This window comes from Kribbella sp. NPDC051587, assembly GCF_044453945.1.
Lineage (GTDB): Bacteria > Actinomycetota > Actinomycetes > Propionibacteriales > Kribbellaceae > Kribbella.
This window is the reverse complement of the sequence record NZ_JBITDE010000002.1, coordinates 114,572-338,156: the sequence shown is the minus strand read 5'-3', so window position 1 is coordinate 338,156 and position 223,585 is coordinate 114,572. Positions and strand designations below refer to the sequence as shown.

General features: G+C 67.6%; 226 protein-coding genes, 11 tRNA genes and 2 pseudogenes (2 of these 239 cut by a window edge). 104 read left to right on the top strand and 135 right to left on the bottom strand.

Features of this window, described 5'->3' with window-relative positions; all coding sequences use genetic code 11:
- Positions 1-955, top strand: partial view of a Gfo/Idh/MocA family oxidoreductase gene (locus ACIA49_RS07880; RefSeq protein ID WP_396376350.1) — the 3' portion only. The gene continues 350 nt to the left of window position 1, outside the view; the window shows 955 of its 1,305 coding nt (coding positions 351-1,305); the start codon falls outside the window, past its left edge; its stop codon occupies positions 953-955.
- A 255-nt stretch (positions 956-1,210) separates the two neighbouring features.
- Here ACIA49_RS07880 and ACIA49_RS07875 read toward each other — a convergent pair whose 3' ends face one another.
- The 11 genes from ACIA49_RS07875 to ACIA49_RS07825 form a co-directional block, all read right to left on the bottom strand.
- Complete coding sequence (locus tag ACIA49_RS07875; protein WP_396376349.1) at positions 1,211-1,462, bottom strand: GlsB/YeaQ/YmgE family stress response membrane protein; 252 nt, start codon at positions 1,460-1,462, stop codon at positions 1,211-1,213.
- Positions 1,463-1,531: 69 nt separating this feature from the next.
- The gene (locus ACIA49_RS07870; RefSeq protein ID WP_396376348.1) at positions 1,532-1,675 is read right to left on the bottom strand and encodes a hypothetical protein; all 144 of its coding nucleotides are present in this window, start codon (positions 1,673-1,675) and stop codon (positions 1,532-1,534) included.
- A gap of 71 nt (positions 1,676-1,746) precedes the next feature.
- On the bottom strand, positions 1,747-1,920 hold the full coding sequence (locus ACIA49_RS07865) for a CsbD family protein (protein ID WP_396376347.1): 174 nt from the start codon (positions 1,918-1,920) through the stop codon (positions 1,747-1,749).
- Positions 1,921-1,957: 37 nt separating this feature from the next.
- Positions 1,958-2,533 (bottom strand): hypothetical protein, encoded by a 576-nt coding sequence (locus ACIA49_RS07860; protein ID WP_396376346.1) that lies wholly within the window; start codon positions 2,531-2,533, stop codon positions 1,958-1,960.
- Between the two features lies 1 nt (position 2,534).
- Entirely contained in the window at positions 2,535-3,071 is a 537-nt protein-coding gene (locus tag ACIA49_RS07855) for a DUF6286 domain-containing protein (protein WP_396376345.1), read from the bottom strand.
- Positions 3,052-3,480, bottom strand: a complete 429-nt coding sequence (locus ACIA49_RS07850) for an Asp23/Gls24 family envelope stress response protein (RefSeq protein ID WP_396376344.1) — start codon at positions 3,478-3,480, stop codon at positions 3,052-3,054. Before ACIA49_RS07850 ends, ACIA49_RS07855 begins: the two co-directional genes overlap by 20 nt.
- Positions 3,473-3,655, bottom strand: coding sequence for a hypothetical protein (locus tag ACIA49_RS07845; RefSeq protein WP_396376343.1), 183 nt, complete (start codon positions 3,653-3,655; stop codon positions 3,473-3,475). Before ACIA49_RS07845 ends, ACIA49_RS07850 begins: the two co-directional genes overlap by 8 nt.
- Positions 3,656-3,722: 67 nt before the next feature.
- Positions 3,723-4,043: a hypothetical protein gene (locus ACIA49_RS07840; protein WP_396376342.1), complete on the bottom strand. Its 321-nt coding sequence runs from the start codon at positions 4,041-4,043 to the stop codon at positions 3,723-3,725.
- Complete coding sequence (locus ACIA49_RS07835; protein WP_396376341.1) at positions 4,040-4,522, bottom strand: Asp23/Gls24 family envelope stress response protein; 483 nt, start codon at positions 4,520-4,522, stop codon at positions 4,040-4,042. Before ACIA49_RS07835 ends, ACIA49_RS07840 begins: the two co-directional genes overlap by 4 nt.
- Positions 4,523-4,599: 77 nt before the next feature.
- Complete coding sequence (locus ACIA49_RS07830; RefSeq protein ID WP_396376340.1) at positions 4,600-4,821, bottom strand: hypothetical protein; 222 nt, start codon at positions 4,819-4,821, stop codon at positions 4,600-4,602.
- Positions 4,822-4,859: 38 nt separating this feature from the next.
- Positions 4,860-5,069, bottom strand: a complete 210-nt coding sequence (locus ACIA49_RS07825; RefSeq protein ID WP_396376339.1) for a CsbD family protein — start codon at positions 5,067-5,069, stop codon at positions 4,860-4,862.
- A 196-nt stretch (positions 5,070-5,265) separates the two neighbouring features.
- Here ACIA49_RS07825 and ACIA49_RS07820 point away from each other — a divergent pair, with 196 nt between their 5' ends.
- From ACIA49_RS07820 to ACIA49_RS07810, 3 genes are read left to right on the top strand one after another with little or no spacing between them, the layout of a single operon-like run.
- Positions 5,266-5,877, top strand: coding sequence for an RNA polymerase sigma factor (locus tag ACIA49_RS07820; protein ID WP_396376338.1), 612 nt, complete (start codon positions 5,266-5,268; stop codon positions 5,875-5,877).
- Positions 5,868-6,446, top strand: a complete 579-nt coding sequence (locus ACIA49_RS07815) for an Asp23/Gls24 family envelope stress response protein (RefSeq protein ID WP_396376337.1) — start codon at positions 5,868-5,870, stop codon at positions 6,444-6,446. Before ACIA49_RS07820 ends, ACIA49_RS07815 begins: the two co-directional genes overlap by 10 nt.
- A 7-nt stretch (positions 6,447-6,453) precedes the next feature.
- On the top strand, positions 6,454-6,855 hold the full coding sequence (locus tag ACIA49_RS07810; RefSeq protein WP_396376336.1) for a hypothetical protein: 402 nt from the start codon (positions 6,454-6,456) through the stop codon (positions 6,853-6,855).
- A gap of 52 nt (positions 6,856-6,907) precedes the next feature.
- Here the strand turns inward: ACIA49_RS07810 and ACIA49_RS07805 are convergent, their stop codons facing one another.
- A complete protein-coding gene (locus tag ACIA49_RS07805; RefSeq protein WP_396376335.1) occupies positions 6,908-7,918 on the bottom strand; it encodes a CorA family divalent cation transporter in 1,011 nt (336 codons plus the stop codon).
- Positions 7,919-8,066: 148 nt separating this feature from the next.
- Here ACIA49_RS07805 and ACIA49_RS07800 point away from each other — a divergent pair, with 148 nt between their 5' ends.
- Positions 8,067-9,023, top strand: a complete 957-nt coding sequence (locus ACIA49_RS07800) for a 2-hydroxyacid dehydrogenase (protein ID WP_396376334.1) — start codon at positions 8,067-8,069, stop codon at positions 9,021-9,023.
- Here the strand turns inward: ACIA49_RS07800 and ACIA49_RS07795 are convergent.
- The 4 genes from ACIA49_RS07795 to ACIA49_RS07780 all read right to left on the bottom strand — a co-directional run bounded on the left by ACIA49_RS07795 (position 8,978) and on the right by ACIA49_RS07780 (position 12,109).
- Positions 8,978-9,982 (bottom strand): slipin family protein, encoded by a 1,005-nt coding sequence (locus ACIA49_RS07795; protein ID WP_396376333.1) that lies wholly within the window; start codon positions 9,980-9,982, stop codon positions 8,978-8,980. The genes ACIA49_RS07800 and ACIA49_RS07795 overlap by 46 nt on opposite strands.
- Positions 9,983-10,127: 145 nt before the next feature.
- On the bottom strand, positions 10,128-10,616 hold the full coding sequence (locus tag ACIA49_RS07790) for a DUF6294 family protein (protein ID WP_396376332.1): 489 nt from the start codon (positions 10,614-10,616) through the stop codon (positions 10,128-10,130).
- 209 nt (positions 10,617-10,825) lie between these two features.
- Positions 10,826-11,335: a DinB family protein gene (locus ACIA49_RS07785; RefSeq protein WP_396376331.1), complete on the bottom strand. Its 510-nt coding sequence runs from the start codon at positions 11,333-11,335 to the stop codon at positions 10,826-10,828.
- Between the two features lie 48 nt (positions 11,336-11,383).
- The gene (locus ACIA49_RS07780; RefSeq protein WP_396376330.1) at positions 11,384-12,109 is read right to left on the bottom strand and encodes an SDR family oxidoreductase; all 726 of its coding nucleotides are present in this window, start codon (positions 12,107-12,109) and stop codon (positions 11,384-11,386) included.
- An 85-nt stretch (positions 12,110-12,194) separates the two neighbouring features.
- Here ACIA49_RS07780 and ACIA49_RS07775 point away from each other — a divergent pair, with 85 nt between their 5' ends.
- Entirely contained in the window at positions 12,195-13,043 is an 849-nt protein-coding gene (locus ACIA49_RS07775; RefSeq protein WP_396376329.1) for a LysR family transcriptional regulator, read from the top strand.
- Here the strand turns inward: ACIA49_RS07775 and ACIA49_RS07770 are convergent.
- Together ACIA49_RS07770 and ACIA49_RS07765 are read right to left on the bottom strand one after the other, a co-directional pair.
- Positions 13,014-13,940, bottom strand: coding sequence for an alpha/beta fold hydrolase (locus ACIA49_RS07770; protein WP_396376328.1), 927 nt, complete (start codon positions 13,938-13,940; stop codon positions 13,014-13,016). The genes ACIA49_RS07775 and ACIA49_RS07770 overlap by 30 nt on opposite strands.
- A gap of 78 nt (positions 13,941-14,018) precedes the next feature.
- Positions 14,019-14,426, bottom strand: coding sequence for a VOC family protein (locus ACIA49_RS07765; RefSeq protein WP_396376327.1), 408 nt, complete (start codon positions 14,424-14,426; stop codon positions 14,019-14,021).
- 148 nt (positions 14,427-14,574) lie between these two features.
- Here ACIA49_RS07765 and ACIA49_RS07760 point away from each other — a divergent pair, with 148 nt between their 5' ends.
- The 4 genes from ACIA49_RS07760 to ACIA49_RS07745 all read left to right on the top strand — a co-directional run bounded on the left by ACIA49_RS07760 (position 14,575) and on the right by ACIA49_RS07745 (position 19,670).
- Positions 14,575-14,949 carry a VOC family protein gene (locus ACIA49_RS07760; protein ID WP_396376326.1) on the top strand — a complete coding sequence of 125 codons (375 nt, stop codon included), beginning with the start codon at positions 14,575-14,577 and terminating at the stop codon, positions 14,947-14,949.
- Between the two features lie 130 nt (positions 14,950-15,079).
- Complete coding sequence (locus tag ACIA49_RS07755; RefSeq protein ID WP_396376325.1) at positions 15,080-16,870, top strand: heparinase II/III family protein; 1,791 nt, start codon at positions 15,080-15,082, stop codon at positions 16,868-16,870.
- 71 nt (positions 16,871-16,941) lie between these two features.
- Positions 16,942-17,856, top strand: a complete 915-nt coding sequence (locus ACIA49_RS07750; RefSeq protein ID WP_396376324.1) for a hypothetical protein — start codon at positions 16,942-16,944, stop codon at positions 17,854-17,856.
- 134 nt (positions 17,857-17,990) lie between these two features.
- A complete protein-coding gene (locus tag ACIA49_RS07745) occupies positions 17,991-19,670 on the top strand; it encodes a heparinase II/III family protein (RefSeq protein ID WP_396376323.1) in 1,680 nt (559 codons plus the stop codon).
- Positions 19,671-19,694: 24 nt separating this feature from the next.
- On the opposite strand, the gene ACIA49_RS07740 is transcribed toward ACIA49_RS07745, so the two are convergent.
- On the bottom strand, positions 19,695-20,261 hold the full coding sequence (locus ACIA49_RS07740) for a DUF664 domain-containing protein (protein ID WP_396376322.1): 567 nt from the start codon (positions 20,259-20,261) through the stop codon (positions 19,695-19,697).
- Between the two features lie 59 nt (positions 20,262-20,320).
- Here ACIA49_RS07740 and ACIA49_RS07735 point away from each other — a divergent pair, with 59 nt between their 5' ends.
- Complete coding sequence (locus ACIA49_RS07735; protein ID WP_396376321.1) at positions 20,321-20,815, top strand: NUDIX hydrolase; 495 nt, start codon at positions 20,321-20,323, stop codon at positions 20,813-20,815.
- 43 nt (positions 20,816-20,858) lie between these two features.
- Complete coding sequence (locus ACIA49_RS07730) at positions 20,859-21,116, top strand: hypothetical protein (RefSeq protein WP_391540947.1); 258 nt, start codon at positions 20,859-20,861, stop codon at positions 21,114-21,116.
- Here the strand turns inward: ACIA49_RS07730 and ACIA49_RS07725 are convergent.
- Positions 21,113-21,751, bottom strand: coding sequence for a hypothetical protein (locus tag ACIA49_RS07725; protein WP_396376320.1), 639 nt, complete (start codon positions 21,749-21,751; stop codon positions 21,113-21,115). The two genes, ACIA49_RS07730 and ACIA49_RS07725, sit on opposite strands and share 4 nt — an antisense overlap.
- Before the next feature lie 134 nt (positions 21,752-21,885).
- Here ACIA49_RS07725 and ACIA49_RS07720 point away from each other — a divergent pair, with 134 nt between their 5' ends.
- Both ACIA49_RS07720 and ACIA49_RS07715 read left to right on the top strand, forming a co-directional pair.
- On the top strand, positions 21,886-22,449 hold the full coding sequence (locus ACIA49_RS07720) for an HAAS signaling domain-containing protein (RefSeq protein WP_396376319.1): 564 nt from the start codon (positions 21,886-21,888) through the stop codon (positions 22,447-22,449).
- A gap of 39 nt (positions 22,450-22,488) precedes the next feature.
- Complete coding sequence (locus tag ACIA49_RS07715) at positions 22,489-22,782, top strand: hypothetical protein (protein ID WP_396376318.1); 294 nt, start codon at positions 22,489-22,491, stop codon at positions 22,780-22,782.
- 103 nt (positions 22,783-22,885) lie between these two features.
- Here ACIA49_RS07715 and ACIA49_RS07710 read toward each other — a convergent pair.
- A tRNA-Thr gene (locus tag ACIA49_RS07710) sits at positions 22,886-22,961 on the bottom strand.
- A 572-nt stretch (positions 22,962-23,533) separates the two neighbouring features.
- Here ACIA49_RS07710 and ACIA49_RS07705 point away from each other — a divergent pair.
- The 9 genes from ACIA49_RS07705 (at position 23,534) to ACIA49_RS07665 (ending at position 26,221) form a co-directional block, all read left to right on the top strand.
- Positions 23,534-23,603, top strand: a tRNA-Trp gene (locus ACIA49_RS07705).
- A gap of 57 nt (positions 23,604-23,660) precedes the next feature.
- A tRNA-Pro gene (locus ACIA49_RS07700) sits at positions 23,661-23,737 on the top strand.
- Positions 23,738-23,830: 93 nt separating this feature from the next.
- Positions 23,831-23,904: transfer RNA gene (locus ACIA49_RS07695), tRNA-Arg, on the top strand.
- 2 nt (positions 23,905-23,906) lie between these two features.
- Positions 23,907-23,980, top strand: a tRNA-His gene (locus ACIA49_RS07690).
- A 35-nt stretch (positions 23,981-24,015) separates the two neighbouring features.
- Positions 24,016-24,089: transfer RNA gene (locus ACIA49_RS07685), tRNA-Leu, on the top strand.
- Between the two features lie 65 nt (positions 24,090-24,154).
- Entirely contained in the window at positions 24,155-24,601 is a 447-nt protein-coding gene (locus ACIA49_RS07680) for an HNH endonuclease (RefSeq protein ID WP_391540940.1), read from the top strand.
- 33 nt (positions 24,602-24,634) lie between these two features.
- Positions 24,635-24,707: transfer RNA gene (locus ACIA49_RS07675), tRNA-Gln, on the top strand.
- Between the two features lie 105 nt (positions 24,708-24,812).
- Complete coding sequence (locus tag ACIA49_RS07670; protein WP_396376317.1) at positions 24,813-26,009, top strand: RtcB family protein; 1,197 nt, start codon at positions 24,813-24,815, stop codon at positions 26,007-26,009.
- A gap of 123 nt (positions 26,010-26,132) precedes the next feature.
- Positions 26,133-26,221 (top strand) — tRNA-Ser (locus ACIA49_RS07665).
- Positions 26,222-26,398: 177 nt separating this feature from the next.
- Here ACIA49_RS07665 and ACIA49_RS07660 read toward each other — a convergent pair.
- Together ACIA49_RS07660 and ACIA49_RS07655 are read right to left on the bottom strand one after the other, a co-directional pair.
- The gene (locus ACIA49_RS07660; RefSeq protein ID WP_396376316.1) at positions 26,399-26,650 is read right to left on the bottom strand and encodes a hypothetical protein; all 252 of its coding nucleotides are present in this window, start codon (positions 26,648-26,650) and stop codon (positions 26,399-26,401) included.
- A gap of 319 nt (positions 26,651-26,969) precedes the next feature.
- A complete protein-coding gene (locus ACIA49_RS07655) occupies positions 26,970-27,101 on the bottom strand; it encodes a hypothetical protein (protein WP_396376315.1) in 132 nt (43 codons plus the stop codon).
- A 159-nt stretch (positions 27,102-27,260) separates the two neighbouring features.
- Here ACIA49_RS07655 and ACIA49_RS07650 point away from each other — a divergent pair.
- From ACIA49_RS07650 to ACIA49_RS07640, 3 genes are all read left to right on the top strand, one after another.
- Positions 27,261-27,333: transfer RNA gene (locus ACIA49_RS07650), tRNA-Glu, on the top strand.
- Positions 27,334-27,338: 5 nt separating this feature from the next.
- Positions 27,339-27,412, top strand: a tRNA-Glu gene (locus ACIA49_RS07645).
- A gap of 14 nt (positions 27,413-27,426) precedes the next feature.
- Positions 27,427-27,510, top strand: a tRNA-Tyr gene (locus ACIA49_RS07640).
- Between the two features lie 332 nt (positions 27,511-27,842).
- On the opposite strand, the gene ACIA49_RS07635 is transcribed toward ACIA49_RS07640, so the two are convergent.
- Genes ACIA49_RS07635 through ACIA49_RS07600 form a run of 8 tightly spaced genes read right to left on the bottom strand, consistent with a single transcriptional unit; the run spans position 27,843 to position 39,566 of the window.
- Positions 27,843-29,123, bottom strand: coding sequence for an alpha-L-fucosidase (locus ACIA49_RS07635; RefSeq protein WP_396376314.1), 1,281 nt, complete (start codon positions 29,121-29,123; stop codon positions 27,843-27,845).
- Positions 29,124-30,497 (bottom strand): FAD-binding oxidoreductase, encoded by a 1,374-nt coding sequence (locus ACIA49_RS07630; RefSeq protein WP_396376313.1) that lies wholly within the window; start codon positions 30,495-30,497, stop codon positions 29,124-29,126.
- The gene (locus ACIA49_RS07625) at positions 30,494-31,366 is read right to left on the bottom strand and encodes a U32 family peptidase (RefSeq protein WP_396376312.1); all 873 of its coding nucleotides are present in this window, start codon (positions 31,364-31,366) and stop codon (positions 30,494-30,496) included. Before ACIA49_RS07625 ends, ACIA49_RS07630 begins: the two co-directional genes overlap by 4 nt.
- On the bottom strand, positions 31,360-32,658 hold the full coding sequence (locus tag ACIA49_RS07620) for a DUF2088 domain-containing protein (RefSeq protein WP_396376311.1): 1,299 nt from the start codon (positions 32,656-32,658) through the stop codon (positions 31,360-31,362). Before ACIA49_RS07620 ends, ACIA49_RS07625 begins: the two co-directional genes overlap by 7 nt.
- Positions 32,658-34,508, bottom strand: a complete 1,851-nt coding sequence (locus ACIA49_RS07615; RefSeq protein WP_396376310.1) for an IlvD/Edd family dehydratase — start codon at positions 34,506-34,508, stop codon at positions 32,658-32,660. The genes ACIA49_RS07620 and ACIA49_RS07615 overlap by 1 nt, the downstream gene beginning before the upstream one ends.
- On the bottom strand, positions 34,505-35,956 hold the full coding sequence (locus ACIA49_RS07610; protein ID WP_396376309.1) for an aldehyde dehydrogenase (NADP(+)): 1,452 nt from the start codon (positions 35,954-35,956) through the stop codon (positions 34,505-34,507). The genes ACIA49_RS07615 and ACIA49_RS07610 overlap by 4 nt, the downstream gene beginning before the upstream one ends.
- The gene (locus ACIA49_RS07605) at positions 35,953-36,843 is read right to left on the bottom strand and encodes a fumarylacetoacetate hydrolase family protein (RefSeq protein ID WP_396376308.1); all 891 of its coding nucleotides are present in this window, start codon (positions 36,841-36,843) and stop codon (positions 35,953-35,955) included. Before ACIA49_RS07605 ends, ACIA49_RS07610 begins: the two co-directional genes overlap by 4 nt.
- Positions 36,844-36,854: 11 nt before the next feature.
- A complete protein-coding gene (locus ACIA49_RS07600) occupies positions 36,855-39,566 on the bottom strand; it encodes a UxaA family hydrolase (protein ID WP_396376307.1) in 2,712 nt (903 codons plus the stop codon).
- A 120-nt stretch (positions 39,567-39,686) separates the two neighbouring features.
- Here ACIA49_RS07600 and ACIA49_RS07595 point away from each other — a divergent pair, with 120 nt between their 5' ends.
- Both ACIA49_RS07595 and ACIA49_RS07590 read left to right on the top strand, forming a co-directional pair.
- Positions 39,687-40,367, top strand: a complete 681-nt coding sequence (locus tag ACIA49_RS07595; RefSeq protein WP_396376306.1) for a GntR family transcriptional regulator — start codon at positions 39,687-39,689, stop codon at positions 40,365-40,367.
- Positions 40,364-40,762 carry a hypothetical protein gene (locus ACIA49_RS07590; RefSeq protein WP_396376305.1) on the top strand — a complete coding sequence of 133 codons (399 nt, stop codon included), beginning with the start codon at positions 40,364-40,366 and terminating at the stop codon, positions 40,760-40,762. The genes ACIA49_RS07595 and ACIA49_RS07590 overlap by 4 nt, the downstream gene beginning before the upstream one ends.
- Here the strand turns inward: ACIA49_RS07590 and ACIA49_RS07585 are convergent.
- The 15 genes from ACIA49_RS07585 to ACIA49_RS07515 all read right to left on the bottom strand — a co-directional run bounded on the left by ACIA49_RS07585 (position 40,759) and on the right by ACIA49_RS07515 (position 55,658).
- The gene (locus tag ACIA49_RS07585; RefSeq protein ID WP_396376304.1) at positions 40,759-41,091 is read right to left on the bottom strand and encodes a VOC family protein; all 333 of its coding nucleotides are present in this window, start codon (positions 41,089-41,091) and stop codon (positions 40,759-40,761) included. The genes ACIA49_RS07590 and ACIA49_RS07585 overlap by 4 nt on opposite strands.
- A gap of 107 nt (positions 41,092-41,198) precedes the next feature.
- Entirely contained in the window at positions 41,199-42,392 is a 1,194-nt protein-coding gene (locus ACIA49_RS07580; RefSeq protein ID WP_396376303.1) for a Gfo/Idh/MocA family protein, read from the bottom strand.
- Positions 42,393-42,436: 44 nt separating this feature from the next.
- Entirely contained in the window at positions 42,437-43,111 is a 675-nt protein-coding gene (locus ACIA49_RS07575) for a glycerophosphodiester phosphodiesterase (RefSeq protein ID WP_396376302.1), read from the bottom strand.
- The gene (locus ACIA49_RS07570) at positions 43,108-44,415 is read right to left on the bottom strand and encodes an extracellular solute-binding protein (RefSeq protein WP_396376301.1); all 1,308 of its coding nucleotides are present in this window, start codon (positions 44,413-44,415) and stop codon (positions 43,108-43,110) included. Before ACIA49_RS07570 ends, ACIA49_RS07575 begins: the two co-directional genes overlap by 4 nt.
- A 2-nt stretch (positions 44,416-44,417) precedes the next feature.
- On the bottom strand, positions 44,418-45,233 hold the full coding sequence (locus ACIA49_RS07565; RefSeq protein WP_396376300.1) for a carbohydrate ABC transporter permease: 816 nt from the start codon (positions 45,231-45,233) through the stop codon (positions 44,418-44,420).
- Complete coding sequence (locus tag ACIA49_RS07560; RefSeq protein ID WP_396376299.1) at positions 45,230-46,105, bottom strand: carbohydrate ABC transporter permease; 876 nt, start codon at positions 46,103-46,105, stop codon at positions 45,230-45,232. Before ACIA49_RS07560 ends, ACIA49_RS07565 begins: the two co-directional genes overlap by 4 nt.
- A gap of 71 nt (positions 46,106-46,176) precedes the next feature.
- The gene (locus ACIA49_RS07555) at positions 46,177-46,860 is read right to left on the bottom strand and encodes an MgtC/SapB family protein (RefSeq protein ID WP_396376298.1); all 684 of its coding nucleotides are present in this window, start codon (positions 46,858-46,860) and stop codon (positions 46,177-46,179) included.
- Entirely contained in the window at positions 46,857-47,879 is a 1,023-nt protein-coding gene (locus ACIA49_RS07550; RefSeq protein WP_396376297.1) for a 2-hydroxyacid dehydrogenase, read from the bottom strand. The genes ACIA49_RS07555 and ACIA49_RS07550 overlap by 4 nt, the downstream gene beginning before the upstream one ends.
- Complete coding sequence (locus ACIA49_RS07545; protein WP_396376296.1) at positions 47,879-49,327, bottom strand: FGGY family carbohydrate kinase; 1,449 nt, start codon at positions 49,325-49,327, stop codon at positions 47,879-47,881. The genes ACIA49_RS07550 and ACIA49_RS07545 overlap by 1 nt, the downstream gene beginning before the upstream one ends.
- A gap of 12 nt (positions 49,328-49,339) precedes the next feature.
- The gene (locus ACIA49_RS07540) at positions 49,340-50,131 is read right to left on the bottom strand and encodes a DeoR/GlpR family DNA-binding transcription regulator (RefSeq protein ID WP_396376295.1); all 792 of its coding nucleotides are present in this window, start codon (positions 50,129-50,131) and stop codon (positions 49,340-49,342) included.
- Complete coding sequence (locus ACIA49_RS07535; protein WP_396376294.1) at positions 50,128-50,733, bottom strand: histidine phosphatase family protein; 606 nt, start codon at positions 50,731-50,733, stop codon at positions 50,128-50,130. Before ACIA49_RS07535 ends, ACIA49_RS07540 begins: the two co-directional genes overlap by 4 nt.
- The gene (locus ACIA49_RS07530) at positions 50,730-52,064 is read right to left on the bottom strand and encodes an FGGY-family carbohydrate kinase (protein ID WP_396376293.1); all 1,335 of its coding nucleotides are present in this window, start codon (positions 52,062-52,064) and stop codon (positions 50,730-50,732) included. Before ACIA49_RS07530 ends, ACIA49_RS07535 begins: the two co-directional genes overlap by 4 nt.
- A 165-nt stretch (positions 52,065-52,229) precedes the next feature.
- Entirely contained in the window at positions 52,230-52,463 is a 234-nt protein-coding gene (locus ACIA49_RS07525) for a hypothetical protein (protein WP_391540920.1), read from the bottom strand.
- Positions 52,464-52,744: 281 nt separating this feature from the next.
- Positions 52,745-55,375 carry a hypothetical protein gene (locus ACIA49_RS07520; RefSeq protein ID WP_396376292.1) on the bottom strand — a complete coding sequence of 877 codons (2,631 nt, stop codon included), beginning with the start codon at positions 55,373-55,375 and terminating at the stop codon, positions 52,745-52,747.
- A 58-nt stretch (positions 55,376-55,433) separates the two neighbouring features.
- Positions 55,434-55,658 carry a hypothetical protein gene (locus tag ACIA49_RS07515; RefSeq protein WP_396376291.1) on the bottom strand — a complete coding sequence of 75 codons (225 nt, stop codon included), beginning with the start codon at positions 55,656-55,658 and terminating at the stop codon, positions 55,434-55,436.
- Between the two features lie 140 nt (positions 55,659-55,798).
- On the opposite strand from ACIA49_RS07515, the gene ACIA49_RS07510 reads away from it, so the two are divergent.
- The 3 genes from ACIA49_RS07510 to ACIA49_RS07500 all read left to right on the top strand — a co-directional run bounded on the left by ACIA49_RS07510 (position 55,799) and on the right by ACIA49_RS07500 (position 58,857).
- Entirely contained in the window at positions 55,799-57,226 is a 1,428-nt protein-coding gene (locus tag ACIA49_RS07510; RefSeq protein ID WP_396376290.1) for a glycoside hydrolase family 43 protein, read from the top strand.
- Between the two features lie 65 nt (positions 57,227-57,291).
- Positions 57,292-58,017, top strand: a complete 726-nt coding sequence (locus ACIA49_RS07505) for a hypothetical protein (protein ID WP_396376289.1) — start codon at positions 57,292-57,294, stop codon at positions 58,015-58,017.
- Positions 58,018-58,134: 117 nt separating this feature from the next.
- Positions 58,135-58,857: a hypothetical protein gene (locus tag ACIA49_RS07500; protein WP_396376288.1), complete on the top strand. Its 723-nt coding sequence runs from the start codon at positions 58,135-58,137 to the stop codon at positions 58,855-58,857.
- Here the strand turns inward: ACIA49_RS07500 and ACIA49_RS07495 are convergent.
- Both ACIA49_RS07495 and ACIA49_RS07490 read right to left on the bottom strand, forming a co-directional pair.
- Positions 58,854-59,711, bottom strand: a complete 858-nt coding sequence (locus ACIA49_RS07495; RefSeq protein ID WP_396376287.1) for an alpha/beta fold hydrolase — start codon at positions 59,709-59,711, stop codon at positions 58,854-58,856. The two genes, ACIA49_RS07500 and ACIA49_RS07495, sit on opposite strands and share 4 nt — an antisense overlap.
- 208 nt (positions 59,712-59,919) lie before the next feature.
- Entirely contained in the window at positions 59,920-61,596 is a 1,677-nt protein-coding gene (locus ACIA49_RS07490; RefSeq protein ID WP_396376286.1) for a protein kinase, read from the bottom strand.
- A gap of 58 nt (positions 61,597-61,654) precedes the next feature.
- On the opposite strand from ACIA49_RS07490, the gene ACIA49_RS07485 reads away from it, so the two are divergent.
- From ACIA49_RS07485 to ACIA49_RS07455, 7 genes and pseudogenes are all read left to right on the top strand, one after another.
- Positions 61,655-62,215 (top strand): RNA polymerase sigma factor, encoded by a 561-nt coding sequence (locus ACIA49_RS07485; protein WP_396376285.1) that lies wholly within the window; start codon positions 61,655-61,657, stop codon positions 62,213-62,215.
- 63 nt (positions 62,216-62,278) lie between these two features.
- On the top strand, positions 62,279-63,508 hold the full coding sequence (locus ACIA49_RS07480; protein WP_396376284.1) for an MFS transporter: 1,230 nt from the start codon (positions 62,279-62,281) through the stop codon (positions 63,506-63,508).
- Between the two features lie 47 nt (positions 63,509-63,555).
- Complete coding sequence (gene dhaK / locus ACIA49_RS07475) at positions 63,556-64,560, top strand: dihydroxyacetone kinase subunit DhaK (RefSeq protein WP_396376283.1); 1,005 nt, start codon at positions 63,556-63,558, stop codon at positions 64,558-64,560.
- Positions 64,557-65,168: a dihydroxyacetone kinase subunit DhaL gene (gene dhaL / locus ACIA49_RS07470; protein ID WP_396376282.1), complete on the top strand. Its 612-nt coding sequence runs from the start codon at positions 64,557-64,559 to the stop codon at positions 65,166-65,168. The genes dhaK and dhaL overlap by 4 nt, the downstream gene beginning before the upstream one ends.
- Positions 65,165-65,575, top strand: a pseudogene (dhaM, locus tag ACIA49_RS07465) (dihydroxyacetone kinase phosphoryl donor subunit DhaM); the annotation flags it as partial. The gene dhaL and the pseudogene dhaM, both read left to right, overlap by 4 nt.
- A 51-nt stretch (positions 65,576-65,626) precedes the next feature.
- Positions 65,627-66,253, top strand: a pseudogene (locus tag ACIA49_RS07460) (HPr family phosphocarrier protein); the annotation flags it as partial.
- Positions 66,254-66,283: 30 nt separating this feature from the next.
- Positions 66,284-67,522 carry a putative PEP-binding protein gene (locus tag ACIA49_RS07455; RefSeq protein ID WP_396377169.1) on the top strand — a complete coding sequence of 413 codons (1,239 nt, stop codon included), beginning with the start codon at positions 66,284-66,286 and terminating at the stop codon, positions 67,520-67,522.
- Here the strand turns inward: ACIA49_RS07455 and ACIA49_RS07450 are convergent.
- The 5 genes from ACIA49_RS07450 to ACIA49_RS07430 all read right to left on the bottom strand — a co-directional run bounded on the left by ACIA49_RS07450 (position 67,501) and on the right by ACIA49_RS07430 (position 72,964).
- Complete coding sequence (locus tag ACIA49_RS07450) at positions 67,501-68,151, bottom strand: hypothetical protein (RefSeq protein ID WP_396376281.1); 651 nt, start codon at positions 68,149-68,151, stop codon at positions 67,501-67,503. The two genes, ACIA49_RS07455 and ACIA49_RS07450, sit on opposite strands and share 22 nt — an antisense overlap.
- The gene (locus ACIA49_RS07445) at positions 68,152-68,691 is read right to left on the bottom strand and encodes a GNAT family N-acetyltransferase (RefSeq protein ID WP_396376280.1); all 540 of its coding nucleotides are present in this window, start codon (positions 68,689-68,691) and stop codon (positions 68,152-68,154) included.
- Between the two features lie 9 nt (positions 68,692-68,700).
- Entirely contained in the window at positions 68,701-69,744 is a 1,044-nt protein-coding gene (locus ACIA49_RS07440; RefSeq protein WP_396376279.1) for a DUF1707 domain-containing protein, read from the bottom strand.
- Positions 69,745-69,834: 90 nt separating this feature from the next.
- The gene (locus tag ACIA49_RS07435; protein ID WP_396376278.1) at positions 69,835-70,524 is read right to left on the bottom strand and encodes a MarR family transcriptional regulator; all 690 of its coding nucleotides are present in this window, start codon (positions 70,522-70,524) and stop codon (positions 69,835-69,837) included.
- A 10-nt stretch (positions 70,525-70,534) separates the two neighbouring features.
- Positions 70,535-72,964, bottom strand: a complete 2,430-nt coding sequence (locus ACIA49_RS07430) for a beta-L-arabinofuranosidase domain-containing protein (RefSeq protein WP_396376277.1) — start codon at positions 72,962-72,964, stop codon at positions 70,535-70,537.
- 90 nt (positions 72,965-73,054) lie between these two features.
- Between ACIA49_RS07430 and ACIA49_RS07425 the strand changes: the two genes are divergently transcribed.
- Together ACIA49_RS07425 and ACIA49_RS07420 are read left to right on the top strand one after the other, a co-directional pair.
- Entirely contained in the window at positions 73,055-74,032 is a 978-nt protein-coding gene (locus ACIA49_RS07425; protein ID WP_396376276.1) for a LacI family DNA-binding transcriptional regulator, read from the top strand.
- A gap of 43 nt (positions 74,033-74,075) precedes the next feature.
- Positions 74,076-74,756, top strand: coding sequence for an SDR family oxidoreductase (locus tag ACIA49_RS07420; RefSeq protein ID WP_396376275.1), 681 nt, complete (start codon positions 74,076-74,078; stop codon positions 74,754-74,756).
- Between the two features lie 47 nt (positions 74,757-74,803).
- On the opposite strand, the gene ACIA49_RS07415 is transcribed toward ACIA49_RS07420, so the two are convergent.
- The 5 genes from ACIA49_RS07415 to purS form a co-directional block, all read right to left on the bottom strand.
- Entirely contained in the window at positions 74,804-75,289 is a 486-nt protein-coding gene (locus tag ACIA49_RS07415; protein ID WP_396376274.1) for a DUF1707 domain-containing protein, read from the bottom strand.
- Between the two features lie 68 nt (positions 75,290-75,357).
- Complete coding sequence (purL, locus tag ACIA49_RS07410; RefSeq protein ID WP_396376273.1) at positions 75,358-77,619, bottom strand: phosphoribosylformylglycinamidine synthase subunit PurL; 2,262 nt, start codon at positions 77,617-77,619, stop codon at positions 75,358-75,360.
- A complete protein-coding gene (locus ACIA49_RS07405; protein ID WP_396376272.1) occupies positions 77,609-79,684 on the bottom strand; it encodes a hypothetical protein in 2,076 nt (691 codons plus the stop codon). Before ACIA49_RS07405 ends, purL begins: the two co-directional genes overlap by 11 nt.
- Positions 79,684-80,352 carry a phosphoribosylformylglycinamidine synthase subunit PurQ gene (gene purQ, locus ACIA49_RS07400; protein WP_396376271.1) on the bottom strand — a complete coding sequence of 223 codons (669 nt, stop codon included), beginning with the start codon at positions 80,350-80,352 and terminating at the stop codon, positions 79,684-79,686. Before purQ ends, ACIA49_RS07405 begins: the two co-directional genes overlap by 1 nt.
- Positions 80,349-80,600, bottom strand: coding sequence for a phosphoribosylformylglycinamidine synthase subunit PurS (purS, locus tag ACIA49_RS07395; RefSeq protein WP_396376270.1), 252 nt, complete (start codon positions 80,598-80,600; stop codon positions 80,349-80,351). The genes purQ and purS overlap by 4 nt, the downstream gene beginning before the upstream one ends.
- 116 nt (positions 80,601-80,716) lie before the next feature.
- Here purS and ACIA49_RS07390 point away from each other — a divergent pair, with 116 nt between their 5' ends.
- From ACIA49_RS07390 to ACIA49_RS07370, 5 genes are read left to right on the top strand one after another with little or no spacing between them, the layout of a single operon-like run.
- Positions 80,717-81,232: a PadR family transcriptional regulator gene (locus tag ACIA49_RS07390; protein ID WP_396376269.1), complete on the top strand. Its 516-nt coding sequence runs from the start codon at positions 80,717-80,719 to the stop codon at positions 81,230-81,232.
- The gene (locus ACIA49_RS07385; RefSeq protein WP_396376268.1) at positions 81,229-81,900 is read left to right on the top strand and encodes an ABC transporter ATP-binding protein; all 672 of its coding nucleotides are present in this window, start codon (positions 81,229-81,231) and stop codon (positions 81,898-81,900) included. Before ACIA49_RS07390 ends, ACIA49_RS07385 begins: the two co-directional genes overlap by 4 nt.
- On the top strand, positions 81,900-83,225 hold the full coding sequence (locus ACIA49_RS07380; RefSeq protein ID WP_396376267.1) for a hypothetical protein: 1,326 nt from the start codon (positions 81,900-81,902) through the stop codon (positions 83,223-83,225). Before ACIA49_RS07385 ends, ACIA49_RS07380 begins: the two co-directional genes overlap by 1 nt.
- The gene (locus ACIA49_RS07375; RefSeq protein ID WP_396376266.1) at positions 83,225-83,845 is read left to right on the top strand and encodes a CDP-alcohol phosphatidyltransferase family protein; all 621 of its coding nucleotides are present in this window, start codon (positions 83,225-83,227) and stop codon (positions 83,843-83,845) included. The genes ACIA49_RS07380 and ACIA49_RS07375 overlap by 1 nt, the downstream gene beginning before the upstream one ends.
- Before the next feature lie 43 nt (positions 83,846-83,888).
- Entirely contained in the window at positions 83,889-84,377 is a 489-nt protein-coding gene (locus ACIA49_RS07370; protein ID WP_396376265.1) for a hypothetical protein, read from the top strand.
- A 9-nt stretch (positions 84,378-84,386) separates the two neighbouring features.
- Here ACIA49_RS07370 and ACIA49_RS07365 read toward each other — a convergent pair whose 3' ends face one another.
- Both ACIA49_RS07365 and ACIA49_RS07360 read right to left on the bottom strand, forming a co-directional pair.
- Positions 84,387-85,262 carry a phosphoribosylaminoimidazolesuccinocarboxamide synthase gene (locus tag ACIA49_RS07365; RefSeq protein ID WP_396376264.1) on the bottom strand — a complete coding sequence of 292 codons (876 nt, stop codon included), beginning with the start codon at positions 85,260-85,262 and terminating at the stop codon, positions 84,387-84,389.
- Positions 85,263-85,271: 9 nt separating this feature from the next.
- A complete protein-coding gene (locus tag ACIA49_RS07360; protein WP_396376263.1) occupies positions 85,272-86,348 on the bottom strand; it encodes an FAD-dependent monooxygenase in 1,077 nt (358 codons plus the stop codon).
- A gap of 66 nt (positions 86,349-86,414) precedes the next feature.
- On the opposite strand from ACIA49_RS07360, the gene ACIA49_RS07355 reads away from it, so the two are divergent.
- Positions 86,415-87,008 carry a TetR/AcrR family transcriptional regulator gene (locus tag ACIA49_RS07355; RefSeq protein WP_396376262.1) on the top strand — a complete coding sequence of 198 codons (594 nt, stop codon included), beginning with the start codon at positions 86,415-86,417 and terminating at the stop codon, positions 87,006-87,008.
- Here ACIA49_RS07355 and ACIA49_RS07350 read toward each other — a convergent pair.
- The 7 genes from ACIA49_RS07350 to purB all read right to left on the bottom strand — a co-directional run bounded on the left by ACIA49_RS07350 (position 86,986) and on the right by purB (position 93,351).
- Positions 86,986-87,408, bottom strand: a complete 423-nt coding sequence (locus ACIA49_RS07350; protein ID WP_396376261.1) for a hypothetical protein — start codon at positions 87,406-87,408, stop codon at positions 86,986-86,988. The genes ACIA49_RS07355 and ACIA49_RS07350 overlap by 23 nt on opposite strands.
- 94 nt (positions 87,409-87,502) lie before the next feature.
- Entirely contained in the window at positions 87,503-87,811 is a 309-nt protein-coding gene (locus ACIA49_RS07345; RefSeq protein WP_396376260.1) for a hypothetical protein, read from the bottom strand.
- Positions 87,812-87,822: 11 nt separating this feature from the next.
- A complete protein-coding gene (locus ACIA49_RS07340) occupies positions 87,823-89,820 on the bottom strand; it encodes an ArnT family glycosyltransferase (protein WP_396376259.1) in 1,998 nt (665 codons plus the stop codon).
- Positions 89,808-91,022 (bottom strand): glycosyltransferase, encoded by a 1,215-nt coding sequence (locus tag ACIA49_RS07335; RefSeq protein WP_396376258.1) that lies wholly within the window; start codon positions 91,020-91,022, stop codon positions 89,808-89,810. Before ACIA49_RS07335 ends, ACIA49_RS07340 begins: the two co-directional genes overlap by 13 nt.
- 77 nt (positions 91,023-91,099) lie before the next feature.
- Entirely contained in the window at positions 91,100-91,528 is a 429-nt protein-coding gene (locus ACIA49_RS07330; protein ID WP_396376257.1) for a hypothetical protein, read from the bottom strand.
- Positions 91,525-91,881, bottom strand: coding sequence for a hypothetical protein (locus tag ACIA49_RS07325; protein WP_396376256.1), 357 nt, complete (start codon positions 91,879-91,881; stop codon positions 91,525-91,527). The genes ACIA49_RS07330 and ACIA49_RS07325 overlap by 4 nt, the downstream gene beginning before the upstream one ends.
- 3 nt (positions 91,882-91,884) lie before the next feature.
- Positions 91,885-93,351 (bottom strand): adenylosuccinate lyase, encoded by a 1,467-nt coding sequence (purB, locus tag ACIA49_RS07320; protein ID WP_396377168.1) that lies wholly within the window; start codon positions 93,349-93,351, stop codon positions 91,885-91,887.
- Positions 93,352-93,382: 31 nt separating this feature from the next.
- On the opposite strand from purB, the gene ACIA49_RS07315 reads away from it, so the two are divergent.
- Complete coding sequence (locus ACIA49_RS07315) at positions 93,383-93,922, top strand: hypothetical protein (protein WP_396376255.1); 540 nt, start codon at positions 93,383-93,385, stop codon at positions 93,920-93,922.
- Position 93,923: 1 nt separating this feature from the next.
- On the opposite strand, the gene purD is transcribed toward ACIA49_RS07315, so the two are convergent.
- Positions 93,924-95,201 (bottom strand): phosphoribosylamine--glycine ligase, encoded by a 1,278-nt coding sequence (gene purD, locus ACIA49_RS07310; protein WP_396376254.1) that lies wholly within the window; start codon positions 95,199-95,201, stop codon positions 93,924-93,926.
- Between the two features lie 76 nt (positions 95,202-95,277).
- Between purD and ACIA49_RS07305 the strand changes: the two genes are divergently transcribed.
- The 3 genes from ACIA49_RS07305 to ACIA49_RS07295 are packed head-to-tail and all read left to right on the top strand — an operon-like array spanning position 95,278 to position 98,449.
- The gene (locus ACIA49_RS07305; protein ID WP_396376253.1) at positions 95,278-96,186 is read left to right on the top strand and encodes a carbohydrate ABC transporter permease; all 909 of its coding nucleotides are present in this window, start codon (positions 95,278-95,280) and stop codon (positions 96,184-96,186) included.
- Complete coding sequence (locus tag ACIA49_RS07300; RefSeq protein WP_396376252.1) at positions 96,183-97,025, top strand: carbohydrate ABC transporter permease; 843 nt, start codon at positions 96,183-96,185, stop codon at positions 97,023-97,025. The genes ACIA49_RS07305 and ACIA49_RS07300 overlap by 4 nt, the downstream gene beginning before the upstream one ends.
- A gap of 23 nt (positions 97,026-97,048) precedes the next feature.
- Positions 97,049-98,449 carry an ABC transporter substrate-binding protein gene (locus tag ACIA49_RS07295; RefSeq protein WP_396376251.1) on the top strand — a complete coding sequence of 467 codons (1,401 nt, stop codon included), beginning with the start codon at positions 97,049-97,051 and terminating at the stop codon, positions 98,447-98,449.
- Between the two features lie 690 nt (positions 98,450-99,139).
- Here ACIA49_RS07295 and ACIA49_RS07290 read toward each other — a convergent pair.
- The 3 genes from ACIA49_RS07290 to ACIA49_RS07280 are packed head-to-tail and all read right to left on the bottom strand — an operon-like array spanning position 99,140 to position 100,850.
- Positions 99,140-99,889, bottom strand: coding sequence for a hypothetical protein (locus tag ACIA49_RS07290; RefSeq protein WP_396376250.1), 750 nt, complete (start codon positions 99,887-99,889; stop codon positions 99,140-99,142).
- An 11-nt stretch (positions 99,890-99,900) separates the two neighbouring features.
- The gene (locus ACIA49_RS07285; RefSeq protein ID WP_396376249.1) at positions 99,901-100,365 is read right to left on the bottom strand and encodes a hypothetical protein; all 465 of its coding nucleotides are present in this window, start codon (positions 100,363-100,365) and stop codon (positions 99,901-99,903) included.
- A complete protein-coding gene (locus ACIA49_RS07280; RefSeq protein WP_396376248.1) occupies positions 100,362-100,850 on the bottom strand; it encodes a MarR family winged helix-turn-helix transcriptional regulator in 489 nt (162 codons plus the stop codon). The genes ACIA49_RS07285 and ACIA49_RS07280 overlap by 4 nt, the downstream gene beginning before the upstream one ends.
- Positions 100,851-100,931: 81 nt before the next feature.
- Between ACIA49_RS07280 and ACIA49_RS07275 the strand changes: the two genes are divergently transcribed.
- From ACIA49_RS07275 to ACIA49_RS07265, 3 genes are read left to right on the top strand one after another with little or no spacing between them, the layout of a single operon-like run.
- Positions 100,932-101,795, top strand: a complete 864-nt coding sequence (locus tag ACIA49_RS07275) for an alpha/beta fold hydrolase (protein WP_396376247.1) — start codon at positions 100,932-100,934, stop codon at positions 101,793-101,795.
- A 1-nt stretch (position 101,796) separates the two neighbouring features.
- Complete coding sequence (locus ACIA49_RS07270) at positions 101,797-102,321, top strand: GNAT family N-acetyltransferase (protein WP_396376246.1); 525 nt, start codon at positions 101,797-101,799, stop codon at positions 102,319-102,321.
- 25 nt (positions 102,322-102,346) lie between these two features.
- Complete coding sequence (locus tag ACIA49_RS07265; RefSeq protein WP_396376245.1) at positions 102,347-103,615, top strand: alpha/beta fold hydrolase; 1,269 nt, start codon at positions 102,347-102,349, stop codon at positions 103,613-103,615.
- On the opposite strand, the gene ACIA49_RS07260 is transcribed toward ACIA49_RS07265, so the two are convergent.
- Positions 103,612-104,298 (bottom strand): cyclase family protein, encoded by a 687-nt coding sequence (locus tag ACIA49_RS07260; protein WP_396376244.1) that lies wholly within the window; start codon positions 104,296-104,298, stop codon positions 103,612-103,614. The two genes, ACIA49_RS07265 and ACIA49_RS07260, sit on opposite strands and share 4 nt — an antisense overlap.
- Positions 104,299-104,358: 60 nt before the next feature.
- Here ACIA49_RS07260 and ACIA49_RS07255 point away from each other — a divergent pair, with 60 nt between their 5' ends.
- Together ACIA49_RS07255 and ACIA49_RS07250 are read left to right on the top strand one after the other, a co-directional pair.
- The gene (locus ACIA49_RS07255; RefSeq protein WP_396376243.1) at positions 104,359-104,730 is read left to right on the top strand and encodes an FKBP-type peptidyl-prolyl cis-trans isomerase; all 372 of its coding nucleotides are present in this window, start codon (positions 104,359-104,361) and stop codon (positions 104,728-104,730) included.
- Positions 104,731-104,837: 107 nt separating this feature from the next.
- Positions 104,838-105,449, top strand: coding sequence for a hypothetical protein (locus ACIA49_RS07250; protein WP_396376242.1), 612 nt, complete (start codon positions 104,838-104,840; stop codon positions 105,447-105,449).
- A gap of 175 nt (positions 105,450-105,624) precedes the next feature.
- Here the strand turns inward: ACIA49_RS07250 and ACIA49_RS07245 are convergent, their stop codons facing one another.
- From ACIA49_RS07245 to ACIA49_RS07235, 3 genes are read right to left on the bottom strand one after another with little or no spacing between them, the layout of a single operon-like run.
- Positions 105,625-106,590, bottom strand: a complete 966-nt coding sequence (locus ACIA49_RS07245; RefSeq protein WP_396376241.1) for an ATP-binding cassette domain-containing protein — start codon at positions 106,588-106,590, stop codon at positions 105,625-105,627.
- A 1-nt stretch (position 106,591) separates the two neighbouring features.
- Positions 106,592-107,635: a FecCD family ABC transporter permease gene (locus ACIA49_RS07240; RefSeq protein WP_396376240.1), complete on the bottom strand. Its 1,044-nt coding sequence runs from the start codon at positions 107,633-107,635 to the stop codon at positions 106,592-106,594.
- Positions 107,632-108,729 (bottom strand): FecCD family ABC transporter permease, encoded by a 1,098-nt coding sequence (locus ACIA49_RS07235; protein WP_396376239.1) that lies wholly within the window; start codon positions 108,727-108,729, stop codon positions 107,632-107,634. The genes ACIA49_RS07240 and ACIA49_RS07235 overlap by 4 nt, the downstream gene beginning before the upstream one ends.
- Before the next feature lie 110 nt (positions 108,730-108,839).
- On the opposite strand from ACIA49_RS07235, the gene ACIA49_RS07230 reads away from it, so the two are divergent.
- Positions 108,840-109,664 carry a siderophore-interacting protein gene (locus tag ACIA49_RS07230; RefSeq protein ID WP_396376238.1) on the top strand — a complete coding sequence of 275 codons (825 nt, stop codon included), beginning with the start codon at positions 108,840-108,842 and terminating at the stop codon, positions 109,662-109,664.
- A 79-nt stretch (positions 109,665-109,743) separates the two neighbouring features.
- On the opposite strand, the gene ACIA49_RS07225 is transcribed toward ACIA49_RS07230, so the two are convergent.
- Positions 109,744-110,958 carry an alginate lyase family protein gene (locus tag ACIA49_RS07225; protein WP_396376237.1) on the bottom strand — a complete coding sequence of 405 codons (1,215 nt, stop codon included), beginning with the start codon at positions 110,956-110,958 and terminating at the stop codon, positions 109,744-109,746.
- A 343-nt stretch (positions 110,959-111,301) separates the two neighbouring features.
- On the opposite strand from ACIA49_RS07225, the gene ACIA49_RS07220 reads away from it, so the two are divergent.
- Positions 111,302-112,420 carry a glycoside hydrolase family 88 protein gene (locus ACIA49_RS07220; protein ID WP_396376236.1) on the top strand — a complete coding sequence of 373 codons (1,119 nt, stop codon included), beginning with the start codon at positions 111,302-111,304 and terminating at the stop codon, positions 112,418-112,420.
- A 29-nt stretch (positions 112,421-112,449) separates the two neighbouring features.
- Here ACIA49_RS07220 and ACIA49_RS07215 read toward each other — a convergent pair whose 3' ends face one another.
- Positions 112,450-112,848, bottom strand: a complete 399-nt coding sequence (locus ACIA49_RS07215) for a PPOX class F420-dependent oxidoreductase (protein WP_396376235.1) — start codon at positions 112,846-112,848, stop codon at positions 112,450-112,452.
- Positions 112,849-112,869: 21 nt separating this feature from the next.
- Entirely contained in the window at positions 112,870-113,457 is a 588-nt protein-coding gene (locus ACIA49_RS07210) for a TetR/AcrR family transcriptional regulator (protein WP_396376234.1), read from the bottom strand.
- Positions 113,458-113,549: 92 nt separating this feature from the next.
- Here ACIA49_RS07210 and ACIA49_RS07205 point away from each other — a divergent pair, with 92 nt between their 5' ends.
- Both ACIA49_RS07205 and ACIA49_RS07200 read left to right on the top strand, forming a co-directional pair.
- Entirely contained in the window at positions 113,550-114,254 is a 705-nt protein-coding gene (locus tag ACIA49_RS07205) for an SDR family oxidoreductase (protein WP_396376233.1), read from the top strand.
- Between the two features lie 322 nt (positions 114,255-114,576).
- Positions 114,577-116,622, top strand: coding sequence for a sialate O-acetylesterase (locus tag ACIA49_RS07200; protein ID WP_396376232.1), 2,046 nt, complete (start codon positions 114,577-114,579; stop codon positions 116,620-116,622).
- 25 nt (positions 116,623-116,647) lie between these two features.
- Here ACIA49_RS07200 and ACIA49_RS07195 read toward each other — a convergent pair whose 3' ends face one another.
- A complete protein-coding gene (locus ACIA49_RS07195; protein ID WP_396376231.1) occupies positions 116,648-116,968 on the bottom strand; it encodes a DUF1330 domain-containing protein in 321 nt (106 codons plus the stop codon).
- Positions 116,969-117,058: 90 nt separating this feature from the next.
- On the opposite strand from ACIA49_RS07195, the gene ACIA49_RS07190 reads away from it, so the two are divergent.
- Positions 117,059-119,254 (top strand): serine/threonine-protein kinase, encoded by a 2,196-nt coding sequence (locus ACIA49_RS07190; RefSeq protein ID WP_396376230.1) that lies wholly within the window; start codon positions 117,059-117,061, stop codon positions 119,252-119,254.
- 3 nt (positions 119,255-119,257) lie between these two features.
- Here ACIA49_RS07190 and ACIA49_RS07185 read toward each other — a convergent pair whose 3' ends face one another.
- The 4 genes from ACIA49_RS07185 to ACIA49_RS07170 form a co-directional block, all read right to left on the bottom strand.
- Positions 119,258-120,079 carry a hypothetical protein gene (locus ACIA49_RS07185; RefSeq protein ID WP_396376229.1) on the bottom strand — a complete coding sequence of 274 codons (822 nt, stop codon included), beginning with the start codon at positions 120,077-120,079 and terminating at the stop codon, positions 119,258-119,260.
- 2 nt (positions 120,080-120,081) lie between these two features.
- Positions 120,082-120,375 carry a PadR family transcriptional regulator gene (locus ACIA49_RS07180; protein WP_396376228.1) on the bottom strand — a complete coding sequence of 98 codons (294 nt, stop codon included), beginning with the start codon at positions 120,373-120,375 and terminating at the stop codon, positions 120,082-120,084.
- Positions 120,376-120,634: 259 nt separating this feature from the next.
- Entirely contained in the window at positions 120,635-121,915 is a 1,281-nt protein-coding gene (locus ACIA49_RS07175; RefSeq protein ID WP_396376227.1) for an adenylosuccinate synthase, read from the bottom strand.
- 233 nt (positions 121,916-122,148) lie between these two features.
- Entirely contained in the window at positions 122,149-122,649 is a 501-nt protein-coding gene (locus ACIA49_RS07170; RefSeq protein WP_396376226.1) for a VOC family protein, read from the bottom strand.
- Between the two features lie 56 nt (positions 122,650-122,705).
- Here ACIA49_RS07170 and ACIA49_RS07165 point away from each other — a divergent pair, with 56 nt between their 5' ends.
- The 6 genes from ACIA49_RS07165 (at position 122,706) to ACIA49_RS07140 (ending at position 129,077) form a co-directional block, all read left to right on the top strand.
- The gene (locus tag ACIA49_RS07165; protein WP_396376225.1) at positions 122,706-123,527 is read left to right on the top strand and encodes a DUF6597 domain-containing transcriptional factor; all 822 of its coding nucleotides are present in this window, start codon (positions 122,706-122,708) and stop codon (positions 123,525-123,527) included.
- A gap of 120 nt (positions 123,528-123,647) precedes the next feature.
- Positions 123,648-124,934 carry an ABC transporter substrate-binding protein gene (locus tag ACIA49_RS07160; protein ID WP_396376224.1) on the top strand — a complete coding sequence of 429 codons (1,287 nt, stop codon included), beginning with the start codon at positions 123,648-123,650 and terminating at the stop codon, positions 124,932-124,934.
- Positions 124,931-125,830 (top strand): carbohydrate ABC transporter permease, encoded by a 900-nt coding sequence (locus ACIA49_RS07155; RefSeq protein ID WP_396376223.1) that lies wholly within the window; start codon positions 124,931-124,933, stop codon positions 125,828-125,830. The genes ACIA49_RS07160 and ACIA49_RS07155 overlap by 4 nt, the downstream gene beginning before the upstream one ends.
- Positions 125,827-126,654 carry a carbohydrate ABC transporter permease gene (locus ACIA49_RS07150; RefSeq protein ID WP_391548520.1) on the top strand — a complete coding sequence of 276 codons (828 nt, stop codon included), beginning with the start codon at positions 125,827-125,829 and terminating at the stop codon, positions 126,652-126,654. The genes ACIA49_RS07155 and ACIA49_RS07150 overlap by 4 nt, the downstream gene beginning before the upstream one ends.
- A 3-nt stretch (positions 126,655-126,657) precedes the next feature.
- Entirely contained in the window at positions 126,658-128,247 is a 1,590-nt protein-coding gene (locus tag ACIA49_RS07145; protein WP_396376222.1) for an alkaline phosphatase D family protein, read from the top strand.
- Positions 128,247-129,077, top strand: a complete 831-nt coding sequence (locus tag ACIA49_RS07140) for a discoidin domain-containing protein (protein ID WP_396377167.1) — start codon at positions 128,247-128,249, stop codon at positions 129,075-129,077. The genes ACIA49_RS07145 and ACIA49_RS07140 overlap by 1 nt, the downstream gene beginning before the upstream one ends.
- On the opposite strand, the gene ACIA49_RS07135 is transcribed toward ACIA49_RS07140, so the two are convergent.
- The 3 genes from ACIA49_RS07135 to ACIA49_RS07125 all read right to left on the bottom strand — a co-directional run bounded on the left by ACIA49_RS07135 (position 129,057) and on the right by ACIA49_RS07125 (position 131,618).
- On the bottom strand, positions 129,057-130,268 hold the full coding sequence (locus tag ACIA49_RS07135) for an MFS transporter (RefSeq protein ID WP_396376221.1): 1,212 nt from the start codon (positions 130,266-130,268) through the stop codon (positions 129,057-129,059). The two genes, ACIA49_RS07140 and ACIA49_RS07135, sit on opposite strands and share 21 nt — an antisense overlap.
- Before the next feature lie 143 nt (positions 130,269-130,411).
- Positions 130,412-131,167 carry a 2-phosphosulfolactate phosphatase gene (locus ACIA49_RS07130; protein WP_396376220.1) on the bottom strand — a complete coding sequence of 252 codons (756 nt, stop codon included), beginning with the start codon at positions 131,165-131,167 and terminating at the stop codon, positions 130,412-130,414.
- Between the two features lie 43 nt (positions 131,168-131,210).
- Positions 131,211-131,618: a DUF3151 domain-containing protein gene (locus ACIA49_RS07125; RefSeq protein ID WP_396376219.1), complete on the bottom strand. Its 408-nt coding sequence runs from the start codon at positions 131,616-131,618 to the stop codon at positions 131,211-131,213.
- 146 nt (positions 131,619-131,764) lie between these two features.
- Between ACIA49_RS07125 and ACIA49_RS07120 the strand changes: the two genes are divergently transcribed.
- Positions 131,765-132,214 (top strand): HNH endonuclease, encoded by a 450-nt coding sequence (locus ACIA49_RS07120; RefSeq protein ID WP_391548514.1) that lies wholly within the window; start codon positions 131,765-131,767, stop codon positions 132,212-132,214.
- A 227-nt stretch (positions 132,215-132,441) separates the two neighbouring features.
- Positions 132,442-133,989 (top strand): recombinase family protein, encoded by a 1,548-nt coding sequence (locus ACIA49_RS07115; RefSeq protein ID WP_396376218.1) that lies wholly within the window; start codon positions 132,442-132,444, stop codon positions 133,987-133,989.
- Between the two features lie 552 nt (positions 133,990-134,541).
- Here the strand turns inward: ACIA49_RS07115 and ACIA49_RS07110 are convergent.
- The 3 genes from ACIA49_RS07110 to ACIA49_RS07100 all read right to left on the bottom strand — a co-directional run bounded on the left by ACIA49_RS07110 (position 134,542) and on the right by ACIA49_RS07100 (position 137,016).
- Positions 134,542-136,260 carry an FtsK/SpoIIIE domain-containing protein gene (locus tag ACIA49_RS07110; protein ID WP_396376217.1) on the bottom strand — a complete coding sequence of 573 codons (1,719 nt, stop codon included), beginning with the start codon at positions 136,258-136,260 and terminating at the stop codon, positions 134,542-134,544.
- A 122-nt stretch (positions 136,261-136,382) separates the two neighbouring features.
- Entirely contained in the window at positions 136,383-136,733 is a 351-nt protein-coding gene (locus ACIA49_RS07105; protein WP_396376216.1) for a hypothetical protein, read from the bottom strand.
- A 94-nt stretch (positions 136,734-136,827) separates the two neighbouring features.
- Positions 136,828-137,016: a hypothetical protein gene (locus ACIA49_RS07100; RefSeq protein ID WP_396376215.1), complete on the bottom strand. Its 189-nt coding sequence runs from the start codon at positions 137,014-137,016 to the stop codon at positions 136,828-136,830.
- Positions 137,017-137,459: 443 nt separating this feature from the next.
- Here ACIA49_RS07100 and ACIA49_RS07095 point away from each other — a divergent pair, with 443 nt between their 5' ends.
- Positions 137,460-138,278, top strand: a complete 819-nt coding sequence (locus tag ACIA49_RS07095) for a GntR family transcriptional regulator (protein ID WP_396376214.1) — start codon at positions 137,460-137,462, stop codon at positions 138,276-138,278.
- Between the two features lie 73 nt (positions 138,279-138,351).
- Here ACIA49_RS07095 and ACIA49_RS07090 read toward each other — a convergent pair whose 3' ends face one another.
- The 6 genes from ACIA49_RS07090 to ACIA49_RS07065 form a co-directional block, all read right to left on the bottom strand.
- The gene (locus tag ACIA49_RS07090; protein WP_396376213.1) at positions 138,352-138,798 is read right to left on the bottom strand and encodes an Imm1 family immunity protein; all 447 of its coding nucleotides are present in this window, start codon (positions 138,796-138,798) and stop codon (positions 138,352-138,354) included.
- A complete protein-coding gene (locus tag ACIA49_RS07085; RefSeq protein WP_396376212.1) occupies positions 138,795-139,238 on the bottom strand; it encodes an Imm1 family immunity protein in 444 nt (147 codons plus the stop codon). The genes ACIA49_RS07090 and ACIA49_RS07085 overlap by 4 nt, the downstream gene beginning before the upstream one ends.
- Positions 139,235-139,954: a DddA-like double-stranded DNA deaminase toxin gene (locus ACIA49_RS07080; protein ID WP_396376211.1), complete on the bottom strand. Its 720-nt coding sequence runs from the start codon at positions 139,952-139,954 to the stop codon at positions 139,235-139,237. Before ACIA49_RS07080 ends, ACIA49_RS07085 begins: the two co-directional genes overlap by 4 nt.
- Before the next feature lie 15 nt (positions 139,955-139,969).
- Complete coding sequence (locus tag ACIA49_RS07075) at positions 139,970-140,323, bottom strand: hypothetical protein (RefSeq protein WP_396376210.1); 354 nt, start codon at positions 140,321-140,323, stop codon at positions 139,970-139,972.
- 543 nt (positions 140,324-140,866) lie between these two features.
- Positions 140,867-141,151: a hypothetical protein gene (locus tag ACIA49_RS07070; RefSeq protein WP_396376209.1), complete on the bottom strand. Its 285-nt coding sequence runs from the start codon at positions 141,149-141,151 to the stop codon at positions 140,867-140,869.
- A 107-nt stretch (positions 141,152-141,258) separates the two neighbouring features.
- On the bottom strand, positions 141,259-141,456 hold the full coding sequence (locus ACIA49_RS07065; RefSeq protein ID WP_396376208.1) for a hypothetical protein: 198 nt from the start codon (positions 141,454-141,456) through the stop codon (positions 141,259-141,261).
- A gap of 252 nt (positions 141,457-141,708) precedes the next feature.
- Here ACIA49_RS07065 and ACIA49_RS07060 point away from each other — a divergent pair, with 252 nt between their 5' ends.
- A complete protein-coding gene (locus ACIA49_RS07060) occupies positions 141,709-142,530 on the top strand; it encodes a hypothetical protein (protein WP_396376207.1) in 822 nt (273 codons plus the stop codon).
- Here the strand turns inward: ACIA49_RS07060 and ACIA49_RS07055 are convergent.
- Positions 142,511-143,245 (bottom strand): HAD family hydrolase, encoded by a 735-nt coding sequence (locus ACIA49_RS07055; protein ID WP_396376206.1) that lies wholly within the window; start codon positions 143,243-143,245, stop codon positions 142,511-142,513. The genes ACIA49_RS07060 and ACIA49_RS07055 overlap by 20 nt on opposite strands.
- Positions 143,246-143,431: 186 nt before the next feature.
- Here ACIA49_RS07055 and ACIA49_RS07050 point away from each other — a divergent pair, with 186 nt between their 5' ends.
- Positions 143,432-144,361: a type IV toxin-antitoxin system AbiEi family antitoxin domain-containing protein gene (locus ACIA49_RS07050; RefSeq protein WP_396376205.1), complete on the top strand. Its 930-nt coding sequence runs from the start codon at positions 143,432-143,434 to the stop codon at positions 144,359-144,361.
- Positions 144,362-144,447: 86 nt separating this feature from the next.
- Here the strand turns inward: ACIA49_RS07050 and fbaA are convergent, their stop codons facing one another.
- A complete protein-coding gene (fbaA, locus tag ACIA49_RS07045; protein ID WP_396376204.1) occupies positions 144,448-145,473 on the bottom strand; it encodes a class II fructose-bisphosphate aldolase in 1,026 nt (341 codons plus the stop codon).
- Between the two features lie 162 nt (positions 145,474-145,635).
- A complete protein-coding gene (locus ACIA49_RS07040) occupies positions 145,636-146,355 on the bottom strand; it encodes a GntR family transcriptional regulator (RefSeq protein ID WP_391548511.1) in 720 nt (239 codons plus the stop codon).
- A gap of 139 nt (positions 146,356-146,494) precedes the next feature.
- On the opposite strand from ACIA49_RS07040, the gene ACIA49_RS07035 reads away from it, so the two are divergent.
- The 4 genes from ACIA49_RS07035 (at position 146,495) to ACIA49_RS07020 (ending at position 150,398) form a co-directional block, all read left to right on the top strand.
- Positions 146,495-147,514, top strand: a complete 1,020-nt coding sequence (locus ACIA49_RS07035; protein ID WP_396376203.1) for an SIS domain-containing protein — start codon at positions 146,495-146,497, stop codon at positions 147,512-147,514.
- Positions 147,515-147,587: 73 nt separating this feature from the next.
- A complete protein-coding gene (locus ACIA49_RS07030) occupies positions 147,588-149,165 on the top strand; it encodes an alpha/beta hydrolase (protein ID WP_396376202.1) in 1,578 nt (525 codons plus the stop codon).
- A 35-nt stretch (positions 149,166-149,200) separates the two neighbouring features.
- Positions 149,201-149,908: a MerR family transcriptional regulator gene (locus tag ACIA49_RS07025; protein WP_396376201.1), complete on the top strand. Its 708-nt coding sequence runs from the start codon at positions 149,201-149,203 to the stop codon at positions 149,906-149,908.
- Between the two features lie 82 nt (positions 149,909-149,990).
- Complete coding sequence (locus tag ACIA49_RS07020) at positions 149,991-150,398, top strand: VOC family protein (RefSeq protein WP_396376200.1); 408 nt, start codon at positions 149,991-149,993, stop codon at positions 150,396-150,398.
- Positions 150,399-150,437: 39 nt separating this feature from the next.
- On the opposite strand, the gene ACIA49_RS07015 is transcribed toward ACIA49_RS07020, so the two are convergent.
- Positions 150,438-150,812, bottom strand: a complete 375-nt coding sequence (locus ACIA49_RS07015; RefSeq protein WP_396376199.1) for a winged helix-turn-helix transcriptional regulator — start codon at positions 150,810-150,812, stop codon at positions 150,438-150,440.
- Positions 150,813-150,913: 101 nt separating this feature from the next.
- Between ACIA49_RS07015 and ACIA49_RS07010 the strand changes: the two genes are divergently transcribed.
- The gene (locus tag ACIA49_RS07010; protein WP_396376198.1) at positions 150,914-151,468 is read left to right on the top strand and encodes a hypothetical protein; all 555 of its coding nucleotides are present in this window, start codon (positions 150,914-150,916) and stop codon (positions 151,466-151,468) included.
- Here ACIA49_RS07010 and ACIA49_RS07005 read toward each other — a convergent pair.
- Positions 151,465-152,244: an IclR family transcriptional regulator C-terminal domain-containing protein gene (locus ACIA49_RS07005; protein ID WP_396376197.1), complete on the bottom strand. Its 780-nt coding sequence runs from the start codon at positions 152,242-152,244 to the stop codon at positions 151,465-151,467. The two genes, ACIA49_RS07010 and ACIA49_RS07005, sit on opposite strands and share 4 nt — an antisense overlap.
- Before the next feature lie 64 nt (positions 152,245-152,308).
- Between ACIA49_RS07005 and ACIA49_RS07000 the strand changes: the two genes are divergently transcribed.
- From ACIA49_RS07000 to ACIA49_RS06975, 6 genes are read left to right on the top strand one after another with little or no spacing between them, the layout of a single operon-like run.
- Complete coding sequence (locus ACIA49_RS07000) at positions 152,309-153,127, top strand: CoA transferase subunit A (RefSeq protein ID WP_396376196.1); 819 nt, start codon at positions 152,309-152,311, stop codon at positions 153,125-153,127.
- Complete coding sequence (locus tag ACIA49_RS06995) at positions 153,120-153,875, top strand: CoA-transferase subunit beta (protein ID WP_396376195.1); 756 nt, start codon at positions 153,120-153,122, stop codon at positions 153,873-153,875. The genes ACIA49_RS07000 and ACIA49_RS06995 overlap by 8 nt, the downstream gene beginning before the upstream one ends.
- Positions 153,876-153,884: 9 nt before the next feature.
- Positions 153,885-154,907 (top strand): maleylacetate reductase, encoded by a 1,023-nt coding sequence (locus ACIA49_RS06990; protein ID WP_396376194.1) that lies wholly within the window; start codon positions 153,885-153,887, stop codon positions 154,905-154,907.
- Between the two features lie 12 nt (positions 154,908-154,919).
- On the top strand, positions 154,920-156,125 hold the full coding sequence (locus ACIA49_RS06985; protein WP_396376193.1) for a thiolase family protein: 1,206 nt from the start codon (positions 154,920-154,922) through the stop codon (positions 156,123-156,125).
- Between the two features lie 11 nt (positions 156,126-156,136).
- Positions 156,137-156,967, top strand: a complete 831-nt coding sequence (locus tag ACIA49_RS06980; protein ID WP_396376192.1) for an intradiol ring-cleavage dioxygenase — start codon at positions 156,137-156,139, stop codon at positions 156,965-156,967.
- A complete protein-coding gene (locus ACIA49_RS06975) occupies positions 156,964-158,694 on the top strand; it encodes an FAD-dependent oxidoreductase (RefSeq protein WP_396376191.1) in 1,731 nt (576 codons plus the stop codon). The genes ACIA49_RS06980 and ACIA49_RS06975 overlap by 4 nt, the downstream gene beginning before the upstream one ends.
- On the opposite strand, the gene ACIA49_RS06970 is transcribed toward ACIA49_RS06975, so the two are convergent.
- The 3 genes from ACIA49_RS06970 to ACIA49_RS06960 form a co-directional block, all read right to left on the bottom strand.
- On the bottom strand, positions 158,683-158,889 hold the full coding sequence (locus ACIA49_RS06970; protein ID WP_396376190.1) for a hypothetical protein: 207 nt from the start codon (positions 158,887-158,889) through the stop codon (positions 158,683-158,685). The genes ACIA49_RS06975 and ACIA49_RS06970 overlap by 12 nt on opposite strands.
- Positions 158,890-159,027: 138 nt before the next feature.
- Positions 159,028-160,170: an alpha-amylase family protein gene (locus ACIA49_RS06965; protein ID WP_396376189.1), complete on the bottom strand. Its 1,143-nt coding sequence runs from the start codon at positions 160,168-160,170 to the stop codon at positions 159,028-159,030.
- Positions 160,167-160,823: a TrmH family RNA methyltransferase gene (locus ACIA49_RS06960; RefSeq protein WP_396377166.1), complete on the bottom strand. Its 657-nt coding sequence runs from the start codon at positions 160,821-160,823 to the stop codon at positions 160,167-160,169. The genes ACIA49_RS06965 and ACIA49_RS06960 overlap by 4 nt, the downstream gene beginning before the upstream one ends.
- Positions 160,824-160,856: 33 nt before the next feature.
- Here ACIA49_RS06960 and ACIA49_RS06955 point away from each other — a divergent pair, with 33 nt between their 5' ends.
- Positions 160,857-161,549 carry a DedA family protein gene (locus ACIA49_RS06955; protein WP_396376188.1) on the top strand — a complete coding sequence of 231 codons (693 nt, stop codon included), beginning with the start codon at positions 160,857-160,859 and terminating at the stop codon, positions 161,547-161,549.
- A gap of 3 nt (positions 161,550-161,552) precedes the next feature.
- Here ACIA49_RS06955 and ACIA49_RS06950 read toward each other — a convergent pair whose 3' ends face one another.
- The 6 genes from ACIA49_RS06950 to ACIA49_RS06925 all read right to left on the bottom strand — a co-directional run bounded on the left by ACIA49_RS06950 (position 161,553) and on the right by ACIA49_RS06925 (position 168,607).
- Positions 161,553-161,957 carry a hypothetical protein gene (locus ACIA49_RS06950; protein WP_396376187.1) on the bottom strand — a complete coding sequence of 135 codons (405 nt, stop codon included), beginning with the start codon at positions 161,955-161,957 and terminating at the stop codon, positions 161,553-161,555.
- 100 nt (positions 161,958-162,057) lie between these two features.
- Positions 162,058-165,042, bottom strand: a complete 2,985-nt coding sequence (locus tag ACIA49_RS06945) for an AfsR/SARP family transcriptional regulator (protein ID WP_396376186.1) — start codon at positions 165,040-165,042, stop codon at positions 162,058-162,060.
- A gap of 245 nt (positions 165,043-165,287) precedes the next feature.
- Positions 165,288-166,046, bottom strand: a complete 759-nt coding sequence (locus tag ACIA49_RS06940; RefSeq protein ID WP_396376185.1) for a LemA family protein — start codon at positions 166,044-166,046, stop codon at positions 165,288-165,290.
- 69 nt (positions 166,047-166,115) lie between these two features.
- The gene (locus tag ACIA49_RS06935; RefSeq protein WP_396376184.1) at positions 166,116-166,817 is read right to left on the bottom strand and encodes a hypothetical protein; all 702 of its coding nucleotides are present in this window, start codon (positions 166,815-166,817) and stop codon (positions 166,116-166,118) included.
- Complete coding sequence (gene pyrE / locus ACIA49_RS06930; protein ID WP_396376183.1) at positions 166,817-167,359, bottom strand: orotate phosphoribosyltransferase; 543 nt, start codon at positions 167,357-167,359, stop codon at positions 166,817-166,819. The genes ACIA49_RS06935 and pyrE overlap by 1 nt, the downstream gene beginning before the upstream one ends.
- A gap of 621 nt (positions 167,360-167,980) precedes the next feature.
- Positions 167,981-168,607, bottom strand: a complete 627-nt coding sequence (locus ACIA49_RS06925) for a class E sortase (protein WP_396376182.1) — start codon at positions 168,605-168,607, stop codon at positions 167,981-167,983.
- A gap of 108 nt (positions 168,608-168,715) precedes the next feature.
- Here ACIA49_RS06925 and tdh point away from each other — a divergent pair, with 108 nt between their 5' ends.
- The 5 genes from tdh (at position 168,716) to ACIA49_RS06900 (ending at position 173,409) form a co-directional block, all read left to right on the top strand.
- Positions 168,716-169,765, top strand: coding sequence for an L-threonine 3-dehydrogenase (tdh, locus tag ACIA49_RS06920; RefSeq protein WP_391548492.1), 1,050 nt, complete (start codon positions 168,716-168,718; stop codon positions 169,763-169,765).
- Entirely contained in the window at positions 169,765-170,946 is a 1,182-nt protein-coding gene (locus ACIA49_RS06915) for a glycine C-acetyltransferase (protein ID WP_396376181.1), read from the top strand. The genes tdh and ACIA49_RS06915 overlap by 1 nt, the downstream gene beginning before the upstream one ends.
- Positions 170,947-171,071: 125 nt before the next feature.
- Positions 171,072-171,269 carry a ribbon-helix-helix protein, CopG family gene (locus tag ACIA49_RS06910; protein WP_396376180.1) on the top strand — a complete coding sequence of 66 codons (198 nt, stop codon included), beginning with the start codon at positions 171,072-171,074 and terminating at the stop codon, positions 171,267-171,269.
- Between the two features lie 167 nt (positions 171,270-171,436).
- A complete protein-coding gene (locus ACIA49_RS06905; protein WP_396376179.1) occupies positions 171,437-172,522 on the top strand; it encodes a winged helix DNA-binding domain-containing protein in 1,086 nt (361 codons plus the stop codon).
- A 62-nt stretch (positions 172,523-172,584) separates the two neighbouring features.
- Positions 172,585-173,409 (top strand): aldo/keto reductase, encoded by an 825-nt coding sequence (locus ACIA49_RS06900; protein ID WP_396376178.1) that lies wholly within the window; start codon positions 172,585-172,587, stop codon positions 173,407-173,409.
- A gap of 17 nt (positions 173,410-173,426) precedes the next feature.
- Here ACIA49_RS06900 and ACIA49_RS06895 read toward each other — a convergent pair whose 3' ends face one another.
- Positions 173,427-174,323: a LysR substrate-binding domain-containing protein gene (locus tag ACIA49_RS06895; RefSeq protein WP_396376177.1), complete on the bottom strand. Its 897-nt coding sequence runs from the start codon at positions 174,321-174,323 to the stop codon at positions 173,427-173,429.
- 83 nt (positions 174,324-174,406) lie between these two features.
- Between ACIA49_RS06895 and ACIA49_RS06890 the strand changes: the two genes are divergently transcribed.
- Positions 174,407-174,625 (top strand): hypothetical protein, encoded by a 219-nt coding sequence (locus tag ACIA49_RS06890; protein ID WP_396376176.1) that lies wholly within the window; start codon positions 174,407-174,409, stop codon positions 174,623-174,625.
- Entirely contained in the window at positions 174,582-175,481 is a 900-nt protein-coding gene (locus tag ACIA49_RS06885) for a LysR family transcriptional regulator (RefSeq protein WP_396376175.1), read from the top strand. The genes ACIA49_RS06890 and ACIA49_RS06885 overlap by 44 nt, the downstream gene beginning before the upstream one ends.
- Before the next feature lie 146 nt (positions 175,482-175,627).
- Here ACIA49_RS06885 and ACIA49_RS06880 read toward each other — a convergent pair whose 3' ends face one another.
- Positions 175,628-176,422: a hypothetical protein gene (locus tag ACIA49_RS06880; RefSeq protein ID WP_396376174.1), complete on the bottom strand. Its 795-nt coding sequence runs from the start codon at positions 176,420-176,422 to the stop codon at positions 175,628-175,630.
- Positions 176,423-176,502: 80 nt separating this feature from the next.
- Positions 176,503-177,270, bottom strand: a complete 768-nt coding sequence (locus tag ACIA49_RS06875; RefSeq protein ID WP_396376173.1) for an SDR family NAD(P)-dependent oxidoreductase — start codon at positions 177,268-177,270, stop codon at positions 176,503-176,505.
- A gap of 52 nt (positions 177,271-177,322) precedes the next feature.
- Between ACIA49_RS06875 and ACIA49_RS06870 the strand changes: the two genes are divergently transcribed.
- From ACIA49_RS06870 to ACIA49_RS06860, 3 genes are all read left to right on the top strand, one after another.
- The gene (locus ACIA49_RS06870) at positions 177,323-177,976 is read left to right on the top strand and encodes a pyrimidine 5'-nucleotidase (RefSeq protein WP_396376172.1); all 654 of its coding nucleotides are present in this window, start codon (positions 177,323-177,325) and stop codon (positions 177,974-177,976) included.
- A gap of 89 nt (positions 177,977-178,065) precedes the next feature.
- Positions 178,066-178,758: a FadR/GntR family transcriptional regulator gene (locus ACIA49_RS06865; protein ID WP_396376171.1), complete on the top strand. Its 693-nt coding sequence runs from the start codon at positions 178,066-178,068 to the stop codon at positions 178,756-178,758.
- A 110-nt stretch (positions 178,759-178,868) separates the two neighbouring features.
- Positions 178,869-180,827, top strand: a complete 1,959-nt coding sequence (locus ACIA49_RS06860) for a glycosyl hydrolase family 28-related protein (protein WP_396376170.1) — start codon at positions 178,869-178,871, stop codon at positions 180,825-180,827.
- A 4-nt stretch (positions 180,828-180,831) separates the two neighbouring features.
- Here ACIA49_RS06860 and ACIA49_RS06855 read toward each other — a convergent pair whose 3' ends face one another.
- Both ACIA49_RS06855 and ACIA49_RS06850 read right to left on the bottom strand, forming a co-directional pair.
- On the bottom strand, positions 180,832-182,277 hold the full coding sequence (locus ACIA49_RS06855; protein WP_396376169.1) for a hypothetical protein: 1,446 nt from the start codon (positions 182,275-182,277) through the stop codon (positions 180,832-180,834).
- A gap of 10 nt (positions 182,278-182,287) precedes the next feature.
- Positions 182,288-183,829, bottom strand: coding sequence for an MFS transporter (locus ACIA49_RS06850; RefSeq protein WP_396376168.1), 1,542 nt, complete (start codon positions 183,827-183,829; stop codon positions 182,288-182,290).
- A 102-nt stretch (positions 183,830-183,931) separates the two neighbouring features.
- On the opposite strand from ACIA49_RS06850, the gene ACIA49_RS06845 reads away from it, so the two are divergent.
- The 3 genes from ACIA49_RS06845 to ACIA49_RS06835 all read left to right on the top strand — a co-directional run bounded on the left by ACIA49_RS06845 (position 183,932) and on the right by ACIA49_RS06835 (position 186,237).
- Entirely contained in the window at positions 183,932-184,363 is a 432-nt protein-coding gene (locus ACIA49_RS06845; protein ID WP_396376167.1) for a MarR family winged helix-turn-helix transcriptional regulator, read from the top strand.
- A gap of 10 nt (positions 184,364-184,373) precedes the next feature.
- On the top strand, positions 184,374-185,525 hold the full coding sequence (locus ACIA49_RS06840; protein WP_396376166.1) for a pyridoxal phosphate-dependent aminotransferase: 1,152 nt from the start codon (positions 184,374-184,376) through the stop codon (positions 185,523-185,525).
- 112 nt (positions 185,526-185,637) lie between these two features.
- Positions 185,638-186,237, top strand: a complete 600-nt coding sequence (locus ACIA49_RS06835; RefSeq protein WP_396376165.1) for a nuclear transport factor 2 family protein — start codon at positions 185,638-185,640, stop codon at positions 186,235-186,237.
- Here ACIA49_RS06835 and ACIA49_RS06830 read toward each other — a convergent pair.
- The 3 genes from ACIA49_RS06830 to clpB are packed head-to-tail and all read right to left on the bottom strand — an operon-like array spanning position 186,234 to position 189,568.
- Positions 186,234-186,584 (bottom strand): ArsC/Spx/MgsR family protein, encoded by a 351-nt coding sequence (locus ACIA49_RS06830; protein WP_396376164.1) that lies wholly within the window; start codon positions 186,582-186,584, stop codon positions 186,234-186,236. The two genes, ACIA49_RS06835 and ACIA49_RS06830, sit on opposite strands and share 4 nt — an antisense overlap.
- The gene (locus ACIA49_RS06825) at positions 186,584-186,979 is read right to left on the bottom strand and encodes a hypothetical protein (protein ID WP_396376163.1); all 396 of its coding nucleotides are present in this window, start codon (positions 186,977-186,979) and stop codon (positions 186,584-186,586) included. Before ACIA49_RS06825 ends, ACIA49_RS06830 begins: the two co-directional genes overlap by 1 nt.
- Positions 186,980-186,988: 9 nt before the next feature.
- Complete coding sequence (gene clpB / locus ACIA49_RS06820) at positions 186,989-189,568, bottom strand: ATP-dependent chaperone ClpB (RefSeq protein WP_396376162.1); 2,580 nt, start codon at positions 189,566-189,568, stop codon at positions 186,989-186,991.
- A 193-nt stretch (positions 189,569-189,761) separates the two neighbouring features.
- Between clpB and ACIA49_RS06815 the strand changes: the two genes are divergently transcribed.
- Both ACIA49_RS06815 and ACIA49_RS06810 read left to right on the top strand, forming a co-directional pair.
- The gene (locus ACIA49_RS06815; RefSeq protein ID WP_396376161.1) at positions 189,762-193,424 is read left to right on the top strand and encodes a S8 family serine peptidase; all 3,663 of its coding nucleotides are present in this window, start codon (positions 189,762-189,764) and stop codon (positions 193,422-193,424) included.
- A 101-nt stretch (positions 193,425-193,525) separates the two neighbouring features.
- Positions 193,526-197,152 carry a S8 family peptidase gene (locus ACIA49_RS06810; protein ID WP_396376160.1) on the top strand — a complete coding sequence of 1,209 codons (3,627 nt, stop codon included), beginning with the start codon at positions 193,526-193,528 and terminating at the stop codon, positions 197,150-197,152.
- A 36-nt stretch (positions 197,153-197,188) separates the two neighbouring features.
- On the opposite strand, the gene ACIA49_RS06805 is transcribed toward ACIA49_RS06810, so the two are convergent.
- The gene (locus ACIA49_RS06805; protein WP_396376159.1) at positions 197,189-197,575 is read right to left on the bottom strand and encodes a winged helix-turn-helix transcriptional regulator; all 387 of its coding nucleotides are present in this window, start codon (positions 197,573-197,575) and stop codon (positions 197,189-197,191) included.
- 94 nt (positions 197,576-197,669) lie between these two features.
- Here ACIA49_RS06805 and ACIA49_RS06800 point away from each other — a divergent pair, with 94 nt between their 5' ends.
- Positions 197,670-198,059, top strand: a complete 390-nt coding sequence (locus tag ACIA49_RS06800; RefSeq protein ID WP_396376158.1) for a RidA family protein — start codon at positions 197,670-197,672, stop codon at positions 198,057-198,059.
- 107 nt (positions 198,060-198,166) lie between these two features.
- Here the strand turns inward: ACIA49_RS06800 and ACIA49_RS06795 are convergent, their stop codons facing one another.
- From ACIA49_RS06795 to ACIA49_RS06785, 3 genes are all read right to left on the bottom strand, one after another.
- Positions 198,167-199,390: a hypothetical protein gene (locus ACIA49_RS06795; RefSeq protein WP_396376157.1), complete on the bottom strand. Its 1,224-nt coding sequence runs from the start codon at positions 199,388-199,390 to the stop codon at positions 198,167-198,169.
- A 74-nt stretch (positions 199,391-199,464) separates the two neighbouring features.
- Complete coding sequence (locus ACIA49_RS06790) at positions 199,465-200,151, bottom strand: response regulator (protein ID WP_396376156.1); 687 nt, start codon at positions 200,149-200,151, stop codon at positions 199,465-199,467.
- Positions 200,124-202,004 (bottom strand): sensor histidine kinase, encoded by a 1,881-nt coding sequence (locus tag ACIA49_RS06785; RefSeq protein ID WP_396376155.1) that lies wholly within the window; start codon positions 202,002-202,004, stop codon positions 200,124-200,126. Before ACIA49_RS06785 ends, ACIA49_RS06790 begins: the two co-directional genes overlap by 28 nt.
- Before the next feature lie 143 nt (positions 202,005-202,147).
- On the opposite strand from ACIA49_RS06785, the gene ACIA49_RS06780 reads away from it, so the two are divergent.
- From ACIA49_RS06780 to ACIA49_RS06770, 3 genes are all read left to right on the top strand, one after another.
- Positions 202,148-203,368, top strand: coding sequence for a glycosyltransferase 87 family protein (locus tag ACIA49_RS06780; protein WP_396376154.1), 1,221 nt, complete (start codon positions 202,148-202,150; stop codon positions 203,366-203,368).
- Positions 203,365-204,516, top strand: coding sequence for a glycosyltransferase 87 family protein (locus ACIA49_RS06775; protein WP_396376153.1), 1,152 nt, complete (start codon positions 203,365-203,367; stop codon positions 204,514-204,516). Before ACIA49_RS06780 ends, ACIA49_RS06775 begins: the two co-directional genes overlap by 4 nt.
- Positions 204,517-204,588: 72 nt before the next feature.
- Positions 204,589-205,872, top strand: coding sequence for a glycosyltransferase 87 family protein (locus ACIA49_RS06770; RefSeq protein ID WP_396376152.1), 1,284 nt, complete (start codon positions 204,589-204,591; stop codon positions 205,870-205,872).
- On the opposite strand, the gene ACIA49_RS06765 is transcribed toward ACIA49_RS06770, so the two are convergent.
- The 5 genes from ACIA49_RS06765 to dnaK all read right to left on the bottom strand — a co-directional run bounded on the left by ACIA49_RS06765 (position 205,862) and on the right by dnaK (position 210,972).
- Entirely contained in the window at positions 205,862-206,398 is a 537-nt protein-coding gene (locus ACIA49_RS06765; protein WP_396376151.1) for a GNAT family N-acetyltransferase, read from the bottom strand. The genes ACIA49_RS06770 and ACIA49_RS06765 overlap by 11 nt on opposite strands.
- 209 nt (positions 206,399-206,607) lie before the next feature.
- Positions 206,608-207,078 carry a heat shock protein transcriptional repressor HspR gene (locus ACIA49_RS06760; protein WP_396376150.1) on the bottom strand — a complete coding sequence of 157 codons (471 nt, stop codon included), beginning with the start codon at positions 207,076-207,078 and terminating at the stop codon, positions 206,608-206,610.
- 1 nt (position 207,079) lies between these two features.
- Entirely contained in the window at positions 207,080-208,261 is a 1,182-nt protein-coding gene (gene dnaJ / locus ACIA49_RS06755; protein ID WP_396376149.1) for a molecular chaperone DnaJ, read from the bottom strand.
- 186 nt (positions 208,262-208,447) lie between these two features.
- Positions 208,448-209,113: a nucleotide exchange factor GrpE gene (gene grpE / locus ACIA49_RS06750; protein ID WP_396376148.1), complete on the bottom strand. Its 666-nt coding sequence runs from the start codon at positions 209,111-209,113 to the stop codon at positions 208,448-208,450.
- A complete protein-coding gene (dnaK, locus tag ACIA49_RS06745) occupies positions 209,110-210,972 on the bottom strand; it encodes a molecular chaperone DnaK (protein WP_396376147.1) in 1,863 nt (620 codons plus the stop codon). Before dnaK ends, grpE begins: the two co-directional genes overlap by 4 nt.
- 215 nt (positions 210,973-211,187) lie before the next feature.
- On the opposite strand from dnaK, the gene ACIA49_RS06740 reads away from it, so the two are divergent.
- Positions 211,188-211,661, top strand: a complete 474-nt coding sequence (locus ACIA49_RS06740) for a GNAT family N-acetyltransferase (protein WP_396376146.1) — start codon at positions 211,188-211,190, stop codon at positions 211,659-211,661.
- Positions 211,662-211,824: 163 nt separating this feature from the next.
- Complete coding sequence (locus ACIA49_RS06735) at positions 211,825-212,697, top strand: DUF559 domain-containing protein (RefSeq protein ID WP_396376145.1); 873 nt, start codon at positions 211,825-211,827, stop codon at positions 212,695-212,697.
- A gap of 67 nt (positions 212,698-212,764) precedes the next feature.
- Here the strand turns inward: ACIA49_RS06735 and ACIA49_RS06730 are convergent, their stop codons facing one another.
- The 9 genes from ACIA49_RS06730 to hutU form a co-directional block, all read right to left on the bottom strand.
- Positions 212,765-214,951: a DUF4157 domain-containing protein gene (locus tag ACIA49_RS06730; protein WP_396376144.1), complete on the bottom strand. Its 2,187-nt coding sequence runs from the start codon at positions 214,949-214,951 to the stop codon at positions 212,765-212,767.
- A 127-nt stretch (positions 214,952-215,078) separates the two neighbouring features.
- Entirely contained in the window at positions 215,079-216,242 is a 1,164-nt protein-coding gene (gene hutI, locus ACIA49_RS06725; protein ID WP_396376143.1) for an imidazolonepropionase, read from the bottom strand.
- A 75-nt stretch (positions 216,243-216,317) separates the two neighbouring features.
- Positions 216,318-217,628 (bottom strand): formimidoylglutamate deiminase, encoded by a 1,311-nt coding sequence (locus ACIA49_RS06720; protein ID WP_396376142.1) that lies wholly within the window; start codon positions 217,626-217,628, stop codon positions 216,318-216,320.
- Complete coding sequence (locus tag ACIA49_RS06715) at positions 217,625-218,812, bottom strand: allantoate amidohydrolase (RefSeq protein WP_396376141.1); 1,188 nt, start codon at positions 218,810-218,812, stop codon at positions 217,625-217,627. Before ACIA49_RS06715 ends, ACIA49_RS06720 begins: the two co-directional genes overlap by 4 nt.
- Complete coding sequence (locus ACIA49_RS06710; protein WP_396376140.1) at positions 218,809-219,735, bottom strand: ABC transporter substrate-binding protein; 927 nt, start codon at positions 219,733-219,735, stop codon at positions 218,809-218,811. Before ACIA49_RS06710 ends, ACIA49_RS06715 begins: the two co-directional genes overlap by 4 nt.
- Positions 219,736-219,824: 89 nt before the next feature.
- Positions 219,825-220,475 carry an ABC transporter permease gene (locus ACIA49_RS06705; RefSeq protein WP_396376139.1) on the bottom strand — a complete coding sequence of 217 codons (651 nt, stop codon included), beginning with the start codon at positions 220,473-220,475 and terminating at the stop codon, positions 219,825-219,827.
- A 1-nt stretch (position 220,476) separates the two neighbouring features.
- On the bottom strand, positions 220,477-221,133 hold the full coding sequence (locus ACIA49_RS06700) for an ABC transporter permease (RefSeq protein WP_396376138.1): 657 nt from the start codon (positions 221,131-221,133) through the stop codon (positions 220,477-220,479).
- Positions 221,130-222,131, bottom strand: a complete 1,002-nt coding sequence (locus ACIA49_RS06695; RefSeq protein WP_396376137.1) for an ABC transporter ATP-binding protein — start codon at positions 222,129-222,131, stop codon at positions 221,130-221,132. Before ACIA49_RS06695 ends, ACIA49_RS06700 begins: the two co-directional genes overlap by 4 nt.
- A 138-nt stretch (positions 222,132-222,269) precedes the next feature.
- On the bottom strand, positions 222,270-223,585 hold the 3' portion of the coding sequence (hutU, locus tag ACIA49_RS06690) for a urocanate hydratase (protein WP_396376136.1). It continues 343 nt past the right edge of the window; 1,316 of the gene's 1,659 nt are visible here — the last part of the coding sequence; its start codon lies beyond the right edge, outside the window; the stop codon is at positions 222,270-222,272.

Below are 223,585 nucleotides of genomic sequence, written 5' to 3'. Positions count from 1 at the left end.
CGCTGCGATGGCCGAGTCCGGCAAGTCCGTCGTCGTGACCTTCAACTACCGATACTCGCCCCGCAACAGCGCCCTGCGCCAGCTGATCGCCGACGGCGCGATCGGCACCGTCACCAGCGTCGAGTTCCAGTGGGTGCTCGACACCAGGCACGGCGCGGACTACTTCCGCCGCTGGCACCGCCAGAAGCAGAACTCCGGCGGACTCCTTGTCCACAAGGCCTCCCACCATTTTGACCTCGTCAACTGGTGGATCGCCTCCGAGCCGGCCCGGGTCTTCGCCTCCGGCGCCCTGTCCTTCTACGGCGACCAGAACGCCGCAGCTCGCGGTCTCGGCTCCCGCCCACCCCGCGGCTCCGTCGACACTATGCCCGACGACCCCTGGCTGCTGGACCTGCGCGTAGACGACGCCAACCGCCGCCTGTACTACGAGAGCGAGCAGTACGACGGCTACCTCCGCGACCAGGACGTCTTCGCCCCAGGCATCACCATCGAGGACAACCTCGCCGTCATCGCCGAGTACACCAACAGCGCCCGCCTGAGCTACTCCCTCAACGCCCACTCACCCTGGGAGGGCTACAAGGTCTCCGTCAACGGCACCGAGGGACGCGCCGAGCTGGAGGTCGTCGAGCGCGCCGCCGTACTCGACGCCCACATCGACCCGAGCTACCCGGCCGGAAACCTCATCACCGGCGACATCCGCTCCGACGGCGAACGCCTAGTCCTCCAGAAGCACTGGGCCGCCGCCGTAGAGGTCGAGATCCCCCGAGCAGCCGGCGGCCACGGCGGCGGCGACCGCCTCCTCTACGCCGACCTCTTCCAAGGCCCCGGCAACGACCCACTCGGTCGCGCCGCCGACATCAACGACGGCATCAACGCCGTAGCCGTCGGCATCGCCGCCAACCAGTCCCTCACCACAGGCCACCCCGTCACCGTCGCCGACCTCAACCTCGGCTAGCTCCGCAGGTGGCGGCTGACATCACCTGCCAGCGAATGCGCACCACCCGCTTCACAAAGCGCCACACCCATCACGGCGTACAAAGCGATCGCGTGGGGCGATCCGTGCGGGCGTCCCAAGGCGTGAAGTCGTCCGGCGGTCCGGTGGACTGATGAAGTCATGCTCACTGCACCCGCTGGCATCGCGGCGTACGGCACGACGAAGCCCCAGCCCAGGTATGGCGGCTGGGGCGTTATTGCAGCTGAGATCCTCTGGTCAGCTCTTGCGGGAGGCGAGGGCTTCGGCGGTGCCGACCAGGAGGACGGCGGCGATGACGGCTACGACGAAGCCCAACACCTTGAGCTCGAAGATGCCGCCGGTCCCGAGCACGTTGGCGACGACGCCGCCGATCACGGATCCGGCCAGGCCCAGCAGGAGGGTCGCGATCCAGCCGAGGTTCTGCTTGCCGGGCTTGAAGAGGCGGGCGAGGGCTCCGATGACGAGGCCTGCGACGATGAATCCGATCATGTGCGGTTCTTCTCCGGTTCGGGTTGAGGATGCGGCGGTGTCCGGCCGCGGAAGGCCTGCGCGGCAGCGTCAGTGTTTGACGGCGGCGCGGTGGCGACGGGCAGCGGGCCGGTTCTTGCGAGTGGTCGTCTTGACCTTGCGACGGATGACCTTCCAGGTGATCCGCCCGAGTGCGCTGTAGGCGCGGCTGGCGATGCTTCTGTGGTGGCTCACTGATGCTCCGTCGGGTCGGGTGGTGATGCTGCCCCGGGTCGGTCAGGTGCCCGGGGCAGCACGTCCGGGGGTTACTTCTTGAAGGCGTCCTTGATGTTCTCGCCGGCGTTCTTCAGGTCGGCCTTGGTCTGGTCGGTCTTGCCTTCGTTCTCGAGGTCCTTGTTGTCGGTCAGGTCGCCGATGACCTCTTTGGCCTTACCGGCCAGCTCTTCGGCGGCGTTCTTGGCCTTGTCTGCGATACCCATTGCTGTCACCTCCTGTTGGTTGGATGGGGCGGGAGGTCTAGTGGACGCGCGGAGCGTTCGAGGACTTGTCGCTGCGGGCGACGCTGAGCTCGACGCGGTGGCGTAGGTCGTCGCGGTCGATGATGCGGTGCAGTTCGTGGCTGGTCTGCTCGGCTGCTTCCCGGACGGCGTCGAGGTCGGCGCCGGGTTCGAGGGTCGCGGTGAGTTCGGCGACCAGCTGGCCGCGGTCCAGGACGATCCGTCCCGATCCGTCCCGGACTCCGGGAGTCTGGGCCAGGGCTTGCCCGGCGGTGGTGGCCGCGGCTTTGGCGTCAGCGGTGAGGCGGCCGGTGGTGTCGCTGCCGGGCAGCCGGATCTGACCGGTGCCATGCCGCGGAAGATGCCGGGCGAGCCAGGTGAGGCCGAGGACGACCAGCAGCACCCCGCCGGCGCCGGTTGCCCAGGGCCACCACGGCATCGTGGCCAGATCGGTCAGTCCGTCGATCGCGACGCGGTTCGGTGCGTCGGGGATCAAGTCGTAGCGCCACCCCAGGGCTGCCGCTCCGGCAGCGATCGCCAGTACGGCGATCACGAGCGCGGCAGTGCGGTCGAAGGCGATGAGTCCGCGGCGCATGTCAGTGCTCCTCGACGGTGATCCGGGAACGGACCCGGGGGTTCGGTGTGACGGTGTTCAGGCGCCGCGCGACAGCGGTTGTCAGTTCGTCGCGGACCCGCTCGGCGTCGGCAAGAGTCGTCACGTCGATGCGCAGCTTGCGGCCTTTCGCCGTCGTGGACGCGTTGGTGACCGAGTCGATGCCGCGGGCGGTGTCGGTCGCCAGACGAGCGGCGTCACGGCCGCGGATCCAGACTCCGCTGCCGTCCTCGCCGACAGCCAGGTGGGTAGTGCGGCGCGGCTTGAGAGCCGCGATGAGAATCCAGAGACCGATCAGCACAGAGCCTGCTCCGGCGTAGATCATCCAGTCGGCCGGCTTGAGGACCTCGGCCTTACTGAACAGCCATTCCAGCCAGGAGCTCCCGGTGATGACACCGGTCGCCACGAGCGTGTCGCGGATGCCGACCGCTCCGACCGCCACGACTGCGATCGCGGCGATGACGCCGACGGTAGAGGCGGCCGGTGCGGCGACCGGCTTCTTAGCGGCGTTGCTGCTCATTGGCCCTCCTCGGGGTGTCGGTCGGGCGGTCGGGAGTGGAGAGTGTGACGGCGGAGATGTCGACGTTGACGAGGTCGACCCCCAGACCGGTCAGGTCGGCCACCGTGGTCGCGACGCGGTTGCGGATCTCGGCCGCGGTGTCGGCCAGTGGGTGGCCCCACGCGATTGCGACCTCGACGTCGAGTCGGAGCCGGCGTCCGGCCTGCTGGGCTTTGACTTTCGGCAGGCCACGTCCGAAGGTCGCGTCTTGCCGGATCACTGCAGGTGCCTGCAGTGCGGCTGTTTCTGCGATGCGCTCGATGGCACGCGGGCTGATCTCGAGGGATCCACGCTCATCCGGGTCAGTCGCTGTGGTCGCGATGGCTGTGTTCAGCGGCTGGGGGCGGGTGAGGGCAGCGGTGTCAGCCACGGCCGGGGCGCGAGATCAGGTCGTCGAGGCCTTTGCTGCCTTCGGACAGGTACCGGCCGACGACCAGGCCGACGGCGCCGAGGACGAGGGCGAGCAGAAAGCCGCCGAAACCGCCGACTGCCGCGGCGATGGCGATCAGCAGGCCGGCGAACAAGCCGATGGTCGAAGTGTTCACGAGAGTCTCCTTGGGGTGGCCCGGGCTCGGTGCCTGGTGCCGCTGTACTTGCTGGCGGTGGTGGATATCAGCTGGTGGTCGGGAGTGCGATGTCTTCGATGGTCACGTCGACCGGTTGCCCGGTCAGGGGCCGCACAGCTCCTCGTACGGCGTCGGCCACGGTGTGGACCGGGTGGCCGATCAGGGTCGTGAGGTGGATCTGGACGCGGTCGCCGGTGATCCGTACACCGGCGAGCTGGCTACCGGGCAGGTAGGTCGCGACATCGCCGAAGGCGCCGCCGTGCAGACCTGCCACGCCCGGAACCGCCTGCACGGCTGCCGCGATCAGTTCGGCCGTTCGGGGCTCACGGACCGGCGTACCGATCGGCGCTGTGGTCGGAGTGGTCACTGGACGCGGCGCTCAGCGGGCTCGGCGTCGGAGTCGGCCGAGTTGTCGTCCTCGCCTTCGAGGTGGACGTCGCTGACCGCGATGTTGACCTCGGTGACCTGCAGGCCGGTCATCCGCTCGATCGCGGAGATGACGTTGCCACGGATCGCGGTCGCGAGGTCGGCGATGCCGACGCCGTACTCGGCGATGATCTGCAGGTCGACCGCGGCCTGGGTCTCGCCGACCTCGACCGACACGCCCTGCGACAGGTTCGTCCTGGTCCCGATCCGGTCGCGGATCATGCCGACCGTGCGGGCCGCGGTGCCACCAAGGTCGTAGACGCCGCTGATCTCACGGGTCGCGATACCGGCGATCTTCGAGACCACGATGTCGGCGATGCTCGTCTTGCCGTTCAGGTTGCCATCGGCAACGACGGTCTTGCCGGCCGCGTCGGCCGGCTTCAGGGTGGTGCCGGTCGCGGGGGTGCTGGTCTGCGTCATGGGATCGTCCTTCGCTTGCTGGTAAGGGATTGTGGCGGTTCGTTGGTAGGACAACGAGTCCGGAAGGTTCGTCACGGTCATCGGGCGGATCGGGCAGTGTGTCCGTGGTCACGGGCCAGTGGACCGCGGGCCTTGCCGCCGATGGTCGTGCTGGTCTTGCGGAGGGCGCCGCTGATTCGGGTCGGGCCGTTGCGGGATTCGAGCTTGTCGCCGGCCTTGCCGAGCAGCCACGCGGCGATCGGCGCACCGACAGCCAGGACGAGCCAGAGCTGGAAGCGACGGGACAGAAAGGCCCACATGGCGGTGATCTCCTTCGGATGGCCGGGGTGTTACCTGATCAGTGCTTGCTGAGAGCGTTCTTGACCGCGTCGGCCGCGTTCGCCACGCCGGACTGCAGGTTCTGCGCGGCCTGACGCAGACCTGCCTCTGACTGGTCGGCCTTGCCCTGGGCCTGCAGGTCGGTGTTGCCGGTGACCTCGCCGACCTTTTCCTTGGCCTTGCCGACGGTCTCCTGGACCTGGTTCTTCAGCTTGTCGGTGATGCTCATGGTGATCTCCTCCGGTCGTTGCGATGCGTTGCCAGGAAGACCACCTCAACTCGCGAGACGGCACGCGGCGTTTGCTGTGACGACCCTCACCGGGCCGATCGCGGCCGCGACCGTGACATCTGCAAGGCTCGCGTCGTCTGTACTCCACTGCGTCCGGTCCACGGGCCCGGACGACGAGGCTCGGAGGAGGACATCGGTGACACCCGTGGACGCGGCACAGGCATCAGCACCGCTGGTGCCTTCGGCGCCGCTCGAAGGCATGGTCGAGCTCGACGAAGCGACCCTGGTCGCGCGGGCTCGCGACCGGGATCCAGCGGCGTTCGAGATGCTGGTGCGCCGCTATCAGCGCCGTATCTACGCGTTGTGTCTGCGGATGCTCAACGGAGCCGGCGGTGAAGCCGAAGACGTCGCACAGGAAGTCTTCGTCACTGCCTGGCGGCGGCTGCCGGAGATCCAGCACGATGCCGCGTTCGGCAGCTGGCTCTACCGCACGGCCACCAACAAATGCCTCACCATCCTGCAACGCCGCAAACCCGTCGACGAACTCGACGCCCACAACGACCCCGTCGAAACCAACGCCGGCAGCGACCCGGCCCGCGCCGTACACAACAGCGAAGCCATGAGAGCCCTCACCCTGGCTCTCGCACAGCTCCCCCCACCACAGCGGGCCTGCTGGCTGCTCCGCGAGGTCCACGGCCGCTCCTACAACGAGATCGCCGAACTCGTCGACGCGACACCCACAGCAGTCAGAGGACGAATAGCCAGAGCACGAGCCGAGCTAGCGGAGGTGATGAAACCATGGAAATGAAACCCACCCAGGAAACCGGGCACCTGCTGCCCTGCGGACGCAGTGTCGAAGACGTCTGGGACGACATGGAAGCCGGCCGGGTCACCGAACACGCCCTGGCCTGCCCGCACTGCACGACTGCCCGAGCGAGTCTGGACGAACTCACCGAGGCCACCCGAGCCCTCGTCGACGACCCCGCCGCACCACCGGCAGGCTTCCTCGACACGATCATGACAGCGGTCCGCGCAGACCTCATGCTCGGCGAGGCGATCCCGCTCCCCAGCCGTACCGGCCAGGTCAACATCTCCACCTACGCTCTGGCCGCCGTACTGCGTTATGCCGTCGACAGCGTGGACGGCATTCGCGCCCACCACTGCCGCATCGCCCGCGTGCCGGACAGCTCCGACGCGGTCGCGGTGTCGATGTCTGTCGCGCTGCGCTTCGGCTCCGGGCAGGTCGCGGCACTCGACGAGGCACGCGGACGAGTCGCCGCTGCACTGCCCGAACGCATCGGGCTCGAGCTCGCAACGCTCGACTTCGATGTCGTGGATGTCTGGGTCGACCCCAGTCGGCCGGAGGACCCCCGATGACGACCTCATGGACACCAGGCAGTCTCGTGCCGTCGCATCTGCTCACCGAGATCCGCGCCGCCGAAGCCGCAGCGACAGCCGCGCGCGCCGTGCCGGGCGTCGTACGGTTGCAGCCCGGCGTCTGGGGCCTGTACGCCAGCTTGCGGGGCAGGCCTGGACCCAGGCGACCGGCAAGGCGCTGCCCGACATTGCCGGGGTCGACGTCGACCATGTCGCCGGCCGTCAACAGCTTCGTGTCGATGTGCGGATCGTGGTCAGCCTCGATCACCAGGCCGCTGAGGTGGGCCAGGCGGTCGCCGATGCTGTGACGACAGCAGTTGCCGGACTCACGGAGACGTTGGCCGATATCCAGATCCACATCGTCGAGATCGACCTCGAGCCTCACCGTGCGGTCTTGCCGACCAGCTGATTCGTCGTGCGGCCTCAGGGTGTGAGTGCCGCGCGGATCCGGCGGCTGGTGGCTACCCGAGCGGGTCCGGCTGGCGGGCGGCGCGCTGGCGGCGGAACCAGATCAGCAGGGCCACGCAGGGCAGGAGCAGGCCGCCGATGCCGAGAGCGAGGAAGTCCCACTCGGCACCGATGTGGTCGACCAGCCAGGCGAAGTTCTGACCGAAGAAGCCGGTGACGAAGGTCAGCGGCAGGAAGACCGTCGCCAGGATCGTCAGCTGCTCGATGGTCGCGTTCTGCCGCACACTCACCTTGGTCTGCTCGACCGAGATGACTGCCATGTTCGCCTCGAGCACCGTCGCCAGCAGGTCGCGCTGGGCCGCCACCTCCTCGTTCACCAGCACCAGGTGGTCGTGCACATCGCGGAAGTACGGCAGGAGCTCGGTGTTGCGCGCACCGCGTTCGATCGTGGCCAGTACGGCGAGCAGTGGGTGCACGGCGCGATAGAAGTCGGTCACCTCGCGCCGCAGGAAGTAGATCCGCTCGGTCGGCGCGACCGAGCCGGCGAACACCGTGCGCTCGACCTCCTCGATGTCCCGCTCCAGCTCCGCGACGACCGGCCCGTAGCTGTCCACCACCTGGTCGAGGATCGCCCACAGCACCGAGTTCGTACCCGCCTCCAGCAACTCCGAACGCTGCTCCAGCCGGATCCGCGCGCCGTGCAGATCACTCGCGACGCCCTGCCGGACAGTGATCACGAACGCCGGCCCGACGAACACGCTGACCTCGCCGAACTCGACCTCCTCCCGCTCCTCGTCGTACCGGGCGGTGCGCAGGATGACGAGGCGGATGTTGCCCTCGTACGGCTCGACCTTCGGCCGCAGGTGGAACGTCTGGGCGTCCTCGACGGCCAGCTCGTGCAGGCCGAAACTATCGCTGACCTGGGCGAGCTCCTCGGGCGTCGGGTCGAACATGCCCAGCCAGACGAATCCGCCCTTGGTGCAGTGCGCGGCGGCGTCGCCGACCGACATCGCCCCGACGTGCTGGCGGCGCCCGTCCTGGTAGTACGCGCAGTCGATGATCATGGTTGCCTCCCTGTCCCGATCGTCGCTGACGGGCCCCGCCTCCAAACAGGGCTGAAGAGGTGAACTTCGGGAGCAGTTCCTGTCCAGTGCCTGGGAAATGCGCGGTGAGTACCTGGTCCGGGCGGGATCGGTCGCAGAGGATGTGGGCATGGGACAACCACTGGTGCTGATGCCGAAACCGATGCACGACGCCGTCGCCGCCGGCCTGAGCGGTCACTGTGAGCTGATCAGGCTCTGGGAGGAGAGCGATCCCGACGCCGTCCTGGCCGCCCGCCGCGACGAGATCGTTGCCGTCGCCACCGGTGGCACGGTGATCGACGGCGCGTTCCTGGACCAGTTACCGGCGGTGCGGCTCGTGGCCAGTTTCGGGGTTGGCTACGACCAGATCGACGCCGCGGCCGCGGCCGAGCGTGGTGTCGTGGTCACCAACACCCCAGGCGTGCTGGACGACGAGGTGGCCGACACCGCCCTCGGCCTGCTCCTGATGACGGTCCGCGAGCTACCACAGGCCGAGCGCTACCTGCGGGCCGGCAAGTGGCAGCAGGACGGCTCCTATCCGTTGACCAAGGCAACGATGCACGGCCGCCGCCTGGGCATCCTCGGGCTGGGCCGGATCGGGCAGGCGATCGCCGACCGGGTGACCCCGTTCGGCATCTCCGTTGCCTACCACAACCGCAGCGAGAAGGACGTCGACTATCCCTACTACCCGACCCTGCTCGAGCTGGCCGAGAACGTCGACACCCTGATGGTGGTGATCCCCGGCGGCGACTCCACCCGCCACCTGGTGAACGCCGAGATCCTGGCGGCACTGGGGCCGGACGGGATCCTGATCAACGTCGCCCGCGGCTCGGTCGTCGACGAACAGGCGCTCGTCGACGCCCTACGCTCCGGCACGATCTTCGCGGCCGGGCTGGACGTCTTCGAGCACGAGCCCAAGGTCCACCCCGACCTCCTCACCCTGCCGAACGCGGTGCTCCTGCCCCACGTCGGTTCGGCCACCGTCCCGACCCGCACCGCCATGGGCAACCTCGTCGTCGAGAACCTCCTCAACTGGTTCGCCTACGGCACCGCATTGACTCCGGTCCCGGAGTCCGAAGGCCTCTGATGCTCCCCGGCAGGCTCCACCTGACCCGAGGCGGTCGGGTGCAGGAGCTGCCGGAGCAGTTCAGGGACCGCGGCCAACTCCGCGACAGGCGGAGCCGCAGTCACCGCCGGCGCAGCTGCGCCGTTCTCGACGGCCGCTACCTCCTCAGCCGGTACGGCGGCGGGCACGGCGGCCTGGGTGGCGGCGGCCTGGGCGGGCTGCTCTGCCGGGGTCGAACGCTCCAGGAACCGGAGCAGCTCGACGGGGAACGGCAGGATCAGCGTCGAGTTCTTCTCGGCGGCGACCTCGACAACGGTCTGCAGCAGTCGCAGTTGCAGCGCTGCCGGGTGCTGAGTCATCACCTCGGCGGCCTGCCCGAGCTTCTCCGACGCCTGCAGTTCGCCGTCGGCGGTGATGACCCGGGCCCGGCGTTCGCGTTCGGCCTCGGCCTGCCGCGACATCGACCGCTTCATCGTCTCGGGCAGTGCCACGTCCTTGATCTCGACGCGCTCGATGTGCACGCCCCAGTCGAGTGCGGGGCTGTCGATCATCAACTCCATGCCCTGGTTGAGCCGTTCCCGGTTGGACAGCAGATCATCGAGGTCGCTCTTCCCGATGATCGATCGCAGCGAGGTCTGCGCCACCTGGGCGATGGCCGAGATGTAGTCCTGGACGTCGACGATCGCCCGGACCGGATCGACGACACTGAAGTAGACGACCGCGTCGACGCGGACCGTGACGTTGTCACGGGTGATGCCGTCCTGGGCCGGGACCGGCATCGTGATGATCTGCATGTTGACCTTCTGCATCCGGTCGGCGAACGGCATCAGCATCGCCAGACCAGGACCCCGGACCTGCGGGCGGACCCGTCCGAACCGGAGGACGACGCCACGCTCGAACTGCTTGACCACGCGGAGGCTCAAGGCCGATCCGATCAGGCCGACGACCACGGCCACGATGAGCACAGAGAGGATGATCATTTCGTCTCCCCGCACGGGTCGATGCCACCGGCGGGGTGTTTCCGGGCCGGACTCAGTGAACTCGAGCGATCCGCGCATTTTCAGCGTAGCTCGCACCGCGCGACAGGCCCCGGACCTGAGCGGTCCGGGGCCGAAGCGTTACTCGTCAGCAGTGGTTGTGAATCTCGATCGATCCGATCAGGCCGTACCACCCGGCGGGGAAGAAGCCTGTCGCCAGCCAGTGGTACTGGTCGGAGCTGCTCGGCATGTTCTTGGCGAACGTGGCCGGGTCCGGCGTCTGCTGGGTCGCGTTGGTCACCCAGCCGAGTTCGGCACCGCTCCGGTCGAGGACGCGGACCCGCATGAGCCAGACATCACCGTCGTCGCTACTCGTGACAACGCCGTCGAACGACATCGAACCGTCCGATCGCAGGGTCCAGCCCGCGCCACGGAACATGGTGCAGTCGCCGGCATGTGAGTCCGAGTCGGACTGCCAGAACATGCTGTCCACCGCCGGCCGGAACGTCCCCGCGGACGGCTGCACGACCGCAGCGACCGGGGCGGCCGGCGACGCCAGCGCCGGGCCGGTGACGGCTACCGATCCGGCCACCACCACGAGGGCAAATTTCGTTGCTGCAAGCAACTTCCTGTTCATCGAGACTCCAACTGTGATCGTAAGGATTGGCGTTCCGCCGATCGGTGCACGTTCCCCAGCACCGGCACAACCTCACCCTCACATCACGTCGAGCGCCGCCCCAGTGGCGAACGGGCGCACACCAGGGCACCGAAGCCCGTCGGCCGCGCTGCCCGAATCCACCCGAGCGGCTGCCCGCGAGCGCCGCGTCGGCTTGCTGGGGGACTGCGTCAGCTGGCTGGAAGGTCCCAGATGCGTTCGGTTTCCCAGGCGTACTCCCAGGCCTGGATGTCCGGCGGCTCGATGCCGAGACCGGTCAGGATCGCGCACACCTGCTCGCGGTGGTGGTTGGCGTGATTGATCGCCTGCGCGATGAAGATCCCGACCCGCGACCCCCGGGTGTTGTTGTCGACGCTCAGCACCCGCTCCGGATCGATCGGGCTGTCGAGGAACTCCTCCCACAGCACCCCGGCCTCGTCGTTCCACTGCTCCAGCAGGTCGAAGTCCGGGGTCGCCTCACTGTCGACGAAGTCGAGCGGCCGGTCGGCGATCCGGCGCAGGTAGCTCCCGTCGCACCGCACGATGTGATCGAGCGTCGCCACGATGCCGCCGTACGTCCCGACACCGGTCGCCTCGAGCTGCTCGGCCGTCAGGCCCTGATCCCGGCAGAACCTGATCAGGCTCTTCGTCGCCCAGTTGTTGTGCCGGATGGGGTCGCGCAGCACGTCGTTGTGTCCCATGTCCTCAAGCTAGCCCGGCGACCTACTGCGGCGAACCTGATTTTCCGCCTACCAGGGCACCGGCCCGGCGTCGTCGAAGAAGCCACCGCGCGGTCCGTCGTCCGGCAATGTCGCCAACCTGATCGGGGTCGCAGCTCCCTCCTCCGGGCTTCGCGACCCGTCGAAGCCGTTGAAGTCCGTCGCGACGTAGCCGGGGCAGGCGGCGTTCACGATGACCTTGGTGCCGTCGAACTGGCGTGCGTACACGGCCGTGATGCTGTTCAGCATCGACTTCGACGGGGCGTAGGCAGCGAGGATCGGACCGGCCTGCAGGGTCAGCGAGCCCATGGTGCTCGACATGTTGACGATGCGCGGCGAGTCCGCGCGACGAAGCAGCGGGAGCATCGCGTTCGTCACCCGGACCACCCCGAAGACGTTGGTGTCGAGCACCGTGCGGAGCACCTCCAGGTCGAGCGTCGTCGGGTCCTGAGCCCCGTCGTCGATCGGGCCGGCGATACCGGCGTTGTTGACGAGCACGTCGAGCCGCCCGGCGGTCTCCTCGACGGCCTGCACCGCCGCCGCGACGCTCTCGTCGGAGGTCACGTCGAGGCCGACACCGAACGCGTCGATACCCGCCGCCTGCAGCTTGTCGACGGCCTCCTTCCGCCGGACGTCGTCGCGGGCGCCGACCGCGACCCGGAAGCCGAGCGCTCCGAGTCCCTGGGCGATGGCGAAGCCGATTCCCTTGTTCGCGCCGGTGACCAGCGCAGTCTTGGTGTCATTCACACCATCCATCGTTGGCGCGACCCACGCTCACCGTCCAAGACCGATCGGCTTCGCTGTGATACCTCACCGGTATCACAGCGCGTAGGCTGCAGGGGTGGACGATCTCGAGACCCGCGAACTCCGGTACTTCGTCGCGGTCGCCGAAGAGCTGCATTTCGGCCGCGCGGCCGAGCGCCTCGGGATCGCCCAGCCACCGTTGTCGCGAGCCATCCGCCAACTGGAGCATCGGCTCGGCGTCGAACTGCTCACCCGGAACCGCCGTGGTGTCTCGCTCACCGACGCGGGCGACGTGCTGCTCGTCGAGGCCAGGGCCGCCCTCGATGCAGTCGCCGCCGCCGTTCGGCGGACCAGGCGGGCCGCGGATCCGCAGCGGCCGTTGATCCTGGTCACGAAGTCCGGCGCGTCTCACGACCTGCTCAAGCGACTCCTCGACCTCGTAGGCCAGGACTGCATCGAGATCTTGCTCTGCGAGGTGAGCGAACAGGCTGGACTGCTGCGCGACGGAAGCGCCGACGTAGCGATCCTGCACCGCCCATACGACGATCTCGCCGGCTTCGACACCGAAGAGCTCCACACCGAGGGCCAGGTCGCGATTCTGCCCGCGAAGCATCCGCTCGCGGCCCGCGAGAAGCTCACGCTGGCCGAGGTCAGCAACGTGCCGGACCTGCCCATCGCCCGGTGGCCCGAGCTCGACGGGACCTACCTGGACGGACCTGGTCCGGAGGTGCACACGCAATCGCAGCTGGCGCAGTTGGTCGCGCTCGGCAAGACGCTGCTCGTCATCCCGGCCTCCAGCCGTGCCTGGCAATGGCCCGACCACGTCGCCGTACCCGTCATCGACGCACCGGACGTCACCACCGTGATCGCCTGGCGGCCGTCGAGCCGTTCCCAGGCGGTCGCGTCACTCATCCGGTCAGCGACTGCTCTCCGCGAGGCTGGCTAACACTGCTGGCCAATGCTTCTGCAGTACGGCGAGATGCGTCGTCTGCGGGTGGACGACGAGCTTGGCTCCCGGGATTCGGTCAGCCAGCCAATAGCCGTTACGCACCGAGGCGTTCGTGTCCAGGTCGCCGTACCAAAGATGCGTTGGGCAACGAACGTCCTCGGGGCGGAAGTCCCAGGCACGGAAGGAGATTGCGGCATCCCGCAGGTAGCCGTCCGGGTTGACCAAGGCTTCGCGGATGGCGGCAGCGATTGCCTGGTCCGAACCAAGCCGGTAGCCGTTGACCTCGCCGGACGCCCGGCGCAGCACCTCTGCGTCCACCGGGCCCAGTTCGGCCAGGAAGCGCCGTACCAGGGCAGTGTCGTCCGGGTCACTGGGGTCGAGCTGGGCGACGTAGGTCAGGAAGTCGGGACGTATCTGCTCGACGGCTTGTTCCGGCGTGATGTGGGCGAGCTGGTTGAAGAACGTCTGTTGATCCGGGCCGAGGTCATCGCGGTGGTACGGCGGGTCCAGCTCCGGAACGCTCGCGGGACTCGCCAGCACCCCCAACGCGGTCACGCGGTCGGGATGCCGGGCCGCGCAGGCAACGGCGTACGGGCCTCCGATCGACATCCCCGCCACCGCGAACCGTCCGATCCCCAGGGCGTCCGCCACGGCGACGACGTCGTCGGCCACCGAGGCATGGGTGGACGCCTGACTGGTCGACCGCCCGTACCCGGGCCGGTTGATCGCGACGAGCCGTACGCCGAGCCCCCGAGCCGCCTCATCACCCGCAAACGCCGCATGCCGCGTATCCGGGCAGCCGGCCAGGAACATCACCGGAGCACCGGCAGGCTCCCCGCCGTCCCAGAGCTCGACCCAACGGCCGTCAACAACCCGTACGCCGTCCTCCGCCAACCGTGCTCCCTGATGTACCAACGGTCACGGCCCCTCGGGGGCTGAGTCGCCGAGGGGCCGAGTCCTGTTGAGCCGCGACTAGCGACCGCTGATGTTGACCAGCCAGCTGACGCCGAACCGATCGATGAGCTGGCCGAACTCGTCGCCCCACATCTGCTTCTCCAGCGGGACGGTCACCTTGCCGCCCTCGGACAGCTTCGCGAAGTGCTCGCGCAGATCGCCGTCGTCGCCACTGAGGCTGACCATGACGTTCTCGCCGGGGTTGTAGGGCATCCCCTGCGGAGTGTCCGAGGCCATCAGCGTGTACCCGCTCGGGGTCTCCAACTGGCCGTGCATGAGCTTGTTGTCGTCGCCGCCGCCGTGACCGGCCCCGAACTCGCCGAAGGTGCTCGTCGTCAGCTCACCACCGAACACGCTCTGGTAGAACTCCAGAGCCTCGCGCGCACTCCCGTCGAACTGGATGTACGGATTCAACCGAGACGCCATTCAGATCTCCCCCTGCCTGGAAACACGTGGCTGAAACCACCCTGTTCGGCACCCTAGACCCGGCTACCGACAGTCCGCGAGCCTCCAGCCCGACCAACCCCATTGCGTCACCGGCCGGACGCCCTGGGTTCGCGGCTAAAGTCTGGCCATGATCTTGCGACACATCACGATCGATGCCGAGAACCCCTACCAGCTCGCGCAGTTCTGGAGCACCACGACCGGCTGGCCGCTGGGCGAGGGCGACCAGCCCGGGGACGACGAGGTACTGGTGGTGGCGCCCGCGCCGGTGCCGGGGCTGCTGTTCATCCGGGTCCCGGAGTCGAAGACGGTGAAGAACCGGGTGCACATCGACTGGGTACCGACCGAGCGCACCCGCGACGAAGAGGTCGAGCGGCTGCAGGAGTTCGGCGCGAGCATCCACGAGGACCACCGCACCCCCGAGGGCCCCGGCTGGGTCACCATGCTCGACCCCGAGCAGAACGAGTTCTGCGTCGAGCGCAGCGAGGCCGAACGGAGCGCCTGATCCGGATCCCACTGCTTGCCTGAAGCAACTCACAACTTATCCGGCGAACCGAGCATCGTCATGGATGTCAAGAAGTTTGGGTTGCTGCTGGGGTGCAGCTTGGGGCTAGGGGACATCAGTGCTCGGACGTGTGGTTTCGCTTGCGCTCGCGACGGCAGGAGTGGCTGGCTTTCTCGCCCCCACTCCCGCCACGGCGGTGGTCGTGGGGGGCTATGCCTGCCCCGGATACAGCACGATCGACGACGCCGTACCGCTCAGCGCGGTGATGAAGGACACCTTCATCTGGAGCAAGTTCAAGGCGACCAAGGTCGGTGACGGGAAGGGCAACATCAACTGGAAGGCCAACCCGTACAAGAATCCCAGCTGGTACATGTGGCTGCACTCGCTGCGTTGGATCGGCCAGGGCATCACCGCGGCGAGCAACGGCGACAAGGCCGCGCTCGCCCACGTGACCGCGATCGCCAAGGACTGGGTGAAGGACAACCCGTACTCCTGGAAGGCGAACCCGGCCGCCCACGAGGCGACCATGCACCGCACCAACGTGCTGATCTGCCTCCGTCAGGCCGTGCTGACCAACCTCAAGGTCACCAAGCTGCCGGCCTCGTATGCGTGGCTGGACACGGCGCTGATCAACCATGCCAAGTTCATGACCGCCAACTGGGGTGGTCAGGGCAACCACGGCACTGACGAGAGCATCGCTCTCTTCGGTGTCGGCTGCACGCTCAACAACGCGACCTACAGGAAGACCGCGCATGATCGGTTGAACAAGGCAATCACCACTTCGATCGACGCGCAGGGTGCGACCAACGAGCAGTCCACCGGCTATGCGCAGTTCAACTACAGCCTCTGGGGCCGCGCCGCCAAGGCGCTGCAGGACTGCGGCGTCGACCCGGGCAAGACGATCAGCGCGCGTCGTGCCTTGCTGGCAACGTTCATCGCGCACGCCACCACGCCGCTCGGCACGATCCAGCAGATCGGCGACACCGAGTACGTGAAGACCAGCAACATCCCCGGTACGCCGATCGAGTACGCCGCCAGCCTGGGCAAGACAGGCACGCCTCCCAAGGACCGGGTCAAGATCTACTCGGCCGGCTACGTCTTCGGCCGCTCCGGCTGGGGTTCCGCGACCACGCCGTACACGAGCGAATCGGCGTACAGCCTGCGCTTCGGGCCCAAGCGCGTCCTGCACGGGCACAGCGACCACACGTCCATCACCTACCAGGCGCGCGGCCGCGACATCCTCGTCGGCACCGGCTACGCCGGCTACTCCAACGCCGCCTGGCGGGCCTGGCTCGTCGGCCCGTCCGCGAACAACGTGATGACGACCCCGAAGCTCGCCGACACGAACCCGATCACCAAGCTCACTCGTTCCTCGGTGCGCGCCGGTGCGGACTTCTACGAGATGAGCGACGCTCCCGCAGCCGGTGTCAGCCGCACGCGCGCTGTCCTGGTCCTCAGCAAGCCGGACGTGGTCGTCACCCTCGACCGCGCCACAGCCAAGACGGCACAGCAGTTCCAGACCCTCTGGCACCTGCCCTCCGACCAGCGTGCGACCGTCTCGGGACGAGGAGCCGCCGTAGCCAAGGCGACCGGCGACAACACCCGCACCGTCCTCATCCAGCTGCCCTACAAGGGTGCACTACCGGCCGGAGCCACCCAGGTCAAGACCGGCCAGACCAACCCCATCCAGGGCTGGCACTTCCCGCACATCACCACCCGCAAGGCGGCCCCCACGGTCATCTTCGGCCGCTCCGGCAAGTCCGCCACCATCCTCTCCCTGATCGTCCCGGTCCGCGCCAACGGCCAGGTCACCTACAAGACCCGCATGTCCGGTACGACGTATGTCGTGGACCTCACGGTCGACGGCACCAAGGTGTCGTTCGGCGTCACCGGCGGCGGGTCGTTGGTGCGGATGTCCTGAGCTCGTGGGGCTTCCGGCCGCCCTGGCGGGGTAAGTTAGGGCGGTCGGAAGCTTGAGCTGTGGAGGGCGGGTTGAGTCGTCGGGATGCGGGCCGCGAGCTGTTCGTCGGTCCGTGGAGGCTCATTACCGGCCGGTGGATGGCGCTCAGTGGGGCGTTGACCGCAGTGGCGGTGCTGGGTGGTTCGGTGATGGCCGTGGTGCAGGCCGGGGCCGAGGCGGAGCAGCCGCTGGTGAATGTGGCCGCGTCGGGCGTAGACGACCGTACGCCGACGCCCGGGCCGGTGAAGCCGCCGCGACCGTCAGTCGCGCCGACGACGGTGAATCAACCGCCGGTGACGCGGCCCACCGAGCCGGGACGCTCCGGCTCGGGGCGGCTGGGGCCGTGGGAGAACCTGAGCCGCCGGATTTCGAGTGTCGCGAAGATCCGGGCGACGGTCCGCGGTGACGGGGTGTTCATGTTCGGCGACAGCATCGCCGTACAGGACGGGCCGGCGCTGGAGCAGCTGGTGGCTGCTCAGACCGGTACGCCGGTCGCCGTGCACGACTGGTCGGGACAGCCTGCGTCTGCCGCGGTGGACGCGCTGGCGGAGTGGTCCCGCAAGTACGGGCTGCCGGACCGGATCGTGATGGCGGTCGGGACCAACGACATCTTCGAGCCGTCAGCGTTCGCTACCGAGGTGGAGCAGGCGATGAAGATCGCCGGACCTCGCCGGACGGTGTACTGGGTGAACGTGCACGCCAACCGGTTCGACATGTCGGCGGCGGTGCAGTCGGCTGACCGGGCCAACAGTGAGCTGATCAACCACGCGCTGGACCAGGCGGCCGTGCGGCACCGGAATCTGCACGTGGTGCGGTGGTCGGAGTTCCTGTCGGCGCGGACCGGGCAGGTGCGGACCTACCTGCGGGACGGGATCCACACCACGCAGCCGGCCGGGCAGAAGGCACGGAACGCGCTGATCGCGCAGGCACTGGAAAGCTCGGAGTAGTGTCCGGACCGCGGTCGCGCCAGGTGGCTGTGGTGGTCGCTGCTGCGGTGGTGGTCGGGTCTGTGGTGGTTCCGGACCGAGTCTCTGAGCCGTCTGCTCGACCTGTGCGGATGGACCTGCCTCAGTCTGCTCCCGTGGCTCCTGTCCAGCGCAACACCTACACCTGTGCGACGTACTCCGGGATCGAGCGGCCGAACCCCGTGCAGAACCTCTACCGGGACGCATTCGCTTGGGGGACCACACCGCCGTACCGGGTCGGTGATGGACACGGGGACGTGAACTGGCGCCTCAACCCGGCTGACAACCCCAGCTGGTACATGTGGCTGCATTCGCTGCGCTGGCTCGGCCAAGGCGTCCGCGCGGCAGGTAGGGGCGACAAGCGAGCGCTGCAACGCGTTGACGCGATCGCGCACGACTGGGTCCGCGACAACCCGTACCCGTGGGCAGACGACGCAGGTGCCACCGAGTCGACGATGCACCGGACCAACGTGCTCATCTGCTTGCGGCAGGCCGTGCTGTCCGGACTACGGGTCACGCGGTTGCCACCGGCGTACAGGTGGATCGACACCGCGCTGGTGCAGCACGCGCAGTTCCTGCAGCGGAACTGGAGTGGTGACTGGAACCATGGCACCGAGGAGAGCCTCGCGCTGTTCGGAGTCGGTTGCACGTTGGGACGTGCGGACCTGAAACGGACTGCGGCCGAGCGGCTCACCGCGGGGATCAAGACGGCGATCGACGCACAAGGGTCGACCAATGAGCAGTCGACCGCCTATGCGCAGTACAACTACTCGCTGTGGGGACGGGCGATCGACGTACTCGGGAAGTGTGGGGTTGACGCCAGTCCGACCATCAAGGCACGGCGGCAGCAGTTGGCGACCTGGCTGGCGCTGGCGACGAACTCACTCGGGTACCTGCATCAGCTGGGGGACTCTGAGGTTGTGCGGACGGTGCCGGTTGCTGGTACGCCGCTCGAGTACGCCGGGACGCTGGGGAAGCGTGGGATCGCGCCGACGCAGCGGGTCGGGATCTATGCCGCCGGCTACGTGTTCGGGCGAACCGGGTGGGGTATGGAACGGCCCTTCGGCGCGGAATCGACGTACAGCATCAGGTTTGGGCCGGTACGGCGGTTGCACGGGCACGACGACCACATGTCGATCACGTACACCGCGCTGGGCCGTGACGTGCTGGTTGACGGCGGCCACGCGGGCTACCAGGGTGATGCAGCACAGCGGTGGGCCAGGGGGCAGACCGCGCACAACGTGATGACGGTGTCGGGAGCTAGTGCGTCGGCGACTCAGCTGACGCGGTCAGTGGTGCAGGCGACGTCGGAGTTCTATGAGCTCCACGATGCGGGGCGGACGCGCGGCGTACTGGTGCTCAAGGACCCGGATCTGATGGTGATACTCGACCGCGGGACGTCTACCGTACGGCGGTCGTACGAGACGTTGTGGCACTTGCCTGCGGGACAGCGGGTGACGCCGTACGGCGCGGGCTCGGTCGTGGCGCAGCGGCCTGGTGATTCGGTGAAGACAGTGCTCCTGCAGGTCCCGTACGGCTCATCGGTGCAGGCGGCCCGCGTGACGTCGAGCTGGCAGTACCGGACGATCGACAAGCGCAGCGCCGCACCAGTGGTCGGTTTCACCCGGTCTGGGCGCAGTGCCTCGATCCTCTCGGTCATCGTGCCGGCTCAGACCAGTGCTGCCGTCAGCTACACCACAAGCCAGCAGGCCGGTCAGACACTCCTGCACCTGCAGGTAGGCGCAACGCGGACCACCGTCGCTATTTCACCTGACGGGACATTGCGGCGCGCGTAGGCTGCTCCTACGCGACGGGCTGGACTACTGGACTGACGCCGCCGGCCGCCAGCCGGCAGGCGGGTCCTCGCCGACCCGTCCGTCGACCGCCTCCCGGATCAGGTCGGCGTGGCCGGTGTGGCGTCCGTACTCCTCGATCAGGTCGCACAGCAGCCGCCGCAAGCTCGGGTGCCGCCCGTCCGGCCAGCTGATGTGCGCAGGTCGCTCCATCCCGCCCTCCGCCAACGCCGCAGCCGTCCGCTCCCGCGAACGCTCCACAGCGCCGTCCCACAACGCATACAGCTCCTCAGGCGAGTCATCGACCGCCGAGTCGAACTCCCAGTCGTTGTTGTCGTTCCACCCGTTGCTGGCCCACGGCTCCCCCATCGGCAGCCCTCTGAGCTTTACGTTGAACATGTAGTCCTCATTGGCCGCCAGATGCTTCAGCAGCCCGCCCAACGTCATACTCGACGCCCCGATGCGCACCTGCAGCCCAGCGGCATCCAGCCCGTCCACCTTGTATCGGAACGTCGCCCGCAGCCGATCCAACGCCCCCAGCACCTGCTCGACCTCACTCCCCGCCAACGGCGGTTCCCACGGTGTCTGACTCATGCCCAGCACCGTAATCCCCGTTCCGGACGCTCCCCTTCCGGAATCGATACCCTGCTCCCATGACTGACCGGGTACGACGGTACGGCGGCGTGATCGCGATCTACGACGGACAGGTGGCCCTGGTCCGCGAGCAGTACGACACGTGGGACGCGCCGTACTGGAGTCCCCCCAGCGGAACCGTGGAAGAAGGCGAAACCCCCTCCGCCGGCTCAGCCCGAGAGCTCCTCGAGGAGACCGGCCTGAAGGCCCCGGAGAGCGCCCTACAGCTCATCTGGCTGGCCACCGTAGTCATCGACGGCCAGATCATCTCCAACGCCTGGAACTACGCCACCACCGTAAAAGACAACACCCTCGCCACAGACGACCCCGACGGCGCCATCCTCGAGGCCCGCTGGTTCCCACCCACCGAGGCCGTCACCCTCCTCACCCGCCTCCCCTACCCACCCCTCTCAGTCCCAGCCGTCGCCTACCTCCAAACCGGCACCCCCCTCCACTGGACCTTCACCCAAACCAACACCAGCTGGGCCTGGACCACAGCCCCCCTCCCAACCTGAGCCTGCTGGCACCCAACCCCGTTCACCTGACACCATGCGCCCCATGTCTACCGACTACGGACAACCGATCGGCCAGGTCCTGGGCGACGGCTTCCAAGTGCCCGAACTGCTCCCGGGGTGGACCGCCCTGGAAGGCATCGTCCTGGTCAAATGCCTCGACGCCGAAGGCCACCCCAGCTGGGCCTTCCGCGAAACCGAAGGCATGAACGTCGAAGAGGTCATCGGCGTCCTCACCATCCAACTGGACATGCTCCGCGAACGAGCCCTCGACTCCTTCCGAGTAGAAGAAGACGACGACTAAGGCCCAGATCCGCGGAGCTTGTCGTGCAGGGGCTTGGTGCGGTGGGGTGGCAGGGCGAGGGTGTTGAGGAGGCGGCGGGCTGCGGGGTGGTCGAGCTGGCCGAAGTAGTCGGAGGCTGCGGCCTCCAGGGCGGCGAGTACTGGCTCGTGCCAGTCGGTCTGCTTCGAGAGGTGTTCGAGTAGCGGCTCTTTGAGTTCCCACGGCACTGGCCCGGAGATGTCGAGCAGCCTGCGCAGCCGGAGTGCTCCGGCACCAGCGGTGATCTGTCGCCAGGCATCCGCGACCTCCGCGTGCGCCTCCAGCGGGCCGCACCAGAGCCAGTACGCCATTGGTACGGCGAGCCGGTCGTCGGCGTGGTCGAGTAGCGAGCGGACCTCTGTCCAGAACGCCTCGTCGTGCGGCTCGAAGCCGACGTACATCAGTACGGCGTAACACGGCATCACGCGGTAGAGCGCGAACCCGAGGGCCGCGTCGCCGTCGATCAGGTCGGACAGCTCATGCGGTACGGCGGACTCGTCATCCGGCCAGGTCACTTTGGTTCGGCGACCCTCATGCGCGGCGGTGGCCCAGGCCGTCGTACAGGTCCGCTGGAAGAGCTCTCGGCCCACCTCTTCGGCCAACTCGTCGACAGTCACCCGCCCAACGATGCCCGATCCGCACCCGGCTCGATCCGGCGATCGCGGTTGCACTCACGTGCGTTGACAGATACCTTGTCTCGCATGGTAGTCCACAAAATCCTCCTCCAGGAACCCAGAGACGGAGAAACGAAATGAGCGCTGACCAGCTGGTCGAGGCGTACCTGAAGGAGCTGGCCACGGCCGCCGAGGCGTTGCCGGCGGACCGCCGTACCGAGCTCATCGCCGACATGACGACGCACATCGCAGAGGCGCGCGCCGAAGGGGCGACCTCGGACGACGACGTACGCGCGGTCCTGCAGCGGCTCGGCGATCCCGCCGACATCGTCGCCGCATCGACGGACGGCCTGGTCCAGGTCGAGGTGCCGCCGCGCTTTCGCCTCCGAGACTTCGCCGCGGTAGCGCTGCTGCTCATCGGGCCCTTCGCCCTGGCGATCGGCTGGCTGGTCGGCGTCTGGCTGCTGTGGACCTCCGACCGCTGGACTCGCGGTGAGAAGCTCCTCGCCACCCTGGGCTGGCCGCTGGGCTACGGCCTCGCCCTCATCTGGGAGTTCAACTTCTCTTTCCCGATCGGGCTGATGCTCGCGATCGTGAGCGTGGTCATCGTCCTGCCGCTCATCCCCCTGCTCAAGAACGGCCGCGCCGGGCGCTCCACCACCCGGACCCAGCTCGCCCGCGCCACCTCAACCAACAACTGACCCGCGGAGCTGTCCGTCCAGCCATGTAATGCTCCGGCTGTGGACGACACCACGCGCACCACGGCGATGGCAGCCCTCGCGAAGTTGTGGAGCGAGGGCTGCCCGCTAGCCGACCCCGGCAGCCACGCGACGGTCCTCGATGTCGCCTGGCGGCGCTGGCGATCGTTCGACCGCAGAAACAAGCGGAAGCACCCCGATCGCGACGACCGAATCGAGGACACCGCGAAAGGCCTATGCTCCGCCATGGAGCCTGACCCGACGCTCACCGGCCCCCTCATGCAGCACTACCACTGCCTCTCGGTCGCTCTCGCATCCGCATTCGACCCCATCTGACGGGCCACCCCACCGGGAATCTCTCGGGGGCCTCAAACGGCTCCGCCACCCAAACGACAGAGTCCCCAGACTCAGAAAGTAGCTTCTGACCTGGGGACTCTGGTGGAGCCGCCTGTCGGAATCGAACCGACGACCTTCTCATTACGAGTGAGACGCTCTGCCGACTGAGCTAAGGCGGCGGGTGGTACCGAGGCAAGAGTGTAGCGGGCAGATGGGGGTGAGTTCGAATCGGATCCGGGAAGCGGGGTGTGGGGTGCGGCACGGTGCGGCCGGCGGGGGCGACCTTGGGCACGCACCGACCACAATCCGCCCTCCTAGATGGCTGAACCGTGCACGAGGTTGCGGGCTGGTCCGACCTTGAGCACCCGTCGACCATGAATCGGGCCGCGAAATGACTGGGCCGTGCACCAGGTTGCGGGGCTGGGAAATGGGTCGGGAAGAAATTGTGTGGGAAATGCGTTGACGCGGGGGATGGGTTCGGGTGAGACTATTGCCCGCAAGGACTACTGACTAGGAGACGATCGTGACCAGGATGCAGAACGCGACGAAAGCTTGGCGGCCCGGCCGCGTGGCTTTGCTGTCGTGCCTGCGAACTGTGCGTATCGATGCCTTCTATCACGAACTCGGCAGTGAGCAGAGCCTGCGTTCGGGCGGTCCGCCTGGGTGATCCCGCGAGGGAGACACCTCAGGAGCCGTCTGGGCCGGGTAACCGGCAAGGCGGCTCTTTTTCTTTGCCCGGAAACGGGTCATCGTCGGTGTGCAATGGTTTGCGGACCGGACTCCAAACCCGCGTCATGAGGGTTCGATCCCCTCCACCGATGCATTCTTTCGGCATTTACGAATGCCCGATACGAACAATTGACAATTACATGTGTTTGCCAGCTGTGGGCCAGTGGCCAGGCCACCTCATTTGGGTTGAGGGAGACCGGGGGTTCGAGTCCCTCCAGCTGGACCAGGCGCCCGCAGCATGCTTGCTACCGGCCGAGCGGGCGCCCCAAGACGTGCCCTGCGCGGGAAATCCGCACGACATCCCGCGCAGGGCGCTCGAACGCTCGTGGCTCAAGTGGAGAGAGCGCCTGCCTACGAAGCAGGAGGTTGCAGGTTCGAGTCCTGCCGAGCGTGCTGTGTCCGAGGTCGAAGTGGGCGAGGCACCGGGATGTGGCCCCGGGGGAAGCGGGTTCGAGCCCCGCCGGACACCCTCTGTGCGTCGTACCAGCACGCACCGTAGTACTTGCGGCTCTGGCCCAACTGGCAGAGGCACCTGGCTTAGGACCAGGAGGTTCAGGGTTCGACTCCCTGGGGCCGCACCGACACCAATTTCACCCGACCTCGTCTGGCCTGGTCGGGCACACTGGAAGGGAGGAGGAAGCACATGAGCGGTGTGATCGTTCTCAACGCCTCGTACGAGCAGCTGCATGTCGTGTCGATCCAGCACGCCATCCGGATGCTCGTGCGCGAAGTAGCCGTCGTCGAGGAAGCACATGACGGCGCCAGCATCGGACCGTTTCCCCTCCCCCGGGTGCTCCGGCTCGTCCGGTACGTCGTCACCAAGTGGCGCTACGCCTCCGGACGGCTCCAGTACACGCGGGCCGGCGTACTGAAGCGTGACAAGCACACGTGCGCGTACTGCGGCCTGAAGGGTGCGACCACGATGGACCACGTCGTACCGCGGTCCCGTGGTGGACGTGGTGAGTGGCTGAACGCTGTGGCCGCGCATGCGTCGTGTAACGAGAAGAAGGGCTCACGCACGCCCGAGGAAGCCGGTATGCCGCTGTTGTGGCAGCCGTGGATTCCCTCGCGTGCGGAGATATCGCTCTGACGTGACACCACCCGGTGTCGCGTTGGAGCGCGATGCCAGGTGGGCGACGGTGACCCACCCTCGGTTCTGACCCGAGGTCCCGCAGGTTCGAGCCCTGCCCTGGCAGCGTTCCGGTGCGTCCGGCACCGGCATCGACACGAACAGGGTGAGGTGATGATCCGCAGCATCGCGCGTGCCTGGGACTGGTAAGCCGACGACGAGGAGTGAGGGGATGAACGTGGAGTTTCCAGTTGAGCTGAGCGGAGCGAAGAGCTCTACGCTCATGTGGGCTCATGAGTACGAGGTAGGCGCGCAAGCGCTGCAGCAGCTGCGGAACATTGCCGCGCTGCCGTGGGTGCACGGTGTCCGGGTGATGCCGGATGTGCACCTGGGTAAGGGTGCGACGGTGGGATCCGTCATCGCCATGAACCAGGCGGTGTCGCCGGCCGCGGTCGGGGTCGACATCGGCTGCGGGATGGAGGGTGTGCTCACGTCGCTGACGGCGGCCGACCTCCCGGACGACCTGTCCGGGATCCGGTCCCGGATCGAGGCCGCCGTGCCGGTGGGGTTTCGGTCGCACGACGAGCCGGTGAGCATCCGGCGGCTCGGGCTGGACCCGCGGGGGTGGGACCGGCTGTGGGGATCGTTCAACGAGCTGCACAAGGGCGTGCACCAGCGTGAGCGGAAGGCACAGCTGCAGATGGGGTCGCTGGGTGGCGGCAACCACTTCATCGAGGTTTGCCTCGACGACGAGGACCGCGTGTGGCTGATGCTGCATTCCGGGAGCCGCAACATCGGCAAGGAGCTCGCGGAACGGCATATGTCGATCGCCCGGCAGCTTCCGCACAACGCGGATCTGCCGGACCTCGATCTCGCCGTGTTCCTGTCCGGTACGCCGCAGATGACGGCGTACCGGCGGGACCTGACCTGGGCCCAGCAGTACGCGTCCCGCAACCGCGCGACGATGCTGGCGCTCGTGATGCAGGCGGTCCGTGACTCGTTCGAGCAGGAGATCCGGTTCGACGAGCCGATCTCGTGCCACCACAACTATGTCGCCGAGGAGAAGATCGACGGCCTGGACCTGCTCGTCACCCGCAAGGGTGCGATCCGGGCCGGCGCCGGTGATCTCGGACTGATCCCGGGGTCGATGGGGACGGGCTCGTACGTCGTCCGCGGGCTCGGCTCGGAGCGGTCCTTCTACTCGGCCTCACACGGGGCAGGCCGGCGGATGAGCCGCAACGAGGCGAAGCGCCGGTTCACGGTCGACGACCTGATCGCTCAGACGGCCGGGGTCGAGTCCCGCAAGGACGCCGGCGTGCTCGACGAACTGCCGGCGGCCTACAAGGACATCGAGTCGGTCATCGCCGCCCAGTCCGACCTGGTCGAGGTCGTCGCCCACCTCAAGCAGGTCATCTGTGTGAAGGGGTGATCGGGCGGCGTGCGTGCGCTGCTTCCTCTGTACTAAGCGTACAAGTTGAGCAGCGTGCCGCAGTGAAGTTGTCCACAGGTGGGGGTCCGCCGTCGTCAGGGGAGGCGGCGGGCTACTCACCGAGGTGAGGTCCGCCTGTAGGCAGGGGCAGCGGTTTGCTAAACCGTCGGTCGGCTCCGGCCGGCCCGTGAGTTCGAATCTCACTCTCACCGCGCAGGACAAGGCCAGAGGCCTTGTACACAAGGGACTCTGGCCGGCGCCGCCCAAACTGAAGTCTGACGCGGTCTAGCCTCGCTGGGTTGGTCTAACCGTCGTACCCCCTGTGCTGGCCTGCTCGAATTGCAGGTACCTACACAGGGGGCGACCACGACTATGGACACGGCGGGCCGCTAGTGCACCTCATACTCCTGATCCAGTCCCAGTACCCCAACATGGGCCTCGTGGCCGTCTGAAGCGTCGAAGGGCTGCATGAACAAGTAGTAGTCCATCGTCCGAAGCCCCTCAACAACCAACGGGTGGTCCAGATCGACCCGTTTGGCAACCTCGTAGCTGGTGATTTGCGCACCGCTGGACTCTGCCAGCAGTTCCTGACAGGCAAGCCAAATGCGCCGCAGTACCTGCGGAGCCGTCTCTTCACTCATTGGAATCCTCCCCTTAGGACCGCCCACCTGACCGGGCCGGTCTTCCTCGACTGGCGCGGGCAGCCCTCCCTAGCTGTGATCCCGCTGGTGTCGTCCGGCGACCCTACGGCCTCAGTTCGGCTCTGGCCAGGGGACTCCTCGGTTAGTCCTACTGCTCAAGCCTGCCAAGGAAGCCGCGGAATACTCAGCGGAGGAACGATAGAAGGTAGGCGTGCTGCTCGGTACTCAGCTGGGCAGTTGCGGTTAGCTGCTGTCGGTGTGTTCGCCTTGATGACGAAGGTGCGGGCAGCTTTCCTGTAGACGGCAGGCTGCCGGAGGCTCAGTGCTTGAGGGTGTATCCGTCGCTGGTCAGTCGGGCGCGCAGGTCCTTGACCTCGTTCTGGCGTGGGCGTGCTTGCGACTGCCGTTCGTCGTCGGGTGCGCGCTTCTTCCTGCGCCGGAACCATTTCATCGGCCCAGGATCGCGCACAACCTGGCGAAACGGAATCTCTCGCCCTCGGTGCGTACCGTCGGACGGGTAGAGGTCATCGTGCCCCCGAACGCACCCCAGGCGGTGAGTCGGGATGGGCGCTTGGGGGAGGAGCACTACCCGTTCTTCGGTACGGGATGCGCCCCGTTGGTCTAGTGGGTAGGACGTCCGGTTCTCAGCCGGGAGATCGCCGGTTCGAATCCGGTACGGGGTACGTAGGGCGCAGTGGACGAATGGGGAGAGTCGCCGCGTTTTCACCGCGGAGTGTGCGGGTTCGAGTCCCGTCTGCGCTGCGTTGGCACAACGAGTAGGAGCGCCACCGATGGAGAGGTGGGCCGGGTTGTAACCCCGGTGCCTTCGGGCTGAGCGGGTTCGAATCCCGCCTCCTGCACTCCGACAAACAGAGAGGAGGACCGGCTATGGCGGGACTCAGGAACAGGAAGCGAGTGCCTGGAGGGCGGACCGGTTCTCCGGTCAGTCAGGGGCATGCGTTGCGGCGGGTGCTGCTGGCGTGTGGGCATGTGCAGCGGGATCGGTTGGCACACCGTGGTGATCACGTCTGGTGCGAGGGCGAGTGCTCCGACTGGATGCGGGTCGTCTCGGTTGATGAGTAAGAGCGAGGCGCCGCCCTTCAGGTGGAGGGCGGCGCCGACCCCTCTGGTAAGGGATGTACGCCGGGCTCTCCGAAGGCTCGGTTCCTGGTTCGACTCCGGGCAGGGGGACTTAGGCGATGGTCGGGTCGTGGTGGACGGTGAGGGTGACGGTCGGCGAGGGGGCTCGGGTCGCGAGGAGACGGACCTGTACGGCGTCGGCGGTCACCGAACGCTTCAAGGGGATGAGGCGGCGGTGGCCGATGGTGGTGCCGGTAGCGACCTCGGACCACGAGCCATCGATCAACGCGTCGACGGCGAAGGACTCGACCTGCTGGCCGTTAGCGATGTCCTCACGCAGGCTCACCACGTTGAACGAACCCGGTAGCTCAACAGCCGTTCCGTAGTACGACCGCACCGCCGCCCCAAAAGCAGACAGCGCCTGTACGTCGGGATCGGCGAACCGGCCGTACCGATCCGGCGGGATGTTCAGCAGCAGTACGGCGTTCCGGCCGACCGACTTGCGGTAGATGTCGAGGAGCTCGGGGACCGACTTCACCGCGTTGTCCTCGGCCGCGTGGTAGAACCAGCCCGGCCGGATGGACACGTCGACCTCAGCTGGATACCAGCGCAGTTCGTCGGCCGCGGCCAATTCCGCAGGACCGGCAAGCTCCGGTGCAGTCTCCGCAGCGACCATCCGCCCGCCGGCAAACGGTATGACGCTCCACTCCGTCTCTCGAGCGAATCCGTCTTCGTTGCCGACCCACCGCACGTCCGGTCCACCGACGGCGATCGTTGCCGAGGGCGCCAATCGCCGGATCAGGTCGAACCACGCGTCGAAGGCGTACTCCTGCGCCGTACTGGTCGGGTTCGCCCCGTCCAGCCAGACCTCCACGATCGGCCCGTACTGCGTGAGCAGCTCGTACAACTGGTTCAGGTAGTACCGGTTGTAGTCGTCGACCTCGTAGGTGAACCCGGGTTGGATCTCCGAGGCAACCACTGGACTCTCGTTGCCGTAGTACCCGCCGGGCGCCTTCTCCTGATACAGATCTGCGGGCGAGAGGTAGAAGCCCAACCCCAACCCATGCTCAGCACAAGCAGCGGACAACTCCGCCATCACGTCGCGCCCGGATGGGCTTGCGGCGATAGTGTGCGTTGTATAGCGGGTCGGCCACAGGCAGAAGCCGTCGTGGTGCTTGGCCGTCAGGATCACGCTCTTGAACCCGGCCTCCACCAGCACCCGCACCCACTGGTCGCACGACAGGTCCTGCGGGTCGAAGACGGCCGGGTCGTCCAGCCCGGTCCCCCACTCCAGATCCGTGAAGGTGTTCACACCGAAGTGGACGAACGCGGTCAATTCTTGTTGCTGCCAAGCAAGTTGGCGTTCAGACGGTCGCACAGCCGAGGCATCCATCTACAGCAGCACCTTGCCCGGGTTCAGCAGACCGGCCGGGTCGAAGGCCTGCTTGACGCGTCGATGCAGGTCGAGGCTGACCGGCCCCAGCTCGTCCTCGAGCCAGCGCGCCTTCAGCGTGCCGATCCCGTGCTCACCCGTGATGGTCCCACCGAGCGCGAGCCCGAGCTCCATCACCGCCCCGAACGCCTCCAGCGCTCGCGCCTCAGCCGCCGGATCATCGCGCTCGAACACCACCGTGGGGTGCATGTTTCCGTCACCAACATGCCCAGGGCAACAAATCAGTACGTCGTACTTGGTCCCGATCTCGGCGATACCGCGCAGCAACGCGACCAGCTTCGACCGCGGGACCGAGACGTCGTCGATCAGTGTGATACCGAGCGGCTCCAACGCCGGGTTGACCAGGCGCCGGGCTTCGAGCAGCATCCGGGATTCCTCGGCATCCGACGCCTCGGCGACCTCGACCGCGCCGTGCGCTGTACAGATCGCGGCGATCCGCGCGACGTCCTCGGCGGCCCGGGGACCGCGGTCGGACTGCGCGATCAGCAGCGACCCGACGTTCGCCGGCAAGCCCATGTCTCGATAGTCCTGGATCGCACGCGCCGTCGGCCCATCGAGGAACTCCAGCAGCGATGGACGCAGACCGGACGCCATCACCGCAGCAGCCGCAGCAATCCCGTCCTCGATGGACAGGAACGTGGCCGCAGCGGTCAGCGCCGCCTCAGGTGCGGGTCGCAGCGTGAGCGTCGCCTCGGTGACCACGCCCAGCGTCCCTTCGGAACCCACGATCAGCCGCGTCAGGTCATACCCCGCGACGCCCTTCGCCGCGCGCCGGCCGGTCCGGACGATCTCACCCGACGCGAGCACAACCTCCAATCCCCGCACGAAGTCCGACGTCACGCCGTACTTCACACAGCACAGTCCACCAGCGTTGGTCGCGATGTTCCCGCCGATCGTGGACATCTCCCACGACGACGGGTCCGGCGGATAGAACAACCCCTGCTCAAGGACGGCGCGGGACAGCTCTGCGTTCACCACACCGGGTTGCACCACCGCGACCTGGTCCTCGGCCGAGATCTCCAGGATCCGGTTCATCCGCGCAGTCGACAGCAGCAGGCAACCGTCGGTCGCGTTCGCCGCCCCGGACAGCCCGGTCCGCGCTCCCTGCGTCACCACCGGTACGCCGAACTCCGACGCGATCTTCAGCACCGACGACACCTCAGCCGTGGTCGACGGCCGCACGAGCGCCCGCGGTACGCCGGCCGTGCAGAAGGTCGCGTGGTCGTTCCGATGCGAGTCCAGTACGTCGGCATCGTCAACGACCGCGTTGTCCCCCAGCGCCGAGCGCAGACGGTCGATCAGCAAGTCACTCATAAGGTCTCATCCTGTTCGGCCAGCAGTCGCAGGATCAACTCTGCACGGCGCACCCGCTCACGCCCCAACGCCTCCGCGGTCGCGGCCAGGTGCGCGCCAACCGGGTAGATGTTCGGCGCGTTCCGCAACCCCATCTTCAGATACACCGGCGCAGCCACCTTCACGATCTCCGGTACGTCGTAGAACCGCACGTGCCCGCCCTGGTCGTCCGGCACCTCGATGTACATGTCGATCGGCACCGAGGTCACCGACCGGATCTCCGCCAGCACCGGCACCGGAAGATCCGTCGACACGTTCAGGCTCGTCGCCCCCAGCCGCTCGTACAGCCGTGCAGTCGGTGCATTGGGCAACGGCATCAGCACCGAGGTCTTCAGCACCAGCTCAGCAGGCAACGATCCGTCGACCTTGAGCTGCCCCAGCAGCTCCAGTACGCCGAGATCCCCGACCAGCAGGCTCCGCACGCCCAACTCAACCGCCCGAAACGCATCACATAGCGACGCGGCGACCATCTCGTTGCCGCGCGCAACGCCTGCGACGGCCGCCGAGACTTTGGCCTGCCCGCCGATGTCCCAGGCGGCGCGAGGCCCGAGGAACAGACACACCTCGACCCCGGCGGACACCCCGAGCGACAGCATCTCCTCGATCTCGGCATCGGTCAGCATCATTACGCCGCTGCCCTGTGAGACCCGATCGACCTTCACCCCGCGCGTGGCCGCCTCCTCGAGCACCGCCGCCATCACCCGTGGCCCCTCGCACGAAGGGATCTCCACCTTGTACGGCGTACCGTCGGCGAACGTGGCCGTGGACGGGCCGCCGGCGCGGAAGCCGCGGTCGGCCAACAGGGCATGCGCCTCGCGAAGAGTCACCATGGTGCAAGCTTCCCCTCGACCGTGAGGTCACCGGCAGCACCGGTGATCTCCAGGTCGAACCGATCACCGGCCTCGGCCAGCAGAGCGGGTGTGACCAGCAACTCGTGCGGAGACAATGTGTCCTTGATCCGCGCCAGCCGCAGCTCAGACCAGTCGCGTCGGCCGCACATCGTGATCGCCGCGAGGACCGCCGCCTCGTCGTCTTCCATCACCATCGGCAGCCGCGACCGGCGCGCTCCCCCGGCGCCCGAGGTCAACGCATTCACGTAGCTGGCCCGCAGGTCGATCTGCTCCAGCAGCGAAGCCGGCATCACATCTGCCAGCCCCAGTCCAGATGCGTTCCCGTGGGACGCCTCCGACAGCGCGTGCACGCTGATCGCAGCGATCGTCGGCGACTCGAACTCGGGGATGCCGTGCACCCAGCAGCGCCCGATCACATTGGTGTCCATGCCGGCGCCGGACTTGTCCTTGCCCAGCTCGTCCACCACCAAGACGTCCAGCTCGTCGAACGGCAACCGCCCGAGCAGACTGCCGGCCCGCTGCAACAAGGCGTGCTCGGCCGCACCGGCGATCCCGTCGGCTGGGACGAACTCGACCGCCGCGGTGTGCTCCAGCGCATTCTCCAGAATCGCCAGTCCGCCGAGGATCTTGCCCTCAGCAACGACCGTGCGTGCCGCTGTCTCGATGTTGCCGCCGAGCGAAGGGATCCCGCCGGCGTGGAGTGCAGCCGCGCCCGCATGATTCCCGAGGCCGATCGCGAGGATCTTCGCCAGCCCGCTCTCGATCGGCCCGTGGAAGTCCGTGTGTGGCTTGACCCGGTTGATCACCAGCACGCCGTCCGCGGCAGCGGCGATCGCGTCGTGATGAACCGGCGTACCGTCGTCCAGCTTGCCGACGACGACGGTCTCCATGGTCGCCTCGATCGGGCAACCGACACTCGCTGGCGTGATCCCGAGACCGGCCAGCATCTCGCGTTGCCCGTCAGCCGTCGCACCGCCATGCGAGCCCATCGCCGGTACGACGAACGGCGCGGCCCCCGCGGCCAACAGCCACTCGACGGCCGCTCTCACCACCGGAACCAGGTCGTGGATCCCACGGCTGCCCGCGGTCACCGCAATCCGCGCGGCCGGCTTGATCTGCGCTCGCAGCGGCTCCAAGGCGGCGTGGGTGGCAACCGCCGGATCGGACGCGGCCGGCAGGTCGGGCAGCAGCCGGCGAATCGGCGTGACCTGCGGGATCACACCGTCCGGGCGTAGTCCCCGGACGGCCTCGAACGGTCCCCAGCCACTCATTAGTGACTCTGCCGAGCGACCGCGGAGCCGGTGCGGCCCACCAGGAAGTCGAGGTCGCAGCCCTTGTTCGCCTGCGTGACGTGGTCGACGTACAGGCGGGCCCAGCCGCGGTCCGTCGGCGGCGCCGGCGGCTGCCAATCGGCCCGCCGCTTCTCCAGCTCCTCATCCGACACGTCGAGGTGCAGTCGCCGCGCCGGAACATCCAGCTCGATCCAGTCTCCGGTCCGCACCAACGCGAGCGGTCCGCCGACCGCAGCCTCCGGCGTGACATGCAGTACGACGGTCCCGTACGCCGTACCGCTCATGCGCGCGTCCGAGATCCGCACCATGTCGTCGACGCCGATCTCGGCGAGTTTGCGCGGGATCGTCATGTTGCCGACCTCCGGCATCCCCGGATAGCCGCGCGGACCCGAGTTCTGCAGGACGAGCACGGTGTCCTCGTCGACCTCGAGATCCGGATCGTCGACCGCCAGGTCGTACTCCTCGATGCTGCTGAAGACCAAAGCCTTGCCGCGATGCTGCAGCAGCCGCTCGGACGCGGCAGACTGCTTGACCACGGCACCGTCCGGCGCCAGATTCCCCTTCAGTACGGCGGTTCCTGCGCCGCTCCCGAGCGGATTCCCGACCGGGCGGATGACGGCCGCACCTGGTCGCCCTTCCTGACCGGACCAGTCGATCCGCTCGGCGTTGGCGACGTTCTCGCCCATGGTCCGGCCGGTCACCGTGATCGCATCCGCCTTGAGCAACGGCAGGATTTCGCGAAGGACGGCCGGCAGACCGCCGGCGTAGTAGAAGTCCTCCATCAGGTACTGCCCGGACGGCTGCAGGTCAGCGAGCCACGGTACGCCACGCGCCCACTCGTCCATGTCGTCGAGCGAGAGGTCGACGCCGACCCGGCCGGCGATCGCGAGCAGGTGGATGACGGCGTTCGTCGAGCCACCGATCGCGGCGTTCGCCCGGACCGCGTTGGCGAACGCGTCACGGGTCAGGATGTCGGAGGGCTTGAGGTCCTCGTGCACCATCTCCACGATCCGCCGACCAGCGTGCTGTGCCAGCGAATACCGCCGGGAGTCGACGGCGGGGATCGCGGCTGAGCCGGTCAGCTGGAGCCCGAGCGCCTCGGCCATGCAGGCCATCGTGGACGCCGTCCCCATCGTCATGCAGTGACCGTTGCTCCGGGACATGCCCGACTCCGCGGCGGCGTAGTCCTCCTCGGTCATCCGACCGGCGTTCCGATCCTGCGTGAACCGCCAGACCGCCGTACCGGAGCCGATGTCGCAGCCGCGGAACTTCCCGTTCAGCATCGGTCCGCCGGTCACCACCAGGGTGGGTAGGTCGACGCTGGCTGCGCCCATGATTGAGCCGGGCGTGGTCTTGTCGCAGCCGGTGAGAAGGACGGTTCCGTCGATCGGGTTGCCGCGCAGCGACTCCTCGACGTCCATGCTGAGCAGGTTGCGGAACAGCATCGCGGTCGGCCGCAGCATCGTCTCACCGAGCGACATCACCGGGAACTCCAGCGGGAACCCGCCGGCCTGCCACACCCCACGCTTCACCGACTCCGCCAACCGGCGCAGGTGCGCGTTGCAGGGCGTCAGCTCGGACCAGGTGTTGCAGATCCCGATCACCGGCCGTCCGTCGAACACCTCCTCGGAGAAGCCCTGCGCCCGCATCCACGAGCGGTGGATGAACCCGTTGCGCCCCTCTTCGCCGAACCAGTGCTCATAACTGCGCAGGCCGGACTCCCCCGAAGGCACGCCGGCCTTCTCGGGCGTCGGCACGCCACCAGGATCCGCCGGTACGCCGGACTCCCGCGGATCGGCGGTCGGGGGCAGGCCCTCGTCGTCGCTCATCGTTCCACCTCCCCGGTGGTCACCACACCGTTGATCCTGCGTGTGATCCCGAGCGGATTGGCATCCCGCAGTACCGCGGGCAGCACCGCATCAGGCGCATCCTGGTAAGCAACCGGCCGCTGGAACCGGCGAGCCGCCGTCACTCCGACGCTGGTGTGGATCGAGCCGACCGTCGAGGGGAACGGACCGCCGTGGTGCTGAGCCCAGGAGACGGCGACGCCGGTGGGCCAACCGTTCCACAGCACCCGGCCGGCCTTCGCAGTCAGCAACGGCAACAGCTCAGTCGCCAACGCCTCGTCGGAGTCCTCGGCGTGCAGAGTCGCGGTGAGGTTGCCGTCGAATGCTTCGACGGCGGCCCGGAGCTCGTCCAAACCGTCGTACTCGACGACGATCGACACCGGGCCGAAGCACTCCTCGAGGATCTCGTCCCGGCGCGCTAGCAGCTCGGAAACCGTTGTCTGCAACAAGGTTGCGGCACCAGACGCCCAGACCCGGACGCCATCGATCTTGCCGAGCCGGTCAAGGCCGGAGTCGAACGTGTCCTTGATCCGCTCGTTCAGCATGGTCGCGGCAGCGACCCCTTCCGCGGCTTCGACCAGTTGCTCCTGCAGACCGTGACCGGTCGGCACGAACAGCAACCCGGGCTTGGTGCAGAACTGACCGACGCCGAGTGTGAAGGAACCGACGTACCCAGTCGCGATGTCCTTGCCGCGGGCATCGATCGCGGCCTGGGTGACGAAGACCGGGTTCAGGCTGCCGAGCTCGCCGTAGAACGGGATCGGCTCCGGCCGCGTCACCGCGATCTCGTGCAGCGCCTTGCCTGCCGGCACCGAACCGGTGAAGCCGGCCGCCGTGATCCGCGGATCCTTCAGCGCCACCACACCGACGTCGAACCCCTGGATCAACCCCAGCGATCCATCCGGCGCACCAGCGGCCCGCAGCGCCTCGATCATCACGGAGGCTGTCCGCACCGACAGCTCCGGGTGACCCGGATGTGCCTTCACGATCACCGGGCACCCGGCCGCCAGCGCGGACGCGGTGTCGCCACCACAAACGCTGAAGGCGAACGGGAAGTTGCTTGCTGCGAAGACCAGAACAGGTCCGAGTGGCACCAGCACCCGGCGCAGATCCGGTCGCGGCACCGGCTTGGCGGCCGCGTCAGCAGTATCGATGATCACCTCGAGCGACGAGCCCTCGACCAGCGCATCCGCAAACATCCGCAGCTGCCCGGTGCTCCGCCCGACCTCGCCCCGCAGCCGCGCCTCCGGCAGCGACGTCTCCCGGATCGCGATCGGCACCAGCTCATCCGCCGCAGCATCCAGGGCATCCGCCGCGGCGCGAATCCACCCGGCACGTACGGCGGGCTCCGCGGACCCGAGCGCGGTCGCGGCGCCGGCGGCCGCTGCCAGGGCCTGCTCGAGCTCGGCGGGTGTGGTGTCGGCGGTCATCGCTTCTCCTCAAAGTTCTGTTCAGCCAGGAACGCAAAGGGTTCCCGGCCGGTGGCCACGGTGTTCGTCAAGGTTCCGAGCTGGTCGATGGTGATGGTGATGACATCACCCTCCTGTAACCGGAGGGCAAATTCAGGCACGATTCCGGTGCCCGTCGCCAGGATCACACCGTCCGGGAAGTCGTTCGGCACGAAGAGCACATCGATCAGGTCCTGCAGTTCGCGGACCAGCTTGGCGGTCGAGGTCGTCTCGGTGAAGATGTCGTCGCCGCCGCGGCGGATCACCAGGCCGACCGTCAGTTCTTTCGCGTTCGCGACCTGCCAGACCGGCCGGATTCCGGTGGCGAGCGCGCAACCGCCGGCGAACAGCTTGGCCTGCGGGACGTACAGCGGGTTCTCGCCTTCGATCGAGCGCGAGCTCATGTCGTTGCAGATCGTGTAGCCGACGATCTCGCCATGGCTGTTGGCGACGACCGCGAGCTCCGGCTCCGGGACGTCGTGACCCGAGTCGACGCGAATCCCGACCGGCTCGCCGTCCGTGACGACCCGCCAGGCCGGCGCCTTCTGGAACAGCTCCGGCCGGTCCGCGGTATAGACCTTGTCGTAGACGGATTCCTCGGTGCTCTCCTCCATCCGAGCGCCCCGCGAACGCTCGTAGGTGACACCCGCGCACCAGACCTCACCCCGTCCGTCGATCGGCGGCAACCACTTCAGCCCGTCGACGGAGATCGCCGTACCGGTCTTGCCGGCGGCCGCCTCCAGGTCGGCGAGCGGAAGCCGCAACAGCTCGGCCATGCTGGCAATTCCCTCGAGCGGTGCCACCGTGTCACCGCTCCGTACGCCGACGACCGGCCGCCCGTCGGACGACTGGTAACGGACGAAATGCATGAGTCCACCTCTCACATTGACGTACCGAGCAAACCACGGGTGATCTGGAAGCCGACGTTGCCGGAGGCAACCGCCTTGGGGACGAGCTGACGGCTCGCGACCAGCGCGATCGTCTCCAGCCCGATCCGCGCCTGGTCGGCCGCATCTCCGGTCGCGACCGCGTCCAGGTCGTCGCCGTACCGGGCAACCGTCTCCGGGTCCTTGCTGAACTCGACGACCGGGACGAATCGCTGCGCCGACAAGGTTCCGCCGGAAACATGCGCAAGGATCTGCTGTACGCCGGACGCGCCGAAGCCGGTCGCGGTCTCCATCCAATCGGTCCCCGGCATCCGCATCACCTGCCAGCCCGGTGCGGCCGGGCGCTGCCCGTGCGCGATCGTCGGACCAACCTCGGCGACGGATCCGAACGCCGTACGGCGGAAGTTGTCATCCGCAAGTAGTGAGCTGCGCGATGACACCACGACTGAACCGCCTGAACCGACGATCTCGCACCCGATCAGGCCGAGCGCTTCGGCGGTGTCGGGCGTGAGCGGACCACGTGCTTCCAGACCGATCGTGAGCGCACCCAGGTCGCCGTCGTGCTCGACCGGACGAGACAGGTCGAAACTGCTGAACCAGTCCTTCACCTTGGTACCAACGGCATCGAGACCACCGTCCGCCTGGATGCTGGCCCAGCCGAAGCGAGCCGGATCCTTGCCTGCCTCGACGAGACGGGAGCGGAAGTAGTCGTTGTGGGTCTTCTCGCAGCCGTGCTCCAGAAGCAGAGCCATCCGCGTATTCGGATGCAGGAGGTAGCCGAGCATGATCCGGGCGAACGTCTCCTCGGAAGCGCCGCCGCTGCTGCCGCAGCCCTCGGTGTGCGGGAGCGCGACCATCCGCGTGACTGCATCGCCAGCCCACTTCTCCAGCTCCGCCTGTCCGGCGAGCCGCAGCGCGATCTGGCCGGAGCAGAGGCTGGTCGGGAGGATCAGCCCCACCGCCTCCGGGAGCAGCCGATCATCAACCGTGAGCAGTCTGGCCGGCGTGCGGCGCCGCGAGGTCAGACCAGTTAGGGGTTGGCCAGATAGCGGCGCGTCGCGGTCGTCAGCGGGAAGATCGGCCAGCGCACGGCTCTGGCGGCCGTCGGTGCTGATCGAGATGCCCTCGCGCGGACCGCTTTGCTTCCAGTTCCGCCAGATCGACACCTGGCTGTGGCCTGCGCGTTCGCCCGCACTCGGCTCACCGGATGCGACCCGGACGGTCAGGTCGAAGGTCTCCGCGGTCAGCTGCGCCATCGGCGTACCGCTCAAATAAGCGCCAGCGTCCACATCCATCTCGGCGTGCAGGCGCTCGTATCGCTCGCTCGTGGTGACGAACTTGAGCGTCGGGACGAACGGGAAGTTGGTGATCGACCCGTTGCCGGTGGTGAAGAAGATCAGGTTGCAGCCGCTGCCGATCTGGCCGGCCACCGACTCGAGGTCGTTGCCGGGGCTGTCCATGAAGATGTAGCCGTTGCCGGGCAGTGGTTCGCCGTAGTCGATGACGTGGTCGAGGCGGACCTCCCGCGGGAGCTTGCGGGCGGCGCCGATCGACTTGAGCACGATGTTGTAGAGGCCGCGGTACACGTTGCCGCCGGACGGGTTCCCCTCGGCGGTGTGACCGTGCCAGCCGACACGTTCCTTGAACGAGCGGATCGTGGCGAGGAAGCGGCGGGCCGTGGCGAGGTCGCGGACGTTCTTGAGGACATAGGGCTCGGCGCCGATGAGCTCATCGGTCTCAGCCAGTACGGCGGTGCCGCCGTGCTTGATCACCTCAGCGCCGACCAGGCCGGCCAGCGGGTTCGCGGAGATGCCGGAGAACGCGTCAGAACCGCCGCATTGCAAGGCGATCTTGAGGTCGGCGAGCGGAACCTCGACCCGCTGCTGCGCGGCGACGATCGGGAGCCAGGGTTCGATGAGTGCGCCGGCCGTGGTGAGGTCGTGCTCGAAGCCGGCCTCGCGGGTGAAGAACGCGTGCGGGACCTTGATCTCCGGGTAGTCGTGCTCGCGCATGAAGTCCTGGATCGCCTGGCCGGAGACCACGTCGTCCGACGTGTCGACGATCAGCACGGCGCCGACGTTCGGGTTGAGGGTGAAGCCGGCCAAGGTGGCGAGCAGGAAGTGCAGGTTGTTCGGAACCTCGTCCTCACCACCCTCGGTGTGCGCAACCGGTACGACGCCGTCGCCCGCGGCCGCGCCGTCGAAGCGCCGGGCGAGCTCCGTGACGAAGCCTGAACTGCGCGAGCTGGTCGCCATCACGACGACGTGGTTGCGGGTGCCTGCCAGGCCCTGCGCGCGGGGGTAGCCGAGGAAGGTGCCGGGTTGCTCGACGCTCGTGACCTGCTGACCGAGGTGGAGGGCGCTCTCGTCGAGCTCATACGGGTCGAGCGGCTCGTTGGTGGCCGACGGTTCAGTCGGAAGTCCCTCGACTCCGCGAGCGACCACGGCCTGCAGGCTGGTCGGCGTACAGATGTAGTCGCCGGGGACCAGATCGCGCGACGCCCGGGCGAAGGGGGTGTTCCAGGAGGTGATCGCGTCGCCTTGCGCGATCCGCCGTACGGCGAAGCGGTGGCCCTCGAGAATCGTGTGCGGAAGGGTGATCAGGGTGCCGTCGAGCTCGATCCGGGTCCCCGCGTCCAGCCGGCGGGAGCAGATGGCCGCGTTGTCCTCCGGCTCGGGTAGGACGCCGATCTCGTCGAACTTCACCGTGGTTGCCTTCCGCTGGACGGTCTTCGGGCGCTACCGTGATTCAGATCGTGCATGATGCATGATCCACCCTGCCGAACGCATGCGGCCGGGTCAAGACCGCATCCGGAGGCTGATCACGTGGCGGAACCCGTGGCGGGCGCCGACCGGCGGGTGCTGCGCCGGCAGATGCTCGCGGACGACGTCTACGAGGCCATCAAAACCATGCTGATGGACCATGTCATCCGGCCCGGTGCCCGGATCTCCATCGACGGACTCGCACGGGAGTTCCAGGTCTCGTCGACGCCGGTTCGCGAGGCGCTCGCCCGGCTGGAATCCGAGGGGCTTGCGATCAAGGAGCCGCTGAAGGGGTACCGCGCGACGACGCTGCTCACGCTGGCCGAGTTCGACGACCTCTATCGCTTCCGGCTGTTGCTGGAGCCCTGGGCCGCCCGCCGCGCCGCCGAACTGATCACCGACGAGGGCCGCGACCGCCTGCACGCCGAACTCGCCACGGCCGTCGAGCCCACCTCAGTCGACTACGCCGGCTACAAGTCGCTCACAGTGCACGACAACCGGTTCCACACCCTCATCGCCACCCTCTCCGGCAGCGAACAGGTCCGCCTCGCCTTCCAGCGCACCCACTGCCACCTGCACATCTTCCGGCTGCACTACGAACGCGACATCGGTCCCGAAGTCCTCACCGAACACCGCGCCCTCGTCGAGGCCATCACCAGCGGCAACCCCACCACCGCCGAACAGGCGATGACCGCCCACATCCACAACTCCATGCAATCCCGCCTCCGCAAGATCTACGAGTGAAGCCCTTCCCACTGCCGATCCCACCGATCCTGCGGCCGTACATCCTCGACCTGCTCTGGGAGGTCGACGCCCTGCACGCGCTGCCCTTGCCTGCGGTTGAGATCGCGGTCGCAGAGCTGGCTCATCACCTCGACCTCCCGTTCTGGGCGTACGAGGGCAAGCCGTTCCAGCTCACTCCGCATCAGGTCGCCGCCGATCCAGCTCGGTACCACGAGCAGTACGCACGCACGCTCGCCGCCGACCTCGCGCACCCGCTGGACGCCGTACGGCGTCCAGATGGTCGCCTCACGATCCTCGACGGCGTGCACCGCCTGCTCCGCGCAGAGCTGTCCGGACTGCACGTCATCACCGTCCGAGTACTGGAGTGGGAGCGGCTCGGGGCGATTGGACTCTAGGGGTTGCCGCCGTAGGAGACTTCGTTGCCGTCGGGGTCGAAGAAGGTGGCGTGGCGGACGCCGTTCTCGTACGTCTCGCGGGTGGTGGGTTCCAGGCCGCGGGTGGCGATGGCGGCGAGGGTGCCTTCGAAGTCTTCGACGAAGAGGGTGTGCTGGGCGTGGCCGGCGTGTTCGGGGACTACCTCGATGTAGAGGTAGCGGTGCTCGGCGAGTTCCCAGACGGCTTCGATGTCGTTGGGGAGGAAGGCCGGCTCGGCGCCGAGCAGCTGGGAGTACCAGGCGACGGCGGTGTCGTAGTTGCTGACGGAGACTCCTGCGAACAGGTCCATCGCTTCACGGTAGCTAAGAACACGGAGAGGCGGGCGTCCCGGGGTCCGGCGCCGCGCGGTTGAGCGTGGGCGCCGGCCGACAGGAGACGTACTACGTGTTCTTGGCTTCAGGCGGGGGCGTCGCCGTGGTCGGGGATCTCCAGCTGTACGCCGCCTTGGAGGGCGGACTGGTGTGCGTAGATGCCGGGGAGGGTGTAGCGGGCGGCGACCCAGGCGTTGACGGGCGGGAGGGTCTTGTCGGCGACCGCGCGGACGAAGTCGTCGGCGAGGAAGTGGTGCGAACCCTCGTGGCCGTTGTGCAGGCCGTCGAACTCGGTGGGCAGGCGGCTGCGGTCGTGGACCGGGGAGAGACCGGAGCGGAACGCGTCACGGAGGGCCGGGTCGACGTTCGCCAGGTCCTCGTCGTCGAGGTTGCCTGCGGACGTCTCCATCAGGTGCGACACGTCCTCGACGCCCTGCTTGTTCTGCCAGACGGTCGTGGTGGCGAGCTGCTCGAAGCTGCCTTCGGTACCGAAGACGCGCAGGCGCGACTCACGAATGTGCGAGGGGTAGCCGACGCGGCGCATCTCGTTGGTCCGCATGACGCCGCCGTCGGCGAGCTTGAACAGCGCGGTCGCGTTCGAGAAGTCGTTGTCGAACTGGCTGATCTCCCTGTCGAAGACACCGTCGCCACGGTCGTCCTGGACGCCGATGCAGGACACGTGGGTCGCGTGCTGACCGGTCACCGACAGAACGTTGCCGACGGCATGCGTCGGGTAGAGCATGGGCGGGAAGGAGGCGGTCTTCTTCCAGTCCTCGCCGCCGGAGTACTGGTACGCCGCGTAGAACCCGAGGTCCATGTCGTGGACGTAGTCGCCCTCGGCGTAGAACACCCGGCCGAAGTCACCCGCGGCCAGCCGCTGGCGGCAGTAGACCGACGACGGGTAGTAGAAGCTGGTCTCGCCCATCATGTAGGTGAGGCCGGTCTCCTTGACCAGCTCGATGATCCGCGCGATCTGGTCGGCCTGGATCGCCATCGGCACGGTCGAGTAGACGTGCTTCCCGGCCTCGAGTGCCTTGATCGCCATCTCACCGTGGAACCAGCGCTGGGTGAAGATCGCGACCGCGTCCACGTCGGACGCGAGCATCTCCTCGAACGACTGGTGGGTGACCGACACCCCCTGCTTGGCCGCCATCTCGGCCGTCCGTTCCGGCAGGACGTCGGTCAGCCGCACATCGGACACGTCCGGGTGCGCGGACCACAGCCGCAGGAACGAAGGGGCGAACTGGCCGGCTCCGACCACACCGATGCTGATTCCCATGCGGAAGAGCCAATCACACATTTATATTCCATGGAAGAACAAATTCAGACGTTGGAACGTGTGAGGAGATGAGGGTTGTCGGTGGTGACCCCGTCGACACCGAGCGCGACCGCCTGGTCGAGGGTCGTCGGGTCGGGGACCGGCCAGGCGGTGACAGACAGCCCGGCGGCCTGCAGTTCGGCGACGAACGCCGAGGTCAGGCCGGTGATGCCACACAGCGCCCAGGTCGCCTCCGCCTCCCGCGTCAGCGCCAGTACGTCGGGAGTCGTGCGGCCGAAGATCCGCCCGGTCGTCGCCTCGGGGAACACGCGTCGGACCGCGAGCAGGATCTCCGGGTGGAACGAGGTCACCAGAGTCCGAGCAGCCAACGAAGGATCGGCACGGAGCGACTCGGCCAGCACCGGTACGGCGGCCTGCGCCTTCACCTCGGCCTGGAACCGAACGTCGATCGCGGCAATCGTCTCCGCCCAGGTGGGGATCACCTCACCCCGACCCGCATCCAGACTGCGGAGTTCGGCGAGCGTGAGAGACGCGACCTCACCGGAACCATCCGTCGTACGGTCGACGGTGGCGTCGTGAATGATGACGAGCTCGCCGTCGGCGCTCACTCGGAGGTCCAGCTCGATCTCGTGGCAGCCGTCGGCGACGGCGCGGCGGAAGGACCGCAGGGTGTTCTCGGGTTCGGTACCGAGCGAACCCCGATGGCCGGTGATGATCACAGCACCTTCTCCTCGTAGAGCCGTCGCACCTCGTCACCGATCGCGTCCAGCCGGCGGGCGACCGAGCTGAACACCTTGGCCGGTGCGGCGTTGTCGGCGTAGATCTGCTGCAGCCCGGTGTAGATGGCGACGTTGGCATTGCGCCCGTACAGGCGGATCGCGTCCTGTTGCCGGGCATTCGCGAGCTGCGCGATCGCAACGCCGTAGTTCGGCTCCGCAGCGATCAGGGCTTGCAGGCGAGGATCCTTGCGGGCGGCATCGATCACCGGGAGATAGCCGGTCTGGATCGTCCACCAGGCCGAGTTCTCGGGCTGGGCCAAGAAAGCGAGGAAGGCGGCAGCCGCCTGCTTCCGCTCCGTGGAGATGTTCCGCAGCATCCCGATCCCACCACCCCCGGTCGCGATCCCGGCCGCGACCTCCGAGGGCACGAATCCGGCGCCGACGCGGAATTTCGCCTTGCTGGTCATGCTTTTCAGCCCACCGGTCGACTCCTGGATCGTTGCCACCAGCCCGTTCGCGAAGTCCGTACTCGGGCTGCTCGCCATGTAGGCCAGCTTCGAGGAATGCACCATCGACCGCTGCCACTCTCCCGCCGCCACCGCGCCTGCCTCCGCGATCGTGACGTCCAGCCCGCGCGAGTACGAACCGCCGAACTGCCACACGTTCCCCTGGAACTGCCAGTCCCCGTCGACCTTCGCGAGCGCCAACGCCCGCAACGGCCGTCCACCCGCCTGCACCTTCGCCAACGCAGGTCCCCACGACTGCAGCTCGCTCCACGTCCGCGGCGCGCGATCGGGCAGACCAGCGGCAGCGAACGCATCCCGGTTGTAATACAGGATCGGTGTACTGCGGGCGAACGGTACGCACCAGCTCTGCCCCTTCACCACGTACTCGCCGAACAGCTTTGGCTGATAAACGGCCGGATCCTTCAAGTGCCCGTTCAGCGGTTCCAACGCATCGTTCAGGAAGAACCGTTCCCACGTCACGTCGGACAGTACGGCGAGATCCGGCGCCTGCTTGGCGATCAGGGCCGCCGCGACCTTCTGCGCGACATCGTCGTAGCTCCCCTGGAACTGCACCTCGACGTACACGTCGTCCTGCGATTCGTTGAACTTGGCAACGAGTCCGTCGACCGCCTTGCCGTTCACTCCGCCGTACGACGACCAGAACACGACCCGCACGCGTCCGGCGTACTGCACGGGCACCGAACCGGCTGGTTGCGAGTACGCCGCATCGACCGATCGGTAGCCGCATCCGGCCAACGGCAAGGCCGCGGCCAGCCCGAGGAATCCCCTGCGCCGCATGCTCATCCCTTCAACGCCCCTTGGGTGAGTCCGCCGACGATGTAGCGCTGGGCGATCAGGAAGATCAGCAGCATCGGCGCGAGCACCAGCAGGGTCCCGGCCATGATCGTTCCCCAACTGGCCAGTCCCTCTTCGTCCTTGAGGATCAGCAGGCCGACCGGCAGCGTCCGCATCGACGCGGTGTTGGTGACGATCAGCGGCCAGACGAAGTTGTTCCATTCCTCGACCGCCGTGATCACCACAACCGTGACGAGCATCGGTCGCGACATCGGCAGCACCACCCGCCACAACGTCCGCAGCTGGCCGGCGCCGTCGACCGCGGCCGCATCCGTCACCTCGGTCGGCAACGTCAGGAAGTGCTGCCGCATCAAGAATGTCGCGAACGCCGATCCGATGCCCGGAATGATCAACCCTGCATAGGTATTGATCCACCCGAGCGTCGCCACCGTCAGGTAGTTGGGCAGCAGCGTCACGTGCCCCGGCACCATCATCGCGCCGAGCACGAGGAAGAACAGCACCTTCTTCCCCGGGAACCGCAGATACGCGAAGGCGTACGCCGTCAGCACGGCATTGACCACCTTCAACGCAGTCCCCGCGACGGTGATGATCGTGGAGTTGAGGAAGAACCGATCGAACGGTGCCGCCTTCCACGCCAGCGAGAAGTTCTCCCACGTCAGCTGATCAGGCCACCATGAAGGCGGCCATTGATAGATCTCGGCCGGCTGCTTGAACGCCGTCGACACCAGCCAGTACAGCGGTCCGAGGAACACCGCAGCCACTCCGACCAGTACGACGTACTGGAGCGCGCGCACCTTCATCGGTAGTGCACCCGCCTCTCCATCACTCGTGCCTGCACGGTGGTGACGACCAGGAGGATGACGAACATGATGATCGACAGCGTCGCCGCCCGTCCCGCGTTGAAGGCCTGGAACCCTTCGTTGTAGATCGACCAGCTCAAGGTCGTGGTGGCGTCACCCGGCCCGCCGCCGGTCATCACCGCGATCACGTCGAAGGCCTGGAAGGTCCCGATCACTGTGGTGATCAACAGGAAGAACGTGATCGGCGCGAGCAGCGGGAGCTTGATCGCGTGGAACCGCCGCCACGTGCTCGCGCCGTCCATCACGGCCGCCTCGTCGAGCTCCTTCGGCAACCCCTGCAGGCCGGCCAGGTAGATCAGCGCGGCGAAGCCGGCGTTCTTCCACAGGTAGACGATCACGAGTCCGGGCAGAGCCCAGTCGGAGTTGTTCATCCAGTCCGGTCCGCGCAGCAACCCGTAGCCCGGGTCGAAGATGAACAGCCAGATCGTCGCGACGGCCGCGCCGGACAGGACGTGCGGCGCGAACGCCACCGTCCGCACCGCGTTGCGGCCCTTCAGCGGCAGGTTGAACAGGAACGCGAGCGCCAGCCCGATCACCAGGCTCCCGGCCACGATCAACCCGGTGAACACGACGGTGACCCACAGGGTCCGGTGGAACGCCGGATCGGTCAGGGTCCGCGCGTAGTTCGCCAGCCCGACGAAGGCCGGCCGGGCCGCGATCATGTTCCAGTCGGTCAGGCTCAGGAACGCGTTGTAGACGATCGGCCAGTAGGCGAAGACCGCGATCACCAGCAGATTGGGCGCCACCAGCGCCGCGAACAACCAGTACTCCCGTCGCCGCCGCGACTGTGGACCTACCGATTTCTCCCGCACGCCGTGAAATTATCACCACTGAGTGGTGAGGTATAGAGAAGCCGTGTGATTTTCTCGCCTATTTCACAGAGTCAGTCATCATCGTCGTCGCGCAGCCGGACTCCGGTGACCCCGGTGAGGTCGTCCAGGGCGAGCACCAGGTTCTGCAACGGAGCCCGGCCGGTGAAGCGCATCTCGGCCCGGACCACGTCCCGGTCGACCTCGGTCCGCAGTACCGACGCCTCGAACCCCATCGACGTGGCGGTCGCCAGAATCGCCCGCAGGACGCCGGCCCCGTCGTCGTACCGCACTGTCACGATCCGCCGGCGGTCCGGTGAGGGCAGGAGACGTCCGAGCCGGCCGAACGGCCCGACCGCGAGCAGATGCAGCACCGTCGCGGCCACCGCCAGGACCGGCATCCCAGCCCCGCAAGCCATGCCGATGGCCGCGGTCATCCAGATCGTGGCGGCGGTGGTGAGACCGCGGACGACGTCGCGGCGCATGAAGATCACGCCGGCGCCGAGGAAACCGACCCCGGAGACGATCTGGGCGGCGATCCGGGACGGGTCGAGGTTCACGTCGGTACCGAGGACCGCGTTGAAGCCGAAGCCGGAGACGAGCGTGAACAGCGCGGCGCCGGTCCCGACGAGCGTGTGCGTGCGCATGCCGGCGCTCTTCTGCTGCACCTGCCGCTCGATCCCGATCAGCATCGACAGCACGAAGGCGATCAGCAGCAGAAGCAGCTCGGTCCAGGTCGTGGAGGTCGCAAGCTTCATGACACCAGTCCTACCGGATCCTCCCCGGCAAGGTAGGCAGCAACGGCTTCAGCGGCGATCGTGCCCGCCCGAAGGGCGGTCTGCCGGGTCGCTCCGGCCAGGTGTGGAGTCATCACCACGTTAGGGGCCGACCGCAACCGTGAGTCGGCGGGCAGCGGCTCGACCGGGAAGACGTCAAAGGCCGCTGCACCCAACTGCCCCGATTCCAGGGCATCCACGGTCGCGTCGTAGTCGAGCAGACCGCCGCGGGCAGTGTTCACCAGTACGCCGCCGCGCGGCATCAGGGCGAGCTGTTCTGCCCCGATCATCCCCCGCGTCCGGTCGGTCAGCCGCGCGTGCAGGCTGACCACGTCCGATCGCCGCAGCAGCTCGTCCAACTCGACAACCTCAATGCCTGCAGGGACTCCCGCAGGATCGACGTACGGGTCGGCCACAACGACCGACGCTCCGAAGGCGAGCATGACGCGGGCGACTCGTTGCCCGATCGCGCCGTACCCGACCAGTCCGACGGTGGCTCCATCCAGCTCCGCGCCACACTCGTCGTACGCGTAGAGATCGCTGCGCCATTCGCCCTGTTCCAGCGTTCCTTGCAGGCGTGGAAGGTTGCGCAAGGCCCCCATCATCAATGCGACGGCATGCTCGGCGGCAGCGACGGCGTTGCGTCCAGGGGTGGAGGCGACCGTGATGCCGCGTTTGATTGCCGCAGGCACGTTGACGTTGACCGGCCCACCACGACAGACGACCAGGAACCGCAGGTCCGGCGCAGCATCCAGCACCCGCTCGGTGAACGGGCCCATCTGCGTGATCGCCAACTCCACCCCCGGCAGCGCCGCGATCAGCTGGTCCTCGGCATCGCTCGCTTCGTCCACCTCCGCTACCGGCCCGTACGGCGTGAGCGGCCACGGCAACGTGATCTCGCGGAAGTCGAACTGCACGCCCTCGACCGACTGCAACGCCGAGGCGAGCAACGAGTTGCGGACGAAATGATCACCGGCAAGCAGAGTGGTGACGGTTCTCATCAAGCTCCTTGAATAGGTGCGGGATCGGCCCAGCGGGTGCGGGCGTTCTCGATCCGGCGCAGGTAGTGGGCGTAGCCCTCGGCGTAGAAGGCCGCGCGGCCCGGGTCCGGGTCGACCTGACGAGTGGATGCGATCCATTCGGGCCCGACGGCGTCGAAGCTGCGGCGGGCGCAGATCACCGCACCACGCGCGGCGACCTGTTCGGCAGCCGTCGTGTGCAGGGGCGTGTTGAGCACGTCGGCCAGGATCTGAGTCCACTCGGCACTTCGAGCGCCACCACCGCAGACCGTCACCTTGCCAGTCCAGCCGGCCGCTTCCAGGCAGTGCCGAGCGGCGTACGCGATTCCCTCGCAGGTCGCACGGATCAGGTCCGCGGTTGTCGTGGAGAGTGAGATGCCGTCGAGAGTCCCGCGTGCCCGGGTGTCGACGAACGGCGCGCGCTCGCCGGCCTCGGACAGGTACGGCAGCACGGTCACGCCCTGCGCACCAGGTGGGCTCTCGGCCAGGAACGCGGGCAGTTGATCAGTACCGGCTCCGACGAGAGCGAGCACGCGGTCGAGCGCCGCCGTACCGACCATCGCAGGCATTGCTCGCAACCACAGGCCGGGCGTCCACGTGCCGAGCAACAAGCCAGCCGGCTCACCATCTAAGGGCAATGCGTCAGTGACCACCTGGCAGGCGAGCGTCGTACCGACGGTCAGCAAGGCATCGCCCGGCGTCTCCACCCCGGCACCGGCGGCCGCAGCCGGAAGGTCGTAAGGGCCCGCCGAAACCCGAGTGCCGGGAGCCATACCGGTCGACGCATCGCGCAGCTCACCGACCGCACCGTCTGGAGCGACCGGTGCCAGCAACCGCCGCAGCTCGGAGAGACCGGTCGCGGCCAGCGCTTCGTCGTCGTACAAGTCGGTCCGGGGATCCAGGAAAGGAGCCGACGCATCCGAGACATCGGTCGCGCGCACCCCGGTCAGCGCCTGCATGACGACGTCCTTGCAGTACGCCGCAGTCTCGGCCGCCGCGATCACCGACGGCTCTTCAGCCAGTACGGCGGCCAGCAGCGGACCGGATGCTCCCGGGAACATGCGGTTACCGGAGCGGCGGAACACCCGCTCTGCGACCCCATCAGCCGTCCACTGCTCAAGAATCGCGCTGCTTCGCGCATCCAGCCACGAGATCGCTGGCCGCACAGCTGCACCCTCGGAGTCGACCAGCCACAGCCCATCACCCTGTGCCGTGATCGCCAGCACACCCGGCCGATCCCCTACCGCGGCCGCCAGCTCACCGACCACCTCGTTGACCGAGGCAACGATCTCGGCGGTCTCGTGCTCGAACCGCCCCACCGACGGACGCACCAAGCGCGTCGGCCGCGAGGCCTCGGCCAGCGGCCGGCCCTCCGGATCGAACGCCACCGCCTTGGTCACGGTCGTGCCGACATCGACGCCGACATCCATACGGATCCCCTTCTAGAAGGCGGCGACCTCCACGGTCACACCGTGGTCGCGCAGCGGGCGGATCAGTTCTTCCGGGGTCTTCTCGTCGACCACCACGACATCGAAGTCGCTCAGCGGCGCGAGCCGGTGCAGGGCGGTGCGCTGCAGCTTGGCGTGGTCGACCAGCAGCACCTTGGTCCTCGCCGCGCGCAGCATCGCGCGCTTCACCAGGACGATCTCCTCCTCCTGGTGGAAGGCGTGCGTCGGCGAGACCGCTGACACCGAGCAGAACAGCAGGTCGGTGTGCAGCGCCTCGACGGCCTCCGCACACGGCATCCCACCGAACGAGTCGTGCGTCGCCGAGTAGATCCCACCGAGCGCGACCAGCGTGATGTCGCGCCGGTCGGTCAGCCGGGTGATCGCGGGCAGGAAGTTCGTTGCCACGGTCAACGGGGTGATGTCCTCGAGCAGGTCGACCAGGGCGAGCGCGCTGGTCGAGTCGTCCAGCATCACCGACATCCCCGGCTCGATCATCGTGCGGGCATACCGGGCCAGCGCGGCCTTCTCGGTCTGCGCGGTGTTCATCCGGTAGGCCACATTGCTCTCGAACACGCTCGTCGGCTGCGCGCTGACCCCGCCGCGGTACTTGCGGACCACGCCTTGGCGTTCCAGCTCGTCAAGGTCGCGGTGCACCGTCATCACGCTCACCCCGAACGCCTCGACCAGGTCGTTGGCCGACACCGAGCCGTGCTCGACGACGTACGCCGCGATCTCGGCCTGCCGGCGCGCGGGACGACTCAGCTCACCCTCGGGTTCTGTCGTCATGACGGGGCCTCCATTCGCACTGCGGGAACGTTGTAGGCCTCGAGTCCCACTGTGCCGTCCTGACTGCGGAAGCGCACGAGCGCCGCGGGACCGAGTGCTGGAAGAAGTCTGCGGTAGTCGTTCAAACGCAGACCCAGCACCCGGCAGACGAGCAGCCGGATCAGCGTGTTGTGAGCGACCACCAGAACCTTGCCACCCTCGATCTCGGCGAACACCTCGGCCACCCGGTCTGCAGCCTTGGCCGGATCCTCACCGCCCGGGAAGTAGTCGCGGACCGGGTCCGACTCGAAGGCAACGGCGACAGCAGGTGGCATCTCGGCCAGCCGTTTGCCTTCAGCCGATCCGAAGTCGACCTCACGCAACCGCGCGTCCAGCTTGGGCTCCAAACCCAGGGCGTCGGCGGTTGGTGCGATGGTCTGCCGCGCCCGCAGCATCGGCGAGCACCACAGCGCATCCGGCGCGAAGTCGATCGCCCACTCCCGCAACTGCAGCGCCTGCCGCTGGCCGACCTGGTCGATCGGCAGGTCCGACGAGCCGGTGTAGCGATTGCCGTGATGCCACGCGGTCCGCCCGTGCCGGGCCAGCACGATCGTGGTCCTCATCCGCGGTACCCCCGCGCGTCGAGCTCCGCGACAAAAGCGCCGTACAGGTCGTCGAGCCGGCTCGGCCGCGGCTCGAGGACGCGATCGATGCGGACCATCCGCCGGGCGGTCTCGGTCACCGAGCCTCCTTGGGAGGCCGCGAGAACGGCCATCCCGTACGCCGGGTCTGCGGCGACCGGAAGCTCAACCGGTACGCCGAGCACATCGGCCCGGAGCTGGTTCCAGTAGCCACTGCGCGTCCCGCCACCGGTCAATGCGACGCTGCGAACCGGGTCGGCTCCGAGCGCCTCGAGATGTTCGAAGGCGAGCCGCTCGATGAACGCCACGCCCTGCAAGACAGCGACGTACGTCTCCAGATCGCCATCGACCGCTCCCAGTAGGAAGGGCTCGGCCTGCGGCGCGACGAAGGGGAATCGCTCCCCGGTCTTCGCCAGCGGATAGATGACTGCATCGACTGGCCGCGCGGCTCGATCAAGCGCATCGAGGTCTGCACCAGGCAAAAGATCAGTCAGTACGCCGGCGCCGCTGCTGGAGGCACCACCGGGAAGCCAGCCGCCATCGGGGTGCCGGTGGCTGTAGACCGCGCCGGTCGGGTCATCGAGGAGTTGCTCGCTGACCCCCTTCAGCACAAGCGTCGTACCGAGCACTGAGTTCCAGGAGCCCGGGGCCAGCGCGCCGGCCGCGATCTGGGCCGCGCAGCCGTCGGTCATCCCGGCACAGACGGGCTCACCGGCTGGGGTACGGCCGAGCTCGGTGCCGGGCCGGACGACCTCGGGGAAGACCTCGAGCGGTAGGCCGAGTTTGTCGAAGGCGGCGGTCGGCCAGCTGTCCGCGACGAGGTCGTAGCCGGTCTTCAGGGCATGGCTCGTATCGGTCGCGACCGGGTGTCCGACCAGGTGGGCGGCCACGAAATCAGCACTGTGGATAACGCGCTGATCACTGTCGGCAACCAGGTCCAGGACCTTCGGCAGGGCCCAGGTGGGCTGCATCGAGGTCGCCCAGCGATCTGGGTCGGCGTCCACGATGTGGACACGACGGGCGGCTGAGCGGGCGTCGTCGTACATCAGGGCAGGGGTGAGCGGGCGGCCTGCGACGTCGGTCAGCAGGAAGGTGCCGGAGGTTGAACAGATCGCGATACCGCTCGGGACAATGCCGATGTCAACCAGGCAGGCATCGACCGCGTCGAGCCAGTGCTGCGGATCCTGCTCGTGCCGGACACCGTCCCGGACGCTGGTCAGCGGCCGGGAGGCGCGAGCCAGAACGGTGCCGTCGGGGTCGACCAGCACGGCACGCACGCTCTGCGTCCCGAGGTCGATGCCGATCCAGGCCACGCCGGCTCCCCTCAGACTGTTAGGTCAGTTGAGAAGATAACACCAGGTAGCGATAAGAGGCCAGCATGAGTCGGCTCCCGTCGCCTCGGGGGCGGACGGGAGCCGGTTCGCCGCCCGCCGACTGCGCCTGTAGTAGGCGGGGCGAACAGCTGGTGACACGAAGACTCAGGCGTGCATCAGGACGAGCGACGGGTCGGCGGTGGCCAACTCGAGGCGGCCGGCGTCGACGGACCCGAAGGCGCCGAGCGGACCATTGGCCGGGCGGCCGGTGCGGCCCACCCAGAACCCCCAGTCGTCCGGGGCGTCCGGCCACTCGGGATCCGGTGCCCAGCCAGGCGGCGGCTGCCAGCTGTCGCTCGGCGGCTCCGGCCAGTCGGGTGGCGGATTGAATCGGTACACGGGCGGTCCTTCCCAGATTCCCCAGTAAATCTGTGCCGTTGATCCGAACTGTCTGACTGATCAACGACCTGGTGCGCCGAAGGTCACGACTAAATCTTCGTAAAGTTTTCCGGCACGGCGCCTATCTCATCACCAGGACCACGCCCCGGCAAGCAATGGCTCACTCTGCGGACTGCATGTGCAGCCGCAGAGTTGGTTGCCTTGGTTTCCACAGGCTGTGGATTCGGCTACGCAGACAACCGGTTCAGTAACACTCAGTTGTTGCCCAGGGCGTGTTCTTGCTAGGGAGTGTTCAGGCGATCGCGGACGCGATGGTGGCCGGTGAGCGACTCGGCCAGCGAGTAGCCGAGGGAGCGGTAGGCCTCGAAGTCCCACTCGTCGTAGAACTGGTCGCTGGTCGGCGACCGCGGGAAGTCCGGGTGCCGACCGGCGTACACCTCGAGATCCCAGTCCAGGTGCCCGGCCATCACCGCCTTCACCATGAAGATCTCCGTCTTGTACGGCTTGTCTTCACCGTCGGCCTGCGGGTGCGTGGCGATGCCGTAGACCCAGGCCCGGTCCGCGCGTGCCTTGGCGCCGCGGATCATCGGCTTCGGGTCGACGTCGATCTGGATGCCGTGGTCCATCCGGGCGGTCGCGATCGCCTCGGCCAGCGCGCTGAAGCGGTCCTCGGCGTCGTTCGACGCGTCGATCACGATCACCTGCGCCGGCTTGCGGCGAAGCGCCTCGACCAGGCCGAGGTTGTCGTAGTGACCGCCATCGGTGACGTAGATCCGCCGGTCGTACATCGACGGCGAACCGATTGCTTCGCGCAACAAACGGTACGGGCCCGGCTTGTCGATGATGCTGCCGACGTACCGGCTGAGCTTGGGGAAGAAGCCGGTCACCGGCGGGAACGTGTCGTCGACGTTGTTGTTCCAGTACGGGTTCGGCAGCCAGACGCCCAGGCGTGCGTTCAGTACGGCGAGCAGCAGGCGAACCGGCCTGGTCCGCCCGTTCACGCGACCGGTCAGCGGACTGACCGCGGCACCGCTCATCGCCATCGCGGCCGGCACCGTCACCTCGCGCAGCAGGACGTCCGCCTCGCGTTCGTAGTCATCGGTACGACGCCGTCCGCCGTCCGGGAGCGAACGGTCGCCGATGATGCCGATGTCCTCGGCATCGAAGACGAACGGCACGCAGTCGCGCTGGGTCGGAACGAAGTCCGCGTCCTCGACATTCGCGACACCGGCGATCACCAGCTGCGGGCCGGCCTCGTTCGGCTTGGCCCAGTCCGAGTAGCGAAGGCGCTTGTAGTAGTCGATCGCGGCCGCGGAGCCGTTGGGCTTGCGCTCGACCAGGAACGCGCGCGACAACCGCTCGCGGTAGAACGAGTGCAGCGACGTACGGTTCGCGTCGGTGAGGACCTTGATGGCCAGGGCGATCGCGCCCAGGATCACCGCGACCCCCCAGTCGCTCCGGAACGCCCTGTCGGTCGCGTAGCCACCGGTCCAGCGCAGGAGCACGATGACCGCGGCCGCCCCGATGATCGCCGTACCGGCCCAGGGCGCGAGCTTGGTGCGGGCGAACGCGAGGAGGCGATCACGGAGCTTGGACGAACCCTTGCCTTCGGCAGCTAATCCGTTCCACACCGAGCGGCCCAGACCGATCAGGACGAGGACCAGGGCGCTGAACGACGCGACGCCTTGTTTGGTCGGATCCACCAGTGCCAGCAGGGCCGAGGGCAATCCGCTATCGCCGGGCAGCTGGCCGATCAGGTAGAGACCGCCCGGTACGCCGAGGAGCAGGACCGCGACCGGAACGCCGTACCGGAGCGTGATGCCGCTGATCGCGTTCAGCACCTTGCGAACCGGGTCGGGCATCCGGGCCCATCGGTCCCAGATCTTCTCGATCAGGAACATCGCGGCGCTGATCACGAGCAGGCCGACCGACAACGCGAGGAAGTGCCAGGAACCGCCCGGCCGCCAGCTCACGTGGATGTCGGTGTAGCCCGCGCTGATCACGTGCTGGTTGCCGAGGAACCAGCCGAGCACCCAGGCGATCGCGCGCAGCGTGATGCCGATCAGCAACAGGTTGACGACGAGACCGAAGAGGACGGACAGGCCGGCCAGGAAGATCGTACGGCCGCCTTGCAGCAGGTACCGCGTCTGGCGGCGGAGGCGGGCGAGTTCGGGTGAGCCCTGCGCGAACGGATCCGGTACGGCGCGACGGAGGACGTGGAAGGCGGCCGCGGTATAGCCACCGCCACTCACGCCGATGACGGTGGATGCCCTGTCGTACAAGCCGAGTTCGCGCAGGTGTTGAAGAGCGCCGAGGCAGAAAGAGGCTGAGCGGATACCGCCGCCGGAGCAGGTGATGATCAGTTTGCCGTTGTCGCGGCTGTTGTCCTGCTGGCTCGGGGTGAACGTGGCCGGCGAGGCGAGCTCCGCGCCGTACAGCTTGCGTTGACCGAAGCGGCTGGTCGCGAAATAGGAGACCGCGAGGACGATCCAGCCGACCACGAAGGTCGCGATCATCACGTTGGTCAGCAGGCCGGTCGACAAGTCCGCGCAGGTAGTCCCGCCGAAGTTGGACCAGAGCTTGAGGTCCTCGATGACGTCGAGGACGGCGGCGGCCATCACCAGCCAGGAGCCGACGGCCGCAACTGTGCGCCAGGACTGGCGATTCAGGAAGCGGACGTACTTGTAGGCCCGGTACGCCGCGTAGACGTAGGCCATGATGAACGTCGCATCGACGAGCAGCGAGAGCCGGCCGGGGACCTCACAGTCGATCCCGGCCTGGACCGCCTTGCGCATCGGCCACTGCACGACGAGCAGAACGATCGCCAGCTGCAGCGTCCTGGTGAACGTCCGGCGCCGGCCGATCTGCTCGATCGTGGCCTCACCCTTGGTGCCTTGCGATTCCCCCAGCATCGCCCCATGATGACGCCCCGTCACCGTTCGTTACCAGGTCTCGCGAGTCTCGATCCGGCTACGCGGCGACAGCCAGGGCACTGATCCGGTTCAGAACAGTGCCGGTGGCAACAGCCTGTTCCAGTACGGCGAGCTGTGCGCACGCGAGCCGGATCGCCTCCGACTGCGTGCGGCAGCCATCGGCGTACCAGAAAGGATCGTCGGGCTGACGGTCCTCCGCGTCGTCGATGTCGGCGTACCAGGAGTCCTCCCGGTAGTGCACGACCCGCACCTTGAGCTTCATGCGAGCTTCGACGCCGGTTGCGCGCGGCCGGTTCCGCGGGTGGCCTTTCGATCCTGGTGTGAGCTGTTTACAACGTCGTACAGGTCCCGGTAGAAAGTGTCTCTACAACGTTGGCACAGCGGCTCGGAAGAGGTCCCGCCATGAGGTTCGTCCGCCCCATCCTCTGCACGTTGCTCGCGGCCGTGATGACCGGCGGCCTCGCGAGTCCCGCACCGGCCGCCGAACCACAGGAGCACGCGGCGATGTCGCAAACCTTCCGCAACCCGGTGAACCCCTCGGCGGATCCGTCGCTGATGTTCTACAACGGCAAGTACTACGTCGCGACCACGCGCGGCGACCGGATCGGGATCTGGTCCTCGAACAGCCTTGCCACGCTACTGATCCAGCCCGAGCAGGTGGTCTGGCGCGACAGCAACACGAGCCGCAACACGCAGATGTGGGCGCCGGCGTTCCGGCACGTCGGGAGCCGTTGGTACATCTACTACACGGCCTCCGACGGCGTGGACGCCAACCACCGCATGTATGTGCTGGAGTCCGCGGGCAACGACCCGATCGGCCCGTACTCGTTCAAGGCGAAGATCGCCGACTTCGGTGAGTACGCGATCGACGGTGAGCCGATCACCGTCAACGGCCGGCAGTACTTCGTCTGGACCGGACCCGGCCGCGGGATGGGCGGACCACAGCAGCTGTACATCGTCCGGATGAGCAACCCCTGGACGGCCACCGGCACCCGCGTCGCGATCCCCGCCGACGGTGGCTGCAACGAAGTGCGCGAAGGGCCGACGCCGCTCTACGGTCGCGACCGGGTCTTCCTGACGTACTCGACATGCGACACCGGCAAGCCGGACTACCAGCTCTGGATGAAGAGCCTGGCCAACAACGCCGACCCGATGGTCGCCGCGAACTGGCAACAGCACCCCGGCCCGATCTTCTCCCGCAACGACTCCACCGGAGTCTGGGGTCCCGGCCATCACTCGTTCTTCAAGTCGCCCGACGGTACCGAGGACTGGATCGCCTACCACGGCAAGAACACCAGCACCTACACCTACGACTTCCGCACCTCACGCGCGCAGAAGATCAGCTGGAACGCCGACGGTACGCCGAACCTCGGCAGCCCCCTCGCCGCCGGCGCCACCCAGAACCTCCCCTCCGGCGACCCCGGCTCCAGCAACTACTGGATCAACGACACCCAGACCGGCACCGGCCTCAACCAGATCGAGTACGCCGGTAACTGGAGCTCCGGATCCGGCTGCGGCAACCAGTGCTTCTGGTCCGACGACCACTGGAGCGGCGAAACCAACGCCACCGCCACCATCCGCTTCACCGGCACCCGAGCCGCCCTCCTCAGCGTCAAGGACACCGGTAACGGCATCGCCGCCATCTCCGTCGACGGCGGCCCCGAACAACGCGTCGACTACTACAGCTCCATCCGAGTAGGCGAACACCTCACCTACCTCACCCCCACCCTCTCCCCCGGCCCCCACACCCTCAAGGTCCGAGTCACCGGCGACAAGAACCCCTCCGCCGCCGCCCCGATCATCAGCCTCGACCGCATCGAGGTCTACTGACGCCGAGCGACACCCCGGACCAACCGGTTTGGTTCGGGGGGCCGTGCGCCTGAGAGGATGTCTCGGTGCGGGCGAAGCGGACAGTACTGGTTGGCGGGCTACTGCTCGCGACCGTGCTCGGCGTCGCCGGAGGTTACGCCACCGGGGTGCTGACCTATCCGTCCACAGTCACCGTCTCCGGAGTTCCGGCTCCGTTGGGTGGGATCACGACCTCGCCGACCAATGTGCCGCTGCCGGTCAAGACGGCGGAACCTGACGGGTACGAGGCTTTAGAGCCGGACGCGCTGAGTTTCCATCAGCTGACATTCACCATTGATCTGGTGCAGAACGCTCAGGGAGTGGATCCACCGCCGGTGCGGTTGTCGGTGCGGGTGCCGAAAGGCTGGAAGCAGTCGGTGACCGAGAAGGGCGAGGCCAAGTTCACCGACCCCACCGGGACGCGCTGGATCCGGGTGTCACCGGTCTACCCGATCAAGCAGACCCCGCGTCAGAAGCGCGACCAGTTGGTGCCCAGCCTGCAGTCCTCGATTCCGCACGAGCAAGTCTTCAAGGTGCTCAGCCAGTCCGATGACGCCCCCGTCGGTATCGATGAGCGGAAGCGACGGGTGTCGCAGCTGACGTACTCCTACATCCCGATCAAGTGGTTGCGACCGGTGATCGTGGAATACGTAGCAACCGCCGACCAGGACGCTGCGGACTTCGAGATGTCGGTGACCGGGTTCCCCCAGGACCAGGCCGCGCTGGACCTGATCGCCGAGAAGGCTGCGGTGTCGGTACTCCCGGAAGACTGAGATAATCAGCCCTCCGCCCAGCGAGACTTTCACGGAATTGTTACCCGGCTGAAGCAACCCTGAGCCAGGTCCCGAGGTCTTCTCCAGTAGGTGGGTTCCTGGGGAGGTGGGGTACGCATGGCACGTCGGGGGACAGCATTGCTGGCGTCCGGTCTGGTGGCGGTGATCGCCGTCGGCGGCGCCGGCGGGTACGGCGTGGGCTGGCTGACCGCCGCCGACCGATCGACCACTGCCACCGGCACGCCGGCCCCACTCGGCCAACTCACGTTGGTGTCGACGCCGACCCCCACGCCCACGCCGGTCGCCCCCCGAACGCCCGTACCGGACAACAGCAAGCCGCTGCTTGTCGACGACCTGAACTACCGGACTCGGACCTTCAAGGTGCAGGGCACCTACGAGTCGGAGATCTCCTTGAAGGTCCCGGACGGCTGGGTCTACACCCCGCAGACCGAGAAGGACACCGCGCGGTTCAACGAAACCACCAAGCGCTACCTCCGGGTGCAGGGCGGCTTCCCGATCACCCGACCGCCCTCGGCTTCGATGGCAGCGAAGATTCACGACCTGGACCCGCTCGTCAAGAGTCAGCAGGTCCGGTACCTCTCCAAGGTCGACGACGGCCACATGGCGACGCTGACCTACGAGTGGGTGCCGCCGGAGAACCTCGCGTCCGTGCCGATCCTGCGCCGCGTGATGGTCCGCTGGGTCGCCGACGACAGCGGCAACGTGATGGTCGAGTTGGGCGTCACCGGGCTACCGCAGGACGCCAAGGCCTTGAAAGCCATCCTGGATCACGCCTCCGCGAGCGTCGTACGGGAGGACACCACGGCGACTCCGTCTTAGGGGCGGAGGAAGGGGAGAAGGCGGTCGAGGGTCTCGGCCGGGGCTTCTTCGGGGCTGAAGTGGCCGGCGTTGATGGTTCCGCCGGTGACGTTGTCGGTCCATTGCTGCCAGAGGGCCACGGGGTCGTCGTACCACTTGGCTACTGCGCCGGCTGGGTCCCAGAGGGCGAGCACGGGACAACTGATCCGTCGTACGCCGCGGTCTGCCCTGTCCATGGCGTCATCGGTGGTGGCGGCGGCTCGGTATTCCTCGCAGATCGCGTGCACTGTCGCCGGATCCTCGAAGTGCCGGATGTACTCGGCCCGCACCGCCGGCGGGAACGCGTCAGTGGCCGCCCAGCTGTCGAGTAGATGGTTGACGAAGACGTCGGGCGCGCGGCCGATCAGGGTCTCCGGGATCGGCGCAGGCGCCGCCAGGAACGACCAAACCCAATACCCCAGCGCGAATTCCTTGTCGGCCCGCTCGAACGCGTCGCCAGTCGGTACGACGTCCAGTACGGCGAGCCGCGTGACCACGGCTGGGTGGTCGAGCGCCATCCGGTAGGCACATCGCGCGCCACGGTCATGGCCGACGACCGCGAACTCGTCGTACCCGAAGGTGCGCATCACCTCGACCTGCTGACGCGCCAGCGATCGCATGGAGAAGCCGGCTGAACAGGTGCTGTCGCCGAAGCCACCCAGGTCGGTCGCGACCACGGTGAATTCGCGGGCCAGGTCAGGCGCGACCCGGTGCCACATCACGTGCGACTGCGGGAATCCGTGCAGGAGCAGGACAGGCGGGCCGTGGCCGGCCCGGCGGCCGTGGATGGTGCCGTCGGAGATCGGTACGTCGAACTCGTCGAAGCCTTCGAACATGGTCCACGCGGTACCCGCCGGGCCTGGATCTCAGCAGTCGGCCGGCCAGATGGTGCGGAAGATCGACGACCGCAGCCGGTAGAAGCGGCGACGGGTGGACTGGATCAAGGCAGGGGACGGACGCAGCCGTTCCGGGGCGATACGCACAGGGGTTTCCTCAGACAACATCGAGCGACATACGGGCAGGGCGCTCATCCCCCCTGTGGCCTCAGCCGGTGGACCGCACCGAGCCGGCGATTTCCCTGGCGCGGTCGCGGTCGTCACCCGGCGTCAGAACCTGGATGAGCAACGAGTCGTTGCTCCCCGTGGCCACGACTCGTTGGAGGAGCATACCCCCGCTCGGACCGCATCCTGTCCAGAACTGCTCCTGGACCGTACCGTCGCCCTCGCCCCAGGGGGTCGGCTCTTCCTTGCTCGTGCACTGGAAGCTGCTGTCGGTGCTGAGCTTGAGCTGCTGAGCCTTGATGCCGGTGCGACCGACGAAGATGCCGGCGCCTGATCCCCAGCCGGCCTGTTCGCTGATCCGGACGGCCGGACGCTGCGCGTTGCTGCCCGGGGGCTGCCAGGGATCCTTGGCGACCGACTTGAGCCAGCCGCGCGGCACGCTGAGCGAGAAGTCGCCGTAGTTCACGGCGACCAACTGGCGCTCGGCAAGGTACCGCTGGCCCACGAAGCCTGCGCCGCCGCCGACCGCCAGAGCCAGTACGGCGGCAATCACCCAGCGGGCTCGCCGTCGCTTCCGCGGTTTCGCGGGGACGGCGGTCATCAGGGCTGCGGGCTCGGCGGGCGCCGTACTGGCTTCGGTGGCCTCCGACGCGGGCGCCGACTCGACAGCCACGGTCTCAGCCTCGGCCTCGGCAGTGCGGGCCTTCTTGGACTTGGGGCGCTTCTTGGTCTCGGTGGGAGCCGTGGTGTCCACGGCAGCCGCCGTCTCGTCGTCCGCGACAGCCGTCTCGCCGGTCTTGACGATGGTGGGCTGGTTCGCGTCGCTGAGGGCGGTGACCTCGCCGTCGTCGGTCTCGTCGCCGATCGTGATGCTCTCGCGCGAACCGCCGACGAAGCTGTGAGTGGTCTCGTCGAGCGCACCGACCAGCTCACGGGTGAAGGTCGGGACGTCGGGCCACCGCTTCGTCCGGTCGGGATCCAGAGCGCGCACGATCGCAGCGTCGATCTGGTCCGGCAGCGCGAAGCCCAGGGAGCTCGGCGGCGGCGGAGCGGTCACCCGGCCGGCAGCACCCAGGCCGTCGACCTGGTGCGGCGAGCGGCCGGTCAGAGCGGCGTACGCGACGGCTCCCAGCGAGTACTGGTCGGCGCGCTGGTCGAGGCGCTCACCCATCGCCTGCTCGGGGGCGACGTACGACGGAGTGCCACCGGGGAGCGTGATTCTCGACACCTCGTCGAGCGACTTGCCGAGGCCGAGGTCGGACAGGACCGCTCGCTCGCCGTCATCGTCGGTGCTGCGGAACAGCACGTTCGCCGGCTTCACGTCACGGTGCAGCAGGCCGCGCCGGTGCAGCGCCTGGAGCCCGCGGCCGACCTGTACGACGACGTCCACGGCCTCGGGGAGCGCCAGCGGCGCCTTCTTGAGCCGGTCGGCGAGCGTGCCGCGGTCGGCGTACGTGAGCACCAGGAACGGGCGGCCGTCCTCCAGTTCGCCCACATCGTGGACCTGGACGACGTGCTCGGACTCGACCCGGCGCAGGAACCGGCCCTCCTCGAGGAACCGGCGGCGCACGGTGTCGTCGTGCCCCCAGTTGTCCGCGAGCACCTTGATCGCCACTTCGGCGTCCAGTTGCTCATCGTGAGCGAGCCATACCGTAGCGAAACCGCCTGAGCCCAGGCGTCGGCGCACGACGTAACGGCCTAGTCTGGTTGGGACCCCCATACAAGGCATTATGTAGTACGGAGAGTCCCTGACCGGGGCCGAGACAGTAAAGGCGCAGATGAGCGAGAGCACCAGCCCGACCGACGAGCTCGCCACGCTGGCCGAGCAGGCCCAGGCCGGCGACAAGAACGCGATGGACGACCTGCTCCGGCTGGTCCACCCCCGCGTGCTGCGGATCTGCCGCAGCGTCCTGCCGTATTCGGCCGACGCCGAGGACGCGGCCCAGGAGGCGCTGCTCAACATCGCCACCAAGATCAACTCGTTCTCGGGCCGGAGCAGCTTCTCGACCTGGGTGCACTCGGTGGCGGCCAACTCGGCCCGCTCGACGTACCGCAAGCTGAAGCGCACCGCTCAGGCCGCGCACAACCCGGAGACGATGGAGAAGCCGGACCCGCGCACCACGAGCGTGATCGCCGGTACCCGTCTGGACCTCCTGGAGGCTCTGGAGACGCTCGAACGCGACCGTCCGCAGATGGTGACCCCGCTGGTGCTGCGCGACGTCTACGGGCTGTCCTACGAGGAGATCGCGGCCGAGGTCGGCGCCCCCTTGGGCACGGTCAAGTCCCGGATCCACGACGCCCGCGAGGTCGTCCGCCCGCTGCTGCGCCCCAAGGATTAATTGCACGAAGGTGCAGACCTCTGGGCCTGCTCACCGGCCCCCGCCGGGCATAGCCTCACGGCTATGTCTACGCGGGGGCTGTTTCACAACGGGGACTACCTGAAGCTGCTGACCGGTCAGACGGTCAGCTCTCTCGGTTCGGCCATGAGCGGGTTCGTCTTCACGCTGCTCGGCCTCGCCATCACCGGTTCGCCGGTCCAAGCCGGTCTCGTCGGTACGGCGGCCTCTCTCGGCTCGCTGCTGGCCGCATTACCCGGTGGGGCGCTGGCCGACCGGTGGAGCCGGCGCAAGATCCTGATCGGCTACAGCTTCCTCGGTACGGCGTTGTTCGGCTCGGTGGCCGTTGCCGGGTGGCTGGACCATCTGACGCTTCCACACCTGATGACAGTCGCGCTGGTCAACGGCGCCGGCTACAGCCTGTTCATGCCCGCCGAGACCGCTGCGCTCCGGCAGATCGTCGCCCCGGAGGACATCAGTACGGCGCTCGCCACCGCGCACGGTCGGCAGAACGTCGCGGCCCTGACCGGCGCACCCCTTGGTGGCCTGCTCTACTCGATCGGCCGGGTGATCCCGATCGCGGCCGACGCGGTCTCGTACCTGGTGATGGCGATCATGCTGACGACCATCCGGCACCCGTTGCCGGCCACCAAGCCTGAGGGCGGCAAGCACGAGCCGATGCTGAAGGCGATCCGTACCGGACTGGCCTGGCTCTTCCAGCACCGTGATCTGCGCACGATCGCCGTGGTGGCGACCCTGCTCAACTTCGCTGCGAACGGCACGATCCTGGTGCTGATCCTCAGCATGCAGCAGCGCGGTGTGCACGCTCCGGTGATCGGACTCCTGGAGACCGCGATGGGGATCGGCGGGCTGGCGGGCGCATTCGCTGCACCTCGGCTGCTGGCGAGGTACAGCACCGGAAGAATCACGCTGGCCGGTTCCTGGATCATCACCGTCGCGTTCGCCGCGACCGCGGCGACCACGCGGACCGCCGTACTGATCGTGCTGCCGGCGTTCGCGGTCTTCCTGCTGCCGGCTCTGAACTCCGGCCTGTTCGGCTATCAGATGCTGATCACGCCCGATGGGCTGCAGGGGCGGGCGCAGAGCGCGTTCATGTTCATGTCCAACGGCGCGGCGCCGCTGGCGCCGTTCCTCGGTGGGGTCTTCCTCGGGACGCTGGGCGCCCGGACCGCGTTGCTGATCTTCGGCGGCCTGCTCGCGGTGGGTTCCGTTCTCCTGACGTTCAGCCGATCGATCCGCACCATTCCCCTACTCTCCGAGGTCGAGGCCGCCTGATTTCCGGGGTCTCCCGTTCCGGGCGAGCGTGTGCTCAGATGGGGGGCATGAAGAAGCTCATCAACGACCCTGCCGATGTTGTGAGTGAAGCGCTGCTCGGGATGGCTGCGGCGCACCCGGACCGCCTGCGGGTGGACCATGAGAACCGGATCGTCTACCGGAAGGAGGCGCCGCGACCGGGGAAGGTCGGGCTGATCTCCGGAGGTGGGTCCGGGCACGAGCCGCTGCACGGCGGATTCGTCGGGCTCGGGATGCTGGACGCCGCGTGTGCGGGTGAGGTGTTCACCTCGCCGGTGCCGGACCAGATGATGGCGGCGACGAAGGCGGTCGACGCGGGCGCCGGCGTACTGCACATCGTGAAGAACTACACCGGCGACGTGATGAACTTCGAGATGGCTGCCGAGCTCGCGGCCGCCGAGGCCGGCACCGAGGTGCTGTCGGTGGTGACGAACGACGATGTCGCCGTCCAGGACAGTCTGTACACGGCCGGCCGTCGTGGCGTCGGCGTCACCGTGTTGCTCGAGAAGATCGTTGGTGCGGCCGCCGAGGAAGGGCGCTCGCTGCGGGAGGTCGCGGACCTGGCTCTGAAGGTCAACGACAACGGCCGCAGCATGGGGATGGCACTGACGTCGTGCACGGTCCCGGCCGCGGGCAAGCCGACGTTCGACCTGGCCGAGAACGAGATGGAGGTCGGCATCGGCATCCACGGCGAGCCCGGCCGCCAACGGTTGCCGCTGGCACCGGCCCGCGAGGTCGCCGCACTGCTCGTCGATCCCGTGCTGTCCGATCTTCCTTATACGCAAGGCGATTCGGTCATTGCCTTCGTCAACGGCCTGGGCGGTACGCCGTTGCTCGAGCTGTACCTGATGTACAACGAGGTGGCTCAGCTCCTGGAGCGCGCCGGGATCACCGTCGCCCGCTCGCTGGTCGGCAACTACATCACCTCCCTGGAGATGGCCGGCTGCTCGGTGACGCTGCTCAAGGTCGACGACGAACTCGTCCGCCTCTGGGACGCGCCGGTCAACACTCCCGGCCTACGGTGGGGCGCATGATCGATCAATTCACCGACTGGTTGCGGGATTCCTCGCGGGTGCTGCACGAGAATGCGGCGTACCTCACAGAGCTCGACTCGGCGATCGGGGATGCGGATCACGGCGCGAACATGGATCGTGGGTTCGCGGCAGTGGTGGCGATGCTGGACGAGACCTCGTTCACATCGGTCGACGAGTTGCTGAAGAAGGTGGGGATGACGTTGGTCAGCAAGGTCGGTGGGGCGAGCGGACCGTTGTACGGCACGTTCTTCCTGCGCTTCGGTACGGCGCTCGCCGGGGCAGAGGTGACTCCCGAAGCGATCGGTGCGGGGCTGCGGGCCGGTGTCGGCGGGATTCTTGCCCGCGGCAAAGCCGAACTGGGCGACAAGACCATGTACGACGCCTGGGCGCCTGCCCTCGACGCGTATGACGCAGCCGTCGGGGATGGCCTTGCGGCGGCGCTCGGCGCTGCTGCCGAGGCTGCGGCGAAGGGGCGCGATGCGACCGTGCCGCTCGAGGCGCGGAAGGGGCGCGCGAGTTATCTGGGTGAGCGGAGCGTCGGTCACCAGGATCCGGGCGCCACGTCGACCACCCTGCTGCTCGAGTCGGCCGCCCGGACGCTCGCATGATCGGGATCGTGGTGGTTTCGCACAGCCACGCGCTGGCGACAGCGGCTGTCGGACTGGCCACCGAGATGGTTGCTGAGGGCAAGCGGCCGGTGATCGCGGTGGCGGCTGGGCTTGATGAGACGACGTTCGGTACGGATGCGGTGGCGGTCTCCGAGGCGATCGCGACGGCGGCGTCAGCGGACGGCGTACTGGTGCTGGTCGATCTGGGCAGTGCGGTGCTGAGTGCGGAGCTGGCGCTGGAGTTTGTCGATCCGTCGCTTGCTGAGCGGGTGCGGTTGACGAGTGCACCATTGGTCGAGGGGCTGGTGGCGGCGGTTGTGACCGCGTCGACCGGCGCGTCACTGGACGCGGTTGCTGCTGAGGCTGAGCGCGGGTTGGTGGGGAAGCAGGAACACCTCGGCGACAGCCCCGCTCCGGAATCCAGTACTACGGTCGAATCCGGGCAGAGTGTTGAAGTTGTCGTAAGCAACCAACACGGTCTGCACGCGCGGCCGGCGGCGCGGCTCGTCGGGCTGGTGAACACCTTCGACGCCCGGGTCACGGTGACTGATATCGACACCGATCACGGGCCGGTGGACGCGGGCAGTCTCAGCATGGTTGCGACGCTGAACGCGATCCGCGGACATCTGCTGCGCTTCACTGCGGAGGGCCCGGAGGCGGATGCGGCGCTGGCCGCGATCCAGGATCTGGCCACCGAGAACTTCGGGGATGACGAGCCTGCCCGCTTCCCGAAGCGCCTGGGAACGCCGGGCGAAGGGGACCACGGTGGGTCCGGACTGGACGTAGCGTTCGGTCCTGCCGTGCTGGCCAGCGGCCTCGTCGACGTCAGCGGATATGTTGCCGGTGACAACGAGCCGGAGCGGCTGGAAGCAGCGGTAGAGGCGGTCGCCACGGAGCTGCGGAGGCTGCGCGACGCGAGTCCGGACCTGGCGGGGATCTTCGAGGCACAGCTGGCGTTGCTGACCGATCGCCAGCAGCTGAAGGAGATTCGCGAGGTCCTGGTCCGCGGGGCGTCGGCGGTCAATGTCTGGCAGCTGGTGTTCGACCGGCTCGCGGAGCGGTTCGAGGCGCTGCACGATGCGTACCAGCGGGAGCGCGCACAGGACGTTCGGGCGGTGCGTGATCGGGTGTTGCGGCACCTGACGGGCACCACCGAGGACAGCCCGATCGAGGTCGAAGCCGACCAGCCCGCCATCCTCGTCGTACCGGAGCTGGATGCGGCGACTGCGGCGATGCTGGACGGCAAGCGGTTCGCGGGCGTTGCGGTGCGGGCAGCCGGGGCTACTGGGCACGGTGTGATCGTTGCTCGGTCGCGCGGGATCCCCTTGATCACCGGGATCGGCGATGTGGACGTGCCGGCCGGCGCTGTGGTTGCGTTCGATGCCCGCAAGGGCTCCTTCGAGATCGAGCCCGATGTGGAGCGCGTCCGGGCGACGATCGCCGAGCGCGAGGCTGAGCAGGAGCAGGCCGCCATCGAGGCGGAGCTGCCTGCGGTGACCATCGACGGCCGCACGGTGGCGGTGCTGGTGAACGTCGGAACGGTGCAGGACGCGCTCGCGGTGCGGGGCGCGGACGGATCCGGGCTGGTGCGAACCGAGCTGCTGTTCGGAGAACGCCGTACGGCGCCGACCGTCGCCGAGCAGGTCGAGGCGTTCCGGGCGGTGGCCGCGGCGCTGCCCGGCAAGCCGATCACGATCCGCACCTGGGATGTCGGCGGCGACAAGCCGCTGCCGTTCATGCCGCTGGACCACGAGGACAACCCGTTCCTCGGCGAGCGCGGGCTGCGAGCCTTCCGGCGGCGGCCAGAGCTGCTCCGTGACCAGCTGGAGGCGGTCCGGCAGATCGCGGCCGAGATCCCCGTGCACGTGATGTTCCCGATGGTCACGACCGCCGACGAGGTCGCCTGGGCGCTGGACGAGCTCGGACCGCGCCCGGACGGCCTGAAGGTCGGCATCATGATCGAGGTGCCCGCAGCGGCACTGCGGGTGGCCACGCTGACCGCGGACCTGGACTTCGTCAGCATCGGCACGAACGACCTCACGCAGTACGTCACCGCGACCGACCGGACGAATCCGGCCGTCGCTGCGCTGGCGGACGCGCTGGACCCGGCCGTGCTGCAGCTGGTCGATCACGTGGTCCGCAACGCCGGCGTACCGGTGGGAGTGTGTGGTGACCTGGCCAGCAACCCGCAGGCCGCCGTCATCCTCGCTGCTCTAGGGGTGCACGAGCTGAGTGCTATCGCTCCGCAGGTACCGCTGGTGAAGGCCAGACTGCGGGAGGCCGATCTCAGACTGATCGACACGGCCGCAGTGCTGGCTGCGCGTGACGGGGATCAGGTGCGCGCGTTGCTGTAGTAGCGCAGCTCGACCAGGTTGAAGCCGGACGTGCGCTCGGGCTTGGCGGGGAGCGTGTAGCTCTCGCCAGGCTCGAGGTAGATCACGTCCGGGTTCGCCAGGTCTAGGTCGACCACCAGCGCCGGGTAGGCGCCGGTGTGCCAGGTGTAGGACTCCCCAGCGTCCGGGGTGACGTGCTGCACCCGTACGTCGTCCTCGTCGACCACGACCTTGGTGGGGACCTCACCCACCTCGTCGAACCCGGCGTCGGCGGTGTCCACTGCTGTGTACGGCTCGCCCGAGGCTTCCTCACCCAGGTCCAGTAGCTCGATCAGACGGTTCAGGTACGGCGCATCGCCGTCGTTCGTGAGCATGTGGACCGGTGACACCGGTCGGTAGACCGAACCGCCCACAGTCTCGCTCAGCTCGCGTGCCGCGCTGCCGTCCAACCAGTCCATGTGGCAAGGGGACGTGGAGAGGCACAGGACGACGTACGGGTTGTGGTGCAGGTGCCAGGCCTGCGCCTGTCCCGGAGCGAGCGAAACCTCCCACACGCGGACGCGGTCGTTCTTCAGCAGGACGCTGGTCCCGATCTCACCGAGTACAACCTCAGTGCCGTCGGGGGCGGTGACGGTTGTGCCTGCAGTCATTCAGTTCTCCTCGATCGATCGTTCCATGGCCACGCCGGCCAGCTTCACGCCGTCCGGCATCGGCAGCTCGGCAGTCCCCACCTCGACGAACCCAAAAGCCTTGTACAGCGGCACACCGGGCAGTGTCGCCATCAGTGCGAGCCGGGTGAACCCCTCGGCCCGCGCAGCGTCCGTGCAGGCGGTCAGGATCGCCCGCGCCAGTCCGCGCCGTGTCCAGTCGCTCCGCACGAACATCGCCCGGATCCGCGCCGGTTCGGTCGCCGGGTCCAGCAGTCGCTCGTCGGCGCCCGCCGTACTGGCGTTGAACAGCTTGTTGCGACGGCTCCACCCGCCACACGCCACGATCTCGCCACCAACCTCGTGCACGTAGTACGTGCCGTCGTCGATCAGCGCCGGATCCAGCGTGGTGATGTGCTTCGCCGCACTGGCCGTCTCGACAGCGTCATGGAACGCCGGAAACAACTCCAGCACCGACGCTCGCCCCAACTCGGCCACCGCGGCGCTGTCCTCCCGCACCGCCAACCGCAACACAGGCTCCACGCCCCCAGGCTAATTCACCCTGCGGCGAGCCCAGGACCAGACCAGGTAGTTCCACACCACCGCTCCGCCGACCAGCACCAGGCCGAACACGACATCGTCGACGTCGTCGTGGCCGTTGATCAGCGCCAACCCCATCAGCCCGAAGAACACCGACACGATGGACGTGCAGCCCGCGGCCCCCGACCGCCACCCGGGTGCGGGCCTCCCCGCCGACGCCTGGTCGAGCACCGGGTGCGGTAGGCCCTCGAACACTGCGCCGAGGTCGTTGCGTGTGGTCGCAGCCAACAACAGGTCGGTACGGCGATGCAGCTCGGCGATGTCGATCCGCCCGAACCCGAACTGCTCAGCCAGCGCGGTCGAGCACGCGGCCCGCTCGTCGTTACTCAGCCGCTGCCTCGACTTGCGAACCTTGGCGGCCGGACTGCGGCGGCCCTGCACCGCCTCCATGGCCGCCGGGCCCAGCACCTGCAGCATCACGCTCATCGGCGACCCGGCGAGCTCCCGGACCAGCTTCAGCCGCCCTAACCCAGCTTCAGTCAACTCGTACTCGGTCGCCAGGCCGTCTTGCTCCAAGCGGTCGACGAAGGTTTCCGCGACCAGCTCGTCGAGAACCGCCTGTACGTCGTTCGCCGGCGCACCGGTTCGCCGTACCAGCTCGGCCTCGGTCAGCACAGCGTGCTCCAACTGCTCGACCAACGCCTGCGCCAGCGACGGTTTCCCTTCCTGCCGGGGTGGTGTCTCCCCCGCCCGGGTCCAGGTGACCGGTCGGGGCTTCTCCGGTTCTGCCGACGGCTTGCGCCACTCGCGCCCGGCCCGCGCCTCGGAGTACTCACGGTGGCCCTTCAGCCGCTTCACGCCAGTCATCGTCAACCGGAACGTCGCCGGCTCAGCCCCCTGCGGCTGACGACGCACCAACCCCCGCGCCACCAACGGATCGAGCACCAGCTGCACTGCCGTCTCCGACACCCCAGACCGCCTTGCCAGCTCGGCCTGAACCAGCTCCGCCCCCTCCAGATGCGCCAACACCGCAAACTCCAGCGCCGAGTTCCCCACCCGATTCCCTCCGTAGCCCCAGACGCCCATCCTCGCGCAGACCAAGGGTCCGGAGCAGCTCCACCTCAATGTCAAAAGGTGCAGAGTGCGTCAGCGGTTGCGGGGCATCCAGGAGTGGAACCATCGCCGTCGCGGTACCTCATCCACCGGACGGGGCGGCTCGGGCGGTGAGGGTGGTGGGAGTTGTTGGAGGGCGACGAACCTCAGCTTGCCGGCTCGGCCGTCCGGGGTGGCGAGCATCGAGCGGACGAACTGGATCCGGCTACGACCGACTGCGGTGAGGTGGTAGGTGTCCGGCAGGTTGTCGTGGTGGCGCACGCTCACGCACTCCCAGGCCAACAAGGCCTCCAGAGCCGGCCGCAGGACACCAGGAGACGTCCTGACGTGCGCCATCAGTTCGTCCCGCGTGCGACGGCCGTGCTCCAGCTCTCTCAGCAGAGCATGCTCCAGGGCCGCTCGCCTGGGGTCAGCCGACGCCCACGTCTGCCGGGTCTCACCTTCGTGAACAGGAGGGGCTTGCTGTTTCCAGTCGTTGGCGGCTTGTTGCTCGGAGAAGGTGCGGAGCCGCAGCAGGCGTGCGGCTCCGCGGTGCGTTAGGTGGTGGCTGGTTGGCTCGCGGTCGTCTGGCAGGGCGGTGACCAGCCCGTCGGACACCAGGTCGTCGAGGAGGCGTTGTACGGCGCTCTCCGACGCACCGGTCCGGCGGGCTAGTTGGGCACAGATCAGGTCACCGTGCTCCAGGTGCGCCAGAACCGCGAGCTCCAGTGCTGTAGTCCCCACCGGGACATTCTCACCCGAAGGCGAGGTGCAAGAGGCCTCCAGAGAATGTCGGGCGCAGGACTGCTTCCACTCGGAGGTACTGCGCCCGCACGGGTGTGAACGTGGTGGTGTTCAGGCGGTCGCGGTCTATGCCATACGGGGTGGGGTTGGTGACTGGGCGCCAGGTTGAGCCGTCCAGCCAGAGGACGCGCCAGGAGGCTGGGACTCGGCACTGGCCGAAGCCGGTGTCGTCGAACCAGTACGCCGAGACTTGGTGCAGGTCGCGGACCTCGCGGAGGTCGTACTGGATCCACTCCGTCGAACCGCGCCGGTCCCACCAGGTGAAGCGCGGAATGGACGTGTCTGCTGAGGAGGACGGGAGACGACCGTCGTCGGCTGCTTCGAGTGAGTCGCCGTCGAAGACGTGCGAGGCAGTGATCCGGGTACGGCGTTTCCAGGGCGTGCCGGTGGTGGTGGCTTGCGGGAAGGCGGTGATGCGGAGGCGGGCGGCGCCCATGGGGATCAGGGTGACTGTCTCGAGTGCCGAGGTCGTTTGGGCGGGGCTGGGCTGGAGGAGGCCGACCACGTTCTCGCTGTCGGTCTCCCACTGCGGGATGCGCCGCGCCTGCGTGGTCAACGTCAGCGGCACGCCCTCACGGGTGAACGGGTCCGCACCGGCCGCGGTACGACGTCGTACGACCTTGAAGGGCGAGCCGGCGACCAGCCCGTAGTTCCACGCGGACTCCGGATGGACTGCGAGCTCCGGCCAGTCCGCCGTACCGCCGATCTGTTCGTAGCGTTCGTCAATGGCCAGTGAGTAGGTCAGCGGACCACGGTCGACCGTGACCGAGTCGTTGTTGTCCGCCCACTCGCGAGTGGTGACCTGCATCGGCAGCACCAGCCGGATGCGGTCTCCGGACCGCCATGCGCGGTCGAGCTTGATCCAGCCGCCCTCGGCGCGCACACGGGAGCGCTCACCGTTGACGGCGACCGAGAACTCGTCAGCCCAGCCAGGGATCCTTAAATACAAGGGGAAACGAGACGTGCCCTGCACAGTGAAGTTGATGGTGTCGCCGAACGGGTACTCCGTGTCCTGCTCGATGCTGACGGTCTCACCGCCACCCACCTTCGCAGTCACCTTGCTGGCCGCGTAGAGCGAGGCAGCCAGTCCGTTGTCGGTGGTGGCCAGCCAGAGCTCCTGCGCGTAGTACGGCCAGCCCATGCCGTAGTTGTGCGGGCAGCACCGGTACTGGTGGATGCCGTACTTGTAAGCCAGCATCGCGAAACCGTTCTGGAACTGCCCATGCTTGATGGTGTCGTCGAGCTCCACACTGTTCGCACAGGTGATGTAGTGCATCACCTGCTGCTGCGGGTCGTACGACGCCGTGAGCGAGTTGAACGCCAGCTCCTCACACCGGTCGGCCCACACGGTCTCACCGGTGAAGCGGGACAGCATCTCGAAGCTGTGCATCAGCTCGACGATCCCGCAGGTCTCGAACCCCTGCCGTGGATCACCGAACCCGGGCCGCGAGTTCTCGTCCCCCGCGAACCCACCGCCCGGGAACTGCCCGTACTGCCCCATCACCGTGTCGTAGTTCCGGTACGTCGCCGCGCGGTGCTGCTCGTTGCCCGACAGAAGCCAGTACTGCAAGGGCTCTCGGAACCCCTGGGCCAGGTTGACGTTGTGCCAGGTCGGAATGCCGTTCACATAGTCAGCTGAACCAGAGTGCATCTTGTTGACCAGATCGAGCAGCCAGGACTCACCGGTCCGGTTGTAGAGCCAGTAGGCGCTGTCGATGTTGTCACCCCAACGGAACGCACCCCACGACCGGTTGAACACCTCGGCCGGCTGCTGGTTCTGGAACCGCAGGTACTTCGTCATGAACGGTATGACGCGTTGGTCGCCGGAGTACTCATGCCAGGACCGGATCGCCCCCAGCAGCGGCATCCCCGGCCAGAAGTCCGGTCCGCCTTCCAGTGATGTCCGCAACCGGTCCGGACCGAACCAGCCGTCAGCAGCCTGCGTGCGCAGGATGCCGTCGATCCACCGCTGCGCTCTGGTCAGTACGCCGGTGTCTCCGGTGACGTAGCCGAGATCACCGAAGCCGCGCAGCCAGTAGGGCAGCTCCTCCCAGGCGTCCTTGGTCCGGTCGACCCAGCCATTGGTGTCGTAGACGAGAAAGTCGGAGATCTCGTCGTACCGGCCGTTGAGGCCGTTGACCTGGAGCTGCAACTGCTGCTTCAGCCAGCCACGTGGCTCGATGGCACCCGGTGGAAGCTTCTGGAACGGCACGGGGCGCAGCGGCGCGCGCTGCGGAACGTAGTAACCACCGCGACCGGCCGGTGGGCCGAGGGGTCGGGCGGCTTCGGCTGCGGACGGTTCGACGGCGCTCATGGCAGCCGCCGCGGCGAGCGTGACACCGAGGAATTCACGGCGCGGGAGTCCCTTCGGAAAGGTCATGGCACGGCCTGCTTTCGGGTGATTCGGGGGCGGACGATCACACCAGCACGGAAAAACAGAATACGTTTTCCGCACTGCTAGAGTAACCCCATGAAGCGCCCGGCGATACGGATCACGGATGTCGCGGCCTTGGCCGGAGTCTCGGCCGGAACGGCCTCGAAGGCGCTCAACAACACTGGTCAGCTCAGCCAGGAAACACGCGAGCGGGTACGGCGTGCTGCGGCTCAGCTCGGCTTCACACCGGACGTCCGCGGCCGCGCCTTGTCGTCCGGCCGCACGTTCACGGTTGCCCTGCTGACCACAGACAGCTCGGGGCGCTTCAGCATCCCGATCATGCGTGGCGTCGAGGACGTGCTGAGCGCTGGTGAGCTGGCGACCGTGCTGTGCGACACCCGCGACGATCCGCTCCGTGAGCAGAGCTATCTGCGGTCACTGGTCGCGCGTGGGGTCGACGGGATCGTGGTGACGGGGCGCCGTACCGAGCCGCGCCCGCCGATCGACGTACCGCTGCCGGTTGTCTATGCGCTGGCTGCGTCTACCGATCCGGCCGACGCCTCAGTGATCGTCGACGACGCAACTGGCGCCGCTGCCGCGACCACTCATCTCGCAAGCCTCGGCCGCACTCAGATCGCCCACATCACCGGACCGGCCGACCACCGCTCGGCGGTCGAGCGCGCCCAGGCTGTGCGGAGCACTCTGGCCTGTGAGCCGCTCTTCGGCGAGTGGAGCGAGCAGTGGGGTCGTCAAGCCACCGATCTGGTTCTCCGCACTCACCCTGGCATCGATGCGATCAGCTGTGGCAGTGACCAGATCGCCCGCGGTGTCTGCGACCGCCTCCGCGAGCTAGGTCGCGCCGTACCGGCTGAGATTGCTGTCACCGGGTACGACAACTGGCCGGTGATGGCTCTGGCCAGCCGGCCGCCACTCACCTCAGTGGACCTGCGCCTCGAGGAGCTCGGCCGCCGGGCCGCACACCTGCTCCTGGATGCGATCGCGGGCAACCCGCATCACGGCGTACTGGAGCTTCCGGCACAGCTCGTCCCGCGGGAGTCGACGCTCGGCGCGTGAGCTAGGCTCTAGATGAAGTTTCAACTTCTAGGGAGTGGCGGACATGTCAGCTGTTCTGGTCGTCGGTGGCAGTGGTGGGCTGGGGCGCGAGATCGCCCGGCACTTCGTGGAGCGCGGTGACAACGTCACGGTCACCAGCCGGTCCGCGGAACGCGCCGACGAGGTGGCGGCCGAGCTCGGGGCCCAAGGACTGGCCATCGACCTGACCGCACCGGAGACGATCGAGAAGGCGCTGGCCGAGGTCGGCGAGCTGGACCACCTGGTGATCACCGCGATCGAGCAGTCCGGTAACACCGTGAAGCCCTTCAGCATCGAGGACGCGATCAAGGCGTCGACCGTGAAGCTGGTCGGGTACACCGAGGTCGCCCGCGTCCTGCACGACCGCTTCCGCCCGGGCGCATCGATCGTGTTGTTCGGTGGACTCGGCGCGGTGCGTCCCTACCCGGGCTCGACGATGATCACCGCGACCAACAGCGCCGTCTCCGGCGTGATGCGCACGCTGGCCGTCGAACTGGCTCCCGTCCGCGTGAACGCGCTGCACCCGGGTGTCGTCGGCGACAGCCCGGCCTGGCGCGAGCGCGACCTCGCGATGGTGACCGCCCGGACCCCTACCGGCCGCGTGACGTCGACCGCCGAGGTCGTCGACGCGACCGACTTCCTGCTGCGCAACGGCGCCGCCAACGCCATCGACCTGCACCTCGACGGCGGCACCCGCATCGTCTGACCTAGCGTCCGAAGACTCGCTGACGTCGTGCGCGTGTCCTTCGGACGTTAGCGCTTGGATTGCTCGCGGCGGGGCTGGGAGGCCCAGCGGTAGGCGATGAGGGACCAGGCGAGGGCGGGGAGGCCGAAGACGGCGGCGGCGATCTCGCGGCCGAAGACCAGGAAGATCAGCCCGAGCAGCACGAACGGCACCGCCGTCCACACCGCACCGACGAACACTGCCCAGCGCCAGCGGCCGGGTTGTTTGGGGCGGGGCAGGTACATCGACGGTGCCGGCAGGCCCTGGAAGATCGGTTGCAGGTCCGCGTGCGTGACCGCCTCATTCATCAGGTCGACCCGCCGGTGCAGCTCGAGTTCGTCCAGCCGCCCGACCGCGAACTGCTCGGCCAGCTCGTCGATACACACCCGGCGTTCCTCATCGGTCAGCCGGATGTTCGCAAGCTTCCGCCGGGCCGCCACCAGCCGCGCCTCCTGACCGGCCGCCGCGGCCATGCCCATCAGGTCGGCCGGTTTCACCGGACGCCGCTCCACCATCCACCTCACCTCACACTCTCCCTTCGAGTGTGCCAGACGATGGGGCAGCGCCAAGTGCTCGTCAGGGTTTAGCTCATGGCCGCCGGGAGGGTGGCGGTCCAGGCGTCGCGGAGCTCGGTCAACGGCACCTCGAACTGGTCCTGGACGTCCAGGGTGTCACCAGTGATGACGCCGATCTTGGTGTGCGGGAAGCGGCGCGCGGTGCACATGTCGGTGAAGCGGACCTCTTCGGTCCTCGGTACGGCGACCACCGCGCGACCGGCGGACTCCGCGAACAGGAAGAGGAACGGGTCGAGGCCGTCCGGCGCCCAGACCCGAGCGCCGACGCCACCGCGGAGGGCGGACTCGACGAGGGTCTGCGCGACGCCACCATCGCTGACATCGTGCGCGGCGTCGATCAGGCCGTCGCGGGAGGCGTTGATCAGGATGTCGGCGAGCTGCTGCTCGGCGGCCAGGTCGACGGCCGGCGGGCGGCCACCGAGGTGACCGTGGACGACGTGCGCCCACTCGGACCCGGACAGCTCCTCGGCGGTCTCACCGAGCAGGTACAGCTGGTGCCCCTCCATCTCACCGGTGAAGCCGATCGGCGTCCGGCGGGTGACGTCGTCGATGACACCCAGTACGCCGATCACCGGCGTCGGCAGGATCGCGACCTCACCGGTCTGGTTGTAGAACGACACGTTGCCGCCGGTGACCGGGATGCCGAGCTCCTTGCAGCCGTCGACCAGGCCGCGGATCGCCTCGGTGAACTGCCACATGACGTCCGGGTCCTCGGGGGAGCCGAAGTTCAGGCAGTCGGAGACGGCGACCGGACGGGCGCCGGTGGTGGCGACGTTGCGGAAGGACTCGGCCAGCGCGAGCTTGGCGCCGGTGTACGGGTCCAGCTTGGCGAAGCGGCCGTTGCAGTCGGTGGAGACCGCGACGCCCAGGCCGCTGGTCTCGTCGACGCGGATCATGCCGCTGTCCTCGGGCTGCGCGAGCACCGAGTTGCCGAGCACGTAGCGGTCGTACTGGTCGGTGACCCAGGACTTGTCGCATAGGTTCGGCGAGGCGACCAGCTGCAGCAGGGTGTCCCGTAGCTCCTGTGAAGTCGTTGCTCGCGGCAACTTCTCGGCGCCGTCGGCCTGCAGCTCGTCCTGCCAGGACGGCCGCGCGAACGGACGGTTGTAGACCGGGCCGTCGTGCGCCACACTGCGCGGCGGTACGTCGACGACGCGCTCGCCGTGCCAGTCGATCTCGAGCCGGCCGGTGCCGGTGACCTCACCGATCACGTCGGCCTGGACGTCCCACTTGGCACAGATCTTCAGGAACTGCTCGACATTCTCCGGCGTGACACAGGCCATCATCCGTTCCTGCGACTCGCTCATCAGGATCTCTTCGGGCGACAGCGAGGCGTCGCGCAGCGGCACCCGGTCCAGCTCGATCCGCATCCCGCCGTCACCGGCGCTGGCCAGCTCCGAGGTCGCGCAGGACAGTCCCGCACCGCCGAGATCCTGGATGCCCTCGACGACGTGCGCCTGGAAGAGCTCGAGCGTGCACTCGATCAGCAGCTTCTCCATGAACGGGTCACCGACCTGAACGGCCGGCCGCTTGGTCGGGCCGCCATCGGCGAAGGTCTCGCTGGCCAGGATCGAGACGCCGCCGATCCCGTCACCACCGGTCTTGGCGCCGTACAGGATCATCTGGTTGCCGACGCCGGTGGCGTTGGCCAGGTGCAGGTCCTCGTGCCGCATGACGCCGACACAGAGCGCGTTCACCAGCGGGTTGCCGATGTACGTCGGGTCGAAGACGACCTCGCCACCGATGTTCGGCAGGCCGAGGCTGTTGCCGTAACCACCGACGCCGGAGACGATCCCGGGCAGCACGCGCTTGGTGTCCGGCGCGTCCAGCGGGCCGAACCGCAGCGGGTCCATCACCGCGACCGGGCGGGCGCCCATCGCGATGATGTCGCGGACGATGCCGCCGACGCCGGTGGCCGCGCCCTGGTAGGGCTCGACGTACGACGGGTGGTTGTGCGACTCGACCTTGAAGGTGACCGCGTAGCCCTCGCCGATGTCGATCACGCCGGCGTTCTCACCGATGCCGGCGAGCATCTTGCCGGCCGGGGTCTCCTGCGGGATCTCACCGAACCGCTTGAGGTGCACCTTGGACGACTTGTACGAGCAGTGCTCGCTCCACATCACCGAGTACATCGCCAGCTCGCAGCTGGTGGGACGCCGGCCCAGGATGTCGCGGATCCGCTCGTACTCGTCCGGCTTCAGGCCGAGCTCCGCCCACGGCTGCTCGACCTCCGGGGTGCTCTCGGCGTTGGTGACGGTGTCAGTCGACACTTTTGGACTCCTGCACTAGGTGGGACTCAGGTGAAACGGTACTGGGCCGCTGCCCGGCCAGCAGATGGGCGACCAGCATCGGTACGGCGAAGCCGGCCATGATCCCGGCCACGATGATGCCGACGTCGTTCAGCAGGCTCCCGGCCAACCCGCAGACGGCCAGGGCGATCAGCGTCGGCCGGACCATCGGCGCGCTGACGTAGAAGGCCCGGTACGACGCGGAGGGCACGCGGTCCGGGAGCACGGTGGCGAGCATGAGGAACACCACGGCGACCAGCAGCACCCAGCCCGCCGGGCTGTTGAACACCGCCAGCGCCGCCTGCAGCTTGCGCACCAGAACGTCGGTCACGTCGCCCTCGAGCAGCCGGGCCACGAAGGCCCCGAAGTGACTCCGCTGCTCAGCAGGACGCCGGTAGTCGAGGTACGCGACCACAGACACAGCCAGTACGCCGCCCACGGCCACCGCGAGCAGTGCGCGCAGCGTGATGTTGCCGCGCCAGGTCATCCACGCCATCAGCAGCACGGCCGGCGTCAGACCGAGGATCCCGCCGAAGTCGGTCCCCCAGCCTGGTGTGCCGTCGATGAGAAGCGCGATGCCTCCGATGACCAGTACGGCGAGCGCCGCCTGCACACGACTGCGGTTGAGCAGCTTCTGCGCGGCCCAGCCCGCCAGCACGAGGGCGGCGACGGCCAGGGTGGCGAAAGTCGAGTTGCCGAAGCCATAGAACCGGCCACCGAACACAGGTCCGTCGACGAACATGCTGCCGAGTTGCATCGGCGTACCGAGCAGGCCGTCGATCACCAGCACCAGATACGCACCCAGCGCCAGTCCCAGGTAGGCATAGCGCTTCAGGAACAGCATGGAGAGTGCGGCCGACAGTGCGCTGATGCCGATGGTCACGCCGTACAGAGCGACTCCTGGAGACGGCCAGCGCCACCAGACGGTCGCAGTGGCCAGGAAGACCGCAATGAAGAAGCCAGCCTGAGTCAGTAGCGCGAACGAAGCGGCACGGCGGGCCCACACACTCTTGCGCCGCAAGAGGAACCAGCCGATGCACAGGATCATCAGAGCGGCCAGAGTGGCGGCCACAGCCTTCAGCACCGGACGCGGTTTCTCATAGCGCTGATTGGTGTCCAGCCGGTCCTCAATGACCGCGGCGGCGTCGGTGTGGACGTCGCCGGTCGAGTGGATCTCGCTACCACCCAACGGACCTGCCGTCTCCGCGCCGGCCGGATCCACGTCAGCGGCCTGGCCGCGCAGAACAGTCGCGGTGAGGTCGGTCAGCTGGATCAGACCAGGACGATGCGTCGAGTCACTGGTCAGCCACCGCGCGCCGTCCTGCGGCGGAAGCTGCAGCGCCACCAGCGTCTGCTGATGCGAGATGAGGCTCTCCTGGCTCACACCGGCCAGCAGCACCGAGCCGCCGGCAGCACGGGCCTTGGAGACGAGGTCGACGACCTGCAGTAGGGCTTCGACGCGTCCTTCGCGCTCAGGGAGCACTCCGGCGTCGACGATCGCGTCCTGGCAGGCAGAGCTTGCGAGCTTGGCGGCGTCGAACTCTGGCGACCAGTTGGTCACCGTGCCATCCCGCTTGGCCACTGCGATCGCCGCACCGGGTCCGAATCCGCAGACACCGTTACGGCTGGTGCCCAGGCGACCGATCGGTGCACCCGTGTGGTGCTCCGCCTGGCGATCGTCGTACAGCTTCCAGTCCTGGACCTTGCCGTCCGTCACCGCGGGCAGGTCACCGCAGGGCTGATTCGCATCGCTGCCCAAGGCCCGCGAGCCGGCACTGATGGTCAGCCAGGCGTCGATCGGGCAGGTGTGTGAGCCGGCGGTCTTGACCGAGATCGAGCCGACGTTCGACTGGTTCAGCAGAGCGGTGAGCTCTGGTGAACCCTTCACATCGGCCCAGGTCAGACCGGCCACGCCGATCACCACGACCTTCGCCTCGGGTGCTGCGGCCGCCGGCAGGATGCCGCTCGCCGCGGCCGCGGCGACGCCCAGTCCAAGCCCCAGCGCCCGAAGGATGCGCCGGCTCTTCGGACGGAAGCGGAAGTTCATCAGGAGGAGACGACGGCCTTCAGCACCGAGGTGAAGAAGCCCAGGCCGTCCGTGGTCGGTCCGGTGAGAGTCTCGACGGCGTGCTCGGGGTGCGGCATCAGGCCGACCACGTTGCCACGCTCGTTGGTGATGCCGGCGATGTCGCGATACGAGCCGTTCGGGTTGCCGAGGTAGCGGGCGACCACGCGGCCTTCGCCCTCCAGTCGGTCCAGCGTCGCCTCGTCGGCGACGTACGAACCGTCCTGGTTCTTCAGCACGATGGTGATCTCGTGGTTCGCGTCGTAGTCGCTGGTCCAGGCGGTGCGGTTGTTCTCGATCCGCAGGCCCTGGTCGCGGCAGACGAACTTGCGCAGGCTGTTCTTGATCAGCGCGCCGGGCAGCAGGTGCGACTCGCAGAGCACCTGGAAGCCGTTGCAGATCCCGAGCACCGGGAGGCCCTCACCGGCCTTCTTGATGATGGTCTCCATCACCGGGGCGAACCGGGAGATCGCACCGGCGCGCAGGTAGTCGCCGTACGAGAAGCCGCCGGGCAGGACGACCGCGTCCACGCCGTGCAGGTCGGCGTCGCCGTGCCAGAGCGCGACCGCCTCGGCACCGGCCACCGCGGCCGCGCGGCGGGCGTCGGCGTCGTCCAGCGAGCCGGGGAAGGTGACGACCCCGATCTTCACTGCTCGGACTCCACGTGCAGCGTGAAGTCCTCGATCACCGAGTTGGCCAGCAGGGTGTCGGCGGCCTTGCGGATCTCGGCGACCCGTTCCTCGGTCGCCTCGCCGTCCAGGGTGATCTCGAACCGCTTTCCCTGCCGGACGTCGGCCACGCCGTCGAAGCCGAGCCGGCCGAACGCGCCGTGCACCGCCTTGCCCTGCGGGTCGAGGATCTCGGGCTTGAGCATGACGTCGACGACAACGCGAGCCACTGACTACTCCAGGTCTCGTTCCGGGGTGACGCTGCGAATCCTACCGACCGGCTGCCCGGTTTCCCGCATCGGCGGACTATTCACTCAGTACATACACTGAAGGTATAGTGAAGCACATGTCCACCGCCGAACTCGTCCTGGGCCTGCTTTCGGCAGGTCCTGCACACGGGTACGACGTGAAGCGCGGCCACGACAGCTGGTTCCCTCTCGGACGCCCACTGGCGTTCGGGCAGGTGTACACAACGCTGGGCCGGCTGGAGCGTGACGGACTGGTCGAGGTGCTCGAGAAGACCTCCGGGGGCGGTCCGGACCGGACGGTCTACGCGCTCACCGACAAGGGCCGCAAGCACCTGTCCGACTGGCTCGCCGACCCAGTGCCGCCCGCTTGGGGCAGTGCTGACGAGGTACTGCGCAAACTCGTCGCAGCGGTCCGCACCGGTGGTGATGCCACCGCTTTCCTGGCCCGACAGCGCGCCAGTCACCTGCGCCGCATCCGCGAGCTACAGGAGACCCCGGCCGGTCAGGACCCGAGCTCCTCGATCGTCCGCGACTACATCGTCGCCCACCTCGATGCTGACCTGCGCTGGCTCGATAGCGCTCTCGATCGTCTAGCCGAGCAGGAGACCTCATGAACGCTCTTGAGCTGACCGACGTCGAGTACGCGTATCGGCGGAACACAGCCCTGCGCGGCGTCTCCCTGCAGGTCAAGGCCGGCGAGATCGTCGCGATCACCGGCGCCAGCGGCTGTGGCAAGTCCACACTGCTGCACTGCGCGGCGGGCATCCTGACTCCGGACCGCGGTTCGGTCCGGCTGGACAGTCAGGACCTGGCGGAGCTTTCACCAGATGACCGGGCCGGACTACGGCGTACCAAGATCGGTGTCGTGCTGCAGTTCGGCCAGCTCGTGCCGGACCTGCCACTGATCGACAACGTCGCCCTGCCGCTACTGCTCGCTGGTCACCCCCGATCCGAGGCCCATGAGCACGCACGTGAGTGGCTGACCCAGGTAGGCATTGCGGACGAGGCGGACGCCGTACCGTCCGAGCTGTCCGGCGGTCAGACGCAGCGCGCTGCCGTTGCCCGAGCACTGGTCACCGGGCCCTCCGTCGTACTGGCTGATGAGCCCACCGGCAGTCTGGACAGTCGCGCCGGCAAGGAGCTGCTCGATGTGCTGGTGAAGACCGCTCGGTACCGCGGTGCGGCCCTGGTGATGGTCACGCACGACAACCTCGTGGCTGCAGCTGCCGACCGTGAGGTCCGCCTGCGCGACGGTGTCGTCCAGCACGAGGTAGCACTCTGATGAGAGCCGAGACCCTGCTGCTCCTGGCCCGCTCCCGCACACACGCGGACCGCAGTCGCGTCAACCTGACCGTCGCCACCCTAGGCCTCACCGGCGCGCTACTCATCGGCGCCTTGCGGATCGCCCGGCTCAGCGGTGACCTCGACAACACGGTCTACAGCAACTACGTCGCCGAGCCCGGCCTGCGCACCGGCCTGATCGCAATCCTGGTCGTCCTGGCCGCACTGACCGCAGGGCTCGCCGCCCAGGCACTCCGCCTAGGCACGGCGGCCCGCGAACGGCGAATGGCCGCGCTCCGGCTGGCAGGAGCCTCCAGCAAGCAGGTACGGCGGTTGTCCGTGACCGACGCGGCCATGGCGGGGTTGGCCGGCGGTTTGCTCGCGGGACCGATGTATCTCGTCCTCACCTTCCTGCTGGGCTTGCTGCCCACCATGGCGCAGGTCCTGCCCCGAGCAGAGGTCGTCGACGTGGGCGTCTGGATCCCGGTGGTCGTGGCGATGGCTGCGGCCGGAGCGTTGATCGGCGGGCTGCTGCACGAGGACGAGCTGCTCCCACGAGCGGAGACCCCGGTCGGCCGTCCCAGCAAAGTCGGTGTCGTCACCGGGGTGGCGCTGATCGTCCTCGGCGGCCTCAGCGCGCCTTTCATCGGCTACTTCGCCACCACGGCACTCGTCATCGGGTTGGCGTTCCTCATGCTTCACCTGGCCCGGCGGTGGCTGCAGGCGATCGGCCGGTTCGTTGCTCGGTCCAACGACCCGGTCAACCTGCTGGCCGGCGCCCGCCTGGCGGCAGACGCCCGCTCGTCGGCCCGGATGAGCACCTTGCTCGGCTGCTGCGGTTTTCTGATCGGCGTGCTGTTCCGGGGCGCGCTCGCGGTCGCCGTCTCGCCGGAGTTCGAGGACCGCGCCGCGTTCTACGTGACCGGATACGCGATGGCGATCGTCGGCCTGGTGATCGTGATGGGCGTGGCGATGGGTGCGTTGATCGTCGGGGTCGCCGACCAGCTGGTCGACCAGCGCCGCCAGCTCGCCAGTCTGACCGCCTTGGGCGTCGACGCCACCTTCCTGCGGCGAATGATCACTCGCCAGCTCGCCGCGGTCGGCGGACCGGCCCTGGCGATCGGGGCCGGTGCAGGCATGCTGCTCGGACTGGACTACGCGAGCGGCGTCAGTGGCGATCCCTTCAAGGCAGTGTTCCTGCTGGGCGCCCTGGCGGTGGCCTCCGGCGGCTGTCTGTTCGCGCTGGCCGGTGGTGTCCTGGCCGGCTACCTGCTTCGCAACCAACTGCGGGACGCACTCGATCCCGAGAATCTGAGGGCTGCCTGATGGCCACCATCCCGGTTCCGCTCTCCGTCCGGCCGCCGCTCCTGCTCGGCGTCCCCAACCGGATCACGCTGGTCCGCACGGTGATCGCCATGGTGATCGCGGCGATCGCGTTCCGGACCCATGAACTGCCCTGGCTGATCGTGGGCTACGCGGCGTACTGGATCGGCGACATGGCCGACGGTGCGGTCGCCCGGTACCGCAACGAGGAGTCCGAGGGCGGAGCGGTCTTCGACATCGTCTGCGACCGCGCCTGCTCGTTCCTGCTGGCGGCTGCGTTCATGGCGGCGTTCCCGGAGACCATCGGGCCGCTGGCCATCTTCCTGGTGCAGTTCGGCGTCCTGGACACCATGCTGTCGCTGGCGTTCCTGCTCTGGCGCGGGACGCTCAGCCCGAACTACTTCTACAAGGTCGACGACCCGATCTACCGGTGGAACTGGTCGAAACCGGCCAAGGCGGTCAACACGGCCGCAGTGGTCATCTCACTCGTCATCGCGCACCACACCGGTGCACAGTGGCTCCCCTACACGATCGCGATCGCCGCCTGCGTGGTGAAGGTCGCGTCGTCGTACCGGCTGATCGCGATCCTGCGCGGCCGCACACCCGCCGCACCGCGAGCGTGAAATGTTTGTGATTGCTCAGGCAACAACGCATAGCCTCGGGGGCATGTGGGTGTGGCAGCTGTTGCTGGCGATCGGGTTCGGGATCGGATCCGCCGTCGTACCGGTGATGAACGCGGAGGCGTACATCCTCGGCATCGGCGTCTCCGGTCGCCTCGATCCGGTGGTGGCCGCCATCGGGGTATCGGTCGGGCAGACGATCGGCAAGATCGGGATGTTCCTCGCTGTCCGCTACCGCCCGGGCTACGCGGCGCGGAAGTCCAAGGAGCCGAAGCCGGTCAACCTGGACACCCGCTGGGGCCGGTTCGTGCAGTGGAACCGCGACCTCAGCAAGCGCCTGCTGGACGCGATGAGCGACCGTCGCCTGGGCATCCCGGTCACGCTGCTGAGCGCGTTCGTCGGCGTCCCACCCCTGTACGGCGTCGCCCTGATCGGCGGTGCCTCCCGGATGGGCGTGGTCAGCTTCGGCGCGTCCGTGCTGACCGGCCGCGGCGCCCGCTTCATCCTGCTGGCGCTGGGAGTGGGTCTGTTCTAGCCGCTCGTTCTAGGCGGTGAAGGTGCGGCCGGTGAGCTGCTCGTAGGCCCCGATGTACGCGGAGCGGGTGCGCTCGATCACCTCGTCGGTCAACGGCGGCGGCGCCTCACCCGAGTGCCGGTCCCAGCCCGACTCGTACTGCAGCCAGTCCCGGATGATCTGCTTGTCGTACGACGGCTGCAGCTGACCGGGCTTCCACTGGTCGGCCGGCCAGAACCGGCTCGAGTCCGGCGTGAGCACCTCGTCGGCCAGCACGATCGTCCCGTCCGGCCGGGCGCCGAACTCGAACTTGGTGTCGGCCAGGATGATGCCGCGCTCCTCGGCCATCGCCCGAGCACGGGTGTAGATGTCCAGCGTCGTCTGCCGCAGCGCCGCGGCCGTCTCCGCACCGACGACCGCCACGACCGCGTCGTACGAGACATTCTCGTCGTGCTCGCCGAGCTCGGCCTTGGTGGCCGGGGTGAAGATCGCCTCGTCCAGCCGCGACGCCTCGACCAGTCCGGGCGGCAGCGGGATCTCGCAGACCGTGCCGGTCGCCTGGTACTCCAGGAGGCCGGAGCCGGTCAGGTACCCGCGCGCGACGCACTCGACCGGGAACATGTCCAGCTTCTCGCAGATGACCGCACGGCCGGCGACCTCGGCCGGTACGTCGGTGGAGATGATGTGGTTGGGCACTCCAAGCTGCTCGAACCACCACAGGCTCATCGCGGTGAGCACCTTGCCCTTGTCCGGGATCGGCGTGCTGAGGATCCAGTCGAAGGCACTCTGCCGGTCGCTGGCCACCATCAGCAGCTCGCCGGACTCCAGCTCGTACAGGTCGCGGACCTTGCCGGAGTGGATGTGCTTCGCACCGGGGATCTCAGGAGCCTGCAGGGGTGTGGTCACGCCCTGATCCTATCGACGGAGTGCTGCCGCCCCACGAGCCACCAGCGCACCTGCGGCCATCAGCGCGTCCCGCGCCCCGCGAGCGAGCGGATTCTCCAGCTGACCGAGCTCTCCGATCTGGCGGGACCGCTTGACCAGTTTGGTGGCCGCAGGACGCCGCTCGGCGTCGTACCGGGTCAGTGCTGTCGCTGGATCCGGCGCTGCCGTCAGATGCCGGGCCAGCGCACCGGCGTCCTCGATGGCGGTGCAGGCGCCGCGTCCCATGTTCGGTGTCATGGCGTGAGCCGCGTCACCGAGCAGAGCGATCCGTCCCGCGGCAAACGGGACCAGCGGCAGGGGCAGGTCGTAGATGTCGTTCTGCAACGCCGTGTCGGTCGCGGCCAGGATCGCCGGGATCGGGTCGTGCCAGCTGCCGTAGCGGCGGATCACTGCGGCCAGGTCGCCACCCTGTCCGGCCGGCTGGTTGGCCGTGGCGTACCAGTACGCGCGGCCGTCGATCAGCTGCGCGACCCCGAAGCGCTGCGCCTTCCCCCAGGTCTCACCACCATCAGTCGCCAGTACGTCGGCAATCCCCCGGTACGCCGTGTAGCCGGAGTACCGCGGTCCGGCGTACTGCGGGTAGAGCGCGGTGCGGATCACACTGCGCAGTCCGTCAGCCGCAACGACCAGGTCCGCCCGCAGCTCGTTGTTGATCAGTACGCCGGTCTCGTCCTGCGTCACGGTCTTGACCTCGTAACCGGTCCGGACCGTCACCGCCGGACCGAACTCAGCGGTGATCAGCTCGTGCAGCCGCGGCCGGTGGATCATCACCGGCAGCTCGACCCCCAGGTCAGCCGCACCGACCAGCCAGCGCCCACTCGGCTTGCGCAGCCCGACCGGACCAGACAGTGCACCCGCCTGCTCGACCCCCTTGACCCCGAGCTCGCTCAGCACCGCAGCCGCTCCCGGCCAGACCGAGATGCCCGCACCGACCTCGCCTAGCGCGGCCGCGCGCTCCAGCACCGTGACCTCCCAGCCACAGTGCTGCAGCGCCACCGCCGCGGTGACCCCACCGATTCCCGCTCCCACCACGATCGCCGTACTCATCCTGTTGACTCTACATCTGTAGAGGACAGCTCGGAAGTGGTCGCTGTGAAGTGCGAGACTGCGGTGGTGACGAAGCAGGTACCGCTGGGGCCGGATCGACAGGACGCCATCGCCGACGCCGCGATCCGGCTGGTCGCCACTCGCGGACTGCGGGGGCTCACCCACCGAGCGGTCGACGGTGAGGCCGGGCTGCCGCCGGGCTCCACGTCGTACTACCTGCGCACTCGCAGCGCACTGCTGACCGCCTGCGTGAACCGGATGCTCACCCGCGACCTGGAGACGGTCGCTCCACCTCAGACCGAGCTGGCGCCGAGTGAGCTGGTGGTCGCGATGGTTCTGGGGCTGGCTGCCGAGCGGCCGGACGATCTGATCGCGCGCTACGAACTCTCGCTGGAGGCGAGTCGACAGCCCGAGCTGCGGTCCGCGATCGACGCCGGCGGACGGCAGTTGCGCGTGATGCTTGGCCAGTTACTGACGGCGCTCGGCGTACCGGATCCGGAGCGGGCCGCCTGGCCGCTGGCCGCGATGCTGGACGGCCTCCTGTACGACCGCGTCGCCGGCGCGGGCTCCACGCTCACGGAGGCCGACTACGAGGACGGCGTACGACGTACTGTCGGGGCGGTACTGGATGGGCTGGTCAGAGGCGGCCCGTCAGCGTGACCCAGGTGAAGTAGCCGGAGCCGAGCAGTACCCCGATGTGACCGAGGAGCGAGAGTCCGGCGCCGGAGCCCCAGGCGTCACCACGAGTGTGTTCGGAATGTTTGCCACCGCTGGGCAGCCAACGGGCCAGAAGCAACAATCCGACGATTGCCAGCAGCCACCACCCGGCCAACCCCAGGAAAGCGATCTCACGCCGACCGGTGACCATGGCAACGATCCAGACCAGCAGGGTGAGAACACCCACAGTGGTGTGAATCCGTAGCAGGGCAGCCGAATAGCCGGCGTTTCCGCTCGACTTGCCGGTGCCGTCGACCACCGCACCCCCGAGCCGGACGCGCGTCAACAGCACGACGACCGCACCGAGCGCGGTCAGGAACCAGGTGACGTTCGACCATTCCACGCCCAGATGCTTACCCCACTCGACACCTGTCACACCACCCCTCGCAACGAAACGCCCGGCGAGTGGACACACTCGCCGGGCGCCGTTTCTCCCGCTATCCAGGCTGACCCTGTTGACTCTGCTGGGGTTGTTGCGGTTGGGTCTGTCCCGGCGGCACCTGCTGCCCGTTGCCCGGGAACTGCCGGAACCCGCCGCCGCCCGGCCCACCGAACTGCGTCGGCGTGGTCGAGCTCCCGTCCCACGCATGCCCAACCGCCATGCCACCAAGGAAGGCGAGCACCGCCACGAGTGAACCCGCTCCCGCCAGCACCAATCCGCTGGGCCGGTTGTCCTTCGGTGGGGCGACCGGCGGCGACACGGGCGGTGCGACCGGAGACTGCTGGGGGAACTGAGGATTAGTCATTTTGCCTGCTCCTACTTGCTGCTGGTCAGGTCGTAGACGGTCGAACCGCCGACCGTCCGGGACTGGAAGTTCGCGGCCACCCAGGTGGAGATCTCGGTGGAGGTGCTGTTCCCACCGCGACCGCCGAAGCCGCCGCCACTCCCGCCGATGAAGTAATGCACCTTGCCCTGGGCAACGAGTTGCTGGAACTCGGCCAGCGACGGCGCCGGGTCGGTCCCGTTGAACCCGCCGATCGCCATGATCGGCGTACTGGAGGCGATCTGCAGCGGCGCGGCACCCATCGCGGTCACCGAGGCAGCGGCCCAGGTGTACCCGGTAGCGCCTTGCTGCAGCAGTGTCACGAGCTCACTCGACACCCCGCTGGTCCCGCTTCCACCAAGGAACCCACCAGCTCCACCACGCATCCCGGTCGGCGCGCCACCCTGAGCAGTCCCGCCCTGAACAGTCCCGCCCTGAGTAGTCCCACCGGGCATCTGGCCCGCAGGCGGTCCACCGGCACGGTTGAACCCACCGCGGCCGCCCATGCCGCCGGCACCTGCCGGACCGGCCGTCGGGATCGCCCCGGCGTGCGCCGTCGCGATCGTGCTCACCGAGTACGCCGTCGGCCCGGCCAGCGCGGTCACCACAAGCAGCGCTCCCGTTGCCAGCCCGGCCCGTCGAGCGGCCGTTCGGTTGAGTCCGAGCTCAGGCACCATCAGCACCGCACCAGCAGCCAGTGCACCGGTCATGAGCACAACCCAACGCAGCCAGGGATTCCACGTCGGCGTCGCGTTCAGCAACGCGAAGCTCCATCCGGCCGTCAGCAGGATCCCGCCCGCAAGCGTTGCCCGCGGCAACCATTCGGTCCGGCGTCGCCACAGCACCATCGCCGCCGCACCGATCACGGCCGCGATGGCCGGTGCCAGCGCGATCATGTAGTAGCTGTGGATGATCCCCTGCATGAAGCTGAACACCAGCCCGGTCACGACCAGCCAACCGCCCCACAGGATCGTGAAGGCGCGAGTCCGATCCGTCCGCGGAGCCTTGCCGGCAGCAACAACCAGTACGACGGTCGCGAGCAACGCAGCGGGCAGCAACCAGGCGATCTGTGATCCGAACTCACCACCGAACAAGCGCTGTAGTCCGGTCGCACCACCCCAGCCGGGGTTGCCAACGCCACCGCCGACCGAGCCGGTCTCGTTTCCGCTCAGGCGTCCAAGTCCGTTGTAGCCAAGGGTCAACTCGAGAATGCTGTTGGTCGACGAGCCACCGACCCACGGCCGCGCCGAGGCCGGTATCAGTTCCACGATCGCGATCCACCAACCAGCACTGACGATCATCGCCACCAGCGCCAGCACGCTCTGCACAACCCGCTTCCCGAGCGCGGGCTTGCCAGCCACGAGATACGCCAGCCCGAACGCGGGCAGGACCAGGAACGCCTGCAACATCTTCGCCAGGAACCCGAACCCGACCAGCGCGCCGGCCAGCATCATCCACCGGGCCGCGTGCTTCTCCGAGTCGATCGCCCGGGTGACCGCCCAGGCGCCGGCGCACAGCAGCATGATCAGCAGCGCGTCCGGGTTGTTGAACCGGAACATCAGCACGGCGACCGGAGTCAGCGCAAGGATGCCTCCGGCAAGCAATCCGGCGTTGGCCGAGAACCAGCGCCGTACCGACGCATGGACGAAGCCGACGCTCGCGACACCCATCAGCGCCTCGGGGACCAGCATGCTCCAGCTGCTGAAGCCGAAGATCCGGCCGGACAGCCCCATCACCCACAGCGCCCCCGGCGTCTTGTCGACGGTGATGAAACTCGACGAGTCGAACGCCCCGAAGAACCAGGCCTTCCAGCTCGTCGACCCCGCCTGGACGGCGGCTGCGTAGTACTCGTTGGCGTAGCCGTTCTTGGACAAACCCCACAGGTATGCGATCGCGGTCAGAGCCAGCAGACCGCCGTACAGGACCTTGTCCCGACTGAGGGTGAGTGGCCTCGCGACCACGCGTGGTCTGGATTCGGTCAGTGTCGCCATGTCAACTGCTCCTGAGGTTCGAGGGTGGGGAGGGTGGGTGCGTCGTCATCGAAGACCCAGGCTTGGAAGAGACTGAACCGGACCACGGTGGCGGCCAGGTTCGCCACAGTCAGGACGGTCACCTCGACCGCTTGGTGCGGCGCGGAGACCGCGGTGTGCAACAGCCACAGGGCGCACGCGGTCAGGCTCCAGCCGATGCCGAAGGTGACGAGGCCGCGCAGCTGGTGCCGCCATCGGCCCTCGACCCCGCGGACGCCGAAGGTGATCCGTCGGTTGAGTGCGGTGTTGCCGACCGCGGTGATCAGCAACGCGAGCAGGTTGGCGATCTGCGCCGGCATGCCCTGCCGCAGGACGAGATAGAGCAGCGCGTAAGCCAACGTGCTCAGGACGCCGATCGCGCAGAACCTGAGCACCCGCGCGGCGAGCGCCGTCCGTGGATCGAGCACCCGTGGCCGTCCGTACGTCTGCCGGATCGGCTCGAGGTCGACCCGGGTCCGGGCCAGCCGGGCGATCCCGCGCAGGTCCTCACCGACCGTCTTGGCGATCGCGACCCGCGAGTCCAGGTCGTCGATCCAGTCGACCGGGACCTCGTGGATCCGCAGGCCGGCGCGCTCGGCCAGCACGAGCAGCTCGGTGTCGAAGAACCAGCTGGTGTCCTCGACGTACGGGAGCAGCTCGCGCGCCACGTCGGCGCGGATCGCCTTGAATCCGCATTGGGCATCGGAGAAGTGCGTGCTCAGCGTTGCCCTGAGCAACAAGTTGTACGACCGGCTGATGAACTCGCGTTTCGGCCGCCGGACCACCCGCGACCCGTTCGACAACCGGGTGCCGATGGCAACATCACTGTGCCCGGCGAAGAGCGGCGCCACCAACGGCAGCAGGGCGTTCAGATTCGTGGACAGGTCCACGTCCATATAGGCGAGCACGTCGGCGGTCGACTCCGACCAGACCTGCTTCAGCGCGCGCCCGCGCCCCGACTGCTCGATCCGGACCACCCGGACCCCGGGCAGCTCGGCGGCCAGCAGCGCGCCGATCTCGTACGTCGCGTCCGTGCTTCCGTTGTCGGCGATGCAGACCTCGGCCTGGTACGGAAAGGCGGTGTCCAGGAACTCCCGCAACCGCCGGATGTTCGGGCCGAGGTCGTGTTCCTCGTTCTTGACGGGTACGACGATCTCGACCCGAGGATGACCTGATGTCTGCATGACATCGATGCTGCCGAGCCAACCTTGGGCGGGCCCTGGGTGTCGCTGGCAGTTGACTGGGAGTCGCTACGCCCGTGCTAGCGGGTCCGGCGCAGCCAGAGCAGCCCGAGAATCGGGAGCACCAACGGCACGAACCCGTACCCCTGGCCGAAGTGCGACCACACCGTCGCGTCCGGGAAGTCCTCCGGTACGGCGTAACTGAATGCGCCCACACCCAGTACGCCGATCAACTCGATCGCGATCGCGATGGTCGCGACCCGGCGAGACACCACAGTCGCTTTCGCGAGCGCGAAGGTCGCCGCGCAGTAGATGACCGCGGCAACCGCCGAGAGCAGGTAGGCGATCGGCGCATCCGAGAACTGGATCGCGATCTGCACGCCGGCGCGGGCAGTCGCCGCGAGGGCGAAGATCCCGTACACGAGCACGAGAATCCGGCCCGGACCGCGCTTGGTCGCGGCCGGGTCGTGCGCGACTCGGCCCGGGTCCGGTTCGGCGGGCGTGCTCATGCGACCCAGATGTCGTGCAGTCGGAGTTCGAGGACCGGAACTACCAGGCAGGCGATCGCCAGCGCGCCCGCTCCCCATCGGCTGCTGTCACCCAGTGCCCACAGCGCGCCGACCGGCAGGATCAGCAGCGACCCGATCAGGTAGCCGACGAAGAACGGTCCGGAGACATCGCGGTCGGTACCGACCAGCTGAACGATCCCGACCACCAGTTGCGCGAGCAGGGCGACCTCGATCACGCCGAGGGCGCCGAGCACCGGCCAGTCGATCCGCTTGTTCCGGGCGGCAAGCACGAGGGCGTACACCATCGCGAGGAGGCTGAGCGCCACGAGCGCCCAGGTCAGCGGTTCGAACACGAACTAGAGGATGTCACCCGGGTTGTAGGCGGCCGCCTCCGGGTAGCGCTTGGCGAGCTCGTCGATGCGCGCGACAACCGTGCCGACCTGGGCAACCGCGGCACCGGTGAACGAGAGCGGCTCGCCGACGATGCCGACGATCTGCTCCTCGGTCAGCCCGAGCCGGCCGTCCGTGCCGAGCCGGTGGAACAGGTCGTTCGCCGCCAGGCCCTTGCGCAGGTCGAGGGCGGTCGCGACCGCGTGCTCCTTGATGACCTCGTGGGCGGTCTCGCGGCCGACGCCGTTCTTCACCGCGGCCATCAGCACCTTGGTGCTCGTGAGGAACGGCAGGTACCGCTCGAGCTCCCGGCTGACCACGGCCGGGTAGACCCCGAACTCGTCGAGGACGGTCAGGAACGTCTCGAACAACCCGTCCAGGGCGAAGAACGCGTCCGGCAGGGCAACCCGCCGTACGACGGAACAGAAGACGTCGCCCTCGTTCCACTGGTTGCCGGCCAGCTCGCCGGTCATCGAGGCGTAGCCGCGCAGGATGACGGCCAGCCCGTTGACGCGCTCACAGGACCGGGTGTTCATCTTGTGCGGCATCGCGGAGGAACCGACCTGGCCCTCCTTGAAGCCCTCGGTGACCAGCTCGTGCCCGGCCATCAGCCGGATCGTGGTCGCCAGGCTCGACGGCCCGGCGGCCAGCTGCACCAGCGCGGTGACGACGTCGTAGTCGAGCGACCGCGGGTAGACCTGGCCGACGCTGGTCAGCGTGTGGCTGAAGCCGAGGTGCTGGGCGATGTCGCTCTCCAGCTTGTCGAGCTTGGCCGGGTCCCCACCGAACAGGTCGAGCATGTCCTGCGACGTCCCGACCGGGCCCTTGATCCCGCGCAGCGGGTAGCGCTCGATCAGCTCCTCGAGCCGTCCGATCGCGACCAGCAGCTCGTCGGCCGCGGACGCGAACCGCTTGCCGAGCGTGGTCGCCTGCGCGGCCACGTTGTGCGACCGCCCGGTCATCACCAGCGCCGCGTGGTCGGCCGCCTTCTGCCCGAGCCGTACGGCGGTCGCCACCGCGCGATCGCGGACGAGCTCGAGCCCGGCCCGGATCTGCAACTGCTCGACGTTCTCGGTCAGGTCCCGGCTCGTCATGCCCTTGTGGATGTGCTCGTGCCCGGCGAGCGCGCTGAACTCCTCGATCCGCGCCTTCACGTCGTGCCGCGTGACCCGCTCCCGCGCCGCGATCGACTCCAGGTCGACCTGGTCCAGCACCCGCTCGTAGTCCTCGACGACCCCGTCCGGTACGTCGACCCCAAGCTCCTTCTGGGCCTTCAGCACCGCGAGCCACAGCTGCCGCTCGAGCACGATCTTGTGCTCCGGCGACCACAGCCGCGCCATCGACAGACTGGCGTAGCGAGAGGCGAGAACGTTCGGGATCCGGGGCTTCACAGGGCTCGACACGCCCCCATTCTCCCAGACCCTCGACACCATCTTGACCCTCACTCAGAGTCACTATGTGGTTATGAAGAGGTTGACCGAGTATGAGACGGCGTGGGTACTGGGTGGTGCCGAGCGGGTGGCGCTGACCGTGTTCGTTGCGATGGTGAACGCTGGTCAGCTCGAGGTGGCCTACAAGCGGCAGCGGGTTCGCGAGGGCGAGCGCCCGCTGACGGCAGCCGACGGAAGCGCGGCGCTGCGCATCGAGACGGCGGCGCTCGACCTCCTGCCCGAGTCCGGCCTGGCCGTCGACGACTTCGGCGCGCGGCTGGCTGCCAGTCCGGCGCTGAAGGCACTCGACAGCGCGCTGGCTGCGAAGGGCGTTGCGCGGCCGCGCTTCCTGGCCCGGTTCAGTCCCTTGCATCGCGAGCTGCGCGAGCAGAAGGCGACCGGGGTACGACGGGTTGCCGTGCTCGGCGTGGACGGGATCGAGGACGAGCGGTTGCGGGAGATCTTCGAGCACCCGCTGCCCGCCGTACCGAAGTTCGCCACGGTGAACCCGATCCGCGACAACACCTTCGACGGCTCGATCGGCCCGACGCCCGGCATCATCTACGGGTCGTAGGTCAGACGTCGATCTCCCCGCGGGCGGCCTTCAGGGCGATGTCGGTGCGGTGCTGGGAGCCCTTGATCCGGATCTGGCCGACCGCGGCGTAGGCGCGCTGCCGGGCCTCGTCGAGATCCTTGCCGGTGGCACTGACCGCGAGGACCCGGCCGCCCGACGTGACGAGCTCCTCGCCGTCGAGCGCCGTACCGGCGTGGAAGACGCGGACGTCGTCACCCTCGGCCTGGTCGACGCCGGAGATCGCGTCGCCGCTGCGCGGGCTGGCCGGGTACTTCTTGGCCGCGACCACGACCGCGACCGCCGAGCCGTTCTTCCAGCTCAGCTGGTCGTAGTCGGCCAGCTTGCCGGTGGCCGCGGCGAGCAGCAGACCGCCGAGCGGGGTCTTCAGCATCGGCAGCAGCGCCTGCGTCTCCGGGTCACCGAAGCGGCAGTTGAACTCGATCACCCGCAGACCGCGCGAGGTCAGCGCGAGACCGGCGTACAGGAGGCCACTGAACGGCGTACCGCGGCGACGCATCTCGTCGACGGTCGGCTGCAGCACCTTTTCGGTGATCTCGGCAACCAATCCTTCCGGTGCCCAGGGCAACGGTGTGTACGCGCCCATGCCGCCGGTGTTCGGGCCTTCGTCGTTGTCACCAAGGCGCTTGAAGTCCTGCGCCGGCTGCATCGGGAGCACCGTCGTACCGTCGGTGATCGCGAACAGCGACACCTCGGGTCCGTCCAGGAACTCCTCGATCAGCACCTGCTCACATCCGGCCGCGTGCGCGAGCGCCTCGTCGCGGTCCGACGTGACCACGACACCCTTGCCGGCAGCGAGGCCGTCGTCCTTCACCACGTACGGCGGTCCGAACGCGTCGATCGCCTCGGCGGCCTCCTCGGGCGTCGTACAGACGTAGGCACGGCCGGTCGGCACACTCGCGGAGGCCATCACGTCCTTGGCGAACGCCTTCGAACCCTCGAGCTGCGCGGCGTCCTTGGACGGTCCGAAGACCGCGATCCCCGCGTCGCGCAGCGGATCGGCCAGCCCGGCGACCAGCGGAGCCTCCGGCCCGACCACGACCAGATCCGCACCGATCTCGGTCGCCAGCGCGACCACGGCCTCGGGGTCGGAAATATCCACCGGACGGCAAACAATCGTTTGCCCGTCGTACGCCGGATGCAACACGGCGATGCCAGGGTTGCCCGGGGCCGCCACCACCTGTTCGACGTCCGGATCCTGGGCCAGCGCCCAGACCAGTGCGTGCTCGCGGCCACCCGAACCGATCACCAAGACCTTCACGGGCGCTCAGCCTAGCGTGCCCTGGACAGCCAGGCCCCGGGCGGTGCAAGACTGCGCTCTGACTGGAGGTAAACGCTTGACTACCCAAACCGCAGCAGGACGGCGCCCCACGCCTGCTTCCCTGCTCTCCTGGCTGATGCTCGCGCCCTGCGTGGTGATCTTCGCGCTCTTCATCGTGTGGCCGCTCGGCAAGTCCGTTTCGCTGTCCCTGCACGGTTCCGACCTCTTCGGCCGGCCCGACGCGTTCGTCGGACTGCAGCACTACCGCGACATGCTCGGCTCCGCGGAGTTCCGGCACATCCTCTGGGTGACGCTGGCGTTCGTGCTGCTGACCGTGATCCCCGGTGTCCTCGGCGCACTGGTCGTCGTACTGCTGCTCGAGCAGCACATCAAGGGGATCCGGATCTTCCGGACCGCGTTCGCCCTGCCGTTCGCGTTCTCGGTGGCCAGCGCGTCGGTGATCTTCGCGACCATCTACAACCCGGCGATCGGCCTGGCCAACGGCCTGCTCGGCAAGTTCGGGGTGGACCGGATCGGCTGGCTGACCGACCCGTCGTGGGCGCTGATCAGCGTCGCGATCACCACGGTCTGGATGAGCATCGGCTACAACGTGCTGGTGCTGTCGGCCGGGATCGGCGCGATCCCGAACGAGATCAACGAGGCCGCCACGCTGGACGGCGCCGGTGGCTTCCGGGCCGCCCGGTTCATCACCGTCCCGATGCTCGGCCCGCAGCTGTTCTTCCTGGTCGTGATCTCGACGATCCAGTCCCTGCAGGGCTTCGGCCAGATCAAGATCCTCACCCCGGAGGGCGGACCGGAGCAGTCGACCAAGACCTTGGTCTACTCGATCTACCACACCGCCTTCGCGAACAACGCCAGCGATTTCGGCGCCGCGTCCGCCCAGGCAATCGTGCTGCTGCTGATCCTGCTGATCTGCACGGGGATCCAGTTCGGCGTCCTCGAGAGGCGGGTGCACTACAAGTGAAGCCGGCACGCGTCATCACCTACCTGGTCCTGATCGGGGCCGCGCTGCTGGTGATCTTCCCCGTGTACTACGTCATCGCGGGCTCGGTCATGTCGCCCGGCCAGATCTCGTCGTACCCGCCGGATCTGTTCCCGCACGGGCTGTTCACCGGCAACTACCAGGGCGCCACGCACTCGGGAACGCCGATCGGGCAGCAGTACCTGAACTCGATCCTGCAGACCTCGGTGATCACGATCTCCCAGCTGATCACCAGCGTCCTCGCGGCCTACGCCTTCGTCTTCATGAAGATGTGGGGCCGGACGGTCCTGTTCGGGCTGTTCCTGGCCACGCTGATGGTGCCGTGGGAATCGATCGTGCTCCCGAACTACCTGACCATCACCGGCTGGTCGATCGGCGGCGAGCGGCTGACCGCGTCGTACGCCGGAACCATGCTCGCGCTGGTGCTGCCGTTCCTCGCCAACGCGTTCGGGGTGTTCCTGCTCCGCCAGTCGTTCCTGCAGTTCCCCACGGAGCTGCGCGACGCGGCCACCATCGACGGCTGCGGGCACTGGCGGTTCCTGCGCCAGATCCTGATCCCGCTGAACAAGCCGGCCCTGATGGCGGTCAGCCTGTACGTCTTCCTGGCGGCCTGGAACCAGTTCTTCTGGCCGTTGCTGATCGGCGACTCGGCGTCCCGCCGGACCCTGCAGATCGGGATCAGCCAGCTCAACGACGCGGAGGCCGCCGACCCGGGACTCATCCTGGCCGGCGTCACGCTGTCCATCCTGCCCACTCTGGCCATCGTGATCTTCGGCCAGCGCTTCATCGTCCGCGGCCTGACCGCGGGCGCGATCCGTTGATGTTCTCGAGAGAGGTTCCTGCGATGCGTTCAATCCGACGTACGGCGTCCGCCGTGTCGATCCTGGCCGTACTGGCGCTGGTCGCGGCCGGCTGTGGTGGCAGCGACTCGAGCGGCGACTCCGCCGGCTCGGTGGACGCTCCCGACGCGAGCGCGCTCGACAGCGCGACCGGGGTCACGAAGGTCACCTTCTGGCACGGGATGAAGGGCGCCAACGGCGCGGCGATCGACAAGCTGGTCGCGGCCTTCAACGCCGCCAACAAGGGCAAGATCGAGGTCACCGCGGTCTACCAGGGTGACTACGACGAGACCATCACGAAGTACAAGACCTCGGTGCAGCAGGGCAACACGCCCTCCGTCGTACAGGTCTACGACATCGGCTCGCGGTTCATGATCGACTCCAAGCAGACCGTCGCGATCCAGAAGTTCGCCGACAAGGACGGCTACACGCTGGACTCGATCGAGCCCAACATCGCCAACTACTACTCGATCGACGGCAAGCTCAACTCGATGCCGTTCAACACCTCGATGCCCTTGCTGTACATCAACAAGGAAGCCTTCGTGAAGGCCGGCCTCGACCCGATGAAGCCGCCGACGAACCTTGACGAGATCATGGCGGCGGCCAAGAAGCTCACCATCAAGCAGGGTGGGAAGACCGTTCAGTACGGCTTCAACGCGGCCATCTACGGGTGGTTCCTCGAGCAGCTGATCGCCCAGTCCGGGACGACGTACTGCGACAACGAGAACGGCCGCAAGGACCTCGCCTCGAAGGTCGACTTCGACGGTGACCAGGGCGTCAAGGTCGCCACCTGGTACCAGGAGATGGTCAAGCAAGGCCTGATGCCGAACACCGGCAAGAAGACCGACGACGCGCAAGCCGTCTTCAAGTCCGGTACGTCGGCCATGCACCTGGAGTCGACCGGCTCACTGCGCGGCTACCTGGACGCGGCCAAGGGCAAGTTCACCGTGCTGACCGCACCCTTCCCGCACCTCACCGCGGCCGACACCGGCGGCCCGATCATCGGCGGCGCCTCCCTCTGGGTCGACGGCCCCGGCCACTCCGACGCCGAGAAGCGCGCCTCCTGGGAGTTCGTGAAGTTCGCCTCCTCACCGGAGCAGCAGGCCCTGTGGCACACCGGCACCGGCTACTTCCCGATCAACTCCAAGGCCCTCGACCTCCCCGCCGACAAGGCCTGGGTGGCGCAGTACCCGCAGTTCACCACCGCCATCACCCAGCTCCACACCACCAAGCCCACCAACGCCTCCTCCGGCTGCATCCTCGGCGTCATGCCCCAAGCCCGCAAGGCAGCCGAAGACGGCCTCGAGAAGGCGGTCCTCGGTACCGACCCGGCCACGGCGATGAAGGCCGCCGCCGACTCCATCAAGCCCCAGATCGACACCTACAACAAGGCCGTCAAGAAGTAGCGGTCTGCGGCCGCCCGGTACGCCGGGCGGCCGTCATTTCCCCCGCCCTCATTTGCGCGCTACCGCGCTTCCCCACCCGCCCTTAGTTCCCTTCCGGGCTACCGCCTGGACCTGTGCGCTACCGCGCACACCACGTCCACCGCGTTGGACGGCGGCGTGGTTGCTCGCCGCTCCGTCTGCGGCCGGGCACGCGGGTTTGTGGTGCTCGCCGCTGCGGCCGATTTACAGTGGCGGGTGGCTGAGCTCGGCACGTGGCTGAGGGGGATGGCGCGCCCGGCGACCATGGTTCCCGCTGCTTGGGCTTCCGGGCTGTGGCTCGGGTCCAAGATCTGCGCCGAGTGGCGGGCGTCCGGCGCAGGGCTGAGGGAGCTGGTTCGGTCGCCGACTGCGGTTCCCGTTGCTTGGGCTTCCGGGGTTGTGGTTGAGGTCCGGGATGCGCGCTAGTGGGTAACTTTTGGGCGCTATACGCCGAAAAGTTCACCCATAACGAACTGGCGGACCGGAGCGCGGGCTTGCTCACGCCCCCGGATCTGCCATTTGATGGGTGAACCCATCAAATGGCGGTCGGCTGGTGCGGTTCGGGATGGTGCTGGTGGGTTTGCGGGGAGTTACTGCCTCTCCGTGGCAGTAATTCCCCGCTGATCCCGTGCCGACCGTCGCCACGATGAGGAGTAGGACGTACTTCACCTGTTAGTAGTGCCAGTAGTAGCGGGCGTCGGCGTTCCAGTTCACCGGGACTGTGGTGTGGTTGGTGAAGGCCATGCCCTTGCCTTTGGCAAGTTCCAGGGTGCGGGAGAGTTGGAGGGAGTAGGGGTGGTTGTTGTCGTCCCACCACTGCTCGAACTGGGTGATGCAGGTCTGGGCTGTGAAGTAGGGGTTCGCGCAGGCCTGCGGGGGTGACCACTTCTGCAGGTGGCGGAACTTGACGGTGGTGGAACCGTTCGGGGGTTTGATGGTGCCGGTGGCGTCGAGGCAGTAGCCCGTGCTGGGGATGTTCCACTTCACGTAGTGCTGACGGCCGCCAGCGGATGGGATCGGCTGCAGGTTGTTGCAGTTGGCGTCGCCGATCTTCTCCGACGTCACGCGCTGGATCTGCGTGAGCGGCTTGCCGGCGCCGTCGTTGTAGCCGTCGAGCAGGACCCAGTCGCCGGAGCGGATGAAGTGCTCGGCCGACTTCGGCGGCCAGGTCGCCGGGTCACCCCAGGAGATGTCGGACTCGGTGGCGCTCAACGGCGTCCACGCCCACTGTCCGGCCGCGGATCCACCGGCCCAGTACTGCCCGGCCGACTTCTCGAACATCAGCGAGTACTCACCATAGTTCGGTACGGCGGCCGGGTGCGTGAGCGGGCCGGAATCGGTGCTGTCGGCAACAGCCGCCGTACCGACGCCGGCCACTGTCAAGGCTGCAGCGATAGTCGCCGCGAGAAGTTTCATCCGCATGGAATTCGAGACTAGCGGGATCGGGGTGCAGTTGCGGAGCCGTTCGGTTCTGCCCGAAGGAAGAACGTCCTGGACTCGCTCGGCACCCACAACAGCACGACGAGAACGAGCTCGGCCAGCCCGACGATCGGGATCACGACGTGGAACATCGGGGACGACGACCACGACACAAAGCTGAACACCACCGACAGCAACTGCGACACCGTCGTCAGCCGGCGAACCCACGGCCGCCCGGTCGGCAGCTTCACGATCAGCCAGAGACTCAGCACCAGCAACAGAACGTGGAACACGAAAGCAGCACCGACGGCCGCAGCGACCGCCTTGTCCAGCTCGGCCGCACCGAACTCGGGCGACCGATCCGCGATCGTCGTCCGCAACTCATCGCGATTGGCCCACATCACGATCGGCACGATCAAGTGGCTGAGCGCGACCAGACCGAGCAGCCCGCGCGCGGCCTGCACCGCCCGCGGCGTCATGACTTCTCCACCGTACGACGCCACCGCGGCCCCGCTCCGGGTCGCGTGAGCGGGATATCGGTACGCCGTCGCTCGATCCAGCCCGTATTGAGCCGCTCGATCAACTGCCGTGCCGTGGCCACGTCCTCGTCCGGCCAATCCGCGATCACGGTCGCGAAGGCCGCCGTACCGGCTTCGACCGTGGCCACGGAATCGGCCCGGCCGCTCGCGGTGACCTGCGCCAGGAAGGTGCGGTTGTCGTCCGGGTCCGCCGCGAGCTCGATCTGCCCCGCCTGCTCGAGCGCGGCCAGGTGCCGGCTGGTCGACGAGGCGGTCAGCCCCAGCGACGCCGCGATCGCGCTCGGCCGGATCGGCCCCTGCTCCCCCACGAGCGCGAGGATCCGCACCCGGGTCAGGTCGAGCCGCCGGGAGATCTGTCGGTGCCCCTCGTCGATGAGGTCCATCACCGCGAGAGCCAACGCCGTCCGTTCATTTCGTTGCGCCACGAAACGACCATAGGTCAGAGCCGAGACATCTGCAAGCAACCGCTCTAGGCTCAGCACCACCAGCCCTTCGGAGGAGCGCACATGCCGGATCCCGTCACCAGCACGATCGACATCCCCCACGTGACCCTCACGTACGACGTTCGCGGGAGTCTGACCGATCGTGACCAGCCGGTGCTGCTGCTGATCGGCTGCCCGATGGGCGCGAGCGGCTTCCAGACGCTGGCCTCACACTTCCCCGAGCGGACGGTCGTCACCTACGACCCGCGCGGTATCGAGCGCAGCGCGCGCACCGACTCCGGTGAGCTCAACCCGATGATCCACGCGGGAGACCTCGCCGTACTGATCGAGACACTCGACGTCGGCCCGGTGGACATCTTCGCCAGCAGCGGCGGTGCCGTGAACGCGCTGGCGCTCCTCACCAACCGGCCCGACCTCGTCAACACCGTGGTCGCCCACGAGCCGCCGCTCATCACGATCCTGCCGGACAGCAAGGCGGCCCAGGCCGCGAACGACGACATCTACGCGACCTACCAGCGTGATGGCCACGGTGCCGGGATGGCGAAGTTCATCGCGCTGGTCAGCTTCGAGGGCGAGTTCCCCGACGACTACACCGACCAGCCGGCGCCCGACCCGGCGATGTTCGGCCTGTCCACCGAGGACGACGGTTCCCGCGACGACATCCTGATGGGCCAGAACATTCGCGGTACGACGTCGTACCAGCCGAACGTCGAGACCCTCGCCGAGGTCAAGGACAAGCTCGTCATCGGCGTCGGCGAGGAGTCGGCCAACCAGCTCGCCGCTCGTGGTGGCAAGGCACTCGCCGAGCGCCTCGGCCTCACCCCGGTGGTCTTCCCGAGCGGTCACGGCGGCTTCCTGGGGAACGAATACGGCCAGCCCGGCAAGCCGACCGAGTTCGCCGCCAAACTCCACGAGGTTCTCGGCTGAGGTGCTCGCTCCCGAGCAACCCACTCTCGACAACCTTCGCCCGTGGCGGCCCACCGACGTACCGACGGTGATCGCGGCCTTCACCAATCCCGAGATCGAGCAATGGCACGTCCTCCGCATCGACACCACCGGAGAAGCTGAAGCCTGGCTCGCCCAATGGCCACACCGCTGGTCATCGGGCGAGGCCGCTTCCTGGGCGGTCACCGCGGACGGCGCCGCGGTCGGCCAGATCGGTCTCCGCCACATCGACCAGACCAACGCGAGCGTCAGCCTCTCCTATTGGATGCTCCCCACCGCCCGCGGCCAGGGCCTGGCGCCCCGCGCGATCGCCACGCTCGAGCGCTGGTGCTTCGACCTCGGGTTCCAGCGCATCGCACTCCAGCACTCCACCCGGAACCACCCGTCCTGCCGAGTCGCCGAGAAGGCCGGCTACCCGCTCGAAGGCACCCTCCGTAGCGTCTGGCAGTTGGCCGACGGCCGGCACGACGTTCACCTCCACGCCCGGATCAATTCCGTGGACCGATGACCTCGCCGGGCCCGAGGATGGGCCTATGCCGAGACTGCCTGGGTTGGTCGTTACCGATCACTTCTTCACCGTTCCGCTGGACCACACGAAGCCTGACGGCGAGACGATCGAAGTACTGGGGCGTGAGGTCGTTGCTCCAGGCAAGGAAGACTCGGACCTGCCGTGGTTGATCTACTTCCAGGGCGGGCCGGGCCTGATGTCGCCGCGTCCGGTCGAGGCCGGTGGGTGGATCGGCCGGGCCGTTCACGACTTCCGAGTGCTGCTCCTCGACCAGCGCGGGACCGGCCGCAGTACGGCGATCACCCGGCGGACCGCGGAGTCGAAGAGCCCGGCCGAGCTGGCGGCGTACCTGCGGCATTTCCGCGCCGATTCGATCGTGCGCGACGCCGAGCTGGTCCGCGCCCAGGTCAGTCCGGACAAACCCTGGACGACGCTCGGCACCAGCTACGGCGGGTTCATCACGCTCACCTACCTGTCGCTGGCACCGGAGAGCTTGAAGACCTGCCTGATCACCGGCGGTCTGCCCGGTCTCGACACCACCGCCGACGACGTTTATGCCCACACCTATCCACAGGTTGTGGCCAAGAACGACGCGTACTACGCCCGCTTCCCCGACGACGTCGACCGCGTCCGCCGGATCGCCGATCACCTGCGTGATCACGACGTCCGGCTCCCGAACGGCGACCGCCTCGACGTCCGCCGCTTCCAGCTGCTCGGCATCAATCTCGGCATGGGGAACGCGGCACAACCGCTGCACTGGCTGGTCGACAACGCCTGGGACGGCACGGAGCTGTCCGACAAATTCCTGTACGCCGTCCTGGAGCAGACCGCACTCGGACTCGACCCGTTGTGGGCCGTCATCCACGAGTCCATCTACGCGCAGGACGACCGCCCGACGAGCTGGGCCGCCGACCGGCTGCGGCCGGCGGAGTTCGCGCCGGACGCGGCGCGGCTGCTCTTCACCGGCGAGATGATCTACCCCTGGATGTTCGAGGACATCTCCGGTCTCCGCGAGTTCGCCGACGCCGCGAACCTGCTCGCCTCCGAAGGCGGCTGGTTCCCCCTGTACGACGTCGCCCGGCTGGCCGCCAACCGCGTCCCGGTCGCAGCCGCGATCTGGCACGAGGACATGTACGTCGATGTCGCGCTCTCGCTCCGGACCGCCGCCCGGATCGGCAACCTCACCACCTGGGTCACCAACGAGTGGCAGCACGACGGCGGCTCCGCCTCCGGTGGTTCGGTCTTCGACCGCCTCCGCGACCTCGCCAACGACCTCCCACCAGTCAGCAGCTAAACCTTTGCGTAGGCGAAGGTGCCTTCGGCGCGGGGAGCGATTGCGGTGAACTGAGCGCCGGTGGGTGGGACCTCGGCGAGGTTGGTGAGGCGCTCGACGATGGCGATGCCGGCGCCGACCAGGAGAGTGTGTGCGGGGCGGGTGGCGTCGGCCGGGTCGTCGATGGTGGCGGCGTCGATGCCGACCAAGAGCGCTCCGTGGTCGATCAACCACTCGGCGCCATCACGCGTCAGGAAATGCGACTGCTCGTCACCGGTCTGGAGGAGCACCGCCTTCCCGCGGACGTCGTACGTCGCCAGCGCTGCCGCGTCGATTCCGAGCCGCCCGCTGTCCTCCAGCCGTACGACGACCGCCGGCAGGTCGACGGTGCGCTCAAGGCTGAACCCGGGTGGGTTCCCCGCGCCTTCCTGACTGAGCTCGATGTACGTCGCCCGCTCGCCGCCCGTCATGCTCTCGGCGGCGGGCCCACCGCGGGTGCCCTTGTGCGCGGCCTCGACGATCTCCACGTTGCTGAGCTGGACCTCGCCCGCCATCAGGAGCCCGAGCGAGGCGAGGAAGAGCTCTCCGATCCGCGCTGTCGTGACGTCTGCCGAACCGACGTCGACCAGGAACCCCTGCGCCTGCAGCCCACCCCCGTTCGTGAACGTCACCGTGGCGTCGAAACGGGCGCGATAGGTCGGCATGGCGCCATTGTCCGTGACCCTGCTGCCGACCGCGGACGGGGTCTGGTTAGCCTGGAGGGTATGACTGACAAGCCAGAGATCGACTTTCCCGACGGACCGCCGCCGGCGGATCTCGAGATCACCGACATCACCGTGGGCGATGGCGACGAGGCCGTGGCCGGCTCGCGGGTCAACGTGCACTACGTGGGCGTTGCGCACTCGACCGGCGAGGAGTTCGACGCGTCGTACAACCGGGGCGCGCCGCTGGGCTTCCAGCTCGGCGTCGGCCAGGTCATCCAGGGCTGGGACTCCGGCGTCCAGGGCATGAAGGTCGGCGGCCGCCGCAAGCTGGTCATCCCGCCGCACCTGGGCTACGGCGACCGCGGCGCCGGCAACGCGATCAAGCCGGGCGAGACCCTGATCTTCGTCGTCGACCTGCTGAGCGTCGGCTGACCTACTCCCCAGAGCCCCCGCGATCCGTCACACTGACGAAGATCGCGGGGGTTCTTCGCGTAGATGTACTCATCCGCGGCGCCCAGCGGTCGGTTTGACTGAGAGGCATGACGACGATGGTTGCCACGACGCCGGCCCGGATCAACGCGGTCCGGTACGCCGCTCTGCTCGCGAAGCTCCTGCTGTTCGCCTTGTTGCTGACGGCCCTCATCTGGCCGGACCTCAGCGGCATCAAGGGCAAAGCCTCGACTGCCCGCCTGGTCGTGTACCCGATCGGCGCGATGGTGCTCCCGATCTGGTGGTGGGCCTACGGCCGCACCCGCAGCAAGCTGTACGACGCGTTCCCGTGGCCCGCCGACCTCCTGCTGACCCTGCCGTGGCTGATCGATCTGATCGGCAACCGCCTGAACCTGTTCGACACAGTCACCTGGTGGGACGACGCCATGCACTTCGTCCTGTGGGGCTTCCTCACCGCCGGCGCCCTGCTGGCCTTTGCCCCCCGCAACCTCTCCCGCGCCGTCACCGCCTTCGTCGCCCTCGGCTTCGGCGCCACCGCCGCCGTCATCTGGGAACTCGGCGAGTACGTCGCCTTCGTCCGCAACTCCCCCGAACTCCAGACCGCCTACACCGACACCCTCGGCGACCTCGCCCTCGGAACCCTAGGCGCCCTCCTGGCCGGCCTACTCCTCCACCACCTCACCACCCGCCCCACCCCCTAGCCCCCACCCACCCCCTCGCATCCCTCGCACCCTCGCACCCCCGCACCCCCGCACCCCCGACATTTGACCGGATATCCCCTCAATGTGCCGGTTCTCCCCTCGAAATTTGAGGGGAGAAGGGTCCACTTCCGTGGATATCCCCTCAAATTGCGGTCGCTCGGGCCGGCGCGGGTGGCTAGCGGTCGGTGGGGCGGCAGATGCCGTTGGCGGCGGCTGAGGCGGCCAGGGCTGCGGCGGCCGGGTTGCCGGTGGAAGTGGCGGTCGGTGTGCCGGCGGGGGTGGCGGTCGGTGTGCCGGCGGGGGTGTCGGCCGGTACGTCGGTGGGGCGGTCGGTGCGGGTGGTGTGACGGCCGAGGGGTACGACCATCGGCGTACCGGCGACGGGGTCGGGGATGATCTTGACGTGCAGACCGAAGACGTCGTGCACGACCGACTCGGTGATCACGTCGTCCGGGTTGCCCTTGGCAACGATCGCGCCGTCCTTCATCGCGATCAGGTGGTCGCCGAACCGGCAGGCCTGGTTGAGGTCGTGCAGCACCAGGACGATCGTGCGGGCGTCGCGCTTGTTCAGGTCGACGAGCAGGTCGAGGACCTCGAACTGGTGGGTCAGGTCGAGGAACGTGGTGGGCTCGTCGAGAAGCAGGATGTCGGTCTCCTGGGCGAGCGCCATCGCGATCCAGACGCGCTGCCGCTGACCGCCGGAGAGCTCGTCGATCGGCCGGTCGGCGATCTCCAGTACGTCGGTCGAGGTCATCGCGTTCGCGACCGCCTCGTCGTCGGTCTTGGTCCACTGCCGGATCCAGCGGGTCCGCGGGTAGCGGCCGCGGCCGACCAGGTCGGCGACCGTGATGCCTTCCGGCGCGGACGGCGACTGCGGCAGCAGGCCGAGCTTGGTGGCGACCTCGCGGGTCGGGATCGACTGGATGCTCTTGCCGTCCAGCAGCACCGAGCCCTTCGACGGCTTCAGCAGCCGGGCCAGCGTCTTCAGTAGCGTGGACTTGCCGCAGGCGTTGGCGCCGACGATGACGGTGATCTTGCCGGTGGGGATCTCGACCGACAGGTCGTCGATGATCTGCCGCTGGTCGTAGCCGACCGCGAGGCCCTCGGCCGCAAGACTGTGTCGTTGCACGGAGTTCTCCATCTCAGCCACCACTTCCCACCCGGTTCGTCCGAGCCAGCAGGTACATCAGGTACGGCGCTCCGACGACTCCGGTCACCACGCCGACGGGCAGTTGGGTGTCGCCGAAGGCGTGCTGCGCGATCAGATCGGACAAGGCCACCACGAGCGCGCCGATCAGCGCGGACGAGATCATCGCCGGTCCCGGCGACCGAGTCAGCCGGCGCGCGATCGGCGGACCGACGAACGCGACGAACCCGATCGGGCCCGCCGCCGCGGTTGCGACGGCCGCGAGGAGGACGCCGACCACGATCAGCCCGAGCCGCGAGCTCTCCACCCGCAACCCCAGCCCGTACGCCGTTTCGTCACCCAACTGCAGGATTCGCAGCCGGTGCACGAGCCAGACCGACAGCGGCGCGGTGATCACCAGCGTGATCGTCATGGCCTGGACGTTCGACCAGTCCCGCCCGTTCAGCGAACCGGTGAGCCAGATCAGCGCCTGCTGGGCGATCTCGACCCGCGCCTTGGTCAGCAGGTACGACGTGACGCTGGTGGCGATCGCGCCGATCCCGATCCCGATCAGGATCAACCGGTAGCTCGACACCCCGTGCCGCCAGGCCAGGACGTACATGATGAACGCGGTCAGGATCGCACCGAGGATGGCGAACCCGGACACCGCCAGCCCGGTCATCCCGAGCGTGACGATCGCGAACACCGCGAACGCACTGGCGCCGTACGTGACACCGATGATGTCGGGGCTGGCGAGCGGGTTGCGAGCGATGCTCTGGAAGATCGCGCCGGACATGCCCAGCGCGGCGCCGACCATCAGGCCGGTGAGTGCCCGCGGCAGTCGCAGCCGGTTCACGATGAACTCGGTGGCCTTGTCGCCGCCCCCGAACAAGGTCTTCACCACGTCGATCACCGGGATCTTGAAGTCACCCAGTGACAGCGAGACGCAGAACGTGGCGAAGACCAGGATCGCGAGGACGACGATGACGGCGGCCGTGCGCGCCTGCCGGACCGCGCGGGCCCGGGTGATGACGTGGATGGCTTCTTCGGCAGTGGTCACAGGTCAGCCAGCTTCCGCCGGCGCACCAGCATGATGAAGAAGGGTGCGCCGATGACCGCGGTCACGATGCCGACCTGCAGTTCACCGGGCAGGGCGACGACCCGGCCGATGACATCGGAGCCGAGCAGCAGGATCGGGGACAGCACCGCCGAATACGGCAGGATCCAGCGGTAGTCGGGCCCGGTGATCAGGCGCGCGACGTGCGGAATGGTCAGGCCGACGAAGCCGATCGGGCCGGCGGCCGCGGTGGCGGCTCCACAGAGCAGCACGACCACTACCGCGACGAACAGTCGAGCGAGCCCGACGCGCTGGCCGAGCGACTTGGCGACCTCGTCACCGAGCGACATCGCGTTCAGCACCCGGCCGCAGAACAGCGACAGCACGATCCCGATCAGGATGAACGGCGCTACCTGGCTGGCGATATCCGATCCGCGACCGGCCAGCGATCCGACCGACCAGAACCGGAACTGGTCGAACGTGTCGACGTCGCTGATCAGCAAGGCGGTCGTGAGCGAACCGAGCATCGCGGTCAGCGCGGCACCGGCGAGCGCGAGCTTGACCGGCGTCGCGCCCTCCCGGCCGAGTGAGCCAAGGAAGTAGACCGCCACCGAGGCCGCAGCCGCGCCGGCGAAGGCGAGCCAGACGTATGCCGTCAGGCTGGCGAGCCCGAACCAGTAGATGCCGCCGACAACAAAAAGTGCCGCGCCGCCGTTCACCCCGAGGATTCCGGGGTCGGCGAGTGGGTTCCGGGTGACGCCCTGCATCAACGCACCGGACAGCCCGAGAGCCGCACCGACCAGAAGGCCGATCAGAGTCCTGGGCACACGCAGTGAGTGAATGATTACGTGATCGGTATTCGACTTGTCGTAATGCCGCAGGGCGTCGAGCACGGTGGACAACGGAATCTGCTTCGACCCGACCGCGACGCTGAGCAGGATCACCAGAACGAGCAGGGCGACACAGCCGACCAGCCCGAGAACCAGCGTGGCGCGCCTGGTCCGGCGCGGGCGTGCCGATCCGGCAGCGGTCGCGCTGGTGTCGCGACTGGCGGAATCGACCGCGACGGAATCGACTGGCGGCGGGGGCGCTGGCATCAGGCTTTCGGGATCCTCTTAGGTAAGGCTAACCTCTAGGAGCTTCAGAATAACCTCACCTTCCCCGAGTACGCATCCGAGTCTCGCCAGTGCTGGTTGGAGAAACCCGAATGACCGCAGTCGCCACGCAGCCGATCGTCTTCGAGGCGGAGTTCGTGACCGTCCAGGCGGTCGTCGATCTGAGCCCCCATCTGCGCCGCGTGACCTTCGTCGCACCGCGGATCGCCGAGGCCGTCACCGCCGGTCCCGACCAGCGGATCAAGGTCCTGCTCCCGCCGCCGAGCGGCGCCGAGTTCACGCTCCCGTCAGGCCCGGACTGGTACGCCGTTTGGTGCGCCCAGCCGGAGGCAGACCGTTTCATCATGCGTACCTACACGGTCCGCGAACTCCGCCCCGAGCAGTGCGAGATGGACATCGAGTTCGTGCTGCACGGCGTCAACGGACCCGCCTCGGCGTGGGCGACGAACGTCGTACCGGGTGACTCGGTCGGGCTGATCCTGGCGTTCGCGGTCGACACGACCAGCGTCAAGGGCTTGCTGAACTCCGGCGTCGACTACGTGCCGCCGGACACCAGCAAGCACCGCGTCCTGATCGCCGACGAAACCGCGCTCCCGGCCTTGACCGGCATCCTCGAGCAGTTGCCGCCGGACGTGCACGCGACCGTCTTCGCGCAGGTCCCGGACGAGCGTGATCGCCGCCCGCTGCCGACCCCCGGTACCGCCGACGTCACCTGGCTCAACTCCGACGACGAGACGATGCCGTTGCTCGAGGCCCTCAAAGCCGCCGACCTGCCCGCGACCGTCGACTTCGCCTGGGTGGCCGGTGAGTCGTCGATGATCAAGGCGGTACGGCGGCACCTGGTCAATGTGGTCGGCCTGCCGAAGCCATCGATCTCCTTCCAGGGTTACTGGAAACGCGGCGAGGCGATCGGCTGACAAGTAGCGATCCGGGAGAGCTGAGGGGGCAGAATCCCCAGCTCTCCCGGACCGCCTTCAGAGGCCTGAGTCTGCTACCTCAGGCAGGGTTCTCCGCGTGGGTCAGCGTCTCCCACGCCACGAACAGTGCGTTCGTCCCGGCGGGCCGGTTGGCCTCGGTGAGTGCCTGGGTGTTTGCCATGGCGATCCCCAGCCGGGTGTGCAGTGCGTTGTAGCCGACCTCGGTGATCGGACCGAGGCCACGCTTCACCGAACCGCCACACAGCCAGGACGGGACCGGCTCGGCCTGCCGCTCGTACTTGGCCTGGAAGCCGAGTGCTTGGCGCAGGCGCTCGCCGTACGTCGGGTAGAGGTCGATACCCTGGATCCGCGAGGTCTCCAGCACGTGCGAGATCGCGGAGATGCCGTAACCGGTGTGAACGAAGTCGCGACAGGTCTCCTGAGTCAGACCGGTGACGAACGTGCCCTGACCCTGCCAGTAGCTGACGATCTTGTCGCGGGTGTTGAGGTTCTGGCTCGGCACCGTCTTCGGCAGCGCGCCGTCCGAGGCCAGGTACACGTATGCCGGCGCGCGGTTGGCGAACAGCGAGAGGGCCTTGTCGTAGATCGTCTTGTCCTCGAGGAACACCCCGATGCCCTGCAGGGCCTCGATGATGGTCAGCTCCCAGTTGCCGTTGGAGTTGGAGCCGTTGATGATCTTCGCCGCGTAGACGTTGCGCAGCATCGTGCCGAAGCGGCCCGAGTTCGGCCAGTTCCCGTAGACGTGCTTGATGATCTCGGCCGCCTTCGGCCACGACGACGCGGCCCAGCCGGTCTGCAGCGGGGCGTTGCTGTTGGTGTGGTCGCGGATCGTCGCCGACCAGGCATCCATCAGCTCGATCGACTTCTGCGCGTAGCGCACGTCGCCGCTGATGTACCAGACCAGGGCATCCGTGTACGCCGCGATCGCGTCCTGGCGCTCGTCCGTGCAGCCGAGGTTCGGGTCGGAGTACGGGCCACATTCGACGACCGCACGCGGCTTCGGGGTCCGCGACAGCGAGCCGTACGCACTGTTCTTGGCCTGGTTGTAGGCGTTGGTCCACGGCTGCGCACCGGCCTGGACCTTCGCCTTCACGAAGTCCAGCTGGGCCCGGCTGACGCCGACTCCAGGATGGGTGAACACAGCCGGCGCGGCCGGCGCGTTGACCGCGTCCGACGACTGCTCGGCCGTGGGAGATGCAGCTGCTGGGCTGCTCAGAGCGGCGGCCACCAGACCGGCACTCGCGAGAGCAACCAGGAAAGGCTTGATTCTCATGGGCGGATTCCTTGCTTGAGGGGGCGGTACGACTCTGCGACTCCCCCCACGTGCCGTGGGGCGGGTGTAGCTCGAGCGATTGCGGTGTTCAGGTGCGTGCATCGGGGTGCCGGAGTGGGGGTCTCGATGCGGAGCATCTTGGCCTTCACTGTGGTGCCGCGAGGTGCGTGCCTGGGCGCCGCAAGCGCCGAGGGACACCCGTCCCAGGGCACTCGATCCGCAGAGTCTTTGCGAAAGTTTGACGACGGACCGTAAGGGCGTCAACATCTCAGCAGCATTAATTCACGCTGGAACAATTCATCCTGTTTTCCCAGTTCAGTGGAACAAAGTGAGGATTTGTCCCATGAAAAGACGCCAGTTCCTGCTCGCTGGAACCGCAGTCATGGCCGCCCCGGCACTACCCTCTGTCACCACTACCGCCGCGGCCGCTCCGCCATCGAGCGCGCTCCCGCCGCGGGCCGACATCATCGCGGTGGTTCGCCGCGTCGCCGACCAGTGGATCGCCACGCACAGCGACTCCGGCGACAACGGCTGGGCCCGCTCGACGTTCTTCAGCGGCCTGATGGCCGCGTACAAGCTGACCGGTGAGGTGCGCTACCTGAATTACGCGCGCGCCTGGGCCGAGCGGCACAACTACGGCATCCCCGGCGGTGTCACGACCCGGCACGCCGACAATCACAACTGCATCCAGACCTATCTCGATCTCTACGAACTCGAACCGTCCGCCACCAAGCTGACCGCGGCGACGGACACCTTGAGCCGGATGGTGAACAGCACCAAGATCGACGACTGGTGGTGGTGCGACGCGCTCCACATGGCGATGCCACCGTTCGCCCGGATCGGGCGGCTGCGCGCGGATCCGGCGTACTGGACGAAGCTCTACCAGCTCTACAACCACACCAAGCGGACCCGGAAGTTGTGGATCCAGTCGAACGGCCTGTGGTACCGCGACGACCGGTTCCTGCCGACCGGAATCCTTTCTCCCAACGGGAAACCGGTCGTCTGGTCGCGCGGCGACGGCTGGGTCGCGGCCGCGCACGTGAAGACCCTGAAGGCCCTACCGGGCGATCAGGCGAATGTCGCCGAGTACAAGACCGGCCTGACGCAGCTGGTGGGTTCGTTGCGGTCGATCCAGCGCTCGGACGGTTTCTGGAACGTCAACCTGGCCGACCCGCAGCACCTGCCCGGACCGGAGACCAGCGGTACGGCGTTCTTCGCGTACTCGGCGGCCTACGCCGTCCGCGCCGGATTGTTGCCCTCGGCCACTTATTTGCCGATGGCGGCCAAGGCCTGGAACGGAATGGTGGCCACCGCCGTCCACCCTGACGGTTTCCTCGGCTACGTGCAGAAGGTCGGCGACCGGCCGGAGTCGAGTCAGCCGATCACCTACGACTCGACCGCCGACTTCGGCGTCGGCGGCTTCCTGCTGGCCGGTGCTGAACTCGCCCAACTGACCAACTGATCGCCGGCACCCCTGGCGACCGCGGGGCGTCAGGGGTGGCCGAGTTGGCTGGTGATGCGCTCGACGGTGACCGCGGCCGCGAAGCGCGGCGTACCGGGTGGCTCCACGTCCGACCACTCACCGACGTACTTGCGGGCGATCGCCTGCTCGAGCGCCAGCTCCGGATCGGGCACGAGCTCCTCGATCCGGCCGCGGAGTTCGAGATAGTACGTCGGCCGCGCGGGGTCGACGATCATCACCGCGATGGCCGGATTCCGGCGCAGGTTGCGGAGCTTCTGCCGGCCCTCGACGAGACTGATCCGGACCTGTTCGCCGTCCCAGAGGAACCACTGCGGCGTGATCTGCGGCTCGCCGTGCTTGCCGATCGTGCCGACGATCGCGACCGCGGTCGACGACAGCAGGTCCTTGAACCCGGCGGGGATCTCCATGCGCGAGACCCTACTCGCAGCTCAGCTCAGGTGACCGGCCAGTTCGCCGGCGCGGATGCCTGCAGCGTCCAGGAGCGCGCCCGCGGTCAGTACGCCGATGCCGCCCAGCGACTGGGCGCGGATGACCGAGCGGACGCTCGCGCCGTCGAAGGCGATCGTCAGCTGGATCGCCAGCGTGCCGGGATCCTCGGCGCCGGCCTTGACCAGCTCGCGGTGGAAGAAGTCGGTGAGCTGCTGCTTGAAGTGCCGCGCCACCACCGACCCCGGGTGCTCCGGATTCTTCAGCTCGACCGCGGTGCCGACGTACGGGCAGCCCAGGAAGTTGCCGTGAGCAACCACATCGTCCTGGCGCTCGAACACGTCCAGGATCCGCTCCCGCGGCGAGCGGTCGTCGGGCCCCGGGGTGAGCAGCGTCTGGTAGCCGGGACCGCGGCTGGCCAGGCTCTCGGCGATCAGCTCGTCCTTGGAGCGGAACAGCTGGTACATCGACTTCTTCGAGACTCCGGCCGCCTTGCAGAGCGCATCCACGCCGATGTTCACGCCGTCACGGTAGAAGAGGTCGCCCGCTGCCTCGAGGAGGCGTTCGCGGGGTGTCGCCGAGCTGCTCATACGACGAGGGTACCGGCTCGATTTGAATTCGGAAACAGATCGGTTTACCTTAGTGGAAACCGATCGGTTTCCTTCTTCTTTGGAGCGTACTCATGACCTCTCTCGACGGTGCTGTCGTCCTCGTCACCGGCGGACAGCGTGGTATTGGCAAGGCTCTCGTCGACGACCTGCTCACCCGCGAGGTCGCCAAGGTCTACGCGACGGCCCGGACACCGAAGCCGAGCACCGACCCGCGCGTCGTACCGCTGCCGCTGGAGGTCACCGACCCGGCCTCGATCGCGGCGCTGGCCGCAGCGGCGCCTGATGTGACGGTGCTGATCAACAACGCCGGCGCGGGTGCGCCGCAGACCTACCTGGACGCGCCGACCGACGACCTGCGCGCCGTCTTCGAGGCGAACTTCTTCGGTCCGCTCGAGGTCACCAAGGCCTTCGTCCCGATCATCGAGCGCAACGGCGGCGGCCACATCCTGAACGCGCACTCGGCGTTGTCCTGGATCGCGCGGCACGGCGCCTACTCCGCCACCAAGGCGGCGCTCTGGCACCAGTCGAACTCACTGCGGGTCGAGCTGGTCAACCGTGGCATCGGTGTCACCGGACTGCACATGGGGTACGTCGACACCGACATGGCGGCCGGAGTCCCGGGACCGAAGACGCAGCCGGAGGACGTCGCCAAGCAGGCCCTCGACGGGATCGAGTCCGGCGCCTACGAGGTGCTCGCCGACGACACCGCCCGCTGGGCCAAGCAGTCCGTCTCCGGCGACCTCGCGGCGGCGTACCCCGAGCTGCAGAAGAGCTGACAACGCGGTGTCCTGAGTCGGGAGTTCGGCGAGTGCTGGAGGTGTCCAGGTGCGTGCATCGCAAGGCGGAGAAGCGTCCTCGATGCGGTGTTCATCGTGGACGCTTCTCCAACGCCGCGAGGTGCGTGCCTGGGCGCCTCCAGTGCCGTCGAAGTTCCGACTCAGGACACCTGGTCCGTTGGGCGCAGGGTTCGGACCGCTGACCGCAGGAAAGCAGTCCGGCCCAAGCCTCCGGGGCGGTAGGTCGCCTACCAAGGTTGCTGACAGTACTGATTCCTTCCCCGCCCCACCGCCCCGATCTGCCCGCCCCGGAGGTCCGCCCATGCCTCGACGTCTTCTTGCTGTCTCCGTCATAGCCACTCTGCTGGCTTCGACCATCACCGCGCAGGCCCATGCGCTTCTTCCCGCGCTCCGAGATCCAGGGACCGGCTGTGCGGCTGCGGCAGTCGGGTACACGCCGGTGCTGCAGCTGACGCTGCCCGAGAAGGCAGGGTGGCTGGACAAGGAACTGCCGTACACCCTGGACCGCCGTACCGAGGTCGGCTCGAACTTCGACCGCGTCGGCTACTGCCTCGAGCTGAACGGGCCGGACGGACCACAGCGCGTGTGGACCGCGATGGAGCCGTTCTCCACTGACGCCAGCAGGATCGGACTGCCCACCAAGGCCGGACAGGTCACCCGGCAGCGGGTCGACGACCTCGAGGTCGCGTCCAACGTGCCGAACGTGACCACTGGGCTCAGGCAGACCGGCTATCTGGAGATGTGGCCGAACACCTACGCCGAACAGACCAGCACGCAGGTAGCGAACACCTCCCCGATCACGTACGACGTGGACGACAGCCCGACCACGGGTGCGTACGGGTCGTTCCAGATCTCGCAGATCGGTGCGACCCGGCCGTCCAACGCTGCTGCGAAGACGGTGCTGGCGATCAACTCGTTCACCCAGCCGGCCGACGTACCGCTGTCGATCGGGATCGGGACCGCTGCGTCCGGGCAGCCGGACTGGACGTTCGCTGGCAACTCCGCGCGGTACACACAGCGCAAGCTGACGGCATTTGTGCGGACGTCGCTCGTCTCGCTGTCCGAATCGCCACAGGACCGGCAGCTGATCCCACGTGACGCTGCGAACGGCGCCAACGTGCCGGTGGCCGGGAGGATCACTGACCCTCAGGTGACCCAGGTGCAGTTGCGGGTGACCAGCAACGGGCACACCGACACGTACAGCTCGCAGTCGCGCGACTTCCGGTTCACTCCGCGGATCAGGGCGGCACTGCAGGAGTACAACTTCGAGCTGCGTGCACTTGGCAGCGGAATCGACCGGGTGGTGGCTCGCCGTTCCGGTGTGGTCTCGGGTGACGTGTTTGTCATCCAGGGGCAGTCCAATGCGGAGGCGGCCAAGTTCAACGGCAATGCGAACGTGGAGGAGTCACCGTGGCTGCGTAGCTACGGCACTCCGACCTCGGACGGGCAGGTCTCCGGCGCAGACCGGGTCTGGCACTACGCGACTGGTGACGTGACAGTGCAGTCCGGTTCGGTTGGACAGTGGGCGATCCGGATGGGCCGGCGGATCGTGGACACCTACAAGGTGCCGGTCGCGATCGTGCAGGGTGCACATGGTGGTCAGCCGATCAGCTTCTTCCAGCGGAACGACGCGAACCCTGATGACCTCACCACCAACTACGGCCGGCTGCGGACGCGGCTGAAGGCGGCCGGTCTGATCGGTTCGGTGCGCGGAGTGCTCTGGTACCAAGGCGAGAGCGACAACGACAACGCAGCCGTGCACGTGGCTGGGTTCCGTGCGCTGCTGGCGGACTGGCGAGCCGACTTCGGTACCGCGACCCGCTACTACGTCAACCAGGTCCGTACGTCGCCCTGTAATAACACCACCAGCATCAGCCTGCGTGAGGCGCAGCGTGCGCTCGGTGACACAGACGGCGTCACACTGCTCTCCACTACTGGGCTGTCCGGTCACGACGGCTGCCACTACGCATACCTCGGCGGCTACCGCGACCTGGGCGACCACAACTTCGCAGTGATCGCCCGCGATCTGTACGGCGGCGCCTCGGCCGGTGTGTCGGCACCGAACCCGGCGTCCGTCACGGCGGCGGGCTCACAGCTAGTGGTGAAGCTCCGCACGAGTGACCCACTCACTGTTGCTGCAGGGTCAGCTGCGGACTTCCGGGTCGAGGGCGCTGCAGTGACCGTGTCCTCGGTGGCCTACCGCGCCGGCGGGAGTCTGGTGCTCACGCTGTCCGGTCCGGCAACCGGAGTGACCGCTCTGATCTACCAGAGCCACATCGGCGCCGGACCCTGGATCACCAACGCCACCGGCACGGGGCTGCTCGCCTTCCGGCTCCCCGTGAGCTGACGGCTGACCGACGTACTGGGAGTAGTCAGCCCAGTACGTCGGTCGCTTGGTGGGTGCGGTCGACACCCTCCAGCAGCATCGTCACGCCGTCGGAGTTGTTGATGCGGAGCGGCAGGATCTCCCGGTACGCCGGTGAGTCGTACCAGCCGCGGGCACTCACGTAGTCCGGGAACTCGATCACGATCAGCGTCCCGGCCCACTCGCCTTCCAGGTGCTCCGGCTGATGACCGTGGACGATGAAGTGCCCGTCGTACGGCTGTAGCGTGGCGTCGATCCGCTCCAGGTACTCGACGATGTCGGGGCCGACGGTGACGTTCTGCAGGTTGGCGATCGCGTAGTAAGTCATGGCATCAGCGTCCGCCGCGGAGCGCCGTTCGGCGATTACCTCTGACGTCATCATGGCTGGGTGATCTGCTGCCGACGTACAGTCGATGGCATGTCAGTCACAGGGGGAACGCCTTCCATGCCTGCCGGGGAGGTGGAGGAGCGCATCGGCCCGTACCGGCTGATCCGGCGCCTCGGCCAGGGTGGCATGGGTGTCGTCTACCTGGCAGAGGGACCGGATCTGCAGGAGGTCGCGGTCAAGGTGCTGCGGCCGCACGTCGCGCACGACGAGACCGCACGCGCCCGGTTGCAGCGTGAAGCCACCACACTGCAGAAGGTGAGCCACCCTGGTGTGGCCGGCATCCTCGACCACGACCTGGAGGCAGACCGTCCGTACCTGGTGACGCGGTTCGTCCCCGGTCGTCCGCTGGACGAGCAGGTCGACGACCGTGGTCCGCTGACTCCCCGCAAGTGGCTCCCACTGGCTGGCTGTCTCGCGGAGTCGCTGCAGGCGATCCACCTGGCCGGAGTGATCCACCGCGACCTCAAGCCCGGCAACGTGATGATGCTCAACGGCAAGCCGGTGATGATCGACTTCGGCATCGCCCAGGCCGCCGACGACCTCCGCCTCACCCAGACCGGTCTCGTGATCGGTACGCCGGGCTACCTGGCACCCGAGCTCATCGAAGGCGAGATGGTCTCCGAGTCCGCCGACTGGTGGGGCTGGGCCGCCACCGTGACGTTCGCCGCCACCGGCCGCCGCCCCTTCGGCAAAGGCCCCTTCGAAGCCGTCCTGCACCGAGTCCACACCGGCCAGGCAGACCTCGAGGGCCTCGACCCGCGTCTCAAGACCCTGCTCTCCGCAGCCCTCGCCCCGAAGAAGCAGGACCGCCCCACCCAGACCGAGATCATGACCGGCCTCACCCGCTACGCCGAAGGCCGCGACGCCCTCCCGCCGCGCTCGGCCCCCGCCGCAGCCGACACCGTCCAGATGCATCCCCCCACGCGCCAAATGACCCGCGTGATGCCCACCGAGGACCCGGACCCTGTCGCCTCTGAGCCCTCACCCACCGAGGTAGCCAACCTCGTCCCCCAAATCATCCCACCCCTCTCCGCCTTCTCCCCCATCGCCAACAAGGTCCGCGACGCAGCCGCCGCCCGCAAAGCCACCAAAGCCGCCGCAGCCGCAGCCGCAGGAACTGCAGGCGGTGTAGCCGGCTCGGGCACTGCCGCTGGGGTAGCCAACTCAGGCACACCGGGCGGTGTGGCCGGCTCGGGCACAGCGGGCGGCGTGGCCGGCTCAGGCACAGCCGCTGGGGTAGGCGGCTCGGGCACGGCAGGCGGTTGGGGAGCTGGCGGCAGCGGCTTGGCCGCAGGCAGTCCGGGTGCTGCTGGGGGTTATGGCGCAGGAGCCAGCGGCGGTGCAGTCGCGGGCACGGGTGCTGGTGGTTGGGGCCCCGGCGCTCACCCGGCGACCTACAGTCCCGCGCCCGTCGCGGCGGCACCCGCAGCGATGCCCTTGGGCTACCAGAGCACGCCACAAGCGGTAGCGCCGTACCAGGCTCCTTCCCGGGACGTAGCGCCGTACCGGCCACCGTCGCGGGAGGTCGCACCACACCAGCAGCCGGGGCAGGGTGTTGAACCACACCGGGCTCCAGCGACAGGACGCCGTACGGCGGTAGTGGTTGGGCTGATGGTGGGATTGACCGGGCTGATCGCGCTCTACCCATTGCTGGGCGCGCTAGCCGCCGCAGTGTGCTTCGTGATCGCGCGAACCGTCGACCGCAGCAGTACGGCGCTCATGCGCCGCCGCCAGGTCCGCGGCCGCGCCGGACGCTCAGACAGTGTCGTAGCAGTCGCTTCATCACCAGTGCAGCTCGTAACAGCCGGACTGATCACTCTGGTCTGCATGATCCTGCCGCTCGTGATGGGCGCAGTAGTCGGCGGCATCGTCACCGGCGTGACCGCCACGGCCAAGAGCCTCACCTGGCAGCCCTTGTCAGCAGTGGGTTTCGCCGCCGCCGGCCTCACCGCACTCTTCACTGCGTGGTGGGGCCCCGGCGGCAACTCCCTGCGCCGCGGCGCCCACATCACCGCCCGCCACATCTTCCGCCCCCGCTGGCTGGCCACCACCGCAGCCGTCATCTTCCTCGCCATCGGCGCCTACGGCTTCTACGAAGCCAGCCAAGGCGCCGGCTCCGACTGGGCCCGCATCCCCGCCGAGAACGCCACCTACCAGCGCCCCACCCTCACCGACCTCCGCCAGGCGCCCTTCATCCGAGACATCCCGATCATCGGCCTCAACTAACGCTCACAGCCACGGCCAGCGGGTTCGCGGCTCACTGTCGGCCAGCGTCACGGCGTACTGGTCAGCTGGACCGAACTCCTGCAGCGGTGAGCTCTTCGCCTCGTTCAGGTGCGCCTCCGTCTCGGCGATCAGCGCCCGCGCCCTCCGACGCGGTACTCCGTGCCGACCGACCAGCAGTGCGCTCAGCTCAGCCAGCCACGCGCCGTCCTCGCCAGCCGGGGCAGGGTCGTTGTCCTTGCGCACGAAAGCCCAGCACAGCAACACGAATCCGGCCGCGACGATGACGGGGGTCGGGAAGCGCCCGACGCTCGTGGTCGGCCACAGCGTGAACGCGAGTGCTGCGACAACACCCAGCCCCAGCGCCTCGCACCACGCCCGCACCAGCTCCCCGGTACGACGACCATCCCCGCGCATCGCGTGGACGACGTACACGGCCCGAACAACAGCCGCGATCAGCACGACGAAACCGATGCCTCCGGCAACAGTCACCGAAAGCATCAGCCCCTCGGCGATCCACAGGAAGACACCCGCCACCACGAAGACCAGTCCCACCTGGGCAATGACCTCGGACCTGCGCTCACCGCGGCTGTACCCGAAGCGGTCGATCCCCGCCCGCTCTGCAGGCGACCGCCGCTCCTGAAGGACCGTCGTCGCAAACTCGTCAGGATCACCAAAGGCCGCCCGCGGCGTCTCACCACTGTCAGCACAGTGCTGCGCGACCTCGGCCAGAACCTCGTCGGCCGTCTCCTTGCCGATCCCGCCACCCGCGAGCTTCAACCGCACCCGCGCATCCCAGACCGCAGCATCCTTGTCCACGCTCATCATGCTCATCTCCCTGCCCTCTCCAGCTGCGCCATCAACCGATCCATCGCCCCCGAGAAGTCGCGCCACAGCTCGGCATCAGCGCGCACCCGCTCCCGCCCCTCGGCCGTCAGCCGATAGACCTTCCGCCCCGGACCGCCTTGACCGGCAACCCAGTTCGCCTCGATCAGCCCGCCGTTCTCCATCCGCCCCAGCACCGGATACAGCGCCCCGGCCTTGATGTCCCCCAGCCCGAGCTCAGCGATCCGCTGAATCAGCGCATACCCGTGCAACTCCCCCTCCACCAGCACGGCCCCCACCACCAACTCCACCGTCCCCCGCAACCACCCCGAACTCGAGCCCGCCTCCCCCACTACTACCACCTCACACTAATCACTTTTCCCGACTATTCTCATTTCAGACTAGCCAGACAGCGGTCCGCACGCAAGACCCCACCCCGGGAAGCCCGGCCAGGCGGCTCCGGCACCTAACGCCCGAACGATCGGAGGGCGTGGTCTCCGATCTTTCGGACGTTAACCCCGGCGGGTCTGCCCGGGGGTGGGCAGCCGACGGACGGGGTTAGAGCTGGACCATTTGGGAGCGTTCGGGGCCTACGCCGACGGCGGAGATGCGGGCGCCGCTGAGGGACTCGACGGCGCGGACGTAGGACTGGGCCGCCTTCGGGAGGTCTTCGAAGGTGCGGCAGCCGGTGATGTCTTCGGACCAGCCGTCGAACTCTTCGTAGATCGGGGTGGCGTGGTGGAAGTCGGTCTGGGTCATCGGCATCTCGTCGTGCCGGACTCCGTTCACGTCGTACGCGACGCAGACCGGGATCTTGTCGCGACCGGTCAGGGTGTCCAGCTTCGTGAGGACGAAGTCGGAGACGCCGTTCACGCGGGCGGCGTACCGGGCGATGACCGTGTCGTACCAGCCACAACGGCGCGGGCGGCCGGTCGTCGTACCGAACTCGAAGCCCTGCTGGCGCAGCCACTCGCCGTCGGCGTCGAGCAGCTCGGTCGGGAACGGACCCTCCCCCACCCGGGTCGTGTAGGCCTTCACGACCGCCATCACGCGGTCGATGCGGGTCGGCGGGATCCCGGTACCCGTGCAGGCGCCGGCTGAGATCGCGTTCGAGGAGGTGACGAACGGGTAGGTGCCGTGGTCGACGTCGAGCAGCGTGGCCTGACCGGCCTCCATCAGCACGGTCTTGCCGTCGTCCAGCGCCTTGTTCAGCAGCAGGCTGGTGTCGGCGACCATCGGGCGGAGGCGCTCGGCGTACCCGAGCAGCTCGTCGAGGACCTCGCGGATCTCGACCGCACGCCGGTTGTAGACCTTCACCAGCAGCTGGTTCTTCTGCTCCAGCGCCCCGGTGACCTTCTGCTCCAGGATCTTCTCGTCGTACAGGTCCTGGACGCGGATGCCGATCCGGTTCATCTTGTCGGCGTACGTCGGTCCGATCCCGCGGCCCGTCGTACCGATCTTGCGGCTGCCGAGGAAGCGCTCGGCGACCTTGTCGAGGGTCCGGTTGTAGGGCGGGATCAGGTGCGCACTCGCGCTGATCACCAGCCGGGACGTGTCCACGCCGCGCGCCTGCAGCGCGTCCAGCTCCTCGAACAGCACGCCGAGGTCGACGACGACCCCGTTGCCGATCACCGGCGTCACACCAGGGGTCAGGATGCCGCTCGGCAGCAGGTGCAGCGCATACTTCTCGGTGCCGATCACCACCGTGTGGCCGGCGTTGTTGCCGCCGTTGAACTTGACCACGTAGTCGATGACCTCGCCCGTGTTGCCGAGCAGATCGGTCGCCTTGCCTTTACCCTCGTCGCCCCACTGGGCACCGACGAGCACGATTGCGGGCATCTCAGCCCTCCTCTGAAACGGTGAAGCCCGGAGACGTTCACCGATCGTTCATCCGGTGACGCTTCCAGGCTCTTACGACCGAAGCCTACCGGACCTCGGCTCACCCCTTTTCAAGCAAGTGTTTCATCGCCGGCGGGTTGCCAATTTCCGTGATCACGTGCACACTCTTAGTCAGCGGCCCGCCGAAACTGCCGCAGGGGACGGTTCCGGCGGGCCGCTTCCTTATGTCCACGTCAGGACAGCTCCTGCGGGTTGGCGTCGAGCCACTCCTGGACCCGCCGATCGGCCTCTTCCCGGGACACGTTCTCGACCTTCGTCATCACGGCCCAGCGATGCCCGAACGGATCGACGAACGTCCCGTACCGGTCACCCGTCATGAAGGTCTGCACCTCTTCCCGCGACGTCGCGCCGGCCGCGATCGCCTTCTGGTACGTCGCGTCCACATCCGGCACGTAGTGCACCAGCGACGAGTGCACCCACTCCCCGTTCGGCGCCCGCAAACCGAGCTGCGGCATCTGGTCGCTGAGCTGCAGCATCGAGTTCCCGAACAGCAGTTCGGCCTGACCGACCCGGCCGTCCGGCAGGTCCTGCCGGCTGATCACCTGTGCGCCGAAGACCTCTTCGTAGAACGCGATCGCCTTCGGCCCGTCCGGAACCGCCAGGTACGGCGTGAGCGAGTGATAACCGTCGGGGAGGGGATTTACTACGCTGTTTTTGTCGGTGTCCGTCGTCATGCTGTGAGTCAACCCGCCGACCGCCGGACCGGTCTTGTAAGAAAGCGACAGCCCCTGTGAGCACTCCATCCGACAGCGAGAAGGGCATCCTGCACCCACGGGAACAGGCCCGGCATCGCACGCTGAACCGGCTCGCGCCCGGCCCCGCGGCCGGCCGGTTCGTGGAGTGGTACTGGATCGTCGAGTGGGACCTGGACGAGCCCTACACCGCCGAGGTGCTGCCGTTCCCGAGTGTGAACGTCACCTTCGAGCAGCCCGGCGGCGCGTTCGTGAACGGCGTCTACACCCGCAAGTTCGAGCGCCGGCTCAGCGGCCGCGGCCGGGTCTTCGGAGTGAAGTTCTGGGCCGGCGGCTTCGGTGCGGTGACCGGCCTGGACGTCGCGTCCTTCAGTGACCAGGTGGTACCGCTGACCACGGTCTTCCCCGATGGCGATCGGCTGGCCGACCTCGTGTTCGCGGAAGAGTCCGACGTACGGCGTCGGGCCGTGTTCGAGGCGTTCCTCAGTGATCACCTCGCGCCGCCGGACCCGTCGTACGAGCTGGTCCGGCGGATCGTCACCGCGATGGCCGAGGACCGTTCACTGGCGCGGGTCGACGAGATCACCGAACGCTTCGACGTACCGATCCGGACGCTGCAACGGCTCTTCCGCCGGTACGTCGGCGTTGGGCCGAAGTGGGTGTTGCGCCGTTACCGGTTGCACGACGGCGCCGAGCTGCTGGCACGCGGCGAGGTCGCCGAGCTGGCCGAGCTGTCGGCCGCCCTCGGTTACTTCGACCAGGCGCATTTCTCCAAGGAGTTCAAAGCCCAGATCGGCCTGACACCGGCCGAGTACGCGGCCCGGGCCGCCGCGGATGAATCCTTTCAACTCAGGTCTTGACACCCGCTCCACGGCGTCCGTAGCGTGCGCGGCGTGAGAAGTTAACACTTCTTCACGTTGAGTTCACGTTAATCGACGATATTTCCAGAGCGTCGTCCGCTCCGTGCTCAGGAGGAACCCGTGGCATCCGTATTCGAGCGTCCCCTCAGCCGTCGGCTTCTCCTGCAGTTGACGGGTGGTGCGGTAGCGGCCGGCACGCTCGCAGCCTGCAGGAACAGCTCGTCCGGCGGCAGCGGTGGCCCACTGAAGGTGATCGGTGCAGGCAGCCAAGAGGCCGGTCTGCGCAAAGCGCTGGACGAGTACAAGGCGAAGAACCCGGACTTCGACTTCAATCTGTCCTTCTCGCCGGCGGACCAGTTGCAGACGGCCCTGCGGGCGCAACTCGCGGCCGGCAACGCTCCGGATCTGCACGCGGTCTATCCCGGCAACGGCAGTGCGATGTCGATGGTCCAGCTGAGCAAGGCGAAGCTGCTCGCCGATCTCAGCGACCAGGCCTGGACCCAGAAGATCCCGACCGGCTTCAAGGGCGCCTACCAGCAGGACGGCAAGACCTATATCTTCTCGCCGGGCACGAGCGTGCTCGGCGCGATCTACAACAAGAAGGCCTTCGCGACGGCCGGCGTTCAGCCGCCGACGACGTGGAGCGAGCTGCTGACAGTCTGCGAAACCCTGAAGAAGAAGGGCATTGTGCCGCTGGCGCTCGGCGCGCAGACCCCGTGGGTCACGCAGCTGATCAACTACGCACTGGTGCCTGGCACGGTTTATGCGAAGCAGCCCGACTTCGACGACAAGATGGCGGCGGGCTCGGCGACCTTCGCTGGCTCCGGCTGGGCCGACGCGATGAACAAGTACCTGGAACTGCAGAAGCGCGGGTTCTTCAACGACAACCCGAACGGTACGACGTACGAGCAAGCCACCTCGATGGTCGGCACCGGCAAGGCCGCGATGGCGGTCCAGGTCTCGGCCGTCCTGCAGGCCTACCGCGCGGCCGCACCGAAGCCGGACGACCTCGGAATGTTCCCCTTCCCCGCAACCGACACGGTCGCGGACAACTGGATCCCGGGCGGCATCGTGGTCGGCCTCGCCGTCAGCGCGAAGAGCAAGAAGGCCGACCAGGCTCGCAAGTTCATCGAGTTCTGCGGGCAGCCGGACGTCGTCAGCGCTTGGGCCGAGGCGGTTGCCTGTGTCCCCTTGTACTCCGAGGGCGAGGCCAAGGTCGACCCGGTCCTGAAACCCTTCCTGCCTTACCTCGCGGACGACAAGGCGGTCCCGTTCATGGACCAGCGCTGGCCGAACGCCGAGGTCCAGCCGACCCACTTCGCCGTCGTACAAGAGCTTCTCGGCGGCAAGACCACGGTCGACGGCGCACTGAAGAAGATGGACGAGGCCTACCGGAAGACCGCATGACAGTACGGCGGCTCGGCGGGCGCGGCGGGATCGCGCCGCCATGGTTCTTCGCGGCGCCGGCCCTGCTCGTGTACGCGCTGGTGATGCTCTATCCGAGCATCGTCGGCACGGGGTCGGCGTTCACGGACTGGTCCGGCGTCGGGGAGCAACGCTCGTTCGTCGGCCTGGCGAACTTCCGGCAACTCCTTCACGACGACCAGGCGCTCGACGCACTGCGGAACACGCTGCTGCTGACGGTCGCGATCGTCGTCGTACAGAACGGGCTGGGATTGCTGCTGGCGCTCGGGGTGCACACCACCATCAAGAGCCGGATGGTGCTGCGGGTGATCTTCTTCGCGCCGGTCGTGGTCAGCCCGGTGATGGTGTCGTTCTTGTGGAAGTACGTCTACAACCCGGCGCCCGACGCGGGCCTCAACGCTGCCCTCGGGGCGGTCGGGCTGGGCTCACTGCGGCAGGACTGGCTGGGCAACCCGTCACTGGCGATCTGGTCGGTCGCCTTCACCGTGATCTGGCAGTGCGCCGGCTACTCGATGGTGATCTTCCTGGCCGGGCTGGAAGGCGTGCCGCCGGAGCTGCACGAGTCGGCGATGGTCGACGGCGCCGGGACGGTCGCGCGCTTCCGGCACATCACCTGGCCGTTGCTCGCACCGGCCGTGACGATCAACGTGATGCTGTCGACGGTCGGTGGGCTGACGTTGTTCACCCAGATCATCGCGATGACGAACGGTGGTCCGGGCTATGCCACCGACACGTTGTCCACCGTGCTCTACAAACAGGCGTTCGTGTTCGGCAAGTTCGGCTACAGCACCGCGGTCGCGCTGGTGCTGGCGATCTTCGTCGCGGCGGTGTCGTTCGTCCAGATCGGCTACCTGCGTTCGAGGGAGACGACCGCATGAGGACGGCGTACCGGCCCCGCACGTTCGTCCTGGAGCTCGTGATGGTGGCCGTCGCGGTCGCCTTCCTGTTCCCGGTCTACGCCCTTGTCACACTGGCGTTCAAGGATCCCGGCCAGATCGCGAACGCGCCGCTGTCGCCGCCCGACCCACCGTCGGTGGACAGCTTCGGCACGGCCTGGCAGTCGGCGTCCCTCGGCTCGGCGCTGCTCAACAGCACCCTGATCACCGTGTCCAGCGTGCTCGCGCTGATCGTGCTCGGATCACTCGCAGCGTACTTCCTCGCACGCCGCGCCTCACGACTCAGCTACAGCCTCTACATCCTGTTCCTGGTCGGGATCATCCTGCCGTTCCAGCTCGGCATGATCCCGCTCTACCAACTGGTCAACGACCTCGGTCTGCTCGGCACGTACCAGGGCATGATCCTTTTCTACACAGGGATTCAGCTGCCGTTCACCGTGTTCCTGTACACCGGTTTCATCCGGTCGCTACCGGCCGACTACACCAACGCGGCGCTCATCGACGGGGCCTCGCACCTGCAGGCTTTCCGGCACGTGATCTTCCCGCTGCTCCGGCCGATCACCGGCACCGTCCTGATCCTGAACGCCGTCCACATCTGGAACGACTTCTTCACCCCGTTGCTCTACCTGGGCGGCTCGGGCCGGGAGACCGTACCGGTCCGGATCTTTGCCTTCGTCAACGAATACACCTCCGACTACGGCTTGGTCGCGGCCGGTCTGGTGCTCGCCGCCCTGCCGATCCTGCTCGTCTTCCTGGTCCTGCAGCGCTATGTCATCCGTGGCTTCTCCAGTGGTCTGAAGGGATAACCGGTGACCGAAGATCTGAGACCCGCAGTGAGGCTGGCCCGGCGCCGGTTCCTCACCCTCACCGGCGCCGCCACTGCAGTGGCGTTCGGAACCAACCTGCCGGGCACGGCCCTCAAGCCGTCCGGCCATCTGACCGGCAACCCCTTCACGCTCGGCGTCGCGTCTGGTGACCCGCTGCCCGACGCGGTCGTGATCTGGACCCGCCTCGCACCACGGCCATTCGAGCCGCTGGGCGGAGCGCCGTACAAGAAGGTCGGCGTCGACTGGCAGGTCGCCGCGGACGAACACTTCCGCAAGATAGTGCGCTCCGGCCACGCCACTGCTCGGCCGGAGTTCGCGCACAGCGTGCACGTCGACGTCCGCGGACTGCAGCCCGGCCGTCACTACTGGTACCGGTTCCGCGTCGACGGCTACCTCAGCCAGACCGGACGCACCCGTACGGCGCCCGCGCCCGGCCAGCGTGGTGGACAGCTGACGCTCGGCGTGAGCTCCTGCCAGTCCTGGCCGGACGGGTATTACACGGCCCAAGGCCACCTGGCGACCGAGGACGTCGATGCGGTGGTCTTCCTGGGCGACTACATCTACGAGTACGGCGTCTCAGCGGCTGGCGGGCTCCGGAACCTGACCGACCCGGTCCCGGACCAGTTCCGCACCGAGGCGGACACCCTCGACCGGTACCGCCTGCAGTACGCGCTCTACAAGTCGGACCCCAACCTGCAGGCAGCACATCTCAACGCTCCCTGGATCACCACCTGGGACGACCACGAGGTCCAGGACAACTACGCCGGGCTGACGTCGAAGAGCAACGCTCCGGTCGAAGACTTCCTGGTACGGCGTGCCAACGCCTACCGCGCGTACTGGGAACACCTGCCGCTACGCGGACCTGCTCCCGAGGGACCGAACTACCTGCTCTACCGGCGACTGAGCTTCGGCCGGCTAGCCGAGCTGAGCGTGCTGGACACTCGGCAGTACCGATCCGACCAGGCCGCCGGTGACGGGTGGAAGGCGGACTCCGACGCTCGCCGCGATCCCGCGCGCGTGCTGGCCGGGCAGCAGCAGACGCAATGGTTCCTGGGTGGTCTTCAGCGTTCACGGGCCACCTGGAACGTGCTGGCCAACCAGGTGATCCTGAGCCGGATGGATCTCGACCCGACCCCGGCAGACCTCTACAACATGGATGCCTGGGACGGCTACGGCGCCGAGCAGAAGGTGATGCTCGACGGACTCGCCGCCAACCGGCACCGCAACCCGGTCGTCCTGACCGGCGATGTGCACGCGGGCTACGCGATGGACATGAAGCGCGACTTCGCTGATCCGACGTCGCAGACCTACGGGGTGGAGATCGTGCCGACCTCGTTCAGCAGTGGTGGCAACGGCGTCGACGTCACGGCCAACGGCCAGAAGTTCCTGGCCGCGAATCCGCATCTGAAGCTGGTCAACGAGAAACGGGGGTACTCCGTGCTCCGCTTCACCGAGCGTGAGCTCCGCGTCGACTTCCGCGCGGTGCCCTACATCGACCGGCCGGACGCGCCGATCTCCACCATCCATTCGTTCGCGGTCGAGGCCGGCAACCCGGGTCTGGAGGCGGTGTGATGAGGGCGCGCGCGATCGTCGTACTGGCTGCAATGGTGCTGGGAGCCGTTGTTCCCGGAAGTGTGGATCGGCAGTCGTTGACTCTCGCGACTGATGTCGCGCAGGTCGCGGTGACGCCCGTGCCGTGTTCGACCTCAGGCTTCGAACTGCGCTTCGGCAACAGTGGAAAGACCGCTGTGTACGCCGATGCCTTCCTTGACGCCGGTACGTCGCTGACTCTGTCGCGCAAGCTGGTGTCCAGCTACCTCCCGCCGGGCTACACCCTGAAGGTCCCCATCAGCGTCAACGCGCCCCGGGGCACCGCGCCGGGCAGCTACTCGATCGTCGTCAAGGCCGGTAGCCAGAAGCTCACACTCCCGGTCCAGGTAGGCGAGCCACCGACCGACACGACCGGCAACCTCGCCCGCTACGTCCCGGTCACCGCCTCCAGCGAACACCTGCCGGTCTATCCGGCCTGCGGCGCCGTCGACGGTGACCGCGACTCCGAGCACTGGGCCAAGACCACCGGCTGGAACGACGCCACCAAGGGCACCTTCCCGGACTGGCTCCAGGTCGCCTTCGACCAGCCACAGAGCGTCGGCCGAGTCGACCTCTACACCCTCAACTCCAAGCAGTACCCAGCTGCCGGCTACGGCCTAAAGGACTGGGACGTCCAAGCCCAAGTAGGCGCCACCTGGCAGACCGTCGCCGAGGTACGAGGCAACACAGCAGGCCTCAAAAGCTCCACCTTCACCCCAGTAACGGCCACCGCCATCCGCATCCGCACCCTCGCCAGCAACGAAGGCCCCACCTACTCAAGAATCGTCGAACTAGAGGCCTACAGGAGTTAGCCTCCGGCTGGTCGATCTGACGACGGTGGCCATGAGCACTGACAGGAGGCCGGCTAGTAGTGCGATGGCGAAGCCGTAGTGAGGGCTGTTCGCGTCGACGACTCGGCCGGCACAGGCGGCGCCCAGGGCGATGCCGGCGGCGCTTCCTGAGTTCAGCCAGGTGAAGGCCTGCGTCAGGACGGTCGGCTCGACGGATGACTCGGTCATCACTGCTGAGAGGGTCTGGAACGGTGCAATCGCTAGCCCTGGCAGGGCTAGCGCGATTCCGACTGCCCAGGGCGCGCTCACGACCAGTAGCGGCACTGTCGTCACCGTTAGGACGCTCAGCGCCAAGACGAACTGGTTACCGACCGCCATGGGCCAGCGCCTGGCGCCATAGACCAGGCCGGCGACCAAGCTGACCAGACTGGTGATGCTGTAGAGCGGTCCGGCCAGTGCTGGCGTTCCGCGCTCCACCGCGTAGGCGGTGACCGACACCTGCATGCTGCCGAAGAACAGGCCGATGCCGATCGTGGCGGCAACCAGTGCGAGGAATCGCTTGTGTAGCAAGCGACTTGAGCTCACCTGCTGACCAGCGACTGCCGGTGGCGGAGCTGTTCGACGCTGTGCCACCAGACTGAAGCCTCCTGCCAGCAGCAGGCTGGTCGCCAGCACAGTGCCAGCTACCGGGCTCCACAACGAACTCACGAGGCCGACCAGACCTGGGCCGACCAGGAACGCGATGCTGGTGCTCAGAGCCTCCAGTGCGAAGGCCGACGAGAGCAGTCCTGAGCCTCTGAGCGCGTAGGCCCAGCGGGCGGACGTCTGCGCGCCAAGCTGTGGGAGAGAGCCGCCTGCCAGGACACCTGCTCCGACCAGCACCCACAAGGGCGCCTGTGAAACGGTGAGGCCGATCAGCACCGCCATCGCCATCGCATGCGTGAGCAGGATGATGGGCAGCATGCGGATCTGACCGAAGCGGTCGATGAGTTTGGCGACCTGGGGGCCGCCGACCGCCTCGGCGACGGCGAAGCCGCCGGTGACGGTGCCGGCGATGGCGTAGGAGTCAGTGGATGCGTGGACGAGCCAGACGATGCCGAGGCTCGTCATGGCGATCCCGATACGAGCCGGTGCGGCCGCTAGGTAGAACTTCCATGCTCCGGGGGTACGCAGTACCTGGGCATAGGTGATCCGTCCGGTGAGTGCCGGCACGGCAAAGCCTTCCGCTGCCCGTCGGGGCGGGGACAGACCGTGGGCGTCCTGCTTCACCGGTCCGTCGAATCCGCCGACAACCGTCCAGTGGTGGCAGGAAGTGGGGACGCACACCGCCTGCCGGCTCTGTCAACGGGCAGAAATCATCGTTTCAGATTGACGTTGCTCAGCTTACCGTCTTTCAGCACCGGTACGGCGTGACTCTCGTCTACCTCGGCCGCGATCCGGACATCGTCGGCATAGCCGTACTGCGTGAGCTCGCGACCGCCGGCGCAGTCGTGCAGGAGTGTGGGCAGCTCGTCGGCGACCGCGTCGTACGCCGCCGCTGCCGCCCGGGCCTCCGGGGACAGCCCGTCCGTCTCGAGTGCACTGAGGAAGCCACCTGCACCCCAGAGGTCCTCGACGGCCGGTCGGAGCGAGCCGTCCGGCCAGCGCTCCCCAGCAGCGATCGCTACGACCTTCAGGCCCGGATCTGCGGCGAGCCACTCGTTGGCCCAGGCTGCGGCTGCCAAGCGGTTGCGGAGTGAGACGGCGATGACGGTGGCACCACCGTCGCTGAGCTGCTGGGTGATGGTCGAGCCGTTGGGTGACGGGAGCACCAGCCGGGTGACTCCGGTCGCCTGTCGGATGGTGACCGGGGACAGGCTCACGTCACCGGGGCCGGCTTGGGATCGGCCGACGGCGAGGTGAGCGTCGTACTGCTTGGCGTAGGCAACGGCAGTCTCGTCACGCCAGCGGTACGGGTAGACGTCGATGCCGAGGTCGGTGGCGACGGTGACGGCTGTCGTGAACGAGAGCACGTCGACGACTGCCACCAGGTTGCCGGTCACCACGCCGGCGCCGACCGGACCCCAGTCGAAGCCGACGCGGAAACCATGCTGGGAGTACGGGCTGGTCATCCGTCGCATCCTGCCGTCGGGTGACCAGCCCGGCAACCTGGTTTCAGGCCAGGGCGTCCGCGGCAGTCGCGGACGAGTCGCGCAGGAAGGTCGTGCAGCGCTCGGCCTCCTCGGTCTCCCCGATGATGCCGGCCGCTTTGCCGAGGACGGCCAGGCAGCGCAGGAAGCCACGGTTCGGCTCGTGCTCCCACGGGACCGGTCCGTGACCCTTCCAGCCGTTGCGCCGGAGCAGGTCCAGGCCACGGTGATAGCCGGTGCGGGCGTAGGCGTACGCCTCGATGGTGTTCCCCTCGCCGAGGGCCGCCTCGGCCAGCGTCCCCCACGCCAACGAGGAGGCCGGGAACTTGGCCGCGACCTCCACCGCGGGGGCACCGGCGGCGAGTTCCGCCGCGGCCGGGTCCACTGGGAGTAGTGTCTCGGGTGGGCCTGAGAGCAGATTGTTCAATTCCATAAGCACATCTTCGCCGATCACGCCGCCGACCCGGCACGTGACCGTCTGACGAAATCCGTTGACCGTTCACCGACCGGCCACGGATGCTTGAGACCCTGCGTCAAGACCGCCGTGGTTCCCAGCTACGGCCCTGTTGGAGGCACCGGATGAGCGTGATTGTCCTGAACGCGTCGTACGAGCCGCTGCACACCGTGTCGATCCAGCACGCCATCCGGATGCTGGTCCGCGAGGTCGCGGTCGTCGAAGAGGCGCACGGCGAGCGATACATCGGCCCCTTTCCGGTGCCCAGAGTGCTACGGCTGGTCCGCTACGTCGTCACCCACTGGCGCTACGCCGCGGGCCGGATGAAGTACAGCAAGCACGGTGTCCTGCGCCGCGACAAGTTCCGCTGCGCCTACTGCGGTCTCGAGAACGCCGACACCATGGACCATGTCCAACCCAGGTCCCGAGGCGGCCGCACCGAGTGGCTCAACGCGGTCGCCGCCCACGCCTCCTGTAACGAGCGCAAGGGCAACCGCACCCCCGGTGAGGCCAACATGCCCCTCCTCTGGCAACCCTGGGTACCAACCCGCGCCGAGCTCGTCATAGTCACATGACGAGCATTTTTTATGCCCAATTCCGCCTCCTGGCGCCACCAAGACATCGAGATCACCACAGCCGGTAACCGCCCCCACCTAGCCGGCGCCCACCTGAACGCCGGCCGCTGGGTTCTCCACAGGTTGGAAGTTGTTGGGAGATTGCGGGGCTGATTGCTGCAACTTCTTGGGGGACAAAGATCGTTAGAAGCTGACCGTGATTTGATGGACACCACGGGAGGTTCTGGATGACTCAGAAGCGACGCGTATACGCCGACAAGATGGCACTGATGAGCGGGGGCGCTCAGGTTGTGGCGCTGATCTACGCGCGTGCCAGTCAGGACCAGAAGAGGCTAGAGAAGTCTGTCGATGATCAGCTCGACCTTGGACGGGGCGAGGTCGTCCGGCATGGCTGGACAGTGGGAAAGACTTTCAAGGACAACAATATTTCTGCGTCTCGCTATGCGAAGAAGAAGACGCGAGCCGAGTACGAATTGCTACTGGACGCCATCAGGTCCGGCGACGGCGATGTTCTGATCTTGTTTGAGCTCGCTCGCAGTCATCGCGACCTGAAGGTCTATGTAGAACTGCGCGAGCTCTGCATCAATGTCGGCCTCTGGTTCTGGCTGATCGGTGGCCAATTGTACGACTTGCGCGTTCGAGCGGATCTGATGAGTCTCGGATTTCAGGCAGTGCAAGCCGAGGATCAATCCGTTGGAACACATGAGAATGTTCTCCGAGGCATCAACGGGGCCGCTCTTCGCGGACTCCCGCATGGGAAGCTAAACTTCGGTTACCGCCGGATATACGACGAAAAGACTCGGGCTTTCGTTGCACAAGTCCCTGACGATGAATTCTTCGAAGGCACCCCGGGGCCAGACGGCGAGATTCGACTCTACCAGCGAAGCGAGATTGTTCGAGAGGTTTTCAGGCGTCTCGACGGCGGAGCTACAATCCTCGCTATTGAACAGGATTTCCTTGAACGCGGTATCGTGACCGCGAAAGGAAATCCTGTAAATCGCGCAACGATTCGGAAGTGGGCGCTCAATCCGGTTTATATCGGGAAGCGTGTTCTGCACGGCGAGATAGTAGGCGAGGGGCTTTGGGACGGACTGATTTCAGATGAGCTTTACTGGTCGGTCAACGTCATCCTGAAAGACGAAAAGCGGATGAAGACACGCGCAGGGGCAGCGAAGTACATCGCCTCGTACATTGGAAAGTGTGAATGCGGAAGTGTTGTTCAGGTCACGCCACCAACCGAGAGTTGGTACGCCGAGCACATGTACCGCTGTTATCTCAAAAATTGTTGGCGTGTCCCCATGACCGAACTTGACTCACTGTTGCTGTCTACGATCATCGCGTGGTGTTCCCGACCAGACGTCGAAGAATTGCTCACCGCTGCTTACACAGCAAATGATGAGGCTCTGTCCGAGGCCCGTGCGGACGCTAAGCGAATCGAAAGTGAATGGGAAGAATGGTTGAGAGGTGCGACCGTGCAGAAGCTCAAACCCACGGTGGTCGCCCGCTTCGAAGCCCAATTTGAGAGTGAGTTACAGCACGCCAGAGATCGCGCCAAAGAACTAAGCCTGCCTTCGGTTCTGCGCGACACTATTGGTCCCGATGCTGAGCGTAAGATCAAGTCTGCGGACATTGCCGTGAAACGGGAACTACTACGAATCCTCGGGCCGTTTGAGGTATCGCGTGGAGCCGGAAAGAAGGGCGTCCCACTCGACGAGTGCATCACCTGGCATGGGCTCCTAGGATCGGAATTGAACTCCAGCTCGACCAAAGAATGATCATGATCGGCAATACGCAAAGATGAGGGTCGCAGGCATTCGCCTGCGACCCTCATTTGATTTGATAGCTACGGGCTTTCTGGTTGGTCATAGCCTAGCATTCGAGCAATACGAGCGGCCAGCTCAGGCGGCGGCGGTGGCATGTCTGCCACAATTGCCAGGATCTCCGGATCGTTGGGTCTGTATATTCGTGACCGTGGAGCTTCTTCTCTCTTCTCCTTCCTCGCCGTAGGTACGGCGGGTGTTGAGGAATCCTTAGGCCGTGGCGTGGGATATCACCCCCTCCCGGGGATTGCGCGTTAGAGTTCTTAGCGATGCGCGTACGCGTTCTGACGGGCCGAGTCACCTCGGCTGCGGTGTGTGCGGTGTCGGCCGGGCCGTGCGTCTTACCCCTAACGTTTCGGCCCGGCACCGACCGGTGTGGGGCCCTCCCCTTCGCTTCACGTTGCGCCCGATGTGGCGTGTCCACGGGCTGTCCACGGTGGCGTGACGTGCGTTCTAACGTGCGGGCGCGCGCGAGGAGACGAGACGTGGACGGACGGCGGATGGGGGCTACTCCTGTGTGCCGTGTCCGGGGTGGTCGCGGGTCGGGCTGACGAGTCGCCAGCGGCCGGGGGCTGGCTGGGTGAGGGTGTGGTCGACCTGTCCGGCCTTAAGTCGCTTGTAGACCCAGGAGCGGCCCTTTCCAGTCGCGGTTTGTAGCGTGCCGACGGTGACGCCCTCGGCAGGCGCGTCCCGCAGCGCCGCCCAGAGGGCCATTTCCGGCCCTGAGACGGCTGGGGGTGCGCCGGTGGTCTCTGGGCCCTCTGCGGGGCCGTCAGATCGGCTCTGAAGGCCGCTGGCGGCGGTGTCGGCGACCGATCCTGGTCGGGCGTGAGCGGTGGCGGTGGCGGTCACGTCGGGGTCGGTAATCAGGTAGGCGCGTCCTCGGCGGGGTGTGTCGAGTCCGGCCGCCGAAACCAGGAACTTGCCGGGGGCATCGAAGCCGGTGGTGTCCCACCCGGACCGCAGCTTTCCCGCGCCGAGAATCAGATCAACGTCGGGTGCCTCGTTGACTCGCAAGCAGAATCGGACGTTCATTTGTCCTCGCAATGCTGACCCTTCTCCCATGGTTTTCTGTGTCGGTCGTTGGGTGGCGATTAGCAGGCAGACCGCGACGGCTCGGCCGCGTCGTGCGATCGAATCCGCGAGTCGTTGTCCTTTGCGTGAGAGCTCGGCGTATTCGTCGATCATGATGAACAGTTGGGGTTCATCAAATTTCGGGTACCACTCCCGCCGGCCACGGGCCGTCAGAAATTCCGCGCGGGTTTCGAGTTCATCGACGGCGGCTTGCAGAAGGTGTTCCGCGGACTCGTTGTCGTCGGCCAATCGGTGCAGGACTTTCGACCAGGGTGCAAGTTCCATTCCCTTTTTGAGATCAACGCCCCACACCACGGTGTCGTTGCATTCTGCGATCCGGGCAAGGATCACGTTCAGCAGGCCGGATTTGCCGGAGTCGGTCGCGCCACCGATCAGGACGTGCCTGCGCAGGAATGACACCGTGACCGGGGTGCCATCTTCGAATATTCCGACCGTGACGGGATCGGTAATCGAGGCGCGTGCGGAGTTGGTGCGCGGTTCCCATTTGATCGGTTGGGCGTGGGGGTCGGTTTCTACGAGGCGCAGCACGAACTCTGCTGCGTCGTCGGGGACCGCTTCGACCCGCACTGATCCAACTCGGGAACCGAGCGCGGATTCGAGCGCAGGAACGGCCGAAACGGCGTCGGCGTAGTGCTGTCCCCGGCGCATCTTGACTCGCCCGGACCAGCCCCATTTGCCGACCTGTGCCGACACCATGCGTGCACCGGGGAGCCCGGCCTGTTCGGCGGTCTCGGGGAACCGTTCACGGATCAGCCGGACTCGGGTCAGGCGGCGTCGGTCCTCGCGCCACCACCACGGCAACGCCAGCCCGAAACCGGCCAGTGCGCTATAAGTCGGCAGATCACCAGCTGTCGGGCCGTAGACGGCCGCGACAGCGACCGTGGCAGCGAGGCAGGGCGCGAACGCTGCCGCCCAGAGCCGGACCCGCCAGCGGCCCAGCAACGGCCAGCGTCGCAGGAGCCAGCTCGGCCGCCAGATCAACAGAACCAGCGCTCCACCGGCCGCCAGGATTGGCACCGGCCACCATCCGGGGTGGGCAGAATGCAGCCATGCCCCGGTCAGTAACGCGCCGAGCCACCAATAGGCCGGGGCCAGTTCGGAGCGGTACCGGTAGAACGATCCGAGTCCCATTCCGAGAGTCCAGAACAGATCGGAGATTCCGCCCTCGGGGCGGCCGTGGTAAATGACTAGGCCGTCTCGCCGACGTCGGCGGCGGGGAGAATCCCAGCCGCGTATATGCGAACGCTGCCCCATTAGTCATCACCGCCCTCACTGCTCGGTGGACGGCACGACATCGGGTGTGACACCGGCGCGGGCGGCAGTTCGTCTAACACGAATTGCCACGAACCCAGCCAGTCCGCGTCACCGTTCTCGATCGCGAAAAAGATTCCTGCCCGGCATGCGGCGACCAGATCGGCATACCGCATCGCGACTCTCTCAACCTCGGCGATCAGCCGGGGAACATCGCAGGAACTCAGAACAGCGGCCTGATGCAACTCAGGCAGTTCGGGCGCTTGCACAACCGCCCGGAACCGGGCGCGCATCTCGGAAAGATCAACAGAAGTTAATCCGTAGCCGTAACGACGGCTGTAGTTCTCATTCACAGTAACGTCACCACCCATCTAGGCAAGAACTTGGGTCATAGGCGTTACTCCCTTCTCTGAGTTTCTTTGAACTCGGATTTCGACAATCAGCGTGCTACTTGCCGCCGAGCTTGGTCAGCAGGTCTTGCACCCAGGGGTCGTACTGGCTCTTTGCGATGAAATAACCGCACAGACCGGCAATGATCGCGTGCAGAAGGCGCATACCTACAAAGCGGACCAGAACGAACACGCCGACCAGCGAGAGGATCAATCCAGAAAACGTGTAAGCCAACAATTGCGTCACCCCCTCTCCCTCGCTCGATACGAAAGGGCTCAGCAGAACCGCCCGCCTCCGGGCCGGTTCCTTGAATGCCTAGCGTTGCTGGCGCTGTTGCCAGCGGAAACGCAAAGCACACTTACGGCAACACACTCGGCCGCGTTCTTTCTGCGCACCGCATGCGCATCTTGTCCGGAACACCGACCGTCCACCGCTGTTGTTTCGCAAAGCACACCACCTTTCCCCAGTTGGTCCGTCGTCTGCCGGGCCGTTCACTGGTGTACTCCAGTGGATCAACCGTAACTGGTGTACACCACTGGCGCAACCAGGTAATCTGTTGACCCAGGTCAACAGATTCCGAACCTGTGATCGCCAGTCGCTCGTGAGGATCGTGCTGGTTGGGAGCTGCTGCGCAGAACCTTGAATGCCAGATCGAGGAACTCCGGCTTTACAGATCAGGGAGTGAGCCAGTGAACGCCAAGGCCCAGGGCGGCGACGCCCTTAGTGAGTCCGCCGCCCAAGCCCTTCATGAGGCTGGCGTGATCGCGGGTGTGCCCGCCACCGGTAAGACGGATCTCATCGCCGGGATTCTGCGCGACAAGATCCTTTCCGGTCAGTTGCCCCCGGCTACGGTCCTACCGTCCGAGCGAACCCTCAGCGCGGAGTTCGAGGTCAACCGGCTGACCGTTCAGCGTGCGATTGCTGTTCTGCGGTCCGAGGGGCTTGTGCAGTCGATTCACGGCAAAGGTGTGTTTGTTCGCCGGGCTGGCGATTGGCCCAGCCGCACGCATCACCGGACAATCACCGTGGATGGTGACGGCAACTACGTTGACTCCGAGTCCACCGGGGGCGAATGGCGAGACATTGAGCCGCCGAGCAAATACGACACCAACGCGGAAGGGCCATTAGCGCTCACGTTCGGCGTCGTTGAGGGGACGCTATTTCACGCCTCGGATCGCCTACTTGAAAACGACACGGGAACACGCATCTTTCTGCGAAACTATATCCCGGCGACGGTCGCGAAAAAATTGCGCGGAATTGCCCGCCGGCCTTACATTTCAGCCCGCGAGACTTTCAAGGCGGCGAAGGCCGCTGGAATGGCGCTTGACTTCAATGACTACGTGGGCGCGCGGAACCCGACGCCCGCAGATGCTCATTCGCTCCGCATCCCCGATGGAATCCCCATGCTGATCACGCGGCGAATAACCACCCACGACGGCCAGCCGATTCTCATGCAGGAAACGCGACGCAGCGCCGAGGACACGCAACTTCACTACCGGCCCCAGTAGCGGCCAGACTCTACAAATTCCAAATGGCCGCCGCGCATTACGCGCAGCGGCCATTTGGAATTATGGCAAGGACTCAGGAGCCCTCAGCGGCGGGCATCGGTGCCCAGTTCAGATTCTGTGGACGCTCGCCGGTTCGGAGCATGTCCTTGATGGCGGTCAATGTCTGGGTGAGATCCAGCACTGAGTTTTGCGGGAACTGCTCGGCGTATCCGTGGCAGAGATAGACGACTTCGTCACGATCGCTCATTCGGCCGATTGCGTAGACAGTTCCTTGACGATCGGTATAAGCGAGGCCGCCCGACTTGGATGCGGGATCGACGCCGACAATCAGCTGATGGTCGGGGAGGCCGTCTGCGTCTTTGCGGCGTTCGTTGACGATCAGGGTCGCTGCGGACGAATCGACGGAGCGTGTTGCGTCCAGCACGAGATGGTCAAGGAAAGCAGCGGCCGACTTATCGTCAACAATCGCCACCGTCTCGCCAGGCTTGTAATGAGCGCTGATTGTGTATTCGTACTTCACTGCTGCGCCCCTTCGCGGGTGGGTGACCACAAGACATTCTCTGGCCGCTGACCGGTGCGGAGTGCTTCGGCAATTGCGGACTTCACGATATCGACACTTATAAGGGAATCGGCCGGGAAGCTCTCATCGTGACCCTGCATGAACAGCCGAACTTCCTCCTGTCCGCTGTCTCGGCCTTTCACGTACATGCTTCCGCGCAGGTCGGTAAACCCCAAGGTCCACGCAGAGGCGTCGGGGACGATGCCGATCCGCATTTCGTGGTCGGTCAAACCGTCCTCGTCCAGCTGGCGGCCGTCAATGTAGAGCCAGGCGCAGGTATTGTCCGGATCATTTATTGCAGCTTCAAGAAGCGTGACGAGATAGCTTTCAACGTCGCCCTCGCTGGCAAGCTTGGTCGAGTCGTCGTGACCGCCATATGAGGCACTGATTGTGTAGTTCATGCCGATTCCTCGTCCCTGCCTTTGAAGATGCCGCGATAGCCGTTCGGTCCGTATACTACAAGCTCCGACCCGGGCGGCAAGAACCGCGGAAGGAGTTTCGGGCAATTGAATCCCGGAGTGATGCATGGCTCGTTGTTCAGATAAAGGGTTGCACGTTTGATTCCTTTGAGGCGCATATGCATGGCGAACTTGATTTCGGTGTGGCTCGTTCGGTCGTACGGCGGCCATCCTTTCTCGCTGCAAAGATCCAGCGCCTTCCTTTCGAGGAAGTCTCCACGCCCGCTGACAAAGTCATTCTGCTTTCCATGGTTGTCGATAAAGATTCCTGTGGTCGGATCACTGTTTCTGGGATTTCTCTGCGGCAGTCGTCGCATGATGTTCTGCACAGAATCTGGATGCCGTCGAGTTGGTGCCGCACTGATCGTGGGATCTGCTTTAGTCGCCGGTCTTTCGCCACTGACCATCTGCTCAGCCCAGCCGCGCGCACGCGGAGGAACCCGCCCGGCATATTCGGCGGCCTGCTCGCACGCCCGCGCGGCTGCGTCGAGCTGAACCGCCGCCGAACGCACTCCCGGATTGTTCGATCCAAAGGCAGCTAAATGTGCAGCCTGTTCACGGCACCGGAACGCCGTCCGCTGGAGATAGGCCACCACATTCGGGATCTGATCAATACAAGCCAGCAACTCCCCGGCAACGCGCTGTAGTTCCGACGGCATCGGAAACCGCGCCGATCAAATCTGATCTGCATAGCTTTTGCAACCCTGTGCCGCGATCAGCAAAGCCTCTGAAGCCTGCTCGACCGCCCTGCCCGCCGCGTCGAGAAGCTCGCTGATATCCGCGTCAGCCTTCGTCGCCGAACCCTGAATCAATGCGAGCACCTGTGCGCTATTACCGGCAAAGCGCTGCTTGAAGGCACCGAGGCTGGCAGCCCCGCTAGTTGCCTCAGTGGCGATTTGGTGAAGCTGAACCTTGAGTTGCTGAACTTGGGACATGGGGGACGGATTCCCTTCGGTGAAAAAGTTGGACAAAAAATTTTCTGAATTAAAGATTGCCGGCGCGAGCGCCATAGAAATTTTTAGTGCCATGTACGCCAGGCCCCTGGCGTTCAAAAGGCAGCGCCCAGGGCCGCTCTAGCTCGGGCAGCACAAGGACCCCCGGGGGTACCATCTGCCCCGGGGGTCCTCGCGGTCCTCCAACCGGGCCACCCCGTGTCTCTGCCAAGGGAAGGGGTGGCCCGGACTCACGTTCACCTGCGCCTGCTACTTGCGGGATGCAGCCCGCAACCGCCCCGGTGAGACCTCCTCCACAGGGGGGAGCAGGTATGCACGCGAGACGGTCACGGACTGCGAACTAGAGAACGGAACTCACCGGCCATCCCCGGTTAGACCCATTGGCCGTTCACACAACGTTCCGTTCATGCTTACTTCTATTGATGGTTTACGTGCCCGACGCTCCCCGGCTCGCGCACGCCGAGGAGCGTCGGATTTGGGCACTCCCTCAATCCGCCAGGCGAGAGAGTTGCCCAGTCTGGAGGGCGGAACGGACGCGGAGTAATGTCACGAGACCATGAGGAGGATGGTTGAGGGGATCCCTGACCAGCACGCCCGCTCCGCCAGATCATGAGGTTTCTAGGTCGCCGAACCTACGGCTTGCGCGAGCACAACCCTGATTCCCTGCTGTTCGAAAAGGCTGCGCACTTGCAGCGGGTTCCCTAATGCGGACAGGTGGAGGAGACTCGGGATTATCATTACGCGCAACTCGGCATCCAAAAGGGCATTGAGGCATGCCGTCAGCTTCTCTGCCGCCCTATCTAACTCTTCTTCGTAGATCTCGACTTCGTCGGCGGCAAATCCTTCTTGCACGGCGCGATCCATTATGGAGCGGCGCAAAAGCATCACCTCTGTGCTTGTCATCAGGAATCCCTTCCTGAGATAGCCGCAAACTGCACGCGTAACCACGATTCCCCGTTCAGAACACGAATGCGATGCCACCGCGCTGCGCCAGGCGAACGCTCCGGAAATCATCGGAGCGGAGGCAAGGTTTCCGGATCAGGCAACGGCGGAAGAGGCTCGTTCGTGATCGGGAGGCCCGCGAACCGTTTCCCCATCGCGTCCTGATACCGAAACGCCAATTCCGGCGCAGCGATGTAGTCGGCAATGGGTGTCTTGCCGAACCACACCCTGACGCGCCTTCTTTCCGGCATCACGTTCGCGCTCATCCTTGCTCCCCTTCCCCTGGCGGACCAGCAACCGCCGGTGCGGTCGATCGCTGATTGACTGACGGGATTCAGACTTCCGGACTCTGCGTCTCGTTACGTCACCTTGCGTGTCCCACTTGTGACCGTCTGACGGTCGTCAGCTCTCGTCTCTGTCTCATCTGCTTGCTAGGCTGCGGACAGTTCGACGGAGCGGGGACAAAACTCATGACAAATCAGGGAACTTGCCTCAAGGCTCTGCTGAAGCAGCGCCACATGCAGGAGTACCGCGCCTTTTGCCGCGAGTACGACCGTATAGCGGCGGCATTGGATCGGACTCTCGTTGGAGGATTCCCGAGTAAGGCGACCTTCTATCGGTGGCTTTCCGGAAGGGACCTCGTCGGCGTCCCGCACCCGGCGCATTGTCGGGTGCTTGAATGCATGTTCCCCGGATGGACCGTCGCCGCATTGCTGAAGCCGGAGAACGGAGAACTATTTGATCCGCTGGAAGGCGGGGGATCTAATGCCGATGTGTCTCGGCCTGCTGCTACACCTGCTGATCTGGTTGCCCTGTATGCCCACAGGTCGGATACACCAAAAAGTCTCTGGCTGAATCTATTGCTTGGAGCAACTCAAAGTATCGACCTGTTTGCGAATGCCAGCCTATTTCTACCGGAGGATAATCCCGAGGCGATCCGAATACTCAAAGACAAGGCAAAGGCTGGGGTTCAGGTGCGCATCCTGCTGGGTGATCCCGACGACCCGGCAATGGCTTTACGAGGTCATGAGGAGCGTCTATACGATGGCATCCCTGGGCGAATCAAAATGGCGCTCGCCTATTACTCCCCACTTGCTGGTGTTGATGGAGTTTCGTTCCGCCTTCATGGGACCTCGCTGTACAACTCAATCTTTCGATACGACGATCAGATGCTCGTGAACTCTCACACGTACGGAACCTATGGGTACTTAGCACCAATTCTGCATCTGCGCAGGCATCCAGATTCTGATCTCTTCGATACCTACATGCGCAGTCTTGAGCTCGTCTGGTCGGAAGAGTCTCGGGAGTTCACCGGTGCAGCTATCCCCGTACCTCAGTGAGGGCACTGACCACATCCGCGAGATTTCGCAGATTATCCAACGCAACACGTGCCCCGGACTCCCGCAGTTCCTGAATCCCGTGCACGCCGCTAGCCACCGCGATTATCTGCGCGCCTCCGTCAATGGCGGCTTTCACATCAAGCGGGGTATCTCCGATGAGGACCGTTGACTGCTCGTCGAACTGAACGGCGTACTTGCGAAAGACCTTCTCGCGTGCCGCATCCACCAGCTTAGATCTCACAATATTGTCGGAGCCGTAGCCGCCGACCTCCAGATCAACCAGGTTGTCGAGACCAAAAGCCGCAAGCTTGGATCGGCCGTTCTCCTGAATGTTGCCCGTCAAGGTAGATTGAATGATTCTCGAATTGTGGGCGAGTGCTTTTAACGTCTCGCGTGCTCCCGGTAGCGCATAGCCGCGCTCGGGGAGTTGCGGCGCCATCGTCTCCATGGCCTTCAACAGCGCATCCCTGATGTCGGCAATGGCGTATTGATCAGAGTCAATGGAGTTGGCTGCGAAAAGCTCACGCATAATCTGGAAGTCTGTCCGACCGTGCGTCGTCGGCCTGACCTCTGGGGAGCGGCCGACAAGCAACTCAAAGCCCAACGCGTAAGTGTCTTTGCTGACGCCGCCATTCTCGATCAACGTATGATCAACGTCCCATAGAATTAGGGTCGGCGGAAGCGAATCAATGGCATTCTGCGTAGGGCGATCCATAGGCCCGATTCTCTCACGCTGACGAGAGGCTCCGCAGGCCCAAGTCCGGCCCGTGAGCCGTCACTGACAGTGCCTCGGCCGGGGAGTGCCAGACGCGCTTCAGACTACCTTTGTGGCCTCTGACCTGCGCAAACGTCCGATGGCGGCTAACGAAACTTGACAGGTATGAATCCTCAACTTGCAGTGATGGCCAGCCTTCGGGGTGGGGTGTTTCGGCGGGCGGATGCCCGAGCTTGTGGATATGACGACGCGGAGATCGACTACTTGCTGGCGAGCGGCGGGTGGCGGCGGATCCGGCACGGGACGTATGCGGAGCAGGGTGCGCTCTCGGTGGTGACGCCGGAGGTGTTGTATGCCCGGCGGGTGCATCGTGCGCTCCAGGCGACGGGTGGTGAGGTCTTCGCCAGCCATCAGTCGGCCGCTGTGCTGCATGCGCTGCCCGTGTGGGGGCTCGACCTGTCGACCGTCCACGTGACGGCTCCAGCAGGGCGTCGCGGCCGCGTCGGCAGCGTGTACCGGCATATCCGGGATCCGGTCGGCCCCGGCGTACTGGTCTGGAACAGGTTGCCCATGGTCTCCGCGGCGCGAGCAGTCGCCGAGGTCGCGTCGACAGCACCGACGATGCCGGCGATCGCCCTGGCTGACGCTGCTCTGTACGCCGGTCTCGTCACCAGACGCAGCTTGCGCCGGGCCGCCGACCTTCTCGAGTACGGCGGCGGCCGGGCACTCGGCGTCCTCGCCCAGTGCTGCGGTGCGGCTTCCGTGGCCGAGTCGCGACTGCGGTTCATCCTCGGCACTGCCGGCCTACCCGACCCGGCGAAGGACTTGCCGCCAGGTGTCGAGGTACCGGAGCTCGAGGCCGCGCTCTGGTTCCCGGATCAGCGCACGCTCGTCGAGTTCGAGCCGCGTCGGCCCAACTGGTACGCGGAGCCCGACGAGGACGTCGAGCAACCCACGCCGGTGCCCACCGCGGACGGTCCGCCACCAGTCGAGAGGTGCTGGATCTCGTGGTCGGACCTCGACCACCCGAAGACCGTGCTCGACCGCATCACGAGCACGTTCGAGCGGGCGGTCCGGCGGACCGACATCCGGCACGTCGACTTCGCCCGGATGTGACGAAGGGGCCCATCGCCGCAGCGATGAGCCCCCTCGAATTCCCAGCGTGAGCTCAGAACCCAGCCCTGGAAGGAGAAACCGTGATGTCAGCCGTTCAACGAGGTGCCGGTGGAACGGAGGCTCTCGCAGGCTTCCTTGATCCGGTCAGCCATGCCGGCCTCGGCGGCCTTGCCCCAGGCGCGCGGGTCGTAGGCCTTCTTGTTGCCCACCTCGCCGTCGACCTTCAGGACGCCGTCGTAGTTGGCGAACATGTGCGCCGCGACCGGGCGGGTGAACGCGTACTGCGTGTCGGTGTCGACGTTCATCTTGATGACACCGTGGTCGACCGCGGCCCGGATCTCCTCCAGGGTCGAGCCGGAGCCACCGTGGAAGACGAGGTCGAACGGGCGCTCCTTGCCGATCTTGGCGCCGACCTGATCCTGGATCTCCTTGAGGATCTCCGGACGCAGCTTGACCGCACCCGGCTTGTAGACGCCGTGCACGTTGCCGAAGGTCAGCGCGGTCAGGTAGCGGCCGTGCTCACCGGCGCCGAGCGCCTCGACCGTGGCCAGACCGTCCTCGACCGTGGTGTAAAGCTTCTCGTTGATCTCGTTGGCGACACCGTCCTCCTCGCCACCGACGACGCCGACCTCGATCTCCAGCACGATCCTCGCCGCCGCGGCCTTGGCCAGCAGGTCCTTGGCGATCTCGAGGTTCTCGGTCAGCGGGACCGCGGAGCCGTCCCACATGTGGGACTGGAACAGCGGGTTCTCGCCGCGCGCGACGCGCTCGGCGGAGATCTCCAGCAGCGGCCGGACGAAGCCGTCCAGCTTGTCCTTGGGGCAGTGGTCGGTGTGCAGCGCGATGTTCACCGGGAAGTTCTTGGCGACCTCGTGCGCGTAGGCCGCCAGCGCGACGGATCCGGTCACCATGTTCTTCACGGTGGAGCCGGACAGGTACTCGGCGCCGCCGGTGGAGACCTGGACGATGCCGTCCGAGCCCGCCTCGGCGAAACCGCGCAGTGCGGCGATCAGCGTCTGCGAGGAGCTGACGTTGATGGCCGGGTAGGCGAAGCGGTTCTGCTTGGCCTTGTCCAGCATCTCTGCGTAGACCTCAGGGGTGGCAATAGGCATGTCTCGCGGTACTCCTCACAACAAAGTTCCTGTGTGTTGAGCTCCAGTATTGCCGCCGGGTACTTCGTCGTACCCGGCGGCCCGTCTGCTGACCGGCCAGGTGACCGGGGAGCGAACAGCAGAAGAACAGACCAGTTGATGACAGGACCGGTCCAGTCTGGATCAGGCCGAACCGGTCCGCGGGCCCCGCGGGGTGAGGGCCATGTGCAGCCGGTAGCGGTCGGCCCGGTAGGCCGACCAGGACAGCTCGACGACCTTACGGCCGGCGAAGGTGGTGCGCTCGAGGACCAGCAGGGGTGCCCGCCTGGCCACGCCGAGAACCCGGGCGACGTGACCGTCGGCGTTGTCCGCCCGGACGGTCTGCTCACCGGAGGTGACGACGACGTCGTACTCGCTGGCGAAGACGTCGTACAGGGTGCCGAGCTCACGGCCGAGCAGGCCGGGGAAGAGCGCGGACGGATAGAAGCCGACCTCGTAGGCCATCGGCGAGGCGTCCGCGGTGCGCAGCCGCTCGACCCGGATCACCTTGGTGCCCTTGGCGACCCGCAGGCCCTTCGCGGTCTCGTCGGAGGCCTCGATCTCGGTGGCCGACAGCACCACCGTGCCGGGCTCCAGGCCGCGGGCCCGCATCTCCCGGGAGAACGAGGTGAGGTGCAGCTGGGAGTCGACCTGCGGGCCGGTGACGAAGGTGCCCTTGCCGTGCACCCGCTCCAGCGCGCCGGACTCGACCAGGTCGCTGATCGCCTGCCGCACGGTCACCCGGGAGACGTTCAGCTTGTCCACCAAGGCCCGTTCCGAGGGGATCGGATCCCCCGGATGCAGCTCGACATCGATCAGCCGCTCCAGCACCGATCGGACCTGGGCCCGCTTCGTCGCCACCATCGAAACTCGATCCTCCAGACCTGGGCGGGACTCGGGGGTGCCCCGGGACGCCGCTCACTGCTATCGTGCGCAGCATACCTGTTAAGACCAGATAGGACCAGTGATCTGAGTGGTGTCTGTTCCCGCCCCGGAAACCCAGATGGCGCGCGAGATTGCCGAACAGCCGGCCGCCCTGGCCGCGACGTTCGAGCATGTTCTCCCGCTGCGGCACGACATCACGCGGCTGGCCGCGGGACGCCGCAACGTCATCTTCGTTGCCCGGGGATCGTCCGACAACGCGAGCGTCTACGGGCGCTACCTGACCGAGATCCACGCCGGCCGGCAGGCCGCGCTGGCCGCTCCGTCGGTCGCGACGCTGTACGGCGCCAACCTCGACCTGTCGAACTCGCTGGTCGTGGCGGTCAGCCAGTCCGGGGCGACCCAGGAGATCGTCGAGACCGCCGAGTGGGCCAAGCGCAACGGCGCGGCCGTCGTCGGCATCACCAACGACGGCGACAGCCAGCTCGCCTCGACCGCCGATGTCGCCCTGATCACCCAGGCCGGCAAGGAGCTCGCGGTCCCGGCGACCAAGACCTACACCACCCAGCTGGCCGCGATCACGGTCGTCGTCGACGCGCTCGCGCAGAAGCCGGGCACGCTGGACGCCGATATCGCCCGCGTTCCGGACGCGGCGGCGAAGATGCTCGAGGGTTCGGTCGAGGAGGCCGCCGCGCTGCTCGCCGCCGCGCACGACGTCCTCGCCAGCGGTCGCGGCCTGACCTTCGGCACCACCCTCGAGGTCGCGCTCAAGCTCGAGGAGACCTGCCTCCAGCCGGTCCGAGGTCTCTCGTACGCCGACCTGAAGCACGGCCCGATCGCGGTCGTCGACGCCGACCTGGTCACCATCCTGGTCGCCGCCGGCGAAGGCCCCGCCCTGCCCGGCATGACCGAGCTGGCCGGCCTGGTCCGCGAGAAGGGCAGCAAGATCCTCGGCATCGGCGGCGACCCGACCTTCGCCTCCCGCTGCGACGTGAACCTGCCCGGCCCGGATCTCCCCGAGACCCTGGCCCCGCTGGCCCTCGTCATCCCCGCCCAGCGCGCGATCGAAGCCCTCGCCCGCAAGCTCGGCCTCGACCCCGACGCCCCACGCGGCCTCCGCAAGGTCACCCAGACCGACTGACGACTTGACTGTGCCCTAAGGCCACGGTTTCAGCTGCTGCTCGGAAGCATCCGAGCAGCAGAGGAGACACACCATGGGACGGGGACGCAGACGGATCGCGAGCTGGGGGCTCACGATCGCGGCGATCGGATCGATGCTGATACCGACCAACAGCACCGCGGCCACCGCCGGAACCACCTCGGCAGCCTCGAAGGTGGTGTGGGCTGGGTGCGCAGCGGATGTCACGGCGAAGTTCCCAGCGGTCCCGATGGAGTGCACAACGGTTCCGGTGCCGCTCGACTACACGCAGCCCGGCGGCACGACGATCGACATCATGCTGTCCCGGGTGGCCGGCAACAGCGCGAAGCGCCGCGGCGTCCTGCTGACCAACCCCGGCGGCCCGGGCGGCGAGGGCCTGTCCATGCCGGCTGAGCTGGTGACGCTCGGGATTCCGGGCAGCGTGCTCGACAGCTACGACCTGGTCGGGATGGATCCGCGCGGCGTCGGCCACTCCGCGCCGGTCAGCTGCGGCTTCACCACCGGCCAACCGTACGGCGGCAATGTCCCGCCGTACCCGGCCGACGCGGCGGCGGTGACCAGGCAGGCCGCCATCGCCAAGGGCGTCGCCGACCAGTGCGCCGCCAACGACCACGACGGACGCCTCCGGTTCCTGTCGACCGCCAACACGGCACGCGACATGGACGTCATCCGGGCAGCGCTGGGCGAGCCGAAGCTCAGCTATTTCGGCGGCTCGTACGGTACGGCGCTCGGCGCGACGTACGCCTCGCTCTTCCCGGAACGCACTGACCGCATCATCCTCGACAGCAACTCCGGCGGCACAGTCCTCACCCGCGAGAGCCAACTCCGCTTCGGGCTCGGCGCTGAGCAGCGATTCCCCGACTTCGCGAAGTTCGCGGCCGCCCGGAACGCGGCGTACGGGCTCGGCCGCACACCCGCCGAAGTGCGCCGGAACTTCCTCGCCTTCGCGAAGCGACTGGAGACGAAGCCGGTTCTCGGGTACGACGGTGCCGCCTTCCGGATCACCGCCTTCTCCAGCCTCTACGCCGACCACGACTTCCCCCGGCTCGCGCAGCTCTGGCAGGGCCTGCAGAGCTTCGCCGCCTCCGACCAGCTGACCACAGCCTCCACCTTGTCGGCACCCAACGCCCTTGCCGCCGATCCCGTTCTCGGCGGCGCGCAGCAGAAAGTTGCCCAGGACAACCAGTCGGCCGGCCAGGTCTCGCCGTACGACAACAGCCTGTCGGCGTACCTCGCCGTCGTCTGCAACGACTCGGTCTGGCCGCGGGACCTCGCCACCTACCAACGCGACGTACAGGATGCTCGCAAGCGCCACCCGCTGTTCGGAGCGGCCGGCGCCAACATCAACCCGTGCGCGTTCTGGCCACACGCCCCCGCCGAACCGCCGGCCACGATCAGCAGTAAGGGTCCGGCCAACATCCTTCTCCTGCAGAACCTCCGCGACCCCGCGACCCCACACATCGGTGGCGTCCTGCTGCGCAAGGCCTTCGGGGACCGGGCCCGGTTGGTCAGCGTCGACCAGGGCGGCCACGGCGCCTACGTGTACGGCGGCAACGCGTGCGTCCTCAACGTGGCAACGGCCTTCCTCGTCGACGGGAAGCGGCCGAAGCACGACCTGCGCTGCGGCGCATAGCCGCTAGCCCTCCACGCCATGGCAGGATCGGGCCCATGGCGTGGAGCACCCGGCAGCTCGCCGAGCTGGCAGGCACGACGGTCAAAGCGGTCCGGCACTATCACAAGCTCGGCCTGCTGCCCGAGCCCCAGCGAACCTCCAACGGCTACAAGCAGTACGGCGTCGCGGAGCTGACCCGCCTGCTGCAGATCCGCCGACTGGCCGAGCTCGGCCTCTCCCTCGCGCAGATCGCCGAGCACCAGGACGAACCTTCCGAACAGACGCTCCGACAGCTCGACGTCGAACTCGCCGCCGGCATCGAGCGGCTGCAACGCCTCCGCGCCGAACTCACTCCCATCCTCGAACACGGCTGGCCGACCGACTTCCCCGCCGAGTGGGCACCTCTCATCGGCGCGATGCCCGCCAACGACCGCGCCCTGCTGGTCGTCCAGGCTCGCCTGCTGGGGCCTGAGGGGCTCGAGGCCTGGAAGCGGTTCCTGGTCGAGTACGTCGAGGATCCCTCCGTCGGCGAGTTCGACCGGCTCCCGCCGGACGCGCCCGAGAGCACCCGTGCCGACCTGGTCGTTCGCCTCGAGACGCACTTCGCCGAGATCCGCGCCGAATTCCCGGAACTACGCGAGTCCCGGGCGACGGCCCCCGGCGGCCCACAGCACGTCGGGCGCACGATCGACCTGGCCATGCACGACGTCTACAACCCCGCCCAGCTCGACGTCTTGCAGCGAATCCGAAATCGGAGGAAGTAGCGGACAGAACCTGGCCGCTACTCCTGCGAGAGTAGAGACATCAGCACAGCAGATGAAGGGTGTGGGCAGATTGTTGCGAGGCATGGCGACGGTGAGTTTCTACGCGGACGACGTGAAGGCGGCGCGCGACTGGTACGCGGAGCTGCTCGGGGCCGAGGCGTACTTCGCGGTTCCGACGGCGGAGGACCCGCAGTACGTCGAGTTCCGGATCGGCGACTTCCAGGCCGAGCTCGGCATCATCAACGCCAAGTTCGCCCCGCACTCCGTGGGCGGCGGACCGGCGGGATCGATCCTCTACTGGCACGTGGACAACCTCGAGGCGTCACTCGCCCGGCTGCTCGAACTCGGCGCCACCCTCGTCGAGGAGATCACCGAGCGCGGCCAGAACACCGGCTTCATCACGGCCTCGGTCACGGACCCGTTCGGCAACGTCATCGGCATCATGAACAACCCGCACTACCTGGAGATCTTCCAGGCCACGCACGCCTGAGACAGCACCCCGCGAGGCCCACGCCCGCTGACGAAACAGTCAGTCGGCGTGGGCTTCGTCGTACTCGGACTGAGCCGTGAGGATCGTCGGCATGCTCGTCGTGAGGTAGCCGATCAGGTCGAGCAGCTTCGCAGCCAGTACGGCGCCAGTCGGCGTCAGGCTGTATTCGACCTTCAGCGGGAACGTCGACTGGACGTCCCGCAACACCAGGCCGTCGCGTTCGAGCGCCTGCAGGGACTGGGCCAGCATCTTCTGGCTGACCCCGTCGACGTGCCGGCGCAGCTCGTTGAAGCGCAGTGGCCCATCGGCCAGCGCTCCGAGCGCCAGCGCTCCCCAGCGGCCGGTCACGTCCTCGAGCACCGGCCGGGACGGACAGGCGGCCGAGAACACGTCGTACTCGATGTCCTCGCTCACCTGACCAGTGTAGTTCGTCACAGGAACCAGGTACTTGAAGTTTGTAGTTTCTATTGGTAAGCAGTATCTATCAGAAACTACAGGTACGAGGAAGAGGGATCATGACGATCGATCGGCGCTCTCTGATCAGGAACAGCGGCGCGGTAGGTCTGGGCGCACTGGCCCTGGCCGCGGTGAACAACGGGACCGCACTCGCGCACGACGACTACCCGGCGCACCTGTCTGCCCAGGAGCGGCGGCACCTGCGGACCTTCGACGAGCTGGACTTCGAGATCTTCACCGGCCAGAAGTGGAACCGGCTCGACGAGAGCCACGCCCGCAACATCCGCGTGCACTGGCCGGACGGGCACTTCACCGACGGCATCGACAAGCACATCGCGGATCTGAAGGCGATGTTCGTCTGGGCGCCCGACACCCGCATCCAGCAGCACCCACTCCGGGTCGCGACCAACGAACTGACCGCGGTCACCGGAATCATGGAAGGCACCTTCACCCGCCCCATGCCCGACGGCAACGGCGGCTACATCAAGCCCACCAACAAGTCCTACAAGATCACCATGGCCACCGTCGGCATCTGGAACCGCCACAACACCATGGACGAGGAGTACCTCTTCTGGGACAACCAGTCCTTCAACGCCCAACTCGGCCTCGGCTAACCGCCGCGGTGCTTCAGGGCGGTGGTGATGTGGTCGGCGGCGCGGAGGAGGTGCGGGAGGACTTCCTGGCACAGGGAGTCGGGGGTGGAGCGGGAGGCGTGGGCGGAGACGTTGAGGGCGGCGATGATCCGGTCGCGGGAGTTGCGGATGGGGGCGGCCAGGGAGCGGAGGCCTAGCTCGAGCTCCTGGTCGACCAGGGCGTAGCCGTCGACGCGCGCCTGATCGATGGTCGCGCGGAGAGCTTCGGGTGCGGTGACCGTGTGGTCGGTGAGGGGCTCGGCGGCCAGCGACGACAGGTACGCATCCAGGTCGGCCGGCGGGAGGCCGGACAGGAGGACGCGGCCCATCGAGGTGGGGTAGGCGGGCAGTCGCGCGCCTACCCCGAGGGCCACGGTCATGATCCGGCTGGTGGGGACGCGAGCGACGTACACGATGTCGGGGAGGTCGAGCGTCGCGATCGAGCAGGACTCGCGGGTCGCGGCGCTCAGCTCTTCCATGTACGGCCCGGCCAGCTCACCGAGGTCCAGCGAGGACAGGTAGGCCCAACCGAGCGCCAGCACGCGCGGGGTCAGTGAGAACTGGCGGCCGTCGGTGCGGACGTAGCCGAGCTGCTCGAGCGTGAGCAGGATCCGCCGCGCGGTGGCCGGCGTGATGCCGACGTCGCGCGCCACCTCGCTCAGCGTCAGCGCGGGCGCCGCGGCGGAGAACGCGCGGATCACCGCAAGCCCACGCTCGAGACCTTGCAGGAAGGTCCCACTGGACGCCTCACCGGCCATCGGTTAGCCTACTTTTCGTTGAAAGAAGAACTTTTCGCTCAGCGAAATCATAGTGGAGCCGCGCATGCCCCGTCCAGTCCCGCTCGACGAAGCGATAGCGACTCACGTCCACGACGGTGACACCGTCGCGCTCGAGGGCTTCACCCACCTGATCCCGTTCGCCGCCGCGCACGAGATCGCCCGCCAGGGCCGCCGGCACCTGAAGCTCGTCCGGATGACGCCCGACGTCGTCTACGACCAGCTGATCGGCCTCGGCGTCGCGGACGAACTCGTCTTCTCGTACGGCGGCAATCCCGGCGTCGGCTCGTTGCATCGCCTGCGTGATGCCGTGGAGAACCACTGGCCGCACAAGCTGGTCGTCCACGAGCACAGCCACGCGGGCCTGGCCAACGCGTACGTCGCTGGTGCCGGTCGACTGCCGTTCGCCGTACTGCGGGGATACCGGGGCACCGACCTTGAGCAGCAGAGCGACATCATCAGCCGGGTCACCTGCCCGTTCACCGGCGAGGAACTGGCCGCAGTGCGAGCCGTGAACCCAGATGTGACTGTCATCCACGCACAGCTCGCAGACCGCGAGGGCAACGTGATGCTGTGGGGTCTCACCGGCGTCCAGCGCGAGGCGATCCTCGCGGCGGACCGGGCGATCGTCACGGTCGAGGAGATCGTGGACGAGTTCCCCGAGCGCACCGGAGCGGTGATTCTGCCCGAGTGGGCGCTGAAGGCGGTGAGCGTCGTACCGGGTGGGGCGTGGCCGTCGTACGCGCTCGGCTACTCGACGCGGGACAACGACTTCTACCAGCAGTGGGATGCGGTGTCGCGTGATCGCGGCTCCTTCCTCGCCTGGGCCAAGGAGACCGGACTGGAGGCAGTTGCCGATGTCTGAGAGCTGGAACAGCGCGGACATGATGAACGTCGCCGCCGCCCGCGAACTGCATGACGGGGACGTGTGCCTGGTCGGGGTCGGCCCGCCGAACCTCGCGGCGAACCTGGCCAGGCACACGCATGCGCCCGACTGCCGGCTGGTCTACGAATCGGGCGCGATCGACGCCAAGCCGCGCCGGCTGCCGCTGTCGATCGGGGACGACGACCTGGCGGCCACCGCGACCTCGGTGGTCTCGGTGCCGGAGATGTTCAACTACTGGGTCGGCGCCGGCCGGATCGACGTCGGCTTCCTCGGCGCCGCGCAGATCGACCGGTTCGGGAACATCAACACGACGGTGATCGGCGATCACGACGCACCGAAGACCCGGCTACCCGGTGCCGGTGGCGCGCCCGAGATCGCGGCGAACGCCGGCCGGGTGATCGTGATCGTGAAGCAGTCGCCGCGGACGTTCGTCGAGCAGGTCGACTTCGTCACCTCGGTCGGCTATGGACCGACCGGCCGCGAACGGCAGGCGCCCGGCGCCGGTCCGACGCTGGTGATCACCGACCACGGCGTCCTCGAGCCGGACCCGGAGACCAACGAGCTGACCATGACGCGCCTGCACCCCGGTGTGACGGTCGAGCAGGCCCGTGCCGTCACCGGCTGGGATCTGAAGATCGCCGAGAACATCGAGAGCGTCCCGGCCCCGACCGAGGTCGAGCTGGACATGCTGCGCCGGTTGCGCGCCCGCGAGGTCATCGATGCCTAAGGCAACAAGATGACCGGGTCGTTCATTCACACGTCGTACGCCGGTCGCGTGGTCTTCGGGACGGGCAGCCTGCACCGGGTCGCCGCGGAGGTCGAACTCCTCGGCATCCGCGGAGCGCTCGTCATCGCGACCGGCTCCGCGCAGCACGCAGCCGATGAAGTCCAGGCAGGGTTGAAAGAACGCTTTGCCGGGCGCATCGACGGCGTCCGGCAACACGTACCGACCGAGGTCGCCGAGGCGGCGCGGGCCAAGGCCCAAGCGGTCCAGGCAGACGGCGTCATCGCCATCGGTGGCGGCTCCGCGGTCGGCCTGGCGAAGGCGATCGCACTGACCGCCGACGTACAGATCGTCGCCGTTCCCACCACGTACGCCGGATCTGAGATGACGCCGGTGTGGGGTGAGACCAGCGGCGGCAGCAAGACCACCGGCACCGACGTGAGAGTGCTCCCGAAGACGGTCGTCTACGACCCCGAACTCACGATCAACCTCCCGCTCACAGTCACCGCGGCAAGCGTTGCCAACGCGCTCGCGCATTGCGTGGAAGCCGTGTGGACGGAGAAGGCGAACCCGATCACCGAAACCACCGCAGTAGAAGCCGCCCGTGCCCTGAGCCTCGGCCTCCACCAGGTGATCCAGAGCCCCACCGACATAGAGGCCAGAGGCAACCTTCTGTACGGCGCCTGCCTGGCCGGGTCCGCACTCGCCTCCGCCGGGACCGGTGTACATCACAAGCTGTGTCACCTCCTCGGTGGCACCTACAACCTGCCGCACGCAGAGACACACGCAGCGGTCCTCCCCCAAGTCACCCGGGTGAAGGCACCTGAGGTACCGCGGGCGAAGGCACGGCTGGAAGAAGCACTGCAGACCGACAACCTGGCGACAGGTCTATTCGACCTGTTCGAAGCGGCGAACGTTCCGACGAGCCTGCAAGCGCTCGGGCTGACGCGGGAGCAGGCCCTTGAGGCCGCGGACCGTTTCCCTGACGACGTGGAAGAGATTCTGACCAGAGCGTGGGCCGGCACCAGGCCCTGAAGGAGCAGCACCATGAGATCGGCCTATCTGCTGGACGCCGTCCGCACCCCGGTCGGCAAACTCGGCGGCGCGCTGTCCGGCGCCCGCCCGGACGACCTCGCGGCCGTCACCCTGCAAGAGCTCGCCCGAAGAAACCCGAATCTCGACCCCGCCCAGCTCGACGACGTCATCCTCGGCAACGCGAACGGCGCCGGCGAGGAGAACCGCGACGTCGCCCGGATGGCCGCCCTGCTGGCCGGCTTCCCCACCAGCGTCCCCGGTACGACGGTCAACCGGCTCTGCGGGTCGGGTCTGGAAGCCGCGATCCAGGCGGCGCGCGCGATCGAGACCGGCGACGCGAACCTACTCATCGCGGGCGGTGTCGAGTCGATGAGTCGCGCACCGTGGGTCCTGCCCAAGCCGGACAGAGCCTTCCCGCACGGCAGCCTCCAAGCGGAGTCGACCTCGCTCGGCTGGCGGTTCATCAACCCCCGAATGCCGAAGGAGTGGACGGTCTCGCTCGGTGAGGCGACCGAACAGCTCGCGGAGAAGTACGGCATCACTCGGGAAGCGCAGGACCTGTTCGCCCTCGAATCGCACGAGAAGGCCGCCAAGGCCTGGGCCGCCGGCACCTTCGACGACGAGGTCCTGCCGTGGGATCACCTCACCGAGATCCTGCCCAAGAAGCACACCCCGCTGACCCGGGACGAGTCGATTCGCGACGGCAGCACCCCGGAGCTGATGGCGAAGCTCAAGCCCGCCTTCCGCGACAACGGCACCGTCACCGCCGGCAACGCCTCCACCTTGAACGACGGAGCATCCGCCGTACTGATCGGTGACGAAGCGGCCGCACGAAGGCTCAACATCAACCCACTAGCAAGGATCGTCAGCCGGGCGGTGCAGGGCGTGGAGCCGCAGTACTTCGGCATCGGCCCGGTGGAGGCGTCCACCAAAGCACTGGCCAAGGCAGGCATCGGCTGGGACGACCTCACCCTGGTCGAACTCAACGAGGCGTACGCCGCGCAAAGCCTTGCCTGCTTGGGCCAATGGCCCGACCTCGACCCCACCAAGGTCAACGTGAACGGCGGAGCGATCGCCCTCGGGCACCCCCTCGGCAGCTCCGGCACCCGCATTCTCACCACCCTCGCGCACGAGCTGAAGCGGCGCGGCGGCGGCTACGGACTGGCCACCCTCTGCATCGGTGTCGGGCAGGGGCTGGCCATGGTGATCGAAGGATGAGGAGCCAACAGATGGACCTGCAAGGCGATCAGCTGACCGACGCGGTAGTGGCCAGCTTCGACGGGAGCACGGAGCCGCGAACCGCGGAGGTGATGAAGGCGCTCGTGCGGCATCTGCACGCGTTCGCGCGCGAGGTCAATCTCACCGAGGACGAGTACTTCCACGCGATCGACTTCCTGACCCGGACCGGCCAGATCTCGAACGACAAGCGGCAGGAGTTCGTCCTGCTCGCCGATGTCCTCGGACTCTCGATGCTGACGGTGGGTCTGGGCAGTCCGGCGGCCGAGAACGCGACCGAGTCGACGGTGTTCGGACCCTTCTTCGTCGAGGGTTCACCCGAGGTGAAGAACGGCGACGACCTCGCGAACGGCGCGCCGGGACTCCCGTGCCTGGTGAGCGGGCGGGTCCTGGACACTCGCGGAGAGCCGATCGCCAACGCCCGGGTGGAGACCTGGCAGGCCGACGAGGACGGCTTCTACGACGTCCAGAAGGACGGTCTGACCGGGCCACAGAACCGCGGTCATCTGATGACCGATGCCGACGGCAACTACTCGTTCTGGGCGGTGAAGCCGGTCGCGTACCCGATCCCGGTCGACGGGCCGGTCGGTGAGTTGCTCCGCGCCGGTGGTCGCGGCTGGATGCGCCCGGCGCACATCCACTTCATGGTCACCGCACCCGGCTACCACCGCCTGATCACCCACGTCTTCGAGAAGGGCGACCAGTACCTGGACCAGGACGCCGTCTTCGGCGTCAAGGACTCCCTGGTCACCGAGTTCACCGAACATCCCGACGGCCACTACTCCGTCAACTACGACCTGGTACTCGCTGAGGAGACGCGATGATCACCACCGACGTCCTGATTGTCGGCAGCGGCCCGGCCGGTGGAGCTGCCTCCCTCTTCCTGTCCTCGTACGGCGTCGACAACATCGTGCTGACCCGCTACGGCTGGACCGCGAACACCCCGCGGGCCCACATCACCAACCAGCGCACGGTTGAACTGATGCGCGACATGGGCATCGAGGACCAGGTCACCGGCAAGGGCACCGCGCACCACCTGATGGGTCAGACCGCGTTCTGCACCAGCCTCGCCGGTGAAGAGATCGGCCGGATCCGCACGTGGGGCACGCATCCGCGCCGGCTCGCCGACTACACCGAAGCCAGCCCAACGCTGCCGCTAGACCTGCCGCAGACCCTCTTCGAACCGATTCTCGTCAGTACGGCGGCCTCCCGCGGCGCGAAGATCCGCTTCAACACGGAGTACCTGTCACTCGAACAGGACGACGACGGTGTGACCGCGACCGTTCGCGATCGACTCAACGGCGAGACCTACCAGATCCGGGCCAAGTACCTGATCGGCGCGGACGGCGGCCGGAGCAAGGTGGCCCAGGACATCAACCTGCCGATGGCCGGCGCGATGGACATCGAGGGTTCGATGAACATCGTCTTCGAGGCCGACCTGTCCAAGTACGTCGCCCACCGGCCGAGCGTCCTCTACTGGGTGCTGCAGCCGGGTGCGCAGATCGGCGGGATCGGCGCCGGCCTGATCCGGATGGTCCGCCCGTGGACCGAGTGGCTGATCGTCTGGGGCTACGACATCACCCAGCCCGCGCCGGTGGTGGACGAGGCGATGGCGACCGAGATCGTGCACAACCTGGTGGGTGACGACACGATCGACGTGAAGCTGAAGGGCACCTCGGTGTGGAGCGTCAATCACATGTACGCCGAGAAGGCGTCGTCCGGCCGCGTGTTCTGCATGGGCGACGCGATCCACCGCCATCCGCCGAGCAACGGCCTCGGTTCGAACACGTCCATCCAGGACGCGTACAACCTGGCCTGGAAGCTCGCGCACGTCCTCAAGGGCCACGCGTCACCTGACCTGCTGACGACGTACGACGAGGAGCGGACGCCGATCGCCCGGCAGATCGTGGATCGGGCGAACAAGAGCCGGACCCAGTTCGGCCAGATCTTCAAGGCGTTGGGGATGACCCCGGACGCCCCGGAAGGCCGCACGATCGAGTCTCGCAAGGACGACACCCCCGAGGGCATCGCGCAGCGCGAGGAGCTGCGGGTGGCGATCGAGCTGAAGGACTACGAGTTCAACGCGCACGGCGTCGAACTCGGCCAGCGGTATCGATCGGCCGCGGTGATCACCGACGGTACGCCGGAACCGTCGTACGACCGGGATCCTGAGCTCTTCTACCACCCGACGACCTGGCCGGGCGCACGCATCCCGCACACCTGGCTGACCCGCGGCTCCGACACCGTCAGCACGCTCGACGTGGTCGGCAAGGGCCGGTTCACCCTGCTCACCGGCATCGGTGGTGAGGCGTGGGTGAAGGCAGCCCAGTCGGTCGCCGAACAGCTCGGCGTACCGATCGAGCCCTTCCTGATCGGCCCCGGCCGCGAACTCGAGGACCTGTACGGCGACTGGGCGCGCGTCCGCGAGATCGCGGACAACGGCTGTCTTCTGGTCCGCCCGGACGCACACATCGCCTACCGCGCGTCCGAGCTACCCGCCGATCCCACCCAAGCCCTGCAGACAGCCGTCAGCCAACTGCTAGGCCGCTGACGTCTGCTGGGCCTCCGCGCGCTCCCGGGCGTCGCGGAGAATCTGCTCGAGGATGGCCGAGATCTCCGCGGTCTCGGCATCCAGCAACGTGATCAACGCGACCCGCGACGACTCGGAGCGCGCCTCCAGAGCGGCCGCGCTCAAGGCGCGCACCGTCCCCAGCTCATGGATCAGTTCGTCCCACAGTGAACTCATCTACATCCCCTGTTTTCCCGTCACAAACCCAGTACGGCGCGCGTGAGGGCGCGCCGCCCCACCCGAGGGGCTGACTTTGGTCGAGAAGCCTCACTTCTGTCAGAGGAACAACGGCGCACCCGGGCCAGGGGTTACGCGTTACGTCAACAATCTCCAGCTCTGCGCGGGAACGGACTCCCCCTCGAAGCGGAATTCGTCGTCGCCGATGTTCAGCAACAGCAGCACGGACTCGTCACCACTGACCGACCGAAGCGCCATGGTCCGGTTGGCCAGCTGCTCGACCGTCGTCCGGCTCCGCGTCAGCCACGGGTTCCGCCGCCGTACGCCGATCAGCTCCTGGTGAGTCCGGTAAGTCGCCTCCCCGTACGGCGCGAGCTCAGCCGGCGACTCGGGGAACTCCGGCCGGATCGCGTCGTCGCCACCGACGCGATCCTCCTTCAGCCCCTGGAAGGCCTGCTCGTCACCGGAGTACACGCTCGGAACCCCAGCCACGGTGAACAGGATCGCCAGCGCGTGGCCGATATGCCGCTCGTCCTCCAACCGGGTCGCGAGCCGGGTCACGTCGTGATTGCCGACAAACGTCTGCGGTACGAACGTGTCCAGCAACGCGTTGTGCCGACCGAGCGCATACGACAACTCGAAGAAGTTCCCGTCGTTCAGTGAACTCCAGATCGCCTTCCACAGCTCGTATTGCGTGACGGAATCCAGCCCGCTCTTGGCGACGTACCCGGCGTAATCCCCATGAATCACCTCGCCGAAGAACCACGCATCCGGATAGCGCTCCCGCGGCAACACCGCGCGCCAGAACTCCGCCGGCACCGCATAGGCCGCATCCAACCGCCACGCGTCGACGCCACGGTCGAGCCAATGCTCCAACACCTTTGTCACGTACGACGCGACCGCCGGGTTGGTGTGATCGAGCGCCACCAGGTGCTCGTGCCCCTCGAACGTGCGGTCCGCCATCCATTCGGGGTGCGCGAAGGAACGCGCGACGTGGTTGAACACCCCGTCGAGCGCCACCTTCAGTCCCCGCTGGTGCGCGGCCGCGATCAGCCGGTCGAAGTCCGAGTCATCGCCCAACCGCGGATCGATGCGGAGGTGATCAACCGTGTCGTACCCATGGGTCTCCGACGCGAACACCGGCCCCAGTAGTAGCCCTGAGCAACCAAGTTCGATCGCATAGTCCAGCCAGTTCTCGATCCGCGGCAACCGATGCGCGGCCGCCGAGTCCGCCCCGGTGAAGCCGAGCGGATACACCTGCCACCAGATCACGTCGCTCATGACGGCTGACCGAAGGTGTGTCGCCGGATCCACCCGTGCATGGCGATGGCGGCTGCCGCGCTGGCGTTGATCGATCGGGTCGATCCGAACTGGGCGATCGACAGCACCGCCGTACAGATCTTGTGTGCTTCGTCGGTGAGGCCTGGTCCCTCCTGGCCGAAGAGGAGGACGCAGGCAGCCGGGAGGTCGAAGGTCTCCAAGGGCACCGAGCCGGGCAGGTTGTCGATGCCGATCACCGGCAGGTCGCGTTCGGCGGCGTACGACGCCAGGTCGGCCAGCTGCGGGTGGTGACGGACGTGCTGGTAGCGGTCGGTGACCATGGCGCCACGGCGGTTCCACTTCCGGTTCCCGACGATGTGGACCTCACTGGCCAGGAACGCGTTCGCAGTGCGGACGACCGATCCGATGTTCAGGTCGTGCTGCCAGTTCTCGATCGCGACGTGGAACGGGTTCCGCTGCCGGTCGAGATCCTCGACGATCGCCTCCAGCCGCCAGTACCGGTACTTGTCGACCACGTTGCGCCGGTCACCGCTGGTCAGCAGCTCCGGATCCAGGCGCGGGTCGTCCGGCCAGGCACCGGCCCACGGGCCCACCCCGACCTCGGGCGCGCCGACCAGGTCGGTCCCGCGGAGGTCCTTCTCGTCGCCACTCAGCTCCTGCACAGGTCGGGACGCTACCCTGTGCGCGTGCTTGTACAACTCGCGATGCTGATGCCGAACTGGATGGACCCGGAGTTCCTGCTGAACTGGCTGGGCGACTGGGCGCTGTGGGGCACGCTCGTGGTCGTGTTCATCGAGTGCGGGGTGCTGTTCCCGATCCTGCCCGGTGACTCGCTGCTGTTCGCCGTCGGCCTGTTCATCGCGCGCGGCTCGATCGACGTCCCGCTGTGGCTGGCCTGCGTGCTGCTGACGGCGGCCGCGTTCCTCGGCAACGTCTCCGGCTACTACATCGGCCGGGTGCTCGGGACGTCGCTGTTCACCAACCCGAACGCACGGTTCCTGAAACCGAAGTACATCGAGCAGACCCACGAGTTCTTCGAGCGCTACGGACCGCGGGCGCTGGTGCTGGCCCGCTTCGTACCGATCGTGCGGACGTTCATCACGATCGTGGCCGGGGCCGGGAAGATGGACCCGAAGAAGTTCTTCCTCTGGACCGGCGTCGGCGCGGTCATCTGGGCGCCCGGGATCACCCTGCTCGGGCACGCGCTGGGCAACGTGGAGTTCATCCACGCCCACCTCGAGTCGGCGCTGATCCTGCTGGTCTTCATCTCGCTGATCCCGATGGGCGTCGAGGTCCTGCTGTCCCGCCGCCGGAACAAGGCAGCCGGCGGTGACGGCGCGAAGCACGCGGCTCCCAAGCACGCCGCCACCAAAGACTGAGCGTTACTGCCCGAACGGAAAGACCGGCTCGGACCAGACCCAGTCCGTGCTCACCTCACTGAGCACGGCGATGGCGACCGGACCGTCGATCAGCGGACCGACCACCTGACCGGAGCCGAGCGCACAAGCGACTCGGATCCGGTCAACCGCCTGGTACCAGACCAGCGCCCCCCGTGGCGCCGTCCCTTCCTTCAGAAGGGCGTGGTGGTCGAGCCATTGCACTGCGTCGGTCGCATCGTGCCAACCGCTGTCGTGGGCGTAGCCGAACGCCATCCGCTGGAACTTCAACGGCCAGTCCTGCCAGGCCGTCGAGCCCAATCGCTCCAGCTGCCAGTTCAACGCCGCCTCGGTATCCCGCGGGTTGGCCACCCGGCGCTCCACGACAACATCCCCCCAGGCCATAGGCATCCCCCGATCCCCGTTGAACCGCCGGCCTTCTGTTGCCGTGCTTGAAGAAAGCCTGCCGCAGCCCGATACAGCCGCCGTACATTGCCCTGCTGTACGGCGATCAGCCGGCTGCAGCGTTTGTTTCGAAGCTCGCGAGCTCGCGACGGCAGGCGGCAGCGCGCGCGTCATGACCGGCCTGCTGCCAGACCCGCGCGGCCCGGTCGAAGGTCCGGCGGGCCCAGTCCAGGTTGCCGGTCTTGAGGTAGAGCCGCCCGAGGTGCTGCGCGGCCTGGCCCTCGACGCTGCGGTCGCCCAGCCGGCGGCCGATCTCCATCGAGTCCAGCAGCATCTTGCGGGCCGCGGCCAGTTCGCCGCACTCCATCAGCGCATGCCCGAGATCGGCTCGCGCGTACGCCGCGCAGTGATCGTCGCCGAGCCCGGTGAAGATGTTGAGTGAGTTCCGCAGCTGCCGGACCGCCTGGTAGTGGCGGCCCTGGTGAATCCGCAGTTCCGCGATCCGCCGCCGTACCTTGGCGACGCGATGTTCGTCAGCGAGGCGGTGGCCGAGCAGGAACGCTTCGGCCAGGTAGCGCCCGGCTGTGACCATGTCCTCGCGGGACAACCAGATCGACGACGCCGCGGTCCGCGCGACCGCTTCGCCGTTCGCGTTGCCGACCTCCATGAACGCCTCGATCGCCTTCTCGTACTGGGCAAGGCTCTCGTCCGGCCGGCCGCGTTCGCGCAGCCAGGTCCCGAGGCCGACCGCGCTGACCCCGTCACCGAGCCGGTCGCCGACCTCGGCGAAGATCGTCGCCGCCTGGTCGAGGTGGTGCGAGGCCGCATCCCAGTCGTCCTGGTAGATCCCGAGCTGGCCGAGGTTGCGATGCATGATCGCCTCACCCCAGCGGTCGCCGGACTCGATCGCGCTCTGCAGGCCTTGGCGGTGCGACTCGCCCCAGTCGTCGAATCCCGCTCGCATGTCGAGGTACGGGCTCCACGCAGAGGCGATCCGCCAGGCATACTCGTGCAGGCCGTTCTGGGCCGCCGCCCGGATCGCGGGCACGAAGGTGCTGCGCTCGCTGTCGAACCACGCGATCGCATCGGTCTCGGTGAACGGCGCCGGATCCGGTGACGTCAGCGGCCCGGTGTGTTCCGGTACGCCGAAGTACTCGACCGCGAGCGCCTTGTTGGCCCGACGGATCTTGTGCAGGATCGCGTCGACCACAGTCGCGACGTCCTTGACCGCCTCGGCCTGCTGGCTCTCGTCGCCGACCCCGATCGCGTGCAGGCGCAGTAGATCGTGCATCCGGTAGCGCGCCGTACCGCGGTGGTCGACCGAGCTGATCCGGACCAGGTTCACCTCGATCAGGCGGTCCAGACTGCGTCGTACCGAGGCTGGCGACGCGATCGCCTCCAGCGCTCGTGCGGAGAAGACGCCGACCGCGAAGTGGCCGATCAGCCGGTACAGCCGGGCCTCGTCGGCGCTCAGTGCGTCGTAGCTCAGGTCCGCACTGGTCCGGACGGCCAGCTCGCCGATGCTCAGCTCGTCCAGCCGCGAGCTCTCGTCCCGCAGCCGCCGAGCGAGCTCGCCCGGGCTCAGGTCCGGTCGCTGGGCCAGTCGGCTGCCGACGATCCGGATCGCGAGCGGCAGGTTCCCGCAGGCGGCCAAGATCTCCTCGGCGGCGGACGTCGTACGGTCGACGCGACCGGCGCCGGCCACGGACTCCAGCAGGGCAACGGCCTCGCCGTCGTCGAACGTGTCCAGGGCCAGGCTGTCGGCGCCGGCCAGATCAGCCAGCCGGTTGCGGCTCGTCACCACCACCGCGGACGCCCCGGTACCGGGCATCAGCGGCGTGACCTGACCAGCGGTCGCGACATCGTCGAGGATGATCAGCACGCGCCGGCTGGCCAGCTCCGACCGCAGCATCGCCGACCGCCGCTCGGGATCGGTCGGGATCGCGTAGTCGGGCAGGTTGAGGCTGAGCAGCAGATCGGTCAGCGCGGCCGCCGGATCGCGAGGCTGCGTGGCGCCATGCATGTCGAGGTAGATCTGCCCGTCCGGGAAAGAATCTCTGACCAAATGGCCCAGCCGAACGGCCAGAGATGTCTTACCTGTTCCTGGCGCACCGGAGACGACCGCGATCGGCGGCCGGACCGGGTCGCGGCCGCAGACGAGGTCGCGGAGCTGATCCAGGTGGTCCGCGCGGCCGCTGAAGTCGGGCAGGTCGAGTGGCAGCTGGCTCGGTGCATGCAGTGGATCGGTGAGCTCCGGCGCTGCCATCGGGCCGGGAGACGCCGCCTTCGCCGGACCTTCCGTCGTACGGGCTGCTGCTGGGATGCCTGGGTTCGGCCAGTTGGCCGAGCGGCCGTTCTCGGCGCGCGCACCGGCGGCCTCGAGCTCCGGACCAGGCTTGATGTCCAGGTCGTCCGCGAGCGTCCGAACAGCCTTCCCGTACGCCGCGCGCGCCTCCCCGACCCGACCAGCGGCCAGGAGCGCGTCCACAAGCCGCCGCCACAGCTGCTCGTCGTACGGGTCCTCGGTGAGACGTGCACTCAGCAGTACGGCGGCGCCACCGGCATCGCCGTACTCGAGACGCAGGTCGAGGAGGGTGTCGACGAGTCCACGGTGTTGGGCCTCGAGCCGGTTGAGCGAGCCCTCCCAGGCGGCCGGGATGATCAGGTCCTCCAGCGGGCGGCCGCGCCACAGCGCGTAGGCCCGGGACAGCACCTGCATGGCGTGGCGGCCGTCACCGGCGTCGCGGAGGTGACCGCCCTCGGCGAGGAGTGATTCGAACAGGCTGGCGTCGAGCTCGTCGACGCCCACCTCGATGCTGTAGCCGGCCGCCGAGGTATCGATCGGGGCCGGCAGTCCGGCCTCCTGCAGCACTGCGCGCAAGGCGCGGACGTACGTGCGGATGTTCGCCGTCGCGGAGCGTGGTGGAGTGCTCTCCCAGAGTGCATCCGCGATCAGGTCGGTGGAGACGAAACGGTTCGGGTGCAGGAGCAGGGTGGCCAGTAGCTGCCGCGGTTTCGCGGCCTTCAGCGGCTGCCCCTGCCCGTGGCTGAGGCGCAGCGGCCCGAGGATCCCGTACCTCGGACTGTCCACTTGGCTACCCTCTCCACGGCTCGAACCGACCCATCGTCACATCTCGCCGTACCGCGCGGGAAGGCCGATGTACGCCGGATGTATCTCACTCGGGCACTGTTGACACGGGTACCGGGGGGAGGCAGGGCCTGGGGCACGGCGACCGACCGCCGCCGCGCCCTGGACCCAGCACCGGAGTGGAGTTCGGGATCGGGGGTCCTGAGCCACGGGGAACCGGTGCCCAGGAGTGTCCGCCAGGCACTCCGTCAGTGGCCGCCGGTAAAGGGTGGCTGTCCGTCCTGCGGGCTGGGGGAACCCGCAGGCGGGCCGCCCACCGGCGGCCCCTGGGGAGCGCCGTACTGGGGCTGCTCACCGGGGAGCGGGGGCTGGATCTGGCCGGACGACGGCCCGCCCTGCTGCATCTGCGGCGGCGCCTGCTCGCCCGCGACCGAACCGATCGTGCCGAACGAGACCTGCGGCACCGCGCGCACGGACTCGTCCTTCACCTCGAAGTAGCCGGCCTTCTCGAACTTGAACGAGCCCGCGACGATGTTCGACGGGAACGCCTCGATCCGGGTGTTGTAGTCGCCGACGTTCGCGTTGTAGAACCGGCGGCCGGCCGCGATCCGGTCCTCGGTGTCGGTCAGCTCGCGCTGCAGACCGAGGAAGTTCTGGTTCGACTGCAGCTGCGGGTAGGCCTCGACCGACACCATCATCTGCCGCAGCGCGCCGGACAGCTCGCCCTCGGCCGCGGCCCGCTGCTCCGGGGTCGCCCCCTGGACGTTCACGGCCTGCGTGCGCAGCCGGGCGACCTCCTCGAACACGTGCCGCTCGTGCGCGGCGTACGCCCGGACGGTCTCGACCAGGTTGGGGATCAGGTCGTAGCGACGGTGCAGCTCGACATCGATCTGCCGCCAGGACTCCTGGATCAGGTTCCGCTGCTTGACGAACCGGTTGTACGACGTGATCAGCGCGATGGCCAGAATCACGACGATCACCACGATCGCGATGATGACGAAGGTCATTGCCTTGCTCCCGAGTGTTGGCGATGCTGGCCCCGACTCTACGGGGAGTCGAGTGCCACTCGGACGTATCTAGGGCTGCCGGAGTTCCACGCCGGCATAGTCGCGCCAGACGTACGGCGGAACCTGCCCGACGACCTGCTCGAGCAGCGCGAGGCGGTTCAGCACCTCGGTGGGGTCGTGGGCGCCCTTGTCCCAGCCGACCAGCGAGTTGCCCTCGAAACGCCAGCCGATCTCACCGCGGGCGAGCAGCAGCTCCATCATCCGCGGCGTGATCACCGCATGCCCGAACCGCTGGTCGTCGGCCTTCACCCGGAACGCCCGGTTGAACTGGTCGCTCTCGAACTGCAGGTCCCGGAAGCCGAACGCGTTCGCGACCGCACCGCCGAAGATCCCTTCGTGGGTGACCTCGAGATGCGGCAGGGCACCTGGCAGCTGCAACACGACCACGCCGAACTTGTGCGTGGTCGTCGTACGGCGGCCCTTCGAGTCGGTGGTGTGCGTCTGGTACCTGTAGTCGAAGGCAACCATCTGGTGCCCGTTGAACAAGCCGGCCAGCACGTTCTGCACCCGCCAGTTGTCACCGGTCCGGAACGGCGTGCCCTGCCAGTTGCCGGCCAAGCGGTTGTCGGCCGGAACATAGGACCAGCCGTACTGCGCCGCGAAACCGGCGAACAACTCGCGACGCTTCTTGGCCCGGTAGTAACTGAAGAAGAAGACCGCCAGGCCCAGCAGAAACGCCAGCAGGACCAGCAGGAGTGGGCTGACGTTCATCAGAGGCCGAGGTCGTCCAGGCCGAACACCGTCCGGTACTCAAGACCCTCGGACTCGACTCGCTCCTTGGCCCCGGTGTTCCGGTCGACGATGACCGCCACGGCGACCACCTCGGCACCGGCTTCGCGGAGCGCCTCGACGGCGGTCAGCACCGAACCGCCGGTGGTGGAGGTGTCCTCGACCGCGAGCACCCGACGACCCTTGACGTCCGGGCCCTCGATCCGGCGCTGCAGACCGTGCGTCTTCTCGGCCTTGCGGACCACGAACGCGTCTAGCGTGCGGCCCTCGTGCGCCGCCGCGTGCAGCATCGACATCGCGACCGGGTCCGCACCGAGCGTGAGGCCGCCGACAGCGTCGTACTCGATGTCCTTGGTCAGCTCGAGCATCGCCGGGCCGATCAGCGGCGCCGCGGCCGCGTCCAGCGTGATCCGGCGCAGGTCCACGTAGTAGTCGGCTTCCTTGCCCGACGCCAGCGTCACCTTGCCGTGCACGACGGCCTTCGTCTTGACCTGCTCCAGCAGTGCGTCCCGGTCATAGCTCATGAGCGGTCAGCTTACTTGTTGGTCACCAGCTGACTCGTCGGTACCGCGTCGCTCCGATGCGGCCGGGATCGGTCCGCCGTGGTTAAGCGCCGCTGCGGCCGATTTACGGTGGAGGGTGGCTGGGGCCGTCTTGGGCTGAGGGGGATGGCGAGGCCCGGCGATCGACGTACAGGTTGCTTGAGGTTCCGGGCTGTGGTTGCTGTCAGCGGCGCCGAGGTCTGGTCAGGTGGCCCGCCGCCGTGGTTGCTGCCGCAGTTCGGGGGGTGGAGTGGGGAGCCCATCAGCCCGCACCGGCACAAAACCCTCCCCAACCCAACAAGCAACCCCCGCATAAACCCCAGCCACAACCCAGAACCTCAAACAACCTGTACGTCGCTCGCCGGCCTCGCCACCCACCCCAGCCACCGCGACGCGCACCCCGAAAGCTCAGTACCCGCCGAAGGCAGGCGCCCCCCACCCCCTCCCCACCTTTGCGCGGATCTACTGCCACCTAGCGGCAGCAACTCCCCGCAAACCCCGCGCACCCCACCCCACCACGCCATAACGTCCGAAAAACCGGAGACGGGCCCTCCGAACCTTCGGACGTTGTGGGATGGGGCATCGGTCGGTCGCCATACCCGCTTACTTTTGGGGCTTTTTGGTGACTTTCGCGAGTTGACCGAAGGCCACCGAGCGGTCCGGTGAGTGGAAGAGGTCCTGGCACGTGGTGAGGGTGATGATCGATTTCGTCGCGGTCTCACGCGGCTTGCCGGGGACCGGTTCGAGCACCCAGTTGTCGGCCGGCTTCACGGTCAGGTCGCGCGGTGAGCCGTCCAGCTCGTAGGTGTAGATCGCGTCCGCGGTCTCGACGATCACCTGGTCGCCCTTGCGCAGCTCGAGCAGCTTGCGGAACGGCGAACCGTGCGTGACCCGGTGACCGGCGATCGCGAAATTCCCTGGCTCCCCCGGCATCGCCGTCTGCGGGTAGTGCCCGATCCCGCGCGCCAGCTCACCCTTGCCGACGCCCTCGATGACCGGCTTCTCCCAGTCCTTCCCGAACTTCGGGATCCGGATCAGGACGACCGGGTCGCCCTCGGCCGGCTTGGTTGCCGCGGGCTTCTTCCACTGCTCGCGGAGCGCGTTCTCCGCCTCGCCCATCTTGCTGTTCGAGGTGAGCGCGGTCCCGAAGTACTGCCACCCCACCCAGCCGAGCAACCCCAGACCCGCCACCAGCAGGACGATCCCCAGCCCCCGCACGACTCCCCGCATGGCCCCAAGTATGCAGTTCAACTGCAAAGGCTGTGTACGACGTGTCGATGGACGCGGGTGGTTGCCCGGGACGACGATGTGGTCGGTCCTACCGACGGAGGTAAGCACGTGAAGGCGCTGGTCAAGGCTGAGGCGAAGCCCGGTCTGTGGTTGCAGGAGGTTCCGGAGCCGAAGATCGAGGCCGACGAGGTCCTGATCAAGGTGCTGCGGACGGGGTTGTGCGGTACCGACCTGCACATCCAGAGCTGGGATCCGTGGGCCCAGAAGAACGTGCCGGTCCCGATGGTCACCGGGCACGAGTTCGTCGGTGAGGTCGTCGAGACCGGCGTCGGGGTCCGCGACGTCGCGGTCGGCGACCTGGTCAGCGGCGAGGGCCACCTGGTCTGCGGCCGCTGCCGCAACTGCCGCGCCGGCCGCCGCCACCTCTGCATCAAGACGCGCGGCCTGGGGGTCCACCACCCGGGCGCCTTCGCCGAGTACGTCGCGCTGCCCGCGCAGAACGCGTGGGTCCACAAGGATCCGGTCGACCTCGATGTCGCGGCGGTCTTCGATCCGTTCGGCAACGCCGTACACACTGCTTTGTCGTTCCCGCTGGTCGGGGAGGACGTGCTGATCACCGGCGCCGGGCCGATCGGGGTGATGGCCGCGGCCGTCGCCCTGCACGCCGGCGCGCGGAACGTGGTGATCACGGACCTGTCGGAGTACCGGCTGGATCTGGCCCGGAAGATCGGCGTGACCCGCGCGGTCAACATCGGCTCGGAGACGATCGCGGAGGCCCAGCAGAGCCTCGGGATGCGCGAGGGGTTCGACGTCGGGATGGAGATGTCCGGCCAGCCGGCGGCGCTGCGCGACATGCTCGCGAACATGAACCACGGCGGCAAGATCGCGATGCTCGGTCTGCCGGCCGACGAGATCGCGATCGACTGGAGCACGGTGGTGCTCAACATGCTGACCATCAAGGGCATCTACGGCCGGGAGATGTTCGAGACCTGGTACTCGATGTCGGTGATGCTCGAACGCGGTCTCGACCTGACGCCGGTAATCACGCACCGGTTCGGGTACGGCGACTTCGAGCGGGCCTTCGACGTCGCCCGCGCCGGGCAGTGCGGCAAGGTCATCTTGGACTGGACTCACGAAACGCTGGAGGAGAAGCACTGATGTTCGGGCAGATGCGGGACGACCTGACGACGACGATCGGCGAGATCCGGGACGCGGGGCTGTACAAGTCCGAGCGGGTGATCACCTCACCGCAGCAGTCGCTCATTTCGGTTGCCAGCGGCAACGAGGTGCTGAACTTCTGCGCGAACAACTACCTCGGCCTGGCCGACCACCCCGAGGTGATCGCGGCGGCCCGGAACGCCTTGGACACCTGGGGATTCGGGATGGCGTCGGTCCGCTTCATCTGCGGCACGCAGCAGATCCACAAGGACCTCGAGGCCGCGCTGAGCACCTTCCTCGGGACCGAGGACACGATCCTCTACAGCTCCTGCTTCGACGCGAACGGCGGCCTGTTCGAGACGCTGCTCGGCGCCGAGGACGCGATCATCTCCGACGAGCTCAACCACGCCAGCATCATCGACGGCATCCGCCTCTCGAAGGCCAAGCGCTTCCGCTACAAGAACCGCGACATGGCTGACCTCGAGACCCAGCTCAAGGACGCCGCCGACGCCCGCTACCGCCTGATCGCCACCGACGGCGTCTTCTCGATGGACGGCTACGTGGCCCCCCTCGACGAGATCTGCGACCTCGCCGAGCGCTACGACGCCCTCGTCATGGTCGACGACTCGCACGCCGTCGGCTTCGTCGGCCCCGACGGCGCCGGCACCCCCTCGCTCTTCGGCGTCAAGGACCGCGTCGACATCGTCACCGGCACCCTCGGCAAAGCCCTCGGCGGCGCCTCCGGCGGCTACGTCTCCGCCCGCCGCGAGATCGTCGAACTGTTGCGCCAGCGCTCCCGCCCCTACCTCTTCTCCAACTCCCTGGCCCCCTCGGTCACCGCCGCCTCCCTCAAGGCCCTGGAGCTCATCGCCACCTCCACCGCACTCCGCAACCAGCTGGACTCGAACACCGAGCTGTTCCGCACCAAAATGACCGAGGCCGGCTTCGACATCCTCCCCGGCAACCACCCCATCTCCCCCGTCATGATCGGCGACGCCGCCCAAGCCGCCGTACTGGCCGAAAAGCTCCTGGCCCTGGGCATCTACGTCATCGCCTTCTCCTACCCGGTCGTCCCCCACGGCAAGGCCCGCATCCGAGTCCAACTCTCCGCCGCCCACTCCACCGCCGACGTAGAAAAAGCCATCGCCGCCTTCACCCAAGCCCGCGCCGCCCTCGCCTAGCGGACCGCCCCCACTCACCAACCTCAAGCGCCCCCACCCACCTACGCTCAGCAACCGGCCCGAGCAACCCCTCCAGGCCGGTTACTGAGTGGCACAGGTCCGCCCCAGCCGCCACCATGAGCTCCATGAACCTGGAACTCGATGCAGACCTGATGGCCGCCCTGCATGCCGAGGCCGCGCGCTCGGGCAGATCCCAGCGAGAGATCGTCCACGAGGCTGTCACCCGCCACCTCGACCTGCCCGACGCCACTCCGGCGCCGGGCCTAGAGCTACACAATGGTGAGACCAGCCTCGCCCTGCTGGACCGGGACGACCGTTTCTAAGGTGCCGTCGCGTACCGATCAGCTGGTAGTGGTCACGGCGTGCCGTCGCTCATGGGCGTGGGCACGCGGGGGGAGGTCTCTGGTCCGCCGACTACTACCCGTTCCTCGGTACACCTCACCCGTCGAACGGCATCCACTTTGTCGGTGGGGTGGGGGATTATGCGGGGATGGTGGTTTTGAGTGGGCGGGCGGTTGGGCGGGCGACACTCGCTCGGCAGATGTTGGTGGAGCGGGCTGATGTGAGTGCGGTTGAGGCTGTGGGGCGGCTGGCTGGGATGCAGGGGCAGGAGGCCAAGCATCCGTATGTCGGGTTGTGGTCCCGGGTGGACGGGTTCGCGGAGGAGGATCTCGATCGGGCGGTGGCCGATCGCGAGATCGTGCGCGCAACGCTGTTTCGGGGGACTTTGCATTTGGTGACTGCGGAGGACTACCTGCGGTTTCGCACCACGCTGGCTCCGGTGCTGGAGGCGGGGTTGCGGATGTTGAAGGAGCGGGCGGAGGGGATGGAGCCCGCGAAGGTGGTGGCTGCGGCGGAGCGGATTCTCGCGAAGGAGCCGTTGACGTTCACGGAGGTTCGGGATGCGTTGCAGGGTGAGTTTCCCGAGGTGAATGAGCGCGCGCTGGGGTTCTGCACGCGGATGCTGGTGCCGTTGGTGGTGTATCCGACGGGCGTGCGGTGGGGGTGGCCGGCGAATGCGCGGTTCACGCCGGCGGAGGACTGGATCGGGAAGAAGCTGCATCAGAAGGAAGCGCAGGGCGAGCTCGTCATCAGGTACCTGCAGGCGTTCGGCCCCGCGACGCCGGCCGACTTCCAGACCTGGTCCGGGCTATCAAAAGCGAAGCCGGTGTTCGACAGCCTCGATCTCGAGCGGTTCACCGACGAGGACGGCAAGACCCTGTACGACGTACCGGACGCGCCGCGGCCTGATCCCGGCACCACGGTTCCGGTGCGGTTCCTGCCGGAGTTCGACAATCTGTTGCTGGCACACGCGAAACGCCAACGAATCATTGCCGACGAGCACCGCCCGGCCGTGTTCACCAAGAACCTGCGGATCAAAGCGACGTACACGGTGGACGGCCTGGTCGCGGGGCTGTGGACGGCGGCGAAGAAGCGTGATGTGGCGACTCTCACGCTGACTCCGTTCGGGCGGTTGCTGAAGAAGGATCTGGCCGCGCTGGAGCGGGAGGGGACGGCGTTGCTGGGGTTCCTGGAGCCCACTGCGAAGACCTACGAGGTGGTTACGGGCGGTTGATGAGGTTGTTGTCACACATCAGATGACTGGGCCAGAACCCGTCGGCCCGGTGAAATGGATCAATGAACACAGTCCCCTCCATCACTCTGGACAACGGCGTCGAGATCCCGCAGCTGGGCCTGGGGGTCTGGCAGGTCGAGGACGCGATCGCGGCCGATGTGGTCACGACCGCATTCGAGGCCGGTTACCGCCACATCGACACGGCCGCGGCGTACGGCAACGAGCCCGGTGTCGGGCGTGCGATCGCGGCAAGCGGCCTGCCGCGCGACGACCTGTTCATCACCACCAAGCTGCAGAACGACGACCAGGGCTACGACAGCACCCTGGCCGCCTTCGATGCCAGTGTGGAACGGCTCGGCCTCGAGTACGTCGACCTGTACCTGATCCACTGGCAGTGCCTGAAGAAGGACAAGTACGTCGACACGTGGAAGGCGTTCGAGCAGTTGTACGCCGACAAGCGGATCCGCGCGATCGGTGTCTCGAACTTCCACGAGCCTGCGCTCCAGCGGATCTTCGCGGAGACCACGATCCGGCCGGCGGTGAACCAGATCGAGCTGCACCCGGCGTTGCCGCAGGACGAGCTGCGCGCGTTCAACGCGGAGAACGACATCATCACCCAGGCCTGGAGCCCGCTGGCCTCGGGTGAGCTGCTCGGCGACACCACGTTGAAGGCGCTCGGTGACAAGTACGGCAAGTCGCCGGCCCAGGTGATGATCCGCTGGCACCTGCAGCTGGGCAACGTGGTGATCCCGAAGTCGGTGACGGCGAGCCGGATCCAGGAGAACATCGACGTCTTCGACTTCCAGCTCGACAACGACGACATGGCCGCGATCGCCGACCTCGAGACCGGCGTCCGCACCGGCGGCGACCCCGACACCCTCGGCTAGACGCACTCCAGGCTCTGCTAGTCCAGGGCTTCAAGGAAGCGTATTAGAACCGGGGACCGGTTGTCCGGCGACCAGGCGACGGAGAGTTGCCAAGGAGGTAGGTCGTCGGACAACTCGCGGTACACGACGCTCGTCGGGTCGGACGGCGGTGTCGGCGCGATCAGCAGCGAGACCCCGAGCCCGGCCGCGACCAGCGAAACGATGGTCTGGACGTCGGCCGCGTCCTGCTCGATCCGCGGCGTGAATCCCGCCGCCCGGCAGAAACCGACCAGCGTGTCGTACACAACCGGCCCGGTCGGCCGCGCGTAGAACACGAACGACTCGTCGGCCAGCTCGCTCAGCCGCAATCGCTTCCGCCGCGCCAGTCGATGCCGCGCGGGCAGCGCAACGAGCACCGGATCCGACGACACCACCCTCGACGAGAGCCCAGGAGCCAGCTCCACCTTCTCGGTACCGCCCGACGGCGCACTCGGTCGCATCAACCCGACGTCGATTCGCCCGTCCCGCAGGGCTTCCGTCTGATGCAGCGTCGTCATCGTCGAAAGGTCGAGCACCACCTTCGGGTACGCCGTCCGGAACGCGCCGAGCAGTCGCGGCAGCACCTCGAAGGTCGCCGACTGCACGAACCGCAGCCGCAGCGTCCCCAGTTCCCCGCGTTGCGTCCGCTGCGCCGCCCGCACCGCTTCGTCCGACCGTCGCAGCAGATCCTGCGCCTCGGCCAGGAACGTGTCCCCGGCCGCCGTCAGCACGAATCGCTTCTTGATCCGCGCGAACAGCTCCACCCCGAGATCCCGCTCGAGTGCCGCGATCTGCCGGCTCAAGGTGGGCTGGGTCAGGTGCAGACGTATCGCCGCGCGCCCGACGTTCAGCTCCTCGGCCACCACCACGAACGACCGCAACTGCCGCAGCTCCATGCCGACATTATGCACAGGCTGTATCAACAGTGTGGATAACTTTCATTGGACGTATCACCTCGCCGGTTCTTACCGTCGAAGACATGAGCTACATCCCGTTCTCCTTCGTCAAATCCATCCATGAGGAAATGCACTCCGCCGCACCTGACGCCCCGATCCGGCTGCACAAGCCGAAGCGCCGCCTGCTGACCAACGCCGTACGGCGTCTGCTGGACCGACCGGACCGCGTCGGCGGCGAGGTGTGCCAAGCTGAGGCCTGTGATCGAGGTACGACGGCTGCGGGTCCTGCGCGCGCTTGCTGATCACGGCACCGTTACTGCGGCCGCCGAGGTGCTGCACCTGACGCCCTCGGCGGTCTCCCAGCAATTGGCCGCCTTGGAGTCCGAGGTCGGCCAGGAGTTGCTCGAACGCCGCGGCCGCCGGGTCGCGATCACCTCCGCCGGCCGCCTGCTTCTGACCCACGCAGACACGATCCTCGGCGAGGTGGAGCGGGCCGAGGACGCTTTGAAGCTGTTCGCCAACGGAACGACCGGCGAGGTCCGGATCACCGCCTTCGCGACCGCGATCAGCCTCCTGGTCGCACCGACCCTGGCCCGCCTCCGCGAAACCAGCCCCGGCCTCACGCTCGTCGTCCGTGACGCCGAGGGCCACCAAGGCATCACCCAACTCCTCGACGGCGACGCGGACCTCGCCATCGCCGTCGAGCATCGCGGTTCACCTCGCCCGGACGACCAGCGGCTGACGAGAATCCCCTTGTACGCCGAGCCTTTCGTGGCAGTCCTCCCGCCGACCCACCCGGCGGCCGGTCACGACGCGGTCGATCTCTCGATGCTTGCCGGCGACAACTGGGTGATGACCGCGCCGGGTAATCCGATCCGGGACGTCGTACTGCTGGCTTGTGAGCAGGCCGGCTTCCAGCCGAAGATCGCCCACGAGTCCGACGACTTCCACGCGGTCGCCGCCTTGGTTGCCTCGGGCGCCGGAGTCTCGCTGGTCCCCCGCCTCGCCGTCCCCGCGCCGACCCTCGCGCTGATCCGTCCGCTGCCCGATCCGGCCCCAGTACGACGCGTGTACGCCGCCGTCCGGCGGAGCCGCGCGGATCACCCGCTGATCACCGCGACGCTCGACGTACTGACCGAGGTTGCCGACAAGCTGTAGCCCAGGTCACTCGACCATCGAAGACGCCGCCGGGGCTGGCCGCCGACGGCGCCGCCTCCCCGCCGCTCGACGCGAAGGCGATCGCCGCGGCGGTCACCCTGATCGGCGATCCCTCGAAGCCCGGGACGGACGATCCGCTGCGCTGACTACGGGAGCTTGGCGGCGGCTTTGCGGGCGAGGGCCTCCCAGTGGGCGGGGGCGATGCCCTTGCCCATCTCGCCGAACGCCACGACCGAGACCACGGTTCCCTTGCGAGTCACGGCGTACGGGAAGCCGCTGTCCTCGCTGCCCTGGTCACTCTTCAGCGGGTAGTCGTACCAGCGCAGGATCGCGGTGGCGTCGCCGAGCGCGAGGGTGCGGTTCTCGGTGAGCTTGCGGGCGCGGTTCTTGTCGGGCGCGGTCGCCTTGCAGGACTTGATCGTGGCGACGATCTGTTCGTACGCCGCCTTGGCCGCGGCCGGACTCTGATAACGCGTCAGGAACTGGGCGCCGGTCGCGTCCAGGTCGTTGGTGAACGCACGGACCAGTCGCCCCTGTACGCCGTTCCCCTGGGTCGCGCCCTTGCCGCAGATCGGATCGTCGGTACCGGGCCGCGCGTTCCAGCCGCGCTTCGGGTCGGCCGCGGCGACCTCCTTGCCGGTGAGCAGCATGGCGTTGGCGAGGCGCTGGACGACTGGCTTGGACGGGCTCGAGCTCGGCGTCGGAACCGGCTTGGACGTCGGTCCGGAGGTCGGAGTCGCTGTCGCGGTCGGTGCCTCTGTCGGCGGCTGGGTCGACGGCTTGGGCGGTAGCACCGTCGTACTGGGTGCTGAGGCGCTTGGCGTCGGCGTACTAGAGGGTGCCTCTCCGGCCGCTGTTTGGTTGCCGCAGGCCACCAGCGCGACGCCGGTGACCGCCAGTCCTAGTGCGGCGATCACGCGCCGCGTTCCCCGAGTGTTCATGACTCCAACCCTTCACCTTTGGTGCTGGGTTGGACGTGGTCTGGACCACTTCGGTTGGGATACGAGTTGATCACGACCGATCAGGTACGGCGGCGCCCGTCCAGCCCGACCGTGGAGACCCGCGCGATCAGCGTGCGTGGGGTGTAGCGCGCCGCGGCGGCCAGCAGCTTGTACCGCCGGCTCGGGATCGAGATCGCCTTGCCCCGCATCAGATCCTTCCACGCGGCGTCGACCAGATCCTTCGCGTCCAGCCACATGAACGACGGAATGATCGTCTTGTCCATCCCCATCCGGTCATGGAACTCGGTGTGCACGAACCCCGGGCACAACGCCATCACCGCAACCCCCTTGGCGTGCAGCTCGATCGCCAGTCCTGCCGAGAAGTTCGTCACCCACGACTTGTGCGCGCTGTAACTCCCTCGCTGCACGAACCCGGCGACCGACGACACGTTGATCACCGCGCCCGACCCACGCTCGATCATCGGCAGCACCGCCGCATGCGTCAGCCGCAACACCACCCGCACCAGCAGATCCAGCTGCTTCTCCTCGGCCTCAATCGGGTTAGCCCAGAACGGCTTCTTCTGACCGAAGCCGGCGTTGTTCACCAACACCTCGATCGGCCCACTCCCGAACCGCGCCTCCACCCGCGCCAGGTCCTCGGGATCGGTCAGGTCCGCGGCCAGCGCCTCACACTCCACGCCGTACTGCTGCGTGAGCTCCGCCGCGACCTCCTTCAGCCGAGCCCCGTCCCGCGAAACCAGCACAAGGTCGTACCCCTCACCCGCCAGCTTGTCCGCAAAGGCCCGGCCAATACCGGCAGTAGGTCCCGTGATGAGCGCAGTCGCCACGTCGTCCTCCCATCGATCCCAGCCCCCAGTCTGTCACTACTAATCTGGCCAGGTGCCGACCGCCACTGACACCTGGATCCTCGACCTCGACAACACCCTCTACCCACCAAGCACCGGCCTCGCCGACCAGATGAACGCCCGCATCCGCGCCTACCTCGCCAACCTGTTCAACGCCGACGAACCCGAGACCCGCCGCCTCCAAGCAACCCTCGTCGCCGACCACGGCACCACCCTCCGCGGCCTCATGAACACCCGAGGCATCGACCCACATGACTACCTCGAGTGGGAACACAGCATTGACTACTCGGTCCTGCAGGCCGACCCGGCACTGGCCGCCGTACTGAGCGGGTTGCCTGGGCGGAAGCTCCTCTTCACGAACGGTTCCGCCTACCACGCTGACCAGGCTCTGGCCCGGCTCGGACTGACCGGGCTCTTCGACGGCGTCTTCGACATCTTGGCCGGGCAGCTCATCCCGAAGCCCTATCCCGAGAGTTACCAACGCTTCGTCGACCAGTACGGCGCCACACCGGAGCGCGCCGTGTTCTGCGACGATCTGGCGGTCAACCTGCGCGTTCCCGAACAGCTCGGAATGGCGACCGTGTGGGTCTCGGGCGATCCGATCGCCGGGCCCTCGCCGTACGAGGTGCTCGGGCCGCGACGCTGGCGGGCGTGGGACTTGACCGCATTCCTACGGGCTGATGTCTGATGACTGGCGGTGCTGGCTCGCATTCTTGGCGGAATTGGGCGATTGTGGGCTTGAATGGTCTGAGGACTTGAGGAATGCGGAGGTGAGCGGTGGCGGCGACTGACACGGCGTTGACGGGGTTGCGGCAGATGATCGCGTCCGGGGCGCTGGGGCCGGGGGCGAAGTTTCCGCCGGAGCCGGAGTTGTGTGACCGGCTCGGGGTGTCGCGGAGTTCGTTGCGCGAGGCGGTGCGGTCGCTGGCGGCGCTCGGGGTGATCGAGTCGCGGCACGGGTCGGGGACGTATGTGTCGGCACTGGATCCGGCGGAGATCATCAGCCGGTTCTCGTTGTCGGTGGAGCTGATCCCGCTCGAAGGGGTACTCCAACTGCTCGAGGTCCGACGCGTGCTCGAAGCACACGCGACCGCCTCAGCCGCCGCACGCCAAGACCCCGAACTGGCTGACCGCTTGGCCGAGATCCTCGACCGCCTGGAAGCAACCACCGATGCAGCCGAGATCCAGCAACTCGACGCCGAGTTCCACGGCGCGATCTGTACGGCGGGCGGCAACCCCACCGTCACCGCGTTGACCGCCGTCATCCGCGGGCGCGGTGGGCACTACCGGATCTTCGAGCCCGGCGTGGAGTTCGACGCGATCAAACTGACCAGCGACCGCGGTCACCGCGCGATCCTCGCCGCCATCACCCACCGCGACCCCGCCGCGGCCGCCACCGCCGCCTCCGCCCACATCGCCCAGACCGAACTCTGGCTCCGAGCCCTCCGCCCCACCCCCCAACCCAACTAATCCTCCTCAACCCCCCCAACCGCCGGGTTTTTTCTAAGTTCTGTCGAGATCTTGCGGTGGGGTGGTCTACTGCATAACCTCCAGGCAGTTCGTCTGGAGGGGATCCGCCAATGTCCCGAACACACCTGCGCGCCCTGGCCGTCGCCCTGACGACGGCCGTGCTCGGCGCGACGCTCACTACTACCGCGATGGCTGCTCGGCCGGCACCGCGGATCACTCGGGCCGGGCTCGATCCGGCGTTGGTCGCCGGACGGGGAGCCAGCGTTCCGTTCGTCGAGCAGGAGGCGGAGAACGCCTTCTTCACCGGTGAGCAGATCGGTCCGGGCCGCGAGGCCTACACGCTGCCCGCCGAGGCGTCCGGCCGGACCGCCGTACGGCTGCAAGCTCAGCAGTACGTCGAGTTCACGCTGACGCACGCGGCCAACGCATTGACCCTGCGCTACAGCATCCCGGACGCCCCAACCGGCGGCGGGATCCGCGCACCACTCGACGTGACGGTCAACGGCAAGCACAAGCGCACGTTGACGCTCACGTCGGAGTACTCCTGGCTGTACGCGATGTATCCGTTCTCCAACGACCCGAACGCCGACCCGACCCCCGGCTGGTGGAAGCCCGAGCCGGACCCGGTCGCCAAGCCGTTCCGGCCGAACCACTTCTACGACGAACAGCGCGTGCTGCTGGACCGGACCTACCAGGCCGGCGATCGCGTCAGATTCGCCGTACCGAAGCACACGAACGCCGCCTGGACCGTGATCGACGTCGCCGACTTCGAGCTGGTGAAGGCGCCGAACCGGCAGCCGGCGCACTCGCTCGACGTACGGCTGTTCGGGGCCGACCCGACCGGCCGGCGTGATGCCGCGCCCGCCATCGACCGCGCGATCGCGACCGCGAAGAAGATCGGCTGGTCGGTGTTCATCCCGGCGGGCACGTTCCAGGTGAACCGTCACATCGTGGTCGACAAGGTCACCGTCCGCGGCGCCGGCAACTGGCACACGATCATCAAGGGCAAGGTCCTGCCGCTCGCCGAACCCGCGCCGGACAAGTCCGTCCACAGCGCACCCGGGTTCTACGGCAAGTACGCCGATGCCGGCGGCAGCACGCAGGTCCACCTCTCCGACTTCGCGATCGAGAGCGACGTCCGGGAACGCATCGACACCGACCAGGTGAACGGAATCGGCGGTGCGATCGGCGGCGGTTCGACGATCGAGAACCTCTACCTGCACCACACCAAGGTCGGCATCTGGCTCGACGGCCCGATGGACGGCCTGCTGATCCGGAACAACGTCATCACCGACGCGGTCGCCGACGGCATGAACCTGCACCTCGGTGTCTCGAACGTCCGCGCCACCAACAACTTCGTCCGCAACAGCGGTGACGACGGCCTCGCGATGTGGTCCGAGTCCAACGCCCAGAATCTCGTCAACCACGACAACGTCTACGACCACAACACCGTCCAGACCCCCGTCCTGGCGAACAACATCGCCATCTACGGCGGCAAGGACAACGCGGTCACCGACAACCTGGTCGCGGACCCGATCCGCGAGGGCAGCACGCTGCACGCCGGATCCCGCTTCAACGCGACACCGTTCGAGGGCAAGCTCACCTTCGCCCGCAATACGACGGTGCGCGGTGGACCGCGCGATCTGAACTGGGACATCGGGCTCGGCGCGATCTGGCTCTACGCCCTGCAGTCCACGATGAACGCCGACCTGCAGATCACCGACAGTTCGTTCCTGGACTCGACGTACAACGCGATGATGTTCGTCGTCGACTGGCCGGTGAAGGACACCTACGCGATCAACAACGTTGCCGTCCGCAACATCAAGGTCGACGGCACCGGCACCGGCGTGGTGAACGCACGGGTCGGCGGCTTCGCCTCCTTCGAGAACGTCGACGCCCGCAACGTCGGGGCGCCGTTCGTCAACAACTGCGGCACCTTCCACTTCGACGGCCCGCCGGAGTTCGACGTACGGCTGCTGACAGGCAACGACGGCAACTGGTACGGCGCAACCTGGTGCGAGGACCGGCCTACCGTTGTACCGCCGCCGGCTCCATCGCCCTGGAGCTAAGGAACTAAGACAACACGGTGATGACCTGACTGTTGGAGTCACGGCCGTCGAAGCCGGTGACCGAGACGGTGACGTTGTTACCCGCCACCACCGCATCCGGTAGGACAGCGTTGATCTGGGTCGGAGACTCGTACCACCACGAGCCTCCGGCCCGGATCGCGGTGAACTTGCCGTTCTGCTTGATCCAGACGACATTGCCGGTCTTGGAGAAGTTGGCGCCGAAGATCGAGATCACGTCGTGGCGATGGATCACCGGCTTGAACGTCTGACCGTTCACCACGCCGCCGTTGTTGATCGCGGCACAGACCCCGGACGGCGCTGTCGCCGTACCGGTCGCGTAGAGATTCGCCAACGTCTGACCGCCAAGCGAAGGTGAGCCGTCACGCTTGTAGGCGCCATAGCCAAGGAAGAGTTCGCCGCTCGCCGGGTCGTTGTCCATCGTCTGCCACGCGATCCCGTACGACGCACCCCAGGCCTCGATCGCCTCGATGGTCTTCTGGATCCGAACCGCGGCAACACATTCGCCCATCACATCACGCGCCGTACCGAACTCTCCAACAACGAAGTTCGCGTGGGTGATCGCGGGACGAGCACCCACGACCGCGTTGTACGCCGTACTGAGGTCGGCGCTCAACCGCGCAGCCACCGCGTCCGTGCCGACCGTGCTCGGGTCCTGTGACTGCCAGGCTGAGTACGAGTAAAAATCAGCCTCGACCTTGGGTGCGACGTAGCTGATCACGCACTTGTTGTCCGTGGCGTTGCAGGCCGCTCCGGTATCGAGCCGCTTGACCGCGTTGAACTCGAGCCCGGAGTAGACCTGGCTGGTAGAAGTGACGGCCTTGCGCGCGTCGGCGACCCCGCTCACGCGCGCCTTGATCCAGTCCGTATAACCGGACCAGGCCGTCGTGTTCGTCGACGGGAAGGCTTGGAGCGCGTTGTCGCCCTCCCAGTTGAGGAAGACGAACTTCTTGCCCTGATAGGTCTGCAGCAGATACCGCGCCAAGGCCGCAGTCTCGTCATGCGTCGCCTGCCCCTCGGCCGCCGAGAACCCGTCGCTCCAACTCCCCTGCAGATCACCGGCCGAGTAGACCGTCAGGAAGTAGGTGGAGAGCCGCGAGTCGGAGAACACAGTCCGGTACGCCGGTTGCTGGGCTATCGCCGTCAGCGTCGTCGCTGCGTTGTTCACCTGGTAGCTGTCCGCTGCCGTCAGCGCGATGCGGACAGTCCGGGTGCCGAGTCGCGCGGCAGTATCGGTACCCCAGGTCAGCCGGTCGATGCCCGCCGGCTTGGCCACGGTGTTCGAGCTCCAGTGGTACAACCCGATCCGGTCATGCTGAGCAGCCGGTACGTCGGATTGCGCCGCGGCAACGTGGTTCCCGGAGCGCACGCCGGCGGTGACCCCGCCGGCGACGAGCAACCCGCAGACAACTCCCAGCAAGACCTTGTGCATGACCCAGACCCTAGGGACGTACCGGTTCAGCCACCTGCTCTTCCGAGGTGGACGCGCTCGGGCTTCGGCGAGAGCCGAAGGCAACGATCAGGACGACCGCTCCCGCCAGGGTGAAGCCCGCAGCAACCAGTGCGGCCGTGTGCATCGCGTGGAGGAACGCGTCGTTCGCGAGCGGCACCAACTGCGGACGGCCGGACGCGGCCGCGAAGTGCCGGGTCGCCTCGGCGGATTCGCCCACCGCGTCGGGCAGCCCGACCACGGATGGCGCGATCGCGTGTTGGTACGTCGACGAGACGATCGTGCCGATCACGGCGACCCCGAGCACGCTGCCGACCTGCCGCATCGCGTTGCTGACTGCGGATCCGGCGCCGATCCGGTCCATCGGCAGGGTCGCGACCACACCCGCGGTGGTCGGTGCGACGGCAGCCCCGATCGCGAGACCGGCGGTCGCACCGACGATGCAGAACCACACCAACGAGGTGTCGACGGTATAGGTCAGGTTCAGGACGAGGCAGAGCGTGAACGCGGCCAACGCCGTACCGGAGACGCGGGCGATCCCGAACCGGGCGGCCAGCCGAGCACCGAGCGGCGAGCCCAGTACGACGCCTGTTGCCCCCGGCAACGTTAGTAGTCCGGCATGCAGCGGGCTGAAGCCGCGGGCGCCTTGGAGGTAGAAGGTTTGGTAGAACGCCTGGCCGGTGATCGTCAGGAACAGCGCGCCAAGAGCGACATTGCCGGCCGCGAAATGGCGGTTGCGGAACAACCGGGGGTCGAAGCTCGGGTCGTGTTCGCGTGCCTCGGCGTACAGGAAGGCGGCGATCAGGACGAGGCCGGCCGCGATACTTGCCCAGACTTGCCAGCGACTCCAGCCACCTTGGTGACCGCCTTCGATCAGGCCGTAGGACAGTCCGAGCAGACCGAGGGTGGACAGGCCCAGGCCGAGTGGGTCGAGGCGGCGGCGTTGCGGGCTGCGCGGGTTCGGCAGCACGAGAGCAGCGCCGACGAGCGCGACGGCGACCAGCGGCAGGTTGATGAGGAAGACCGAGCCCCACCAGAACCGGCTGAGCAGCAGACCGCCGAGGACGGGACCGGCCGCGACGCCGACACCGGCTGCGGATGACCAGACGGCGATCGCGCCGGCTCGCCGTTCGGGGGCGAAGGTGCTCCCGAGGATTGCCATCGAGGTCGGCATGATCAGCGCGCCACCGAGGCCCATGGTGGCGCGGGCGAGGACGAGCGTGGTCGGACCGGTCGCCCAGGCGGCCCACGCGGACGAGGCGCCGAAGACGACCAGGCCGATCATCAGCACGGTCCGGTGACCGTAGCGGTCGCCGAGCGCGCCGGCGGCGAAGAGTGCGGTCGCGAAGAGCAGTGAGTAGATCCCGATCGCCCACTGGAGCTGACCGGGGGTTGCACCGAGCCCGTCAACGGGGTCGGCGAGGCGTTCGAGGGCGATGCCGAGGACCGTCGAGTCGATCCAGATGAGCAAGGCGGAGAGGACGAGCACGGCGAGCACCCGGCCGGGACGGGCGGGGAATGGCGGTTGAGACACCACGTCTCCTATGATTGACAGGACCCTGACGAGGTTTCAGTCTGCGGCGATTGACAGGTTCCTGTCAATCGTTATTTCCGCATGTTCGGCAGAATGAGGAGCATGAGTGGTCCGGACGACAGCTTCGGTGTGACGTTCCTGGTGCGGCACGCCTGGCTCTCCATGCGCTCGGCCGTCGCCGTCGCACTGGCCGAGCACGGCCTGTCCGTGCAGCAGTACGGCGCCCTGATGGTGCTGACCCATCACCCCGGCTTCACCGTCGCCGACATCGGGCGCATGGTCGGTACGGCGCGACAATCCGCCAACGAGCTGATCACCGGGCTCGAGAAGGCCGGACTGGCCGAACGCCGCCCGCACCCGCAGGACCGTCGTACCCAGCAGGTGTTCCTCACCCCGGCCGGCGAACACCGCCTCGCGACCGCGGCCCCCGCCGTACTGGAGGTCGAGGCCGAACTGGAGGCGTCCTTCACCGCGTCGGATCGCGCCACGGCCCGCGACTGGCTCGCCCAGATGGTGCGCAACGCGAACGGTTAAGGTCGGAGGTATGCGCGGACACGCTGAGCGGTTGAACGGGCTGGGCACCACGATCTTCGCCGAGATGTCGGCCCTCGCGGTCGCGACCGGATCGGTCAACCTCGGGCAGGGGTTCCCCGATACCGACGGTCCCGACTCGCTGCTCGAGGACGCGATCGCCGCGATCCGCGCCGGCGCGAACCAATACCCGCCCGGCCGCGGCATCCCCGCGCTGCGGCAGGCGATCGTCGACCACCAGAAGCGGTTCTACGACCTGTCCTACGACCCGGACACGCAGGTCCTGGTCACCACCGGCGCCACCGAGGCGATCGCCGCCGCCCTGCTCGCCTTCGTCGAACCCGGTGACGAGGTGATCGCCCTCGAGCCGTACTACGACTCGTACGCCGCCGGCATCGCCTTCGCCGGTGGCCGGCGAGTCCCCGTGACGCTGCGCGCACCGTCGTACCGGCTCGACCTCGACGAACTCCGCGCCGCCGTCACCCCGCGCACCAAGGTGCTGCTGATCAACACCCCGCACAACCCGACCGGCACCGTCCTCACCGACGCCGAACTCCGCGGCATCCGGGACATGGCCGTCGAACACGACCTCGTCGTCATCACCGACGAGGTCTACGAACATCTCGTGTACGACGACTTCCGGCACATCCCGTTGGCGACGTACGACGGCATGGCCGACCGCACGGTCTCCATCGGCAGCGCCGGCAAGACCTTCTCCGTCACCGGCTGGAAGATCGGCTGGGTCACCGGCTCCCCCGACGTGGTCACCGCGGTCACCACCGCCAAACAGTTCCTCACCTACGTCTCCGGCTCACCCTTCCAGCCCGCCGTCGCCAATGCGCTTGCCCTAGGCAACGACTACTTCGACGGCGTCCGGTCCACTCTCCAGTCCCGCCGCGACCTCCTCGCCGACGGCCTCGCCGACCTCGGCTTCGAGGTCCACCGCCCCGCCGGCACCTACTTCATCACCACCGACATCCGCCCCCTCGGCCACACCGACGGCATCGACTTCTGCCGCCTCCTCCCCGAACGCACCGGCGTCGTCGCCATCCCCACCCAAGTCTTCTACGACAACAAAGACGTCGGCCGCCCCCTGGTCCGCTGGGCCTTCTGCAAGAAGGAAGAACTCCTCCAAGAAGCCCTCACCCGCCTCCAAAAGCTCTGAGTCCCTGATCGTCCTCGTCAGCAGTACCGCTACTCTTCGCCTCAGCCACGATGGCATCGCCGGGGAGGGGGATGCCATCGCCTGACCATCGACAGAGGACAAGGACACAGACATGAGGACTCGTACCCTCCCAGCCGCTCTCCTGATCGGCGCCCTGGTGCTAGCTGCAGGCGTCGTACAGCTCACCACGTCGCGCCCTGCGGATGCCCAGGCCCAGACGGTGAAGCCCGGCGCGTACGACGTTGCCGCCCTCAACGATCTCGAGGCGATCAAACAGCTCAAGGCGCGCTACTGCCGTCTCCTCGACACCAAGCAGTGGGGTGCGTGGCGCCAGGTGTTCACCGACGACTTCGTCAGCGACACCTCCGACGCGGGCGGCAAGGTCGTGACGGGTGGCGACGAATTCGTCGCGTTCGTCCGGCAGCAGATCGGTCAGCCGTCGCAGACCACCGTGCACCAGGTGCAAGCGCCCGAGATCACGTTGACCTCGGCCACGACGGCGACCGGAATCTGGGCGCTCGAGGACACCGTCGACCTCACCCCCGCGATCGGCATGCACGGAGCCGGGCACTATCACGAGACCTACGTGAAGATCGACGGCCAGTGGCGGATCAAGACCTCGAAACTGACCCGGCTCCGCCAGGAGATCATCACGCCTGCCACGACCATCCCCGACCTGAAGAAGGCACTGGCGAAGGGCAGGCGCGGCTAGCCCAGGAAGCGGGCCAGCGTCTCCGGGTCTCGTACGACGGCGGTGGTGGCGTCGTCGGCGGTGATGATCGGGCGTTGGATGAGGATCGGGTCGGCGACCATCGCGTTGATCCAGTCGGCGCGGTGGTCGTCGTCGCGGGGGAGATCGTGCAGGGCCACCGCCGCGGGTTCGTTGTGGCGGACGACGTGCCAGGGGTCGAGGTTGAGGCGGGTTAGTACGGCGTCCAGTTCGGCGGCCGAAGGTGGGTCGTCGAGGTAGCGGCGGACGGTGTAGGAGACGCCGGCCTCGTCGAGGGCTGCTGTGGCCGCGCGACATTTGGAGCAGGCGGGGTTGATCCAGATCTCCATCAGCGGCGGAACCAGGCCTTCGTCGAGGGGCGGAGCATGAGGAAGAGCAGTCCGGCATGCAGGACCAGGCCGAGCAGGCCGGTGGGGATGCTCAACAGGCCGCCGACGATCCCCAGGGTGGCGACCCCGATGATCAGGTACCGCGCCCACGGCCGACCGGCCCGTAGCGACAGTGCCGGGACGATGTAGAGGATGGCGCCGACCCAGGCGACCACGACCACCACCGCCGCGGAGCCCTTGTCGCCCATGACGATCTCGGACACCCCCTCACCGGCCGAGGTGAGTGCCATCAGACCGACCAGGAAGTAGAGAACGCCGAAGCCGAGTACTACGACGGTCGCCACCGTGACTTGCCGCGGTGGTTCGCTCTGTCGGTAGTACTCGGCCCCGGTCACCTCTTGATCCTAGGCGGTGACTTCCAGCGCGTCCTTGGACTCGTTCAGCGTGACCCGGACGGTTTCGCCGTCGCGGATGCTGCCGTTCAGCAGGCCGCGGGCGAGTTCGTCGCCGATCGCGGACTGCACCAGGCGACGCAGCGGACGCGCGCCGTAGACCGGGTCGTAGCCGGTCAGGGCCAGCCACTCCATGGCGCCTTCGTCGACGTCCAGGGTGATCCGGCGGTCGGTCAGGCGGCGCTGGAGGGCGCTGATCTGGAGCGCGACGATCTTCGTCAGCTCCTCACTGCCGAGCGCGTCGAACAGCACGATCTCGTCGAGCCGGTTGATGAACTCCGGCTTGAACGACTGCCGCACCACGGCCATCACCTGGTCGCGCTTGACCTTCTCGTCCAGCGACATGTCGGCCAGGTACGCCGACCCCAGGTTGCTGGTCAGGATCAGGATCACGTTGCGGAAGTCGACCGTGCGGCCCTGACCATCGGTCAGGCGGCCGTCGTCGAGCACCTGCAGCAGGATGTCGAAGACCTCCGGGTGCGCCTTCTCGACCTCGTCGAGCAGGATCACCGAGTACGGACGCCGGCGTACCGCTTCGGTCAGTTGACCGCCCTCTTCGTAGCCGACGTAGCCGGGAGGTGCACCGACGAGCCGCGAGACGCTGTGCTTCTCGCTGTACTCGGACATGTCGATGCGAACCATCGCCCGCTCGTCGTCGAACAGGAAGTCGGCCAACGCCTTCGCCAGCTCGGTCTTACCGACACCCGTCGGCCCGAGGAACAGGAACGAACCAGTCGGCCGGTCCGGGTCGGAGATGCCCGCCCGCGCCCGCCGTACGGCGTCACTCACCGCCTTCACGGCTTCCTTCTGACCGATCAGGCGGTGACCGAGCTCGTCCTCCATCCGGAGCAGCTTGCCGGTCTCACCTTCGAGCAGCCGGCCGGTCGGGATCCCGGTCCACATCGCGATCACCTCGGCGATCTCGGTGGGTCCGACCTCCTCGCCGACCATCGCGTCCGGACCGTCGGTCACCTGCGGCTCGGCGTCGGCCTCCTCGAGCTCCTTGGTCAGCTCGGGGATCTCGCCGTACAGGATCCGGGCCGCGGTCCCGAGGTCGCCGTCGCGCTGGGCGCGCTCGGCCTGGCCGCGCAGCTCGTCGATGCGCTCCTTGATCTCACCGACCCGGTTCAGGCCGGACTTCTCCCGCTCCCAGCGAGCCTCGAGTGCGCGCAACTCCTCCTCGCGGTCGGCGAGGTCGGCGCGCAGCCGCTCCAGCCGCTCCTGCGACGAGGCGTCCTCCTCGCGGGAGAGCGCGAGCTCCTCCATCTTCAGCCGGTCCACGGTACGGCGCAGTGAGTCGATCTCGACCGGGGACGAGTCGATCTCCATCCGCAGCCGGGATGCAGCCTCGTCGACCAGGTCGATCGCCTTGTCGGGCAGCTGGCGACCGCTGATGTAGCGGCTCGACAGGGTCGCGGCCGCAACCAGCGCGCTGTCGGAGATGGCCACCTTGTGGTGCGCCTCGTACCGCTCCTTCAGCCCACGCAGGATCGCGATCGAGTCCTCGACCGACGGCTCACCGACGAAGACCTGCTGGAAGCGGCGCTCCAGCGCCGGGTCCTTCTCGATCCGCGTCCGGTACTCGTCGAGCGTGGTCGCACCGATCATCCGGAGCTCACCGCGCGCCAGCATCGGCTTCAGCATGTTGCCGGCGTCCATCGCGCCCTCGCCGGACGCACCGGCGCCGACGACGGTGTGCAGCTCGTCGATGAAGGTGATGACCTGACCGTCGGATTCCTTGATCTCGGTCAGCACCGCCTTCAGCCGCTCCTCGAACTCACCGCGGTACTTCGCCCCCGCGACCATCGCCCCGAGGTCGAGGCTGATCAGCCGCCGGCCGCGCAGCGACTCGGGCACGTCACCGGCCACGATCCGCTGGGCCAGCCCCTCGACGACGGCGGTCTTGCCGACGCCGGGCTCACCGATCAGCACCGGGTTGTTCTTGGTACGGCGGGACAGCACCTGGACGACGCGCCGGATCTCGGAGTCACGCCCGATCACCGGGTCGAGCTTTCCGTCGCGAGCACGCTCGGTGAGGTCGACGCCGTACTTCTCCAGCGTCTTGGTGGTGCCCTCAGCCTCCGGCGAGGTGATCCGCCGGTTGCCGCGCATCTGGTCGAACGCCTGCAGCAACGCCTCCGGGGTCACCCCGAGCGCCGTCTTGGCAGGTCCGTCGACGGTCGCCAGCGCGATCAGCAGGTGCTCGGTGGAGACGAACTCGTCCCCGAGCCCAAGAGCCCGCTGCTCAGCCTGGTTCAGTACCTCACCGGTCTTCGGCGACAGGCTCGGCGCCTGCACGCTCCCGCCGCTCGCCTTCGGCAGCCGCGCGACCTGCTCGGCAACCCGAGCCCGTACGGCGTCCGCCGAGCCACCGGCGGCCTCGAGCAGACCGATCGTGGTCCCCTCGGGCTGCGCGAACAGCGCGGACAGCAGGTGAATCGGTTCCACGGTCGGGTTGCCCGCCGCGGAGGTCTGACGGATGGCGACCGACAGCGTTTCGCGGGCCAGCGTCGTCAACCGCTGAACATCCATGGAGTTCCAGCCTTTCAAGTCCAGACAACAACAGTCTCTAGGTACAACCTAACCAAAGTTGAGTCCATTCCACTCAACTCTACAAATTTCCAGGGTCGAGTCAGGGTTCGGCCGGACCCGAACTGCCAACCTCCGGCCCGTTCGCTCCGTACCAGTCGACGACAGCAGTCCGCCTGGTCCAGGAGGAACCCCCTTGCCATCCCACCGCTGGCTCACCCCGCTCGTGGGCCTCAGCCTGGCGCTCGCCACCCCGGCCGCCGCCGCTCCACCGAGGCCGCCCACGACCGCCCCGCCCACCACGATCACGCTGATCACCGGCGACCGCATCCAGGTCCAGACCGCGCCCGGCCAACGCGAGCACGTCACCTTCCAGCCCGGACCCGGGAGCGGCTCAACCGCCGCGATCACCAGCTACAAGAACGGTCACACGTACGTCGTCCCGACCGCCGCCGCGGCCGGCCTCGCCTCCGGGCGCCTCGACCGCGCCCTGTTCGACGTCACCACGCTACTCGCGGAGGGCGCCGACGACGCCCACTCCAAAACCCTGCCGGTGATCATCCGGTACGCCGGTGCTCCGCTCCGCCCAACTGCCCCCGGTACGACGGGATCCCGCTCGCTGACCAGCATCGGCGCACGTGCGACCCGCGTCCAGAAGAGCTCGGCGGCCACGTTCTGGAGCTCGCTGAAGTCTGCCCGAACCGCCGGTCCGGTCGAGCGGATCTCGCTGGACCATCGGGTCACCGCGAGCCTCGACCAGAGCGTCCCGCAGATCGGCGCGCCTGCGGCCTGGCAGCGTGGACTGACCGGCAAGGGCGTGAAGATCGCCGTACTCGACACCGGCATCGACCCGAACCACCCGGACCTCAAGGGCCGGATCGCCGCCGCCGAGGACTTCTCCGGCACCGGTGACGTGGTCGACCACTTCGGCCACGGCACGCACGTCGCGAGCATCGCGGCCGGCAACGGCGCGGCCTCGGGCGGCAAGTACAAGGGCGTCGCCCCGGACGCGACCCTGCTGAACGGCAAGGTGCTCGACGACGACGGCAACGGGTACGACTCCGGCATCATCGCCGGGATGGAGTGGGCCGCGGCCCAGGGCGCGTCGGTCGTCAACCTGAGCCTCGGCAGCCGGGAGCCGAGCGACGGCACCGACGACCTGTCCCAGGCGGTCGACCGACTCAGCCAGGACACCCTCTTTGTCGTTGCCGCTGGCAACTGTCCGTTCCCGGATCCCGCCACGATCGGCTCCCCCGGTGCCGCCGACGAGGCGCTGACCGTCGGTAACCTGCAGCGCGACGGCTCGGTGAACGACTCGTCCTGCCGAGGACCGCGGCTCGGCGACGGCGCCCTGAAGCCCGAGATCTCGGCGCCCGGCACCGACATCGTCGCCGCCCGCGCCGCCGGCACCAGCCTCGGTACGCCGGTCGACGACAACTACACAACACTCACCGGTACGTCGATGGCCACGCCGCATGTGGCCGGTACGGCGGCCCTGCTGGCCCAGGCGCATCCGGACTGGAAGAGCGCGGCACTGAAGACCCAACTCATCTCGACCGCCAACCCGCAACCCGGCAGCGAGGTCACCGCGCAGGGTGCCGGTCGTGTCGACGCCGACCAGGCGACCGCGGACGGCGTCACGGCCGACACCGCGAAACTCGAGCTGGGCAGGCTGAACTGGCCCTACCCGGCCGACGACGCAGTCACTCGAGACCTCACCTACCGCAACTCGTCCGCCACCCCGGTCACATTGAAGCTGACAGCCGATGTCGCAGGTCCCAAGCTCAGTACCGACCAACTCGTCGTACCGGCGCACGGCGAAGCCAAGGTGACTGTGACGGTCGATCGGGGCGCGGCCGGCCCGGGCAGCTTCTCCGGTCGGATCATCGCAACCGGCACCCAGCCCCTTGTCACACTCGTCGGCTGGACGGCTGAGCGCGAGCTCTACAACCTGACGATCAAGGGCATCCAGCACAACGGAGCTCCGGCGAACGGCGAGCTGGCGCTGAACCGCCTCGACAACATCGAGCAGCCCGATCTCGGCCCGTTCGGCCTCCGGATCGTCGACGGTACGGCGACCGTCCGCGTTCCCCCGGGCACGTACGACGCCTCGTCGGTGTTCTTCCAGGACGCGACCGACACCGCACCGCAGCGATTCGATCTGGTCGCGAGCGACGAGACCACGGTCGGCAAGGACACCACGATCACGCTCGACGCCCGTAAGACCACGCGGGTCGGCGTCAGCGCCCAGGGGCAGGCGGAGCTCGGGCATCGCGACGCGACGCTCACCTATGTCCGCAGCGTTCCGTCGATCGTCGTCCAGGAGAGCGGCGTGATCTCGGGCGCGACGAATGACGTCTTCGCCGCATCGCGGACGGCCAAGCCCACCATCGGGAGTGCCGAGTTCGCGTTCGGTACCCGGCTGGAGGTCTCGCCGTACCGGGCGTCTGTCGTCGGCGGGCCGGCCTTTCCTGTCCTCGACTACTTCACCGGTCCGCGCTTCACCGGCAAGCTGGAGCTGCCGGTTGTGGATGGCGGTCACGGCAGCCCGGCCGAGGTTGCCGGAAGCCGCGGCAAGCTCGTGCTGATCCGGAACGGCGAGGGTGACGACGTCAACGGCGTGGTGACCAAGAACGCCCAGGACGCCGGAGCCGCGGCGGTGATCCTCTTCAACCCGGACGTCGCCGGCGAAGGCGGGGCCGGCGAGTTCTGGCGCCTCGGTGACAACGGTGATCCCACGATCCCGGCAGCTCGCACGAGCCGCGCGAGCGCGGCAATGCTGCTCGACCGGCTGAAGACCGGCCCGGTCAGCATTCGGCTCACGGGCGTGGCAACTTCGCCGTACGTGTATGACCTGGGCATGCCGTGGCAGGGCCAGTTGCCGGCCAACCCGGTCGTCAGCGTGCGGCCCGATCAGCTGGCGAGGGTCGATGAGACGTTCGGCTCCCAGGTGGCCGGCGTACCGGTCTCTGAAGGTCGGTACGGCTACACGCCGTTGGGCGCTCGGCTCGGCGGCAGCAGCGTCAGCTCTCCTGGTCCGGTTCGGCAGACGGCGTACGTGCAGGCCAACCAGGTCAAGTGGGCAGGCACTGTCACGTACGACGCTGGGCTGTCCAACGCCGCGCTCGACAGCGTGCCGCGCACGTATCGCGCAGGCGAACACGTGCAGCACCGCTGGTTGACCGCGGTCGGGAACAGCTCGATCCCGGACGGCGACGTCGGCCGCGCGTCCTACGTCGGCCGGGATCGCGGCGGACTGGCGATCGGCCTCAGCACCTTCGGGCACGGCGCCGATCAGTACCTGCCCGCGTACGCCGGAGTCGGCGGCAGCGAACTGACCGTGACCCGCAACGGTGTCGAGGTGCTCAGCACCACCGACGCAGCTGGGTTCGTCGAGACGACGGCGGATGCGGCCGACTACACGATCGCGCTCAAGACCGGATTCGACGGAGACGTCTTCAGGTACTCGACCCATCAGGAGACCACCTGGACGTTCCGGTCCAAGGGCGGCGAGGACGAGAAGCGGATGCCGCTGGTGCTCGCGGATCTCGACGTACCGCAGTCGGATGCGCTGAACCAGGTCAAGGTCGGCAAGCCCATCGACCTCACGCTCGGCCTACGCCACCAGTTCGGATCCGGCAGTACGGCGAAGTTCGCCAAGCCGACGCTGGAGATCTCGTACGACGGGAGCACGTGGACCGCGCTCTCGTTGACCGGCTCCGGCTCCAAGTACTCGGCCACAGTGACGCATCCCGTCACCTCGGCCGGGAAATCACCCTCGCTGCGGCTCACCGCACGCGACGCCGACGGCAACAGCATCACCCAGCAGATCACCGCCGCCTACGGCCTGGCCCGCTGACCTTTCCACCACGATCGAAAGGCCGGGCCGGAGGCTTACCTCCGGCCCGGCTCGTGACGTCAATCCGCATGACATCGATTTCCGGTTCAGGAGGAACCCCTGTGCAACCGAAACGCTGGATCGTGCCTCTCGTCGGCCTCGGCCTGACGATCGGCACACCCGCCTTCGCAGGTCCCGCGGCCCGACCCGCCGCGCCCCAGCCCCCACCCACGCCCACCTCGATCACGCTGATCACCGGCGACCGGATCCAGGTGACGCAGTCGGCCGGCAAGCCGGCGAAGGTCGCCTTCATCCCTGGCCCGGGCAGCAGGTCCGATGCGGCCGCGACGACGTATTCGGCCGGCCACACGTACGTCGTACCGTCGGCTGCGGCCGCTGAGGTCGCGAGCGGCAAGCTCGACCGCAGCCTGTTCGACGTGACCACACTGATCGCCGAGCAGCGGGACGACGCGCATTCGGCGACGATGCCGGTCATCGTGCATTACGCCGGTTCCGCGGCCACGGCGAAGACCCGCGCGAAGCAGTCTGCGATCACGGGTGCGGCCGGCAGCCGGGCGCTGACCAGCATCGGCGCTCGCGCGGCCGCGGTCACCAAGACCAAGGCCGGCAGCTTCTGGGCCTCGGTGCACAACTCGACGATCTCGCGGGTGACGCTGGATCGGCGCGTGCAGGTGAAGCTTGACCAGAGCGTCCCGCAGATCGGCGCTCCCGCGGCCTGGCAGCGCGGCCTGACCGGCAAGGGCAGCAAGATCGCCATTTTGGACTCCGGGATCGACCCGACCCACCCGGACTTCGCCGGCCGGATCGCCGCCAACCAGAACTTCTCGGCCGCCGAGGACGCGGTCGACCACGCCGGTCACGGCACCCATGTCGCGAGCATCGCGGCCGGCGATGGCGCGGCCTCCGGTGGCAAGTACAAGGGTGTCGCCCCGGAGGCGACCCTGCTGAACGGCAAGGTGCTCGACGACAGCGGCGGCGGTGACTACTCGAGCATCATCGCCGGCATGGAGTGGGCTGCCACCCAGGGTGCCGACGTCGCCAACCTGAGCCTCGGCAGCTACGATCCGAGCGACGGGACCGACGATCTCTCGCTGGCCGTCAACCGGATCAGCGCCGAGACCGGCCTACTCTTCGTCGTTGCTGCAGGCAACTGTTTCCCGCCTGGCGCGGCCACCGTCACGGCCCCCGCGGCCGCAGACGATGCCCTTGCTGTCGGCAACCTTCAACGCGATGGCTCGGTGAGCCCCACCTCGTGCCACGGACCCCGCAAGGGTGACGGCGCGCTCAAGCCGGAGATCTCCGCGCCGGGTACCGACATCGTTGCCGCCCGTGCCGCCGGGACCGACATGGGTGAGCCGGTCGACGACCACTACACCACCCTCAGCGGTACATCGATGGCCACGCCGCACGTCGCCGGTACGGCGGCCCTCCTCGCGCAGGCGCATCCGGACTGGACGTTCCGCCAACTCCGCGAGCGGCTGATCTCCACGGCCGACCCGCAGCCCGGTAGCGGTCTCGACGAGCAGGGTGCGGGCCGGGTCGACGCCGACCAGGCCACTGACAACAGTGTGACTGTGGATGCGGGTGAGCTGGAGCTCGGCGTACTGCGTTGGCCGTACCCGGCCTCGGATCCGGTCAGCAAGGTGCTGACCTATCACAACCCGACGTCCGCTCCTGTCGTTCTGAAGCTGGCGGCCGACGTCAAGCTCAGTGCGTCCCAGGTGACTGTGCCTGCCAACGGGGACGCGTCCGTGACGGTCACGGTTGATCGGGCCGCGGGTGGCCCGGGACATTTCGACGGGCGGATCACCGCCACCGCTGAAGGTGCCGATCCGATCGTGACGACGTACGGATGGATGGCCGAAACCGAGCTGTACAACCTGACGATCAAGGGCATCACCAAGACCGGCGCGACGGCGAACGGCGACGTCGCGCTCAGCCGGCTCGACGGCAACCCGGTCCCGGGCGCGTTCATGACGAACGGCACGCTCACCCTGCGGGTCGCTCCGGGCAAGTACGAGGCGGCGGCGTTCTTCGCGACCGCGGCGACCGACGCTGCGCCGGTGCAGGAGTACGACTTCGCGGTCACTCCCGAGGTGAACGTCACCAAGGACATGACCGTCACGCTCGACGGGCGCGGCGGGCAGACGGTTCAGTTCGCGGCGGCTGGTCAGCCCGGCCTGACGAGTCGGGACCGGTCGATCGGTTATGTGCGCAAGAACGCGGCCGGCGAGTTCGTCGCGGGTACTGGGTACAGCTTCACGGGTGCCCCTCGGCTGGTCACGGCGGCTCCGTCGGCCAAGGTGACGACCGGTACGAGCGAGTTCAGTGCCGGGTCGCGGCTGGAGGTTCCGCCGTACCGGATCACGGCGGGGACGGAGGAGTTCGACGTACTGGACTTCTACTTCGGGCCGCGGTTCACCGGGGTGAAGGACCTGCAGGTTGCGTCGGGTCCGGCGGACTACCGCGGCAAGCTCGCGGTGATTGCGGCGCCGGACGACTTGTGGAGCGGTGATCTGATCAAGGCTGCGCAGGACGCCGGCGCTGCGGCCGCGGTGCTCTACAACCCGGATGTTGCCGGCAACAACGGTGTGTTCTCTTACTGGGCTGCGGCGGACGGGATCGGCGGCACTATCCCGTCGATGCGGACGTCGCGCACCAACGCCCAGCGCCTGCTCGCGTTTAAGGGCACCGTCCGTGTGACCGGTCAGGCCGCGACTCCGTTCGTCTACGACCTCATGGTCCCGTGGCCGAACCAGGTCCCGGCGAAGCCCAGCCTGACAGTGACCCCCAAGCAGCTCGCCCGGGTCGACGAAACCTTCCGCGCGCAGGTCGACGGCATGCCGACCTCCGAATCCCGGCACGGTGTGACGCCGTTCGGCACCGAGCTCGGTGGCTTCCTCGCCCCGACCTTCGCTACCCCGGCACGGCGCACGTCGTACATCCTCGGCGGCGACCAGATCCGCTGGTCGACCACCGTGGTCGCCAACAACGGTGGTGGCCAGGAGACGGCCATGTCGGGCAATGGCTCGCGCCTCTTCCGCGCCGGCGAGCGCACCACCGCTGACTGGATGACGTCCGTGCAGAACAGCGGCCTGTCGACCCGTCAATCAGACCTGTACGGCGTCCGCCGTACCGCCGACGGTTTGTATCTCGGCCTCAGCACCTTCCGCCACGGGCCCGATGAGGAGTCGGACTCCAACGCAACCAACGACAACGTCGTCCTGGCGCTGGAGCGCAACGGCACGGAGGTCGGAACCAACCAAGGGCCGTACCTGGTTGCGGACGTGCCCGCCGACAAGGCGTCGTACAAGGCGACGCTGGACGTCGGTCGGAGCACCGACTTCTGGAAGTACTCAACCAACGTCCATTCCGAGTGGACGTTCCACTCGGCCGGCGGTGCGGACGAGGTGATGCCACTGGTGCTGGCCGATCTCGACGTACCGGCACTCGACCTCCTCAACCGCGTCCCGTCCGGCAAGCCCACCGAGCTCTGCCTCGGCCTCCGCCACCAAGTCGGCGCGGCCACCGCGAAGTTCACCGACGTCCGACTGGAGTCCTCAGTCGACGGGACCCACTGGACCCGCCTGCCGCTGACGCCGACGAGTGACGGCCACTACAAGACCACACTGACGGTCAAGCAGTCCCCGTCGCTGCGGATCACCGCAACCGATGCCAAGGGCAACAGCCTGAAGCAGCAGATCACGGCGGCTTACGGCGTGAAGTAGGGAGTGGAGGGGGATGGCACACGCCGTCCCCCTCCATCACTCGTCGAAGCTCGCGCGAGCCGTTTCGATGTGGTCGAAGTACTTGTGGGTCCAGGCGCACATGCTGTCGACGGTCGCCCGCAGCCCCTGACCTGCCGCGGTGAGGGTGTACTCGACCTTGGGTGGGACGGTCGGATAGACCGTGCGCTCGACCAGGCCGTTGCGTTCGAGCATGCGCAGATTCTGGGTGAGCATCTTGTGGCTGATGCCGCCGACGCGATTGCGGAGGTCGCTGAAGCGGCGCGTCTCGTCGCCGAGCGTCTCGATGATCAGGAACGCCCACTTGTTCGCCACGTCGGAGAAGATCTCCCGCGCCAGCGAATCCGCGCGGCCGAGATCAGCCTGTTCCGCCGCCGACAGGCCGATGACCTGCTTGGTTCCCATCAGGTTCCCCCGTCACCGAAAAGTGCCTTCTTCCGTACCGCCTCACACTCTCCTACGGTTCCTGAGTAACCACAAGAGACCACGAGAGGTCATCATGGCCATCACACTGATCAATCCCGACGGACTCCCGGCGGTCGACGTGTACCAGCAGGTCGCGATCGCCACCGGCACACGTCTCGTCTTCATCGCCGGCCAGGTCGCCTGGAACGCCCCGGCCGACCTGGCCGCTCAGGTCGAAGAGGCCTACCTCAATGTCGGTACGGCGCTCGCCGCGGCGGGCGGCACGTTCGCCGACGTCACCCGCTTGACCTTCTACGTCGTCGACTGGACACCGGACCAAATGCCCGCGCTCCTGGAAGGAATCACCCGCGCCACCACCAAACTCGGAACTACCGCGACCCCGCCCGCAACCCTGATCGGAGTCGCGGCGCTCGACGTACCCGAGCACCTGGTCGAGATCGAGGCGACCGCAGTCCTCGACTAGCGGACGCCCGGCACTCACCAACTGCCTTCTGGGCAGGTCCGAACCAGGCGGCTGAGCGTGAAGTCGGGGGGCGTGGACGAGTTGGTGAGTGGCTGGGGTCCGCGTCTTCAGCGTTGGTAGGCGCCGGAGTCCCAGGCGGACAGGCCGGTGAGGGACTTACCGGCCAGGTCTTCGTCGTAGCCGGACCTCTCCGCACGACCGATGGCCGGGCTGCCGGCCTTGAGGCGGAGGTCCAGAGCGCTTGTGTACAAGGGATCCGCCTTCACCGAGCGCGCACCCAGGGTGAATTGGTAGACCGCACCCTGGTAGACGCCGCGGTCCTCGTCGGCGGCGTCGGCGGGGTTGTGGGTGTCGAAGGAGTCGTCGTAGCCGACCTTCTTGCCGACTTTGACGATGTTGTTGCGCAGCTTGAGGATGCCGGGGCCGCAGCCTTGGTCGCAGCTCCAGCCGTCGCCGTTCGGCAGGTTGACCGAGTTGTTGAGGGCCAGCGTCCGGCGTACGGGACCGATGTGGCTCTTCGCGCCGCGGGTGATCAGGAAGGTGCCGGAGGGCTTCGTCGAGGTGACCGAGTTGTAGGCGAAGACGTTGTCGTCCGCGGTCTGGCCTTCCTCGTGGCCGAGTTCGGTGAAGCTGTCGTTGTCGGCGGTCTTGTTGTACTCGATGAAGTTCCGGTCGCCGTTGAAGATCTCGACCGCGGCACCGTCGTACCCGTAGTCGTGGCTGGTGTGGAAGCTGCCACTGATCGTGTTGTGCCGGATCTTGTTGTCGTCACCGTGCACGAGGATCCCGAACGCACCCGAGTCGTCGTCGGGCAGGTTGTCGTCGTCGACGCTCATCTTGTTGTTGTCGACGATGGTGCTCCAGCGGATCTCGTTGTCGTGCGACTCATCGGTGATCGAGACGCCGGTGACGTTGTTGTCGGCCTGGATGGTGTCGAGCACGATGTTGCTGCCGGTCAGTTCGAACCCGGCCCATTCGCAGCCGCTGGCGCGGAGATCACCGATGAAGACGTTCGCGCCGGTGACGTGCACACAGTTCGTCACCGGGCCGCCGATCTTCGGCAGGGCGCCGGTGCCGTAGGCACCGACGGTGACTCCGTTCCATTTCACGGTCAGCGTTCCGGTCCAGGAACCACCGCGCTTGAACATGATCTGGTCACCGGCGGAGAAGTTCGCGGCGTTGACCTTGGCGAGGCTCTTCCAGGCCGTGGCAGGGCTGGTCCCGGCGGCGGAATCATTGCCCGCCGCAGCGTCTACGTAGTGGATCGGCGGCGGGTCAGCAGCCGGTACGACGAGGAGGGAGGTGGTCAGGAGGGCGGCAAGTGTGAACACGTCAACAAGCTTCAGTCGCTCGTTCAGCACCCGTCAACGACTCACGATGTCCACTTCTCACCGTTGTCCACTAATCACCGCTGACCGGCCGTCACCAGCCCAGCGTCGTACGCCAGGATGACTGCCTGGACGCGATCCCGCAGCCCGAGCTTGGTGAGCATCCGGCTGACATGCGTCTTCACTGTGTGCTCGGTCAGGTGTAGTTCGTCCGCGACCTCGGCATTCGAGTTGCCCTTGGCAACCAGTACGAGGACCTCGCGCTCCCGGGCAGTCAGTACGTCGAGCCGCTCCGCCACCGCCGGATCCAACTGGGTATCGGCGAACCGGTCGATCAGCCGCCGAGTCACTGGTGGAGCCAGCAGCGCATCCCCCGCCGCGATCACCCGGACCGCGTTGATCAGCTCATCCCGCGACGACCGCTTCAGCAGGAACCCACTCGCCCCGGCACGCAGAGCGTCGTACACGTATTCATCGAGATCGAAGGTGGTCAGGATCAGTACCCGCGGGCCGCCGGCCAATCTCCGCGTCGCCTCGAGCCCGTCCATCACCGGCATCCGCACATCCATCAGGACAACGGCCAGGTCCAGGATCGCCCCAGCCTGCCGAACCGCGTCCGCACCATCGACCGCCTGCGCGACCACCTCGATATCCGGCTGCCCGTCCAGGATCATCGCGATCCCGTCGCGCACCAGATCCTGGTCGTCAACCACCATCACCTTGATCGGCCGATCGTTCACCTGCGGCCCCCGACCGGGATCCACGCGTCCACAGTCGTCCCGGAGCCCGGCGTACTACGGATGTCCAACGTGCCGCCCTCGATCCGAACCCGCTCACGCATGCCGGCCAGACCGTGCCGGTTCCCACGACGCGCTGCGGCGACATCGAACCCGACTCCGTCGTCGGTCACCTCGACCCGCACGCCTGTCTCCTCGCTCCGCACCGCCACCCGGACCCCGGTCGCCTTCGCGTGCTTGATCACGTTGGTGAGCGCCTCCTGCACCAGCCGGTACGCCGTCAGCTGCTGACCCTCCGGCGGTCCGTCGAGATCACCCTCCAGGTCGAGCTCGATCGGCAGGTGGTCCTTGGACACGTCCGCGACCAACTGTGACAGATCGGAGAGTCCCGGCTGGGGAGCAAGTTGCGGATCGGCGATCCCCGCCTCGTCGCGCAACGTCGACAGCAACCGGTCCAGCTCGCTCAACGCCCGCCGCCCGGTGTCCCCGATCCGCTGAAACCCAGCCAGTACGTCGGTTTCGCCGCGCCGAACGAGGTCCGGACCGGTCTCGGCCTGGATCACCATCAGGTTGACGGCATGTGCGACCACATCATGCAGATCGCGCGCGATGATCGACCGCTCGGTGAGCACGACCTGCTCGGCCTCGAGCTCCTCAGCCGCCTGCTCCAGCTCCGTCTCACGCGCTGCCGCCGCCCGGTTCCGCCGATACTGCCGCACGCCCAGCGCCGCAAGGATCGGCACGAGCAGAACGAGCGAAGCAGCGATCGGCCAGACCTTGGCCGCGATGCCGTCGTACGTCGAGTTGTGCAGCACGCCGGCCCAGGTGGCGTCCCAGCCCCGGCGCTTGATCTCCGGGAAGATCAACTGCAGGTACCTGACCCGCATCACTCGGGTGATGACCGGCAGCACCACGAGCACACCGATTGCCACCGGCAACGTCCAGCGCAGGCTCCGGGACCGCTTCGGCGAGACGACCAGCCAGTACAACGCCAGACCGAACGCGAGGTAGAGGCTGAAGACCGGCTGGAACGACTGCCAGTTGGCGATCAGGCTCGCCACGGCCAGCAGCGCGACCGGGACCACCGGCCAGCGCCTGCGCACCGCGAGAGAGAGCGCGGCGGCAGCAACGCCGTACGGCATCCAGCTCGGCGCACTCCACCAGGCGCCCTTGAAGATCTCCTGCCCTAGCTCGGTCAGGATCAGGCCGGCGGCGGCAACCGCCAGCAAGAAGTCCCGTACCTCGGTCGTCTCCGGACCGCTCAGGAACGTGCGGAGGTCTGCCCACCGCTGCCAGGCGTACGGCGCCTCGGCACGGCTCCGGCGTCGTACCACCGCGAACACCAGGGCCAGGACGACGATCCCCACCGAAAACCACCACAGCCATCGATTGAAATAGATCGTCTCCCAGGCATCGTGCGTCATCCCGGGGGAGTTCACGGCGAGCGGCGCCTCGGCTCTCCCGATGTCCGCGTAGGCGCCCGGATAGAGGGCGGTCACGAGCGAGAATCTCTTCAGCTCCAGCAGGACAGGTGCCGCGGCGGACAGGATCACCACAGCGGCGACGGTCAGCACCCGGCAGCGACCCGCCAGGGACCACAGTGCGAGGACGAGACCGCCGTACAGGAACCAGGGCGGTTGACCGACCAGCACGGCCAGGTACGCACCGAGGATCAGGCCCGGCACGGCCACCGTCGGCTCGACCCGGCGGATCGCGATCAGTACCGGCAACACCATCAGGACCATGCGGAGCCAGAGCCACGCGAACGGCCAGCCGGGAGTCTGCGGATCGGCCGCGTACCACTCCAGGCTGACCATCGCGATCGCCGCGAGGCCCGCATCCAGCCACAGCGCGCGCTGCTCGATCCCGAGGTGCTTCACCGCTCCATTGTGGCGTCGGAGCGACCCGGAGGCCGTCACTCTCAGGAGTGAGTCTTTGGTGTCACGGCTGGTACTGCGCGGTGAGCAGGGACCAGTCCTGGCGGTGATGTGTGGGTGGGGGTCCGGCCGGGATCGTCGAAAGCATGACGATCAGTCCGGTTCGCCCCACCACTGAAGGGGCCGTCGGCAACCTTGTCGGCCGCCGTCCGGTGCTCTTCCTGAGCGCAGCCGCGGCCGCCTTCGTGGCGCTGTGCGTCGCGCTCTGGCCACCGACGAAGGACCCGTACGACCTCCAGGTGTACGTCGTTGCCGCGCGTGCCGTCCTGAACGGCCAGGACGTCTACACGGCGCACGCAGGCGATCCGATCCTGCTCGGGTTCACCTACCCGCCGTTCGCCGCGCTGCTCTTCGCGCCGCTCGGGGCGGTCAGCGCCGAGGTCGGGCGGTTGGTGATGAGCGTGCTGTCAGCCGTGGCCCTGCTGGTCATCGGCTCGATCACGGTGCGCGCGCTCAAGCCGCACTGGTCGACGCATCGGATGGTTGCCGTCGGCATCGCCCTCGGAGCAGCCGGGCTCGCGCTCGAGCCGGTGCGGATGACGTTCCACTACGGCCAGATCAATCTGATGCTGCTGGCGATCCTGATGATCGATCTGTTCGGTTACCTACCGCGCCGCTTCCGTGGGGTGCTGATCGGTGTTGCCACCGGCATCAAACTGACGCCCGGCATCTTCATCGTCTACCTGCTGGTGACGCGTCGCTACCGCGAGGCGGCAACGGCCGCCGCGGCGACCACGGCCACGATGCTGATCGGCTTCCTGGCGATGCCCGACGCGGCGTGGAAGTTCTGGACCACCTACATCCTTGACCCCACCCGCCCCGGCTCGAGCACGTTGGTCTCGAACCAGGCCTGGCGGGGCGTCATCGACCGGCTTTCCGGTGGTCCGCAGGGACTGGGTCCGGTCTGGATCATCGCAGTCGCCTCCACAGTGGTCCTCGGCTTCGTCACGGTACGACGTTTCTACGATCGCGGCCGGCTGCTGGAATCCGTCCTCCTGACGGCCGCCATCGGCCTGCTCGTCTCCCCGATCTCCTGGACCGCGCACTGGGTTTGGGCGCTCCCCGCCTGCGCACTGCTGTGGACACGAGTGTTCTCGGCCGGTGAGACCTGGATGCGCGCGCGGTACCGGATCGCCCTCGCGGCGCTCACCACCGTCACCTTCGGGATCGGGCTGCCCTGGCTGGCGCCGTACATGGACGATCGCGAACTGCACCACCACGGATTCCAGCTCTATCTCGGCAACTCCTACGCGATCTGCGCGGCCGTCCTGCTGCTCGCGGCGGCCAAGGTCTCGAAGGAATCATGAACCGGCAACGCCTGGTGGTGCTGGCGGCAACAATGCTGCCGGTGCTGTGCCTCCTGCTCTGGCACCCGTGGTCGGCAACGATGGACGACCTCGGCGTGTACTACGCGGGCGCCCGTGGGCTCGTCAACGGCGAGGACATCTATCAGGCACACGTGAAGTACTACCCGGAGATGGGGCTCGGCTTCACCTACCCGCCGTTCGCCGCCATGGTTTTCGCGCCGTTCGCCATCGGCCTGCCGTTCGCCCGGACCCTGATCACCGTGGCCTCGGCCCTTGCCCTGCTGGTGATCGGCTGGGTGATCACGAAGAAACTTCGCTGGCAACCGGCGGCCGGCGTCCTGTTCATCTTCGCCACCTTGCTGATCGAGCCAGTGCAGTCGACGTTCCGGCTCGGCCAGATCAACCTTGTCCTCCTGGCCTTACTCATGGTCGATCTCCTCGGCGTGCTCCCACCGCGGTACCGCGGAATCCTGATCGGCGTTGCCACCGGCATCAAACTGACGCCGGGCATCTTCATCGTCTTCCTGCTGATCACCAAGCGATACCGCGAGGCTCTGGTCGCGAGCGTGACCACGGCTCTCACCCTGGTAGTCGCACTCCTGGTGGCGCCGAAGGCAACCATCGACTTCTGGACGAAGTACATCTTCGATCCGGGCCGGGTCGGTCCGCCGCACTACATCAGCAATCAGTCGATCCGCGGCGCCTTCCTCCGTTTCACCGGCGGATCCGCACCGCTTTGGTTGCTGCTGGCAATCATCGTCGGCGTCGCCGGCCTGTACGTCGCACGTCGGCTGCACGAGCGTGGTCTGGGTTTCGAGGCCGTCGTCGTGACCGCGTTCACCGGCCTGGCCGTCTCGCCGGTCTCGTGGATGAACCATTGGGTCTGGGCGATCCCCGCGGCGGCACTCGCCTGGCAGCACCGCGGCCGGCTCTTCTCGTTGTCCACAGGGTTGTCCACCGTGTGGATCGCGGTGTTCCTGTTCGCGCTGCCGCGCTGGTTGCCGTTCGGCGGCGACCGGGAGTTCGACTACAGCGCGGGCCAGACCATCGCCGCCGACTCCTACCTGCTCTGCGCGCTCGCTTTGATCGGCCACGGCTTCCGGCTGGCCCGTCAGCCGCTACCGCGGCAAGTAGGCGCCGACAGATGACGAGCCTCGACCCCTGTACATTGTTGCGTCGGGGCGGTATGTGCTGCCCGACCCAGTAGCGAGAGTCGGAGCATGACGACAAGTCCCGTTCGAATCACCGCCGAGCCGGTCCTGGGCGATCCCGTCACCGCGGGGAGCACGACCGTGCAACGCCTGCGGGCCGTCGTCGTCCGGCGGCCGGTGATGGCTCTCACTCTGGCCGCTGTGGTGTTCGTGGGCGTCTGCCTGGCGTTCTGGCCGCCGGCCAAGGAGCAGTACGACCTGCGCGTGTACGTCGCGGCGGCCCAGGCCGTCCTCGACGGTCGGGACATCTACACCGCCCACGAGGGAATCTACGGCCTGCTCGGGTACACCTACCCGCCGTTCGCCGCGATCCTGATGGCTCCGCTGGGACTGCTGAGCACGGGCGGCGGCCGGATCCTGATGACCGTCGTCAACGCCTTGGTGCTGCTGCTCATCGGCTCGCTCACCGTGCGCGCGCTGCGGCCGCGCTGGTCCACCCGGCACGTGCTGGTGACCGGGTTCATCCTGGGCGCGGCCGGGCTCGCGCTGGAGCCGGTGCGGATCACCTTCCACTACGGCCAGATCAACCTGATGCTGATGGCGATCCTGATGATCGATCTGCTCGGGCATCTGCCGCAGCGGTTCCGCGGCGTCCTGATCGGCGTCGCGACCGGAATCAAGCTGACGCCCGGCATCTTCATCATCTATCTGCTGGTGACGCGCCGGTACCGCGAGGCGCTGACCGCGTCGGCGGCGACCGCCGGAACGATGGTGCTCGGCTTCGTGGTGATGCCGGAGTCGGCCTGGAAGTTCTGGAGTTCGTACATCTTCGACCCGACCCGTCCGGGCTCGAGCACCCTCGTCACCAACCAGGCGCTGCGCGGCGTGATCGACCGGCTATCCGGCGGTCCGCAGGGCATCGGGCCGGTCTGGATCGCCGCGGTCCTGATCACCTTGATCGTCGGCTTCGTGACGGTACGGCGGGCCTACGACCGCGGGCTCCTGCTGGAGTCCATCCTGCTGGCGGCCACGATCGGCGTACTCGTCTCACCGATCTCCTGGACCGCTCACTGGGTCTGGGCGTTCCCCGCGACCGCGCTGCTCTGGAACCGCGTAGCGGCGTCGTACCGGACGACAGGTCGCTCCCGCCAGTTCGCCGTACGGGCTGGTCTGGCAGCGTTCGTGACGCTCACCTTCGGGATCGGCCTGCCCTGGCTGGCGCCCCACATGCGTGACCGCGAGCTGCACCATCACGGCTTCCAGCTCTACCTCGGCAACTCCTACATGATCTGCGGAGTGGTCATGCTGCTGGCCGCCGCCTACAGCCTCCGCCGCCGGAGCCTCAAGGTTTGAAGTCGGCCGCGCGCAGCCGATACACCTGCAGGTTGAGGTCGTAGTACTTGTCCGTCTCGCCGACCCACTCCATGCCGAGCCGGCGAGCGGCGCCGATCGCGCGCTTGTTGTTCGGCCGGGCGACGGCGAACAGCTCGTCGACGTCATGGGTCTCGAACGCCCAGCCCATCAACGCTTTGCTCGCCTCGGTGGCGTACCCGTTGCCCCACGCCGACGGGCGCAACTGCCAGCCGATCTCGAGATCCTCCTCGTACGGCGGGAGCAGGCGGATCAGCAGTCCGCCGATCACCACGTTGTCCTCCTGGCGCACCACCGCCCACCGGCCGGCCGGTACGACGAAGTTCGGCTGGGCCTCGATCCAGGCGGTCAGGATCATCGCCATGGTGGCCACGTCGGTCACCCGGTCGATCGCGGGCGACAGCCACTGCGCCACGTCGGCGGATCCGTAGATCTCCAGCGCAGCCTCGGCGTCGTCTTCTTCCCAGTCCCGGATCAGCAGCCGGTCTGTCTGCAGGCTCAGCGTCACCTGGCCAGCGTACGTCGGTCCGCCGGTACCTAGGTGGACAGTAGATGAAGAGACCGCAGGGTGGCCCAATCACGGACCACCCCGCGGGGGCCGAAGAACACCCGGGGAGGGTGCGACTCCGGCTGTGGAGGTGTCGAGGGGGGATTCGACGCCCTCCACCGGATCCGGAGGCCCCGAGGGGTGGGATTCGAGAACCTCCGGTGGTTCAGTTAGCGCGGCCCGAGCTCCAGCGGCTGGGTCCGGATCCAGCGCGTCGTGGTCTGCTGGCGGCCCATGGCGATCACGTCGCCGGCGGGACCGGCCGAGAAGACCCGGCTGGCGGTGCTGCGTCGCGAGACGCCGACACCGCGCTGGACCTCTGCCAGGAGCTGGTTCACCCGGGAACGCAGATCCTCCACCTCCGACTGTAGCGCGAGGATGTGCCGAATTCCCGCCAGGTTCACGCCCTCTTCCTGGGACAGGTGCTGCACATACCGCAGCCGCGCCACGTCGTACGCGGAGTAGCGTCGCCCGCGGCCGGACGCCCGGCTCGGCACCACAAGGCCGAGCCGGTCGTACTGCCGCAGGGTCTGCGGATGCATGCCGGCCAGTTGGGCCGCCACCGAGATCACGTAGATCGGGGTGCGGTCGTCCCAGGTCGGCACCTGACCGAACGGGCGGTTCTTCGCTCCGGCGGCCATCTCAGGTGGTCCCGAACAGCCTGGCCCGCAGGTCAGGGTGGTCCGATGCCGAGTTGAACTCCTGCAGCTTGGTGCGCTGCTCGTCGGTCAGCTCGTGCGGGACCTGGACCTCCAGAGTCAGCAGCAGGTCGCCCTTGCTGCCGTCCCGGCGGACCGAGCCCTTGCCCCGGACCCGGAGCTTGCTGCCGTTCGCCGTCCCGGCGGGGATCCGGACCGTGACCGGCAGACCGTCGAGCGTCGGCACCTTGATCTCGGCGCCGAGGGCCGCCTCGGTGAAGCTCACCGGGACGCTCAGCGTCAGATGCTCGCCCTGCCGGCCGAAGATCCGGTGCGGCGTGACGTGCACGGTGACGTAGAGGTCGCCCGCAGGGCCACCCCGCTCGCCGGCCGCGCCCTTGCCCTTGAGCCGGATCCGCTGGTTGTCCTGGACCCCGGCCGGGATCCGGACCTGCATGGTCTTGCTCGACTGGCCGCGGCCGGAGCCGTGGCAGGTCTCGCACGGCTGGTCGACGACCAGACCGCGACCCTTGCACTCGGTGCACGGCTCGGTCATGGCGAACACGCCGCCCTGGACCGAGGTCTGCATGCCCGTGCCTTCGCACTTCAGGCAGACCTTCGGCACCGTCCCGTACTTCGCTCCGGTACCGCGACACGTCTTGCAGGGCTCGTCACTGGTCATCCGCAGCCCGACCGTGACACCGTTCACGGCCTCGGCGAACTCGATCGTCGCCTCGGTCTCGATGTCCTGGCCCCGCCGCGGCCGCGCCGTCGTCGCGCTGGTCGTGGTCCGACCACCGCCGCCGAACATGCCGCCCAGGATGTCGCCCAGACCACCGCCGGCACTGGCCGCGCCGCCGCTGCCACCACGGTTGAACAGGTCACCGACGTCGAAGTTGAACCCTCCGCCGCCCTGCTGACCACCGCCGGGCATCCGGAAGCCGCCGCTGCCGAACAGCCGCCGCGCCTCGTCGTACTCCTTGCGCTTCTTGGTGTCCCCGACGACGTCGTACGCCTCGGAGACCTCCTTGAACTTCGCCTCCGCGGAGGCGTCACCCTGGTTGGAGTCCGGGTGGTACTTCCGCGCCAGCTTGCGGTAGGACTTCTTGATCTCGTCCTGTTCGGCGGTCTTGGAGACGCCGAGGACCTTGTAGAAGTCCTTCTCGATCCAGTCCTTCGTGCTCATCCGGCGTCTCCCCTCCCTAGGTCGTGCTCGGTGATCCCACGCCGTAGCGAGCAGGTGCTCGGTGCGGTAGCTCGGTGCGCTGGAGTGGAGGTCTCGATGTGGTTCATCGTGGCCTTTGCTCCAGTGCGGCGAGATGCCGTGCCGGGTGCCGCGCAGTAGGCGTGGGATTGCCGAGCGCGGCCTGCGTTACTCCGCGGACTTGTCCGCGTCTTCATTCGATGTGCTCTCCGCCGGAGCCTCCGGCAGTTTCTCTGTCGGCTCCGAGACGGCCACCCGGGCCGCCCGCAGGATCCGCTCGCCGTGCCGGTAGCCCGGCTGCATCACCATGGTCGCGGTCGGACCGTCGACCTCGTCGGAGTAGTTGTGCAGCAAGGCCTCGTGGATGCGCGGATCGAAGGCGTCCCCGGGCTCGCCGAACTTCTGCAGACCGAGCTTCTCGGTGACCCGCTCCAGCGATTCCGCGACCGCCTTGAACGCGCCCTCCAGCTCACCCGCCTCGCGGGCCCGGCCGACGTCGTCCAGGATCCCGAGGAGCTCGCTGAGCACCGAGCCGATGACGAGCTCACGGCTCGCCTCCCGGTCCCGGTCCACCCGGCGCTTGTAGTTCACGTACTCCGCCTGCAGCCGCTGCAGGTCCGCCGTCCGCTCCGAGAGGGCCTCCGTGAGGAGAGCCTCCTGGGCCGACGGACCCGTCAGCGACGAGATGTCGTCCGGAACTCCCGCTCCGGCGGGAGCCCCAGCTGATGACTCAGCAGGCTCCCGCGCCTCTCCGGTCTCCGGGTCGATCCGGCGCTTGTCGCGGACGACGGGGTCACCGTCGCCGAACTCGCTACCAGTGGATCCATCCGTCACTTGTCGTCCGCCTTCTTGTCCTGCGGCCGGTCCTCGTCCACGATCTCGGCGTCGACGACGTCGTCGTCCTCGGCCTTGGTCTCGCCGTCGGCCTGGGCGCTCTCCTCGGAGCCGCCGGCGGCCTGGGCGTTCGCGTACATCGCGGCACCCATCTTCTGGCTGGACTGCGACAGCTTCTCCGAGGCGGCCTTGATCGCCGCGTCGTCGGTGCCCTCGAGCGCCTTCTTCAGCTCCGCGACGCCGTCCTTGACCTCGGTCTTGACGTCGTCCGGAATCTTGTCCTCGTTCTCGGACAGGAACTTCTCGGTCTGGTAGACCAGGCCCTCGGACTGGTTGCGGGACTCGACGGCCTCGCGGCGCAGCCGGTCCTCCTCGGCGTACTGCTCGGCGTCGCGGACCATCTGGTCGATGTCGGTCTTCGGCAGCGCGGAGCCACCGGTCACCGTCATCCGCTGCTCCTTGCCGGTGGCCAGGTCCTTGGCGTTGACGTGCACGATGCCGTTCGCGTCGATGTCGAAGGTGACCTCGATCTGCGGCACGTTGCGCGGCGCCGGCGGCAGGCCGGTCAGCTCGAAGTTGCCGAGCGACTTGTTGTCGCGGGCCATCTCGCGCTCACCCTGGTAGACCTGGATCATCACCGACGGCTGGTTGTCCTCGGCGGTGGTGAAGATCTCCGAACCCTTGGTCGGGATCGTGGTGTTGCGCTCGATGATCTTGGTGAACACGCCACCCTTGGTCTCGATGCCCAGGCTCAGCGGGGTCACGTCGAGCAGCAGGACGTCCTTGACCTCACCCTTCAGCACACCGGCCTGCAGGGAGGCGCCGACGGCGACGACCTCGTCCGGGTTCACACCCTTGTTCGGGTCCTTGCCACCGGTCAGCTCCTTGACCAGCTCGGCCACGGCGGGCATCCGGGTGGAGCCACCGACGAGGATGACGTGGTCGACCTTCGACACGTCGACGCCGGCGTCCTTGATGACGGCCTTGAACGGCGCGCGGGCGCGCTCGAGCAGGTCGGCGGTGAGCTTCTGGAACTCGGCCCGGGAGAGCTTCTCCTCCAGGTGCAGCGGGCCGGAGTCGGTCAGGCTCAGGTACGGCAGGTGGATGCTGGTCTCGGCGGCGCTGGACAGCTCGATCTTGGCCTTCTCGGCGGCCTCGTTGAGCCGCTGCATGGCCATCTTGTCGCCGGACAGGTCGGTGCCGTTCTTGTTCTTGAACTGGGTCACCAGCCACTGCACGATGCGCGCGTCCCAGTCGTCACCACCGAGGTGGTTGTCACCGCTGGTCGCCTTCACCTCGAAGACACCGTCGCCGATCTCCAGCAGCGACACGTCGAACGTGCCACCACCGAGGTCGAAGACCAGGATGGTCTGCTCGGTGCCCTTGTCCAGGCCGTAGGCCAGCGCGGCCGCGGTCGGCTCGTTGACGATCCGGTGCACCTTCAGGCCCGCGATCTCGCCGGCCTCCTTGGTCGCCTGGCGCTGCGCGTCGGAGAAGTAGGCCGGCACGGTGATGACCGCGTCCGTGACCTGCTCCCCGAGGTACGCCTCGGCGTCCCGCTTCAGCTTCTGCAGCACGAAGGCGCTGATCTGCTGCGGGTTGAACTTCTTGCCGTCGATGTCGACGGACCAGTCCTCGCCCATGTGCCGCTTGACCGAGCGAATCGTCCGGTCGACGTTCGTCGTGGCCTGGCGCTTGGCGACCTCGCCGACCAGGACCTCGCCGTTCTTGGCGAATGCCACCACCGAGGGCGTCGTGCGCGCTCCCTCGGCGTTGGGGATGACGGTGGGCTCGCCACCTTCCAGTACGGCGATGACGGAGTTCGTCGTACCGAGATCGATACCGACCGCGCGGGCCATGCTTTACCTCCACGAGTTGAGTGATACAGACTCAATGTTGCCTTCTCGTCGCCCGGGGTTCAAATCCGTGACTGAGCAAACTTGAGTTCACTAGGCTCAACATTGCACGAGCCCCGGGTCATTCCCAAGGGCGGCCACCGATTTCGGGGTCGGAGCCCGGGTTCACCCAGGGATACCCCTCCCCGGGAATGGGCCTTCCGTGGGACTCTGACCAGGTGAAACTCCGCCCGCTCGTCCCAGCCGATTACGCCTCGGTGCTCGCCCTCAACACCACCGCGGCCGGCCTGGTCGACCCCCTCGGCCTGGACCGCCTCGACTGGCTCCGGCTGATCGCCGCGCACGCCGTGGTCGTCGAGGACGACGGCCGCCCGATCGGCTTCGTCCTCACCTTCACCCCGGGCTCGGCGTACGACGGACTGGAGTACGGCTGGTTCGCCGCCACCTACGGCGACCGCTTCCTCTTCGTCGACCGCATCGTCGTCGACGCCGACCGCCGCCGCGAGGGCGTCGCCTCCACCGTCTACCGCGCCATCGAACGCTCCGCCCACCCCTTCGCCCGCGTCGTCACCCGGGTCCGCTCCGACGACCCCGCCGGCCTCACCTTCCACACCGCCCGAGGCTACGTAGAGGTCGGCAAACAACGCCGCGCCGACGGCGCCACCATGTCCCTCCTCAGCAAGGACCTGTGAGCTGTGGGGGCCGGACCCCCATCACCCACCAACCGGGCCGCCCAGGACTGCCTGCACGCTCAGCCGATCTGTCCTGCGCGCCTCTGACGGGGTTGGACGGTGGTGGCGGTCCGCCTGTGGATAACCGCCGACGCCGGCTGCCGCTGATCGTCATCATGGAGAGATGCCTGAAGTGGTCGAGATCGTCGGCAGACGCGGCGGAACCGCCACGTTCGCGCAACTACGCGCATTGGTATCGGCCCGCGCGATCCGGACAGCACTGGTCGGCGGGCAGATTCGCAGGGTGGCAAAGGGTGTTTATGCGTTGCCGCAGGCGCCGGCGGCTCTGGTCGCGGCGCGCAGTCAGGGCGGAGTCGTATCCCACCTGAGTGCAGCGCAGCACTGGGGCTTCGGCGTCATCGATCCTCCGCTCCGGCCTCACGTCACGATCCCTCCGGACCGGGCGAGGCGACGGGCCGGCCTCCCCTGCACCTTGCACTGGGGCGACGTACCGGCGCTCGACGACGTGACCACCCCGACCCGAACGGTCCTGGACTGCCTCCGCATCCTGCCCATGCGTGAAGGGCTCGCGATTGCGGACTCGGCGCTTCGGAGAGGCGTGGACCGAGACGAACTCCTCGCTGCAGCGGAGCGGCTGCGCGGTCCCCATCGGCGACGGATCCAGCGAACCGTCGCACTCGCCGACGGCCGCGCCGAATCGGTCCTCGAGTCAGCCTTTCGCGCCCTGCTCATCGAGGCAGGGATCGACGGCTTCGTCCCACAGGTAGCGGTTCGCAGCGACGGCTTCTCAGCCCGGCTCGACCTCGGCCACCTCGGCCTGCGACTCGGCTTGGAGGCCGACAGCTTCGAGCATCACGGCACCCGGCCGGCGTTGGTGAAGGATTGCCGCCGGCAGGTGAACCTGACGCTCCTCGGCTGGCGAATCCTCCGCTTCAGCTGGGAGGACATCATGTACGACGGGGAGTGGGTGGTCGACGCGGTGCGGCGGGCAGTCGGACTCCCATCACCCACCAACTCGGTTCTGCGAGCGGCGTGACCGCCGCGCTGAGCGTGAGCTGGCCTCTTGGCGCGGGGTTAATGGGTGATGGCGGTCCGCAGCCGCGTCAGGCCGTTCCGCCCATCGCTTTGGCCATGTCCGAGCGGTACCGCTCGGCGTTGTCCCGGTACGCCTGCAGTTCCTTCAGCATGAAGTCGACCGTCTCGATCGAGCCACCTTCGCCGGCCGCGATCCGGACACCGAGATTCAGATAGTTCATCCGGAGCCGGTAGCGGCCGTCGTACCCCTTGTAGGCGTCATACCAGACCCTGGACGTGTCGTCGTCGGTATACGCGGCCGCACCGCGTCGCTTGCCTGCCTCGTCGACAGCCTCCCGGTGCTGACGGCCGAGGGTCAGGCTGACGTCGGCCTCGTTGACGAAGGCGGTGGCCTTGCTGCGGAACTCGGCGACGACGCTGAACCTCGCGCCCTCCTGCTTGCCCATCCCCGCCGCATCCATGGCCTCGCCGACCTGCCGGATCTGCGTCTCCTGCACCTGCTGCAGCCGGTCGAACTCGGCCGACTTGTCGCGCAGGGTCCGCAGGTTCTGCTGCCAGACGTCGATGGCGGTGCGGATCCTGTTGCCGCCGATCTCTGCTGCGTAGCCGGAGGCGAGCTTGGTCGCGATGGCCAGTCCGGCCTGGGCGCGGTTGAGCTCCTGTTCGTAGGTCTTGGTGGCGACGAACTGGCTGAACCCGGTGGCGGCGTCTTTGCCCATCGCCTTGGCCTTGTCGAGTGCCAGGTCCTTGCCCTTGAGCACCGCGGCGTCGCTGCCGGCCGAGACCGCGCTCGACACAGCCGCTCCGGTCCCCTGCGATGCCGGTACGGCGCCGAACGCCGCGGCGCCGCCGGTCACTCCGGCAGTACCGAGGGCCAGTCCCACATCGATCCCGCCCGAGATCCACGACTGCAGCTCCGCGATGTCGGCCTTGACCTTCGTCACCTCCTCGGTCTTGTCCTTGACCTTGTTCTCCTCGGCGACCCGCTTCATGTCCTCGGTCGCGGTGACCACGTCGCGGAATCCGGTCCGGGCGGCGGTCGCGGACTTGTCGATGTCGCTCTTCAGCGGCTGCATCGCGCTCTCGGTCTGCGTGAGGCCGGTCCGCGCAGCGACCACGGCAGCCATCGCCGGACCTTCCCCGCCCGCGAGGCCGCCGAATTTCGCCTTGGCGTCGTCGCCGCTGGTGGCTCCTGTCTCGGCCGACAGCAGGTCGGTCGACTTCGTCGCGCTCTGGCCGGTCATCTGCTCGTACTGGACCGCCATCGCTTCCAGCTGGGCGAACGCCCCATGGGCCTGCTTGTACCGGTCGATGAAGTCCACCCCGGTCCGGGTCTCCTCACCGCTGAAGCCGATGTAGAAGTCGAGCAGCTGGGTGATCTGGGCGTTGGCCGCCTCGTGCGCCGGACTCACCTCGGCGCCGGCCATCCTGCCGGCCCGGCCGAGCTCGAGGGACACCGCACCGTCGGCGACCTTCGCCCGGGCGGCCCGAGCGGCGGCGACGTCCGGCACGTTGGTGACGCTGCCAGCGGCCGTGGACAGGGTGTCCTCCTTCGCCGCCTGGTCCGCCGCGGCATCCAGTTCCTCAGCGTCGGTCTTGCGGGCGATCAGGGTTCCGGACAGCGCGGGCCCGGCGGCAGCCTGGCGGCCGTGCCCGAGGTGGCCTGAGGCCGTGTCGGCGTGGGCCTCGTGCTCGCTGTGCGCGGGCGCGACGGTCAGCGGCCCGGACGCTGCGCGACCACCCTGCTGTACGACGTGCGCGACCTCGTGACCGAGGAGATCCCGACCGGCTCCGGACTCCGGGTCGTAAGCGCCGCTCCGGAAGAAGATGTCGCTGCCGGAGGTGAACGCCTTCGCACTCAACTGCCGGCTGAGCGAGTCCGCCGTACTGTCCGTATGAACCCGCACTCCCGCCAGGTCGGTCTCCATCCCGGACTCGAACTCCGCCCGGACCGATGGTTCGATCGGAGCGCCACCCGATCGCCCGGACTGCAGCTTCGACGACAGCGCCGGGCTCAGCTCACCGCCCTCGGCACCCATGCGCGGCTCTTGCGCCATCGCACCCATGACGGCGCCGTTCCCCGCGCCCTGCTGCGCGGCCGCCAGCAGCCGCACGCGATCCTGCAGGCCGGCGGCAGCTGCGCCCGGAAGCGTCTCCGGAGCAACCTGAGCCTGCTCAGCAGCCCCCGCCTCACGAGCGGAAGGAGCCGCCCCGTGCTTGAGGCTTTCCTCGTCGTACTCGTGCTGCCGCGCCATCTGGCTTCCCTCCGCCGTCGGGGTCTGCAACCCGCGGCAGACCACGACTCAAGCCTTCGGCCCGCTCCCCGCACCGGCAAGAGCAAGGAACGCGGCCGAAGAGGCGCCGCGCCCTGCCCGATCGGGCTTACACCGGCCGCCCACCCAGGTACGTCTGGGTCACGAGGGGGACGCCGGGGCGGTAGGCGAGGTGAAGGTAGCTGGGGGCATCCAGTACGGCGAAGTTGGCCTGCGCGCCCGGGGTGAGCCGGCCGACGTCATGGCGGCGGAGGGCTTTGGCGCCGCCCGCGGTGGCGGACCAAAGGGCTTCGGCGGGCGTCATATGCATGTCGCGGACGGCGATGGCGATGCAGAACGGGACGGACGAGGAGTAGCCCGAGCCGGGGTTGCAGTCGGTCGCCAGGGCTACGGTGACGCCGGCGTCGATGAGGCGACGGGCGTTCGGGTACGGCGAGCGGGTGGAGAACTCGATCGCGGGGAGCAGGCCGGCGACGACGCCGGTTTGGGCGAGGGCGTCGATGTCGGCGTCGCTGAGGTAAGTGCAGTGGTCGGCCGCCGCGGCACCTAGTTCGCAGGCGAGCTGGACGCCGGGGCCTTCCCCGAGCTGGTTGGCGTGGACGCGAGGCTGCAGACCGCGGGCGATGCCGGCTGTCAGGATCGCGCGGGCCTGGTCCTCGTCGAAGGCACCGCGCTCGACGAACACGTCGATCCACTTCGCGTGGCCGGCGACCGCGTCGAGCATCGGACCGGTGACGAGGTCGACATAACCCGCCGGGTCGTCGGCATAGTCCGCCGGTACGACGTGCGCTCCCAGGTACGTCGTTTCGTCGGTGAACTGGCGCGCGATCTCCAGCGCACGTGCTTCATCCGCGACGGTCAGTCCGTACCCGGACTTGATCTCGACGGTCGTCGTCCCCTGCCGCCGCATCTCCGTGACGAGCCGAGCGACGTTGGCGGTCAACTGCTCGTCCGTCGCCTGCCGAGTGGCCGCGACCGTCGTCCGGATCCCGCCGGCCGAGTACGGCGTACCGGTCATCCGGGCCGCGAACTCCTCAGCCCGATCACCCGCGAACACCAGGTGCGAGTGCGAGTCCACGAACCCCGGAATCACCCCGCGCCCCGCCACGTCGATCGCGTTGTCAGCAGCCGGCGCGTCGGAACGCGAACCGACCCACGCGACCTTGCTGCCCTCAACCACCAGCGCAGCATCACGAATCTCGCCGAGCAGCCCACCCCGCGCGGGGTCGTTGGTCACCAGCGAACCGATCCCGGTCACCACGAGCGATGTCATCGGTCACCATCCCCTCGCCACGTCATCAGATCGCCGTTCCGAACCGTCGTCGGTGTCACGAGCCCCACCCGATCGTCACTGCGTTACCGCGGTGATCGACGCCGCCAGCTCACCCGGCACGTCGATCCTCACATGCTTGCCGTCAGCAACCAGATGACGGCCGTCGACCACGACATCCACCACGTCAGCCGCCGAGGCCGCGAAGACTGCGGTCTCCACGGTTCCGCCGGTTCCCGCCGTACGGATGCTGTCCAGCCGAACGGCGACCAGGTCCGCGCGGGCACCCACCTCGATCACCCCGGCATCAGCGAAGCCGATCGAGCGGTGGCCGTCGACGGTCGCGGCGGTGAACAGCTCAGGCGCCGACCAATGACCGCGCTCTTGCGAGGCGAGCCGCTCGTCCAGCTCGACCGCGCGCATCTCTTCGAACAGGTCGATCACCGCGTGACTGTCGGAGCCGAGAGTCAGCCGCGAACCGGCATCGCGCAGCGCCACCGACGGACCGATCCCGTCGGCCAGGTCGCGCTCGGTCGTCGGGCAGAAGCACGAGTACGTCGCGGAACTCCCGAGCAGCCCGACATCGACCGGCGTCAGGTGCGTCGCGTGAACCGCACTCGTCCGCCCGCTCAGGAAGCCGACCTCGTCGAGGACCTGCGACGGCGTCCGCCCGTAGGCCTCCACACAGGCTGCATTCTCCGCGACCTGCTCGGACAGATGGATGTGCAGCGGTACGTCGGGAAACGCGGAGGCGACCGCCCCGAGCTGATCCTGCGGCACCCCGCGCACCGAATGCGCCGCCGCCCCGATCACCACGTCGTCCGCGCCCTTCAACGCCGAAACCCGAGCGCCCCAGGACGCTGCGTCGCCATCGCTGAAGCGCTGCTGGACCTCGTTGAGCGGCTGGTCGATTCCGCCGGCGAGGTAGCAGGTGTCGAGGAGCGTGATCCGCAGCCCGACATCCCGCGCGGCCGCGATCAGCGCCGCGCCCATCGCGTTCGGGTCGTCGTACCGGCGGCCGCCCGGCGCGTGGTGCAGGTAGTGGAACTCGCCGACCGCGGTGATCCCGCTCAGCAGCATCTCGCCGTACACGGCTCGTGCCAAGGCGTAGTACGAATCCGGGGTCAGGGCCGAGGCAACGGCGTACATCTGCTCACGCCAGGTCCAGAAGGTCCCCCGCTCGGTCTGCGTCCGCCCACGCAGCGCGCGGTGAAACGCATGGCTGTGGCAGTTCGCCAGCCCCGGGATGACGAGCCCGCTCAGCCGGACGGCGTCGCCGGGGTCCGCGTCGGCCGCGACCGCAGTGATGCGGCCGTCGGCAACGGTCACCAGGACACCCGAGGCGACGCCGGTAGGCAGGAGGGCGGTAGAGCACCAGTACGACGTCACTGCGCGAGATCCTTCAGTACGGCGGCCAGCGCCTCAACACCGGCCAGACAGTCGTCCTCTTCGGCAAACTCGGCCGGCGAATGCGAGATGCCGGTCGGGTTGCGGACGAAGAGCATGGCGGTCGGAATCCCGGCCGCCGAGAACACCCCGGCGTCATGCCCCGCGCCGGTCGGAAGCACCGGCGCGCCGTCCAACACACCGACGAGACGATCGCGAAGCCCTGCTGGGAAATCGACGATCGGCGACACCGACTCCGGTACGACGGCCACCGTCGTACCGTCGCGTTCCGCGCGCTCAACCGCTTGCCGAGTGATTGCCGCCAGCAACGACTCCAGCGTGGCAGTGTCAGCCGCCCGAGCATCCAGCCAAGCGATCACCCGCGACGGTACGGCGTTTGTGCCGTTCGGCTCGATGGACAGCCGACCGAACGTGGCGCGTGCACCGGCGAGCCGGGCCTGCTTGTTCGCGGCGAGCGCAGTCATCGCGTACGTGAGCATCGGGTCGTGCCGGTCCTCCATCAACGTGGTGCCGGCATGGTTCGCCTCACCCTCGAAGGTGAAGCGGTACCGCCCATGCGGCCAGATAGAACTCGCGACACCGACCGGCGCGGTCAACCCGCGCCCCTGCTCGACGTGCAGCTCGACGAACGTCCCCATCCGCTCGAGCAACGGCGAAGGCCCAACCCCGGCGGGGTCAGTGCCCGCAGCCTCCAGCGCACGGGCCAACGAGACCCCTTGCCGGTCCGTCAATGCCAGCGCCTTCTCAGCGGGAAGCACGCCGGCGGCAACTCGTGATCCAAGACAGGGCATCCCGAACCGGGATCCCTCCTCCTCGACGAACACCCCGACGCCGATGGGCACCGAAGGCGCGAATCCCTCGGCCCGCAACAGGTCGACGGCAGCCAAGGCGGAGACCACCCCGAGCGGCCCGTCGAAGGCACCCCCGTCGATCACCGAGTCGAGGTGGCTCCCGGTGACGACCCCCGGCCGGTCCGGAGCACCCCACCAGGCGATCAGGTTGCCGAGGCCGTCCGACTCGACGGCCAGGTCCCGGGAGGCGCACTGGTCCAGGAACCAGTCCGTTGCTTCGCGTTCGGAGGGGGTCCAGCCGCCTCGGGTGTAGCCGCCGGTCTCGGCGTCACGCCCGATGGCGGACTGGTCCCTCCAGAGGTCTTCGAAGCTCAAGACAGCGGGTTCTTCGACAGCCAGTCCTTGGCCACCGCGTCGGCGCTCTCCTTGCCGGCGTCGATGCGCTTGACCAGGTCGGTCAGGGCGTCGGTGGTCAGCTTGGCGTCGACCGCGTTCAGCACCGCCGCGATGTCGGCCGACTTGTGGTCGGTCCGGATCAGCGGAACGATGTTGTTCGGCGGCAGGATGTGCTCCGGGTCCTCGAGCTGGACCAGCCCCTGCTCCTTGATCACCGACTGCGTGGTGAACAGGTTCGTCAGCTGGATCTGGTTGTCGGTCAGCGCCTTGATGCTCAGCGGGCCACCCGCGTCCAGCGTCTTGTACTCCTTGAACTCGACGCCGTACTTCTCCTTCAGGCCCTTCAGACCGGCCGACCGCACCTTGAACTCCGAGCTACCGCCCGCGACCAGGTCCTTGCCGACCGCCTTCAGGTCGCCGAGCGCCTTCAGGTTGTACTTGTCCGCGGTCGCCTTGGTCACCACGATGGTGTCCTGGTCGGCGGCCGGCGACTTGTCCAGCACCTCGAGCCCGGGGGTGACCGCGGCCTTCAGCGCGTCGTACGCCTTGTCCGGGTCGGTCTCGGTGGAGTTCTTGTCGAAGTAGGCCAGCGCGGCACCGGTGTACTCCGGCACCAGGTCGACCGAGCCGTCCTTGATCGCGGCCATGTAGGTCTCACGGTTGCCGATGTTCGGCTTCTTCTTGACCTCGATGCCCTTGCTCGCCATCGCCTGGCCGTAGATCTCGGCCAGCAGCTGGCTCTCGGAGAAGTCGGCCGAGCCGACGGTGATACTCGTGACCTTGTCCGGAGCGGGGGAGGAACCCGCCGTGTCGCCACCGAGCTGGTCCCCACCTCCACAACCGGCCAGGCCGAGCAGCGCGACCCCGGCGATCGCAGTACGGATGAGTGTGGTTCTCAACACGAGAGCCTCCAGTGTTCTCGTCGGCCATCGGCCGGTGCCGATGGATGGTGCCACGTTCAGGGCCAAGTTCATCAGATTCGGCGGACAGTTCAGCCGATCTTGAGTCCCTTGGACACGGTGATCCGGCCGAGCAGCGCGAACAGCGCGTCGAGCACGATGGCGAGCAGGGCCACCAGCAGGGCGCCGGTGAACATCTGCGGGAAGTCGCGGAGCTTCAGCCCGTCGACCACGTAGCGGCCGAGACCGCCGAGCGACACCAGCGCGGCGATCGTCGCCGTCGACACGATCTGCAGCGTGGCGCTGCGTACCCCTGAGATGATCAGCGGCAGTGCGATCGGGATCTCCACCTTGGTGAGGATCTCGCGGCCGGTCATCCCCATCCCCCGGGCCGCGTCGATCGTGGCCGGGTCGACACCGGACAGACCGGCGTACGTCGAGGCCAGGATCGGCGGGATGCCGAGGGCGACGAGCGCGATCAGGACCGGCAGGAAGCCGATCTGGTCGGTCAGCAGCACGGCGATCATCAACAGGCCGAGGCTGGGCAGGGCGCGGGCCGCGTTGCCGAGGTTGATCGCCAGGAACGCGCCGCGGCGGGTGTGCCCGATCCGTAGGCCGATCGGTAGCGCGATCACCGTGGACAGCCCGAGCGCGGCGAAGGTGTACCAGAGGTGCTGGACGATGCGGGCCCAGATCCCCTCGGTCCCGGACCAGTTGAACGAGTCGGTGAGGTACTCCCACATGTCAGGCCACCTCTCCTACCGGCGTCGCAACGCGTGCCCACGGAGTCAGCACGCGCTGCAGGGTCACCAGGATCAGGTCCGCGAGCAGCGCCAGCAGCAGCGACAACACCACTCCGACGATCACCGGGGTGAGGAAGTCCTTCTGGAAACCGAGCGTGAACAGCTCACCCAGGCCACCGATGCCGATCACCGCGCCGACGCTCACCATCGAGATGTTCGCGACCGTGACGACCCGCAGCCCGGTGAAGATCACCGGTACGGCGATCGGCAGGTCGATCGCGATCACCCGGTGCAGCGTCCCGTACCCGACGGCGATGGCCGACTGCCGGACGTCCGTGGGGACCGACCGGAGGCCGTCGATCACGTTCCGGATCAACAGCGACACCGTGTAGATCGTCAGCGCGACGATGATGTTGGCCGTGGCCAGCACCTTGGTGCCGAGGATCGCCGGGATCACGATGAACAGGGCGATCGACGGCAGTGAGTACAGCACGCCACCGAACGCGATCAGCGGGTTCGCCAACCAGGCGTAGCGGGTGGCGACGTACCCGAGCGGCACGGCGATGATCAGCCCCAGCAGCACCGGCAGGATCGCCAGATAGACGTGCTCGCGCAGTTGCTCACCGATCAGGCCGATGTTGTCGCCGATCCAGTTCATGAGTGCAACACCGCGGCGACAGTCGATTGGTCGACGACTCCCAGCGCACGACCTTCGTCGTCGACACACACGCCGGCGCCGGTCGGTGAGGTCAGCACCGCATCCAGGGCTGCGCGCAGCGAGTCGCCCTGCTTGAACACGGCACCGAGCGGCAGCAGCTCCGACGCATCGCCGTCGCGCCACCCGACCGGGACGCCGTCTTTCACGACCAGGTCAGCCGGCACCGGGTTGAGCGGCAGCGCCTCCGGGTGCACGAACGTCAGCGCCCGGTAACCGCGATCCTGCCCGACGAACCCACGGACGAAGTCGTCGGCCGGATTCGCCAGCAACTCCGACGGCGGGGCGAACTGGGCCAGCTTGCCACCGACACGCAGTACGGCGACCTTGTCACCGAGCTTGATCGCCTCGTCGATGTCGTGGGTGACGAACACGATCGTCTTGCCGATGTCGCGCTGCAACCGCAGCAGCTCTTCCTGCAGCTGGTTGCGGACGACCGGGTCGACGGCGCTGAACGGCTCGTCCATCAGCATGATCAGCGGGTCGGCCGCGAGCGCCCGGGCCACGCCGACTCGTTGCTGCTGGCCACCGGACAGCTGGGCCGGATACCGCTCGGCGAGCTTGAGGTCGAGACCGACCCGCTCGAGCAGCTCCATCGCCGTACTGTGTGCTTTGCGTTTGTCCCAGCCGAGCAGCTTCGGGACCGTGGCGACGTTCTCCACGACGGTCTTGTGCGGGAACAGGCCGGCGTTCTGGATCACGTAGCCGATGCCCCGCCGCAACGTCACGGCGTCCTTGCTGTTGATGTCCTCGCCATCGATCGAGATCGCCCCGCTGGTGCGCTCGATGGTGCGGTTGATCATCCGCAGCGACGTGGTCTTGCCACAGCCGGACGGCCCCACGAACACGGTGATCTCGTTGCTGGGGATCCGCAGGGACAGCTTGTCGACGGCCACGGTGCCGTCCGGATACCTCTTGGTGACGTCCTCGAACTCGATCATGGCGCCCCTTCGCGCTTGTCGTCCGTCGCCCGAATGACCCTAGCGGACCGATCCCCCAAAAACTCTGGATGAGCCGGAATCTCGGTCCGCGGGAAAGTGCACCATAACGGTGGGGATTCGACCGGTCGCAGCCGGTACTCAGGACTCCTGCATCGGAATCCGGACCCCGCGCTCGGCGGCGACGCGGTCAGCAATGTCGTACCCGGCGTCGACATGGCGGATCACGCCCATGGCCGGGTCGTTGGTGAGCACGCGCTCCAGCTTCTGCCGGGCCAGATCGGTGCCATCGGCAACCGATACCTGACCGGCGTGGAGGGAGCGGCCGATGCCGACGCCGCCGCCGTGGTGGATCGACACCCACGACGCGCCGGACGAGACGTTCACCATCGCGTTCAGCAACGGCCAGTCCGCGATCGCGTCCGAGCCGTCGAGCATTCCTTCGGTCTCGCGGTACGGCGAGGCCACACTGCCGGTGTCCAGGTGGTCCCGGCCGATCACGATCGGCGCTTCGAGCTCACCCGAGGCGACCATGTCGTTGAACCGCACCCCGGCCTTGTCCCGCTCACCCTGACCGAGCCAGCAGATCCGCGCCGGCAGGCCCTGGAACGCGACCCGCTCACCGGCCATCTTGATCCACCGGGTCAGGTGCTCGTTGTCCGGGAACAGGTCGAGGATCGCCTGGTCGGTCTTGGCGATGTCGGCCGGGTTGCCCGACAGCGCCGCCCACCGGAACGGGCCCTTGCCCTCACAGAACAACGGCCGGATGTAGGCCGGAACGAACCCGGGGAACTCGAAGGCCCGCGAGTACCCGGCCTTGCGGGCCTCGTCGCGGATCGAGTTGCCGTAGTCGAACACCTCGGCGCCCGCGTCCTGGAACCCGACCATCGCCTCGACGTGCCGCGCCATCGACTCCTGCGCCCGCTCGGTGAACCCGGCCGGGTCCTTCTCCCGCGCGGTCACCCAGTCGTCGAAGTCGACACTCACCGGCAGGTACATCAGCGGGTCGTGCGCCGACGTCTGGTCGGTCACGATGTCGATCGGCGCGCCCCGCTGCAGCAGGTCCGGCACGATGGTGGCCGCGTTGCCGAGGACACCGATCGAGAGCGGCCGGCGCGCCTTCCGCGCCTCTTCGGCCAGGGACAGCGCCTCGTCGACCGAAGACGCCCGTACGTCGAGGTAGCGGTGCTCGATCCGACGATCGATCCGGCTGGAGTCGACGTCGATGCAGATCGCGACACCGTCGTTCATCGTGACGGCGAGCGGCTGCGCGCCACCCATGCCACCGAGGCCCGCGGTCAGCGTGACCGTCCCGGCCAGCGTGCCGCCGAACTTCTTGGCGGCGACCGCGGCGAAGGTCTCGTACGTGCCCTGCAGGATCCCCTGGGTACCGATGTAGATCCACGACCCGGCCGTCATCTGGCCGTACATGGTCAGCCCCATCGCCTCGAGCTTGC

Coding starts and splice junctions, on each gene's coding strand:
- ACIA49_RS07290 (WP_396376250.1), bottom strand. CDS start 99,889: ATGCGGATGAAACTTCTCGCGGCGACTATCGCTGCAGCCTTGACAGTG.
- ACIA49_RS06760 (WP_396376150.1), bottom strand. CDS start 207,078: ATGGCCGCCGGAGCGAAGAACCGCCCGTTCGGTCAGGTGCCGACCTGG.
- ACIA49_RS07515 (WP_396376291.1), bottom strand. CDS start 55,658: ATGAAGCTCAAGGTGCGGGTCGTGCACTACCGGGAGGACTCCTGGTAC.
- ACIA49_RS06910 (WP_396376180.1), top strand. CDS start 171,072: ATGAACCTGGAACTCGATGCAGACCTGATGGCCGCCCTGCATGCCGAG.
- ACIA49_RS07025 (WP_396376201.1), top strand. CDS start 149,201: ATGGCGTGGAGCACCCGGCAGCTCGCCGAGCTGGCAGGCACGACGGTC.
- ACIA49_RS07500 (WP_396376288.1), top strand. CDS start 58,135: ATGGCACGTCGGGGGACAGCATTGCTGGCGTCCGGTCTGGTGGCGGTG.
- ACIA49_RS07195 (WP_396376231.1), bottom strand. CDS start 116,968: ATGACTTACTACGCGATCGCCAACCTGCAGAACGTCACCGTCGGCCCC.
- ACIA49_RS07555 (WP_396376298.1), bottom strand. CDS start 46,860: ATGAAGCTTGCGACCTCCACGACCTGGACCGAGCTGCTTCTGCTGCTG.
- ACIA49_RS07200 (WP_396376232.1), top strand. CDS start 114,577: ATGCCTCGACGTCTTCTTGCTGTCTCCGTCATAGCCACTCTGCTGGCT.
- ACIA49_RS07225 (WP_396376237.1), bottom strand. CDS start 110,958: ATGAGAATCAAGCCTTTCCTGGTTGCTCTCGCGAGTGCCGGTCTGGTG.
- ACIA49_RS06935 (WP_396376184.1), bottom strand. CDS start 166,817: ATGAACGTCAGCCCACTCCTGCTGGTCCTGCTGGCGTTTCTGCTGGGC.
- ACIA49_RS07795 (WP_396376333.1), bottom strand. CDS start 9,982: ATGATCATCCTCTCTGTGCTCATCGTGGCCGTGGTCGTCGGCCTGATC.
- ACIA49_RS07495 (WP_396376287.1), bottom strand. CDS start 59,711: ATGTTCGAAGGCTTCGACGAGTTCGACGTACCGATCTCCGACGGCACC.
- ACIA49_RS07800 (WP_396376334.1), top strand. CDS start 8,067: ATGGGACAACCACTGGTGCTGATGCCGAAACCGATGCACGACGCCGTC.
- fbaA (WP_396376204.1), bottom strand. CDS start 145,473: ATGCCTATTGCCACCCCTGAGGTCTACGCAGAGATGCTGGACAAGGCC.
- ACIA49_RS07190 (WP_396376230.1), top strand. CDS start 117,059: ATGTCAGTCACAGGGGGAACGCCTTCCATGCCTGCCGGGGAGGTGGAG.
- ACIA49_RS07375 (WP_396376266.1), top strand. CDS start 83,225: ATGGCCACCATCCCGGTTCCGCTCTCCGTCCGGCCGCCGCTCCTGCTC.
- ACIA49_RS07315 (WP_396376255.1), top strand. CDS start 93,383: ATGAAGAGGTTGACCGAGTATGAGACGGCGTGGGTACTGGGTGGTGCC.
- ACIA49_RS07730 (WP_391540947.1), top strand. CDS start 20,859: ATGTCTACCGACTACGGACAACCGATCGGCCAGGTCCTGGGCGACGGC.
- ACIA49_RS07220 (WP_396376236.1), top strand. CDS start 111,302: ATGAAAAGACGCCAGTTCCTGCTCGCTGGAACCGCAGTCATGGCCGCC.
- ACIA49_RS07520 (WP_396376292.1), bottom strand. CDS start 55,375: ATGCTGGGGGAATCGCAAGGCACCAAGGGTGAGGCCACGATCGAGCAG.
- ACIA49_RS07390 (WP_396376269.1), top strand. CDS start 80,717: ATGTCCACCGCCGAACTCGTCCTGGGCCTGCTTTCGGCAGGTCCTGCA.
- ACIA49_RS06855 (WP_396376169.1), bottom strand. CDS start 182,277: ATGCACAAGGTCTTGCTGGGAGTTGTCTGCGGGTTGCTCGTCGCCGGC.
- ACIA49_RS07735 (WP_396376321.1), top strand. CDS start 20,321: ATGACTGACCGGGTACGACGGTACGGCGGCGTGATCGCGATCTACGAC.
- ACIA49_RS07360 (WP_396376263.1), bottom strand. CDS start 86,348: ATGAGTACGGCGATCGTGGTGGGAGCGGGAATCGGTGGGGTCACCGCG.
- dhaL (WP_396376282.1), top strand. CDS start 64,557: ATGATCGATCAATTCACCGACTGGTTGCGGGATTCCTCGCGGGTGCTG.
- ACIA49_RS07335 (WP_396376258.1), bottom strand. CDS start 91,022: ATGCAGACATCAGGTCATCCTCGGGTCGAGATCGTCGTACCCGTCAAG.
- ACIA49_RS07565 (WP_396376300.1), bottom strand. CDS start 45,233: ATGAAGGTGCGCGCGCTCCAGTACGTCGTACTGGTCGGAGTGGCTGCG.
- ACIA49_RS07005 (WP_396376197.1), bottom strand. CDS start 152,244: ATGGCCGGTGAGGCGTCCAGTGGGACCTTCCTGCAAGGTCTCGAGCGT.
- ACIA49_RS07030 (WP_396376202.1), top strand. CDS start 147,588: ATGGGACGGGGACGCAGACGGATCGCGAGCTGGGGGCTCACGATCGCG.
- ACIA49_RS07345 (WP_396376260.1), bottom strand. CDS start 87,811: ATGACTAATCCTCAGTTCCCCCAGCAGTCTCCGGTCGCACCGCCCGTG.
- ACIA49_RS06775 (WP_396376153.1), top strand. CDS start 203,365: ATGAACCGGCAACGCCTGGTGGTGCTGGCGGCAACAATGCTGCCGGTG.
- ACIA49_RS07720 (WP_396376319.1), top strand. CDS start 21,886: ATGAGCGCTGACCAGCTGGTCGAGGCGTACCTGAAGGAGCTGGCCACG.
- ACIA49_RS07620 (WP_396376311.1), bottom strand. CDS start 32,658: ATGAGTGGCTGGGGACCGTTCGAGGCCGTCCGGGGACTACGCCCGGAC.
- ACIA49_RS07175 (WP_396376227.1), bottom strand. CDS start 121,915: ATGCCCGCAATCGTGCTCGTCGGTGCCCAGTGGGGCGACGAGGGTAAA.
- ACIA49_RS07605 (WP_396376308.1), bottom strand. CDS start 36,843: ATGCATTTCGTCCGTTACCAGTCGTCCGACGGGCGGCCGGTCGTCGGC.
- ACIA49_RS07130 (WP_396376220.1), bottom strand. CDS start 131,167: ATGACCAGCCCGTACTCCCAGCATGGTTTCCGCGTCGGCTTCGACTGG.
- ACIA49_RS07120 (WP_391548514.1), top strand. CDS start 131,765: ATGAGCGTGATTGTCCTGAACGCGTCGTACGAGCCGCTGCACACCGTG.
- ACIA49_RS07635 (WP_396376314.1), bottom strand. CDS start 29,123: ATGGATGCCTCGGCTGTGCGACCGTCTGAACGCCAACTTGCTTGGCAG.
- ACIA49_RS06995 (WP_396376195.1), top strand. CDS start 153,120: ATGTCTGAGAGCTGGAACAGCGCGGACATGATGAACGTCGCCGCCGCC.
- ACIA49_RS07000 (WP_396376196.1), top strand. CDS start 152,309: ATGCCCCGTCCAGTCCCGCTCGACGAAGCGATAGCGACTCACGTCCAC.
- ACIA49_RS07385 (WP_396376268.1), top strand. CDS start 81,229: ATGAACGCTCTTGAGCTGACCGACGTCGAGTACGCGTATCGGCGGAAC.
- ACIA49_RS06835 (WP_396376165.1), top strand. CDS start 185,638: ATGAGGACTCGTACCCTCCCAGCCGCTCTCCTGATCGGCGCCCTGGTG.
- ACIA49_RS07790 (WP_396376332.1), bottom strand. CDS start 10,616: ATGAACAGGAAGTTGCTTGCAGCAACGAAATTTGCCCTCGTGGTGGTG.
- ACIA49_RS07250 (WP_396376242.1), top strand. CDS start 104,838: ATGACGACGATGGTTGCCACGACGCCGGCCCGGATCAACGCGGTCCGG.
- ACIA49_RS07550 (WP_396376297.1), bottom strand. CDS start 47,879: ATGAGAACCGTCACCACTCTGCTTGCCGGTGATCATTTCGTCCGCAAC.
- ACIA49_RS07245 (WP_396376241.1), bottom strand. CDS start 106,590: ATGGAGAACTCCGTGCAACGACACAGTCTTGCGGCCGAGGGCCTCGCG.
- ACIA49_RS06860 (WP_396376170.1), top strand. CDS start 178,869: ATGTCCCGAACACACCTGCGCGCCCTGGCCGTCGCCCTGACGACGGCC.
- pyrE (WP_396376183.1), bottom strand. CDS start 167,359: ATGAGCTATGACCGGGACGCACTGCTGGAGCAGGTCAAGACGAAGGCC.
- ACIA49_RS07810 (WP_396376336.1), top strand. CDS start 6,454: ATGGACACCAGGCAGTCTCGTGCCGTCGCATCTGCTCACCGAGATCCG.
- ACIA49_RS07570 (WP_396376301.1), bottom strand. CDS start 44,415: ATGCGGCGCAGGGGATTCCTCGGGCTGGCCGCGGCCTTGCCGTTGGCC.
- ACIA49_RS07110 (WP_396376217.1), bottom strand. CDS start 136,260: ATGGGACTCGGATCGTTCTACCGGTACCGCTCCGAACTGGCCCCGGCC.
- ACIA49_RS07155 (WP_396376223.1), top strand. CDS start 124,931: ATGACAGTACGGCGGCTCGGCGGGCGCGGCGGGATCGCGCCGCCATGG.
- ACIA49_RS07080 (WP_396376211.1), bottom strand. CDS start 139,954: ATGCCGTCGGAACTACAGCGCGTTGCCGGGGAGTTGCTGGCTTGTATT.
- ACIA49_RS06975 (WP_396376191.1), top strand. CDS start 156,964: ATGATCACCACCGACGTCCTGATTGTCGGCAGCGGCCCGGCCGGTGGA.
- ACIA49_RS07425 (WP_396376276.1), top strand. CDS start 73,055: ATGAAGCGCCCGGCGATACGGATCACGGATGTCGCGGCCTTGGCCGGA.
- ACIA49_RS06735 (WP_396376145.1), top strand. CDS start 211,825: ATGCCTGAAGTGGTCGAGATCGTCGGCAGACGCGGCGGAACCGCCACG.
- ACIA49_RS07655 (WP_396376315.1), bottom strand. CDS start 27,101: ATGAAATGGTTCCGGCGCAGGAAGAAGCGCGCACCCGACGACGAACGG.
- ACIA49_RS07340 (WP_396376259.1), bottom strand. CDS start 89,820: ATGGCGACACTGACCGAATCCAGACCACGCGTGGTCGCGAGGCCACTC.
- ACIA49_RS06770 (WP_396376152.1), top strand. CDS start 204,589: ATGACGACAAGTCCCGTTCGAATCACCGCCGAGCCGGTCCTGGGCGAT.
- ACIA49_RS07185 (WP_396376229.1), bottom strand. CDS start 120,079: ATGATGAGCGTGGACAAGGATGCTGCGGTCTGGGATGCGCGGGTGCGG.
- dhaK (WP_396376283.1), top strand. CDS start 63,556: ATGAAGAAGCTCATCAACGACCCTGCCGATGTTGTGAGTGAAGCGCTG.
- ACIA49_RS07235 (WP_396376239.1), bottom strand. CDS start 108,729: ATGCCAGCGCCCCCGCCGCCAGTCGATTCCGTCGCGGTCGATTCCGCC.
- ACIA49_RS06730 (WP_396376144.1), bottom strand. CDS start 214,951: ATGGCGCGGCAGCACGAGTACGACGAGGAAAGCCTCAAGCACGGGGCG.
- ACIA49_RS07150 (WP_391548520.1), top strand. CDS start 125,827: ATGAGGACGGCGTACCGGCCCCGCACGTTCGTCCTGGAGCTCGTGATG.
- ACIA49_RS06940 (WP_396376185.1), bottom strand. CDS start 166,046: ATGACCTTCGTCATCATCGCGATCGTGGTGATCGTCGTGATTCTGGCC.
- ACIA49_RS07075 (WP_396376210.1), bottom strand. CDS start 140,323: ATGGCACTAAAAATTTCTATGGCGCTCGCGCCGGCAATCTTTAATTCA.
- ACIA49_RS06970 (WP_396376190.1), bottom strand. CDS start 158,889: ATGAGTTCACTGTGGGACGAACTGATCCATGAGCTGGGGACGGTGCGC.
- ACIA49_RS07815 (WP_396376337.1), top strand. CDS start 5,868: ATGGAAATGAAACCCACCCAGGAAACCGGGCACCTGCTGCCCTGCGGA.
- clpB (WP_396376162.1), bottom strand. CDS start 189,568: ATGGATGTTCAGCGGTTGACGACGCTGGCCCGCGAAACGCTGTCGGTC.
- ACIA49_RS07050 (WP_396376205.1), top strand. CDS start 143,432: ATGGCCAGCCTTCGGGGTGGGGTGTTTCGGCGGGCGGATGCCCGAGCT.
- ACIA49_RS07825 (WP_396376339.1), bottom strand. CDS start 5,069: ATGAGCATCACCGACAAGCTGAAGAACCAGGTCCAGGAGACCGTCGGC.
- ACIA49_RS07615 (WP_396376310.1), bottom strand. CDS start 34,508: ATGAGCGACGACGAGGGCCTGCCCCCGACCGCCGATCCGCGGGAGTCC.
- ACIA49_RS07860 (WP_396376346.1), bottom strand. CDS start 2,533: ATGCGCCGCGGACTCATCGCCTTCGACCGCACTGCCGCGCTCGTGATC.
- ACIA49_RS07215 (WP_396376235.1), bottom strand. CDS start 112,848: ATGGAGATCCCCGCCGGGTTCAAGGACCTGCTGTCGTCGACCGCGGTC.
- ACIA49_RS07625 (WP_396376312.1), bottom strand. CDS start 31,366: ATGGTGACTCTTCGCGAGGCGCATGCCCTGTTGGCCGACCGCGGCTTC.
- ACIA49_RS06950 (WP_396376187.1), bottom strand. CDS start 161,957: ATGCCTATGGCCTGGGGGGATGTTGTCGTGGAGCGCCGGGTGGCCAAC.
- ACIA49_RS07265 (WP_396376245.1), top strand. CDS start 102,347: ATGCCGAGACTGCCTGGGTTGGTCGTTACCGATCACTTCTTCACCGTT.
- ACIA49_RS07285 (WP_396376249.1), bottom strand. CDS start 100,365: ATGACGCCGCGGGCGGTGCAGGCCGCGCGCGGGCTGCTCGGTCTGGTC.
- ACIA49_RS06805 (WP_396376159.1), bottom strand. CDS start 197,575: ATGGGAACCAAGCAGGTCATCGGCCTGTCGGCGGCGGAACAGGCTGAT.
- ACIA49_RS06700 (WP_396376138.1), bottom strand. CDS start 221,133: ATGAACTGGATCGGCGACAACATCGGCCTGATCGGTGAGCAACTGCGC.
- ACIA49_RS07510 (WP_396376290.1), top strand. CDS start 55,799: ATGAGGTTCGTCCGCCCCATCCTCTGCACGTTGCTCGCGGCCGTGATG.
- ACIA49_RS06705 (WP_396376139.1), bottom strand. CDS start 220,475: ATGTGGGAGTACCTCACCGACTCGTTCAACTGGTCCGGGACCGAGGGG.
- hutI (WP_396376143.1), bottom strand. CDS start 216,242: ATGACATCGCTCGTGGTGACCGGGATCGGTTCGCTGGTGACCAACGAC.
- ACIA49_RS07535 (WP_396376294.1), bottom strand. CDS start 50,733: ATGAGGACCACGATCGTGCTGGCCCGGCACGGGCGGACCGCGTGGCAT.
- ACIA49_RS07035 (WP_396376203.1), top strand. CDS start 146,495: ATGGCGCGCGAGATTGCCGAACAGCCGGCCGCCCTGGCCGCGACGTTC.
- ACIA49_RS07230 (WP_396376238.1), top strand. CDS start 108,840: ATGACCGCAGTCGCCACGCAGCCGATCGTCTTCGAGGCGGAGTTCGTG.
- ACIA49_RS07415 (WP_396376274.1), bottom strand. CDS start 75,289: ATGGTGGAGCGGCGTCCGGTGAAACCGGCCGACCTGATGGGCATGGCC.
- ACIA49_RS07485 (WP_396376285.1), top strand. CDS start 61,655: ATGAGCGAGAGCACCAGCCCGACCGACGAGCTCGCCACGCTGGCCGAG.
- ACIA49_RS07020 (WP_396376200.1), top strand. CDS start 149,991: ATGGCGACGGTGAGTTTCTACGCGGACGACGTGAAGGCGGCGCGCGAC.
- ACIA49_RS06900 (WP_396376178.1), top strand. CDS start 172,585: ATGAACACAGTCCCCTCCATCACTCTGGACAACGGCGTCGAGATCCCG.
- ACIA49_RS07140 (WP_396377167.1), top strand. CDS start 128,247: ATGAGGGCGCGCGCGATCGTCGTACTGGCTGCAATGGTGCTGGGAGCC.
- ACIA49_RS07450 (WP_396376281.1), bottom strand. CDS start 68,151: ATGACTGCAGGCACAACCGTCACCGCCCCCGACGGCACTGAGGTTGTA.
- dnaJ (WP_396376149.1), bottom strand. CDS start 208,261: ATGAGCACGAAGGACTGGATCGAGAAGGACTTCTACAAGGTCCTCGGC.
- ACIA49_RS07125 (WP_396376219.1), bottom strand. CDS start 131,618: ATGGAATTGAACAATCTGCTCTCAGGCCCACCCGAGACACTACTCCCA.
- ACIA49_RS07760 (WP_396376326.1), top strand. CDS start 14,575: ATGATCTTGCGACACATCACGATCGATGCCGAGAACCCCTACCAGCTC.
- ACIA49_RS07855 (WP_396376345.1), bottom strand. CDS start 3,071: ATGAGCAGCAACGCCGCTAAGAAGCCGGTCGCCGCACCGGCCGCCTCT.
- ACIA49_RS07170 (WP_396376226.1), bottom strand. CDS start 122,649: ATGACGACGGACACCGACAAAAACAGCGTAGTAAATCCCCTCCCCGAC.
- ACIA49_RS06905 (WP_396376179.1), top strand. CDS start 171,437: ATGGTGGTTTTGAGTGGGCGGGCGGTTGGGCGGGCGACACTCGCTCGG.
- ACIA49_RS07115 (WP_396376218.1), top strand. CDS start 132,442: ATGACTCAGAAGCGACGCGTATACGCCGACAAGATGGCACTGATGAGC.
- ACIA49_RS06780 (WP_396376154.1), top strand. CDS start 202,148: ATGACGATCAGTCCGGTTCGCCCCACCACTGAAGGGGCCGTCGGCAAC.
- ACIA49_RS06830 (WP_396376164.1), bottom strand. CDS start 186,584: ATGGAGATCTGGATCAACCCCGCCTGCTCCAAATGTCGCGCGGCCACA.
- ACIA49_RS07630 (WP_396376313.1), bottom strand. CDS start 30,497: ATGAGTGACTTGCTGATCGACCGTCTGCGCTCGGCGCTGGGGGACAAC.
- ACIA49_RS07275 (WP_396376247.1), top strand. CDS start 100,932: ATGCCGGATCCCGTCACCAGCACGATCGACATCCCCCACGTGACCCTC.
- ACIA49_RS07060 (WP_396376207.1), top strand. CDS start 141,709: ATGCAGGAGTACCGCGCCTTTTGCCGCGAGTACGACCGTATAGCGGCG.
- ACIA49_RS07660 (WP_396376316.1), bottom strand. CDS start 26,650: ATGAGTGAAGAGACGGCTCCGCAGGTACTGCGGCGCATTTGGCTTGCC.
- ACIA49_RS07835 (WP_396376341.1), bottom strand. CDS start 4,522: ATGACGCAGACCAGCACCCCCGCGACCGGCACCACCCTGAAGCCGGCC.
- ACIA49_RS06840 (WP_396376166.1), top strand. CDS start 184,374: ATGCGCGGACACGCTGAGCGGTTGAACGGGCTGGGCACCACGATCTTC.
- ACIA49_RS07670 (WP_396376317.1), top strand. CDS start 24,813: ATGAACGTGGAGTTTCCAGTTGAGCTGAGCGGAGCGAAGAGCTCTACG.
- ACIA49_RS07785 (WP_396376331.1), bottom strand. CDS start 11,335: ATGGGACACAACGACGTGCTGCGCGACCCCATCCGGCACAACAACTGG.
- ACIA49_RS06915 (WP_396376181.1), top strand. CDS start 169,765: ATGTTCGGGCAGATGCGGGACGACCTGACGACGACGATCGGCGAGATC.
- ACIA49_RS06980 (WP_396376192.1), top strand. CDS start 156,137: ATGGACCTGCAAGGCGATCAGCTGACCGACGCGGTAGTGGCCAGCTTC.
- ACIA49_RS07875 (WP_396376349.1), bottom strand. CDS start 1,462: ATGATCGGATTCATCGTCGCAGGCCTCGTCATCGGAGCCCTCGCCCGC.
- ACIA49_RS06800 (WP_396376158.1), top strand. CDS start 197,670: ATGGCCATCACACTGATCAATCCCGACGGACTCCCGGCGGTCGACGTG.
- ACIA49_RS07085 (WP_396376212.1), bottom strand. CDS start 139,238: ATGAACTACACAATCAGTGCCTCATATGGCGGTCACGACGACTCGACC.
- ACIA49_RS07740 (WP_396376322.1), bottom strand. CDS start 20,261: ATGAGTCAGACACCGTGGGAACCGCCGTTGGCGGGGAGTGAGGTCGAG.
- ACIA49_RS07430 (WP_396376277.1), bottom strand. CDS start 72,964: ATGACCTTTCCGAAGGGACTCCCGCGCCGTGAATTCCTCGGTGTCACG.
- ACIA49_RS07580 (WP_396376303.1), bottom strand. CDS start 42,392: ATGGGAATCAGCATCGGTGTGGTCGGAGCCGGCCAGTTCGCCCCTTCG.
- ACIA49_RS07585 (WP_396376304.1), bottom strand. CDS start 41,091: ATGGACCTGTTCGCAGGAGTCTCCGTCAGCAACTACGACACCGCCGTC.
- ACIA49_RS07540 (WP_396376295.1), bottom strand. CDS start 50,131: ATGACGACAGAACCCGAGGGTGAGCTGAGTCGTCCCGCGCGCCGGCAG.
- ACIA49_RS07420 (WP_396376275.1), top strand. CDS start 74,076: ATGTCAGCTGTTCTGGTCGTCGGTGGCAGTGGTGGGCTGGGGCGCGAG.
- ACIA49_RS07040 (WP_391548511.1), bottom strand. CDS start 146,355: ATGGTGGCGACGAAGCGGGCCCAGGTCCGATCGGTGCTGGAGCGGCTG.
- ACIA49_RS06845 (WP_396376167.1), top strand. CDS start 183,932: ATGAGTGGTCCGGACGACAGCTTCGGTGTGACGTTCCTGGTGCGGCAC.
- ACIA49_RS07680 (WP_391540940.1), top strand. CDS start 24,155: ATGAGCGGTGTGATCGTTCTCAACGCCTCGTACGAGCAGCTGCATGTC.
- purB (WP_396377168.1), bottom strand. CDS start 93,351: ATGGTGTCGAGGGTCTGGGAGAATGGGGGCGTGTCGAGCCCTGTGAAG.
- ACIA49_RS06985 (WP_396376193.1), top strand. CDS start 154,920: ATGAGATCGGCCTATCTGCTGGACGCCGTCCGCACCCCGGTCGGCAAA.
- ACIA49_RS07805 (WP_396376335.1), bottom strand. CDS start 7,918: ATGATCATCGACTGCGCGTACTACCAGGACGGGCGCCGCCAGCACGTC.
- ACIA49_RS07055 (WP_396376206.1), bottom strand. CDS start 143,245: ATGGATCGCCCTACGCAGAATGCCATTGATTCGCTTCCGCCGACCCTA.
- ACIA49_RS07490 (WP_396376286.1), bottom strand. CDS start 61,596: ATGGGGGTCCCAACCAGACTAGGCCGTTACGTCGTGCGCCGACGCCTG.
- ACIA49_RS07295 (WP_396376251.1), top strand. CDS start 97,049: ATGCGTTCAATCCGACGTACGGCGTCCGCCGTGTCGATCCTGGCCGTA.
- ACIA49_RS07405 (WP_396376272.1), bottom strand. CDS start 79,684: ATGAACTTCCGCTTCCGTCCGAAGAGCCGGCGCATCCTTCGGGCGCTG.
- ACIA49_RS06895 (WP_396376177.1), bottom strand. CDS start 174,323: ATGGAGCTGCGGCAGTTGCGGTCGTTCGTGGTGGTGGCCGAGGAGCTG.
- ACIA49_RS07780 (WP_396376330.1), bottom strand. CDS start 12,109: ATGGATGGTGTGAATGACACCAAGACTGCGCTGGTCACCGGCGCGAAC.
- ACIA49_RS06965 (WP_396376189.1), bottom strand. CDS start 160,170: ATGAGCGACGTGATCTGGTGGCAGGTGTATCCGCTCGGCTTCACCGGG.
- ACIA49_RS07255 (WP_396376243.1), top strand. CDS start 104,359: ATGACTGACAAGCCAGAGATCGACTTTCCCGACGGACCGCCGCCGGCG.
- ACIA49_RS07545 (WP_396376296.1), bottom strand. CDS start 49,327: ATGGATGTCGGCGTCGATGTCGGCACGACCGTGACCAAGGCGGTGGCG.
- ACIA49_RS07865 (WP_396376347.1), bottom strand. CDS start 1,920: ATGGGTATCGCAGACAAGGCCAAGAACGCCGCCGAAGAGCTGGCCGGT.
- ACIA49_RS07765 (WP_396376327.1), bottom strand. CDS start 14,426: ATGGCGTCTCGGTTGAATCCGTACATCCAGTTCGACGGGAGTGCGCGC.
- ACIA49_RS07330 (WP_396376257.1), bottom strand. CDS start 91,528: ATGAGCACGCCCGCCGAACCGGACCCGGGCCGAGTCGCGCACGACCCG.
- ACIA49_RS07480 (WP_396376284.1), top strand. CDS start 62,279: ATGTCTACGCGGGGGCTGTTTCACAACGGGGACTACCTGAAGCTGCTG.
- ACIA49_RS07260 (WP_396376244.1), bottom strand. CDS start 104,298: ATGCCGACCTATCGCGCCCGTTTCGACGCCACGGTGACGTTCACGAAC.
- ACIA49_RS06880 (WP_396376174.1), bottom strand. CDS start 176,422: ATGAACACTCGGGGAACGCGGCGCGTGATCGCCGCACTAGGACTGGCG.
- ACIA49_RS07830 (WP_396376340.1), bottom strand. CDS start 4,821: ATGTGGGCCTTTCTGTCCCGTCGCTTCCAGCTCTGGCTCGTCCTGGCT.
- ACIA49_RS06925 (WP_396376182.1), bottom strand. CDS start 168,607: ATGCGGGGAGTCGTGCGGGGGCTGGGGATCGTCCTGCTGGTGGCGGGT.
- ACIA49_RS07210 (WP_396376234.1), bottom strand. CDS start 113,457: ATGAGCAGCTCGGCGACACCCCGCGAACGCCTCCTCGAGGCAGCGGGC.
- ACIA49_RS07070 (WP_396376209.1), bottom strand. CDS start 141,151: ATGACAAGCACAGAGGTGATGCTTTTGCGCCGCTCCATAATGGATCGC.
- ACIA49_RS06695 (WP_396376137.1), bottom strand. CDS start 222,131: ATGATCGAGTTCGAGGACGTCACCAAGAGGTATCCGGACGGCACCGTG.
- ACIA49_RS07065 (WP_396376208.1), bottom strand. CDS start 141,456: ATGAGCGCGAACGTGATGCCGGAAAGAAGGCGCGTCAGGGTGTGGTTC.
- ACIA49_RS07010 (WP_396376198.1), top strand. CDS start 150,914: ATGACGATCGATCGGCGCTCTCTGATCAGGAACAGCGGCGCGGTAGGT.
- ACIA49_RS06990 (WP_396376194.1), top strand. CDS start 153,885: ATGACCGGGTCGTTCATTCACACGTCGTACGCCGGTCGCGTGGTCTTC.
- ACIA49_RS07370 (WP_396376265.1), top strand. CDS start 83,889: ATGTGGGTGTGGCAGCTGTTGCTGGCGATCGGGTTCGGGATCGGATCC.
- ACIA49_RS07610 (WP_396376309.1), bottom strand. CDS start 35,956: ATGACCGCCGACACCACACCCGCCGAGCTCGAGCAGGCCCTGGCAGCG.
- ACIA49_RS06890 (WP_396376176.1), top strand. CDS start 174,407: ATGAGCTACATCCCGTTCTCCTTCGTCAAATCCATCCATGAGGAAATG.
- ACIA49_RS07380 (WP_396376267.1), top strand. CDS start 81,900: ATGAGAGCCGAGACCCTGCTGCTCCTGGCCCGCTCCCGCACACACGCG.
- ACIA49_RS07205 (WP_396376233.1), top strand. CDS start 113,550: ATGACCTCTCTCGACGGTGCTGTCGTCCTCGTCACCGGCGGACAGCGT.
- dnaK (WP_396376147.1), bottom strand. CDS start 210,972: ATGGCCCGCGCGGTCGGTATCGATCTCGGTACGACGAACTCCGTCATC.